At 51.1% G+C, this 230,686-nt stretch carries 195 protein-coding genes (2 of these 195 only partly in view); 62 read left to right on the forward strand and 133 right to left on the reverse strand.

Annotated elements, in window-relative coordinates; translation table 11 throughout:
• The 6 genes from AC0YNS_RS21995 to AC0YNS_RS22020 all read right to left on the reverse strand — a co-directional run.
• On the reverse strand, positions 1-1,999 hold the start of the coding sequence (locus tag AC0YNS_RS21995) for a X2-like carbohydrate binding domain-containing protein (RefSeq protein ID WP_475783105.1). It extends 2,714 nt beyond the left edge of the window; only the first 1,999 of its 4,713 coding nucleotides appear in the window; it begins with the start codon at positions 1,997-1,999; its stop codon lies beyond the left edge, outside the window.
• Positions 2,000-2,893: 894 nt separating this feature from the next.
• On the reverse strand, positions 2,894-4,633 hold the full coding sequence (locus tag AC0YNS_RS22000) for a glycosyltransferase family 2 protein (protein ID WP_475783106.1): 1,740 nt from the start codon (positions 4,631-4,633) through the stop codon (positions 2,894-2,896).
• 2 nt (positions 4,634-4,635) lie between these two features.
• Positions 4,636-6,387, reverse strand: coding sequence for a glycosyltransferase (locus AC0YNS_RS22005; protein WP_475783107.1), 1,752 nt, complete (start codon positions 6,385-6,387; stop codon positions 4,636-4,638).
• Positions 6,371-8,494 carry a glycosyltransferase gene (locus AC0YNS_RS22010; protein ID WP_475783108.1) on the reverse strand — a complete coding sequence of 708 codons (2,124 nt, stop codon included), beginning with the start codon at positions 8,492-8,494 and terminating at the stop codon, positions 6,371-6,373. Before AC0YNS_RS22010 ends, AC0YNS_RS22005 begins: the two co-directional genes overlap by 17 nt.
• Before the next feature lie 24 nt (positions 8,495-8,518).
• Positions 8,519-9,571 carry a DUF6385 domain-containing protein gene (locus tag AC0YNS_RS22015; RefSeq protein WP_475783109.1) on the reverse strand — a complete coding sequence of 351 codons (1,053 nt, stop codon included), beginning with the start codon at positions 9,569-9,571 and terminating at the stop codon, positions 8,519-8,521.
• A gap of 58 nt (positions 9,572-9,629) precedes the next feature.
• The gene (locus AC0YNS_RS22020) at positions 9,630-10,085 is read right to left on the reverse strand and encodes a DUF6385 domain-containing protein (RefSeq protein WP_475783110.1); all 456 of its coding nucleotides are present in this window, start codon (positions 10,083-10,085) and stop codon (positions 9,630-9,632) included.
• A gap of 201 nt (positions 10,086-10,286) precedes the next feature.
• Here AC0YNS_RS22020 and AC0YNS_RS22025 point away from each other — a divergent pair, with 201 nt between their 5' ends.
• Both AC0YNS_RS22025 and AC0YNS_RS22030 read left to right on the forward strand, forming a co-directional pair.
• Positions 10,287-10,820, forward strand: coding sequence for a hypothetical protein (locus AC0YNS_RS22025; protein WP_475783111.1), 534 nt, complete (start codon positions 10,287-10,289; stop codon positions 10,818-10,820).
• Positions 10,821-10,826: 6 nt separating this feature from the next.
• Positions 10,827-11,408: a hypothetical protein gene (locus AC0YNS_RS22030; RefSeq protein ID WP_475783112.1), complete on the forward strand. Its 582-nt coding sequence runs from the start codon at positions 10,827-10,829 to the stop codon at positions 11,406-11,408.
• Positions 11,409-11,532: 124 nt separating this feature from the next.
• On the opposite strand, the gene AC0YNS_RS22035 is transcribed toward AC0YNS_RS22030, so the two are convergent.
• From AC0YNS_RS22035 to AC0YNS_RS22055, 5 genes are all read right to left on the reverse strand, one after another.
• A complete protein-coding gene (locus AC0YNS_RS22035; protein ID WP_475783113.1) occupies positions 11,533-11,985 on the reverse strand; it encodes a MarR family winged helix-turn-helix transcriptional regulator in 453 nt (150 codons plus the stop codon).
• A 115-nt stretch (positions 11,986-12,100) separates the two neighbouring features.
• The gene (locus AC0YNS_RS22040) at positions 12,101-13,684 is read right to left on the reverse strand and encodes an ankyrin repeat domain-containing protein (protein WP_475783114.1); all 1,584 of its coding nucleotides are present in this window, start codon (positions 13,682-13,684) and stop codon (positions 12,101-12,103) included.
• Positions 13,671-14,183, reverse strand: a complete 513-nt coding sequence (locus tag AC0YNS_RS22045; protein ID WP_475783115.1) for a CcdC family protein — start codon at positions 14,181-14,183, stop codon at positions 13,671-13,673. The genes AC0YNS_RS22040 and AC0YNS_RS22045 overlap by 14 nt, the downstream gene beginning before the upstream one ends.
• A 120-nt stretch (positions 14,184-14,303) precedes the next feature.
• The gene (locus tag AC0YNS_RS22050) at positions 14,304-14,780 is read right to left on the reverse strand and encodes a NanQ anomerase/TabA/YiaL family protein (protein WP_475783116.1); all 477 of its coding nucleotides are present in this window, start codon (positions 14,778-14,780) and stop codon (positions 14,304-14,306) included.
• Positions 14,781-14,785: 5 nt separating this feature from the next.
• Complete coding sequence (locus tag AC0YNS_RS22055) at positions 14,786-14,992, reverse strand: YwbE family protein (RefSeq protein ID WP_475783117.1); 207 nt, start codon at positions 14,990-14,992, stop codon at positions 14,786-14,788.
• A gap of 177 nt (positions 14,993-15,169) precedes the next feature.
• On the opposite strand from AC0YNS_RS22055, the gene AC0YNS_RS22060 reads away from it, so the two are divergent.
• Positions 15,170-15,394, forward strand: a complete 225-nt coding sequence (locus AC0YNS_RS22060) for a DUF1450 domain-containing protein (RefSeq protein WP_475783118.1) — start codon at positions 15,170-15,172, stop codon at positions 15,392-15,394.
• 113 nt (positions 15,395-15,507) lie between these two features.
• Positions 15,508-16,014: a ferritin gene (locus tag AC0YNS_RS22065; RefSeq protein WP_475783322.1), complete on the forward strand. Its 507-nt coding sequence runs from the start codon at positions 15,508-15,510 to the stop codon at positions 16,012-16,014.
• 605 nt (positions 16,015-16,619) lie between these two features.
• On the opposite strand, the gene AC0YNS_RS22070 is transcribed toward AC0YNS_RS22065, so the two are convergent.
• Entirely contained in the window at positions 16,620-17,351 is a 732-nt protein-coding gene (locus AC0YNS_RS22070) for a WecB/TagA/CpsF family glycosyltransferase (protein WP_475783119.1), read from the reverse strand.
• A gap of 67 nt (positions 17,352-17,418) precedes the next feature.
• Entirely contained in the window at positions 17,419-17,943 is a 525-nt protein-coding gene (locus AC0YNS_RS22075) for a hypothetical protein (RefSeq protein ID WP_475783120.1), read from the reverse strand.
• A gap of 157 nt (positions 17,944-18,100) precedes the next feature.
• On the opposite strand from AC0YNS_RS22075, the gene AC0YNS_RS22080 reads away from it, so the two are divergent.
• The gene (locus AC0YNS_RS22080; protein WP_475783121.1) at positions 18,101-18,598 is read left to right on the forward strand and encodes a Gmad2 immunoglobulin-like domain-containing protein; all 498 of its coding nucleotides are present in this window, start codon (positions 18,101-18,103) and stop codon (positions 18,596-18,598) included.
• Between the two features lie 67 nt (positions 18,599-18,665).
• Here AC0YNS_RS22080 and AC0YNS_RS22085 read toward each other — a convergent pair whose 3' ends face one another.
• The gene (locus tag AC0YNS_RS22085; RefSeq protein WP_475783122.1) at positions 18,666-19,067 is read right to left on the reverse strand and encodes a VOC family protein; all 402 of its coding nucleotides are present in this window, start codon (positions 19,065-19,067) and stop codon (positions 18,666-18,668) included.
• Between the two features lie 379 nt (positions 19,068-19,446).
• Here AC0YNS_RS22085 and AC0YNS_RS22090 point away from each other — a divergent pair, with 379 nt between their 5' ends.
• Positions 19,447-26,916 (forward strand): immunoglobulin-like domain-containing protein, encoded by a 7,470-nt coding sequence (locus tag AC0YNS_RS22090; RefSeq protein ID WP_475783123.1) that lies wholly within the window; start codon positions 19,447-19,449, stop codon positions 26,914-26,916.
• A 351-nt stretch (positions 26,917-27,267) separates the two neighbouring features.
• Here AC0YNS_RS22090 and AC0YNS_RS22095 read toward each other — a convergent pair whose 3' ends face one another.
• The 3 genes from AC0YNS_RS22095 to AC0YNS_RS22105 all read right to left on the reverse strand — a co-directional run bounded on the left by AC0YNS_RS22095 (position 27,268) and on the right by AC0YNS_RS22105 (position 31,235).
• Positions 27,268-27,786: a GNAT family N-acetyltransferase gene (locus AC0YNS_RS22095; protein ID WP_475783124.1), complete on the reverse strand. Its 519-nt coding sequence runs from the start codon at positions 27,784-27,786 to the stop codon at positions 27,268-27,270.
• 89 nt (positions 27,787-27,875) lie between these two features.
• Complete coding sequence (locus AC0YNS_RS22100; protein ID WP_475783125.1) at positions 27,876-29,933, reverse strand: DEAD/DEAH box helicase; 2,058 nt, start codon at positions 29,931-29,933, stop codon at positions 27,876-27,878.
• 183 nt (positions 29,934-30,116) lie between these two features.
• On the reverse strand, positions 30,117-31,235 hold the full coding sequence (locus AC0YNS_RS22105) for a nitric oxide synthase oxygenase (RefSeq protein ID WP_475783126.1): 1,119 nt from the start codon (positions 31,233-31,235) through the stop codon (positions 30,117-30,119).
• Between the two features lie 172 nt (positions 31,236-31,407).
• Here AC0YNS_RS22105 and AC0YNS_RS22110 point away from each other — a divergent pair, with 172 nt between their 5' ends.
• Positions 31,408-32,451 (forward strand): NADH:flavin oxidoreductase/NADH oxidase, encoded by a 1,044-nt coding sequence (locus AC0YNS_RS22110; RefSeq protein ID WP_475783127.1) that lies wholly within the window; start codon positions 31,408-31,410, stop codon positions 32,449-32,451.
• A 15-nt stretch (positions 32,452-32,466) separates the two neighbouring features.
• Positions 32,467-32,808, forward strand: coding sequence for a cupin domain-containing protein (locus AC0YNS_RS22115; RefSeq protein ID WP_475783128.1), 342 nt, complete (start codon positions 32,467-32,469; stop codon positions 32,806-32,808).
• A gap of 140 nt (positions 32,809-32,948) precedes the next feature.
• Here the strand turns inward: AC0YNS_RS22115 and AC0YNS_RS22120 are convergent, their stop codons facing one another.
• Positions 32,949-34,937: a GTP-binding protein gene (locus AC0YNS_RS22120; protein WP_475783129.1), complete on the reverse strand. Its 1,989-nt coding sequence runs from the start codon at positions 34,935-34,937 to the stop codon at positions 32,949-32,951.
• A gap of 23 nt (positions 34,938-34,960) precedes the next feature.
• A complete protein-coding gene (locus tag AC0YNS_RS22125) occupies positions 34,961-35,473 on the reverse strand; it encodes a metallophosphoesterase family protein (protein ID WP_475783130.1) in 513 nt (170 codons plus the stop codon).
• A 284-nt stretch (positions 35,474-35,757) separates the two neighbouring features.
• Between AC0YNS_RS22125 and AC0YNS_RS22130 the strand changes: the two genes are divergently transcribed.
• From AC0YNS_RS22130 to AC0YNS_RS22150, 5 genes are all read left to right on the forward strand, one after another.
• Positions 35,758-36,228, forward strand: coding sequence for a GNAT family N-acetyltransferase (locus AC0YNS_RS22130; protein WP_475783131.1), 471 nt, complete (start codon positions 35,758-35,760; stop codon positions 36,226-36,228).
• An 87-nt stretch (positions 36,229-36,315) separates the two neighbouring features.
• Entirely contained in the window at positions 36,316-37,908 is a 1,593-nt protein-coding gene (locus AC0YNS_RS22135) for a plastocyanin/azurin family copper-binding protein (protein ID WP_475783132.1), read from the forward strand.
• Positions 37,909-37,918: 10 nt separating this feature from the next.
• Positions 37,919-38,770: a cupredoxin domain-containing protein gene (locus AC0YNS_RS22140; RefSeq protein ID WP_475783133.1), complete on the forward strand. Its 852-nt coding sequence runs from the start codon at positions 37,919-37,921 to the stop codon at positions 38,768-38,770.
• A gap of 112 nt (positions 38,771-38,882) precedes the next feature.
• Complete coding sequence (locus AC0YNS_RS22145; protein WP_090980198.1) at positions 38,883-39,455, forward strand: RNA polymerase sigma factor; 573 nt, start codon at positions 38,883-38,885, stop codon at positions 39,453-39,455.
• Positions 39,455-40,252, forward strand: coding sequence for an anti-sigma factor domain-containing protein (locus tag AC0YNS_RS22150; protein WP_475783134.1), 798 nt, complete (start codon positions 39,455-39,457; stop codon positions 40,250-40,252). Before AC0YNS_RS22145 ends, AC0YNS_RS22150 begins: the two co-directional genes overlap by 1 nt.
• Here the strand turns inward: AC0YNS_RS22150 and AC0YNS_RS22155 are convergent.
• From AC0YNS_RS22155 to add, 7 genes are all read right to left on the reverse strand, one after another.
• Complete coding sequence (locus AC0YNS_RS22155; RefSeq protein ID WP_475783135.1) at positions 40,216-42,600, reverse strand: helicase C-terminal domain-containing protein; 2,385 nt, start codon at positions 42,598-42,600, stop codon at positions 40,216-40,218. The genes AC0YNS_RS22150 and AC0YNS_RS22155 overlap by 37 nt on opposite strands.
• 98 nt (positions 42,601-42,698) lie before the next feature.
• On the reverse strand, positions 42,699-42,911 hold the full coding sequence (locus tag AC0YNS_RS22160; protein ID WP_090980204.1) for a cold-shock protein: 213 nt from the start codon (positions 42,909-42,911) through the stop codon (positions 42,699-42,701).
• 77 nt (positions 42,912-42,988) lie between these two features.
• Positions 42,989-43,189 (reverse strand): cold-shock protein, encoded by a 201-nt coding sequence (locus AC0YNS_RS22165; protein ID WP_025337122.1) that lies wholly within the window; start codon positions 43,187-43,189, stop codon positions 42,989-42,991.
• Positions 43,190-43,488: 299 nt separating this feature from the next.
• On the reverse strand, positions 43,489-44,478 hold the full coding sequence (locus tag AC0YNS_RS22170) for a ThiF family adenylyltransferase (RefSeq protein ID WP_475783323.1): 990 nt from the start codon (positions 44,476-44,478) through the stop codon (positions 43,489-43,491).
• A gap of 154 nt (positions 44,479-44,632) precedes the next feature.
• Positions 44,633-44,908, reverse strand: a complete 276-nt coding sequence (locus AC0YNS_RS22175; RefSeq protein ID WP_475783136.1) for a MoaD/ThiS family protein — start codon at positions 44,906-44,908, stop codon at positions 44,633-44,635.
• Positions 44,909-44,913: 5 nt separating this feature from the next.
• Positions 44,914-46,008 (reverse strand): WD40/YVTN/BNR-like repeat-containing protein, encoded by a 1,095-nt coding sequence (locus tag AC0YNS_RS22180; RefSeq protein ID WP_475783137.1) that lies wholly within the window; start codon positions 46,006-46,008, stop codon positions 44,914-44,916.
• A 98-nt stretch (positions 46,009-46,106) separates the two neighbouring features.
• The gene (add, locus tag AC0YNS_RS22185) at positions 46,107-47,132 is read right to left on the reverse strand and encodes an adenosine deaminase (protein WP_475783138.1); all 1,026 of its coding nucleotides are present in this window, start codon (positions 47,130-47,132) and stop codon (positions 46,107-46,109) included.
• Positions 47,133-47,345: 213 nt separating this feature from the next.
• On the opposite strand from add, the gene AC0YNS_RS22190 reads away from it, so the two are divergent.
• The gene (locus AC0YNS_RS22190) at positions 47,346-49,679 is read left to right on the forward strand and encodes a bifunctional diguanylate cyclase/phosphodiesterase (protein WP_475783139.1); all 2,334 of its coding nucleotides are present in this window, start codon (positions 47,346-47,348) and stop codon (positions 49,677-49,679) included.
• A gap of 844 nt (positions 49,680-50,523) precedes the next feature.
• Here the strand turns inward: AC0YNS_RS22190 and AC0YNS_RS22195 are convergent.
• The 10 genes from AC0YNS_RS22195 to AC0YNS_RS22240 form a co-directional block, all read right to left on the reverse strand.
• Positions 50,524-52,116, reverse strand: a complete 1,593-nt coding sequence (locus tag AC0YNS_RS22195) for a sensor domain-containing diguanylate cyclase (protein WP_475783140.1) — start codon at positions 52,114-52,116, stop codon at positions 50,524-50,526.
• Positions 52,117-52,262: 146 nt separating this feature from the next.
• Positions 52,263-52,418, reverse strand: a complete 156-nt coding sequence (locus AC0YNS_RS22200; RefSeq protein WP_475783141.1) for a hypothetical protein — start codon at positions 52,416-52,418, stop codon at positions 52,263-52,265.
• A 5-nt stretch (positions 52,419-52,423) separates the two neighbouring features.
• Positions 52,424-52,720 (reverse strand): ferredoxin family protein, encoded by a 297-nt coding sequence (locus AC0YNS_RS22205; RefSeq protein ID WP_090980218.1) that lies wholly within the window; start codon positions 52,718-52,720, stop codon positions 52,424-52,426.
• Between the two features lies 1 nt (position 52,721).
• The gene (locus AC0YNS_RS22210) at positions 52,722-54,017 is read right to left on the reverse strand and encodes an FAD-dependent oxidoreductase (RefSeq protein ID WP_475783142.1); all 1,296 of its coding nucleotides are present in this window, start codon (positions 54,015-54,017) and stop codon (positions 52,722-52,724) included.
• A complete protein-coding gene (locus tag AC0YNS_RS22215; protein WP_475783143.1) occupies positions 54,010-55,032 on the reverse strand; it encodes an electron transfer flavoprotein subunit alpha/FixB family protein in 1,023 nt (340 codons plus the stop codon). Before AC0YNS_RS22215 ends, AC0YNS_RS22210 begins: the two co-directional genes overlap by 8 nt.
• Positions 55,029-55,859 carry an electron transfer flavoprotein subunit beta/FixA family protein gene (locus AC0YNS_RS22220; RefSeq protein WP_475783144.1) on the reverse strand — a complete coding sequence of 277 codons (831 nt, stop codon included), beginning with the start codon at positions 55,857-55,859 and terminating at the stop codon, positions 55,029-55,031. The genes AC0YNS_RS22215 and AC0YNS_RS22220 overlap by 4 nt, the downstream gene beginning before the upstream one ends.
• A 238-nt stretch (positions 55,860-56,097) precedes the next feature.
• Positions 56,098-56,766, reverse strand: a complete 669-nt coding sequence (locus AC0YNS_RS22225) for a hypothetical protein (RefSeq protein WP_475783145.1) — start codon at positions 56,764-56,766, stop codon at positions 56,098-56,100.
• 43 nt (positions 56,767-56,809) lie between these two features.
• The gene (locus tag AC0YNS_RS22230) at positions 56,810-58,150 is read right to left on the reverse strand and encodes an arsenic transporter (protein WP_475783146.1); all 1,341 of its coding nucleotides are present in this window, start codon (positions 58,148-58,150) and stop codon (positions 56,810-56,812) included.
• A gap of 345 nt (positions 58,151-58,495) precedes the next feature.
• Positions 58,496-59,509: a sensor histidine kinase gene (locus tag AC0YNS_RS22235; protein WP_475783147.1), complete on the reverse strand. Its 1,014-nt coding sequence runs from the start codon at positions 59,507-59,509 to the stop codon at positions 58,496-58,498.
• The gene (locus tag AC0YNS_RS22240; RefSeq protein ID WP_475783148.1) at positions 59,506-60,177 is read right to left on the reverse strand and encodes a response regulator; all 672 of its coding nucleotides are present in this window, start codon (positions 60,175-60,177) and stop codon (positions 59,506-59,508) included. The genes AC0YNS_RS22235 and AC0YNS_RS22240 overlap by 4 nt, the downstream gene beginning before the upstream one ends.
• A 183-nt stretch (positions 60,178-60,360) precedes the next feature.
• On the opposite strand from AC0YNS_RS22240, the gene AC0YNS_RS22245 reads away from it, so the two are divergent.
• Both AC0YNS_RS22245 and AC0YNS_RS22250 read left to right on the forward strand, forming a co-directional pair.
• Positions 60,361-61,128 carry an ABC transporter ATP-binding protein gene (locus tag AC0YNS_RS22245; protein ID WP_475783149.1) on the forward strand — a complete coding sequence of 256 codons (768 nt, stop codon included), beginning with the start codon at positions 60,361-60,363 and terminating at the stop codon, positions 61,126-61,128.
• Positions 61,115-63,061: an FtsX-like permease family protein gene (locus tag AC0YNS_RS22250; protein WP_475783150.1), complete on the forward strand. Its 1,947-nt coding sequence runs from the start codon at positions 61,115-61,117 to the stop codon at positions 63,059-63,061. The genes AC0YNS_RS22245 and AC0YNS_RS22250 overlap by 14 nt, the downstream gene beginning before the upstream one ends.
• A gap of 63 nt (positions 63,062-63,124) precedes the next feature.
• Here AC0YNS_RS22250 and AC0YNS_RS22255 read toward each other — a convergent pair whose 3' ends face one another.
• The 4 genes from AC0YNS_RS22255 to AC0YNS_RS22270 all read right to left on the reverse strand — a co-directional run bounded on the left by AC0YNS_RS22255 (position 63,125) and on the right by AC0YNS_RS22270 (position 71,693).
• Entirely contained in the window at positions 63,125-69,265 is a 6,141-nt protein-coding gene (locus AC0YNS_RS22255) for a S8 family serine peptidase (protein WP_475783151.1), read from the reverse strand.
• Positions 69,266-69,438: 173 nt separating this feature from the next.
• Entirely contained in the window at positions 69,439-70,185 is a 747-nt protein-coding gene (locus AC0YNS_RS22260; RefSeq protein WP_475783152.1) for an amino acid ABC transporter ATP-binding protein, read from the reverse strand.
• 20 nt (positions 70,186-70,205) lie between these two features.
• Positions 70,206-70,883, reverse strand: a complete 678-nt coding sequence (locus AC0YNS_RS22265) for an amino acid ABC transporter permease (RefSeq protein ID WP_475783153.1) — start codon at positions 70,881-70,883, stop codon at positions 70,206-70,208.
• A gap of 18 nt (positions 70,884-70,901) precedes the next feature.
• Complete coding sequence (locus tag AC0YNS_RS22270) at positions 70,902-71,693, reverse strand: amino acid ABC transporter substrate-binding protein (RefSeq protein ID WP_475783324.1); 792 nt, start codon at positions 71,691-71,693, stop codon at positions 70,902-70,904.
• Positions 71,694-71,905: 212 nt separating this feature from the next.
• On the opposite strand from AC0YNS_RS22270, the gene AC0YNS_RS22275 reads away from it, so the two are divergent.
• A complete protein-coding gene (locus AC0YNS_RS22275; protein WP_475783154.1) occupies positions 71,906-73,165 on the forward strand; it encodes a multidrug effflux MFS transporter in 1,260 nt (419 codons plus the stop codon).
• Between the two features lie 50 nt (positions 73,166-73,215).
• On the opposite strand, the gene AC0YNS_RS22280 is transcribed toward AC0YNS_RS22275, so the two are convergent.
• The 4 genes from AC0YNS_RS22280 to AC0YNS_RS22295 all read right to left on the reverse strand — a co-directional run bounded on the left by AC0YNS_RS22280 (position 73,216) and on the right by AC0YNS_RS22295 (position 76,731).
• The gene (locus tag AC0YNS_RS22280) at positions 73,216-74,343 is read right to left on the reverse strand and encodes a glycosyltransferase WbsX family protein (RefSeq protein ID WP_475783155.1); all 1,128 of its coding nucleotides are present in this window, start codon (positions 74,341-74,343) and stop codon (positions 73,216-73,218) included.
• Between the two features lie 144 nt (positions 74,344-74,487).
• Positions 74,488-75,408 (reverse strand): helix-turn-helix domain-containing protein, encoded by a 921-nt coding sequence (locus tag AC0YNS_RS22285; protein ID WP_475783156.1) that lies wholly within the window; start codon positions 75,406-75,408, stop codon positions 74,488-74,490.
• Between the two features lie 61 nt (positions 75,409-75,469).
• On the reverse strand, positions 75,470-76,309 hold the full coding sequence (locus AC0YNS_RS22290; protein ID WP_475783157.1) for a sulfite exporter TauE/SafE family protein: 840 nt from the start codon (positions 76,307-76,309) through the stop codon (positions 75,470-75,472).
• 128 nt (positions 76,310-76,437) lie between these two features.
• On the reverse strand, positions 76,438-76,731 hold the full coding sequence (locus tag AC0YNS_RS22295) for a hypothetical protein (protein WP_475783158.1): 294 nt from the start codon (positions 76,729-76,731) through the stop codon (positions 76,438-76,440).
• 219 nt (positions 76,732-76,950) lie between these two features.
• On the opposite strand from AC0YNS_RS22295, the gene AC0YNS_RS22300 reads away from it, so the two are divergent.
• A complete protein-coding gene (locus tag AC0YNS_RS22300) occupies positions 76,951-77,082 on the forward strand; it encodes a DUF4023 domain-containing protein (protein ID WP_090980254.1) in 132 nt (43 codons plus the stop codon).
• A gap of 529 nt (positions 77,083-77,611) precedes the next feature.
• Here the strand turns inward: AC0YNS_RS22300 and AC0YNS_RS22305 are convergent.
• The 3 genes from AC0YNS_RS22305 to AC0YNS_RS22315 all read right to left on the reverse strand — a co-directional run bounded on the left by AC0YNS_RS22305 (position 77,612) and on the right by AC0YNS_RS22315 (position 80,679).
• Complete coding sequence (locus AC0YNS_RS22305) at positions 77,612-79,216, reverse strand: flavin monoamine oxidase family protein (protein ID WP_475783159.1); 1,605 nt, start codon at positions 79,214-79,216, stop codon at positions 77,612-77,614.
• Positions 79,217-79,381: 165 nt separating this feature from the next.
• Positions 79,382-79,660, reverse strand: coding sequence for a hypothetical protein (locus tag AC0YNS_RS22310; protein ID WP_090980258.1), 279 nt, complete (start codon positions 79,658-79,660; stop codon positions 79,382-79,384).
• A 53-nt stretch (positions 79,661-79,713) separates the two neighbouring features.
• Positions 79,714-80,679 (reverse strand): quinone oxidoreductase family protein, encoded by a 966-nt coding sequence (locus tag AC0YNS_RS22315; protein WP_475783160.1) that lies wholly within the window; start codon positions 80,677-80,679, stop codon positions 79,714-79,716.
• Positions 80,680-81,146: 467 nt separating this feature from the next.
• Between AC0YNS_RS22315 and AC0YNS_RS22320 the strand changes: the two genes are divergently transcribed.
• Complete coding sequence (locus AC0YNS_RS22320; protein WP_475783325.1) at positions 81,147-81,842, forward strand: futalosine hydrolase; 696 nt, start codon at positions 81,147-81,149, stop codon at positions 81,840-81,842.
• A 2-nt stretch (positions 81,843-81,844) separates the two neighbouring features.
• Entirely contained in the window at positions 81,845-82,678 is an 834-nt protein-coding gene (locus AC0YNS_RS22325) for a 1,4-dihydroxy-6-naphthoate synthase (RefSeq protein ID WP_475783326.1), read from the forward strand.
• Between the two features lie 622 nt (positions 82,679-83,300).
• On the opposite strand, the gene AC0YNS_RS22330 is transcribed toward AC0YNS_RS22325, so the two are convergent.
• Both AC0YNS_RS22330 and desA read right to left on the reverse strand, forming a co-directional pair.
• Complete coding sequence (locus AC0YNS_RS22330) at positions 83,301-84,161, reverse strand: MBL fold metallo-hydrolase (protein WP_475783161.1); 861 nt, start codon at positions 84,159-84,161, stop codon at positions 83,301-83,303.
• A 121-nt stretch (positions 84,162-84,282) separates the two neighbouring features.
• A complete protein-coding gene (desA, locus tag AC0YNS_RS22335) occupies positions 84,283-85,320 on the reverse strand; it encodes a Delta(5) desaturase DesA (RefSeq protein WP_475783162.1) in 1,038 nt (345 codons plus the stop codon).
• A gap of 119 nt (positions 85,321-85,439) precedes the next feature.
• Between desA and AC0YNS_RS22340 the strand changes: the two genes are divergently transcribed.
• On the forward strand, positions 85,440-86,375 hold the full coding sequence (locus tag AC0YNS_RS22340) for an NAD(P)/FAD-dependent oxidoreductase (protein WP_475783163.1): 936 nt from the start codon (positions 85,440-85,442) through the stop codon (positions 86,373-86,375).
• Positions 86,376-86,471: 96 nt separating this feature from the next.
• Here AC0YNS_RS22340 and AC0YNS_RS22345 read toward each other — a convergent pair whose 3' ends face one another.
• Positions 86,472-87,917, reverse strand: a complete 1,446-nt coding sequence (locus AC0YNS_RS22345; protein WP_475783164.1) for a DEAD/DEAH box helicase — start codon at positions 87,915-87,917, stop codon at positions 86,472-86,474.
• Positions 87,918-88,034: 117 nt separating this feature from the next.
• Here AC0YNS_RS22345 and AC0YNS_RS22350 point away from each other — a divergent pair, with 117 nt between their 5' ends.
• Positions 88,035-89,273 (forward strand): helix-turn-helix domain-containing protein, encoded by a 1,239-nt coding sequence (locus AC0YNS_RS22350; RefSeq protein ID WP_475783165.1) that lies wholly within the window; start codon positions 88,035-88,037, stop codon positions 89,271-89,273.
• A gap of 85 nt (positions 89,274-89,358) precedes the next feature.
• Here the strand turns inward: AC0YNS_RS22350 and AC0YNS_RS22355 are convergent, their stop codons facing one another.
• From AC0YNS_RS22355 to AC0YNS_RS22410, 12 genes are all read right to left on the reverse strand, one after another.
• Complete coding sequence (locus AC0YNS_RS22355; RefSeq protein WP_090980272.1) at positions 89,359-89,697, reverse strand: hypothetical protein; 339 nt, start codon at positions 89,695-89,697, stop codon at positions 89,359-89,361.
• A gap of 238 nt (positions 89,698-89,935) precedes the next feature.
• On the reverse strand, positions 89,936-90,415 hold the full coding sequence (greA, locus tag AC0YNS_RS22360; protein WP_475783166.1) for a transcription elongation factor GreA: 480 nt from the start codon (positions 90,413-90,415) through the stop codon (positions 89,936-89,938).
• Positions 90,416-90,563: 148 nt separating this feature from the next.
• Positions 90,564-90,839: a hypothetical protein gene (locus AC0YNS_RS22365; RefSeq protein ID WP_475783167.1), complete on the reverse strand. Its 276-nt coding sequence runs from the start codon at positions 90,837-90,839 to the stop codon at positions 90,564-90,566.
• A 43-nt stretch (positions 90,840-90,882) separates the two neighbouring features.
• Entirely contained in the window at positions 90,883-91,758 is an 876-nt protein-coding gene (locus tag AC0YNS_RS22370; RefSeq protein ID WP_475783168.1) for an AraC family transcriptional regulator, read from the reverse strand.
• A gap of 103 nt (positions 91,759-91,861) precedes the next feature.
• Positions 91,862-92,926 carry a dual-specificity RNA methyltransferase RlmN gene (gene rlmN / locus AC0YNS_RS22375; RefSeq protein ID WP_475783169.1) on the reverse strand — a complete coding sequence of 355 codons (1,065 nt, stop codon included), beginning with the start codon at positions 92,924-92,926 and terminating at the stop codon, positions 91,862-91,864.
• 102 nt (positions 92,927-93,028) lie between these two features.
• Entirely contained in the window at positions 93,029-94,672 is a 1,644-nt protein-coding gene (locus tag AC0YNS_RS22380) for a DUF4091 domain-containing protein (protein ID WP_475783170.1), read from the reverse strand.
• A 22-nt stretch (positions 94,673-94,694) separates the two neighbouring features.
• The gene (locus AC0YNS_RS22385) at positions 94,695-95,297 is read right to left on the reverse strand and encodes a carbohydrate-binding family 9-like protein (RefSeq protein ID WP_475783171.1); all 603 of its coding nucleotides are present in this window, start codon (positions 95,295-95,297) and stop codon (positions 94,695-94,697) included.
• A gap of 183 nt (positions 95,298-95,480) precedes the next feature.
• Positions 95,481-97,403 carry a diguanylate cyclase domain-containing protein gene (locus AC0YNS_RS22390; RefSeq protein ID WP_475783172.1) on the reverse strand — a complete coding sequence of 641 codons (1,923 nt, stop codon included), beginning with the start codon at positions 97,401-97,403 and terminating at the stop codon, positions 95,481-95,483.
• Between the two features lie 329 nt (positions 97,404-97,732).
• Positions 97,733-98,926 carry an MFS transporter gene (locus AC0YNS_RS22395; RefSeq protein ID WP_090980665.1) on the reverse strand — a complete coding sequence of 398 codons (1,194 nt, stop codon included), beginning with the start codon at positions 98,924-98,926 and terminating at the stop codon, positions 97,733-97,735.
• 90 nt (positions 98,927-99,016) lie between these two features.
• A complete protein-coding gene (locus tag AC0YNS_RS22400; protein WP_475783173.1) occupies positions 99,017-99,445 on the reverse strand; it encodes a MerR family transcriptional regulator in 429 nt (142 codons plus the stop codon).
• Positions 99,446-99,750: 305 nt separating this feature from the next.
• Complete coding sequence (locus AC0YNS_RS22405; RefSeq protein WP_475783174.1) at positions 99,751-100,134, reverse strand: rhodanese-like domain-containing protein; 384 nt, start codon at positions 100,132-100,134, stop codon at positions 99,751-99,753.
• A 28-nt stretch (positions 100,135-100,162) separates the two neighbouring features.
• Positions 100,163-100,453 carry a rhodanese-like domain-containing protein gene (locus AC0YNS_RS22410; protein WP_475783175.1) on the reverse strand — a complete coding sequence of 97 codons (291 nt, stop codon included), beginning with the start codon at positions 100,451-100,453 and terminating at the stop codon, positions 100,163-100,165.
• Between the two features lie 239 nt (positions 100,454-100,692).
• Here AC0YNS_RS22410 and AC0YNS_RS22415 point away from each other — a divergent pair, with 239 nt between their 5' ends.
• On the forward strand, positions 100,693-102,255 hold the full coding sequence (locus AC0YNS_RS22415) for a catalase (RefSeq protein ID WP_475783176.1): 1,563 nt from the start codon (positions 100,693-100,695) through the stop codon (positions 102,253-102,255).
• Between the two features lie 58 nt (positions 102,256-102,313).
• Here the strand turns inward: AC0YNS_RS22415 and AC0YNS_RS22420 are convergent, their stop codons facing one another.
• Positions 102,314-104,167: an LTA synthase family protein gene (locus AC0YNS_RS22420; RefSeq protein WP_475783327.1), complete on the reverse strand. Its 1,854-nt coding sequence runs from the start codon at positions 104,165-104,167 to the stop codon at positions 102,314-102,316.
• Between the two features lie 80 nt (positions 104,168-104,247).
• A complete protein-coding gene (locus tag AC0YNS_RS22425) occupies positions 104,248-104,940 on the reverse strand; it encodes an antibiotic biosynthesis monooxygenase family protein (RefSeq protein ID WP_475783177.1) in 693 nt (230 codons plus the stop codon).
• Positions 104,941-105,140: 200 nt separating this feature from the next.
• On the opposite strand from AC0YNS_RS22425, the gene AC0YNS_RS22430 reads away from it, so the two are divergent.
• The 3 genes from AC0YNS_RS22430 (at position 105,141) to AC0YNS_RS22440 (ending at position 107,330) form a co-directional block, all read left to right on the forward strand.
• A complete protein-coding gene (locus AC0YNS_RS22430) occupies positions 105,141-105,599 on the forward strand; it encodes a MarR family winged helix-turn-helix transcriptional regulator (RefSeq protein ID WP_475783178.1) in 459 nt (152 codons plus the stop codon).
• 18 nt (positions 105,600-105,617) lie between these two features.
• Complete coding sequence (locus AC0YNS_RS22435) at positions 105,618-106,373, forward strand: class I SAM-dependent methyltransferase (RefSeq protein WP_475783179.1); 756 nt, start codon at positions 105,618-105,620, stop codon at positions 106,371-106,373.
• 417 nt (positions 106,374-106,790) lie between these two features.
• Entirely contained in the window at positions 106,791-107,330 is a 540-nt protein-coding gene (locus tag AC0YNS_RS22440) for an NAD(P)H-dependent oxidoreductase (protein WP_475783180.1), read from the forward strand.
• 214 nt (positions 107,331-107,544) lie between these two features.
• Here the strand turns inward: AC0YNS_RS22440 and AC0YNS_RS22445 are convergent, their stop codons facing one another.
• From AC0YNS_RS22445 to AC0YNS_RS22480, 8 genes are all read right to left on the reverse strand, one after another.
• Complete coding sequence (locus tag AC0YNS_RS22445) at positions 107,545-108,867, reverse strand: ROK family transcriptional regulator (protein ID WP_475783181.1); 1,323 nt, start codon at positions 108,865-108,867, stop codon at positions 107,545-107,547.
• A 31-nt stretch (positions 108,868-108,898) separates the two neighbouring features.
• Positions 108,899-110,668: a sensor histidine kinase gene (locus AC0YNS_RS22450; RefSeq protein ID WP_475783182.1), complete on the reverse strand. Its 1,770-nt coding sequence runs from the start codon at positions 110,666-110,668 to the stop codon at positions 108,899-108,901.
• A gap of 9 nt (positions 110,669-110,677) precedes the next feature.
• Positions 110,678-112,186, reverse strand: coding sequence for a response regulator (locus tag AC0YNS_RS22455; RefSeq protein ID WP_475783183.1), 1,509 nt, complete (start codon positions 112,184-112,186; stop codon positions 110,678-110,680).
• 74 nt (positions 112,187-112,260) lie between these two features.
• On the reverse strand, positions 112,261-113,946 hold the full coding sequence (locus AC0YNS_RS22460) for a type 2 periplasmic-binding domain-containing protein (protein ID WP_475783184.1): 1,686 nt from the start codon (positions 113,944-113,946) through the stop codon (positions 112,261-112,263).
• Between the two features lie 70 nt (positions 113,947-114,016).
• Positions 114,017-114,910, reverse strand: coding sequence for a carbohydrate ABC transporter permease (locus AC0YNS_RS22465; RefSeq protein ID WP_475783185.1), 894 nt, complete (start codon positions 114,908-114,910; stop codon positions 114,017-114,019).
• A gap of 31 nt (positions 114,911-114,941) precedes the next feature.
• Positions 114,942-115,805, reverse strand: a complete 864-nt coding sequence (locus tag AC0YNS_RS22470) for an ABC transporter permease (RefSeq protein ID WP_475783328.1) — start codon at positions 115,803-115,805, stop codon at positions 114,942-114,944.
• Between the two features lie 263 nt (positions 115,806-116,068).
• On the reverse strand, positions 116,069-117,631 hold the full coding sequence (gene nagZ, locus AC0YNS_RS22475) for a beta-N-acetylhexosaminidase (protein ID WP_475783186.1): 1,563 nt from the start codon (positions 117,629-117,631) through the stop codon (positions 116,069-116,071).
• Positions 117,632-117,719: 88 nt separating this feature from the next.
• Positions 117,720-119,516: a galactose-binding domain-containing protein gene (locus tag AC0YNS_RS22480; protein WP_475783187.1), complete on the reverse strand. Its 1,797-nt coding sequence runs from the start codon at positions 119,514-119,516 to the stop codon at positions 117,720-117,722.
• A 341-nt stretch (positions 119,517-119,857) separates the two neighbouring features.
• Between AC0YNS_RS22480 and AC0YNS_RS22485 the strand changes: the two genes are divergently transcribed.
• The 3 genes from AC0YNS_RS22485 to uvrA all read left to right on the forward strand — a co-directional run bounded on the left by AC0YNS_RS22485 (position 119,858) and on the right by uvrA (position 125,252).
• The gene (locus AC0YNS_RS22485) at positions 119,858-120,202 is read left to right on the forward strand and encodes a hypothetical protein (protein WP_475783188.1); all 345 of its coding nucleotides are present in this window, start codon (positions 119,858-119,860) and stop codon (positions 120,200-120,202) included.
• Positions 120,203-120,229: 27 nt separating this feature from the next.
• The gene (locus tag AC0YNS_RS22490; protein ID WP_475783189.1) at positions 120,230-122,224 is read left to right on the forward strand and encodes an exosporium glycoprotein BclB-related protein; all 1,995 of its coding nucleotides are present in this window, start codon (positions 120,230-120,232) and stop codon (positions 122,222-122,224) included.
• A 523-nt stretch (positions 122,225-122,747) separates the two neighbouring features.
• Positions 122,748-125,252, forward strand: coding sequence for an excinuclease ABC subunit UvrA (uvrA, locus tag AC0YNS_RS22495; protein WP_475783190.1), 2,505 nt, complete (start codon positions 122,748-122,750; stop codon positions 125,250-125,252).
• Between the two features lie 69 nt (positions 125,253-125,321).
• Here the strand turns inward: uvrA and AC0YNS_RS22500 are convergent, their stop codons facing one another.
• Complete coding sequence (locus AC0YNS_RS22500) at positions 125,322-126,341, reverse strand: SDR family oxidoreductase (RefSeq protein WP_475783191.1); 1,020 nt, start codon at positions 126,339-126,341, stop codon at positions 125,322-125,324.
• A gap of 76 nt (positions 126,342-126,417) precedes the next feature.
• Positions 126,418-126,783 (reverse strand): DUF4180 domain-containing protein, encoded by a 366-nt coding sequence (locus AC0YNS_RS22505; RefSeq protein ID WP_475783192.1) that lies wholly within the window; start codon positions 126,781-126,783, stop codon positions 126,418-126,420.
• Between the two features lie 485 nt (positions 126,784-127,268).
• On the opposite strand from AC0YNS_RS22505, the gene trpB reads away from it, so the two are divergent.
• A complete protein-coding gene (gene trpB, locus AC0YNS_RS22510; RefSeq protein WP_475783193.1) occupies positions 127,269-128,432 on the forward strand; it encodes a tryptophan synthase subunit beta in 1,164 nt (387 codons plus the stop codon).
• A 25-nt stretch (positions 128,433-128,457) separates the two neighbouring features.
• Positions 128,458-129,165 (forward strand): histidine phosphatase family protein, encoded by a 708-nt coding sequence (locus AC0YNS_RS22515; protein ID WP_475783194.1) that lies wholly within the window; start codon positions 128,458-128,460, stop codon positions 129,163-129,165.
• Between the two features lie 49 nt (positions 129,166-129,214).
• Here AC0YNS_RS22515 and AC0YNS_RS22520 read toward each other — a convergent pair whose 3' ends face one another.
• Complete coding sequence (locus AC0YNS_RS22520) at positions 129,215-129,901, reverse strand: TetR/AcrR family transcriptional regulator (RefSeq protein WP_475783195.1); 687 nt, start codon at positions 129,899-129,901, stop codon at positions 129,215-129,217.
• Between the two features lie 177 nt (positions 129,902-130,078).
• Here AC0YNS_RS22520 and AC0YNS_RS22525 point away from each other — a divergent pair, with 177 nt between their 5' ends.
• Entirely contained in the window at positions 130,079-131,530 is a 1,452-nt protein-coding gene (locus AC0YNS_RS22525) for an MDR family MFS transporter (RefSeq protein WP_475783196.1), read from the forward strand.
• Between the two features lie 106 nt (positions 131,531-131,636).
• Positions 131,637-132,455: a VOC family protein gene (locus tag AC0YNS_RS22530; RefSeq protein WP_475783197.1), complete on the forward strand. Its 819-nt coding sequence runs from the start codon at positions 131,637-131,639 to the stop codon at positions 132,453-132,455.
• A gap of 62 nt (positions 132,456-132,517) precedes the next feature.
• Here the strand turns inward: AC0YNS_RS22530 and AC0YNS_RS22535 are convergent, their stop codons facing one another.
• The 3 genes from AC0YNS_RS22535 to AC0YNS_RS22545 all read right to left on the reverse strand — a co-directional run bounded on the left by AC0YNS_RS22535 (position 132,518) and on the right by AC0YNS_RS22545 (position 134,637).
• Positions 132,518-132,967: an SRPBCC family protein gene (locus AC0YNS_RS22535; protein ID WP_475783198.1), complete on the reverse strand. Its 450-nt coding sequence runs from the start codon at positions 132,965-132,967 to the stop codon at positions 132,518-132,520.
• Positions 132,968-132,976: 9 nt separating this feature from the next.
• A complete protein-coding gene (locus AC0YNS_RS22540) occupies positions 132,977-133,312 on the reverse strand; it encodes a MerR family transcriptional regulator (protein ID WP_475783199.1) in 336 nt (111 codons plus the stop codon).
• A 149-nt stretch (positions 133,313-133,461) separates the two neighbouring features.
• Positions 133,462-134,637, reverse strand: a complete 1,176-nt coding sequence (locus tag AC0YNS_RS22545; RefSeq protein WP_475783200.1) for a YhgE/Pip domain-containing protein — start codon at positions 134,635-134,637, stop codon at positions 133,462-133,464.
• A 196-nt stretch (positions 134,638-134,833) separates the two neighbouring features.
• On the opposite strand from AC0YNS_RS22545, the gene AC0YNS_RS22550 reads away from it, so the two are divergent.
• Positions 134,834-135,442 (forward strand): TetR/AcrR family transcriptional regulator, encoded by a 609-nt coding sequence (locus AC0YNS_RS22550; RefSeq protein ID WP_475783201.1) that lies wholly within the window; start codon positions 134,834-134,836, stop codon positions 135,440-135,442.
• Positions 135,443-135,753: 311 nt separating this feature from the next.
• On the opposite strand, the gene AC0YNS_RS22555 is transcribed toward AC0YNS_RS22550, so the two are convergent.
• Positions 135,754-136,485, reverse strand: coding sequence for a class I SAM-dependent methyltransferase (locus tag AC0YNS_RS22555; protein WP_475783202.1), 732 nt, complete (start codon positions 136,483-136,485; stop codon positions 135,754-135,756).
• A gap of 429 nt (positions 136,486-136,914) precedes the next feature.
• Here AC0YNS_RS22555 and dnaN point away from each other — a divergent pair, with 429 nt between their 5' ends.
• Both dnaN and AC0YNS_RS22565 read left to right on the forward strand, forming a co-directional pair.
• On the forward strand, positions 136,915-138,084 hold the full coding sequence (dnaN, locus tag AC0YNS_RS22560; RefSeq protein ID WP_475783203.1) for a DNA polymerase III subunit beta: 1,170 nt from the start codon (positions 136,915-136,917) through the stop codon (positions 138,082-138,084).
• Positions 138,085-138,140: 56 nt separating this feature from the next.
• A complete protein-coding gene (locus AC0YNS_RS22565; RefSeq protein ID WP_475783204.1) occupies positions 138,141-138,653 on the forward strand; it encodes a Crp/Fnr family transcriptional regulator in 513 nt (170 codons plus the stop codon).
• A 7-nt stretch (positions 138,654-138,660) separates the two neighbouring features.
• On the opposite strand, the gene hmpA is transcribed toward AC0YNS_RS22565, so the two are convergent.
• The 3 genes from hmpA to AC0YNS_RS22580 form a co-directional block, all read right to left on the reverse strand.
• Positions 138,661-139,926 (reverse strand): NO-inducible flavohemoprotein, encoded by a 1,266-nt coding sequence (gene hmpA, locus AC0YNS_RS22570; RefSeq protein WP_475783205.1) that lies wholly within the window; start codon positions 139,924-139,926, stop codon positions 138,661-138,663.
• Between the two features lie 161 nt (positions 139,927-140,087).
• On the reverse strand, positions 140,088-141,677 hold the full coding sequence (locus AC0YNS_RS22575; RefSeq protein ID WP_475783206.1) for a histidine kinase N-terminal 7TM domain-containing diguanylate cyclase: 1,590 nt from the start codon (positions 141,675-141,677) through the stop codon (positions 140,088-140,090).
• 45 nt (positions 141,678-141,722) lie between these two features.
• A complete protein-coding gene (locus AC0YNS_RS22580) occupies positions 141,723-142,592 on the reverse strand; it encodes an endonuclease/exonuclease/phosphatase family protein (protein WP_475783207.1) in 870 nt (289 codons plus the stop codon).
• Positions 142,593-142,720: 128 nt separating this feature from the next.
• On the opposite strand from AC0YNS_RS22580, the gene AC0YNS_RS22585 reads away from it, so the two are divergent.
• Positions 142,721-143,500 (forward strand): DeoR/GlpR family DNA-binding transcription regulator, encoded by a 780-nt coding sequence (locus tag AC0YNS_RS22585; protein ID WP_475783208.1) that lies wholly within the window; start codon positions 142,721-142,723, stop codon positions 143,498-143,500.
• A 6-nt stretch (positions 143,501-143,506) separates the two neighbouring features.
• On the opposite strand, the gene AC0YNS_RS22590 is transcribed toward AC0YNS_RS22585, so the two are convergent.
• Both AC0YNS_RS22590 and AC0YNS_RS22595 read right to left on the reverse strand, forming a co-directional pair.
• Positions 143,507-144,358 (reverse strand): EamA family transporter, encoded by an 852-nt coding sequence (locus AC0YNS_RS22590; RefSeq protein WP_475783329.1) that lies wholly within the window; start codon positions 144,356-144,358, stop codon positions 143,507-143,509.
• Position 144,359: 1 nt separating this feature from the next.
• Positions 144,360-145,190 (reverse strand): alkaline phosphatase family protein, encoded by an 831-nt coding sequence (locus AC0YNS_RS22595; RefSeq protein WP_475783209.1) that lies wholly within the window; start codon positions 145,188-145,190, stop codon positions 144,360-144,362.
• A 236-nt stretch (positions 145,191-145,426) separates the two neighbouring features.
• Here AC0YNS_RS22595 and AC0YNS_RS22600 point away from each other — a divergent pair, with 236 nt between their 5' ends.
• Positions 145,427-146,206: a sporulation protein gene (locus AC0YNS_RS22600; protein ID WP_475783210.1), complete on the forward strand. Its 780-nt coding sequence runs from the start codon at positions 145,427-145,429 to the stop codon at positions 146,204-146,206.
• 53 nt (positions 146,207-146,259) lie between these two features.
• On the opposite strand, the gene AC0YNS_RS22605 is transcribed toward AC0YNS_RS22600, so the two are convergent.
• From AC0YNS_RS22605 to AC0YNS_RS22615, 3 genes are all read right to left on the reverse strand, one after another.
• On the reverse strand, positions 146,260-148,752 hold the full coding sequence (locus AC0YNS_RS22605) for an ATP-binding protein (RefSeq protein WP_475783211.1): 2,493 nt from the start codon (positions 148,750-148,752) through the stop codon (positions 146,260-146,262).
• Positions 148,753-148,938: 186 nt separating this feature from the next.
• A complete protein-coding gene (gene cysI / locus AC0YNS_RS22610) occupies positions 148,939-150,660 on the reverse strand; it encodes an assimilatory sulfite reductase (NADPH) hemoprotein subunit (protein WP_475783212.1) in 1,722 nt (573 codons plus the stop codon).
• Between the two features lie 35 nt (positions 150,661-150,695).
• A complete protein-coding gene (locus AC0YNS_RS22615) occupies positions 150,696-152,504 on the reverse strand; it encodes an assimilatory sulfite reductase (NADPH) flavoprotein subunit (RefSeq protein WP_475783213.1) in 1,809 nt (602 codons plus the stop codon).
• Positions 152,505-152,992: 488 nt separating this feature from the next.
• Here AC0YNS_RS22615 and AC0YNS_RS22620 point away from each other — a divergent pair, with 488 nt between their 5' ends.
• From AC0YNS_RS22620 to AC0YNS_RS22630, 3 genes are all read left to right on the forward strand, one after another.
• Entirely contained in the window at positions 152,993-153,169 is a 177-nt protein-coding gene (locus tag AC0YNS_RS22620) for a carbon storage regulator (protein ID WP_475783214.1), read from the forward strand.
• 183 nt (positions 153,170-153,352) lie between these two features.
• Positions 153,353-155,857 (forward strand): flagellin N-terminal helical domain-containing protein, encoded by a 2,505-nt coding sequence (locus AC0YNS_RS22625; RefSeq protein ID WP_475783215.1) that lies wholly within the window; start codon positions 153,353-153,355, stop codon positions 155,855-155,857.
• Positions 155,858-156,051: 194 nt separating this feature from the next.
• A complete protein-coding gene (locus AC0YNS_RS22630) occupies positions 156,052-156,207 on the forward strand; it encodes a carbon storage regulator (protein WP_475783216.1) in 156 nt (51 codons plus the stop codon).
• 23 nt (positions 156,208-156,230) lie between these two features.
• Here AC0YNS_RS22630 and AC0YNS_RS22635 read toward each other — a convergent pair whose 3' ends face one another.
• The 6 genes from AC0YNS_RS22635 to AC0YNS_RS22660 form a co-directional block, all read right to left on the reverse strand.
• Entirely contained in the window at positions 156,231-160,652 is a 4,422-nt protein-coding gene (locus AC0YNS_RS22635; RefSeq protein ID WP_475783217.1) for an AAA family ATPase, read from the reverse strand.
• Positions 160,653-160,864: 212 nt separating this feature from the next.
• Positions 160,865-161,629, reverse strand: coding sequence for a YheC/YheD family protein (locus AC0YNS_RS22640; RefSeq protein WP_475783218.1), 765 nt, complete (start codon positions 161,627-161,629; stop codon positions 160,865-160,867).
• 276 nt (positions 161,630-161,905) lie between these two features.
• The gene (locus tag AC0YNS_RS22645; protein WP_475783219.1) at positions 161,906-162,136 is read right to left on the reverse strand and encodes a hypothetical protein; all 231 of its coding nucleotides are present in this window, start codon (positions 162,134-162,136) and stop codon (positions 161,906-161,908) included.
• 139 nt (positions 162,137-162,275) lie between these two features.
• On the reverse strand, positions 162,276-163,835 hold the full coding sequence (locus AC0YNS_RS22650; RefSeq protein WP_475783220.1) for a tetratricopeptide repeat protein: 1,560 nt from the start codon (positions 163,833-163,835) through the stop codon (positions 162,276-162,278).
• Between the two features lie 151 nt (positions 163,836-163,986).
• Positions 163,987-165,228: an MFS transporter gene (locus tag AC0YNS_RS22655; protein ID WP_475783221.1), complete on the reverse strand. Its 1,242-nt coding sequence runs from the start codon at positions 165,226-165,228 to the stop codon at positions 163,987-163,989.
• Between the two features lie 42 nt (positions 165,229-165,270).
• Complete coding sequence (locus AC0YNS_RS22660) at positions 165,271-167,229, reverse strand: GTP-binding protein (RefSeq protein ID WP_475783222.1); 1,959 nt, start codon at positions 167,227-167,229, stop codon at positions 165,271-165,273.
• Between the two features lie 199 nt (positions 167,230-167,428).
• Between AC0YNS_RS22660 and AC0YNS_RS22665 the strand changes: the two genes are divergently transcribed.
• Both AC0YNS_RS22665 and AC0YNS_RS22670 read left to right on the forward strand, forming a co-directional pair.
• On the forward strand, positions 167,429-167,980 hold the full coding sequence (locus AC0YNS_RS22665; RefSeq protein WP_475783330.1) for a hypothetical protein: 552 nt from the start codon (positions 167,429-167,431) through the stop codon (positions 167,978-167,980).
• Positions 167,980-168,276: a hypothetical protein gene (locus AC0YNS_RS22670; RefSeq protein WP_475783223.1), complete on the forward strand. Its 297-nt coding sequence runs from the start codon at positions 167,980-167,982 to the stop codon at positions 168,274-168,276. Before AC0YNS_RS22665 ends, AC0YNS_RS22670 begins: the two co-directional genes overlap by 1 nt.
• Before the next feature lie 61 nt (positions 168,277-168,337).
• Here AC0YNS_RS22670 and AC0YNS_RS22675 read toward each other — a convergent pair whose 3' ends face one another.
• Together AC0YNS_RS22675 and AC0YNS_RS22680 are read right to left on the reverse strand one after the other, a co-directional pair.
• Positions 168,338-168,934: an ankyrin repeat domain-containing protein gene (locus tag AC0YNS_RS22675; RefSeq protein WP_475783224.1), complete on the reverse strand. Its 597-nt coding sequence runs from the start codon at positions 168,932-168,934 to the stop codon at positions 168,338-168,340.
• Entirely contained in the window at positions 168,931-169,293 is a 363-nt protein-coding gene (locus AC0YNS_RS22680; RefSeq protein ID WP_475783225.1) for a winged helix-turn-helix transcriptional regulator, read from the reverse strand. The genes AC0YNS_RS22675 and AC0YNS_RS22680 overlap by 4 nt, the downstream gene beginning before the upstream one ends.
• 146 nt (positions 169,294-169,439) lie before the next feature.
• Between AC0YNS_RS22680 and AC0YNS_RS22685 the strand changes: the two genes are divergently transcribed.
• Together AC0YNS_RS22685 and AC0YNS_RS22690 are read left to right on the forward strand one after the other, a co-directional pair.
• Positions 169,440-170,081: an NAD(P)-dependent oxidoreductase gene (locus AC0YNS_RS22685; protein WP_475783226.1), complete on the forward strand. Its 642-nt coding sequence runs from the start codon at positions 169,440-169,442 to the stop codon at positions 170,079-170,081.
• Positions 170,082-170,120: 39 nt separating this feature from the next.
• On the forward strand, positions 170,121-170,825 hold the full coding sequence (locus AC0YNS_RS22690) for a DsbA family oxidoreductase (protein ID WP_475783227.1): 705 nt from the start codon (positions 170,121-170,123) through the stop codon (positions 170,823-170,825).
• A 171-nt stretch (positions 170,826-170,996) separates the two neighbouring features.
• Here AC0YNS_RS22690 and AC0YNS_RS22695 read toward each other — a convergent pair whose 3' ends face one another.
• The 23 genes from AC0YNS_RS22695 to katG all read right to left on the reverse strand — a co-directional run bounded on the left by AC0YNS_RS22695 (position 170,997) and on the right by katG (position 197,833).
• On the reverse strand, positions 170,997-171,374 hold the full coding sequence (locus AC0YNS_RS22695; RefSeq protein WP_475783228.1) for a hypothetical protein: 378 nt from the start codon (positions 171,372-171,374) through the stop codon (positions 170,997-170,999).
• Between the two features lie 28 nt (positions 171,375-171,402).
• Positions 171,403-172,599 carry a ParM/StbA family protein gene (locus AC0YNS_RS22700; protein WP_475783229.1) on the reverse strand — a complete coding sequence of 399 codons (1,197 nt, stop codon included), beginning with the start codon at positions 172,597-172,599 and terminating at the stop codon, positions 171,403-171,405.
• Positions 172,600-172,794: 195 nt separating this feature from the next.
• Positions 172,795-173,658, reverse strand: coding sequence for a DUF5666 domain-containing protein (locus AC0YNS_RS22705; protein ID WP_475783230.1), 864 nt, complete (start codon positions 173,656-173,658; stop codon positions 172,795-172,797).
• Positions 173,639-174,136 carry an RNA polymerase sigma factor gene (locus AC0YNS_RS22710; protein ID WP_475783231.1) on the reverse strand — a complete coding sequence of 166 codons (498 nt, stop codon included), beginning with the start codon at positions 174,134-174,136 and terminating at the stop codon, positions 173,639-173,641. Before AC0YNS_RS22710 ends, AC0YNS_RS22705 begins: the two co-directional genes overlap by 20 nt.
• 513 nt (positions 174,137-174,649) lie before the next feature.
• Positions 174,650-175,453: a histidinol-phosphatase HisJ family protein gene (locus AC0YNS_RS22715; protein WP_475783232.1), complete on the reverse strand. Its 804-nt coding sequence runs from the start codon at positions 175,451-175,453 to the stop codon at positions 174,650-174,652.
• Between the two features lie 108 nt (positions 175,454-175,561).
• Positions 175,562-177,181, reverse strand: a complete 1,620-nt coding sequence (locus tag AC0YNS_RS22720; RefSeq protein ID WP_475783233.1) for an ATP-binding protein — start codon at positions 177,179-177,181, stop codon at positions 175,562-175,564.
• A gap of 146 nt (positions 177,182-177,327) precedes the next feature.
• Positions 177,328-178,857, reverse strand: a complete 1,530-nt coding sequence (locus AC0YNS_RS22725) for an ABC transporter substrate-binding protein (RefSeq protein ID WP_475783234.1) — start codon at positions 178,855-178,857, stop codon at positions 177,328-177,330.
• Positions 178,858-178,864: 7 nt separating this feature from the next.
• On the reverse strand, positions 178,865-179,626 hold the full coding sequence (locus AC0YNS_RS22730) for a response regulator transcription factor (protein WP_090980436.1): 762 nt from the start codon (positions 179,624-179,626) through the stop codon (positions 178,865-178,867).
• Positions 179,601-181,361 (reverse strand): sensor histidine kinase, encoded by a 1,761-nt coding sequence (locus AC0YNS_RS22735; RefSeq protein ID WP_475783235.1) that lies wholly within the window; start codon positions 181,359-181,361, stop codon positions 179,601-179,603. Before AC0YNS_RS22735 ends, AC0YNS_RS22730 begins: the two co-directional genes overlap by 26 nt.
• Positions 181,362-181,517: 156 nt before the next feature.
• The gene (locus tag AC0YNS_RS22740; RefSeq protein ID WP_475783236.1) at positions 181,518-183,026 is read right to left on the reverse strand and encodes an ABC transporter substrate-binding protein; all 1,509 of its coding nucleotides are present in this window, start codon (positions 183,024-183,026) and stop codon (positions 181,518-181,520) included.
• Between the two features lie 93 nt (positions 183,027-183,119).
• Positions 183,120-184,049 carry a carbohydrate ABC transporter permease gene (locus AC0YNS_RS22745; protein WP_475783237.1) on the reverse strand — a complete coding sequence of 310 codons (930 nt, stop codon included), beginning with the start codon at positions 184,047-184,049 and terminating at the stop codon, positions 183,120-183,122.
• 15 nt (positions 184,050-184,064) lie between these two features.
• Positions 184,065-185,009 carry an ABC transporter permease gene (locus AC0YNS_RS22750; protein ID WP_475783238.1) on the reverse strand — a complete coding sequence of 315 codons (945 nt, stop codon included), beginning with the start codon at positions 185,007-185,009 and terminating at the stop codon, positions 184,065-184,067.
• Positions 185,010-185,232: 223 nt separating this feature from the next.
• Positions 185,233-186,174, reverse strand: a complete 942-nt coding sequence (locus tag AC0YNS_RS22755) for an ABC transporter permease (protein WP_475783239.1) — start codon at positions 186,172-186,174, stop codon at positions 185,233-185,235.
• On the reverse strand, positions 186,167-187,096 hold the full coding sequence (locus AC0YNS_RS22760) for an ABC transporter ATP-binding protein (RefSeq protein ID WP_475783240.1): 930 nt from the start codon (positions 187,094-187,096) through the stop codon (positions 186,167-186,169). The genes AC0YNS_RS22755 and AC0YNS_RS22760 overlap by 8 nt, the downstream gene beginning before the upstream one ends.
• Positions 187,093-188,187 carry a DUF4097 family beta strand repeat-containing protein gene (locus AC0YNS_RS22765; protein ID WP_475783241.1) on the reverse strand — a complete coding sequence of 365 codons (1,095 nt, stop codon included), beginning with the start codon at positions 188,185-188,187 and terminating at the stop codon, positions 187,093-187,095. Before AC0YNS_RS22765 ends, AC0YNS_RS22760 begins: the two co-directional genes overlap by 4 nt.
• 2 nt (positions 188,188-188,189) lie before the next feature.
• Positions 188,190-188,930 (reverse strand): hypothetical protein, encoded by a 741-nt coding sequence (locus tag AC0YNS_RS22770; RefSeq protein WP_475783242.1) that lies wholly within the window; start codon positions 188,928-188,930, stop codon positions 188,190-188,192.
• On the reverse strand, positions 188,930-189,652 hold the full coding sequence (locus AC0YNS_RS22775; protein ID WP_475783243.1) for an ABC transporter ATP-binding protein: 723 nt from the start codon (positions 189,650-189,652) through the stop codon (positions 188,930-188,932). Before AC0YNS_RS22775 ends, AC0YNS_RS22770 begins: the two co-directional genes overlap by 1 nt.
• Before the next feature lie 3 nt (positions 189,653-189,655).
• Positions 189,656-190,030, reverse strand: a complete 375-nt coding sequence (locus AC0YNS_RS22780; protein WP_090980452.1) for a GntR family transcriptional regulator — start codon at positions 190,028-190,030, stop codon at positions 189,656-189,658.
• A gap of 186 nt (positions 190,031-190,216) precedes the next feature.
• The gene (locus AC0YNS_RS22785) at positions 190,217-190,579 is read right to left on the reverse strand and encodes a DUF1304 domain-containing protein (protein WP_475783244.1); all 363 of its coding nucleotides are present in this window, start codon (positions 190,577-190,579) and stop codon (positions 190,217-190,219) included.
• A gap of 128 nt (positions 190,580-190,707) precedes the next feature.
• Positions 190,708-192,177 (reverse strand): S-layer homology domain-containing protein, encoded by a 1,470-nt coding sequence (locus AC0YNS_RS22790; RefSeq protein ID WP_475783245.1) that lies wholly within the window; start codon positions 192,175-192,177, stop codon positions 190,708-190,710.
• A gap of 228 nt (positions 192,178-192,405) precedes the next feature.
• The gene (helD, locus tag AC0YNS_RS22795) at positions 192,406-194,823 is read right to left on the reverse strand and encodes an RNA polymerase recycling motor HelD (protein WP_475783246.1); all 2,418 of its coding nucleotides are present in this window, start codon (positions 194,821-194,823) and stop codon (positions 192,406-192,408) included.
• A 274-nt stretch (positions 194,824-195,097) separates the two neighbouring features.
• Positions 195,098-195,496, reverse strand: coding sequence for a DUF1398 family protein (locus tag AC0YNS_RS22800; RefSeq protein ID WP_475783247.1), 399 nt, complete (start codon positions 195,494-195,496; stop codon positions 195,098-195,100).
• A 162-nt stretch (positions 195,497-195,658) separates the two neighbouring features.
• Positions 195,659-197,833: a catalase/peroxidase HPI gene (katG, locus tag AC0YNS_RS22805; RefSeq protein WP_475783331.1), complete on the reverse strand. Its 2,175-nt coding sequence runs from the start codon at positions 197,831-197,833 to the stop codon at positions 195,659-195,661.
• A gap of 322 nt (positions 197,834-198,155) precedes the next feature.
• Between katG and AC0YNS_RS22810 the strand changes: the two genes are divergently transcribed.
• The 6 genes from AC0YNS_RS22810 to AC0YNS_RS22835 all read left to right on the forward strand — a co-directional run bounded on the left by AC0YNS_RS22810 (position 198,156) and on the right by AC0YNS_RS22835 (position 202,648).
• The gene (locus AC0YNS_RS22810) at positions 198,156-198,509 is read left to right on the forward strand and encodes a DoxX family protein (protein ID WP_475783248.1); all 354 of its coding nucleotides are present in this window, start codon (positions 198,156-198,158) and stop codon (positions 198,507-198,509) included.
• A 174-nt stretch (positions 198,510-198,683) separates the two neighbouring features.
• Positions 198,684-199,748 (forward strand): zinc-binding dehydrogenase, encoded by a 1,065-nt coding sequence (locus AC0YNS_RS22815; RefSeq protein WP_475783249.1) that lies wholly within the window; start codon positions 198,684-198,686, stop codon positions 199,746-199,748.
• Positions 199,749-199,774: 26 nt separating this feature from the next.
• Positions 199,775-200,614 carry an AraC family transcriptional regulator gene (locus tag AC0YNS_RS22820; protein ID WP_475783250.1) on the forward strand — a complete coding sequence of 280 codons (840 nt, stop codon included), beginning with the start codon at positions 199,775-199,777 and terminating at the stop codon, positions 200,612-200,614.
• Between the two features lie 44 nt (positions 200,615-200,658).
• Positions 200,659-201,429, forward strand: a complete 771-nt coding sequence (locus tag AC0YNS_RS22825) for a TIM barrel protein (protein ID WP_475783251.1) — start codon at positions 200,659-200,661, stop codon at positions 201,427-201,429.
• 59 nt (positions 201,430-201,488) lie between these two features.
• Positions 201,489-201,782 (forward strand): Dabb family protein, encoded by a 294-nt coding sequence (locus tag AC0YNS_RS22830; RefSeq protein WP_475783252.1) that lies wholly within the window; start codon positions 201,489-201,491, stop codon positions 201,780-201,782.
• Between the two features lie 236 nt (positions 201,783-202,018).
• Positions 202,019-202,648, forward strand: coding sequence for an HD domain-containing protein (locus AC0YNS_RS22835; RefSeq protein WP_475783253.1), 630 nt, complete (start codon positions 202,019-202,021; stop codon positions 202,646-202,648).
• A gap of 103 nt (positions 202,649-202,751) precedes the next feature.
• Here AC0YNS_RS22835 and AC0YNS_RS22840 read toward each other — a convergent pair whose 3' ends face one another.
• The 3 genes from AC0YNS_RS22840 to AC0YNS_RS22850 form a co-directional block, all read right to left on the reverse strand.
• Positions 202,752-203,108: a VOC family protein gene (locus tag AC0YNS_RS22840; protein ID WP_475783254.1), complete on the reverse strand. Its 357-nt coding sequence runs from the start codon at positions 203,106-203,108 to the stop codon at positions 202,752-202,754.
• A gap of 25 nt (positions 203,109-203,133) precedes the next feature.
• A complete protein-coding gene (locus AC0YNS_RS22845; RefSeq protein WP_475783332.1) occupies positions 203,134-203,598 on the reverse strand; it encodes a phage tail protein in 465 nt (154 codons plus the stop codon).
• Positions 203,599-203,704: 106 nt separating this feature from the next.
• Positions 203,705-205,045, reverse strand: coding sequence for an aminoglycoside phosphotransferase family protein (locus AC0YNS_RS22850; RefSeq protein ID WP_475783255.1), 1,341 nt, complete (start codon positions 205,043-205,045; stop codon positions 203,705-203,707).
• Positions 205,046-205,173: 128 nt separating this feature from the next.
• Between AC0YNS_RS22850 and AC0YNS_RS22855 the strand changes: the two genes are divergently transcribed.
• The gene (locus AC0YNS_RS22855) at positions 205,174-205,881 is read left to right on the forward strand and encodes a DUF4386 domain-containing protein (RefSeq protein ID WP_475783256.1); all 708 of its coding nucleotides are present in this window, start codon (positions 205,174-205,176) and stop codon (positions 205,879-205,881) included.
• Between the two features lie 21 nt (positions 205,882-205,902).
• On the opposite strand, the gene AC0YNS_RS22860 is transcribed toward AC0YNS_RS22855, so the two are convergent.
• The gene (locus AC0YNS_RS22860; protein ID WP_475783257.1) at positions 205,903-206,487 is read right to left on the reverse strand and encodes a Crp/Fnr family transcriptional regulator; all 585 of its coding nucleotides are present in this window, start codon (positions 206,485-206,487) and stop codon (positions 205,903-205,905) included.
• Between the two features lie 181 nt (positions 206,488-206,668).
• Between AC0YNS_RS22860 and AC0YNS_RS22865 the strand changes: the two genes are divergently transcribed.
• The 8 genes from AC0YNS_RS22865 to AC0YNS_RS22900 all read left to right on the forward strand — a co-directional run bounded on the left by AC0YNS_RS22865 (position 206,669) and on the right by AC0YNS_RS22900 (position 213,031).
• Entirely contained in the window at positions 206,669-207,046 is a 378-nt protein-coding gene (locus AC0YNS_RS22865; RefSeq protein ID WP_475783258.1) for a MerR family transcriptional regulator, read from the forward strand.
• A 1-nt stretch (position 207,047) separates the two neighbouring features.
• Entirely contained in the window at positions 207,048-207,809 is a 762-nt protein-coding gene (locus AC0YNS_RS22870) for an SDR family oxidoreductase (RefSeq protein ID WP_475783259.1), read from the forward strand.
• Positions 207,810-207,995: 186 nt separating this feature from the next.
• Positions 207,996-208,430, forward strand: a complete 435-nt coding sequence (locus AC0YNS_RS22875) for a DUF1641 domain-containing protein (protein ID WP_475783260.1) — start codon at positions 207,996-207,998, stop codon at positions 208,428-208,430.
• 50 nt (positions 208,431-208,480) lie between these two features.
• Positions 208,481-209,662, forward strand: coding sequence for an NAD(P)/FAD-dependent oxidoreductase (locus AC0YNS_RS22880; protein ID WP_475783261.1), 1,182 nt, complete (start codon positions 208,481-208,483; stop codon positions 209,660-209,662).
• Positions 209,663-209,876: 214 nt separating this feature from the next.
• On the forward strand, positions 209,877-210,083 hold the full coding sequence (locus AC0YNS_RS22885; protein ID WP_475783262.1) for a helix-turn-helix transcriptional regulator: 207 nt from the start codon (positions 209,877-209,879) through the stop codon (positions 210,081-210,083).
• On the forward strand, positions 210,080-210,511 hold the full coding sequence (locus AC0YNS_RS22890; RefSeq protein WP_475783263.1) for a hypothetical protein: 432 nt from the start codon (positions 210,080-210,082) through the stop codon (positions 210,509-210,511). The genes AC0YNS_RS22885 and AC0YNS_RS22890 overlap by 4 nt, the downstream gene beginning before the upstream one ends.
• 127 nt (positions 210,512-210,638) lie before the next feature.
• Positions 210,639-211,337: a YheC/YheD family protein gene (locus tag AC0YNS_RS22895; RefSeq protein WP_475783264.1), complete on the forward strand. Its 699-nt coding sequence runs from the start codon at positions 210,639-210,641 to the stop codon at positions 211,335-211,337.
• Positions 211,338-211,942: 605 nt separating this feature from the next.
• Positions 211,943-213,031, forward strand: coding sequence for a sensor domain-containing diguanylate cyclase (locus tag AC0YNS_RS22900; RefSeq protein ID WP_475783265.1), 1,089 nt, complete (start codon positions 211,943-211,945; stop codon positions 213,029-213,031).
• A gap of 122 nt (positions 213,032-213,153) precedes the next feature.
• Here AC0YNS_RS22900 and AC0YNS_RS22905 read toward each other — a convergent pair whose 3' ends face one another.
• Positions 213,154-213,741 (reverse strand): NAD(P)H-dependent oxidoreductase, encoded by a 588-nt coding sequence (locus AC0YNS_RS22905; RefSeq protein ID WP_475783333.1) that lies wholly within the window; start codon positions 213,739-213,741, stop codon positions 213,154-213,156.
• A gap of 119 nt (positions 213,742-213,860) precedes the next feature.
• Between AC0YNS_RS22905 and AC0YNS_RS22910 the strand changes: the two genes are divergently transcribed.
• Complete coding sequence (locus AC0YNS_RS22910) at positions 213,861-214,289, forward strand: MarR family winged helix-turn-helix transcriptional regulator (RefSeq protein ID WP_475783266.1); 429 nt, start codon at positions 213,861-213,863, stop codon at positions 214,287-214,289.
• A 106-nt stretch (positions 214,290-214,395) separates the two neighbouring features.
• Here AC0YNS_RS22910 and AC0YNS_RS22915 read toward each other — a convergent pair whose 3' ends face one another.
• The 10 genes from AC0YNS_RS22915 to AC0YNS_RS22960 all read right to left on the reverse strand — a co-directional run bounded on the left by AC0YNS_RS22915 (position 214,396) and on the right by AC0YNS_RS22960 (position 229,098).
• The gene (locus tag AC0YNS_RS22915; protein WP_475783267.1) at positions 214,396-216,153 is read right to left on the reverse strand and encodes a glycoside hydrolase family 36 protein; all 1,758 of its coding nucleotides are present in this window, start codon (positions 216,151-216,153) and stop codon (positions 214,396-214,398) included.
• A 234-nt stretch (positions 216,154-216,387) separates the two neighbouring features.
• On the reverse strand, positions 216,388-216,792 hold the full coding sequence (locus tag AC0YNS_RS22920) for a YflT domain-containing protein (RefSeq protein ID WP_475783268.1): 405 nt from the start codon (positions 216,790-216,792) through the stop codon (positions 216,388-216,390).
• Between the two features lie 63 nt (positions 216,793-216,855).
• A complete protein-coding gene (locus AC0YNS_RS22925) occupies positions 216,856-217,017 on the reverse strand; it encodes a DUF1328 domain-containing protein (RefSeq protein ID WP_475783269.1) in 162 nt (53 codons plus the stop codon).
• Between the two features lie 201 nt (positions 217,018-217,218).
• The gene (locus tag AC0YNS_RS22930; RefSeq protein ID WP_475783270.1) at positions 217,219-218,274 is read right to left on the reverse strand and encodes a phosphotransferase enzyme family protein; all 1,056 of its coding nucleotides are present in this window, start codon (positions 218,272-218,274) and stop codon (positions 217,219-217,221) included.
• A 367-nt stretch (positions 218,275-218,641) separates the two neighbouring features.
• Positions 218,642-220,381: an ABC-F family ATP-binding cassette domain-containing protein gene (locus tag AC0YNS_RS22935; protein WP_475783271.1), complete on the reverse strand. Its 1,740-nt coding sequence runs from the start codon at positions 220,379-220,381 to the stop codon at positions 218,642-218,644.
• A gap of 198 nt (positions 220,382-220,579) precedes the next feature.
• Positions 220,580-223,132: a glycoside hydrolase family 97 N-terminal domain-containing protein gene (locus tag AC0YNS_RS22940; RefSeq protein WP_475783272.1), complete on the reverse strand. Its 2,553-nt coding sequence runs from the start codon at positions 223,130-223,132 to the stop codon at positions 220,580-220,582.
• A gap of 57 nt (positions 223,133-223,189) precedes the next feature.
• A complete protein-coding gene (locus AC0YNS_RS22945) occupies positions 223,190-225,289 on the reverse strand; it encodes an alpha-galactosidase (RefSeq protein WP_475783273.1) in 2,100 nt (699 codons plus the stop codon).
• A 110-nt stretch (positions 225,290-225,399) separates the two neighbouring features.
• The gene (locus AC0YNS_RS22950) at positions 225,400-227,055 is read right to left on the reverse strand and encodes an extracellular solute-binding protein (RefSeq protein WP_475783274.1); all 1,656 of its coding nucleotides are present in this window, start codon (positions 227,053-227,055) and stop codon (positions 225,400-225,402) included.
• A gap of 102 nt (positions 227,056-227,157) precedes the next feature.
• On the reverse strand, positions 227,158-228,099 hold the full coding sequence (locus tag AC0YNS_RS22955; protein WP_475783275.1) for a carbohydrate ABC transporter permease: 942 nt from the start codon (positions 228,097-228,099) through the stop codon (positions 227,158-227,160).
• A 30-nt stretch (positions 228,100-228,129) separates the two neighbouring features.
• On the reverse strand, positions 228,130-229,098 hold the full coding sequence (locus tag AC0YNS_RS22960) for an ABC transporter permease (RefSeq protein WP_475783276.1): 969 nt from the start codon (positions 229,096-229,098) through the stop codon (positions 228,130-228,132).
• Between the two features lie 246 nt (positions 229,099-229,344).
• Here AC0YNS_RS22960 and AC0YNS_RS22965 point away from each other — a divergent pair, with 246 nt between their 5' ends.
• A protein-coding gene (locus AC0YNS_RS22965) for a response regulator (protein WP_475783277.1) crosses the window boundary here: on the forward strand, positions 229,345-230,686 show its 5' portion. It continues 224 nt past the right edge of the window; 1,342 of the gene's 1,566 nt are visible here — the first part of the coding sequence; it begins with the start codon at positions 229,345-229,347; the stop codon falls past the right edge of the window.

The following is a 230,686-nucleotide window of genomic DNA, read 5'->3' on the forward strand; positions in this document are numbered from 1 at the left end:
CCTTGCTGAAGCTGGATGCGGACGGCTGATCAAGGAGTGAATCCGTCGTAACCTTCAGCGCATCAAGGATAAAGTAATATTGGCCGCTACCGTTGCGTACGACGCGAATGGTATGTGGGCCAGGTGCCAAGTCGGTCTTGCTGAAGACGACGTATTGGCCGGCCTGCGGCGTGCCTTCGGTATTCACCGTTACGGCTGCTTCGTTGTCGATATATACGTCCAGCTTGCCGTTGCTGCCGCCTTTCTCGGACCACAGCTCAATGCCGGTGCCGTTAAAGCTATATGTGAATTCAGGTTCCTTCCCGTTATCGGGTTCACCGTAGTGCACGTCGTTCATGTAATCGGACAGCCCGTTTCTATTATTGCTGTAGCCCCACCTGTTGGAGTAGGAAATAGCCGGATCATTGTCATTGATGATGACCGTATGCGATACAGCCGCAATACCAAGATCCTGACCCGATGGCTGCGAGTTGTCGCTGCTATCCTGCGTAACATGCGGAGTCGAAGATGAGGTCGAATCGGTTACCGCGATGGATAGATCTTCCGCATCGCCTGCCAGCTCTTTGCCGCCATTGCGAGTCCATGTTCCCGTATAACGCATGCCCGTATCGTCATTGTTGACGAGCGACGTTCCGGCTTGCGCCGTTACCTTAAGCAATCGCGAAGCATGCGGTTCGAGCGTACCCGAACCAAAGCCCGTCGCAAATTGGCCCAAATCCTTATGTGCCCACAGATCACGGACGGAAGCAGTGCCGGTGAGGCCGATATCCTTCCAATTCACATTCACCGCGGCTGCTTTGTTGCCAAGGTTGTACAAGGCGACCGTATACGTGCCGTCGCCATTATTGGCATACCACACCTGCTGATTGGAAGACATGGATACCGGATGCGCCGGACGGCCCGCCTGATTGACGGCGATAACCTCGTCGTTCGTCAGCAGCTCCAGTCCGTAATCATCCAGATTGCTTAAATCATCACCGGTATAGAGCTGTGCCGACGATGAAGCCCACAGCGTCATCGCCGTCTGCCGTTCATCCTTCGTCAGTCCCGATGTCAGTCCATTGCCAATATTGAGGGAGTCAAAATCGTTCCAGCCGCCCGGACCTGCATCCCGCCACCACAGCGCGGCATCCGGGAACAAGCGGGCAATGTTGGCCCACGTCGTCATGCCGACTTCGCGGTCGTAGGATTCCACATCCCAGTCTACGCGCCAGCCGTTCGCGTATTTCTTCCAGAAATCCACGTAGTTATGATCGAGCGCCCATGAAAGCTCGAACCAAATATGGCGTTTGCTAAGCGCCTCGGACCACGCTTTGACATCGTCCCGCGAGTCAATCGACGTGTCGTTATGGCCGGAGCCCGGCGTAACGCTGTCGAACTTCACGAAGTCCACGCCCCACGCAACCAGCTGATCCGCGACGGAATCGACGTATCTCTGCGCGCACGGATTGCTGAAATCGATCTTGTAGCCAATGTTCCAGTAGTCCGCCGTCGTGTGAGGCGTTACGGCAATATCGTTAACGAAACAATCTGTTGTTCCATAAACCGGAATCCGCGTCGTTGAATTGATGGCCGCCGGAGAGATGCCGGGAATCATGTAAATCCCGAGTTTCTGTCCGTTGGCATGAACGTACTTGACAAGATTCTCAAATCCTCCCGGATAGAGCGTCGTGCTCGGAACAGGACGTCCGTATTCGTCCATGCTGCCGTTCCAGCCGGCATCAATATTAATATAGTTATAACCGTGCGCCTGCAGCTTCTCGCGCATCGCATCGGACATTTGCTTGATTTTCGCCTCGGAAACCCAATTTCCCGACGGGCCGTCATATACTTGCATGCTGTAGCTGCTCCAGCCCATGTATGGCTTTAACGCTAATCCGTTGTCGGCCGCTTCCGCCACGTTGGCGTGCGGAGGCACATAGCCAATCTGCGCGATGGCAATCATGGCCAAAAGAAGGCCCAGCCAGATTTTTCTTCGGCGCTGCGATTTGTTTTTCAATTCCTTCAGTCCCCTTTGTCATTAGAAAATAGCCTCTTGCTGCACCGAGTGCATTCATCCGCGTTTATGTACGGCGAGCGGACGCTGCCATTCCCCCTTTCTCCCGATATGACAATCTGCATGAACGACGACAACCGCACCAGCTAACCTGAAAGCGCTTCAATTTATCGATAAAAAAATTACTGCTGCCAAGCTTCCAACAGCAAGTAACTATCGGCATAAAATGTATGACAGCGCTTTCCACACGACCGATTATATAAGAACTTTTCACGGCGGAGATAGGTACACTTCCGTCCAAAACCGTACGAATTGCCCGATTATGGGGGTACAAATCGTCCTCCACAGGGCCTCTTTGGGTGTTGTTATGATGATTTTGCCATTCCGATCCTTATGCCTGTCCCATTCCCGCCGATTGGCGTTTCACGAGACGGACGAGGATGATGGTACATGTGTAGGACAGATTGCATTGCTCCAAAAAGCTCGATTTAAGGTTCTAACGAATCCGAGAGTTCACGTCCCCTATAGATTCTAACGAATCGTAGAGGTCTTATTTGCTCTTATAACCTCGATTCGAAATTCTAACGAATCCTACAGGTCTTATTTGCACCGAAACCCGTGCATTTACGCATAATTCGGTCAAATAAGTCCTCTGTGGTTCGTTAGAATTTTGGAGGTGCCTATTTTTACCAAAGAAGACCTCCACGGTTCGTTAGAGTGACGAGGGGCCGGGGAGAAGTTGATCGTGTAAGAGGAATAGGTTGGCGGAGAGGCTATTGCATCATTAAAGGAGCACCTCGTAGGATGGCGGCGGGAGGTTGGAGAGAAGTTAGTGATGTGAATGGGAGCGGTTGGCGAGGATCTGCCGAATGGCTACCGAGCGACTGCGGAGCAACTTTAGTTTGCAAGCACAGTAGTTCCGAGCACCAGCTCCAGCAGCTTCTCGCTTTGAAGCTCGGGCAACAGCTCCGGCCCCTCGTCGCAATATGCCCTTGCCTGCTTGGCAAAAGCGGCGGCAAGCCCCGCTGCTGCTGCTCGCGATTGCCATGGGCGCGCGCCCGCGACTCCAATCGCGGCGGAAAGCTCATCCGCTGCTGTCCGCCAACTTCCGCCCAAGGCGGCAGTCCAACCGGCGGCCAAGCAGCGCTGCGCCTCGGCCACCGGCGACCGCGCCATCACTGCGGCCGGGCCGCCCCATGCCTCAAGTAAACCCAGCGCATCGTCCTGCCGAGCTAACCAGACACTTCTGAGCAGCGGCCTCATCACTGCAATAGTCGAGACTGCAGCCGAACTCGAATTCAATTGCATACCGCGCAAGAGTATCCAAATCGGCTCGCCCTCATTTTCGCTCAAACCGAGATCACTAAGTATGGCTTCCATCTCACCTGATGGATACCCATCACAAGACGACGACCCGCTTCCTGAAGAGGCTTCCAGTAACCATTCTCCTGCTTGCCGCCAATGCCTCCGAATCGGGGCATGCAGCAGTCCCAGCAGCAATAGCCGCTGCCAAGCCGGCCAGTAATCCGGCTTATGCGCAAGCGCCGATACATACGCCTGTGCTGCCTCTTCAAACCGATAAAGCCGCTCCAGCGCAGCGCCCCCTATATAACGCGAGCGAAATGTCCCTGCACCTTCAGCGGTCGAATAATTAGCCGGAACCTTACCTATGGACGCCGAAACCGCACACCCTAGCGCCGCTTCTGCATCATCGAGGTCAAGCAGCACTTCGCCTCTGGCTGTATGCATATCAGCAAAATCCGGGTAACGCAGCACCCCAACCTTGGCGTAGCGAGCGGCATCATTCAATCGGCCTGCAGCTCTGCAGCCGTGAACGATTTTGAGCAGCAGATCTGAGCCGTAACCTTGGTCCTGCACGATCGCCGCATCCACTAGCGGTTCCAACCACTTCAACGCCGCGTTGTACCTGCCCGCTGTAAACAACTCCGTTCCCGCCGCATAACGAAGAATCGGATCGTTCGGTTCACTCGCTAAAGCAAGCGAAAGCAGCCGCCCATTCCGAGCAAATTTCCTGCGCTCCGCAATGATTTCATCCCGATAGCCTTCATGCCAAATTTCAACGCCGGGTGCAAGTCCAATACGCTCCTCGCCCCCAAGTTCGATAATGCTCGAGGCCGCTTCTTCGTGAATAATGCCGCGAAAATGAACCCGTTCATCATTGCGAAAAATCCTGCATACCGCATCCGTCACGACACTCACGGAACCCGCACCCGAGCTGCCCCCAACCCAGCTGTGCAGCTTAACATAGTAGCCCCACTTGGACGAATCGGCCAGCAGCGCCTCCCACTTCTCCGCGGAGGCAACCACTAACCGCTCATCGGCGTCGAGTACCAGAATCCACGGCTGTCCCGCTGCGGCAAGTGAACGATTTCGTGCTGAGGCAAAATCATCCTTCCACGCCATCTGCATCACTTTGGCACCGAAAGCTTCGCCGATTGCAATTGTATCGTCCGTGGAGCCGGTATCTACAACGATTATTTCTGCAACATACGGTGCTGCGGATCGCAAACACTCCGCTAGAAACCGACTCTCATTCCGCACAATCATACATAAGGAAACGGGCAGTACCCTCCCGCCACCCCCACTCCCGTTCACCGCATCACATTGCCCGATCATCGCTAATGCTCACTCCCTGCAGGCAGCAGCAACCGAATGCTTGCTGCAGCTTGTTGTAGCAATGAAGCATCACTCTGCTGCAGTCGGCTCAAGTGATAATCCGCAAGTCCGCAGAGCGCCTGCACAGATGCGCGAATTCCCTTCTCCGAACCTGAACCATCGAAGGCAGCAGGCGGTTTCAAATCTAAGTACTGCCCGATGACTGCCCTCACCTTCTCTATCGCTCCCTCAGCTTGTACGGACGCGTTCTCCCGCATGGCCTCGCTGCTTCGCAGCAATAGCGGCAGCCAGCGAACGGCTCCAGCCGGATACCGCTGATCTCCAGCTCCATCGAGCCACGACGCAGCGGCCGAAAGCTCCGTCACGAGCGCCTGACCTGCCGCATGCGTCGTCTCCTCAGGACCAAGCCCTTCCTCCAGCCGCACGCATGCCGCCGCTAACACTTTCCACGGCAGAAGCGCGACTCGCTCCTCGTCTGACGCCACCGTAAGCCGATGATCCAGCCATAGCTGCAAGGCCTTGTAACAATTGTTATTCAGCATGACACCGGCCAGCTTCACCGCAGCCTGCGGCGAATCCACTGTAAACCGTTCACTTGCAAAAGCAGCCAACTGCTCCGGGCAACTCGCAATGCGCATCATATGGCACAACCGCTGCAGCGGCAAAAGCAGACTCCCCCTGTACCGCACCGCTTCCGCGTACCAATGGGCCGCTGTCTCATAATCAAGCTCCGCTTCATGCATCGAGCCCAGCCAATAGGCGGATTGATACGTACCCATCCCATCCTCCGTATGATAAATCGCCGGCGCACGCCCGATATGAATAGCCGCCGCGAACGCTTCGGCCGCCCTGCGCCATTGGCCGAGCACAGCAAGACTGACCCCTTTGGCATGCCACAAATCCGGGTAATCCGGATACCAAACCTGACTCTCCTCCAGAAGTGCCAGCGCATCCTGCCATCTCCGGAGAGCCTGCAAGCCATGAACTTCATGCTTCACGAGCAGATGGGCATAGCTGACTGAGGCATAATCAATACCGTCTCTTGCCCGGCGAAAAGCGCCAACCGCTTCCTCCACTTCACCGCCGCGAAAATATTCCACGCCAAGGTTATACCAATTAAACCGATTATTCGGCTCCTCCTTGATCGCTTGCTCCAGCAGGGTGCGGTTGCGCTGCAGCTTGTTTTTGGCCGCGACGACCTCCCGTTTGTACCCATAGTGATGAATAATCACATCGCTGAGATGAAACCTGGCATGCGGTGTATACTGCGTAATCGGACCGGCAATTTGCTCATGAATGCGTCCCTCGAACCGGTAGCGCGGATCGTTGCGAAACATGCGAAGCACAGGGTTAATGGTCGCCCCTTCGCTCCGGCCGTCGCTCATGTAATTCCAGATGTTCAGAAAATAAGCCGTAATCTCCTGCTCCTGAGCCAGCAGTCGAAGCTGCATCCCCGTAGCCTCGTCCAGCTCCTCATCCGCATCCAGAAACAACACCCACTCGCCACCGGCGCGGGCTAACCCCTTATTGCGTGCAGCTGCAAAATTCCCCGTCCACTCGCTCCGCACCACGATTGCACCGTATTTCCGCGCAATGGCAACCGTAGCATCCGTCGATCCCGTATCCACGACGATCATTTGATCCACGATGCCTTGCACGCTTTGCAGGCAGCGCGGCAAATCCCTTGACTCGTCTTTCACAATCATGCACAGCGTAATCAGAGGCTTTGCTATTGATTTATCCGACTTGGACATGGGCCCGCCTCCTTTGCGCGGCGCTGAACTTCGTCCGCCAGCCTGCTGCCTGTACACGGATCAATGCCGTGCCGATTTGTTCCAAATCCGTATGCGGCCAGCCGCCTCCAAACTGCTGCGATTGCGAGGAAGCTGCCGCCGCCCACGGCAGCAGCGCTTCCCTTGCCAGCGACAATGAACAAGCGGCGGCACCAAGCCGCGCCCGCTCCGGCACGGCACCTTGCTGCAGCGCCTGCTCAAACAAGGACAATGCCTCGCCGTACAGCTGCTTCCCATAGAGAATTTCACCGAGGCAAAATAACTCCGTCGCCCGCAGCTTCCTGCTCTCCATAGCAGATAGCAGCAGACCTGCTGCCGCATGCGTATAGCCATTCAGATATAAACGTTCCGCGTACCCTTCACGCAGCTCGGCTCCGGTTTCTTGCAGCATGCCTGCCAAAGGCAGCAGACCAAGCCGGAGTGCGCGGTCCAGCAGCAGACTCGCAAAGTCAGCCCGAATCGCCAATCCGCTGAGTGTTCCCGCCAAGAAGCCGTCCATAGCAAGCAGCACGGCTTCCAGCTGCTGCACCTCAGCATCTGCGCTGCCATGCAGCAAGCCGCGCAGCCCTTCATGGAGCGCCCCGCCTTCACTCCAACTGCAAAGGGCCGCATCCACGCAAAGCTCCAACCAGTACGGCACTTTCGACGTCAGCAAAGGCTGTAGCCCCGACGACTCGCCGCTGCTCGCCACCGAGCTAACTCCATGCTGCAGCTCGCCTTCCGCTCCCGCCCCCAGCGCTTCCAGCAGCACCGCCCGCGCCTCGCCCGCGTGCCCGGCGCCGACCAGGCACGCCGCGTACTCGCGCGCATCCGCCGGCGCGAGTGGCTGCGCCGCGCGCCATAGCGGCAGTGCGGCGGCATACGCGCCTATGCCGCCAAGCACCCGGGCCTGCAGCGCCAAATCCCCCGGCGCTGCAAGCCCAACGCTCGAAGCCAGCGCTGCGCGTATGGCTTCATCGCGCTCGCCCGCGGCCTGCTGCTGCTCCGCCCAGCCGGCCAGGGCAGGGCCAAACCGCGGCGCCTCACGGGCCGCCGCCGCGTACAAGCGCTGCGCGCTGTCGCCCCGGCCGAGCGCCGCCTCGGCCGCGGCCAAACCGCAGCGGGCGCGATACGTCCCCGCGCCCGCCTCTGCCACATACCGGGCGGCGGCAGACCCCGCCGCCCCCGCTTCCAGCGCCGCCTCGTAGGCGCTGCGCGCTTCCATGACGCGCCGCTGGCGCATGAGGCTGTCGCCGTAGAGCAGGTGCACGTCAGGGTAGTCCGCATAGCGGTCTACCTCCCGATGCAGCAGCGCGGCGGCTCCGCCGGCGTCATCCAGCGCAAGCAGCGCCTTCGCCCAGTCCCGGATAAGGACGGGGCGATACGGCGCTTCTGCGCGCACAAACAAATAAGCCAAAGCGAACGCCGTACAGGCATCCTTTGGCTTATTCAATTGGCAAAGCGTAACGCCTTTGTTATAGAGGTGAAACGGATCGTCGGGCTGCAGCAGCAGTGCTTTCTCTACAAGTCGTAAGTTCCGCTCTGCCTTTCCTTTACGAGCAATAACGTCAGGCATGTACCCGTCATGCTCCAACGTCAGCCTGCAAACCGGACCATCGACGGCAGTGGGACTAGAGCCGGGCCGGACAAGCTGCTCATGAATGACGCCTTGATAGCGAATGCCGCGATCTGCCCGGAACAGTCGCACGGCTTCATGACCGACCGTCTCTCCAATCCCGCCGCCGTAACGGTTCTCCATCGTCACACGATAAGCATCCGCCTGCGCGCTGCGCAGCAGTCCCCGAAGGTCTGTCCGCTGCACACTCGCCCCAAGGTACTCATCAGCATCCAGTACAAGCACCCATATCGTTCGAGCCGCATCCAGCCCGGCATTCCGAGCCGCAGCAAAATCATCCTCCCACGTCTGATGAATAACCCGTGCCCCATACGCTTCCGCAATAGCGGCCGTACGGTCCACAGAGCCGGTATCCGTAACGATGATTTCGTCTGCAAACCCCTGCACGCTTTGAAGACAGCGTCCAAGAACGTCCTCTTCGTTGCAAGCGAGGACATGAATGCCGAGCAGCATGCGATCACACTCCCGTTCGTTGCATTAAGTGCCTTGTCCGTTAAAGAATACATCGATTGTCGTTGGATTGCCGGCAACTGCTGATTTGTAAGCGAGCCGCGTGTATTTGAGGAACCGCTGCGGCACAAGCACATCCACGCTGCCTACGGAAATTCCTGTCGACGTATCGACATCCGCATACCAGTTGGAGCCGTCCGCACTGATTTCGACACGAGCATCAGCTTTACTGGTCCCAGGTCCACGGTTGTACACGAAGAACGAATAAGTGCCAAGCACGCTGGTGGTCACAGCATTGAGCGCCGTATAGGCAGCTGATGTTGTAAGCAGCGGGTTGGACTGCTCCATGAAGCTCTTCTGCGAAATCGAGGTTACGCTGCTCAGTGTACCTGCTGTGATTGTCGCTCCCATCACGCTGGTGATCGTACCGTTTAACAGATTCGTCAACGTTCCAGCGGTAATCGTCGCTCCAAGCACGCTGGTGATCGTACCGTTTAACAGGTTCGTCAGTGTTCCAGCTGTAATCGTTGCTCCAAGCACGCTGGTGATTGTACCGTTTAACAGGTTCGTCAGTGTTCCAGCCGTAATCGTCGCGCCAAGCACGCTGGTAATCGTACCATCTAACAGGTTGTTTATCGTTCCGGCGGTGATGGTCGCTCCCATCACGCTGGTGATCGTACCGTTTAACAGGTTCGTCAGTGTCCCGGCTGTAATCGTCGCGCCAAGCACGCTGGTGATCGTACCATCTAACAGGTTGTTTATCGTTCCGGCAGTGATTGTCGCCCCCATCACGCTGGTAATCGTACCGTTCAACAGGTTCGTCAGTGTTCCGGCCGTAATGGTTGCACCAAGCACGCTGGTAATCGTACCGTTTAGCAGATTTTCAATGGCACCGACCGAAACCGTACCGCCAGAGATGGTGACCCCGGAGATACTGCTGATGGTACCGTCCAAAATAATATTCAGTATATGACCAGCCGAATCGGTTGCTACCGCTCTCGCCGTTTCGGTATCGTCATGACCAAATATCAACGTCCGGAGGTTGTCCGGATTCGGGTTAAAGCTTGAAAAGTTCGGCATCGCTGTTCACTCTTTCTTTTTGCAAAATAGCCTGCAGCGCTTTCTGCAGTCCTTGTCTTCACCTTGCCTTCTGTGATTGAAAATAAATACAAAGCTTGGTCGGTTTACCGGGCTGCTCCGACTTGACCGCAAGCCGCGCATACCGCAGAAATTTGGATGGCACGATAACGCCCATACCTTTGATCTCCACAACCCCTTCCGTTTCGATTACATAATCCCTCCCATTAGGACCAATCTCAAGTTGAACCGCTGCAGGCTCGCAGCCATGATTAATAACGGCATACGAATAGATCGTTTTATTGGATGTGTCCTGTGAAGGCAATGGAACAAAGTCGTCCGTCGTCTCGACATTCATAAATGTGCGCTCCGAAAACACCCCCTTCTTAGAGGGTTGGCACTTCTTGCTGCCTGTCGATTGTCGATCGCTTTGGTTATATACACCGTCCCACTTGTTGCATGGAAGAAGTAGAGGCTTGCTTCCCTTGGTACGGCGCCGCGAGTGCTTGCTGCTCATGACATCTTCCCCTTAGCAATAACGCTTTTGTACTCTATGTGCTTCCGCCAAAGAATGAAACGGCATATGTCCTTTAAGCAGCGGGCATCGGCCTTTTCTATTGAAATCCATACTAAACTAGGGCAAGCTGCGCGCCCGCTCCATATAATGCTAGAAAGTATAGCTCTGCGAGCCTATAACTCTGCCAACAAGAGGTGCTGCATGAACAATTACAACGTGTTTAATACCGAACATAACCCCATCTATATGCAGCAAAATAACCCCTACACCTCGCCCGGTGTTAACGAAGGTCCAGAGGCCGATGCTGCCAAGAGCGGCTTTCTCTTTATATTGAACACCGGCAGTACAAGCGTAGGCTCAGGAAACTCGCTTCTGCTGCAGGCTGCAAATCCCAATGGCAGCGGGAAGAAGCTGTATATCTCGCGCATCACAGGCGGTACGACAGCCGCGTCAACATTAACGATTGCATCCGGTGGAACGATTACCGGCGGGACAACACCGACTCCCTTCAACGCCTTGTTCGGAAGCTCCACGACGAGCGTCGTTACTACGAAGCAAAATACCGGATCGCTTGGCGGCTCCCCGACCACTTGTATGGTCATGCAGGTGACTTCCGGCCTCTTTGATATTAACTTCACAGGCTCACTCATCGTTCAGGCAAACCAAACCATTTCCGTCACGCTCGGTACAGGCTCCTTGACGGGTGCACTAAATTTGACCTGGTGGGAGGTGTAACCGTATATGCCCAATCACTTTGTGTTCGACCAATCCAACAGCAAGTTTTATGCCCAATTGACGAATACGTACGTGTCACCCGGAATCAACGCTCCGCCAGACTACGGTGCAACGGTATCGGCACGTGAATTTGTAGCTACTTTCAACAACTCTGCATCGCTCAGTATATTAGGCGGTTCAGTAATAGCAACCCTCCAAATTTCCAATCCCAATGCCAGCGGCCGAGCGCTCTATGTCTCTCGCATAACAGGCGGTGTCGGCGTAGGCCTGAGCTTACTTTCCACTTTCAACGGATCCTTGACGATGACAAGGGCAGGTTCGATCAGTTCACCCTCCACCTTAACTCCCTTCAATACGCAGTTCGGCAATTCAGCCACCAGTGTCATGACGGCGAGATCCTCCACAAGTGCCACCTCCGGGGGGACAGTCTTTCTGTCTTTGCCGCTCAACCCCGGTATGTTTTCTTTCGACTATGTGGGCGGATTAATCGTGCCGGAGAATCAAAGCATTTCCATTACGGTCAGCAGCTCGCTCACCGTAGCGGGCACGCTTACCTCCTTCGCCAACATTTCTTGGTGGGAAGCATAACGCAATTCTGACCGTTTCCCGGGAAATAATCGCCGCAGCCGCGCCTGCCAATAATCATAAAAAAGACCACTTCAGTCTGCTGCATGACGCAGCGCTGAAATGGTCTTCTTTGTGCTGTATAGGCTTATAACTGGCCGCAGGACTGCTCATGGACAGCTGTAGTCAGCTTGCGAAGCTGTTCCCGAAGCTGGGTAATTTCCTCGCCCGGCATGTTGGTCTGGCAAAACACGCGCTCCGGGATCGTTACCGCCTTCGTCTTCAGCTCGCGTCCTTGGTCGGTCAAGCGGACGATAACACTGCGCTCATCCTCGGGATCGCGCTCCCGGTGAATGAGTGTCATCCCTTCGAGCTTCTTCAAGAGCGGCGTGAGCGTGCCGGAATCCAGATACAGCCGGGTTCCCAGCTCTTTCACAGGTACGCCGTCCTTCTCCCATAATGCAAGTAAGGTCACATACTGTGTGTACGTAATGCCTAACTCATCCAAATACGGGCGATACAGCTTCGTTACTTCGCGGGCGCAGGCGTAGAGGGCGAAGCAGAGCTGATTGTCGAGCTCCAGCTGGGCACCTTGTTCCATTGCAGTCTTCCTCTCTGCGGCTTAGGTTAGCAAGCCAATCTATAGTGAATAACACAATTAAATTGCATGCAATTTATGTCGTTAGAATACCAGTTGCCGTAGATACTGTCAACTGCTAGACCGCGCCTTTCTGATGGGAAAGCAGCAAATCCGCGATCGCCTGATGCCCCTTGCGTCTGGCCCATGCCAGCGGTGTCGCCCACTCCGGCACATCTGCCGGCTCTATCGCCGCCCCTTGGCGAAGCAGATACGACGCCATCTCCGTCTGCCCGAACTTGGCCGCCCAGCCCAGCGGAGTCGTATTATACTCCTCGTCGACAGCGTCAAGATCAGCGCCATAGCGAAGCAGCAAATCGGCCAAGTCGGTATCGCCTTTCTTCGCAGTCAGATGCAGATAGCTGATCCCGATCCAATTCCGAACGTTCGGATCGGCATCGTGGCGGAGCAGCAGCTCGACCATCTCGTTATTGCAGGAATATACCATATAATTGCTGGCGTACCATGGTCCGTTCAGCTGGGCTTTATGCCGCAGCAGCAGTTTGACGATGTTGGTGTATCCGCAGCTCGCCGCCTGGGCGAGCGGTCCATAGTCGCCATCGTTGGCGGCAGCCGGATTGAGCGCGAGCATCTCGCCGACCAGATCGATGCGGCCGAGTGCACATGCACCGGCCATCGTTACAGTCCCGCCATGTTCATAGAGCAGCTCCAGCAGCTCCTGAGCACCTTTCTGCATCGCGGCATACGTGGCATTGCCTGATGCTTCTATCTCTGCGTTTGGATTCGCTCCATGCGCAAGCAGCAGCTTCACGCATTCGGTATGATCCCCTCTGACCGCCGCATAGAGAGCCGCTCCGCCCGACGCATCTCGCTCAGGCAAGTTCGGATCGGCGCCGCTGGCGAGCAGGCTGCGCACAACCTCTACATAGCCATGCTTGGCCGCATAGTAGATCGCTGATCGCCCTGACGAGTCTCTGGCGTTGGCTAGCTGTGGATTCCGTGCCAACTGCTCCTTCACTCGTATCGCGTCACCTACGGCAGCCGCGATGAAGATGTCGTAAGGGATTCCTTTTCCAATAAGATAACCGAGTAAGAAGCGTTGATCACGAATCGTATTCGAGGGCAGGTCACGATTGCCCCTGTAGAAGTAATCGCCTTCCATCGCCAGATGGACAGCCTGACTTCCGTCGGCTCTTCGCGCCTCTGGATCTGCGCCGCGCGCCAGAAGCAGGTCGATCAGCTCCGGCTGCCGCGTCATAACGGCCCAGTGCAGCGGCGTGTTGCCCCGTTCATCGCCTGCGTTGATCGTCTCCGGGTGCTCCTCGAACCATGCCAACAGCTCATCTCGGTTGTAGGCGCGAATAAGCCCCGCCGTTACATCGCCGATTGGCTGCACCTGATGGGTGCGCTGAAGATGCTCGCGAAGCAGCTCGGCAATATCTCCGTATCCGCGGTCTTCCGCTATCTGCAGCAGGGAATCCTGCCAGCTTAGAATAGGCTTGTCCGCAGCATTTGCGCCATAGCGGAGCAGAAGCGCCACTGTTTCCAAATGGCCTTCCCGGACTGCAACATGCAGGGGTGAGACGTACCCCCAGCTGGATTTTGCCAGATCAGGATCTTGCTGAAGCAGCTTGTCCACCATTGATGGTTCTCCTGCTACGCACAGATCGAACATTCGTCTTAAGGATTCAGGCATCGTCATCAGTCGGCTTAACTCCCCGTCGCATTAATTTAAGATACGATTGAAGCATGGCGATTCTCCAAACTACGATCATCCCGAAGGCGAGCACGAAGAACAGCGCTCCCGTTTGCGGGATACTGACAGCCTGCTCCACTACGTTATGAACGAGCAGACGCACGATTAGAAGTCCGAGCAGAATGAATATGAACATTTTGGATCGTTTCAATACGATGGTTTCCCCAACCCTCTCCAGCTTCGAGGTCCGGATGAGCGGATAAGCGAACAATACCGCGCCGACTGCAAAAGCGGTAATGGCCCATAACCATGGCACATGCGTAACCGGCGCGACAAACATCAGGAAGCCGGTCGACATGCCGATCGGCGGAATGATGATTTTGCGCATCGTCGTTGGCCGATTGCTTGCGCGCAATCGCAAGAACATGACCACTACGCCTGATAGAAGCGTGACCACAATGGACGCTACGTGAGGGAGAGAGAATGTTTGAGGGAGAAAGCTCATGTGGACGCAGCTCCTTTATTTCGGGCAGTTTCAAGCAGAAGCCATAGGACCTTATTGGTGCAGTGTCGTACGTTCTCTCTAAGAAAGCGCTTGTTTTCTCTAATCCTACTCATTTTGCTGCTAGGTTGCAAATAGATCGCGATGCACCTTGACGACCGCCTTGCGAAGCGGAATATCTTGTTCCACCGAGCAGTTCGGCCTGTGAATGTCGGTCGGAAACAAAACAACGAAATCGCCTGGCACCATATCAATCGTATTCTCGTTATGTACTTCATCATAGAAGGCAATATCTTGCGTCTCGTAGCGGTCATCTGTAATGACCTGTTCTTCCGAAACCTTGGCTACTCGCATCCGTTCGCGGCCGCTCAGCAGCAGCTGAATATCCGTATGCAGCCTATGCGTCTCCGGCTTTACCTCGCGCCAATCCCTCGTAACAGGCTCGTTGATGAGCAGAAACATGCCGGGCTCGCCAAACTCATGCCGTCCCGCGGGAAGTTCGTCCAGCTCCGTCTGCTGCAGTCTTTCAATCGCTCGGCGGATCGGCGCAGGGAATGTATGCTGCTCCCGCTCCCAATTCGTTAAATCGCTGAATATCATAGCCGTTACGGCCCCTCTACGATTGATTTTACACGGCCGACATCACCGGTTTGCAGTCGCACTTTAATGCCATGAGGATGGTTGGGCGAATTCGTCAAAATATCCTTTACTACGCCTCTTGTTGTTTTGCCTGTTGCCTGATCCTTCTTCAACACGATATCTACAGTAAGCCCCGGGCGGATCGCCGAGCGTTGTTGTCCATTTGTACTCATGATTCGTTACGTACTCCTTCAATAGTTGGATTTATTGCTCCCATCATATGCCAGCGTGTGAGTGAAGTAAAGATTTTGGACTTGGCGGCGCAAGAAACGATTGACAGTGAGAATGAGAATTACTATCATTGGTATAGAGCAAGACAACACCATCCAGAGAGGTCGGGAACAGGGCGGATGAAAAAGATCAAGTACTGCTGCAGAAACTTTAAGCACGGATCCAAGTCTGTTTTTAAAACCTTAAAGCACGAATTTCCCGACTTGAAGCAGAAGAAGAAGGACTGTCTCGGCAACTGCAAGCTGTGCTCCAAGCAATGTATCGTAATGATCGGCAAATCGGAAGTCGTTGTAGCTCCGACAGCAGAAGTGTTGTACGCCAAGCTCAAACACCGGATAGGCTGATATGGCATAGTATGGTAATATAGGAGAAGAAGTAATCCATACTCCTTAGTGGAGTTTGGTGCTTCGTCTCTTTTTATTTTATAATACATTTGGAAAGGGAGGTGCGGCCGATGATGAACGATACACTCAGCCAAGCTTTGAACGATCAATTGAATTTCGAGTTTTATTCCGCGCACGTGTATTTGGCAATTGCCGCTTACTGTTCCGGAGAAAGCCTCGACGGGTTTGCGAATTTCTTTATTGTTCAAGCCGAAGAAGAACGCTTCCACGCGATGAAAATGTACAAGTATTTAAACGATCGCGGGAAACGCGTCACACTGGTCGGCATGAGCACACCTACAAATGAATATAGCTCCATCCTCGATGCATTCCAGCATGCTTACCAGCATGAGCAGGAAGTCACCAAGCGGATCTACCACTTGTCTGACCTTGCGATGAATGACCGCGAGCATGCGACGATCCAGTTCCTGAAGTGGTTCATCGATGAGCAGGTAGAGGAAGAGTCGATGTTCGACAGCATCATCAACAAGCTGAAGCGTATCGACACCGACAGCAATGCCTTCTTCATGCTCGAAAACGAGTTTGCACAGCGCACATTCGTTCCGCCGACAACGGCTTAGTTGTTGTGAGAGAGTGGCTGAACCGGGGGTTCCCGGGTCAGCCACTTTTTTTGTGCGCGGCTACTTGCCGCTTCCTACACAGTCGCATGAGGCGGCGGTTCTATGCCACTCAGCACCTGTTACCTGCCGGCCACCTGCTATCGACTACCACACGTTACCCGACCACCTGCTGTCCACCTACCGTGCGACTATCATCAAGCTTCCCGGCGTTTGCAATAATAGCGCCAGTTGAGTTCGTAGGTGCTACAAGGCTCGTCAAAGTTGCCTTTTATGCAACATTCTCTACCGAATACAGACTCAAACTAAAAAATGCTGCATATTTTGCAACATTGTTCTCAGAAACGGCTCGTTTTCTCGTTAATCGCTTTGAAATGTTGCACTTACTGCAACATCTCGTCCTTCTGATCGATATAACGCTCGGATCGCTGCACAACATGCAACATTAGCCGGACACTCCCTCAGTCCCATTCATTTCGCAACCGCCTACCAAGGCTCCACCACACATTTTCGTTACCCTATGCGCTCGCCCTGCATGACTACACATAGCGAAAGCCGCCTCAAAGCCGCGATGCGACTTTCGAGACGGCTCAAGTTTTTAACGCCTACTATCGACGACGGTTAGTCAGTATCGTCACGGCGAACCTCGGCAGTACGAGCTGGCGGCGCCAGCGTGACGGCTGCTTGAGCAGTCGGTACAGCCATTCGACGTTCAGCTTCTGCCAGATCACCGGGGCGCGTTTCACCTTGCCCGCGATGACATCCAAGCTGCCGCCGACGCCGAAGGCGACCTTCGCATGCAGGCGGCTCTTATGCTTGTAAATCCAGCGCTCCGCATTAGGTGCGCCGAGCGCTACAATCAACACGTCCGGGCGCTTCTGCCCGATATCGGCAACAAGCGCTTCTTCCTGCCCGTCCTTGAAGAAGCCGTTATGTCTGCCGACAATCGTGACGCCCGGGTACTTGTCCGCGATAATTTCAGCCGCTTTCGCGTTGGTCTGCTCGTCCGCTCCAACGACATAAAGCGAGAAGTGATGCTGCTTCGCTTCCTCGAACAACCGAATCAGCAAATCATAGCCCGTTACACGTTCCGGGATATGTTCACCCTGCCACTTAGCGGCAAGCACCACACCGATGCCGTCAGGCGTAATGATATCCGCTTCGTCCACAATCGCCTGGAGCTGCTTCTCCGAACGTGCAGCCATGACAATCTCCGGATTGGCTGTAATGAGATGAAATAACGGCTGATCCTTCCCCGCGATTTGCGATTGAACGAGCGCCACCGTATCCGAGAGCGTCCGCTTCGAGAACGGAACGCCTAATATATTGACTGTATTCATCCTGCACCTTCCTCATATACACTCATGTTGTCTTTTATTGTAGCACAAAGCCGAAATCGGTTGAAACCTAGCGGAACAGCCCGGCTACCCATCTGATAAAATCGCCCACGATCGGCACAAGGCCGAATCCGTGCTGACCAATAGCCACGATTCCATAGACTCGCTCACCAATCGCAACTGCGCCAAGAACATGCTGTCCTATAGCTACAGCTCCGAGCGCATTCTGCCCGATCGCGACCGCACCGACAGCAGACTGCCCGATGGCAACCGCCCCGATCGCCAGCTCCCCAATAGCGACTGCTCCAGCAGATAACCCACCAGACATGGCCACTGCACCAAGTGCGAGAAGCCAGCCTACCGTTACGGCTCCCACCGAAATGACCCCAACCGAGACCGCCCCGCCGGCCACAATCCCAATTGCCACATCGCCGAGTGCGATAACGCCAATGGCGACTTTAGGTTTGCCTTTGCCTACGCTTGTCCGAATGCTGATGAAAGGGAGCTTGGCGGTGGGCCACTGGTAGTCGATCTCTTCTTGCCCATTTCCTCTTATGTATCTGTTAAATCGAAGCAATCGCTGCCATTCGAACATGAATGCGCACTCTCCTCGCTTATACGATTATTCTCCGTGCTGCCTGAACGAGTGATTCAAGCTGTTTCCTCAAGCGTATAATAAATTAAGAAGCACAACAAGGATGCAGCGTGAAAATATTCCATTTCATGCTCTCACAGAAAGTAGATGATTCGTAATGAACTTGAAATCTCTGCTGCTAGCGACTCTCGCGGCTCTATGGATGGCTGCGGGATGCGAAAAACAGGACTTTTATAAGCTGAGCTCAGCTGCAGACGGACAACCGCCTGCCAAAGAAACAACCACGATAACCTCCGACCGCTCGGAGTCACCGAAGGTAGCAGCCAGTAATGAAGCATTCAAGGTCTATGAGCCGGCCGAAGGAACAGTCGTCGGCAAATCTTTTGTCGTGAAAGGGCAGGCCCGCGTCTTCGAGGCGGCTTTCCGTTATTCGTTCGAGGATGGACACAACGTGCTTGCTGAGGGGAATGTCATGGCTGATCGGGGAGCGCCGGAATGGGGAGATTTTGAGTTCAACGTTACACTCACGAGAGCCCCTACCAGTCCGACAGGCGTGCTGACGATCTACGAATCAAGCGCAAAGGACGGCTCGCACATTCACAAGCTCAGTCTGGCCTATAAATTCGAGGACGGCTTAGTGGAGCTTGATAACTAACTAATTTGACAAAAGAGAGCCGTTTAAGACTGCGCCTATACGCCATGTCTTGAAACGGCTCTCTATCTTAATGGCCCGGCTGTGTGGCAATTTGCCAACGGACGCCATACTTATCCTCGATTCGTCCAAACATGCTCCCCCAGAACATGCGCTCAAACGGCATGATGATGGTGCCACCGTTCCCAGACAGATTGTTGAAGGCATTCTCCGCTTCTTCCTCGGTTTCGAACTCCAAGGTGAGGTCAATCCCATTGCCGCGATGGATCGGTCCAGCATCAGCCATATAGAAAAGAAGGCCCGCCGCCTGCAGCACCAAATGCATGACCCTGTCTTTGCCATCCTCAGAAGTGCCCGGCATCATCTCACCGTACGTTTGCTGACTTATGATCTCGCCGCCAAGTGCCTCTACGTAGAACTTCGCCTGTTCGAGTGCATGCTCGCTGTACAGGTATGGACGAAGTTTTGTCATCGGTCAACTCCTCCTCCGTTTTTCGATAGTTACCTCTTTCATTGTTACCACAAAGTGTAACAAAACAAGCCTGCATTCGTAAATCCGGCTGCAGACTCGTCATTATCGAAAGATCATTACAATTCCCCCTATTTGTATTAGGAAATCAATGACACCTTTTCACTTCAAATTCTTTTAATATTCGCCGCATACCGCCCGGTTACGGCTCTAGCCGATTTCACATTGCGTTGACTTCTCCCCTTAATCCATAAACTCCCCCTTCTTTTTCCCGCAAAAACCCCCCATACATTGACTTTAGGCATTCCGCTACAATTCAGGTAGTTAGTCGCACTAGGTGTAAAGCTCGACAAATTAAACACTACATTAAAGGAGAACTTCGATGAAAAGATCAAAAAGGATGACGAAATCAGTTGTTTCCGTCTCTTTGGCATGTCTTGTCATGTCGAATATGCCATTGGCATATGCAGCCACGAATCAACCGACATTTTCAACGAATCCAAACCAACCGGCAAGTGCGCCAGAGCTTCCCAAAGGAATCATTGTTAAAAACCCTGATGGAAAAGCCTCAGGTCAACCCAAGCTTACGCCTGAGCAACTGCAAGGATTAAAAGAAAAAGCGAAACAGAATCTATCTGCAGCTATGGAAGAAGACCGCAAGAAAGAGCTTGAATCGCTGGAGAAAGTTCCGGCTGAAGCTGCTGCGCACAACCCCGATGAACTCGTATCGGTAATTGTCCAACTGAAAGGCCAGACCGTATCTCAACTTGCAGCACAAGGAAAAGTTGGCGTTAGTCAACAATCGCTGACTGCCGGTAAGACAGCCATTCAGAACGACATCGATACCACGCAAAGCAAAATTATGAGCACGTTGGCCGGCGGTAAAGCGAAGAGCGGCAACGGACTATCCTTCAAGCATGAGTACCAGAATGTATTTAAAGGCTTCAGCGTAGACAACATCAAGTACAGCAGCATTGAAGCGATCAAGAAGATGCCGAACGTCGCTGCCGTTACGCTTCAGCAGAAGTACTATCCGGCAGAAGTCAATAATCAAGAGCATGAGCTGACGGGTATCGAGAACGTATGGAGCGGAGCAGCCGTTGGCAAGGATTCCGGTTACAAAGGCGAGGGCATGCTGATCGCAATTCTGGATACCGGGATTGATTATACCCATGAGGCATTCCCAGCTCCTCATAATATGAGCAAAGCCAGATTCCCTAAAGGAACAGGCAAATACTCCGACAAGGTTGTCGCCGGCTTTAACTGGGCAGACCAAACGGACGATGTTATCCCGCACATGGAGGATACAAATCCACTGCTGTCACCGAGCAGCCACGGCGTCCATGTAGCAGGTACTGCTGCCGGATCAAGTGCTGTCCTAAGAGGCGTAGCACCTGAAGCACAGCTCGTAGCCGAGAAGGTTTTCTCCGACATTCAGCCAGGCGCATTGACAGAAGACATTATTAAAGGAATTGATCATGCTTCATCCGTTGGAGCAGATGTTATTAATATGAGCTTAGGCTCTGCTTCCTCCTTCGACACGCGTGATCCTAAGGATCCGATGGGTATTGCGATCCGTAACGCAACGGATGCGGGACATGTCGTTGTCGTCTCTGCCGGCAATGCATCCAATGCCTACGCGGATCGCGGCGAGCTTGGCGCACATTTGAAGCTCGGCGAGAATCCGGACTTGAATAAAGTCGGCAATCCGGGCGTCTATCCGGATTCGTTCACGGTTGCAGCCGCGAATAATATCGTGGAGAAACACACCTATGAATTCCAAAGCGCCGATGTGACCGGCTCTGTATTCGGCGAAGGCATCGACGACTGGAACTTTACCGAAGGCCAAACCTATGAATTAGCTGCTTTTCCGGTAGATTATGACTGGCAAGGCAACGAAATCGGATTTGGTACGCCATCCGATTATGAAGGTGTCGATGTAACTGGCAAAGTAATGCTCGTTAAACGGGGCTCGATCTCCTTCATCGAAAAGGTGAAGCATGCCGAAGAAGCCGGAGCAGCAGGCATTATCGTCTATAACTCCTCTCCGGACAAGCTTGCACCTGCTCCGCAAGGCTTCGGTATCATTCCTTTCTCCTTCATCAGTTATGAAGACGGGATGAAATTGAAAGAAGCCATTCTGGCAAACATCGAAGTCGGTGGCGGCGGCGGTGGCATCGACATCGGACCACTCGATATCGGCATCGAAGTCCCGGGCGGCAGCGATGAGCCTACTCTACTGCCATTCATTCAGATCTCGATCGCTTCCGAAGAGATCGGGTCCGCTTTCGATGAATCCAACCCGGGTCAGCCAACTGACTTCACATCGTGGGGAACGACAAGCGACCTGCTCTTGAAGCCTGACGTTATGGCGCCTGGTCATGCGATCTTGTCTTCTGTAAGAACTTCTGACCCGAACGTGAACAACGCCTACGAAAAAGAAGACGGTACTTCCATGGCAGCACCATATGTCACGGGATCCGTGGCTGATGTGATGCAAGCGCTCAAAGAGCGAGGCGTTCCAACCGGAAATCGGGCTTTTGCACAATTGGTCAAAAACCTGATTATGAACACATCCGTCCCAACCAAACGGGACTATGTCAATGAGGAGAATTCGGAGGACCGTCCTGACTACAACACCGAATACCAGCCAAGAAGACAAGGCGCAGGCATGATCCGCCCTGATCTGGCTGTTCAAACGCCTGTTGTCGTATCCGGAGCAGACGGCAAAGGAAGCGTCAGCCTGAAGGAAATCGGCAGAACCGCTACCTTTACATTGACTGCGAAGAACATGACTGACAAAGAAGCTACCTATATGGTAGACGGCACGGTTATGACGGATTACCTGCACAATCCGATGCTGACTCATTCGGATAACATCCGCAGCCGTTACATGGACGAAGCAGAGCTGACGTTTGATAACAATCAAATTACAGTTCCGGCAAACTCCACGAAGCAAGTCGTTGTAACACTGAATCTTGATGCTTCCACAATGAACAATATCTTCGTGGAAGGCTATGTTTATTTGACACCGACTGACAGCACGCTGCCAACGCTCAATGTACCCTATAACGGTTTCTTCGGCGATTGGGACGATCCAAGCATTATTGATGCGCCGGTTTGGGAAGACACCCATCATGTGTGGGCGGAATCCGGTCTCGGTACGCAAATGGGATTCCAATCCGGTCCGTACCAATTCCTATATGATTTACCGGATACAGCGGAAGAAATCGCACTAGGCGATAAATATTATGCATTCAATCCTCACCAATACATGGTTCCATTCCCAGTTCTTACTATGCTGCGGGATGCACGGACTGTGAATGTTGACGTTGTCGATGAGGACCACAATTTAGTCACGCACCTGGCGAATGAAGAGTGGCAAGTAAAGAAGGATCCATACTCAGGCGGAAACCCGTACATGCTCCTCGATGGAACAATTTGGGACGGGCGAAATTTAGGCGTTGAGCTGCCGGACGGACAGTACTACTTCGCCGTTACGGCAACGGCAGATATTCCAAATGCAAAGCCGCAGCCGACGATTTATATGCCGATGTATAAAGACACGCAAGCTCCGACGATCAATGTCATCAAAAACCCGGAGTACGACGAGTCCACTCATCCGGAAGTTGCCGACAATGGAAGCTATACCCTCCGCTGGACGGTAGATGACGAGGTTTCCGGCAGCACAAATGCGAACGTATTCTTAGCGATCAACGGTTCCGAGCCATGGGATGATTACAAATCAACAGTGGTTCATAACCCGGATGGCTCTTACCAGATGGAAGTACCGGGGTTGATCAACGGACTCAATGTCGTTACCCTAGCTCCAATCGACAGTGTTGGCAACGAGGGCGATTATGTGAATATCGTAATCGATAACTCGAGCAGCAAAGGTGTTTTTGTCGACGAGTATACGACTACCATCAATGACTCGCTTCCAAGCGGATACTGGAATGCGAATGTGAAACCGGGCGATAAGTTCACGCTGAGCTTCGATGCATTTGGCACAAGCCTGGCATCCGTTAAGCAGGTCATTTACAAGCTTAATGATGACGGCACGCTTACGAAGGTAGGAGATACGGTCGACGACTCCGCAACTTGGGAGACAAAGGTCGGAACAGACATTGCCAAATACTCCATCACTGGGCATGTAACCATTCCCGCCGATTTGGAAGATGGCCACTATGTTACCTTCTTCGCATGCCTAGAGGATGGCAGTGTGTGGGAAGCAGCTGAAACGGTGAGCGGCATTTACGACCTTACCGGCAGCGCTTATACAGGCATTCATACTTTCGTGGATACGCAAGAACCGACAGTTAAACTGAATACGGTGATGAGTGCGGATTTAACTCAAACGAGCGCATACGTGGATACGGACAAGCCGGATACCATATCGCTTATGCTAGATACCATTGCGCAGGACACAGTAGCAAACTCCAGAGGCTACAAGCTTGAAGTTGCGGTAGACGGTAACCCATCGGAATCCATGGGAAGCATACCAAGTGCCTCAACAGTCAAGGAAGACTTCCGTTATCCGGTTGTATTGAACGCCGGTGAGCATGTGTTGGTTGTCACGGCTACCGATTTCTTGGGCAACGCAAGCAGTATCACGATTAACGTCACAGTTGATCTTGCAGGCAATGTCGTACAGGTGACCAATGACGGCACAGGCGCTGCAGCAACGATCCCGATTCAAGCTGTCCAGTACGCGAAAGACAATACACCGGAGTTTGTCGTTAATCCCGGTGGACTATGGGAAGATGGAAGTTTCCATCTAGATAATATGGATCCTCTTGTATCCGGATACGTTGTACCGGCTTATGCTAATAACGGATCATCTGATCAGTTCGATCGCAACTTAATGCCAATCGTACACCTTGGCAATGAGCAAGCGCTGCCGGCGACCAGCCTTAACTACCCGCCGTCATTCGTTCCATACATTAGCAGACTTTACTATAACGCGGAACCAAGCGGTTATGGCGAACCTGCCGGCAGCTATTCATTCTTCTACCAACAGACCGGATATACGGACCCAGGCGGCATTCCTCAAGGGGATAGCGAGCTTCCGTTCACGATGATCGACTATATGGGTAATAAGACGACGATTACGATTCCGGTTCACAAAAACTCGGAACAGCCGCGAGTTGAGCTCGACAATGTCATTACGGACGCAACCGGTACCGCGTCGTTCTATACAACGGGCGACTCCATTACAATTACAGGCACCGTGTTTGCGGATAATGCACTCGGCTATGATTTTGCCGCATCCTTGCAGGATTACAGAAGAACTTTTAAAGGCTTGCCCGGTTACAAGAGCCTATTTGATGATAACTGGGTTGACAACAAGTATGATCTGGAATTTAAGTTCCCAGATGGATTCGTGCAACCAGCAGGTGTTCATCGTTTCAGTATTACGATCGATGATCTTCAACATGGTGCTAACTTTCTAGGAGTAGAAAGCGGACTAGCCATGGATGGCAAAGTGTTTTCCGGTTATTATTCCTCTATCTTGAACCTTGTTGTGTACAAGATGGGCGGCGAGGGAAGCGCAGACCAGTTCCAAGCGGCACAAGCGGTAAACAACCTTACATGGGATATGCTGAAAGGCGCTAACACCGATGAGGCGCATGTGAGCACCAATCTTGCATTGCCTACCTATGATCCGGGAAACCATGCGAAGATTACTTGGAGCAGCGATGACCCGAACGTCATCACAGAAGCCGGACTGGTAACGAGACCCGCGGCTGAGCAAGCCGTGAAGCTTACAGCTACGGCTACAATGGGTACAGCAACCGCAGAAAGAGTCTATAATTTGACCGTTCCTGCAGCGGCAGCTACGGATGATCTGGCAACTGTAGAAGATGCTGCAAATGTTACATGGGACGTCATTCGCAGGGATAATGAGACCGAAGCTGATGTTTCTTCGGTACTAAGCCTGCCAACGCATGGTTCGAACGGATCTACGATTACGTGGGCTTCGAATAAACCGAAGTTTATTACGAATCAAGGGCGTGTATTTATACCGCTATTTGACGAGGGCGATGCAAACATTGAGCTGGTTGCCACTGTAACTAAGGGCGGCAGCACATTCGAGAAGACATTTAATCTCATTGTTCTATGCGACACTAAGAACAAGGAGAAAACGCTTCTGCTTCGTGCAGCGAAATCGTTGAAGGTTGCCGACCTGCTTGGCGAAAATACATCAGAGATGTACGTAACAAGCAACCTAAACTTCCCAACTACCTACGGTAGCGACGGCATTCAAATTTCGTGGGAGTCCGAACACGAGGACATAATCGCTCCAGATGGAACCATAACAAGACAGTCCGATCTTAATTCTTATATTCCGGTAGTAGCCCACCTTACTTTAGGCAACTACTACATCGATGTTGATTTTGGTTTCTATGTCAGAAGCCTGGATCAAGAAGTGGCACTCGTATGGAATATGATTAAAGGCGGCAATGACAGCCAAAATGCCGTCACGGCGAACCTTCATTTACCGACCGTTGCTCCAGATGGCTCCGAAATTACTTGGATATCCAGTAATGAGTCGGTCATTGAGAGCAATGGTACCGTTCACCGCTCCAACCAGGACGTGGAGGTTACACTCTCGGCAACAACGACGAAATACGAAGTATTAGTTCATACAACCGCATTCCACCTTGTCGTTCTAGCAGCTCCTTCATCTAGTGGCGGTGGTGGTTTCATCGGCGGCGGAACGGACAATGCCGGTGAGGAACACTCGGTTGTTATTAATCCAGGCCAGCTTACTAAGCCTACTGAAGGCGTTGTATCTGTCGAAGTGCCTGCAGATACAAGTGAAGTGAAGCTGCCAGCCAACGCAGCTGATTTATTGGCTGACAGCAAGCTTGAAGTGAAAGCCGGCAACGTTACGCTGGAGATCCCTTCCGCACTGCTTGAGGCACTCACTGACAAGCTAACTGCAGAAGAACTGAAGAACAGTCAGATCTCACTGAAACTGAGTGCCCTGTCTGACACTGAGAAAGAAGAGCTTGAGAAAGCAAGCAGCACAGCATCGTATGCAGATGTGAAGGCAGTCGGCTGCGTTTATGAACTCGAACTGTCCTTAACGGATGCAACCGGCAAGAAGCTTGCTACGCTTTCGACATTCAATGTACCGATCACGATTCGTTTGAAGGTCGATGCATCTGCAAATCTGGATAACACGGGCATCTTCTACGTTTCCGGTGATGGCAAGCTTGAATACATCGGCGGAACGCTTGAGAACAGCGAGCTGGTTGCGGAAATTTCGCACTTCAGCAAATACGCAGTTCTTGAAGTCACAAAGACGTTTACCGATGTTTCCAGCAGCCACTGGGCAGCCAAAGTCATTCAATCATTGGCAGCCAAACAAATCGTGAGCGGAACTAGCGCAACGATGTTCACGCCAAGTCGCAATGTAACACGCGCTGAATTCACGGCCATGCTTGTGAAGGCGTTGAAATTAACTGCGGCTGGGGACACGACCTTCAAGGACGTGGCAGCTGATGCCTGGTATGCACAAGCGGTATCCATCGCGGTTAAAGCCGGCATCGTTAGTGGCAAGAGCAGCACGGCATTCGCGCCAAGCGCGCAAATTACGCGCGAAGAAATGGCAACCATGCTGATGCGCGCATACGCAGTCATGAAAGGAAGCGAGCCAGCGAAAGGTGCTGAAGCTTCATTCACCGATGCGTCCGCAGTATCCGCTTGGGCTGCCAACTATGTTGACGCAGCAGCATCGCTGAAGCTGATCAACGGTCGCGGAGAAGGCAAGTTCGATCCGAAAGGCATTACGACCCGCGCAGAAGCAGCGCAAGTGATGTACAACCTCATTACGATTCACTAATGAATAAAGGGATGCCACTATTGATAGTGGCATCCCTTGGGCCGTCGAGAAAGTCTCGACGGCCATTTTTTTATCTATATAAATTAACTCGCACTCCTCATCTTGCATGCCACGAAAATCTAACGAACCGTAGAGGTCTTATTGGGCCGAATTATGAGGACTCGAGAATCTAACGAACCGTAGAGGACTTATTTGAGGATATTCGGCTCCAAACTACTGAAAAACCGTCAAATAGAGCCCCTACTATTCGTTAGAAGTTTTCGGAGCCCAGAATGGGCTAATAAGCGCCGTACGATTCGTTAGAGCATTTCAGAGAGGGATACCACTTTGAATGCGGCATCCCTATTTATGTTATACGCGATGAATCCAGAAACGCTTGACGACATTGCCATGCGCTTCCGTGAAGCTCGATTCGAATCGCCCGCCATTTCGCAGAATCGTGCGTTCCGAGCCGATATTATCCTGATCGCAAATGACGAGGACTTCACGTATGCCGAGAGCATCCGTCTTCTCGAGTGACAAGGCGAGGAGCCGCGACGCGTAACCCTTGCGACGTTCGGACGGAATAATGCCATAGCCAATATGACCGCCGCTCTCAAGCAGCTTCTGATTCAGCCGGTGGCGGATATTAGCTGCGCCGACTACATGACCTGTATCGTCCAACAGCCAGTAGGTAGAATGCGGGACCCAAGCCTCGGGCGTATTCTCTTCCTTACAGGCCTCGTTCAATTCGCTCACGTATGCCGTGAAATCACTCGGATCTAGGCTCACCACCCAAGGAACAATATCTTCCCCGCTCTCGATCCACTCCTGATAGAATGCCAAATATGCCTCTTCCAGATCAACTGACGGCTTCACCAATTGCACCATTCGTTTTCTCACTCCCTATAGAAAAAGAAGCAAGGCACCGACAAAATATCGTCATATGCCTTGCTTCATCTGTTCATCACGAGTAAATCTTAACGCGACCCTTTACGCTGCGGACGACCGCCCGAGCCTTGTTTTCCGCCGCCGCTGCTGCGACCGCCTTTGAAGCCGCCGCCTGCAGATGGTTTGCCGCCCGAAGACGGTCTGCCGCCAGCGCGGGCGCGATTCTTATCGCCGCCCCCGTTCGGGAATTGCGGTGCTCCTGCTCCGCGGCTGCCGAATTCGCCGCCACGGCCGGTTCCGCCGCGCTGCGGGGCATCCCCGCGCGAAGCTGCTGCGCCGCTCCACTCGCTGCGCGGTGCCGATGCGCCGCGGGATTCGCCGCGCGGCGCGGAAGCGCCTCGGCTATCGCGCGCTGCCGAGGCTCCGCGGCCACCGCCGCCGAACTCGCTGCGCCCAGCCGACGCTCCGCGCCCGCGCGACGAGTCGCCGCCGCGTCCGCCGCTGCGCTCAACTGCGCCAGCGCTGCCGAATTCACCGCGCGGCGCTGATGCTCCGCGTCCACGCGCTGCGTTGCCGCCGCGTCCGCCGCTGCGCTCAGCTGCGCCAGCGCCGCCGAATTCACCGCGTCCGCCTTCTTCGCGGGACGGCGTGCTGTAGCGCCCGCGTCCTGCCGGCGCCGCGCCATCGCGCGGGCCTGCTCCGCCGCGTCCGCGCGGTGCTTCTGCTCTTGCCGCGCCCCATTGCGGCGCCTCTTCAGCACCGCCGCTGCGCACGCCTGCTCCGCGCGATTCGCCGCGCTTCGCTGCTCCACCGTAAGCGCCGCCGCCTGAGCCTGCTTTGCGGCTATCGATGTTGCCGCCGAAGCCGGATCTGCTCTTACGGCCCTCCTGGCCGGAACGGCCGCCCTTCGGCGCCCACTTGCCGGATGCCGATTGGCCCGACGTTCCGCCTCTGCGACCGGAACCGCCGGATTTGCGCTCGCCGCCTTGGCGATCCGGAGTATCCTCCATTATCGAAGTGCGAATCGGTGCGCCGCTGCGGTTCTTCTCGCGCGGAATCGGCTGATTGATGCCTTTCTCGATGGCAGCAAGCTCAAGACGATCATGCGGAGATACAAGCGTAATCGCAAGACCGTCTTCGCCTGCACGGCCCGTACGGCCGATGCGGTGAATGTAGCTCTCTGCATTCTCCGGGATGTCGAAGTTGAATACATGGGTAATGCCTTCAACATCGAGGCCGCGTGCCGCAACATCCGTCGCAACCAGCAAATGAATCTTCGCATCGCGGAACTTTTTCATAACCTGCTCGCGTTTCGATTGCGTGAGATCGCCATGCAGCTCGTCGCTGTTAAAGCCATTCTCTTGCAGGAATTCGTTCAGCGCGCTGGCCCGCTTCTTCGTACGGACGAAAATAACCCCCAAATAAGGGTTGTACTCGCCCAGAAGACGCTGCAGCTGCTCCATCTTGTCTTTCGCGCCGACTTCAACCGTCAGCTGGCGAATCGCCTTCAACGTCACTTGCGGTGCGCGCACCGTGATGTCCTTCGGTTCGATCATGAACCGCTGCGCCAGCGAGCGTACGCCGCCCGGCATCGTAGCCGAGAACAGCATCGTCTGCTTGCGGTAAGGCATCTGGCTCAAAATTTCCTCAACTTCTGTCAGGAAGCCCATGTGCAGCATTTGATCAGCCTCGTCAAGCACGAGCATTTTGACCGAACCCAGCTTCACTGTGCCTCTGCGAATATGATCAAGCAGCCTGCCCGGCGTAGCTACAACAATGTGAACCGCACGCTGAAGCTTCCGCAGCTGCGATTCCACATCTTGTCCGCCATAAACAGCCAGCACGCTGAATTCGTCCTTCGTCGCAAGCCGCTTCTTCAGCTCTGTCGTAATTTGCAGCGCAAGCTCACGCGTCGGCGTAAGGATGAGACCCTGCAAATCTTCGCGCTCCGGTCTGATTTTCTCCAGCATCGGAAGCAGGAACGCGAGCGTTTTGCCCGTACCTGTCTGTGCCTGACAGATTACGTCGCTGCCCTGCATAATAACGGGTATTGCGCCTTCTTGAATCGGTGTCGCTTCATGAATACCTTCATTGCGCAGCGATTGCGACCGTTCCTTGGCAATACCTAATTGTTCAAAACCTGCCAATACATCCACCTCATTTAGTTATTAAAGCCTTCCCGTTCGAAAACCGGCATTTCTATCGTACCACATTACGGACATGCTCATGTACCGATTCTTCCCATTCCCAGTAAAAATGTCGCTTCCCAACCATTTTTCTCCACTGTTTATCCTTATTTTGTCCGTATCGTACGCCCGCCAACCTATCCTTTACGACTCATAAGGAGCCTTTTGAACAAAATAGTTCGGTTTCAGCTCGATGTCCTCATATCGGTTGTGAAAAGTGGCCGTAGTCGCAGGAGACAGCGGCGGAATCAACCAAGACCAACGTCCGGTCGGCGTTCGGCCGCTGCGCTGTTCCTTCTCTGTAAACAGAGAAAATTGCTTGCTCGCGGTATGGTGATCGACGATTGTCACGCCTTGCGCCTTATAGGAGTGAAGCACCGCAATGTTCAGCTCAACGAGTGCCCGGTCGCGCCATAGCGTAATCTCTCTGCTTGTGTCCAAACCCATTATTGTGCCTACTGCCGGCAGCATGTTATATCGGAACGGATCGGCGAGATTGCGTGCTCCGATTTCGGTGCCCATATACCAGCCATTGAACGGAGCCGCCGTATAATGGAGACCGCCGATTTCAAGACGCATGTTCGAAACGAAGGGAACGGCGTACCATTTTAGCTGCAGCTCTTCGAAATTCGGAAAGTCCGGGTGGGTTAGCGGCACCTCGAGAACGATATCGGTTGGAATATCGAACCACTCCGGCGACTGCGAGCCGATCTGGATCACGAGCGGTAGCACGTCAAAAGCAGTTCCTGCCCCTTTCCAGCCCATTTCCATGCAACGTTGGGTGAATTGAAGTGATATCGGATCGCCTAGAATCGCGCCATCTTCCTGGTTGTAGCCGGCATATCGAATCAACTGTTCGTTCCAGATTCGAATACGAGGCGAGTCGGCGTCTGTGCATGGAGCGAAAACGGTGATAGAGGGTAATATTTTCCCCCTGCCTGTGGCATATTCAATATGGCGAAACACCGCTTTGGCGATATCAGCCGCGTCGGTCGCTCCCCGCGCATCCTGTACGTTTAATGAGTCCCAAAACAGTCTGCCGATGCACCGATTGCTGTTACGCCATGCCAGCTTAGCCCCATAGGCAAGCTCTTCTAGGGTATGTGTATACGTTCCGGTAGCAGCGATTTCCGCTGTAATTTCCGTTATTCGTGCCGTTGTCGCCTGTTCAGCAATTGCTAGTTCACTGCCAAACTGTCTGATATATGCCTCAGCCTCCTGAAGCAACTCTGCATGATTGATAATCATCTGTTGACTCTGCATAACTTCTCCCTGCCTGCCCGATGGTTAGTTGTCTCTATTATAACGGATTTGCATGACGCATTCCCATTTCCCAGCTTGTGGGAGGATTTTCACTTTCAAAATGTAAGTGACAGGGGTATACTGAGGCTGAACCTAACGTTGGATTCTCACTTTAATAGATGAAGGAGTGGATATGTTGAATCGATTAGCAGAACCTTTTGCGTTGAAGGGCCTCTCTCTCAAAAACCGTGTCGTGATGGCGCCGATGTGCCAATATTCCGTAGACGCGAAGGACGGTACGCCAAACGAGTGGCATTATATCCATTATGTGACTCGCGCTGTTGGCGGTACAGGGCTTATTATCATGGAAATGACCGATATCGAGCCGGATGGGCGCATCACCGAGCGCTGCCTCGGCCTATGGTCGGATGAGCAGATTCCGGCTTATCGCCGGATTATTTCGGAAGTTCATCGTCAAGGTGCGAAGATCGGCATTCAAATTGCCCATGCCGGCCGTAAGGCCGAGGAAACAGCAGAACTGGTTGCGCCTTCCGCTATCGCATTCAGCGATGCTTACCGTACGCCGCGTGCACTGACGACTAATGAAGTGAAGGCCATGGTCGTGAAGTTTAGGGAGGCGGCGCGCCGCGCGGTAGAAGCCGGTGTCGATACGATCGAGCTTCACGCCGCTCACGGCTATTTGATCCACCAATTCCAATCGCCGGTGACGAACCGACGCGAGGATGAATACGGACAGGACCGCCCGTTGTTCGGCGTGGAAGTCATTCAAGCGGTCAAAAGCGTCATGCCCGCTGATATGCCCTTAATCGTTCGGATTTCCGCAGCCGAGTTCTCGGAGGGCGGTTATAAGGTAGAGGAGGGCATTGAGATTTTCCGGCGGTATCAAGAGGCCGGCACTGATATCTTCCACGTCTCGAGCGGTGGCGAAGCTCCGGTTACCGGCGCTAATCGCCCTGCGATTTATGCCGGTTATCAAGTGCCGCTTGCTCGCGCAGTGAAAGATGCGCTTGCGGTGCCGGTCATCGCCGTCGGCTTGCTCGATGAGCCGAAGGTGGCGAACACCACCATCGCGCATGGTAACGCGGATCTCGTGGCCGTTGCTCGCGGTATGCTGCGCGACCCGTATTGGGCGCTGCATGCGATTCAAGCGGTAGCCGCGAAGGGCTCCAGCGAGGCTGAGGCGTTTCTTCCGCGTCAGTACCAGCGCGGCTATTAAGGCGGACTGGTTGGTATGAAAATGATAAGCAAGCAGAATGCCGAGCATTATGTGTGGGGCGATGTATGCGACGGCTGGCATTTGGTCAAGAATGACCCGCTCAGCATCATCCACGAGCGGATGCCCGCCGGTGCCAGCGAGGTGCGACACTACCATCAGCAGTCGCGGCAGTTTTTCTTCATGCTGTCCGGGACGGCGACGCTCGAGGTCGACGGCGTGCCCGTCGTGCTTGCACCTCAGGAAGGGGTCGAGGTGCCGCCGCTGACCCCTCATCAGATGCTCGGCTCCACCACCGAACCGGTGGAGTTCCTCGTTATTTCGTCGCCGACAACGCGGGGTGACCGCGTGACGGTCTAGATCGTTGTGAAAAAAGCTGAAAAGGCGCACATTTGCGCCTTCTCAGCTTATTTTGTGTTTTTGGGGTTAGTTGTGACGGCGGGGTACACCGCTCCAAACTAGCTCTCTCTGCGCAGTAAGCGGCGTACCCGCTTACCGCGCTACCCGCTCAGCGCATTCCGCACCGCGAGAATATACTTCGCTTGATCAAGCGGGTTGACGCCGCGCCGCTCACGTGACACGTCAACGTCCGGCGGGCATTCGCGGTAGCCGGCGAAGAAGGTCGTGAGCGTGCCGCGCCCTTTGGTCATGGAGCCCAGGCGCGCCGGGAAGTCGAGCGTGGTCGCGACGGGCAGCGTGCCCTCAAGCTCCATTCGCTCTTGGCGCACGATTGGCGCGTCGAATTCGCCGCGCATCAGGACAAGCTCGTTCATGAGCTTGCCGCCGTACTCCTCCGGCACGGAGAGCCGAAAACGAAGCAAGGGCTCCAGCAGCTTCGTTCCCGTGTTCGCAAGGCCGTTCATCATGCCCATAGGCGTCGCAATGACGAAGTCGAGCGGATGCGTGTGCCACACATGATGCTCGCCCTCAATCAGCGTGACGCGCAGGTCCGTCACTTCCCAGCCGCGCAATCCCTGCTGGAGCGCCTCCGGCACCCGCCTCGCAACCTCATTCTGATAACTCTCCAACAATCGTTCGCCCCGAACGAGCGACTTATAGACGAGCCCGCTTCCCCGCTCACCCGGTTCAATCGTAAAACGCAGGATCGCCCAGCAAGGCTTCGGCATCAAATACGCGACATACCCTTCGCCAACCGAAGCAGGCGTTTCTTTATAGATGACCGATGGCGCGCCGAAGCTGACTTCGAGCTTAAATCGGCTCAGCAAGATGGAGGTCAGCACCTCCATCTGAATCGGCCCCATGACCTTTAAATGCAGCTCCCGCTCATCCTGCAGCCACTGCAAATCGAGCAGCGGATCCTCATCCGCCAGTTCCTGAAACGCCGCTACGACAGCCGGATACTCCGCCTCGTTCTTCCACTCCACCTGCACGGTGAGCAGCGGCACCGCAAGCCGTTTCTCTCCCGGCACTCCCTCAGGCGCGCCGATGACATCGCCGATTCGCGCGCGGCTCCATCCATATACAGCCGCAATATCGCCAGCCTTCAGGATGCCGATATCTTCCGTCTTCTGCCCCGTCACACGCCGAATTTGTGTCACTTTATCCTGCATGTCCCGGCTGTAATTAAGCACCGTGTCGCGGTTGCGGATGACCCCTTCGAAGAGGCGGACATACGAGATTTTGCCCATTACAGGATCCCGTTCCATCTTGAAAATCACACCCGATACCGGTGCCTCCTCCGACCCGCTCGGAGCCGGTAAGTACGTCAGAACCGCATCCATCAGCTCCTTCACGCCAATCCCGCGGTTCGATGCTCCGAACAGAACCGGAAACAGCGTGCTGCGATGCACGCCTTCGACAAGCACTTGCCCAAGCAGCGCATCATCCACCGCCTGTCCATCCAAATAAGCTTCCAGCAGCGATTCATCCTGCTCAGCAACTGTCTCCACCAACATGCGCCGGTACGGCTCCGCCCACGGTTGCTCACCAATCACCTGCTCATCCAACAACACCGGCACAGCTCCCGTAAACTCCGCTTCCGCCCCAATAGGCGCTGCTATAGGCACCACCTGACGCGATAACAATCGCTGCAGCTGAGCCAATACAGCCAGAGCATCCGCTCCCACGCGATCCATTTTGTTCACATAAATAACCGTCGGAATCGACAGATCGCGCAGCGCCTGCCAGATCACTTCCGTCTGCGCCTGCACGCCTTCAACCGCCGATACGATCAGTACGGCACCGTCCATGACACGAAGCGACCGTTCCACCTCTGACAGAAAATCGACATGGCCTGGCGTATCCACAAGATTAATCGGCGTATCTTTCCACGTAAACCTCGTCACTGCGGCACGCACCGAGATGCCCCGCTCCCGCTCCACATCCAGCCAATCCGTCTGCGTTGTCCCTGTATCCACGCTGCCCAGCGCGCGAATATGCCCGCTCTGATAGAGCATCTGCTCGGTCGTGGTCGTTTTGCCTGCATCGACATGAGCAAATATGCCAACATTACGCATCTTCGCACCCATAGCTCCCTAATCTCCCCCTGCTGTCAGCTCTTATCGTCGTAATATACATGATCGGCCGCCACTAAAGCGCCGCCTTCTATTGTAAATATCCCAAACGAATACTGCTTCTGCCTGCGTTTATCTGTCGGCGAGCCCGGATTAAACAGCAGCACGCCGCTTCGCTCCCGAACTAGCGGAACATGAGAATGCCCAAACACGATTACGTCCACGCTGCCCTGCTCGAAGGACCGAAACGCATTCGTCTCCGTATCCTCGCGCTTGCCTGCGCCTAGATGACCATGCACTAAGCCGACACGAAGTCCGCTTATATCGAGCACCTTGCGGTGACCGAATTTGGCGATGATCTCATCTCCGTCATTGTTGCCTGCCACACCCTCCGTCCGAGCATACGCACGCAGCATATCCCATACCGATAACGTCATCCAATCTCCCGCATGCAGAATCGCATCTGCATCCTGAAGCTCCTGTATCAGCCGATCCGGCAGCTTCTTGGCCATCCGTGTCATGTGCGTATCCGATACAACGACTACTTTCATGTCCTCCACTCACCTCTTCACGCTGGCATGGTATTGCATAACACTGCCTGTGTCTTCCACCATGATCCTATTACCTTCATTATTGTGCAAAAGCACCCTCTATTCAACAATAAACAATTTTATCCCTGTAATCTAACACGAATGTGCCGCACATGAAATATTTTGATCCAAACCCCACCAATTCCCATAAAAAACTGTCATTCACCCCTTGTTTCGTGTTAGATTATATTACATATAGAGCAATTGTTTTGCTCATAGTCGGGTTAGGAAAAGGAGAGAATGCTATGTTCAACATTAGGCGTTATTCCACCGCAGACCATGACGACATCTGGCGGCTTCATCTTCTTGTTATTTCCGCAGCAGGCGTAGAACCGACTCATCAGCATTATCATGATATTTTTCATATCGACGAGCAATATCTGGAGAGCGGCGGCGATTTTCTTGTCGGAACAGGTCAGAATGGTATCGTAGTAGCGATGGGCGGACTGAAAAAGCTCGACGACGATACCGCTGAAATCAAACGACTGCGTGTTCACCCTAACTTTCAGCAGCGCGGCTATGGTCAGATGATGCTGACGAAATTAGAACAACGGGCAAAGGAGCTCGGCTTCCGCCACATTTATTTGGACGCCCTGACCAACCAGCTAGGCGCCAAAAGGTTGTTCCTTACTAACGGCTACGCGCATCGAGGCGCTTCCGTCATCGACGGTTTCTGGATCAATGTGTACGAGAAATCGCTCACCGAAGCCAAATAAATAAGAAAAATCATAAAATCGCTCAAACCGCTAGGCTTATCTCATCGTTACCTCCTAATAGAACGACTATTTTGAGGAGGAAGATCGATGAATAAAGCAAGAAGGTTTGGGCTGTTTTTGCTGACATTAACCGTATGTCTGGCCATGCTTCTCCCCGTTCTTAATGCATCAGCAGCGGAGAGCTCGCCAGCGGTTACAACAGATGCGGCCACAGCCGCTAAGCTTGGCCTGCTGTTAGGTGACGGCGACGGGGTTTCTTCCTCCTATCTCAGCAAGACGTCCACCCGCCTCCAGGCCGCTATTATTTCGTTACGTCTTCAAGGAAAACTAGCAGAAGCTCAAGCTTTCACAGAAAGCGGCAACTTTAAAGACGCTTCTCTCGTAAGTAAAAGCAATCAAGCTATTCTGGCCTATTTGAACGCTCACGCAGAGCTCGGCTGGAACGGTACAGGCAACGGTAATTTCAACCCCCTTGTTTCCATCACCGCGCAGCAGTTCTATAAAGTGCTGCTAGAAGCGCTGGGCTACAAATCCGGCACCGCTTTCCAATACAGCGCTACCTTCACGTTCGCGAAAAGCAAAGGGCTGAAGAACATCTCCGGCGCATCCGAGCTGACCAATGCCGATATCGCCACAGCACTTGTCGAAGCGTTGAACGCGTCGAACGCGAAGGGCGCTACCTTGTTCGCTCAACTGCAGCAGGCGAACGTAATTGCCGCTTCTGCCGTGCTGCCGGCAGGCGAGCACATCGGACTTGGAACCACAGACAAGCTCGGCTCCTACTTAACCGACAGCAAAGGACGTACACTCTACTACTTCACGAAGGACGCTGCCAACTTAGAGTCCTGTCAAGCCGACTGCCTGAAAGCATGGCCGATTTACCATGCAGATCAGCTGCAAATTCCTTCATCCCTAAACGCAGCCGATTTCGGCATGTACATGCGTGCTGACGGCTCCATGCAAACGACGTATAAAGGCTGGCCGCTTTACTATTTTGCCAAAGATATGGCTGCCGGTGATGTGTTTGGTGAGGCTGTCGGCGGCGTATGGTTCGTTGCCAAATCGGATTACTCCGCTATGCTGGGCACGTCCACAAAGCTCGGCAACTACTTAACCGATGCGAACGGGCGCACCTTGTACTATTTTGACAAAGACACAGCCGGAAGCAGCGTTTGTGAAGGTACTTGCTTGGCCAACTGGCCGGCTTATCTGGCTGCAGGTACCAAGGCGCCTACCGGTATTGCAAGCTCTGATTTCGGCGTCATTACGCGCACGGATGGCAGTAAACAATCTACGTACAAAGGCTTCCCGCTTTATTATTTTGTCAAAGACTTGGCTCATGGCGATGTTAACGGACAGGGCCTGAACAACGTTTGGTATGTCATTGATCCCGTTGCTTTCAAAGGTACAACTGCCAGTGCAGAAGTCAAAACCTATCACGTAGATATCAAAGAATATTCCTTCGGCACCGGTCCGCTGACCGTGGAAGCCGGCTCCAAAATCATCTTCACTAACTTCGACGATATGAAACACAATGCGGTTGCAGTTGACGGCAGCTTCGACACCCCATTATTGGCAAAAGGCGAATCGTTTACCATTACGATCAGCAAGCCGGGTACGTACGATTATTTCTGCGAGCCCCACAAGAAGTTCATGACCGGCCAAATTATCGTGAAATGAGTGACTTCGAATGCAGAGGAAAACGAGGAGTAACCGAGTAGGAGCGGCGTGGAACAAAGGATATCTGTTGGTCGCCTTAGGCTTGCTGCTTTGTCTGTCGGTGTCCGCATGCAGCAGCAATAACAATTCTGCCGCTACAGAGAATCATGTCAATCACAGCGAAATGGCGATGAATGACGCAGCAGACTCGCCCGACTCCGGCGAGGACACCTCCGTCAATACCTCAGCAGACGACGGTTCAGCAGCACAGCCAGCTCCTGCGACTGACGATACGCAGGCAGACGACAAGGGCGGTAACACTACAACGGATGACGACGGGACTGCCACGGCAACGGAGCCTAAGACAGACGATTCTAAGACTGCGGCGAAGCCGGATGACGACAAGACAGATCCTAAGCCGGCAGCCGATGATAAAGGCGGCACGAAGGGCGATTCCAACGATGATGCTCATCATGATGATTCGAAGACCACGGCGCCTGCCCCCAAGCCTTCGACGAAGCCCGCAACGAAACCGGCTGCGAAGCCTGAGACGAAGCCGGATGAAGGCACAACAAAGCCCGATAAACCGGCAGCGGGTGAGGGTGATTCCAAAGCCGAAGTGAAGAACAAAACCTATGTAGTCGAGATTAAGGAGTTTGCTTTCACTGTAAGCAGTCTGACCATCCGCCCGGGCGATACCGTGAAATTCATCAATCGGGATAAGGTTAAGCACACTGCCACAGCGGACGATGGCAGCTTCGATACCGGCCTCTTCGGTCTCGATGAAGAAAAGTCCGTTACCTTCGATACCGAAGGGGAATTCTCTTACTACTGCTCGCCTCATCCGGCTATGCAGGCAACCATTATCGTAGCAGCGAAATAATCTTAACGGACAACGTTTCATAGGGTAGCCGCGGCTTTAGCGGTTACCCTCTCTGTTGTTACAATGGTACACTGGTCTTAATTATCGACGTCTGTTCTGGAGGCTTGCCGGTATGCACAATCTTGCTGATCATGAATTGATGCTGCTCATCAAAGCCAAGCAGCACAAGGCGCTGTCCGTTCTATACGATCGCTACGCGGCACTTGTGTATTCGTTTGCGCTGAAGTCGCTAAAGGATGAGCAGTCGGCCCGCGACATTACGCAGTCCGTCTACATGCGGCTGTGGACGACCGAGTCGGACTACAACCCGGACAAAGGCCGTTTCACCAGCTGGCTGTTAACCGTGACGCGAAATATGACAACGGACTGGCTGCGCAAGCAGCGGCGCATTAATGCTCCGCTTCTTCCCTATGTGCCGGAGGAGCTTGAGCGTATTCCTGATGCCGCCGTCACTTCCCCTGAGGAGAGTGCAGAGCGCCAATCACTCAAAGCGCAAATTCGCAGCGCCTATCGCCATCTATCCTCGCAGCAAATTATGCTGCTGGAGCATTTCTACTGGCAGGGATACAGCTTAAGCGAGCTCGCTGCCGCCTATAATCAACCGCTCGGTACCGTGAAGAATCGATTGCATCAAACGCTCAAAATATTACGCAGACATTTGCCGGCAGAAGAGGAGGGATTGTGATGGAGAAGAAAGATACAACGCCTGCATCCCCATGCGAGCTATGTCTGGAATACGTCTCCGGCGCATGCAACGAAGAAGAATCGCTCGCTTTCGAGCTTCATCTCCCTCACTGCGACGCCTGTCAGAAGGAGCTGCTGGAATTGCGCACAGCCTGGGAAGCACTGCCCGTCGATATCGAATGGATCGAGCCCCCTCAAGATCTGAAGCAGCAAGTGATGAATGCCGCGCTTGCCGCTCGTCCGGAAGACATTCTTCCCGACCCTGCAGGCAGTCAAATCGCACAATGGCGGCCAAGAAAACCCAGAAGTCGCTTAGTCAAGCTCAAGCTGCTCCCCGGTCTGCTCGCCGCTTCCATTGCAGGAATCGCGCTGCTGTCCGTGTGGAACATCCAGCTGCGGCACGAGCAGCGAATCGCACCGCTTCCGGTAGAGCAAGCGCTTCACGTATCCGCCGCTCAAATCAACGAGCTTGTTCCGCTGAAGGCACAAGGCCCGCTCGCAGGGAAGTCCTCCGGCGTTGCCTGTATAGTAGATAACGGCCAAAGCCGGCAGTTCGTCGTGTACTTGTTCGGTGCTGCGGCAACCAAAGGCGCGGAAGCCTACCAGGTCTGGCTCGTTAAAGACGGCGTCCGCACGAGTGCCGGCACATTCCGCGTCGGCCAAGCGGATCGCGGAATCGGCCTGCTCGCGATGCCTATCGCTTCAGCGAAGCTCGAGTATGACAGCATCGGCATTACCATTGAGCCCGATGATGAGGGCAATCAACCGCGCGGCACGAAGGTGTTCGGGTCCATCTGATCCTCATTCGCGCGCAGCACACGATAGTTAAGCCACTCCGGCGGCAGAAGCCGGTTATAGTGGGGCTGCAGGTAGCGGTCGTCAATCAACAGCAAGCTTCCGCGATCATGCTCCGAGCGGATGAGACGCCCGCCCGCCTGCAGTACCTTATTCATGCCGGGGTATAAGAACGCATAATCGAATCCATTGCGGTCTGTCCGGTCGAAGTAAGCCTTCATAATGTCACGTTCAAGCCCGACTTGCGGCAATCCAACCCCTACTACAACAACGCCCGTGAGCCGATTCCCGACAAGATCAATTCCTTCCGAGAAAATACCGCCCATTACGGCAAAACCAACCAGCGTTTGCCCGGAGCCTTCCTGAAAAGCAGCCAGAAACCCTTCCCGCTCCTCCTCCGTCATACCCGGCCCTTGCACCATAGTCCTCACCGAACTCGAATTTATACTTGAACCTAAACTGTCACTTGGATCAACAAGCAATTGATACTGCTCATACGCATCATTCATATAGGCATAGGACGGGAAGAAAACCAAATAATTGCCCTGCTTCTCCTGCGTCACCTTCGCTATGAGCGAGGCAATCGGAAATTTCGTCCGTTCCCGATCCTGAAAGCGGGTAGATAATGGCGCAATCGTCACTTCCAGCTGGTCCGCCGAGAAGGGGGATGGAATGACAATACTGTAGCTCCCCTCGTTCTCTCCGGCACCCAGCATATCCATGTAGTAATTCAGCGGCATAAGCGTAGCCGAGAAGAATACCATCGCACGGTATCCCTTGCTCATCACCTCAAGCAGATGCGAAGGGTCTAAACAGAACAGTTTGGTGCGCATATCCCCCCGTAAGCACTCTGTATACGCAACGAAACGCTCATCATACAGCTCCGAGATGCGCACGAAGCTTTGACTCCGAAAGTACAAGTCCAGCAGCTCCGGGTTTACGCTGCCCCCAGCCGGTGCAAGCAACTCCTTCTCCGCCGCCGCAGCAAACTGCTCCACCAGGCTCACAAGCGGCTCCGGCAGCGACTCCGTCACCTCTTGCCGCTGTTCGCCGAGTGCTTTGCGCTGCGCGATGTAGTATTGATTGACCGCTTTGGCCGCTCCGTGAACCTCGCTGTTCACCCCTTTGAACGCCCGCTGCATCTCCAGAAAGTCTGCTTTATTGAGGTCACTCGAATACATTTCTCGCGCCCGATCCACCAAATTATGCGCCTCATCAATCAGCAGCGCCGTTTGACGTTTCTGCTCCTCGAACATGCGCTTCAAGCTGACACGCGGATCAAACACATAGTTATAATCGCAAATCATCGCATCTGCCCCATACGCCGCATCCAGCGCAAATTCGAACGGGCAGACCCTGTGTTTACGCGCATATCCTTCTACCACTTCACGTGTAATAAGCGTCTCGTTCGAACGCAAATCAAGCAGCGCCTCATTAATCCGGTCGTAATATCCGTCCGCATACGGGCAATGCTCCTTCGAGCACCGGACTTCCTCTTGGAAACAAATCTTCTCCTTCGCCGTCATCGTGACCACCTGCAGATGCAGCCCCTTCGTCTGCAGCAGCGCGAATGCCTCTTCCGCCGCCGTACGCGTGATTGTCTTCGCCGTTAAATAAACGAAACGCTGCAGCAGCCCAGCCCCAATCGCTTTGACGGATGGGAAAATCGTGGAGATCGTTTTGCCGATGCCTGTCGGTGCCTTAGCAAACAATTTATGGCCCTCTGCGATGGTCTGATAGACAGCACCCGCCAGCTTCCGTTGTCCTTCCCGATAAGCCGCAAAAGGAAAAACGAGTTCCCGGATGCTGCGATTCCGAAGTTCTCGATGCCGTACCTGCTGTGCAGCGCATGCATAATAACTTCGTACCATCTCGTGAACGAACTCCGCAAGCTCCTCATAAGTAACCCGCTGCAGGAAGCGCCTCTCTTCCTCGCTCTCCACTTGTACATAGGTCAGCTGCACCGTCAGCTCCTGAAGCCCACGGTCCTTAGCGATCATATATGCGTAGCACTTAGCCTGCGCCCAATGAACAGGGTACGTATGGCCAATCTCCTCCGGCAGCCTTCCAGCGGTCGATTTAATTTCATCCACAATAAGGCCGCCATCTTCTCCCGCGATGAGCAGCCCATCACAGCGTCCATCAATGACAAAGAGAAGATCATCCATGACGATCTCCGCGCTTACATATACTTCCTTCTGGTCTTGTTCGCCATATTGCTTCTGGATGCGTTGGTGCGCCTTGGTGCCTTCCGTCATGGAGCTCAAGACATGGAAACCTGATTCGATATCTCCGCTCCGATAGGCATACTCCACCAATGCACGTACAGACAGCTGTATATGATCTCCCATGGCATCTCCTTTAGGTCAACCAAATCGAACATTTGTTCCTCAATTGTACCATCTAAACCCTTATCCGCGCAAAAAAAAGCCGTCCCGGGAAGGGACGGCTAGTTTTTTGAGCTTTTTAAAGAGTTGTTGTTGTTCAAGGCCGGAAGCATCTTCATGCTCTTGACCATAGGTGTATGATGCACGTGGCAGGAAGGAGCAACATCGAAGGCGAAGTTGTCCCGCATCCAGCTTTTACAACCTTCTGTCTCACAGCTCCAAATCGCTGTGTTCTCTTCAGGGATATCCTCTACGATTTTCTTGCGATTATACAAGGCGCATCCCTCCCGGAATTATAAAAAAACTGCCCTCAACTTTCGTTAAGGGCAGTTTGTTGTTGTTCGCTATAAAACTACAGTTTTACAACGTTTTCTGCTTGTGGTCCACGGTTGCCTTGAACAACGTTGAACTCAACGCGTTGGCCTTCGTCAAGGGACTTGAAGCCTTCGCCTACGATTGCGGAGAAGTGTACGAATACATCGTTGCCGCCTTCAACTTCGATGAAGCCGAAACCTTTCTCTGCGTTAAACCATTTAACTGTTCCTGTTTGCATTAGGAAAACCTCCAAAATTAAATTAACATGTACTTTTTATTCGTTTAGCAAATAAAAAAATCACACATTGAAAAAGGTACCATCTCGCTTTATGACAACCCTTTTCAATATGTGAATTCAGGTCTTTTCTCACTAAAATCATATTAGCATATCTGTATGCGAAAAGCAACGTGATTCCATTTCTTAACTGTTTCTTTAGGTTGTCTTCACCTGGTCACCTGCAAAGTGCAAGCTATTTCGCTTGCCCTCTGCTATTATGACCGCCACTTTCTTCTTCCATACGTAAATTTACAAAAATTTTACGAACCGATATACCGATCGTAAAGCGACTGCGCTCGATCGAGATCTTCCGTTCCCTGCACGAGCACACGTCCATCTGCGAACAGGACAAGCCGCTCCCCTTCCGGAAGCGACGCCTTGAGCAAATACGGATTCCGCTGCAGCTCGCAGGAGCGCGCAAGCTTGACAGCCATATGCTCCAAGTCAAGCGGTCGCGGGCCGCTTATTTGAACGGTCTCCCTACCGCATAACGTTACCGGCCGGCCGCCGCCATCCTTTGCCTGCAAGGACGGGAATTGCCGCAACCCGCAGGTTGGACAACTCTCTCTTGCCGGCGGCAGCTTCAAATCCATAATCTGATGCTGCCAAATCTCCAGCGACAGCAAGCCCTGCCGCTGCGCGCCGGTCGCACCGACGATAAACTTGAGCGCCTCTACCGCTTGAAGGGAAGCAATGATATCAATAATCGGCGAGATGACGCCGACGGTATCGCAGGTGTCCCCGCCGCTGTCTCCGGCACCGAGCAGGCAGCGCAGGCAAGAGGTCTGTCCGGGGATAAACACCGCCGTCATGCCATGCGAACTGACGGCACCGCCATAGATGAATGGGATTCCCCGCTTGAAGCACACATCATTGAGCAGCAGCCGGGTTTGAAAGTTATCCGTGCCGTCCAGCACGAGATCCGCACCTGCAAGCAGCTCCTCCGCATTCTCGGCAGTCACATGCGAGACGATTGCCTCCACAGCTACGTCCGCGTTAATAAGCCCAAGCTTCCGCTCTGCAGCCACCACTTTCGGCCTGACCTGCTGCACATCGTCCTCGTCGTACAGCATCTGCCGCTGCAAATTGCTGCGCTCCACATAGTCACGATCAATAATACGCAAGGTGCCGACTCCGGCTCTTGCCATATGATTCGCGATGACAGTGCCGAGCGCCCCCATGCCAACGACAACGACGGTTGCTGCCTCAATTTTCTGCTGCCCGCTCACTCCGATTGGAGGGAACAGCATTTGCCGAGAATAGCGCTCCCGGTTATTGGATTGTTCGTCAAGACTCAAGACCCATCAACCTCTCTTCTTGCAAATCAAGCCGCCCTTCATGCCGGATTGCAGCAGATCTAGGCGGCTCTCTATACCGTTTTATAAGTTATCGCAACCGCTCCGGTTACCCGCCGGAAACAGCCTGCAGCACGCGCAGCTTATCGCCTGCCGCAAGCGGGATATCAAGCCGCTCCAGCCAGGCAATGTTATCGGCATTGTAGTAGAGCAGCACATGCTTTCGCACCTCGCCCTGCTCTGTGTACAAATGTACTTTCAGCAGTGGATATTCCTCGATCAGCAGCTGCAGTGCTTCCTGAAGCGTCCCCGCTTCTAGCTCGAACGAAGATCTGCCCCTCGTGCTGTCGCTCAGCAGAAGCGGCACGGATACTTGAATACGCACGCGCATTACTCCTCTATAATCCAAGGTTTGACCGTCAGAATACGGGAGAACTGTCCGGGCAGCCTGTCCCATGTTACGCCGCGATCAGTCGAGCAGAAGATTTCACCGGATGTCGTGCCGAAATAAAGACCGTACGGATCCAGCGAATCTACGGCCATTGCGTCACGCAGCACGCTGACATGGCGCTCTTCATCAGGCATCACATCGCCGACCGGCTCCCACCGGCTCTCGCCCGGAGCCATGCCGTAAACGAGCAGCTTGCCGCCTCTCATCGAGCGCTGTTCGCTGCTCTCAAGCGGAACAAGGAACAGATCGCCTGTCGGCGAGACGCTGATCGGGAAGCCGAATGGCGCATCATCGCCTTTCAAGGTTAAGCCTTCTTCGATCGCGAACCAGTTGTCGCCGCCATCCGTTGATTTGAACACGCCGCCGTGCTCCTGCATGTAGAGCGTGTTCGAATCCATCGGATCGATTACCATTTTGTGGATGCAGTAGCCGACTTCATCCGAAGGCTGTCCCGTAGGTACGCGTGCAAGCCCATTGTTGCACGCTTTCCAAGTTTCGCCGCCGTCCTCGGAACGGAAGACGCCGACCGCTGACATGGCAACCCACATCCGATGCTTATTCGACGGATCGATAATAATCGTATGCAAGCACATGCCTCCTGCACCCGGGAACCAGTTTGGCCGGGTTGGGTGCTCCGTCAAGCCTTTCAGCTCGCGCCAATTCACGCCGCGATCATAGCTGACGAACAATCCCGCTTCCTCGGCCCCGGCATACAGCGTATCCGGCTCTGCCCCGGGTACGAGCTGCCATATTCGATTCAAGGAGAATCCGCTCTCTTGGGAGTAAGACGGGCCGTTCTCCACTTGCGTCCAGCTTTCGCCGAAATCATCCGATACGCGGATAGAAGCACCGTAAGCCGCATGCGAAGTACCGGCATAAATCCGATTGCCGTGACGGCTGTCTCCAAGCACGCTGTACACTTCCCAGCCCGGAAGAAAAGGTCCGCTCAGCTTCCATTCTTTCCGTTCCAGATCCGAGGTGTATTGAAATACCCCTTTATTCGTCCCAATTAACAAAACAACCCGTTGTCCCATTGTAGCGAATTCCTCCTTGGCATTTTGGCTGAATCCTTCTCCTTAATCTTCGATGAAGAAAGTTGAAAATCCTGCCAACAACCGAACGAGTGATCGCATTATTTTATCCCGAGTTCCTGCAGCTCTTGGTCGACGCGTTGTTTCAGCGCCTTCTTCTCCGAGTCCTCCAAGAAGGCTGCATTTACGCCATTGCGAATGATTGATGCCAGTTCCGTATCCGTAAAATCAAACTTCTCCGAAACAATGCGATATTCGCGCGTAATGTCCGTGCCCGAGACGCTCGGATTATCCGTATTCAGCGTGACGATCAGCCCTTGCTCGAAATAATCGCGGATCGGATAGACATCCCAATCTGCTACAGCCTTTGTCTGAATATTGCTGACCGGGCACATTTCAAGCGGAATGCGCTGCTCCAGCATCATTTGGAGAATGGCCGGATTCTCTCGCAGACGGACGCCGTGACCGATCCGCGACGCACCAAGGTTCTTGACGGCTTCATAGACATTCTCAGCCCCTGCCGCTTCGCCGGCGTGAATCGTGACAGGCAATGATCGCTTGTGCGCAAGCGAAAACACTTCGCGGAACAGCTCCGGCGGGTATGACGCCTCGTCCCCCGCCAAATCAACGGCGACCAGACCGCGTCCGGCATATTGGGCGGCCGCTTCAATCACTTCCAAATTTTCCTCACGGCCATGATGGCGCATGCAGATCGCAATTGCCCGGCCCTTAATGTCAAACTGCTGCTCAGCGCGCTTCATGCCCTCAATCACATGATGGATCGCTTCCTCCGGTCGGAGCCCGCGAAGTCTGTGAAGCTGCGGCGCGAATCTGACTTCGATGTAGCGGCAATTGTGCGAGGCGGCTTGCGCCAACGTTTCATACGCCACGCGTTCCAGCGCAGCGCCTGACTGCATGAACCGGGTCGTGAAACCAAACTTGCTTAAGTACTCCGGCAAACTGCGGCACTCATCGTCAACCTGCATGTAAGGAATCAGGCCTGCCGCATCGTTTACCGGCAGTTCGATACCTTCGGCTGCAGCGATATCAAGGACGGTGGCCGGCAAGAGACTTCCGTCCAGATGAACATGAAGATCTACCTTAGGTAATTGATGCCATCTATTCATACGGCTGTTCATCCCTTCTCTATGTAAATAAGTGATCATCCCGGGTGGTATCGTAACGATCTGCCGATAGTTGCTGCTAGTGTAGCCCTATGGCAGAGATTTAATAAGAAGACAGCATATTATACCGAAGAGTGGAGGAATTTGTCGATTCATGACGAATTGATAACGACTGGTTATTATTTCCCTTCATATGCTTGAGAGGAGTTCTACATCTTGTATAACCTAAATGTTGACTCGCAATTAAGATACACGACTCCCCGTAAGACTTGGTTCGTCTTGTTCCTCAGCGCGCTGCTTCTGGGCAGCTGCTTCTGGTGGATTACAAGCGCCTACAGCCGCTGGCTGCATAAAGAAGTCTATCACGACGCATCCGTAGAGTTGGCTGCAAATGCCTCCTCGCTAACGCTGGCTCTTGAGCGCAGACTGCTGCTCTCAGACGGGCTTAAAGCTTTTGTGGATACCTCGCTGATGGACTCGCATAAGCTCGATGCTAACCACTTTAACAGTTTCGCCAAAAGTTTCATCGGTCCTATCCAAGGCATTCGCAATTTGTCCGTCTATCCCGGCGGCATTGCCGAATTTGTCTATCCTCTTCAAGGCAATGAGAACGTCATTGGGCTTAATCTCTTCAAACATTCCAATCCTGATATCCGCGAGAATGCGCTGCGAACCCAACATCTGAACGTCAAAACCATCTTCGGTCCATTCGAGCTTACACAAGGCGGGCTCGGGTTATTGTCCAGACAAGCGGTCTTCGTTCAACGTGAGTTCTGGGGTTTCGTCTCCATCGTACTTGATGTGCCGCCGATTCTGGAAGAGGCCGGGCTGACGCAGGTGAATAAGGGCATTGATCTGGCTGTCAAAGCGGGCAAAAACGTGATCTACGGTGACGCAAGCCTCTACGAGCGGTCTCCGCTGCTGGAGAAGGTCTATCTGGCTGAAGGAAATTGGGAGATTGCCGCACTTCCGAATAAAGCGAAGTTAAATGCTATTGATACGAAGGTACAGATTATTCAGCTGATTTTCCTCTTGGCCCTGATTCTGCTTATCTATTTAATTTATATTCAATTGACTCAGAAACATAAGCTGCAAGTGATGGTGAATGAGCGGACGAATAATTTGACGCACACCAATCAACAGCTGGAATCAACGTACGAGGAACTCATTGCTACCGAGGATGAGCTGCGCACTCAATATCGGCTGCTGGAAGGCACGGAGCGGACACTTCGCCAGATGGCTTATCGCGATACGGTAACCGGGCTTAACAACCGGATTTTCTTCCAAGAACGGCTCGAAGAAATCATCCTCATGGCCGGCAGTAAGAACCGCCGCTTCGCGCTGCTCTTCATCGATTTGGATCAATTCAAGCTCATTAACGATACGCTCGGCCATTCTTATGGCGATTTGCTGCTTAAAGAGGTCGGCGAGCGGATGACGATGCTGCTGACCAAAGGGGAATCGTTCTCGCGGATTGGCGGCGACGAATTCACGATTATTTTGCCATATCTGAAGGATCAGGCGCATCTACACCAAATGGCGCAGCAAGTTGTGAACTTGTTCCAGCAGCCTTTCGTTCTGCAAGGAATGGAGTATTATGTGACCGCAAGCATCGGTGTCACGGTCTTCCCTGAACATAGCGAGGATGCGGAGCTGCTCATGAAGTATGCGGATGCTGCGATGTACCGGGCAAAGGAAGAAGGCAAGAACAACTACCGGATCTATGACGATACGCTGAATGCAGATGTGCAGGAGAAGATTTATATCAAGAACAGCCTGCGGCGCGCGCTGGAGCACAATGAATTCGAGATTTACTACCAACCGCAGCTGGAGATTAAGACGAGGAAGATCATCGGGCTTGAGGCATTAATTCGTTGGAATCATCCGAAGCGCGGACATATTCCGCCGTCCATCTTCATCCCCATAGCGGAAGAATGCGGCTTAATTGAACCGATCGGGGAGTGGGTGCTGCGAACGGTATGCGCGCAGAGCAAGGTGTGGCAGGACGCCGGCGCCGAGCCCATTCGGGTCGCTGTTAACTTGTCCGCTCGCCAATTCAACCAGCGGAACAAGCTTACGGAGCTCATAAAGTCGATTCTGGCCGAGACCGGACTTGATCCCGCTTATCTGGAGCTGGAAATCACCGAGAACCTGGCTATGCAGGACGAGAACGCGACTATCTTACAGGAGCTGCGCAATCTCAATATTACGATTTCCATCGATGATTTCGGGACGCATTATTCGTCCCTAAGCTATCTGAAGCGACTGCCCATCGACAAAATCAAGATCGATCGCACGTTCGTAAACGGCATCTCCAAGGAACCCAAGGATGAGGCTATCATTCTGGCGATCATGCTGATGGCCAGTCATCTGGGCCTAACCATCATCGCCGAAGGCGTGGAAACGACGGACCAACTGTTCTTCCTGCAGCAGAACCACTGCCATGACATTCAAGGCTTCTTGTACTATCCGCCTCAGCAGGCAGATACGGTTCTTCGTATCCTAAACAGCCACTCACCGGATAGCCTGCTCACAGCAGAGAAGCAGTAGGAGAGTAGAAATGAAGTAGACGCTGGGATGTGGAGTGTGGGATGTAGAGTGTGGGATGTAGCGCGCGGGATGTAGAAAGAGCAGCTCTCGGCTGAGAGCTGCTCTTTTGGATGCCGCCGAAGTAGTCTCGACTGCCACTTTGGTGTCTATGCGTTCACGAACAAAACTTTAACGGTTGTCAGCGTGGCTATTTTATAAAAATTAGCCTTTTGAAAAGTCTAACGGTTGTGACAGACGTTATTTGCAGCAAATAGGTCGATTCCCAGTGGAAATCGTTCAAATAAGCTCGCTGGCAACCGTTACAGTTTAAAAAGGGGCTATATAAGTCAAATAACCACTGTCACAACCGTTAGAGTTAGAATGCGACACAGCATGCGCTCATCGCAGAAGTATAGAACATAAAGCGTTTGCTCTCGTGGCATCTGGAGGCGAACCAACCGACGTTAGATCATACTATTACTTCTCGATGCACTGGAAAAAGGAGCAGCTCTCGGCTGAGAGCTGCTCCTTTTTGTTTTGTATGGACTCGTTTGCGGTGTGTTGCTCCAGGAGCTGCTCTTTCGCTCATTTCGCCAACTTCGCTCCGATGTGCTCCATGAGCCACTCTTCCGCTCTTTTCTCCAGCTTCGCGCTGATGTGTTGCTCCACGGACCACTCTTTCGCTCATTCCACCAATTTCGTCGCTTGTGTGTTGCTCTGCGAGCTGCTCTTTCGCTCATTTCGCCAACTTCGCTCCGATTTGTTGCTCCACGGACCACTCTTTCGCTCATTCCACCAATTTCGCGCTGATGTGTTGCTCTGCGAGCTACTATTCCGCTGGCTACTGCCCTACCATGCGCGGCGGCTAGAGCATATGCGCCGGAGCAGCGGTATTCGCCAACTCCACGCGGTTGCGGCCCAGGTGCTTGGCGCGGTAGAGCGCCTCGTCCGCATCGCGGAACAGGCCGGCTGCATCCTGCGCCGTGTCCGGATATCGCGTGATGCCCATCGACAGCGTGACAGGCCTTCCGACGGGGCTGTCCGTTTCTTCCATGATGGCGCGCAGGTTCTGCGCGTAGACCATCGCCGTCCCAAGCCCCGTTTCCGGCAGAAGCACGACAAATTCTTCCCCGCCATATCTGCAGCAAATATGGTTCTCCTCGAACTGTGCTTGCATGTTGGCAGCCAGAAACCGCAATACTTCATCACCCATTTCATGGCCATACGTGTCATTGACCTGCTTAAAGTGGTCCAAATCCAGCATCATGATGACAAAAGGCATCTCCTCCGCAATCCATGTGCGGATGTAGAGATCCATCGTCCGCCGATTGTACAATCCGGTGAGCGGATCCGTCTGTGCCTCCTGCGATAAATGATCGAATCTGCTGCGGATTTGTTTGACAGCCAGCACGAATGCCCGGTGCATCGCGTTCGCTTCACGGTTCCAGGAATGAATGCGAGGGACTTCCTCTCGCACGGATTTATTGGTCAACAGCATAGAGGCGAAAGTAGAAAGCTTCGTCAGCGGCTCTGACATTTTGCCGATCAGCCAATAGATAACGAGCAGCAAGATTGCCAGAATCGGAGCCATATACAGGGCAACCTTAAGAATCGGACGCTTCGACGCCGTTAGAATGACGTCAGTCGGCGTCTGCGTGACCACGCCCCACCCGGTCTCCTTCATATAGGTGTAGCTTGCCAGCATATCGACCCCACGCGAGTTAATGATCCGTTTCACACCGCTGTGCCCAGACAGCATATCCGCAAAGATCGGATTGACAATATCGCGCTCGCCAATACGGCTCTTATCCGGATGATACAGCATAGCCCCGGATGCACTGACCACATATGCGTAAGTACCATTGCCGGACTGTCCGGCATCCCCTAGAATCGTATTCAGCAAATTGGTCTCGTGCAGACGGATTGTCCCGCCGATGTAACCCAAATATTCGCCGTCAACGCCCCACAGCGGATGGCTCACCATAATAATCAATTGATCAGCCGCACTGATATAGGGCTCCGAAATGAGCGGCTTTCGTTCCTTCAGCGCCTGTTTCGCACCATCCGTTTCGATAGTTCTGCCTTTAAGGCCTGTATCGGTTTCCGACGCAATGCTGATCACTTTACCGGTCTTGTCGACCACAACGACCGCTTTGTACATCGGGTTCGTTTGTTGAATAAGCTTCACTTGCTCGTCCAGATCAGGACGATACAGGCCGCCCTTCGCGATATGCTCGGCGTTGTACTTGAGGTTCTTCTTCATCGAAGCGAACAGCTCATTGACCGTTTCGCTGATCTTAGTCGTATACATATGATTAAGCTGGAAATTCATCGTCATCAGTGAGTTCTTCTCGTTGCGATAGCTGATCAACAGGCTGATTCCCAGTGTAATCAGTACAGATGCAACGACGAGCACGCTAACCATGGTTCGAATCGAAAATCCCTTTGCTCGGAGCATGCACATGCCCCCTTTCAAGCTGATCAGAGATAATTCGACAAAAATCGCCATAGTTCCTGCATCCCGCGCGCACTCACGAAATAAAAAACCGCTTCCTGCTATAGGCAGGAGAGCGGTCCATTCCATCCAAACTTACGTATACGCTTTCAATACCGAAGCTGAGCCTTCTCCAGCAGCTCTTCCCGCTCCCAGCTTACGAACTGATCCTCCCAAGCTACGTGGTATAAGCCTTCTCCGGCTTCCATTACCGTACCTCTCGTGCCGTCCAGCAAGAACACAACGCAATCTCCGACCTCGAACATCGTTATCACCCCAGTCTGAAAACGATTCCGTGACCACCTTTCGGATATTCCCACTTGATGTTCTGATGCGGACAGCCGATGCGGCAGCTCCCGCATTCATGGCAGCCTTCATAGCCGACATGCATGCGGATCTCCTCCCATTTGTACACCTCTGCCGGACAGAATATCGTACAGATTTTGTCCGGACAGCTCGACATGCACACCTCGGCATCGAGTACGGTCAAATGCGACTTCGTATCGGCATTGAACCGTAAGAGGTACTGCTTCTCCTCGATGGACTGCCCTTTCGCCAGATCGCTCATTTCACTTCATCACCTTCCAGGCCCGGTACATATCCCGCGCGATTTTCACCTTCTCTTTCGCCGTGCCGATATCCCGCCATATCTTCTTCTGTTTCTCCCGCTTGGAGGTGCCGTCTACGGTGAACATTTGGCTGGCCGCACGGTTCATCATCGGAATGTACTGCTCGAAGAATTGCGGAAACTTGTCAAAATGATGCGTGGAGTCTTTGTATTTCTTCAAATCCTTCCCAACGAAGCTGCCCATCAGCGCCAACTTGTAATGTTCGAGAAAGGCTTCCGAGAAATCCTCGGCTTCTTTGGCCAGCACGACCGTCTCCGCGGCCAGACGTCCTGACGTCATCGCCATATTGGAGCCCTCGCGGTGAATCGCGTTAACGAGCTGCGCCGCGTCGCCAACGACGAGCACGCCATTGCCGACCACCTTCGGCATGGAGTGGTAGCCACCCTCGGGAATGAGATGGGCGAGATATTCCTGCGGCTCTGCGCCTTGCACAAACGGACGGATCATGGGGTGATTCTTGACATAGTCGAGTAAGTGATGAGGCTTTAGCTTATGCTTGATCATGCCCGAAAGTAACGTGCCCACGCCAAGGCTGAGTGTATCTTTATTCGTGTAGAGGAACCCTGTACCGAGAATGCCCTTCGTGGCATCCCCGAACAGCTCAATCGTGCAGCCCTGTCCTTCCTCCAGGTTAAAGCGGTCCTCGATGACCTTCTTATCCAGCTTCAAAATCTCCATCGTCGCAAGCGCCACTTCATCCGGTCTAAACTCTTTGTGGAAGCCTAGCGACTTGGCGAGCAGCGAATTCACGCCATCGGCGAGCACGACAACGTCAGCATAGAGCTGGCCGTCCGGGCGGTCAGTCTGAACGCCTACGACTTTGCCGTTCTCAACAATGCAGGAGAGGACGACCGTCTCATTGATGAGCAGCGCCCCTTGCTCCACCGCTTTGCTCGCGAACCACTGGTCAAACTTGGCCCGCAGTACGGTGAAATTGTTATAGGGTTCCCGTGCCCATTCCAGCCCTTTATAACCGAACGTCGTAGCCGATTCTTTATCCATCATCATGAAGCGCTGCTCTACGATGGGCCGCTCTACCGGCGCTTCCTTATAGAATTCCGGAATGATATCCTCCATCATCTGCCGATACAGCACGCCGCCCATGACGTTCTTCGAGCCGGGATACTCCCCCCTCTCAATCAGCAGCACCTTCACGCCTGCCTTCGCCAGCTCGTAAGCGCAGGCAATTCCGGCAGGCCCTGCGCCTACGACGATACAATCAAACTTCTCAGGCATAGTTACTCTCCTTCCCAAGCGCAAGCTTGAACTGCTCGATCAGCAGCGGCACAATTTCGAAGGCATCACCTACGATGCCGTAGTGACAGGATTGGAAGATCAGCGCGCCGGGATCTTTATTAATCGCAATAATGAGTCCGGAATTCTGCATGCCCACAATATGTTGGATCGCCCCGGAAATTCCGATGGCAAAATAAATCTTAGGCGTCACCGTCACACCGGTCTGCCCGACCTGATGATGATGGCCAACCCAGCCGGCTTCGACGACATCCCGGCTCGCACCTACGGCAGCTCCGATAACGTCCGCGAACTCGTGGATGAGCTGGAATCCGGCCGGGCTGCCGAGCCCCTTGCCGCCGGCGACGATAATATCCGCTTCGTCGATCCGTACCGTCTGCACGGTATTGCGCACGATTTCGAGCACCTTCGTCCGGACATCGTCCTCGTGAAGCTCGATGGACTCCTCAATAACCGTACCCTCTCGAGTCGTGTCCCGCGGTAGCGCCCGTACCACCTTCGGTCTTACCGTGGCCATTTGCGGCCGGTATTTCTTGCATAGAATCGTCGCCATGATGTTGCCGCCGAAGGCGGGACGGCTTGCGAGAAGAAGACCTGTGTCCTCTTCCACGTCCAGCTGCGTAGTATCGGCGGTAAGGCCTGTCGGGAGGTCTGTGGCAACAGCGCTTGCCAAGTCCTTACCCGTCGACGTTGCGCCGTAGAGGATAATCTCGGGCTTGTATTTCTCCGTACAGGCGAGGAGCGCCTGCATGTACGTTTCGGTACGGTAATGCTTGAAAATCGGCGCGTCGTAGACATAAACTTGATCCGCGCCGTAATAGATGGCTTCCTGTGCAAGCGCGCTCACCCCATCGCCAATAATAACGCCGGCCAGCTCGGTTTTGCGTTTATCCGCCAACTGCCTGCCAGCGCCAAGCAACTCCCGCGCAACGGGTACAATTGCACCGTCCTTGATCTCCATGAACACCCAGATGCCGCGGTAATCCTCGAAGCTCATGACGATTCCCCCCTCGCTTGGAACAGTTCCTTCTTCTCCAGCAGCACGGTCAGCAGCTGGCTGACTTGCTCTCTTGCCGCGCCATCCAGCATCTGTCCGCCCTGCGGCTTCTGCGGAGCCCACACCGACGATACGATCGTCGGCGAGCCTTTAAGACCAAGCTGCGCCTTATCCACATCCTCCAGCTCATTAACGGACCAAATGTACGGGTTGTATCTGGCTGCTCGCAGCATGTTCGGCATCGTGGAGTAAGGGACCTCGTTAATGTCCTTCTCAACAGAGAACAGACAAGGCAGCGTCGAGGAGATCACCTCGTAGCCGTCCTCCAGCTTCCGGTGGAGAATCGCGATGCCTTTCTCCTTGTCGATCTCGACGATCTTCTTCACCGAGGTCAGCGGCGGAATGTCGAGCCGCCGCGCGATGCCCGGTCCCACTTGGCCGGTATCGCCGTCGATTGTCATTTTGCCGCAGATGATCAGGTCAATCGGCTTTTCCTTGGCGATTTTGTTAAGCGCTTTCGTTAAGGCATAACTCGTGGCCAGCGTGTCCGCTCCGGCGAAAGCACGGTCGGAAATCATATACCCCTCATCTGCGCCGATCTCGATGCATTTGCGAATCGCTTTGACAGCCGGCGGCGGACCCATGGTGAGCACCGAGACCGTTCCCCCGTAACGCTGCTTCAGTCGAACCGCTTCTTCAACCGCATGCGCGTCATAGGGATTCAGAATCGCCGGCGCGCTGGCACGATCCATCGTGTTGGTTTTGGGGTTCATCTTGATGATTTTCGTATCCGGCACTTGCTTAATGCAGGCGACAATATGAAGCATCCCTTCAGCACCTCTCGTCTAAATACTAAAATATATAAGAGACAGCCCCAGAAAATGCCTGTCACGGCGGAAAGGCTTGAACATTATTGTTCAAGCCTTTCAAACACCCACGCACGCCAATCCAATCCCACATAAACTATGATGTGCATGAATTTCATTGCGGCCTTCTCCCGGAGGTCTCTTTTTTTGTGCGATAATCCCTAAGCGCCACGATAACTTCTTGTAATCTTCGAAAGGATTACTTTGGCGCATAGATGGATTTGATGTGCCGCATATTCAAAAATGTGCTGCTTCCACGCGCTTCGATGAATTCGATGATGCCGCCGCTCACCTTCTTGATGACGCCTAATTTTGCGGATTGTCCGCCAAGATTGATAACGACCATGTTGCCTTCTTCTTCTTTGCACCGTTCCTCGAAGCTTCTGGATAGAGCGGGCGGCAGCGGCTTCATCGAAAGCGTATCCGCACTTCGGGCGTATGGGAGATGAGAAGTCGGATAAGGAATAATCCATTTCAAGTGATGCAGTGAAACATAAACCGCGTTATAGATTGGCGAACAGATCACGAGATAGTCGTCCATAATGCCTTGCAAGAAGCCATGCATCGGTTTACTGCCGCTGACGCTAATTTCGACGAACATGCCTTTCGCTTCCTGAAGCACAGCCAGTAGAGTGATGGAAGCCGTCTGCAGCATCGCACTCGGATCTCCTATTTGATCATCAACGTTACCGGTTGAAGTGTCCGGATTCAGATTGTGCACGTGGATGGTCGGAATATACATATACCGTTCTTGATGGTAGAGGACCATAACATCCGGACCGACATCGACTAATTTACCCGCTAACTGCTGTTTACCCGTCACCTCCACCGTTATTTTCTCCGCAAGAAAAGGAATCAAATGATTCAAGCCAGTCCCTCCTTTACATTCATATTTCACTTGGCTTGTCTGGTCAAAAAATCCAGCTTACCCAGTACGTTAACAGGACAAGCGTGAACAGCACTGTTATCGGAATAACGAGGACCGTTATCTTCATATACTCGGTCCACTTGAGTTTCACACCGCCTTTCCTGATGATATGCATCCACATGATGGTCGCCAGTGTACCAATCGGCAGCAGAAGCGAACCGATATCACTGCCAATAACACTTGCCAGATAAGAAACTTTGAGCGTAAGCGGGTCCAGACCCATATTCGTTAAAGTGAGCGTCCCGACCATTAATGCCGGATGGTTGTTAAACAAGTTGGACATGATGCTCAGCAGCACGCCCATCAACACGCTTGCGTGCAATAAGCTGCCGGAGACCAGCGGCTGTAAATAATCAATTAACCACTCCGTTAATCCGATATTGCGCAGTCCATAGATGATGACGTACATCCCAAAGGCAAAGATCAAGATATACCACGGCGTTTTCTTCAACATATCGACAGGCGGTACTTTGAGATAAATCCAGCGCCATGTGAGCAGGAAGGCTGACCCGATGACGGCCATTAACGCGACGGGAAAATGGACATACGAAGCAACGAACAGGCTGATACGCACGCAGAAGACGAAGATAAGCACATTGCGCATAAACTTGCTGCTGCGGTTAAGGTTCTCCTTAGGTGCTTTCCCCTTGAGAGGATGGCCACCCGGCGTTAATTTCCACGGCTCGATCTCAGGCAGTTTCTTCGGAAGCGTACGGTAGAAGATCGCAAACAAGAGAAGCGCCATGAACACCAGTCCAATAAATGCCGGCACGAACATCATCGCCGTTTGCATGTAGAGGTCCATATGAACAATTTTGAGTGCGATCAGATTGACGATGTTGCTTACACCGATGGGAGCGCTGGAGGCCGTTGCGATCAGAGCGCCGGAGAGGAGATACGGTATTTTCTGATGGTTTTTGAGCCCCATGCTCTTAAGCAGCATAAGCAGAATCGGTGTTGTAATCAGAATACTGCCGTCATTGTTGACGAAGAGCGTCATGAGAAAACAGAACAGGTTGGTGAGCCAGAATAGACGGACGCCCGAGCCCCGTGCCTTGCGGGTTAAGATTTCAGCGGCCCAATTGAAGAACCCGAAGCTCTCGAGCACAATCGCCATGACGATCGTCGCTATGATGGTAATAGCGGCGCCATAGATCGTTTCTGTGATGCTTCCTAAATCTCCAAGCGACACCGTACCGGTAAGCAAAACAATTACCGCTCCAACTGTGGCTGGTATCGCTTCATTCACATTCGGACGCCAAAACATAAAGCCGACGGTTAGGAAGAACGTACAAACTGTAATGATTGCCATTATGTCGTGCATGTTTTTTTACCTCTCTTCAAAGAATCGTTTCTCTAGTCTTTCATTCTCCTTTCAAGCCGAATAAGAACTCATTCTTCGCCCTGCTGTTTTCATAGATTCCTCCTCTGCACGCCCCTAACTGCAGCTATGTACTGTATATATATGTACAAGGCAGATGGCTCGTACTGGACAATACCCCCGAATCTATGAAAACCATCTCCTATCAACACTTGATAGATATCTCTGAATGGCAAATGCCGGGATTAGATATTTGCCTATCGCCTATCGCTGTTGATGGAAAAAATGACAAAAAACCACCGCCATATGAAATGGCGATGGTTCTTATTTCTTGACTGATAAGCTTGGCTATTCCAATCTTCGAAACTTTGGAAAATGTATCGTAACCGCGGTAAATACGCCTTCCTCCGAAGCGATCGACACCCCGTGCCCGAGTTTAGCAGCCAGCTGCTTAACCAGATAAAGCCCCATCCCTGTCGACTTCGTATGCGTGCGCCCATTAGAGCCCGTGAACCCTTTATCGAACACGCGGTGCACTTCCTCCGGACGAATGCCGATACCGGTATCGCGAATGACAAGCCGCCTCTCTCTGCTGTCTTCCTCATAGAAAGTCGCGACTTCACCGCCTTCTTCCGTATATTGCAGCGCATTAGCCATAATCTGATCGATCATGAACGTCAGCCACTTGCTGTCGCTGGCGACGAACATGTCATCGCTTAGCGCGAGCAGAATCCGGATGCGTTTCGTAATGAAGAGCTTCGCGTATTTCTTCACGCTCCCTTTTACGACTGCTGAAATGCCGATTTCGTTTATAAAATAATCCTTGGAGAACGAGTCAATCCGCGAATAGTACAGTGCTTGCTCGACGTAGCTGTCAATTTTGCTGATCTCATCCTCCAGCTTGTCGACTAACTCATCGACGGGCTTATCGTCGCTGCCCGACAGCAGCAGCTTGCTTGCCGTTATGGGCAGCTTCACCTCGTGAATCCAGGACATCACGAAATCCTGATGATCCTTCATCTCCAGCTGTACCTGCTGAAGACGCTTGACGTAGGTCTCCTGCTGGCCGCGGAGAAGCGCGAAATACAACGCCTGGGCCTCGTTCTGCGGATCCGGCAGCGCCTCGAACCGTTCCAGCTCGCCGCTATGGAGCAGCTCCGACAGTTCCTTATAGAAGGAACGCCGATAGTAATAGCCTGCCACCACATAGATAATGGCGAACACCAGGCAGCTTCCATCGATGTAAGCCACGTCACTCCAGCCGTTGCCGCCGACAATCAGCATGATGGTCACAAACAGCAGCACAACTGCAAACCAGCTTACATAATACCGCTTGTCCTTCAAATAAGAGAGAAAGGTCATTCGATCATATACCCCTGCCCTTTGCGCGTCGAGATGAAGTCTTCACGGCCGAGTTCAGCCAGTTTCTTGCGCAGCCTCACGATGTTAACGGTCAGCGTATTGTCGTCAACGAAGCTCTCGTCCTCCCACAGACTTCGCATCAGCTTCGTCCGGCTGACGATGGATCCTTTCTGCCGCATCAGCAGGCTCATAATGACGAATTCCGTCTTCGTCAGCTCTGCCTTCCGCTCGCCTTGATAGAGGGCTCCATCCTTCAAATTGAGAAGAATACCTTCATGCTCGATGGCGCTCGTTTGTGCGTCCATGTAAGTATACGTTCGGCGCAGCAGCGCATTAATCTTAGCAATGAGCACATCGGGGTGAAACGGCTTCTGAATAAAATCATCCCCGCCCATATTCATGGACATAATCATATCCATAGGGGTATTGCGAGAGGAAATGAAGAGGATAGGCACCTTCGACACTGCGCGGATTTCGCTGCACCAGTAGAAGCCGTCGAAGACCGGCAAATTAATATCGAGCAGCACCAGATGCGGCTCCTCGCGGGCAAACCGCCCCATGACGTCTTGGAAATCGACGATGGCCGCTGTCTCGAACCCCCACTTGTTCAGCGACTCGCCGATCATCTCCCGTATAGTCGCGTCATCCTCGACGATCATGATTTTCAAGCGCAGCCCTCGCTTCCTGCAATGGTTTCTTCCTTCATGTTACCTTCGGCCCGAATAGGAAGCAACCAACCTGACAAATCTGTAAGGTTATCGCGGAAGCTGTAAGCTTGAGCTAGGGTTGATTCCTGTACAATGGAGCTATACCCGGTGCGAATGAGCGCCTAATGGAGAGGACAACTGACGATGAAGACTATATTGCAAGCAACCGCCGTGCGCAAAGTATACGGCGCTAAGGGAAATCTATATACCGCACTGCAGGACATCGACCTCACTGTGCAGGAGGGGGAGTTCGTCGGCATCATGGGCCCGTCCGGGTCAGGCAAGACGACGCTGCTGAACCTGCTGGCGACGATTGATCAGCCGACGGCCGGCGATATTATCATTGACGGCCAGAGCATGCTGCGCATGAAAGAGGAGCAGCTATCAGCATTCAGACGCAGTAAACTCGGCTTTATTTTTCAAGATTTCAATTTGCTCGATACGCTGACGGTGAAGGAGAATATTATATTGCCGCTTGCACTATCTAAGGCGAAAGCCGCAGATATGGAGCGACGTGCAGAGGAGGTCGCCGCCACCTTCGGAATAGGGGCTATCCTCGATAAGTATCCCTATCACATCTCCGGTGGTCAGAAGCAGCGGACGGCTGCCGCCCGCGCGATGATCGCCCGCCCGAGCCTGCTGCTCGCGGACGAGCCGACCGGCTCGCTTGATTCCAAAGCAGCCGCCGACCTGCTGGACAGCTTGCGGGGATTGAATGAGCAAGATCGCGCCACCATTCTCATGGTCACGCATGATGCGTTTGCCGCGAGCTACTGCAAACGGGTTATTTTTATCAAGGATGGGACGTTGTTTACCGAATTGGTGCGGGGATCGATGCCGCGCAGTCAATTCTTCAAGAAAGTGCTCGATGTGCTGGCCGTGCTTGGAGGTGGCGCCGGTGACCTTGTTTAGCTTGGTTAAGAAGAATCTGATCGGCAACGCGCGCAGCTATCTGCTCTATTTCGTCTCGCTCGTGCTGAGCGTCATGATCTACTTCACCTTCGTTTCGTTAATGTACAGCCGTGAAATCAAGGCCACCATGGAGCTTGCGGACAGCATTCGCAACGTTTTCTTCGGTGCTTCCATCGTGCTCATTCTATTCGTTGCCGTGTTTATCTGGTTTTCAAATGGCTTCTTCACGAGACGGCGGAAAAAGGAAGTCGGTCTCTACTCGCTGCTCGGCATTCGCAAAAGAACCATCGGCCTGCTTCTCTTCTATGAAAATCTACTGATGGGCGCATTGGCGCTTGGGGCAGGAGTGCTGCTCGGCACGCTGCTTTCCAAAATGTTCGCGATGATCTTCCTGAAGCTGTTGGATTCCGCGGTAGAGGTCAGTTTCCGTTTCTCCGGCGCTGCCATCGTCAATACGTTCATCGTGTTCATGGCGCTCATCTTGCTGGTGTCGGTACGGGCTTACCGCCTGGTGTATCGGTTCCAGCTCGCGCAGCTCTTCCAAGCGGACAAAGAAGGCGAGCATGCTCCGCGCACTTCGCTGGTCGCGGCCCTTGCGGCCGCAGCGCTGCTTGCAGGCAGCTATTGGATCGTGTTTCAACCGATGACGACCACTTCACAGATGGGCCGGAACGGCTTACTGTTCTTGATTGGACTGATTGCAGGCACGTATCTGCTGTTTCGCTCTGGCATTATGAAGCTGCTACAGCTTGCGCAGCGGAACAAATCCAACTACTATGCCGGGATGAACCTCGTTGCCATCTCGCAGCTCGCATACCGCATGAAGGGCAATACCCGCACGCTGACCATGATCGCGCTGCTGAGTGCGATGGCGCTAAGCGCCGTCAGTACGGGATGTATTATGTATACCGATAATGGACGGGCAGCCAAGGAGGCTGCGCCGTTCAGCTACAGCTGGGTGAGCCGCAGCGAGCTTGACGCGAAGGCTGCCGCTCTTATCGAGGCGGATAAATCGCATCCGGTTACGGCGCAGGCGCAAATTCCCGTCCTGCGTGCAGTAGGTGACGTATCGAAGCTTGTCTATATTCCTTCCGCCTTTCCCGCTGCTGAAATGCCGATGAAAGTGATGTCGGCCAGTGCATACACGGACGCCGTCCGTGCGCTCGGAGAACGCAGTCAGCTTGGTGAGTTGCAGCGCGGTGAGGCCGCGATCATTCGGCCGCGTTATACGTCCGATCTCTCGTCTGCCGATTTCATCGGCCGCACGATCGATTGGCGCGGCAAGGATGCGGCGGCTGTCGCTCCACGGACGGAGGTTCACGTAACGCAGCTCCTGGAGGAGCATGTACTGCGCTGGGGTTATCCCGACCTTGCGCTGGTCGTAAGCGACGAGACGTTCGCCGCGATGTCGAAGACTTCGTCTCTGATTACGTATATGGCTTACAACGTCGAGAATGAACGCAAGACAGGAGCGACGGCCAAAACGCTGCTTGCGATGGCGAAAGAAGATGATGAAATGTCGCCGTTCTACACCCCTTACCGCGAAGGACTCGAGAATGGCGGTCTTAATTTGTTCATTCTCGGCTTCCTCGGGCTCGTGTTCCTTGCGGCGACCGGAAGCATCATCTACTTTAAGCAGCTGGCCGAAGCACATGCCGACCGCGAGCGCTATGCGGTGCTGCGCAAGATAGGCGTCAGCCGGCAAGAGATCCGCCGGGCGATCGCGAAGCAGACGCAGTTCATCTTCGCGCTGCCGCTTCTTGTCGGCATCGCCCACAGCGCCATGATCCTGAAGGTGCTCGACAATGTGAATCTGATTGCCGGTAGTTGGAGCATTGCTTTGGCCATGATCGCTTATGTGATCATTTATGCCGTGTACTACGGCATTACCGTCGCATCCGTGAATCGGATCGTTAATGGAGCTGCGGCATAATGCCGCATGTGAGTACAACAAAAATAGGACTGAGCAGGTTCATCCCTGCCCAGTCCTATTTGTTTACTTCGTGAAGCCCACGTATTGCAGCCAACGTTTCAATACAACCGCTGCTTCCGCGCGCGTTGCATTCGCTTTTGGTGCAAATGCACCTTTATTATTGCCTTGCAGAATGTCTGCGCCTGCAGCTTGCGCTACAGCATCCTGAGCCCAGCCTGCAATGCTGCCTTTGTCTGTGAAGGAAAGCGACGTTGCAGCGGATGATTTACCCGCGAACTTAAGCGCGCCAGCCAGCATGACCGCCATCTCTTCGCGCGTAATCGTTGCGTTCGGAGCAAAGCTGTCCTTGCTGCGTCCGGAAACGATGCCCGCTTCTACTACGGCATGAACGGCACTTGCGTACCATTTGTCAGCCGGCACGTCTGCAAATGCAGTTGCCGTATCGGCCATTTCAAGACCAAGTGCCCTTGCCAGCATAGCGGCAAATTCCGCACGTGTTACGGTGCTGCTTGGCGAGAATGTGTTTGTGGAAGTGCCTTTAACAAGCAGCGCCGAAGCGAGCAGCTCGATTTCTTTCTTCGCCCAATGCGTGGTCACATCGGCAAATGTTTTTGGCGATACTTCAACGATTCCGTAGAAGCTTGCATGAGGAGCCTTAATGACGGCTTCTACTGTGCCGTTGTTGTTCTTCACCGTCGCCGGGATGAACGACAACTCGCCAGTAACCGGATCAATGAGGACAGCCATAAACTGCTTGCTGCCACCTTGATCTTCTACAACGATCGTTCTTGTTACGTAAGTGCTGCCGAAGTTTGTGATCTCTTCGGATTTACCGCCTGCGCTTGCAGTCACGGTAAAGTTAACGACACCGACAACATTCATGTTGTTCGCTTTCGCGCTGTCTGCGATTTGCTGCTCTTGCTCCTTCGACGGAGCCGTCATCTCGATGGAAATCGTCATGCCACTTAAATCGGATCCAAGCGATTTCGCAAGACCCTTATAGTCCACTGTGCTAATCGGCAGATTGAAGCTTCCTTTATCGGTATCCACGACGATAACCGCGTTCGGATTCGACTCTACCGCATCAGCAAGCACACTTGCCGGCAATTTGAAATCGATGTTGTCAGCCGCTTGATCGAGATGGATTACGATCGTTTGTTTCGATGCATCAGTGCCTTTAAATGATTCGAACGCCTTCGTAAGATCCTCGGAATTCGGCTTAACCGTTACAACGGTTTTACCGTCCGACGTTGTGCCTGTTTTCACGTCATTAGCATCCGGAGTAAGAATAACCCCGTTATCCCCATCGGTTACAGGGTTATCCGGCAGCGTCGGTACGCTAGGGCCTCCAGGAACAAACGCCGATGCCGTTGTCACCGATACGATATTGGATTCACCCGCGCTCGGTCCTCCGGATACAACAATCCTGAATGTATATGCCGTGCCCGCCGTTAGGCCTTTTACCGTCGCCGTTGCAGCATCGGATGCAAGCCATTCGGTCGTTTCGGATTTGGTCCATGTTGCCCCGTCATCAGTCGATTGTTCGATAGCCAGCTCCCAAGCTTCCGATACAGCGGTCCATTCGAACTGAGCTTCTGTTTCGGTAACGGCTTTATTCGTGAAATCGGTGATCGGTGTCGCTATGGTCGTCACATCCACGATGTTGGACACGCCGGCATTCCGACCGCCCGTAACAACGATTCTGAATTTGTAGGCGGTACCTGCCTTCAGGTCCTGTACCTTCGCATTCGAAGCGTTTAGAGCAAGCGGTGCAGTCGTCTTCGCTGCTTTCCAAGTTACTCCATCGTCACTCGACTGGTCGATCGAAATCGCATTCGCTCCAGCCACAGCTGTCCATTCGAATTCGGCCTCATGCTCGTTAAACGATTTATTCGTGAGGTCGCTGATCGCTTCAGTAGCTGCCAGCTCATCGACGAAGTCCTGCAAGCCTTTGCCATCGATCGTCTCTTGCGGCGTTCCCGGCGCTTCCGAATCCACTTCCAGGAAGTTCTTGTCGATAAACGCCAGATCCTCTCCGTCAACGAGTCCATCCTGGTTCAAATCTTCCGCCGGGAAGTTCGTATCGGACCGCTTGTAAGCTTGTGCGGCTACCAGCTGCGCATCCAGAATATCGATCATATGATCGCCGTTTACATCACCTGCAAGGTTGAGCGCTTGAGCTAACATAGCATTTTCACCGACATGTTCATCGAACATCGTTTTACCGATTTTCATAGAGACTTGCCCATTTAAATGCCCCAGAACTTTAATGGTGAATTCCGTCTCGTTCTCGCTGAGCGGGAGATTATCAAACACGACCTTGCCATTTCGCTCAATAGTCGCTTCATACGTAGTGCCGTCTACGTTCGCAGTCACTTTAGCACCTATTTTGCTATAGTCCTTGGAATAATCCAGGTTGCCATAATCACCGTCGAAAATCATGAGAGCTTCAGGCCACAATGACCCTTCTACATTGGAATGCTTAGCTGCCACTTTGTAGCTGTCGACTTGATTGAACAGAGGAATTTGCACAACGGCTTCCTCTCCTGCTTTCGTATAGAAAAATTTCTCGATGTTCTGTTCGATATTCATCTTATCAAGACCGGTATACAACCTGTCATCAATCAATTTGAACGTCACATCAACGAATGGCATGTCTCCGTCAAATCCGGCGAAGTTATCGCCGACTACGGAGGCACCGACGTTCACGATGTTCTTGGACGACCAAACCGGGTCTTCATGAATGACCGCTTCATCCAGTTTGACGGTTACGCCTGCTTCGTCTGCTTTTGCCTGGAATGCATCGTTCACTTTCACATCTACGAATTCAAGTTCTCTGTAGTAGCTCACATCGTATGTGCCTGCGATCAAATCTTCAACATTATTCAGGTTTAGCGTCATAGTGACTTCATCGTTCAAAGCCAATTTGTCCTTATCATACTCTGGAACGACATAAGGCGAACCTGCTTTGATGAATCCGTAATGCTGGAAATCCGCGACCAAATAACCGTTCGTCGCCAAATCGATTGGGAATAATGCCAGCGTAAGCGGCTTGTCTTCTTTTGTTTTCGGATCAATCAAATCTTCGCGCGTGATGCCGAACTTCACGTCACCATTGTCCTCGACTTTGAACTCACCGTCCGGGAAGATATTCTGGTTCTGATAATAGAACAGACGGTTTGCGGCTTGCGTGATGCCAAGCGGCGCCAGCTTTTCCGTCCCTTCGTCGAACAGATTGGCATGAATCCAAATGGCATTGTGGCTGGTGCCTTGCAACTCCTCAGTCGTAAACATAGAATCTTCGACCTCATACACGCCCGGTGCATAATCATTAAACGTGAGGGTTGGACGTTTATTATCGATAATAAACAGGGACTCTTTCGTATAAATATGACCCTCTGCATCCTTCGCAATTAGACGAAGCTTGTATTCGCCTTCCTTCAATAGCTCAAACTGCTTCGAAATCTGATTGTCCGCTGGGTCGCCGATATACGGGAGTATAGACTCGCCCACTTGAAGCCAAAGCTCTTCATCCACCGGAGCATCCGTTGCATCACGAGGTTGTGGAGCATAGCTTCCGATCGGATTTCCGTCTTTGTCCGTCACTACGCTTTCCACGGAGACCATCGGACTATTCAGCTTAAACATCATATATTTCATGCTGTCTTGGAAAGGATGAGCAACTGATGGATACTCCGACATGAACGCCGGATTAAGCAGGTACATATAATCAATACCCGGCTCCACAACACGAATCGCAAAAGGAACCTGATACTTCTCATTCCCATTATCTGCGTTGGTAAGGTGGACATAGCCTTCGTATCTGCCGTTTGCCGCAGTCTGCGGAACGACAACCGTTACCGGCAACGTTACGGATGCGCCTGCCGGAACTTTAACGGAATCGACGCCACCCACATCAACCGTAACGTTGTTGTCGGCCGCGCTCACGCTGCCACCTGCGAAGAACTCAGCAGCAAACGTAAATGTTTTATCGATTGCGCTATGATTCGCGATGGTCATATTTCTGCTTTCGCCAATGTCCGTGAACTTCGCGTGATTGCCGTAGGAAATCGAACCCGTAGGGTTGTCGATTGTCACCGGCATTCCATTCTGATCAAGCGTCTGGACTTTGTTCAGTACCGTGATGGACACATCCGCATTCACGGCTTCCTTCACATCGACTTCGCCTGCGCCGACTTGATAGACGGAGTAGTCGCCGTTCAGGTCATCCGCCGTATTCATTAGCGCTGCTCTGACATCGAAAGGTGTATACTCGGGATGCTGCTGCAAAATCAGAGCGATAATACCCGCTACATGAGGCGTTGCCATCGATGTGCCGGAGATTCGCGAATAAGCATGCGAGTAGTCAATGCCTTCTTCCTTGCTGTGAATATACTCCGGGTAAGTGGAATAGACATTCACGCCTGGTCCAACGACATCCGGTTTGATATCATAGCTGCCATTAACCGGGCCTACTCCGCTGAAACCAGCTAAATGGCCGCCTTCTGTAACGGTGCTTCCCATGGCGCTGAACGATACTTTCGGAGCTGCCATTCCTTTCAAGGCTTCACCATTTGCTAGGGTGGTTCCGAAAGTTGGGATTAAGCCGGAACCATCGCCAACAAAAGGAATATCGCCAGCTACGTTATTCGACATGATCGCAGCAATAGCGCCAGCTTTCGCTGCATTCTCGACTTTGGTTTGAAGAGGAAGCGTTCCGCGCTGAATGAAAGCAACTTTACCCGCAAGGTCCTTGCCTTCGAAGTCGGCCGTATCCGCTAATCCTACATCAACAACTTCGAAAGGTTGTTCTGTGTTCAACAAACCTTCCATTGAGGAATAGTTGTATGCAATAACATGCATCTCTTCCAGAGAAATCGAACCCGAAGCATCCGACACACTGCCCGACATGGTCTTCAGCGCAATCGCAAAATCGCTTGCACCAACTGTGATGCCTAGCGGCGATGTACCTGGTGAAGTTACCGTCTTCTCATCCGGTCCCGCATTCCCTGCCGCTACCGCGCATGCTACGCCAAGCAGCGTAGCGTTATTGATCGAGACGGCCTCAGCCATGAGCGGGTCATTAACCATAACCCCAAGAGAAAGATTTATGACATCCATGCCGTCTTGAACGGCTTTATCTATCCCCGCCATAATTTGACTCTCCGTGCCGCTGCCGTAAGGGCCCAATACGCGGTATACGTACAAGTCCGCCTCAGGCGCTACGCCCAGTGTCGGAGCGTCGGTTGCGCTGTTCTCGGCGCGGCCAACGATTGTTCCCGATACGTGCGTGCCGTGAGACGTGTAGTAGGTTCCGCTTCCCTGATCCTCCGGTTGACCGGATGCTTGCCAATCCTTATACGTGGTTTCCATCGGGTCTGCATCGTTATCGATGGCGTCCCAGCCTTTAATTGTAGACGGATCGATCGTCTTTGGATCCACGCCCTCTTGCGCGCGATAGCCTTTGTAGGCATGCATCAAATCCGGATGGTTATAGTCGATCCCCGTGTCGAGAACGCCAACTTTAATCCCTTGGCCTTTAATGTCCTGCGCATGCAAGTCATTAATGCCAGCCAGCGGAATCGAGTTATCGGTGGACGGCGCATCGGATTGCTGGACGGCTTCTGCACCGGTCAGCAGCTCCATCTCTTTCGGATCCAGCTGTACGACACTGTCCTTATAAATCGTTTTAACTACGCCGGAACGAAGCAGGCTTTCGATATCTTTGCCCGGTAAAGTCATGGCAACGCCGTTAAAAGCATGGTGATATTCTCTGGTAATTGCTACTTCTTCAGCTCCATAGGTAGTCGGGCCTTGCTGCGCCTCTTTCTTCTCTACCAACTGCTGCACATAGCTTTTGAACGTCGCATGGTCGTCTTCGGCTTCCTCTAACGCTTTATTAGGGGAAATGTTCACCCCTTTGGACGATTGTTTGAGCACTTCCACCTGCGCTGGCGCCTGCTTAAATTCCACGATGACGGAGACGGAAGCCGAGCTCTTAAGGTCAAGCTCAGGCGAAATGACAGGACGCTTGAACTCCAGCTGTTTCAATGCGCTCTTTTGTGCCGGTGAGAGATTGTAGTTGGAAGGACTAACGTCCTGAAGCGGATTCGCTGCAAACACATTATAGGGAAGGGCAAGCGATAATAGCATACTGCCGACGATAACTTTCGAAACAAGCTTATTTCTTCTGTTCTTGTGCATACCGACTCTCCTTCAAGTAGAAAAAATAATAGGCTAGAGCAACTCTATTATGTAAATCTACTTGCTATCCCACCAACCGACAATGGGGGGAATTTCGGCATAAAAAAGCCCCATCCTCAGATAGGACGGGGCTTTCAATTGTAATTATTTTTCCATTTTTCCCGGTTTGACTGTCATTTCTCCAGCAAAATCGATAAAAACTGCTTGGTTCGCTCCTGCCGAGGGCTTCCAAATATTTGCTCAGGTGGGCCTTCTTCGACGATTACGCCCTCGTCGATCATCATAATGCGGTCGGCCACTTCACGAGCAAACTTCATCTCATGCGTCACGATCATCATCGTGCGTCCTTCTTTGGCAAGCTCACGGATGACTTTCAATACCTCCTGCACCAATTCAGGATCGAGAGCCGAGGTCGGCTCGTCGAAGAGCAGCAGCTTGGGATCGATGGACATGGCACGCGCAATGCCGATCCGCTGCTGCTGACCGCCGGATAGCTGATGCGGGTAAGCATCTGCTTTATCCGCGAGCCCTACCTTATCGAGAAGCTCCAGCGCCCGCGTTCTTGCTTGCGCTTTCGTTCGGCGCAGTGCCGTAATCTGCCCCTCCATGACGTTCTGGATCGCAGTCAAATGAGGGAACAGATGATACGCCTGAAATACCATCCCCGTTTGCCGCCGCAGCGACAGCACGTCGGCAATCTTCGGCTTCACGCCGGGCCGAAAGTCGATGCTCGCATTGCCAATTGCAACCGAGCCCGAGGTCGGCACCTCCAGCACATTCAGGCAGCGCAGCAGCGTTGATTTGCCTGAACCGGACGGGCCAATCACGACGAGCACGCTGCCTTGCTCGAGGTGCATATCGATGCCTCTGAGCACAGGCGAAGAGCCGAACGATTTCGTTAGATTATGAACCTGAATCATCGCGCCTTCATCATGCTCCTCTACCCGGTATCATACCGTTCGTAATATCGTTCCAATCGGCGCTGGAGTGTGGATAGCACCGTGCACAGCAGCAGATAGATCAGCGCCACTTCGCAATAGATGAGCAGCGGCTCATAGACAACTGCACTAATTTGCTGCCCTTTCTGAAAAAGCTCCGTGAGCGTGAGCGTCGCCGCCAGCGACGTATCTTTCACCAAGCTGATAAATGAATTAGACAGCGGCGGCACGGACACTCGCGCCGCCTGAGGCAGAATAATCCGGCGCAGCGCCGTAATGCGCGTCTGCCCGAGTGAATAGGCCGCTTCCCACTGTCCGCGCGGAATCGAGATGATGGCGGCGCGTATGATTTCCGAACCATAGGCGCCCACACTTAGCGAGAACCCGATCACCGCCGATGGAAAGGCATCGATTGTAATGCCGACACTCGGCAGTCCGTAGAAAATAATAAAGAGCTGTACAAGCAGCGGCGTCCCTCGGATAATCCACACATAGAAGCGCGCCAATTGAGCCAGCGCTCGCATATCCGACAGCCGTACAAGCGCGGTTACGACGGCGAGCAGCAGCCCCAGCACGAACGAAATGATCGTTAACGGTACTGTAAAAGCTAACCCTGCCTTCAGCAAGGGCATGAAAGAATCGAGAAAGATGTGCAGCAGCCGCTCTGTGCGATCGCTCATATTGATCAACCGCCCTCTTTACTGCGATACATCCTCGCCGAAATAGGTTTTGGAAATCGTCAAATAGGTGCCGTCCGCTTTCATGTCCGCGAGTGCTTTATTAATGGCGGTGACCAGCTCCGCATTGCCTTTGTGGAGCAGCAAGCCGCTTTGTGAGGCGCTATTCGTCTCGTCGACTACTTTAATCGGAACATCCGGACGCTGCTTCTTCAAATCCAGGAAGCTCAGCTTATCGTTGATGGTTGCATCGATTCGGCCCGAGGTGAGCAGATCAATCGCTTGGTTAAAGCCGTCAATCTGCACAATCTCCGCACCGTTTGCTTTGGCAATGTCACCTAGATCGCTCGTCAGCGACTGCCCTGACTTCTTGCCTTTGAGATCAGCCAGCTTCTTGATGTCGTTGTTGCTCTCCTTCACGATGAGGACAGCCTTTGAAACAATATAGGGATCGGAGAAATCATATTTCTCCTTCCGATCGTCCCGAATGGTTACTTCGTTCGCTACCATATCGAAGCGATTCGCATCAAGTCCGGCTAACATGCCGTCCCATTTGGTTTCAACGAACTTCGCTTTAACGCCAAGCCGCTTGGCGACTTCCTCCGCGATCTGCACATCAAAGCCCGTAAGCTTCCCGTCTTTATCGTGAAAGGTGAACGGAGCATAGGTGCCTTCGGTACCAACGGTAATTTCCCCTTTTGCCTTAATCGTTTCCAGCATATTGGTGCCCGGCGCGTCGGCATGATTGTTTGATTCTTGCTTGCCGCATGCGGGCATAGTAATGGTCAGCAGCGCAGCAGCTGCAAGCGTCATATAGAAGCGGTTTGATCTAGCTATCATCGTTGTAATTCCCCCCATTGTTCTTTGGGGATAGTATGCTAACTTCTTCCTTGGTTCATTCCTCCTCGAATAAGCCATAGGATTTCGCAATTCGCCGCAATGATGGGCGCATTCGTTGACAGTCCGAAGGGCTGTACTATAATAAATAGAGCTACTTACATGGCTAGCAGAAAGGAAGTAACCTTATGAATCCACTGACAGGCGAATCCGCCGTCATGCCGCGCTCGAGACGGCTCTGGACGGCAGCCGTCCTAGGCTCGTTAAGCGCGTTCGGACCGCTGTCGCTCGATATGTATTTGCCCGCGCTGCCGAAGCTGGCAGATGATTTAAACACGAGTACCTCACTCGCGCAGCTCAGCCTAACCGCTTGCTTAATCGGACTTGCACTCGGGCAGCTGTTCGCAGGCCCAATCAGCGATGTTCGCGGCCGCCGACAGCCGCTGCTGATTGGCTTGCTGCTGTACACGGTATCTTCGCTGCTATGTGCAATCGCGCCATCGATCGGAACGTTCATCGTATTGCGATTCGTGCAGGGTCTAGCCGGTGCTGCCGGCATCGTCATCGCACGCGCGATTGTGCGTGACCTCTATACGGGGCCGGAGCTGACCAAGTTCTTCTCGCTGCTCATGCTGGTCAACGGCATTGCGCCGATTGCCGCCCCTATATTCGGAGGACAGCTGCTTCATTTTACGACTTGGCATGGCGTGTTCGTCGTGCTTGGTGCAATCGGTCTTATCATGTTTATCGCCGTACTTCTGGGTCTTCCCGAAACACTTCCGATCAACCGACGTGCAAAAGGCGGAATCCTAAATACCCTCTCGACGTTCCGCGGGCTGCTGACGAACCGTTCGTTCATGGGTTACGCACTCGCACAGGGCTTCGTCATGGCCGCGATGTTTGCTTATATCTCCGGCTCGCCGTTCGTCCTGCAGGATGTATATGGCGTATCGCCGCAGATATTCAGTCTCTGCTTCGCCATTAACGGGCTCGGCATTATCGTGGCAAGCCAAGTCGCCGGCCGGCTGGCTGGCCGAGTGGACGAGGTGAAGCTCCTCGTCACGGGACTTTGTCTGGCTGCGCTCGGCGGCGTCACGCTGCTGCTCATGCTGCTTATCCATGCGCCGCTGCTGCTCGTATTGCTGCCTCTCTTCTTCGTTGTCGCAAGCGTCGGGATTGTGACCACAATGGGCTTCTCGCTCGCGATGCGCAGTCAAGGCCATGCCGCCGGCAGTGCTTCCGCGCTGCAAGGACTCATGTCGTTCCTGTTCGGCTCCATCGTTGCGCCGTTTGTCGGCATTGCCGGCAGCAATACGGCCATTCCGATGGGGATCATCATTGCCGCGCTCGATATTCTGGCGCTGCTGATCTTCTTCATGCTAGTCGGCGGCAGATCGGCCATGGCAGACACAGCACAAAAAACCCCTTCATCCGGGCAGCAGCGCTAACATACGCTGCGTCCCCCGGTGAAGGGGTTTTTCTATACCATTATATTCGCTCAGCCAAACACGCGCTTGATCGCTTCCAGATAGGCCATCCCGTTCTTCGTATCCGGCTCCAAGTAGCTGCCTTCCGTCCACTCGTTCCACGCGTTAACCGTAAATGCCGGGAATCCATTCAGCTCTTGGGAGAGGAACTGCTTCATCCTCACCAGCGACAGCTCAAACTGCGCCGGAGTGTTGCCGGACAGCATGCCCATATACGGATAGCCCAGATTCTCATACCCATCGGATTGTACCGTCCTTGGCGAAGAGTCCCAGCCCATCGTCACATTCGGCAAATAAGGCAAGCCGTACATCGCGGAGAATTTCGACCAATCCTCAGTTGACTTCACGCTGATCTCAGCATAAGGCGTCTCCGGAAACGTCTGGAGCTCCTGATGGTGAATCCATACATACGAGGATATGCTGTCGATTCCCAGCGCAGCCAGAAGCTCGTTGCCGTTCGTGATCTTCTGCTCGCCGGGGAGAATCTGTACGCCCCATACGACTGCATTTACATGCAGCTCGCCGAGTCCTGCCGCACGAACCCGAGTACGGAAATCATCAAGCGCCTCTCTTGTCGCCTCGATGCTGCCGAGCCCTTTGACCAAGCTCATCAGCTCGTACACCGAGAAATACAGCTTACCATCCACACGCCAGTAATTCGGCCGAGTGAAGTACGTCCGGATCATGTGATCGGTTGCCTGTGTAAAGGCTTCACGGCTAACCGTGCCTTGCGCCAGAATATTATACGGCGTGCTCCGCTGAGCCGGATGGATATCCATCCAATCATGGTTCGCCCACATCAAGGCAAATTTCAATCGGCTGTTGTTGTCCGCGCCAAGAAAACCTTCCTCCAGCGCACGATCCAAATACGGCCCATCCTCATACCAATACCAATCAAATATAAACGTGTCGACGCCATGGTCGGCAGCGGCGTCAATTTTGCGCGACATGACGGCAGGGTCTGCTTCATCCTCGTAGCCCCACAGCGGCACTTTCGGCTGGTCGTGTCCTGCAAAACGCGGCTCGGCGCGCTTCGTGAGCTCCCACTCCGTCCACCCTTTACCATGCCAAGCTTCATTGCGCTTATCCACGTGATAGTTCGGAAAATAATACACGGCTACTTCAACTGGTTTACTCATCGTATCAATCGGCCTCCAATCGAATAAAGGATCATCTGCTAGGTCCATCCTACCCCAGCTGCGATGATCCTGTATTTGGAGCGCAGGCGTTAGTTTTTGCACAAAAAGCGAAAGGGCGGATGGGCGGGTCATCGCAAGCCGCTTCTAAGGAGTACCGCTCAAGGAATCTCCGTACGCCCGCGGCGGCATCCCTTCCAGCTTCTTGAAGAGGCGGCTAAAATAATGCAGATCCTCATAACCGCACAACGCCGCAATTTCGCCAACGGATAATTCTCCCTGGTGCAGCAGCTCTTTGGCGCGCTCCATCCGAAACCGCGCCAAGTAGCGCGTCCACGAGAGGCCGGTCGCTTGTTTGAACAGTGTCCGGGCATACTTAGCCGTCATGCCATAGCTGCGTACAATGCCGTCGATGTCGATCTCCGTGCGATAGCCTTGACGCATCAGCTCAATCATTTCCGCAATCATCGCCTTATGGGGGCTGTCCTGTTTGATCCCCTCGGAAGTGTGCGTATCCGCTAGCAGCAGCCCGATCACATCGAGCAGACAGGCGCGCATCCGCACCTGATAGCCGAATGGTTTGCGGGTGAACAGATCCAGCAGCTCCGCGAACCGTTCGCCGAATCGATGAGCGTGCGCTCCGGAATGGTGCACAGCCGGCAGCTCGAAATCAGTGAACTTCAGCGTCTGTCGCTCCAGCAGCTCCTCCTGCACCGGAACCTCGGGTAGATTCGCATAGTCCACTTTTACATATACATCATCGGAGAAATCCTGCTCCCGGCCCAGATAGATCGGGTCGAAGTGGCAGGCATAATAAGCGAAGGAACCACCTTCCGTCACCCGGCACGCATTAAGTGTGAGTGGCGGAATGATATGCAGATCGCCTGCTCGCAGCACATAGTCCACATCGCCGAGCGTGTAGCAAGCACTGCCTTTTGTTACGTAAATAAACTCGTAGTCGTAAATCACTCTGCGCGGCACGCGGTAGTGCTCATCGCCTTCATTGTAGTGAATATACCGCACGTATGGGGCCAGCTGCAGCAGGCCGATCGGTATAGGTTGCGACATGCAGCGATGCCTCCCGGTACAATAGGATAATTATAGTATAGGTGATCTATGGCGGTAGTTGCTAAGTCAAAATCATACGCATAGCAAACAACGCGAGCGCCGCGCACATGATGCGAATGAGCAGCTTGCTGCCGATTTTGCGCGAGATAATCGCTCCAACATAACCGCCAATCAGCGCCCCTGGCGCAAGCGGCAGCACAAGCTGCCAGTCCCACTCGCCGCGATACAGATGCATGCCGCTGCCGAACAGTGCCGAAACCAAGATGACGGACATCGACGTCGCCGTCGCGATATGCGGCGGAAACCGGAATAGCAGCACCATGGCCGGAATAAGCAGCACGCCTCCTCCGATGCCAAGCAATCCGGAGATTAGGCCAACTCCTCCTCCGATGAGCAGAGCAGGCAGCATGCTGTAACCATATTCGAGCTGCGCTCCGTTTCCGTCTATGTAGGACGTTGTGTATCGCCATGTTCCGCGAAACGGTTTGATGCGGCTGCGAAGCAGCAGCAGTACGACCATGAACAGCATGAAATAGCCGAACGCTCGGCGGAAAACATCCGGCTCAAACAGCGATGTCAAGCTGGCGCCGACCACCGACATGGGACCGCTTGAGATGGAGAAGAAGAGCGCGCAGCGAAGATCGGTTTTGCCCTCTCTATAGAACGTGATCGTCGAAGTCAGCGAAGTAAATACGAGTACGCCAAGCGACACGCCGACCGCCAGCGTTGTATCGATGTCCATGCCCAGCATGGACGGACCGAGCAGCAGCAGCGCAGGTATAATGATCACGCCGCCTCCGAGACCGACGACGGCACCGAAGGTCGAAGCGACTAATCCCAGTACGAACAGAACAAGCAGTGTGGGCACGTCCCACATGAAACCATTAAGAGCCAGAGTCATGACGCGTGTTTACCCTCATTTCGGTGTTGTAGCCTCTGCCTCCTATTATACAAAAATAAGAGCTCCCCCGCGTCCATGAACAGACACTCGGGAAAGCCCTTATTGTTTATAAGAAATGATGGATATCATTATTCCGTCGCTTCACCTTCCGCTGCTTCTTCTTCGGCAGCAGCTTCTTCCGCAACTTCCTCGGATTCTTCAGCTTCTACAGCTGCTTCTTCTTCAGAAGATGCTTCTTCTTCAGATGCTTCTTCCTCGGATTCTTCTGCCGCTTCCTCAGCTTCTTCAGCTGCTTCTTCGGCTTCCTCGGATGCTTCAGCCGCTGCTTCTTCTGCAGCTTCTTCGCTAGCTGCAGCTACTTCCTCTGCTGCTTCCAGCTCGCTTGAAATTTCTTCTGAAATTACCTCTTCCTCATGGCTCATAGTAATCACCTCCTGGGTTGTTGTTACTATTATTGTAGCGCTTTCATAGAAGGAAACAAGAGTGTAAAATGTCGGAAAATAGCAGTTGCAAAATTTATTTTACGATATTCATAGATTGTGACGAAAAGGCGCAAAAACTACGTAAAATAGGCGTTTCTTGCATGTTTGCGGCAGGGTCTGGTCAGACTAAATGAGGCGAATTCCGAAGGAGGTAACCACATGGATCAAACGAGCGATTTCGTGAACAAGGTGCACGATACGCAGGCCAAAGCCGAAGGCAACAAACAGCGCCAGGGCAAGGGTGCCCCGGCCAAACAGCTGGGTAACAAACAGCACGCCACGAACAAGTAGCCTCGGGCGGTTTGGACAGGAAAAAGGCGGTGCAGGTGTATTCCTGCACCGCCTTTTTGGGCTGGCTTCGTATTCGACTACCATGTAGACCCCTGGGTTAGCTTCATGCACGAAATTTGCTGCATTTGCTGTCATGTAGATCTCAGGACGCGCTACTTGAGCCATATTTGCCGGATTCGCTGTAATGTGGATCTGTAGGTGGGCTTCTTGTGACGGAATGAGTGCTTTCGCAGCCATGTGGACCTCTAGGTGGGCTTCTTGAGCTAATTTCGCTAATTTCTCAGCCATGTGGACCTCTAGGTTAGCTTCTTTAGTTGCTCTGCGTGCTACTCTTGCTCGTTGCCACCACTTTTCGGAGGATGTGTGGTTCTGGGTACTACTCTTTACTCGTTCGCGCCGACTTTCGGCGGATGTGTGGTTCTGGGTACTACTCTTTACTCGTTCCCGCCGACTTTCGGCGGATGTGTGGTTCTGGGGGCTACTCTTTGCTCGTTGCCACCGCTTGCGCGCGGATGTGTGGTTCTGGATGCTACTCTTCGCTCTCGTCCGCCGCCCGCAGCGCTTCCATGATCTCCTCTGCGGCGCGCTGGCCGGTTTCGACGGCGCCGTTCATGTAGCCTTGGAAGACGACGGAGGTGTGTTCTCCGGCAAAATGGCAGGCGCCTTTGCTGCCCTCGCGCTCCCCTTCGATGCCCGTAAACTTGGTGTACTGCCCCACCTTGCGGTAAGCGTACGAACCGAGCGAGAAGGGATTGCCCGGCCAGTAGTCGCGCGTCACCTTGCCGTTCCAGCGCTGTGTCATACCGGGTATCACCGCCTCCAACTGATGCAGGAACTGCTGCGCTCGCTCCGGCAGCGAGCCGAGGTTCATCCCCTCTGCCACATTACCCCCAGTGTACGCAACCAGAATACCCGATTTACCTGGCTGACCGCGGGTGACATCGAATGTATTTTGATACCCGCCGTCTGTGATGGTGTCGCCGTTACAGCCGGTCGAAGTCCAGTGGCGGTCGGTGAATTGTACATGAAGCTTGCTGTTTGCCCCCATGCCGAGCTCTTCGATCGCTGCAAGCTTGAGCGGCCGAAACCCCGCCTTGCTGTAATCCACGGAACTGCGCAGTATCGAGAACGGGATCGTGAGCACCACATGCTCCGCTGCCACCTCATGCGTACCGCTCCGATCCTGCAGGGTCAGCCGGTAGCTGCCATCTGCCGCCTCCGCAATCGCGATTAACCGGCAGCCGCGCTGCAAGGTGCCCGGCGCAAGCCTGTCCATCAGCCGATGCGCGATTTGATCGTTCCCCCCGCGCACATGGTACCGCTCATCCGACACGCCGAACACGCTAAACTTCTCCCCTTCCGGGATGTAATCGTGCAGATACAGGAAATTCAAGGCGCTTTGCTGCGAGGACTCCGCCCCGTACTCGATGTTGCAGGCAATATCGATCAGCTTCCCAAACTTCGAAAGCTTGCCGCCGGGCACACTTTCTTCAATCCAATCCACCACCGACATCCGGTCGAGCTCAAGCCCCCGCGGCGTATATTGGTTATACATTGTCGGAAATCCGGCCGCCTTCAAGTCCGCATTCAGCTTCGGCACTACCGCCTGGAAGTCTCGCGTCGCGTCCGCCAGCGTGTAAGGCGCGCCGTCAAAGTAATAGCAAGGCTCCGTACCCCCCACCTCAGCAGCCAGCAAATCATTCAGCGCAAGCCCAAGCTCCTCAATCAGCCCGCGCAACGCAACATGACCGGTATCAATCAGCATACCGCCGCGCTCAATCGACTGCCCATCGTCAAAAGCGCCGCGCCGGGTGTCCACGCGGCCGGGAATCTTTTTATGATCAGCCTCGAACACTACCGGTGTGAAGCCTGCCTGCTCCAGCCGATATGCGCATGTCAGACCAGCGAGGCCGCCTCCAATAATGGCAATTCGGGATGCGAGTACAGAGCGTGAAGCTTGTACCGGGGGATGAAAAGGGGAAGTAACAGGCTCGGCATGAGGCAGTGCGAGCGGATGGGCGGCTTTTCTTTTCCATTCGTATATGACTTGTTCAAAAGGGATTTTTCTCTGGTTAGCCTCTTCAAGAACGACATACATGTCTTTAAATAATCGAGCCAGCGCGGTATGAGGCATACGATCCTCCTTCATGGACTGTTCCACTATCTTTCTATCAATCTAGTACTATGTATGTGCAGTCCGAATGGAAGAGGAAACGGCGCTCTGCGATTTTCCGCGCACAACAAAGAAGCCCACAACTCTTAAGCAAGAGTCATGGGCCTCAGCCTCGTTTAGATACCTTTAGTCGATATAGCCGGCAATGCCTTTATCCATCAAATATTCCATCTCAACGTCCAAAATCGTTTCCACCGTCAGCTCGTCCAGCTTCAGCCCCGGCCGGCTCAAAATATAATCCACCAGCTCGTCGCTGTCGATATTCACTTCGCCATTCTTATCTTCTTGCGCGTTGTTGATAAACGTCTGCTCATGCTGCAGCACTTGCTCGATGCTGCTCGGTGCAGCTTTTGTTTTACCGGCGATGAACTGAACCATCTCTTGCATGTTGATTTCTTCACTCATGTGGGGTCAACTCCTAGTCGGGTAATTGTGGTAAAACCATTGTATCATCACAGTTAGGGAATCAGCAAAATTTTGCCCGTACTCGCACGGCTCTCCAGATAGCGATGGGCCTCAGCGCCATCGGCAAGCGGGAATGTTGTGGGCTCCGATAGGCGAAGCCTGCCCTCCAGCATATCCGCAAACAACGTTCTACCGCGCCTGCTGCGTTCTTCGGCTGATGTGATGTGGTTCCAGAGATCGCCGCCGGTTAGGGTTTTGCTCGTATCCATCAGCATCCGCGGATCAACCGGTGCCGGATCGCCTCCTGCCATTCCGAAGAAAACGACCGTACCTTTGATCCGAACCGCTTTAAAGCTGTCCATCAACGTAGAACCTACGGAATCGTAAGCCACATTGAAGCCTGCAGACGAAGACCATTTTAACACGTCACTCACCCAATCTGTGTTATACAGGAACACCTCGTCGGCCCCTGCCTCGAGCGCTGCATCACGTTTCTCCGGGCTGGATGTCAAGCCGACGACCTGAGCTCCTCTAGCCTTGCATAATTGAATGAGCAGCTGACCAACACCACCTGCCGCTGCGTGAACAAGCACCTTATCACCTTGTTTCACCACGTAGCTGTCGTTCACAAGATATTGCGCCGTCAGCCCTTGCAGCAGTACGGCTGCGGCTGCCTCGTAGCTGATGCCTTCCGGAAGCTTGATGACTCGGTCAGCAGGCACAAGGACAAGCTCCGCATTCGCATGCGGTACATCCGCGAACCCGACGCGGTCTCCGACTTGAATGCCCTCCACATCAGAAGCAACCTCCTCGACCACGCCAGCTCCCTCATAACCCAGTATGTAAGGCGGCTCACCGACCAGATGGTAGTTACCGCGCCGCCGATAGATATCCGCATAATTGAGACCGATCGCTTGTGTGCGAACTTTTATAGTGCCTTCCTGAAGCGCCGGCTCCGGGATATTTTGAAGGGTCAGCACCTCCGGCCCTCCGAATGTATGGAAAACTAATGCTTTCATATTGTTGTCTGTCACCTCGCCATGGATTCAACCTCTAGCTTACTCTTAACGCGTGCTCGTCTCAAGTTGGCCCAACTAAAGCGGAACCCCCTCGCTTAGGATATCCTCCGAAAAAATGATACAATACCTCTACAGTAACGTTCGGTCTATACCGTTTCAGCGTGAGTAAGGGGATGTTCATGGTGATGCCAAGCAATGGGAGCAGTGGGAGCAGTGGGAGCAATGAAATATATAGGGAAAAGATAGAGGAAGATGCTCGTCGCATTTTAATTGTGACGGCTGTCGATGCCGAGCGAGACGCCGTGCTGCGCGGGCTCGGCCCGGAGGCGGCGCAGTTTCACGTGATCGCCGCGGGTGTTGGCCCGTCGGCGGCCGCAGCCGTAACGGCGGCGACGCTGGCGCTGGGTGGCGGCGCGGGTACGGCGCGGACGAGCATTGCCGAGGATAGCGCCGCGACTGCGAGCTCCATTCCGGCGAGCATAGACGCCGGTGGAGCGAGTTCCGCCGAGGCTGGCGGCCGAGCGGCTAGCGCGGACGCTGCTGCAGGGAGCGCGCGTGGCGCTGAAAGCGGGAGCTCCGCCGGCTCGGCGAGCTTCGGCGATGGCGCAAGCGCCGCCGAGTCGGCGGCCGGCTTCGCTGGCAAGAGCAGCGCCGGCGCGACCACGGGCGGGTACCGCCTGGTCGTCAGCGCAGGCATCGCCGGCGGCTTCGCCGGGCGGGCCGCGCTCGGCTCGCTTGTGGTCGCGAGCGAGATCATCGCCGCCGACCTAGGCGTCGAGACCCCGGGCGGCTTCGCCAGCGTAGATGAGCTCGGTTTCGGCTCATCCCGCTCCGGGGTCTGCGCGCGCAGCGCGAGCGCTTTGGCCGCGGCGCTTAGCGCGGCCGGTCTGCCGGTTGTCACGGGGCCGGTGCTCACCGTGACAACGGCAACAGGCACTGCCGCCACAGCGGCGGAGCATGTGCGGCGAGTGCCGGAAGCCGCAGCCGAAGCGATGGAAGGCTTCGGCGTGGCAAGCGCAGCCCGGCATTTCGGCGTGCCGGTGCTGGAGCTGCGCGCGATCTCGAACGCGGTCGGCCCGCGTGACCGCGAAGCGTGGCGCATCGGCGACGCGCTTCAAGCGCTTGAGCGCGGCAGCGCAATTCTAAAGGAGGTGCTCCAATGACAATGAATATAGCGTTCTCTCCATGTCCGAACGATACCTTTGTATTCCACGCCTTGGTGCACGGATTGATTCCGGGGGCACCGGAGTTTGATGTGACCTACGCGGATATCGATATTACGAACAATTGGGCGGCGAAAGGCGCCGGTCCCGAGATACTCAAAATCTCCTACGCCGCACTGCCATGGGTGCTCGATGATTACGCTCTGCTGCCTTGCGGCGGCGCACTAGGCCGCGGATGCGGTCCACTCGTGCTGACCAAAGGCGAAGCAGGCAATCCGGCTGCGCTCGCAGGCAAAAGAATTGCCGTGCCAAGCGATCGCTCGACTGCTTACCTGCTATTCCGTCTGTGGGCGGCACAGCTTGTCCCTGACGGTAATATGGAAATCGTCGTCATGCCCTTCCATGAAATCATGCCCGCGGTCAGAGACGGCTCCATCGACGCGGGTCTCGTCATCCATGAAGCCCGCTTCACCTATCAGAACTACGGTCTCAACATGATGGCTGACCTTGGCAGCTGGTGGGAATCCGATACCGGTCTGCCTATTCCGCTCGGCGCCATTATCGTCCGCCGTTCCCTCGATGCAGCATCGCTCACATCGTGGATCCGTGCCTCGGTCGAATACGCCTGGGAACATCCTGAAGAGTCTGCTGCTTATGTCATGCAGCATGCGCAGGAGATGTCGCCGGACGTTGCCAAGCAGCACATCGCGCTGTATGTCAACGACTACTCGGCGAGCCTCGGCGAAAGCGGCTATGCCGCCGTCGAAGCACTCCTCGGACGAGCTGCCGAAGAAGGCCTTGTGCCGACATTCGACCTAGCCAAGCTTCGCCTCTAAACTCACAAAAACAAGAGCTGCCCCAAAAGTATCCGACTTTTGGGGCAGCTCTTGTTTTGCATAATCATTTTCACAAAGTGGCTAGAGTCCACTCAGGAAATGTTGCAGAAAATGCAGCATTCCACCCCTCTAAGTGGCCTCAAACGTCCCAATGTTGCAGATTATGCAACATATTAACTCTTATAGCAGCAATGAGGCGCTCGGAGAAGAAAATGTTGCATATAGCGCAACATTCCCTCAATGAGACCTCATTTCCGTAAAAAATGTTGCATGAAATGCAGCATTTCAAAACCGACCCGTAGCAGCTTGCCACAAGCGAGCATTGGGGTCCGAGTTGCCGGGGTGTTGCGTTGTTGAGCTATTTTATTGCTGGGTTACCGGTTATGGTGTTGTTGAGCTAGTTATTACTGAGTTTACCGGGTATGGAGCTGTTGAGCTACTATTACTGGGTTTCCCAGTTTCCCAGTATGGCCTTGTTGAGCTACTTATTGCCGGGTTACCGGTTATGGTGTTGTTGAGCTACTTATTGCTGAGTTTACCGGGTATGGAGCTGTTGAGCTACTTATTGCTGGGCTGCCGAGTGTTGCGTTGTTGAGCTGCTTTAATGCTATGTTGCTGGGTATTAGGTGGCTGGGTTACCCAGATTGCTACCCCTTCCCCCAGCCCCAAGCTCCCGCTCCAACAATTGCTGATTGCCCAGATGGAACTTGCGCAAATTGCGAGGGAACAGGCAGCCTTCAATCAGCGCATCGATAGCGGCCTGATCTCCTGCAGCGACGGCTTCCCGCATCGCCGCTATGTATGCAAAATCCGCCGTTTGACGGCGTTTCATCTCCTCCACATCCATGGTCGAGTTCCCGTGACCCGGGATCAACCGCACGATGGAATGTGCAGCCAAGATCGTATCCAGCTTGCGGATGCTCGCTTCGTACAATGTGCTGCTGAAATAGATATAAGGAAACTCAATATCCGACCAATAATCACCGGCAAGCAGCAGCCCAAGCGGCTCCACCACCGTGTACATGCCATCATCATTGTGCCCCGGCGACAGATAGAAAGTCAGCTTCGTTTCGCCGGCCAGCCGCAACACCTGACCATCGTACTCCGCTCGGTGCTGCACAACCGGATAAGCGATCTCATAGTCACGCTCCAAATAGTAGCTGTCCTCGAAGTCCCGAATTTGCTCGAGAATAGCATCCTTCTCAGCCGCATTCTTATCCGCCAGCGCAGCAGATGCAATCACTTGCGCATCCGGAAAAGCCCCGTATCCGATAATATGATCGTAATCCGAGTGCGTGAACAACACATATTTCGGTCTTCCACCTGCCACCTCTTCGGCATATTGCTTGATCTCTTCTACCTCATGAGGCAGCCAGCACGGGTCGACGATAATAATGGCATCCTCGGTCTCAATGACGGCCGACATCGTTTTATACAGCGCACTCTCAAACAGCGTCAGCGCCCCGTCTTTTAGTTTAATCATAACAACCGCAGCCTCCCTAATTGGTCCCGAATTTATTACGATGTATTTCACCGCAATCCCACCTATAAACAAACAATCGCCCTCCAACCTAAGCTTGGAGAGCGACCCATCTCTATTTCGATTATAATTCAGCAGCGGCAGTAGCAGTAGTTGTCTTCGCAATCTGCATAAGCCGCTTCATATCGCGAAACCCGATTAATCTCTTGCTGGGCTCATGCCACAAACGGAAATTAAGCGAGCTCAAGCTCGTAAGAATCGTAATCGTTCTAACATCCTGCATACGCGGGTTCGTCTCATGAACCGCTTCCAAGTTATAGTTTGGAATCCGAGGGCTTAAATGGTGGATATGATGGAACCCGATGTTGCCCGTGATCCAGTGCAGAATACGCGGCAATTTATAATAAGAGCTGCCATGCATGGCGGCCTTCACGAAGTCCCATTCGGCATCCGCCTCATAATACGACTCCTCGAATTGATGCTGCACATAAAACAACCAAATCCCCGCAATACTTGAGATAAAGAAGATCGTACCCTGAATCAGAAGAAATGCCTGCCAGCCAACAGCCCAGCAAAGCAGGGCAGCTACAGCTACAATTCCGGCATTCGTGATATACGTGTTTATCCGCTCTTTCGTGCTCGCCCGTTTGCGATTGAAACGATAATCGATCAAGAAGATGTAAATCGGGCCAATCGTAAACATAATAAATGGATTGCGATACAACCGATACACGAGTCGGCGCAGCGGTGAAGCGCTCAAATATTCGTCAACTGTCAGCGTCCAAATATCTCCCGTACCTCGACGATCGAGGTTGCCGCAAGTCGCATGATGGACTGTGTGGCTTTGCTTCCATTGCATATAAGGGACATAAGTCATGATGCCCGTAATGGTGCCGACGATATCATTGGCTTTACGATTTTTGAAAAATGACTTGTGACAGCAATCATGGAAAATAATAAAAGTCCGAACGAGAAATCCGCCTGCGATAATTGAAACACCGACTGTCAACCAAGGGGAGATGGATAAGCAGAGGTAAGCAGCGAGCCATAACAGCACTACAGGTCCGATCGTATTGATGATTTGCCAAATACTGTTCTTGAGCTTCGGTCGTTCAAATGCTGCAATTTCCTTACGCCAATGGCCTTGCTCTGCTTCTATCATTAGGTTGTTTAGTCCTCTCTCTACGCTGCTATTCTCAGTCTTATTGTATCAATAACGGTACTACGAAAGATAGGCACAAGTCGTTCCATTAATTCTTACGAACTTTAGGAGGTGCCCTGATGATTTATGACTGCATCATCATCGGCGGCGGAATCGCCGGACTGCAGGCGGCTATTCAGCTCGGGCGGTATGCGATGCACGACGTGCTCGTCATCGATTCCGATGATGGACGCTCCAAGATCTGCCGCAGCTATCGAAATCTGCTGGGATATCCAGGTGGTGTATCCGGCTATACTCTTCGACAGGCAGGTCTTGCGCAGGCGGCCGATTATGGCATCCCAGTCATAACGGATACCATTCTCGAAGCTCGCAGCATCTCCGCCAGCTTGTTTGAGCTTCACGGCAGCAAGACCGGGAGCGCGACTTACCAATCGCGGACGTTGCTGATTGCTACAGGCGTCATGGATCGGCTGCCGGATTATCCGGAGCTGCGGCCATGTCTGGGACTCACCGTATTCGTCTGCCCGGATTGTGACGGATACGAGATAAGGAATCGCAGCACGCTCGTGCTCGGAGCCGGCGACGCAGGTGCCCGCATGGCGCTCACTTTGCGCACATGGACGGACAAGCTGCTCTATATCGACCAAGCACCGGAGTCGCAGACAACAAGCGCCCCCTTGCAAGAGCAGCTGGCATCCGCTTCGATCGCTTATCGGAGAGCGGAGCACCTGAGCATCAATGCCGATAGCGATGGCAATCTGCAGGGCGTCATCTTGCAGGATGGCACCCACATCGAGGCAGATCGCGCGTTTCTCGCTTATGGCGGCAATGAGGTGAGATCCTCGCTCGCCCGTCAGCTAGGCGCCAAGCTGCACGAGAACAGCCATATCTGGACCGATTCGCGAAGCAAAATGACCAGTATCCCCGGCGTCTGGGCAGCCGGTGACGTCGCCGTACATGCCGAGCAGGTGTCCATCGCAATGGGCGAAGGCGCACAAGCTGCCATCTGGATTCATAAAACATTGCTGAACATGAGGCGGCCGCAGCGGCCGTAGCCGCAGGCGACGTACGTGATCGGGCCGATGAGTTGCCTACGCCGGCCTTTCACGCCACATATCCGGATCAGCAAAGCTCCAATTCTTCAGCGAGCCTCACTTGTTCGCAATATGTACTTTAAGCAGCTTCCCTTTCACGGTCGTGTTCTTCATCGCCCGCAGGACAAGGGAACCTTTGCCGTTCAAAATCTCCACGAAGGTCGCGCTATCCTCAATCGTAATAATGCCGATATCTGCTGCAGTCATCCCTTCCAGCTTCGCGATCGTCCCGACAAAGTCCACTGTCCGCAGCTTCTTCTTCTTCCCGCCGCCAAAATACAGCTTCGTAATATCCTGACTCAGCAGCTCTCGTTTATCGAGGCGCGGCGCATCCATTGCGCTAAGCTTCTCTTCGAAGGCTTCCTTAGCTTCAGCAACCTGTGCTGCACTTGGCGGATCTGCCCGCGGCAGCTCGAAGCCGATATAGCCTTGAATATCGTCGAGGTATCTGCCCTCACTCGGCGTAGCGAACGTAATTGCGATACCGCTCTGTCCTGCGCGCCCGGTGCGGCCCGTACGATGTACGAAGTTCTCTTTGTCCATCGGCAGGTCATAGTTGATGACATGCGTAATATTCTCGATATCGATCCCGCGGGCCGCCAGATCGGTTGCCACTAGGTAGCGGAACTCCCGCCTGCGGAAGGCATGCATGACGCTGAAACGATCATTTTGCTCCATGCCTCCGTGGATTTTGTCACAGGGATATCCGCTTTGTCTTAGCATACGGCTGACCTGGTCAACTGCTTCCTGCGTGCGGCAGAAAATCATGCAGCTGTCCGGATTTTGGATCGTAGTGACTGCTTTCAGCAGCTCCGGCTTTCTCTCGTCCTTCACGATGTAGAGCGTGTGAGCAATCCGATCCGTCGTAATGCCTGCCGTTTCGATCTCGATATCAACAGGGTCCTTCATATGTCGATGGCACAGCTGCTCCACGTCCGGCGGCAGCGTTGCGGAGAACAGCAGCGTGACTCGGTCCTTGGGCAACTCTTTGATGATGGACTCCACCTGCTCGATAAATCCGCGGTTAAGCATCTCATCCGCTTCATCGATGACCAGGTAACGCAGCCGATCAACATCCAGAGTCCCGCGGTTGATATGATCCAGCACGCGCCCGGGCGTACCCGCGACGATATGGACCTTCTGCTGCAGCTCCAGCTTCTGCTGGGCGAACGGCTGCTTGCCATAAATGGCAACCACCTTAATGCGCTTGAATCTGCCGATATTAATCAGATCCTCTTTGACCTGCCCCGCCAGCTCACGCGTTGGCGTGAGCACAAGCGCCTGCGGTCTGTTCTCCTCCCATTCCACGAGCTCGCAGATCGGAATGCCGAAGGCGGCCGTTTTGCCGCTTCCGGTCTGGGATCGAACGGTGAGGTCGCGCTGCGCGAGCACCTCCGGGATGACTTTGCTCTGAACCGGTGTCGGCTCCGTATAACCAAGATGATCTAGTGCACGAACGATTTCCTCGCTTAATGGATACGTGTGAAAAGGGTTTACTTGCATAATTGCTCCTTCGCCGAATCATTGGGATGTTACTAGTATATCCTAATTTTACCTCGATGCCGTTGTTTTGGTACAATAGCCTTACCATGAAATTGTGACAGCAGGGGGTTCATCCCAGTGCATGAAGGGAAAATCATCAAATTCTACCGCGAACGAGCAGAATTGACACAAGATCAATTGGGACTTGGCATCTGCTCGGACACCCATATCAGCAAAATCGAACGGGGCATTACCGACTACTCCCAAGAAGTGCTTGACCTGCTGTGCGTGCGGCTTGGCATCAGCATGGATTGCGAGCTGGCGAAGTTCAGCAACATCAAGAAAAGGCTGTACGACTGGCATGATGCCATCGTGAAGCAGTTATCCGCGGACATGGAAATTATCAAGGCGGAGCTCGAGCAGGAAGCGCTTCTGCGAATCTCCGAGTATGAAAAGCTTTATTTGCTGCTTCAAGCGAAGTACCTGCTGCTTAAGAATGAGGTGGAGATGGCGCTGCGCATCATCAATCGCATTCGCAAAACAGCGGAGCGGCTGCCTGACTTCGAAAGCAACCTCCTGAAGCATGTAGAAGGCATCTATCATATATCCAAGCAGAATCATGTAGAGGCCGTCGCAACGCTCAAGACCATTAACGATAAGGAATATAATAACCCGGAGTATTTCCACCATTTGGCTATGGCCTATCATACGATGAGGTCTGAGGTCATGGCCTACTTCTACGCAGAGAAAGCACGGAATTTCTTCAAAGAGATGAACTGCTTCCTCCGTGTCATCGATGCGGAGATGCTGATGCTCATTCAAGTGCAGGATGATCCGCAGCATGATTTTAAAGAAGTGATCGCACGGTTCGAGAATTTAATTCAGAGCTGCGATATGTGCAATGCGCCGGACCGAAAAGCCAAAGTCATACATAATTTAGCCTATGAGTATTTGCGTCGTAAGGAATTCAAGAAGTCGAGCGGCTTCTACAAACAATCCATGGAGCTTAAGAATCCTCGAACGCTTCCTTATTTGCTGTCGTTAGAAGGCTATCTTCGGAGCTGTTTCATGGGAGGTCTGCTGCAAGCGGAAGAGCTGGAGCGGCTGGCCCAGGCGGGCCTGACAGGCGCTAAGGCTTTAAAGGATCAAGTCTTCATCTTACTCTTCACGATGCTGCTCCTCCTGATCAATGGCAAAGAGGCGGAGTACTACCAGTATATGAACGACGAGGCGCTGCCGGTCTTTCGCAAATTCGGCTATGTGTATCTCATCAGACGGTCAGAACAGCAATTGTTTCATTATTACGCAAGAACAGGTAATGCGGAAGCAGCACTTCGAATGGGGCATTATCTTATAGAGGATCACGACATCCTCTAACTGCGCGATTCAAACAAATGACCCGCAGCAGGAAACACTTCTTTTTAAAGTGTCCCTGTGCGGGTCATTGTTTGTTAGAAAGAAACTATTTTCTGGTGCGTTTTTTGGAGGATGTTTTTGTGCGTTTGCCGCGTTTCACGCTCGAAACCATGACATCTTTCTCGGAATACGTGTAGCAGTGTTGATATACAGGGCAGCAGTGATGCTGCTTTACAACTTCTACGGCGTGAACAACGTTTACAAGCTGCGGATGGAAGACGTTCTCGTATTGCGTAACCGGAGGATCATAGATGGTTTGTGTAGGGCAGTCTGGACAGAATTGGTCGTTTGCGCCTGCCACCATGTTAGGTCCCATATTCGGCCCCATGTTTGGACCCATGTTTGCACCGGCAACTTGGCCCATGTGTGGATAATTACGTTTCAAGGTATTATCTCCTTCCTTGTTTTGGAATACACCACATTGTATTCACAGACGAGCAAGGCGGCCTGTACGCTTGCCATGGAAGGCGATGGCCTTCCGCGATTGCGCGGTTTTCCGTTCGGGAGAGATGCCGGGGATCCTACAGCAAACACGAAAAAAGCCGCCGGCGATGCTGCAATTTCATTAAGATAAGTAACTTAATGACAATGCAGCATCGCCGGCGGCTTTACGAAATATAGAATTAGAGCGCTTTGACCTCAAGCAGCTCATACACGATAACGCCCATCGGTGCATTTACATTGATCCGGCTGCCAACCGTTTTGCCCAGCAGCTCTTTGCCAAGCGGGCTCTCGTAGGAAATTTTGTTGTCCTGTACATCCGCTTCCGCCGGAGCTACGATTTGATATTCAATCCGTTCGTTGAACTCCACATCGTTCAAGATGACGCTCGAGCCGATTTGAACCGAACCTGAATTATTCGGGTCAGTCTCCACGATGCGGGCCGTATTGAGCATTTTCTCTAAGATGATGACGCGTGTTTCTAAGAATGATTGATCATTCTTCGCGGAATGATATTCGCTGTTCTCTTTCAGGTCCCCGTAACTAATGGCAAGCTTAATCCGTTCGGCCAGCTCCTTGCGTTTCACGTACTTGAGGTCGTCAAGCTCCTCCTGCAATTTAGCAAAGCCCTCTTTAGTCAAAATCATTTCTTCGTTAGACATCGTTACAGCTCCCGTTCCATGGTATTCCTCTATTCTACCTGATTTAGGGCCGTATGTCGCCTCAGGTGCCCACCCCAATAATTGTTGACAAAAAAAAGGCTCCCTATAAGAGGGAAACCTTTACAAAAATTGTTAAGCTATTCTGTCATTAAAGATCAATCGCCACATGGGGTTTACTGTAATGACTCACTCCCCCGCCGCCTACCAAAACCTTGCCGCCACTAGGGAAAACAAGCAATTTGGAAGCGCCGGTACTCAGCAGCACGGTTACCTTCGCATCCTTTCGGGTGGCCGTATACACGACATATCCGCTTCCGGTTAGTGAGGTTCTCCAATACTTTCCAAACTCCGAGCGGACTACCCGGCTGGAATAGACCTGGTTCTCGCGTTTGACCACCTTGGCTTGACCTTTAGCTCTGGCCATCACTCGCATCCATCCTTCATCGCGTAGTTACTACTACGCTATCCTATTCAGATGATGGCGAGACGATTGGACATAGGGGTACATAGACATCAAGCTCTGAATCCGCTCGGCCTTCTTGGAAACGGGCATCGTAGTATTCAAAATCAAAGCCGCTGTCATCCAAGCTGCGCAGCGCCTCGCCGGAAGCCGGGAGCCACTCCCCATAAATATAATGGAATGTTTCACCGAGCAGTTCGGTTGAACCAACATGCGTGAAGACCGCATATCTTCCGCCGGGGATGGTGAACACCCGAGCCTCTCCCGGCATCGTTGCCGCCGGGTCTGCCACCTCGGTGCCGGCCAAATAAGCAAACTGCCTCTCCCGATCTCCGCTTGATTGCGGATTGTAAATTTCCAGACCGAAACAAATCTGTTCGTTTACCTTACCCGGAATACTCGCCCAGACGCGGCTGAGCGATTTCCAGGCCTGTGCAATGTTGCGATCCTTCGACGTATCCGTCGTGCATAACACGCCTGCGAGATGAATCATCTCGCGGTCAATCAACACCGGTTCTCTCATCGTACATGCTCTCCTTCGCAGGGATTGGGGAGGCTCCCCGAATCGTTTCATAAACGAGCGAATAAAGGATTCATGGCTCCCATATCCGATATCAAAGCCGATTCCCGTGCCCGACTGCTCCGAGCCCCGCAGCCTTCTCGCCGCATACGCCAAACGGCGCTCTCGAATATAGTGGGACAGCGTCTCTCCCGTGCAAGCATAGAACAGCCTGTGAAAATGAAACGGAGAATACCCCGCAAGCTTAGCAAGCTCCTCCAACCGAAGCTCCTCCTGCAAATGCTCCTCCGCATATCCGGCGGCCCGCCATATTCCGGCATACCGCTCTTCCTCTTCCATTCGGATCACCTCCTTACCATTCATGTTAGGCCATCCCTGCCCCGAGCACCTGACATTTCTTGCGAAGCTGCACAAAAAAGGCGCATCGCCTAGTATGACACGGGATGCGCCTGCTTAATCTGGTTGCTTATACGGTAGCTTTGATTTGCTTACTGCGCAGTTGGCCGCAGGCGGCGTCGATATCCGTTCCGTGCTCGAGACGGACGCTAACGCTGACGGATTGCTTCTTCAATGTATCGTAGAAGATGCGGATCGATTCCTGCTCGCTGCGCTGATACTGGCTGTGTTCATCGACCGGATTGTACGGGATCAAGTTCACGTTCACAAGCTGACGGCGATCGCCGATAAGCTCTGCAAGCTGCAGGGCATGCTCCGTCTGGTCATTAACATCCTTGAGCAAAATATATTCCAGCGTCACACGGCGCTTATTCTTGCTCAGGTAATAATCGATGGCCTTCATCAACGGCTCGATCGGAATAGCGCGATTGATCTTCATGATGCGCGTGCGCAGCTCATTGTTCGGCGCATGCAGCGAAACCGCCAGATTAACGCCGAGGTTGCGATCGGTGAACGCTACGATTTTGTCAGCTAAACCGCTTGTGGAAACGGTAATATGTCTAGCCCCGATGGCAAGACCCTTATGATCCTTGACGGTTTCGATGAAGTCGACCATGTTCTCGAAATTATCGAACGGCTCCCCGATCCCCATCACGACGATGTGGCTGACCAATTCGCCTTGCTGCGCGGCATCCAGATGCACTTGCACCTTCATAATCTGGCTGACGATTTCGCCCGCTGTCAGGTCGCGGCTCTTAGCAAGCAGGCCGCTTGCACAGAAGCTGCAGCCGATATTGCAGCCGACCTGCGTCGTTACGCAGACGGACAACCCGAATTTATGCCGCATGAGCACGGTCTCGATCAGATTGCCGTCATGCAGCTTGAGCAGGAACTTAATCGTGCCGTCCGCCGATTCTTGTTTCGTATGTTCGCCGAGCGTCTGAATGTCGAAGTGCTCTGCCAATAACGCCAGGCAAGCTCCATTCACATCCGTCATCGCCCCGAATGTCGTAACCCGTTTCCGGTACAGCCAATCCCATACTTGCCGCGCGCGCGACGGTTTATGTCCATGCTCCCCAAGCCAGTTTGTGAGCTGGTCGAATGTGAAGCCATATATGGATGGTTTATGTTGCATATCCGTTATCCTCTTTTCAACACCTTGTATTCGTCCCTATCTGACTAGTATTGTCCCAAAATTCCGAGGCGAACACAAGGGCGGATCACGGAGTCTGCCATTCTAGCCTATGATTTCGGCAATTCGCTTGTTCACCGTTTCGCGTAGATCGAGCAGCCACTCACTCTCTGCAGGGTAGCTGCTGAACGTAATGTTGCCAATAAGTGCTTGCAGCTCATCCTTACCGCCCAACTCTTCCAGCAGTGCAAATGCTCTCATATCTTGCAGCGCCTCATAGAACACTTCCATGCGGATCGATTCGATCGGACCCTCTTCTCCCGGGTAGACAAGGAAGGCATCTCCCGATGGAAACGCATGGCCGGCATCCGTTGTTATATACGGGTTGATCGGCTTGATCGAATATTGGCTGTACCAGAAATTAAAGCCCCAATGCAGGAAGCCGGTGATCCCGAACTTGTGCATCTGCACGCCGAGGATCCGGTTTCGAGCTGATGGGAACGTGAAGAATCGGTTAGAGACTTCCTTGTATTGTCCGCAGCAATAGTACGTCCACAAGTCCGGAACGCCTGCTTCAAGGAAAGGCTCGATATGATTCGTCGCCGGTATTGGACGTGGAACAAGTCCGGATTCATAGAATTCATAATCGGACAAGGCATCGATAACCGGATACCCTTGCAGCATCGGTCTTAGCCAGTCGCTCGCTTGGCGATAATCCTCGAGTGCGCTCATGCTCGGCTCATCGGAAATGTGGAAGTAGACCTGGTTCTGCAAACCGCGGCCCTCCACCCACTTCAGCAGCTCCGGAATGAGCTGGCCCAGGAAGCTGCGATATTCCTCGCCGGAAGCTTCCGTATCCCAGCCGAAAATCCGCTTGTATTCGCCATTCTCATGAGCCATGATTTTAGGCGCGTGCTTCGCCCCCCACTGGGTATACAGATGCGAGAACTCGAAGTAACGTACGCCGGCAGCCAGACACATGTCCGCCCAGCGGTCCAGCTTCTCGAAACCAAACTTATACAGGTTGCCTGCCTTCTGGACATCCACCAGCTGTACGGTAGGACGCTCTCCCCCGACAGCCGTATCGAGCGGCGGCGTGAACAGCGGCGTCAGCAGCAGATTAATGCCATGCTTGACGGCCGTGCCGATGAAAGCTTCCAGCAAGCGCCAGTGTTCTTCGCTGAACACCGGTACGTTGTACTGCGTCGCAATACAATCGGTATGGAACCACTCGGTGTGGATCAGCTTCTGCTCAGGCAGCTCGCTCGGAATGACGGTGAGCGCGAAGCTCTCTTGAGCAAGCTGCTCCCCTTCTGAGGTTTCGAAAGCAATCGCAATTTCGAATGTGCCGCCCTGCTCAGCGCGATCCACTTCTACAGTTACCCACACGGAGCTCCACACATTCGGGAGTGCCGTCACACCATTGGCGATCGGATACAGCGGATCGGGAAATAGTCCCGGCGTCGCTTGGAAGATCCGCGCATCATGATCGGCATACATAGGCATTTCCGATGGAACAAGTCCGACGGAACGGATGGTGATTGTACTATTTTGCAGCTGGGAAGTGACAGTTAGGTTGATGTTCTTGCGCATCTGCGCACTGCGATAGGCTACTTGAAAGGAATAAACTTCACCCCGGAGGGCGCTGCCCTTCTGATATGCAGGCTCTTGGAGCTCGCCGTCCTGGGCGAAAATTTTGACGAGTGAGCTGACGCACCGCGTCTCCAGCTGGTTATGGTTTACGTTCATCGATACTTCCTCCTTGGAATAATTAGATGAGTACTAGCGTGCCAAATCGCTGCGGCTTATGAAAGTTGACCAGTCCCGTCGGCTGCCAAGCTTGATATTCCCGGATGCCATCCTGCCGTTCGTCGATCCGATAGAAGTTAACCCGCCAGCGGAGTCCGGCTTCCAGCGGCTTGTTGAACGTGCTCGCCGGAATACGGATGTCGTACATCCATTGTCCCGGTTGAACCTCGCTCACTTCGGTATGAAGCCCCTCAATGTCCCATTCCGTATCGATCCCAACCGAACCGCTGCCATCATTGGTAATCCGCGCATCGAATACGACGTTGCGTGGGCTAACCTCCAGCTCTATGTATTGGGTGCCGCTGCCATCCTCATCGATAAACACCTCTACCACGTCCTGATTATACAGCGGCTCATCGCGCTCGCTGTAGTCCGAAACAATGTGCTCATCCTCGCAGTGGAACTGAATCAGCAGCGCGTCTGCCGTCCATCCGCAGCGAACCTTCGTCCATTCCGTCGGTGCGCCCCCGCTTACCGTATCGCGCAATAAGATCCATTCGCTATCCATACCGTTAATCACACCGATTCGCTTACATGCGTAGACTTGCTGATCATTCGTGTCCATCCTGCGGCCCACCTCAGCTCCCCTGTAATCTTCCATACCTCTATCATCATCATAGCTAATCCCAATGCCGATTGATTTAGCATAAAGGGATAAAATTTAGACGATTCCGAGATCACGGGCATGCCGGCAGATGGGGATAAAAGCAAAAAACTCCCTGAGGGAGTTTGGGGTTTTCTCACTTGCTTAGCTAGAGCTGAATTCGGGATGCTGCTTCCTGCTGCTTGTAGCGGAAGAGGTGTAGAAGCAGAATGTGCCTCTGCCGTTTGTTTTGGCCTCATACATGGCTTGATCCGCGTATTGGAGCAGCTTGGTCCCATCCATGGCGTCATCCGGATAGATCGCGATCCCGATGCTGGCCGAAATTTGAATTCTTTTGCCGTCTACAATATCAAGCTGCCGAATGGCACCGATGAGATCAAGGGCCAGCTCCTCCGGCCGGATGTCGCCCACTGCTTCATCCACAAGTACGACGAACTCGTCGCCTGCCCATCTGGCGCAGGTGCCGTAGCCGCCCATACCTTTCTTCAGGAGGGCGCCAACCTCCTGCAGCAATCGGTCGCCCATTTCGTGGCCGAGTGTATCGTTAACTCGCTTGAAGCCATCCAAATCCATGAAGAAGACGGCAAAAGAAGTCCCTGCCTCTGCCGCTCTTCGCATCGCAATGCGAAGCCGCTCATTAATGTATCTGCGATTCGGCAGTCCGGTCAAATCGTCGTAGTGCGCTTTGCGCTCTTCATCGGTTCGATCGCCGAACGTGAAGAGATGACCATGCAGCAGACCGCCATCCTTGCTGATGATCGGGCTGACGTAGCATTCATAATGGCGCAGCTCGCCGCCTTCTTTATGGAAGGCAACACGCTCCCGGAACGGCTGCAGCCGCTGCTCAAAATATTGCTTGATCTGATCGCCAAGGCTGCCATAATCGGCCCGCATCTCTTTGCAATAGATCGCGAGCGACTGTCCGACGGATAGCTCTCGTCCGAACATCGTTTTGAATCTGCGATTGACGAAGACGACACGTCCATCGCTGTCGCACATCGCAATCGATTCGTGGCTGGATTCCAGCATCCGTTCGATGATTTTGTTCTGCTCGGCGATTTTCTGCTCACCTAGGCGGCTCTTCGCGAAGAGGGTTTTGTAGCGGCTCTCGCTGTCCGTTACTTGGGTGTAAAGCTCTGTCATTTTGTAATACATTTTCGTGAACTCGTAGATCATGCCTGCCAATACGATATTGGCGCAGATGAAGGTGTCCAGCTTCGAGACGTACCAGCCTACGCTGAATCGATTGCCGCCGCTCATATTGATGCCCACATCCAGCACGGTTGCAAGGAGCGCGACGCACAGCCAAGAGGAGGTTACGGTGCTCCCTTTGGTCATGTAATAATAGAGGGCTAGTGCAAGCAAGCTGATTACCAGCGTAGAGAGGCCGAATCCATACATGGCGAGCGGCGTGATGCGACCATGGTCCATTAGGATGGGAAGCTTGTCGTGCAGGGCCAGCGACACATACCCGATCCCCGCCACCACTACAAGCACCGCTGCTCCTGTTAGAATGGTCATGAGCCGCGCGGTTTCATCGCGAAGGCGCACCTGCTTATACTTGACCTCGGTGGCGATATGAAGCAGGATCGCGATGGGGAATCCCAGATGCCAGAGGGAATAGATATATTCGGCTGACTGATTGCCCCCAATGAGGAACCTCGGCTCTGGGCCAAGTTCCATGCCCGGCCCCGGACCTTGCATGATGGGACCCGGACCGAATCCATTGGGCGGTATGATCCCCGGAAATGAGAACACATATAGAATCGTCATGCAAGCCGAGTAGAAGTAGCCTCCTGCCAAGATGAGAATGGACGGGGAACGGCTGACTTTGAACTGGCTGTACAGAACGAACACCGTAACGAGCTCGAAGCAGATAACCGCCGAGCATAGTGCGGACAAGAACGCGTTATTATTGGGCACCATTATATGCGCAAACGGTATGGAAGCAAGCGAGGCAAGCGCTATAATCGCACCAACGATAAAAGCAAATCTGCGCTGTGAAGGGTTCGATTCTAACGTAAATAACGTATAGGCGAGCGTGCCTGACGATGCTGTTTTCTTCATGTCGACCTCCACATTCAATCTGTGGTGACATCATTCGACATCCTATCCAGAAAACCCTCTTTATGGCAGCTTGAGGCAAGGAGAGCGCATGAAGAAGGAGGAGAATTTGAGGGAAAACGGTGGGATGGGGCGAAATCCGGCGATTCCTCTCCTTGTACGGTAACTGGTACCTCTTTCGGGGCGTAGAACCATACATTATCTGTGAACATCAATGAAAAACCCCGGCACCGACTCATCGGAGTCGATAACGGGGTTTGCTCCTCGCACATTAATATAACACTAACGTTAACGTTATATTTTGGATCAAAAAAAAGGACCTATCATCAGCATTAATGAGCTTCTGCCTCATCCACATGCTTCAAGTGTTTGCGGTTCAGCCAGATGACGATAACCGCTAGTACGACGAAGCCGCCTCCGATGTAGAAAGGCGCGTGGAAATCAAACCATTCCGCGAATTTAACCGCATAGTAAGGTGCAAGCGCACCGCCGATGAAACGCAGGAAGCTATATGCAGCTGATGCCGTCGGACGTTCGACCGGAGCAGCGTTCATCACCGCGGTTGTAATGAGCGTATTATTATTGCCTAGGAACGCACCGGCCAAGATCACCATGGCGATAATGACTGACTTCTCGGTTGTCCAATAACCCATGACGAACAACGTTACCGCGAAGAGAAGGAGCTGCACGCACATGGATTTGACTGTACCATAGCGCTTCTGCAATTTCGGAGCCGTAACTACAGATGTAAATGCGAGCAGCAGTCCCCATCCGAGGAACACATAACCAAGGCCATGCACATCAACATGATGCAGGTGGCCAAGCACAAGCGCTGCGTAGACAAGCAAGGTGAAGAATCCGAAATTATAAAGGGCAGCCGAGATCCCAAAGATCAGCAGCGCGCGATGTTTGAGTGCACGGAAAGGATCCAGCAAGGAAACTTTCTTCTTAATCGGTGTCACTGCGGCAGGAGACTTAGCGGCCTTCGGCATCATGAACAAGATAAGACAGAACGCCAGTACCATTAACCCGGCAACGCCGTAGAAAGGACTCCTCCACGAAATAGCCCCAAGCTCTCCGCCAAGCAGCGGGCCTACCGAGATACCAAGTCCGACTGCTACTTCGAACAAGATGATCGATTTGCCGACGCCGACGCGGGATAACGAAACGATGGCGGACAAAGCGGTTGCGACGAAGAAAGCATTACCCAGTCCCCATCCGGCGCGCAGCCAAACGATTTCCATGACATCGCCGGCACTACCCGCGAGCGCGGAAAACACGGCAATGAGGACGATGCCGGCAAGCAGCATTCGCTTAATGCCGAGACGCGAGGAGATAACGCCCGTAATCAGCATGGCAACGGCCATGACCGCGTTATAGCTCGTAAACAGCAAGGTCAACTGACTGTCTGAGGCATGCAGCTGATCCTTCATCATCGGCAGAATGGGATCGACAAGTCCCAGTCCCATAAACGCAATGATACTTGCAAAAGCGATCGCCCACACGGCAATCGGCTGATTAAACATAGAGTTACTCTTCTGGGCACCCGGCTGCAAAGGGGCTTGCGGCGCGGCTTTACGTGCTGTATTAGGTGTTGACACTTGTACTCCTTCTTTCTACGTAGTGGTTTGATCCAGCGCGTCGGTTACGCGCTTCTTAATTTTAACTAATTCCTCGCGAAACTCCTTAATCTTCTCAAGCTTATGATCAATCATCTGCATCTGTTTATCGATCGTATGCCCTACCTCCATCAGCTGCTTCCGCTTCTGCTCCGCTTCCTCCGTTTGCCTGTAAGCATCGCGGTGCTGCATAAGCTGCTCACGAATCGCGACGAAATCGATAATTTCCTGCAGCGAGAAACCAAGCACATCTCTTGCGTTAATGATCTGCTTGAGCCGCTCGATATGCATACGCGTATATAACCGCGTTCCACCGTCGGTCCGCTCCGGCGAAGGCAGTAACCCAATCTCCTCGTAATACCGGATCGTACGTTTCGTCAAACCGCTCTCTTTGGCGACATCATCGATCTTGTAACGTTCTTCCATTGTGTTCCTCCTCCCGATCTTCGAATTAGAATGTTTCATTTGATTTCATCTTACTCTTTTTATAACGTTAACGTCAACGTTATATTTTAATTGTGAGTTGCTCGAGCGTTTGCGGTGAGAAACCTCATTTTCATACAATTGCGATTAATCACTAGGAACGTGAAGAGTGAATTCCATCCATATAGCCCACCAAGAGGTCTACATCGAAGCCAACAAAGTGAATTCCGTTCATGAATTCCACCCAGATACAAAAAAACCCGCTCGCAGCCTCATCCATTCACTGCAAACAAGCTTATATTGCTTTCCTATTGCACAAGTTTCCCGCTCCACGCTCCAAGACCGCCCTGTAAATGGGCGATCTGCGAATACCCGCCGCGCATCAGCTGCCTTGCTGCCGTCTTGCTGCGCATGCCGCTTCGGCAATACAGCAGAAGCTTCTTATCCTCCGGCAGCTCGCTGAGTCGCGACCCGAGCTGGGATAATGGAATGTTCCTCGCTCCCGGAATGTAGCCGCTCTTATACTCTCCTGCTTCCCTTACATCAATCAGCAGCATATCCGTCGATTCCGTCTCAAGCTCCCGGCGGAAATCCGTTGCCTGCAGCGTGCGGAGTCCTTTTACTTTGCCGAATCTCGAATACGCGAACCATACTACAACAACAACGAATAATACGTTAATCGCAATGTCCATAATCGCTAGCCCCCCCACTATTCTCTCGTCAGCTCGCCCGTCCAGCCCAATAGACCGCCTGACCGCCTGTCATGTTCACAACCGAGAATCCTCTCTCGCCCAGCAGCTCGCAGGCTAACCCGCTTCTTCCGCCGCCTCTGCACATCACGATGACCTCTCGCGCAGCGTCCAGTTCATCCAATCGTTCAATCAGCTGGCCAAGCGGAATGTGGACGGCGCCTGCCAGATGACCGGCCTCCCACTCGGCAGGCTCGCGGACATCCAGCATATAGAGACCTTCGCCAAGTCCGAGACGTTCTTCTACCTCCTGCGGTGTCATTTCTTTCGCCACTTAAAATCCCATTGGAACGAAATCCTCCCTTATGCCCTTATGACTATAATCATATACCCATATGGGTATGTATTGTAGACGACTGCACCTTCACTGTCAACGCGAAACAAGCCATGAACAGCCTCCAAAATTAGCAAGTTCACCTGTACGAGAATCTGAATCAGGAACCATCCGCTGGGCAACAATACCATTGAAGTTCACATCTACCTGCGAGAGGAGCTTGGCACTTGGACAAGGATTCAGATCAAACGCTCACGACCCGGCAGGGCCACCCTGTTACGGATAATCAAAATATACGTACGGTTGGCAGCCGTGGACCGAGCACGCTGGAGAATTACCATTTTATCGAGAAAATCACTCACTTTGACCGGGAACGTATCCCAGAGCGGGTCGTTCATGCTCGCGGCGCCGGCGCTCATGGCATCTTCGAGGCTTACGGCAAAGCCGGGAATGAATCGGTCTCGAAGTATACTCGCGCTAAGCTGCTGCAAGAGGCCGGCAAGCAGACACCGGTATTCGTTCGATTCTCCACCGTCATTCATGGCAACCATTCACCGGAGACGCTTCGTGACCCTCGCGGCTTCGCGGTCAAGTTCTACACCGAGGACGGCAATTGGGACATGGTCGGCAACAACCTGAAGATCTTCTTCATCCGTGATCCGCTGAAATTCCCGGATATGGTGCATGCGTTCAAACCAGACCCGCTCACGAACGTGCAGGATATGCAGCGGTTCTTCGACTTCGTATCCCTCACGCCGGAAGCGACGCATATGATTACGTTCCTATTCTCCCCTTGGGGCATACCCGCCAACTATCGGCAAATGCAGGGCTCGGGTGTCAATACATACAAATGGGTCAATCAAGACGGCGAAGCCATGCTCGTGAAATATCACTGGGAGCCCATTAAACAAGGGATCAAGAACCTGCTGCAGCGCGAGGCCAACGAGATACAGGGCATGAATTTCAACCATGCCACTCTCGACTTGTACCAAGCGATTGAGGCTGGGAACTATCCGGAATGGGAGCTCTGTGTGCAGCTGATGACGGATGACGAGCATCCGGAGCTGGATTTTGACCCGCTTGATCCGACTAAGCTGTGGCCGCCTGAGCAGTTCCCTTTCCTACCTATCGGCAAAATGACACTGAACCGCAACCCCGAGGACTATTTCACCGAAGTGGAGCAAGTGGCATTCGGTACCGGGGTGCTTGTGGACGGTCTAGACTTCTCCGACGACAAGCTGCTGCAAGGCCGAACGTTCTCCTACTCCGATACGCAGCGTCACCGGGTGGGAACCAACTACTTGCAGCTGCCTGTCAATGCACCTCAGACGCATGTGGCGACCAATCAGAGCGGCGGACAAATGCAATATCGTCCCGACCGCTCAGCCGGGCAAAATCCGCATGTGAACTACGAGCCATCCTCCATGGGCGGATTGCAGGAGGCGGCACGCAGCGGCAAAGACCATGAGCCGCATTACGAGGCGAAGCTGATGCGGCAGAAGATCGAGCGGACAAACGACTTCAAGCAAGCCGGCGACACGTTCCGCGCCTTCGAGAGCTGGGAGCAGGACGAGCTGATCGACAATCTGGTCGGCGCGCTGTCCGTGTGTAAGGAGGATATTCGCTCGCGAATGGTCGGATATTTCGCGGAGGCCGACGCCGGCTACGGGCAACGCGTCGCCGAAGGGCTGAAGCAATCCGATGGCCGCAACATCGCAAGCGGTCAATCGCGGCCGGAGAAGGCCGTTGATCAGGCGAAGCAAGCGGGGCACGAAGTGGACCCTTATTAAACAAATCGATAAAAAGCCGCAAGCGTGATGCTTGCGGCTTCTTTCTTGTATAAGTGCATTATTCTTCTTTGTCCGGCAGTTGACTCACATAACTGTCCGATAAGTTCAACAGCTTCAGCGTACGATTGTATTGATCCTCTGTAGCCCCTTCGCCATGCTCGGTCTCGCTGTTATCGCGGAGCGAGTAGTTCGTGCCATCCGTATAATCTATGCCCGGCAGGAACATATCGTCATCCGTAATGACGGAGCCCGACGGCAAGAAATGACGCATCGGCAGCATGTTGGAGCTCTGGTTCAACAAATCTTGGCCAAAATAAATCTGATCGGTTAATGATACACCCAGTAAGTTCGCGGCCGTTGGCAGAATATCGATCTGACCGCCGGTTTGTTCCCTCACGGAAGGAGTCGTCACGCCGGGAGCATGAAGAATAAGCGGGATACGGAACATGTCGGTATACCCGTATTCATGGCCAATCATGCCGGCCACCAAGCTCTTCTCGTCGCGATCAAGCGAGTATAAGGACAACCCTTGATGGTCACCGTAGAACAGAATGACACTGTCATCCCATATCCCCCGCTGTTTCAAATCGTCAATGAACTGTCCAAGCGCGTAATCGGCATAGTTCTGGGCATGAATATAGTTACCGACGATGGTATCGTCGAATGCTTCCGGCAGCTTCATTTTGTACTTGGACTCCGGAAGATTAAACGGATGGTGGGCGCTCATCGAAATGACTTGCGCATAGAAAGGCTGTGCGCCTTCATCCAGCTTCACCAATTCATCAATCGTCTTCTTATAAAGCACTTCATCCGACGAACCGAAGGCAATATGATCCTCGTCACCGTAGAAGGATTTGTCATAATAACGATCCCAACCGATTGCTTTGTACAGCTCTGTCCGGTTCCAGAACGAGACATCGTTCGTATGGAACGTCGCCGTCGTGTAGCCATTGGCATGCAGCAGCTTCGGCAAGCTTGGCAGCGCCTTATCCACGTTATGATCGGTTGCAGCTTCATGCTGAGGCACATAGAGAGACGTATTGACCACATATTCTGCATCCGAAGTGGTTCCTTGACCTACCATCGTGTAGAAATGATTAAAGTGCATGTTCTCCTGCGCCAGCTTATTCATATTCGGCGTTACTTCTTGACCGTCAATCTTGAGGCCAATCAGGAAATCCTGGAAGGACTCCATCTGCACGATAATCAGGTTCTTTCCTTTGTTAGCGCCAAAATATTGCGGCTGTGGCTGCGGCTGCACCGTGCCTTTCAGCTCATCGATCGCGCTCTGCGTAATGTCAGCCATCGGCACGGCCTCGTCATCTTTGCGGCTATCAGCGAAGATCGTGTAGATCTCGTAGTTGAGCAGTCCCATCTCTTCAGCCTGCTTATTCTCGTTCATACTGGCACGGTTCGGCCAAATGTTCAGCAAACAGAGCAGCGAAGACACGATGAACATGATGGTTATGCCTGTTTTCCTCACAGGTCTCATGCTGACGCGCTGCTGAATATGTTTATGCTTCGGTCTCCATAAGATAAAGGCCAACACGGCGATATCGAGGAAGATAAACAAGTAGTACGGATCAAGCAGCGAGTACGTACTCTCTCCAACCTGCGCGACTTTACCAGCCTGGGCAAGTGCGTGATACGTAACAATAATGCCATAATATTTGTAGTACATGAGTACAGTAAAATAGAGCAGCGTTAGCAGTAAATTGACGATCATATAGTAAAGCATCTTCCGTTTGCCCGCCAACCATTCGATTAGACAGAATACCACCCAGAAGAACGGAATTTCCGTTACGAGCGTCATCCAGGACGGCCCTTCGTCAAACACGACCGACCAGGCCAGAATACCCTTCACCAAGAGTATGATTGTAAAATAAAAAAATCTGCGATTAAGCAGTCTCATCAATGGAGACACCTTCAACAACTCCTTCCCCGGCAGCAAGCCCTTGCTCTTGCACCGGACGTTCCTTGTAGTTATACCTGCTAGTTGAGCAAATTGTGTTCCGCCGATCCAACCACATGTGCGAGTTCAAACAGATGCAAACTAGGCGGCTTAGGAAGTATGCCGCAAACCGTCGCCATCATGCCCGGCGCCAGCCCCCGGCCAAAGGCGCGAAGCACCTCTTGCTTGCGGAACATCGCTTGAAAATGTTTCCGGCTCTCGAATTGGCCGACATGAATAGCCTGTCGATTATCGCGGCTGACCAATAAATTCGTCGAGATATATCCAGGCTGCTTGCGTACATACGGCATCGTGCGCTCGAAATTCCGAATCATGACTTCGCGTTTGCCCGGCGCAAGCTGCACGATATTTAAGAAGTACAAACTTGCCATCCCTTGTCCTTGCTCTGTCTTGGAGGAGGGCTGCGATGCGATATGATCGCTGTACTCTACCGTATAACGATTCGGACCCGAGGCTTCCCCCGCCTGTGCATCGACAAGCGCAAGTGAAACGACATGTTTCCCCCGTGTACCTCGCAGAACACCGCCGCTCTGTACGGCTCCGTCTTGCCATACCCGTTCCATTGCCGATATGGCATGGTTCACTTGTTTCAGCTGCTTGTGCCGGCCTGCAACTTGAAACACCTTAAGTCGAACCAATGCGCCAACTGGCGATGGTGAATGTCCTATATGGTTTAACGCAACAAACTCCGACTGAGTTTCATTTTCCATCATTGCAGCGTTCCTTTCACGTAATTGCATGTGAAATTTATTACGTACTGTAGTATAGTTGTATCATGCAACTATGTCTAATCGTAATTATACAAGGTATTCAATAGCTGTCAATCGGTCTATCTCTTCCACTTGCACGGCTTATATTGAAAGCGATATGCTGGAATAACATGATTCACAACCTAGAGAAACGGTGATCCGACATGAACATAGATCCAGACCATTTGCATCGAATCGAGCACGAAATGGCAATATTCATGCGTCGAGCCGAAGCTGCCCGTATCGCTTATTTTAACAATACCGGGCTTGATCGCTCTACTTATTTATTGCTGAGACGGCTGATTGACCATGGACCCCTTGGTATTAAGGCCCTTGCCGACACCTTTCAATTAGATATTTCGACAGCCAGCCGGCAGACCGCTTCGCTTGAAGCAAAGGGGTATGTGGAGCGAACGGCGGATCCGAAGGACGCCAGGGTCAGCTTACTCCAAGCCACTTCCTCAGGCAGCGAGATGCTGCTCAAAGTGAGGCAGCTGCGCCAAACCTTTTTTACGGATGTGCTGAAAGATTGGACAGAGGAAGAATCCGCCTTGTTCGGTGAACTGCTTGAACGGTTTAATCGGACGGTGGAGAATCACTTGAACGATAGCAAATGCATGTAAGAAGAGAGGGATTCGTCTATGAAGGATAATACGAAACGTTTCTCGGATCGCGTGGAGCAATACGTGAAGTATCGACCAAGCTATCCGGCTGCTGCTTTGGACTTCATTTATAAGGAGGGCTCTCTAGTACCGTCCTCTGCTATTGCTGATATTGGGTCAGGTACAGGGATTTTCACCCGGCTGCTGCTTGAGCGTGGCAGCAATGTCGTGGCCGTGGAGCCCAATACCGAAATGCGGCTTGCGGCAGAGGATCTGCTTGGCGGCTATGATCGGTATCGATCCGTCGACGGTTCGGCGGAAGCGACCACGCTGGGCGATGACTCGGTGGATTGTATCGTATCGGCGCAAGCCTTTCATTGGTTCGAGCCGGCATCGACCCGATTGGAGTTCCGCCGCATTCTGCGCGCTGACGGCCATGTCGCACTGATTTGGAACACCCGCCTGATCGATGATCCTTTTGGAGCTGACTATGATCAACTTCTCTTACACTACGCACCGGATTATAAAGATGTGAACCATAGGCGTCTTCATCACGAGGACTTTGCCTCCTTCTTCCGGGATGGAAGCTATAAGAAAGCGGAGTTTGCGAACAAGCAGCTGTTTGATCTGGAGAGTCTTAAAGGCCGGACCCTCTCTTCCTCGTATGTCCCGCTTCCGGGATCGCCTAGCTACGAGCCTTATATGGAAGCGCTTGAGGTATTGTTTGCCAAACATCAGCAAGACGGCGCAGTCAGCTTCCATTATACAACGGAGATTTATTTCGGCATGGTATAACGGTTCGGGTGTTGTACCTCCGCAACCCCGCGATGAGCGCATGCTTGGTGGTATTCACATGCTTGGTCGCATTCGCATGCGAACGCTAACGGTTGTGACAGTGGCTATTTGGCATAAATTTACCCATTTTATTTTCTAACGGTTGCCAGCGGGCTTATTTGAACATTTTCCGCTAGAAAACGACCATTTTGCTGCAAATAACCTCTCTCACAACCGCTAGAGTTTTAAAGTGGCTTATTTGCATGAAATAGCCATTCTGACAACCGTTACACGTTTATTCTTGTTTGATAGACAACAAAGTCGCTGCCCGAGTCTTTCTCGGGCAGCTTGGGAGCCACTGCTGTGGCTCTTTGTTTTTTTAGTAGGGATTTATGCTATAATCCCTATATCATTTTCTTACAGAGGAGTTACGTCACCATGAGAACACTTGTGATTGTCGCACATCCTAACATGCAGGAGTCCCGCGTCAACCGGACGTGGAAAGAACGTCTCGAGTGTGAGCCCGGTATTACTGTACATGACTTATACCAAACGTATCCGAATGAAATGATCGATGTCGAGAAAGAACAGCAGCTTCTGCTGCAGCATGACCGTATCGTGTTCCAATTTCCGTTTCACTGGTACAGCACGCCGTCGTTGCTTAAGAAATGGCAGGATCAAGTATACACCTACGGCTTCGGCTACGGGACAGGCAATCAACTGAAAGGCAAGGAGTATGTGCTGGCCATTTCCGTTGGCCGTGCTGAAGATTCCTATCGCCCGGATGGCGAAAGCCTCTACACGATGGAGCAGCTGTTGCTGCCGCTTCAAGCTACGGTCCTGCTCACCGAGATGAAGTATGTTCCGCCTTTCATGGTGTTCCATGCGCCTCGTTTGACCGATGAAGAGCTCACGCAAAGCGCGGACAAGCTGGCTGCCTATTTGACGGCACCTGTTGGCACTTATGCTGCTCGCTAGCGAGCTAAAAAGGCTGAACCGGAGAAATCCGGTTCAGCCTTTTTTTGATTGGAGTTGCAGCAGAGGTGGGCTGGGGGAATGGCCCGGCTGCTGAGAGTGGCGCGGAAGCTGAGCGTTACGTTTCGCGACTCTCAGCTGGGTTTTCTATTGGGTTTGGTGCTGAGAGTTCGTTTTTGATACTCTCAGCTGCCGAAGCGGTGGATCTGGGTTTACATTAGCTGTACCGCTGCGAGAAATGGACGCCGCCGAATAGGTCCTGGAGCAGCCAAGTCGCCGCACCCGCGAGAATTTGATGCTGCTCGACGCTCTTGAATACAAAACGGGAGCTCCCCGTCTCCGTCGGGAACGGGAAGGCGTCGAGGCGCCGCTTTACTTCCTGCATGAAGGTATCCGAGCGGCTCGGCCAGCCGCCGATAATTAATATTTCCGGACTCATGAAATTATAAATCGTTGCCATCAGCTGGCTCATGACTTGCGCCGCCTGCTGCATCATCGGCTGGAGCCACTCTGCGCCTTGCTCATACAACGCCAGCACTTCATCGAAATGCTGCGGCAAAACAGCGTCAACATTGGCGCCTGCATCTGCACTTGCACTTGCACCTGCACTTGCATCTGCACTTACACCTGCACTTACACCTGCACTTACACCTGCACCTGCACTTGCGCCTGCACTTACGCCCGCAGCAACCGCTGCCTCCCTCGCAGCTATCTGCGCACGCTGCAGTATATACGGCATAGTCAGGACCGTTTCGATGCAGCCCCGATTGCCGCATTTGCATAGCATGCCGCCCGAATCGACGATTGTATGGCCGATTTCGCCCGCGGCACCGTTAGAGCCGGCATAAATCTGCTCATTAATGATAATACCGGCGCCTATCCCTTCCTCCACGGACACGTAAATGACATTGCGATACGTGGCGTTCAGGCCATAATAATACTCCGCGAAGACCGAGGCGTTCATATCATTGACCACTTCAATGACACAATCATAGGCATCAGCCAGATGGGCCTGCACCGAGAACTCACTTAGCTGCAAGCCGCGCGAGAGCTTGATTGTCCCGCTTTGCTCGTCGATAATGCCGGGCGACACGATGCTAATGCCCTTGATCCGCGCAAGCTCGGCAATGCCGGCCTGCTTCATCAACCGAGGGATTGCCTCACTCAGATAGCGCCTCACAGCATCATTTCCTTGCACGCTCGGCACCACGTCAACATGGATAATCTCGCCGTGGAAATTTACGAGCGCACAGGTAAAGGTCTGACCGCCAAGGCCGATTACGATGACGTATCCTTTACTTCGCGTAATTTCGAGCTGTACCGCTTTGCGCCCGACGGTGGTCTTATCGGTTTTCCCCAGCTCGTCAATGAATCCTTCGCGAATCAATTCATCGACCTGTGAAGATACGGTTGTCGGTGTCAAATGGGCTAGCTTCGCGATCTCTACGCGGGTTAACGTTCCTTTCCGATGAAACAGACGAAGAATCGCGGCGCGATTCATCTCCTTCATCGTTTGGAGGTCTCCTTTGATCGGCTTCATGACGGCTGCTCCTTCTGTTCGTGTGATAAACTTACGCTCCGAGCGTATTCGCCGGATCCTGATAGAATGGGATTCGAATCGTGACCGTGGTTCCAACTCCCGGACGACTGTAGAGCGAAACCCCATACGCATCGCCGAATTGCAGCTTAATGCGCGAATCGACATTGCGAATGCCATACCCCACCTGCACGCCCCGCGGATTCATGATTTGCTCCAGCAGGTCTTGCCTGATGCCGACCCCGTCGTCAATGATCCGAAACGCGATATGCTGCTCTTCCTTCTGCGCCGTAATCCGGATGTTAATCTGATCGCCATACCAGGCATGCTTCAGCGTATTCTCGATAAAAGGCTGCAGGACCAGCTTAACGGTCGTATAAGTCAATACTTCCGGGTCAATCTCGTAATAGACGCGCAGTCGATTCTCGTATTTGGCCTGCTGCAGCTCGGTGTACACCTTGCAGTGCTCAACCTCATTCGTAATCGAGGTGAGAATTCTCCCGTCGTTCAGCGACAACCGATAAAACTTCGCAAGTCCGAACACCGTCTTCTGCAGCTTATCGTTCTGCCCGAATTTAGCCAAGCGGCTAATCGAGGACAGCGTGTTATATAAGAAATGCGGATTGATCTGGGCCTGGAGAAACTCCAGCTCCGCTTCCTTCTTCTGAAGATTCGCCACATACAGGTTCTGAATCATCTCTTCCATATTCCGACCCATATTGTTAAACGCATCGCCGATTTGGGCGAATTCGTCGCGGCTCTTGAAATGAATGCGTTTGGAGAAATCCCCTTCGCGGAACGAGTCGATGGCCGCGATAATTTTCGTCATTTTGCGGATAAAATAGCGCGAGAACAGCGCACTGATGAGGATAAGAACAGTCACCACCATAATGCACATCATAATATACACATTCCGGACGGAGACCGCATTCTCCTTCAGATAGCTCCGGGGAATATAGGCAGACAGCTTCCAATTCAGTCCTGCAACCGGCCTCGTCATGACAAAATAGTCGTTCCCCGCGGCTTCGCTGTCCCAATTCGCTGCAAGCGAGGATGGCGCGGAGGTAAACAGCGTCTTCCCGTCCCAATCCGACACGACCAGCACGCTATTGTCCGTAATTTTACGGTAATCGACAGCCTGAAGCAGATCGCTGATCTTCGTGACAATCCGCATAAACCCGAACTGCTTGCTGCCCTCATCGAAATTAATCAATCGGCGCATCAGCGAGATGTTACCGAAACGAGCGTCGTTATCCACCTGCCGCCAGACGAAGGTCTGCCCATAAATCTCTTGCGGGAAGTCGAGCTGTTTATACCATTCCTGCACTCTCAAACGATCCATATGCATAATTTCAAAATCGCGCCCCGCAGACAGCGGATCAACTTCGCTTCCTCTGGCGAAGAACACCTCTGGCACGGTCGGATTATCGGTATAAATGTCGAGCCACACATTGTTGACCATAGAGCTGAGCATATTCGTCAGCTTCGGCTGCAAGTAGCGTGACATATTTTCATAGCTATAGTAGCCTTCCTCGTATTTGCTCAAATTATTTTGCATCGTTTGGTCGAGGTACAGCTCGTCGGAGATATGCTTGATATCCTCCATCCGATAGGCGATATTATCATGAATTTGACTGAGCGTGCCGCTGACGGCCGCGCTCGTCTGCTCCTCACCTGAACGAACGGAAGACGTATACGCATAGTAGCCGATTGCCAGAACAGGTAGGAGGAGCAGAATCAAATAAGAGAGAAACAGCTTCTTCCCGACAGAAAGGTATTTCGAATGCTGCGCGCCTGGCCCCATGTGAGTCACTCATCCTTGTTTTCGATAATCGCTTGGCGTCAAGCCGAATTGATCCTTGAACTGGCGGTTAAAGCTGCTCAGCTTCTTGTACCCCAAGCGGTTCGCCACCTCGTACACCTTCGTGCTGGGCACTTGAAGCAGCACGCTTGCCCGCTCCATCCGCTTCGCAATGACATAATCGCTGAAGTTCAGGCCCGCTTCCTCTTTGAACATATATCCCAAGTAATTCGGCGAGAAGGAGAAGTAGTTCGCGACATCCTTGAGCGTCAGCTCTTCCTCAACATGATCCATGATGTACTTCTCCACTTCCTCAATCAGCTTCCGATTCTTCTTTTGTTTCCGCTGATAGAGCGTCTCTGAGAGCTGGAACAGCCGACTTCTGAGCCACCACTGAATATCCTCCACCGTCTCGAATTGAAAGACGATATCGAGCTTATCGAAGCCGAGGCCGAGAATCTGGTACAAGTCTTCATTGACGGTGCGCAGTCGAAAATCAAGCTGGGAAATCACATGAAGCAAGTACACGTATACCGCATGTTTATCGTCGAAGGTCTTTACCAAGGCGCACAAATCCTCGACGCATTCGTCAACTCGCACCAGCTGATATTGAATCAAGGCGGTAAAGAGCGAATCCAACACTTCGCTGAGCTGCTTCGCCTTCAAGCCGGTTTGAGGTTTAATGTCGGAGAACGGAATAACCTTGCCCTTGCCATAAAACATTTTGTTTGCAATTGTGTCCTTCGCGCATTGATACGATTCCGGAATATGATGGAGCTCGCGTACAAGCGTACCAAGACCTGCCGTTACCGACCAGCTCAGCTTCGAGCTAACTGCATGCATAACAAGGTTCAGCTGCTCTTGCGGCTGCGTGCCTTCCACAATGACGACCATTCGTTTCTCATCGGTTTTGCAGAAATAAGGCAGATTCATCTCCATTAACAGCTCGGCAAGCTGCTGCAGCTGTTTGTCAAAGGCGGTGGTTTGCTTCTCCACGCCTGCCGCCCGCAGCTTCCAATGCATATCGTCCATCTCAATAATACCGATGGATAAGCCGGCTGAAGGCGTCAGCTCCGTACGTGCATCATGTCCGCTCAGCAGCTGATTAACCGCCTCGCTCTTGTGCCAATCGGAACGAGTCGTCTCGCTGTCGAGCTCGGCTTTGACCCCTTGCAGCACCTCGAACAATTCATCATCATCGACCGGCTTCAGCACATACCCGGCCGCACTAAGCGAGATCGCCTGCTTCGCATAATGGAATTCGGAATACCCGCTCACAAAGACGACGCGAAGCTGCGGTCTCTGCTCCATAATCTGTCTAACCATTTCGAGCCCCGACATAATGGGCATGTTGATATCCGTGACGAGAATATCTACCTTGTTGTTCTTCATATACTCAAGCGCACTAAAGCTGTTATTGATTGCGGCGACGACGTTCATGCCAAGCTTGTCCCAGTCGATATGCTGCTGCAGTCCGATCAAATCCATCGTTTCATCATCTACAACCAGAACACTGTACACGTCATCACCTCCAAATAATGCCAAGAAAAGGTATACTTAGTATACCTTCTCTTGGCATAGATACCTATGGTTATTTATTCTGCATTGATCCGTTTCAGGTTGTCCTGCCACTTCGTTGTTTTGAACGTAAGCAGCTTGTCATAACCCGCGGAATTCGCCTCTTCGCTCGCCGTATTCAGCATTGCTTCCACTTCTGCATCATCCTTCGCGAAGATCGCTTTGGCGAACACACGTGTAAAGATATCGCTGATCCGTTGTGCAATAACGCCTTCTTCCGAAGTCGGAGCCGGATCCATGTTAGCAAACTGCGTAATGTTGTACGCTGTTTTCCATGCTACTGCGTTCTGAGCGATCGTTGCCCACTCTTGTTGATCAGCCGGCAGCGACAATTCATGCTTCGATTTCGCTTGATCGATGAACGTTGTGTTCCCTGCCCAGTTGAAGGAATCCATCGTGGACATCATTTTGCTCAAGCCTTCTTTATCCGTTGCATATTTATCTGTAAATTTCGGTGCATCCGTCTCGTCAGCGCCATCCCAGTACAGACCAGGAGGACCCCAGAAGCCTACGCGTTGTCCTTCAGCGCCTGTCAGCCAGTCGAGGTAAGCGAAGATGCCTTCCGGATCTTTCGCAGATGTAGTAATCATGTTGACGTTCCAGCCAAGCGAATCATACTGCGTTGCGAAAATCTTATTCTTATCCAATCCGCCCTTCTGCAGCGGCCAAATCATTGTGTATCCAGCGCTCGGGTCAGCAGCCTTCAGGGCAACCGTACCTCTTGCGCCCAAGTCCGTTACGTTAAAAGCAGCGGCTACGGCTACTTTGCCGGTCGTTACTTTCTCGCGCACTTGCTCGATTTTCTGTGTCAAAGCATCTTGAGTAACAAGCTTCTCACGGAAGAGTTTGCTTGCGTATTGCAGCGTTTCTTTGAAAGTTGGATCCGTGAAGATGGACTCCAGCTTGTCGCCGCTAGCGTTCGGCACTGCCATTTGGCTGACGAATTGCACCGGGTGGTCTTCTCCGAAACCGGAGTACAGCTCATAAATACCTTGTGCGCCGATACTCGTTTCAAACGGGATCACCTTCGGATATTTCTCTTTCACGACCTTCAAGTAAGCATACAGATCATCGAACGTTTCGAGCTTCGGCGAACCCAGCTCTGTGTAGATTTTGGTATTGACGATGTAACCACCGTTACCGCGTGCAGAGTTGGCGTACCAGTTCGGGAATACATACAGGTGGCCGTCTTCTGCCTTCAGCATGTTCAGCGTGGCATCGCCCGCCCATTTCTTCAAGTTCGGGTATTTATCTACGTATTGATCCAGTGCAACCAGCTTGCCTGCCGCTCTGAGCTTCTCGACATTCGCGTCGCGCTCACCCCAGATGACGTCCGGCAGTTCATCGGATGCAATCATGGCATTCAGCTTTACTTCCGGCGAGCTGCCTGCTTGCACAGCCGTTACCGTTACTTTCTTATTATCTTGAATCCACTTCGTGCCGGGATCGGCTCCCCACGGGTTCTGTGTGTACCAGTCATAGTTGCCATAGAAGCTGAAGGAAACAGGGGTTACGCCAAACTCAAATGCAGGTACAGCTTCAGGTGTATTCGTCGTCGCTTCCGCCTGATTATTGGTGTTTGTTGCTGCAGCTGTTGAATCGTTGTTGTTGTTCGTTTCTGACTTTGAGGCGCATCCGGCCATTAACATGGATGTACTAAGCAGCATAACTCCAAGCGATGTGGCGATTCTTTTTCTCTTCATCGATAACCCTCCATGTACTTGTTATATTAAGCTATTTCGCGTAAAACCGCTGTAACAAATCTCGCTTACCCTAGCCTTTCAACGAACCGACAAGCACGCCTTTTACAAAATACTTCTGTACGAACGGATACGTAAACATGATCGGCAGTACAGCTACAATCATCGTGGCCATCGATAACGACTTCGTTGTGATGGACTGCATCGCCGCAATGCGATCTTGCGCAGCCGAGTTCAAGTTAAGAAGCTCAGTCGTCATGATGTTGGAGTTAAGAATTTGCTGGAGCAGCGCCTGAATCGGCAGCAGCTCGGTCTTCGTGATGTACAGACCGGCATAGAACCAGTCGTTCCAAAGCGAGACGGCCGTAAACAAGGAGAGCGTCGCGATGATGGGGCCGGATAATGGAAGTACGATTCGGAATAACACACCGAAGTTGCTGCACCCGTCCATACGGGCGGATTCTTCTAGGCCATCAGGCAGGTCCTTGAAGAAGGAGATGAACACAATCATATTCCACACGTTTATGATGCCTGGGATAACGAGCACCCAGAAGGAATCCAGTAAGTGCATGTTGCGGATCAGCATGTAAGTCGGAATCAATCCGCCGCTGAAGTACATAGTGAATACGCAGAAGAGCATGTATGCTTTGCGGCCGATAAGATTCTTCCGCGACATCCCGAAGGAGAAGATCGCCGTACAGAGAATCGCGACTAAGGTTCCAATTAATGTCCGCAGTACGGAGATGTAAAAGGCATCCAGCAGCCGTCCGTCTTGGAAGACGATCGAGTAGTTCTGCAGCGTGAAGCTGCGCGGCCAGAAGGTGATGCCTCCGAGCTCCGTGTCGGAGCCCAGGTTAAACGAGATGACAATCGAGTTCCAGAAGGGATAGAAGCATACGAAAGCCAGCAGGACTAGCAGTGTGTAGACGAGGGTGTGAAAGATTTTATCTCCGGTACTGCGTTTCATAGCCTCCGGCCTCCTCTGCGTGATGTGTGAATTACCATAGGCTTGAGCCCTTCCTTCTGGCGATTGCGTTGGCTGCGATGAGCAGGCCAAGGTTGATGACGGACTTGAGCAGGCCGACCGCCGTTGCGTAAGAGTATCTGGAATTCTTGAAACCGACTCGGTACACATAGGTGTCTACGACGTTTGCTACTTCGGCCAGTGTAGGGCTGATGGCAAGCAGCAATATATCTTCGAAACCGGCATTGAGGATGTTCCCTACTGCCAGGATCATGAAAATAATAATGATCGGTCGAATGCTCGGCAGCGTGACCAGAAACACTTGCTTGAACCTGCTCGCGCCGTCCATTGCGGCTGCTTCATAGAGCGTTGGATCTACACCTGCGATTGCAGCTAAGTAGACAATGGAAGCAAACCCGATCTCTTTCCAAACGTTCGCGCTGATTAAGATCGTCCAGAAGTATTCCGGCAGCGAGAGGAAATTGATCGGCTCATCGATGAGGTTCAGTTTCTCAAGCGCCATATTCAGGCTTCCGTTATCGACGGCCAGCATGGAGCTGACGAAACCCGCCACGATAACCCAGGAGAAGAAATGCGGCAGGTAGCTGATCGTTTGCACGATTCGCTTGAAGTACATGTTCTTCACTTCATTCAGCATAAGGGCCAGTATGATTGGAGCCGGGAAGCAGACGAGCAGCTTCAGCACGCTGATCCAGATCGTATTGGAGAGTACCTCGCCGAACTCAGGCGATTCGAAGAAGATGCGGAAGTGCTTGAAGCCAACCCACGGACTGGCGAAGAAACCCTTGAACATATCGTAATCTTGGAAAGCCGATAACAAGCCGTAAAGCGGAATGTAGCTGAATACGAATAAGAAAATCAGCGCCGGAAGGACCATAAGCTGCAAATCCCACTGACGGCCAAACAGGACCAGCTTGCTCTTGCGCGGCCGTTCTGCACGGGCACTCGGTTGTGCGGCGAAGCGGCTGATATTCGGATTCTCTGTCGACGATTTACTCTGCACCGGAATCACCTTCTATCTCGTTTCTCTTGTATCTTCATGATAAGGTGATTCGGTGCACCGAAATACTCCCTTCATCAACGAAAAGAGTCTGCGATTCAACGCCTTTTTCCAATTCATTATTCCAGTGGATTAATAAACTATATAGATATGTGAAGCTCGATGAACGCCCGCATACTGATCTCTGATGTCGAGCAGATCGACACGACGCTGCTGCTTGCAGGAAGCTCGGCTGCATCGTATGGGTTTCTTAGAATCAGACAGAGATGCGGCTTCGAATTGGCACATAGCTCTGCCAGCTTCAATTGTTCCTTGAACATATGAGCGTTAATGGTGCACTGGATGACGACGTCCACAGAAGGAAGCAATTCCATAATCGCGGCTATCTCGTCCGCTGTTGGCTGCTGCGAAATATAGGCCGTGACCGTGTTATAGCCTTGTTCCGCCAAGCCGCTTGCCAGAGCAATTTCCTTGCCTTCGGTGCTGTCGGCCTGAGTCAGCTTGCGCTGCCTTGGCATAATGAGCAGATAGGTAGTATTGTGCGACAGCGGGAGCAGCCCTGCAGCATCTCTCGTGGTGACTATGGCGGAGGTCGCGATATGAAGTGCGGTCATTTCAGCTTCCCGCAAAGTCAGCGGAGCCGCATGACGTCTATAAGATGCCATGCGCAGCTTGAGCGCGAGCACCCGGCTGACTGACGTATCTATTTGCTGCATAGGGATATCACCCTGCTCTACAGCCGCTATAATACCTGCCATTACGCGATCTTGAAATTCCGGCGTGTGGCACATCAGAACCTGATCATTGCCGGCTTGCACGGCAAGAACCCCTGCTTGTTCAGGGCTAAAGTACAGTCCAATTGCGTGCATTTCAATGTCGTCCGTACAAATGACACCCTGATAACCAAGCTCACCTCGAAGCAGCTCCGTCACAAAATAACGCGACAGCGAGGCCGGCAGCCCACCTGCTTCGGCAATTTGATCAAAGACGACATGCGCCACCATAATCGCGTCTACGTCTGCCTCGATTGCCGCCTTGAACGGAACAAGCGCCTCTCGGTGCAGCTGGTCCAGTGTTAGGCTGCATGTAGGCAGCGCCTTATGCGAATCGACGGCAACATCGCCGTGTCCGGGAAAATGCTTGGCGGTAGCAGCAACGCCCGAGCGGTGCATACCCAAGATAAAAGCCTGCCCGTAGGCTGCCGCAATTGCGGCATTCTCATGGAAGGAACGGACACCGATGACCGGATTAAGCGGATTGGTGTTCACATCAAGCACCGGCGCCCAGTCCATGCCAATGCCTAGGTGAAACAGCTGGCTGCCGATTACTTTACCGGTCAGATAAGCGAGGCCCGCATCCTCCGCCAGCCCAATCGCCCGATTGCCTGGCACCGAAACGTAGAAGTCGGTCAAGTTGGATAGGCTCCCGCCTTCCTCATCGATCGACAGCAACGCCGGATAGGGCAGACCATTCCTCGTTGATACGGCTTGAATATCCGTCACAAGCTGCTTGAGCTGCGATTCAGAGCTGATGTTGTGCGGGAATAGGCCAAGCCCGCCTACCTCGGTTTGGCCGATTCTTCCTCGATCCTGCTCGGTTACTTGTTGTCCCGGCACGCCTGTTACACACATTAGCGCAACCTTTTGCTTCAAACTGAGTTTCTCCAGCATCGTTTGCACCTTATCCTCATTAAATACGATCATTGGCAATTGCCCCCTCGTGGTTGTAACGCTATAGAAAAATCCCGACCCACGTCAGTCATGGATCGGGATTGCGTTGTATCCCTTGCCTTTAGGAATGATTAACCCATAAATTCATCCAATTCGTCTGATCCGGTGTAAAGAACGAGGAGCCGTACACGCCGGCATTGCGTCCAATAAAGTTGCTCCACCAGAAAATGCCCGCTCCGTACACATTGGCCCCACCTGCAATAGCCGCATTTAAACCTTCGGCTGCTTTCTGCAAGCTCTCCACGGCCGGGTCATGATATACCGTGCCATCTGCTGATTTCAGCTCATACGAAGGCAGGGTTGGTACCAGCTGGCTGCGAACGCCGCCCGGTCCGGTATTGCCGATTGCGTTGCTGTATCTTGTAAGTTCGTTCGTCCACAGCGTCTTATACGAGTTGGCGGTCGTAATGTCCGAGCCCCAGCCCATCGCATCATAGATCATTGGGTTCATCATGTTGACGATAGCGGCTACTTGACCGATATACGCATTGCTCCACTGATAGCTGCTCACGCCGCTGTAAGGCGGATCTGCAGGCGTTGAGATGGAGAAATTGTTGTTGGAAGCCAGTGCGTTATTACGCAAATATTGCAGTGTATTCAACAAAGTTGTGTCATTCGTCATGAAGCCTTCAATATCCAAATGAACGCCGTCCGCTTTGTAGAAAGGACCTGTTCCGCCCACTTGTACGCCGACATTAACGAGCGTATTGATAATGGCGTTGACGTTCGTATTAAACGTCGCATTGCCGAAGTTTGGATTACCGACCTTCGTTCCGCTGACTCTTGTAAACCGGCTGCCATAGTTGAGGTCAATAATAATCAATTGGTTCGGATCGGTCAGTCTGGAGTTCTTCATCCATGTGGCTAAACCTGTATAACCTGCCGCTGGTAAAGTGCCGTTCGTTGAGGTAGCGGAATCGACAAGCACGCCGATATCGGCAAATTGGTATTTAATCTTCTTGGCCGCGAGCTCGTTGACGTAGGTCGCGATGTTCGCCGCGCTCTGCGCCGAAGCGAACCAATCCGAGTTTAGAAAGGTAGCATTGTTTACATGACAGTTTAAGGAGCACCCGCCACCGCCTGATGCGGCTGTTGTAACAGGGAGCGATGAGCTTGCGGCAGAGGCATTGCCTGCAGCATCCTTCGCTTTCACTGTAAACGTGTACGATGTGCTTGCCGTCAAGCCGCTAATTGTAGCGGATGTCCCTGTTACGTTCACCGGGTTCGCACCGTTCTTGTACACGTCGTAGCTTGTTACCGCTACATTATCGGTCGATGCTGTCCAAGAAAGATTCACACTTGTTGCCGTTTGTGAAGGGGAGGTCAGTCCTGTAGGAGCAGTCGGTGCCGTCGTATCTCCGCCTCCACCGCCGCCGTTATTGTATACTTCCAGCTCAAAGATTTCGTAGTAGATGTCGGCTTTGCCTGTCATATACACCCGAACATATTGCGCGCTGGCTGCTGTGAAATTCGCAGTCGTCGTCCCCCCTGCTCCGCTTGTTGTCGTGTATTTATCTACCCAGTTTGAAGCATCTGTGGAGGTTTGAATCTTGAAGGCTGACGCATACGTGTATTGCGGCCATTTGATTACAACATTGTCGATTGTCTGCAGGGAGCCTAAATTGACGTAAATCCATGAGGTTGCTTCAGATTCCGCGCTTGCCCAGCTGGTGGCTGTGCCGTTACCGTCTACGGCTTTGGCGCCTCCGTAACCGGTTGCCCAGACGGACGAAGTGGTGGTGGTCTTGTTTAGTGCGAGATTGGTTGCGGCAAAGCTGATGGTGGGAAAAAGAGTAGCGAGAAGCGAAATGAGGATGAGAAGAATAGCCGGCTTTCGTTGCCTGAGAATCTTGGACATAAGTAAACCCCCCTAACGAATTAGTGAAGCAGCTAGTATCACAGAGATGGCTACATATAATTATTCCATTGGATTTATTAATTATAGGTTACGATTGGATGCCGCGTCAACGGTCACTTTACTGGCCTCCGTTTCTTTTTAAATCGGGATTTATATGCCTAAATTTACATATTTTTACTGGTTTAATTACTTTTATCCACACGGTTGGGATACTATTGAATACTACTATTAATAGAGCCAGAAAAGTTGTCCATTGCTTCAGGTTCCTCGTCTAGCAGCCTCTGTTGGTACGAACTAGTTTACCAAGGTTTTACTACCCTAAATCGAGAGGGGGAGAACCAATGTCCTTCCTGTCAACCGGCCCCGTCGCTAATCACGCTGTAGGCGCAATCGGCCGTGTTCAGCAAATGGTGGTACGGATGGTTAACCGGGATTTACTTCATATGTCCACGGTCCTTATTCAAGGGTTTTACTTGAACGGGGATCGCACTATGTATGTCTACGAACTGGTTAGCCTGTTACCCAATCAAACGTTTATGAAAGTGTATTATGCCGACTTTGACGCCTACGAGTATCAATTCATTATCGGAGGTGCAGGAGCCGATCAAACCGCGGTATCTGCTTGGGGTAAAACAGGCACTGGCCGTTTAGTTGACACCCAGCGCTTTATCGCGGCGGAATCTTAATCAAATCAATAAGGAGGAATTAATAAATTGCCTATTTTCTCAACTGGACCGATTGAAAATAGTATTGCCGCAGAAATCGGAGCTAGACCTACACAAACCGTAACGATCAAAATCGATAACAGTCATTCTACTGACTCGTATATCCTTTATCTTACGGGCTATTATGTAGGCACTCTGAGATCGCTGTATGTCGAAGAATTGTTTGTCGTTTACCCTAATCAAGTTATTACTAAGACCTATTTTGCCAATCTGGATGCATTTGAATTTATCTTCGACGCCTCAGGTGCCGGAGCATCGTCGGCTCAAATTTCAGTTTGGGGTAAAGATCTTGATGGTGAACTGGTTGCCTCCCATCGGATTGTTGCCAGTGAATTGTTGAGTGACGTCGGTGGAGCTATCGGCGCCACTGGCGCGACCGGTGCTACCGGACCTACCGGCGCGACTGGTACGCCTGGCGCTGCTGGTTCCGCTGGGGCAACGGGGGCCCCTGGTACACCTGGGGCTGCTGGTGCTACTGGTGCGACCGGTAACCCTGGTACACCCGGGGCTGCCGGTGCTACTGGTGCGACCGGTAACCCTGGTACGCCTGGCGCTGCCGGTGCTACTGGTGAGCCCGGTGCGACCGGAGCAACTGGAACGCCTGGTGAGCCCGGTGGTCCTACAGGTCCAACCGGCGCTACTGGCGATCCTGGTGCGGATGGTGAGCCTGGTACTCCTGGCGCTACCGGAGCTACTGGTGCTACTGGCGATCCTGGGGCGGATGGTGAGCCTGGTACGCCTGGCGCCGCTGGTGCTACGGGTGCGACCGGTGCGACCGGTGATCCTGGTACTCCTGGTGCTGCCGGAGCTACTGGTGCTACTGGCGATCCTGGGGCGGATGGTGAGCCTGGTACGCCTGGTGCTGCCGGAGCTACTGGTGCTACTGGTGCGACAGGCGATCCTGGTACTCCTGGCGCTGCCGGTGCTACTGGTGCTACTGGCGCTACGGGTGCCACCGGTGAGCCTGGTACTCCTGGTGCCGCTGGTACTACGGGTGCGACCGGTGAGCCTGGTACGCCTGGTGCTGCCGGAGCTACTGGTGCGACAGGCGATCCTGGTACTCCTGGCGCTGCCGGTGCGACCGGTGCGACTGGCGATCCTGGTACTCCTGGTGCCGCTGGTGCTTCTGGCGCGACTGGTACTCCTGGTACAGCTGGCGCTACTGGCGCTACGGGTGCGACCGGTGATCCTGGTACCCCTGGTGCCGCTGGTGCTACTGGCGCGACTGGTACTCCTGGTACAGCTGGCGCTACGGGCGCTACGGGTGCGACCGGTGATCCTGGTACTCCCGGTGCCGCTGGTGCTACTGGCGCGACTGGTACTCCTGGTACAGCTGGCGCTACGGGTGCGACCGGTGATCCTGGTACCCCTGGTGCCGCTGGTGCTACTGGCGCTACCGGTGCTGGTGCTACCGGTGCGACTGGTATTACAGGTACTACAGGTGCAACCGGAGCTACCGGAAGCGGTGCGATCATCCCATTCGCTTCAGGTTTGCCTACCTCTTTAACAACAGTACTTGGCGGGGTTTTAAACACTTCAAGTCTGGTTGGCTTTGGAACCAATGCAGCAGGAGTAACCATCACAGGTGGAACTATCGATATTACCGGAGCAGCTGGCCTCTTACTAAACGAAGCATTCTCGGTTCCTCGCGCAGCAACCCTCACTTCCATGGCTGCATACTTCAGCACAACGGCTGCATTAACTCTGGTTGGTTCTACTGTAACGATTACAGCCCGATTGTTCCAGTCTACTACACCTGACAATGACTTCACTGCGATTCCTGGAGCAACCGTAACATTAGCTCCTTCTCTGGCTGGTGTTCTGGCTCTGGGTACGATCAGCAGCGGAATTACAACAGGACTCAGCGTTCCTGTAACAGCAGGTACCCGTCTGTTAATGGTATTCAGCGCAACGGTTACAGCCGGCTTAGATATTGCAACAGTTGTTGCCGGTTATGCAAGCGCAGGAGTAGCACTCTCTTAATAGAGCTACCAATCTACTGCCATCTATTCAAAGGCCCTCCTTCATGGAGGGCCTTCTGTCTGTCGAGAATCTCGCTCCCCCGAAGTCTAACGGTTGCCAGTGCGCCTAATGTCCACTTTTTCGACATTCTGAATTTCTAACGGTTGCCAGAGAAGCTATTTCACGATTTAGGCATGGTTTCCGCCCGTAATAGGATAAATAAGCTCCATAATAACCGTTAGATAAAATTCAAAGCCAGAAAAGACCAAATAAGCAATGTGGCAACCGTTAGAACACTGCCCCTCGCTCTGACAGGGGGATCATCTATCGAGCGGAAGACAAATCAAATTAAGTTTCTCTTGAGGCCCTCCTCTGCAGGAGGGCCTTATTTCTTCAGCAAAGCCTCTAACTGAAGATTAATGCACCATGACAAGGTTTATAATCAATGCCCTTGCTATCATCGACATTAAATCCAAACAACCTTATCATTTGCACGAATGTTATATAATAAGGTTATCGCTCTTCATTAGGGAGGAAATTATCGGTGAACGATTGGATTGAAATTAAGGATGCATATGAGAACAATTTGAAGCATGTTTCACTTCGCATACCGAAGTACAAGCTCGTTGTTCTGACAGGGCCATCCGGCTCCGGCAAGTCGACACTTGCGATGGATACGCTGCAGCGAGAATGCCAACGTCAATACATGGAATCGATGGGGATGGTCTCTGACTCCATCAATAAGCCGAAGGTTGGCGCCATCATCGGCTTGTCCCCTTCGATCAGCGTCGGACAGCATGTCACGAACCGCAATCCTCGCTCCACGGTAGGAACCGTAACGGACATTTATACGTATTTGCGGGCGATTTTCTCACGCGCAGGGCATCGTTCATGTCCCTCCTGTGGCGAAAGTATCCCTCCCGGACCGGCAACCACGGCACATATAGGAACTGAAGACGACGATGACCGCCAAGAATGGGTCAATTGTCCAAAATGCCATACAGCTGTCGAGCGGCTGACCATGTCGCATTTCTCATTTAACCAACCGCAAGGCGCATGTGCGAGCTGCTCCGGCCTTGGCATGGTTTCGACGCTGCGCATGGAGGCCGTGTTCGATGAGGAGAAAAGCCTGCGTGGAGGCGGCGTCCCTTCCCTATTCGAGATGATGATCGATTACTATACCGTCATCTTGAAGGCAGCGGGCGAGTATTACGGCTTCCACTTCGATCCGGATCTTCCGCTCAAGGATTACAACGAAATACAGCGCGACCTGCTCTATTATGGTGTGGAGAGCGAGCCGTTTATGCGGCATTATCCGGACATGAAGCCGCCGAAGAAAGTGAACGCCGGCAAATTCGAGGGCATTCTTACCGGCATTTGGCGACGCTTTAAGGAGAAAGGGCCCGACGCAGAGGGTGGTATGAACGCAGCTTCTTTCTTCCATCAACAGGTATGCCCGGACTGCCACGGCGCGAAGCTGAATGAGCTCGCCCGTTCCGTGAAAGTTGGCGGCGGCGCCATTCACGAAATATCCGATTGGCCGCTCGGCCATGTCTATGACTGGGTAGGCCGTCTCTCTAGCGAGCTGTCCCCTGACAGTCTTGAAATGCTGGAGACGATCGTATCCGACGAAATTCCATCCCGTTTGAAGCGGATTCTGGATGTTGGGCTCGGCTATTTGTCATTCAACCGACAATCCATCACGCTATCCGGCGGTGAAGCACAGCGGCTTCGGCTAGCTTCCCTGCTCGGTTCAGGACTGACAGGCGTCCTGTACATTCTTGATGAGCCAACTGCCGGCTTGCATCCGCGGGACACGGATGGCTTGATTCAAGTGTTGAAGCAGCTTCGTGATCTCGGCAACACCGTACTCGTCATCGAGCATGATGTGGAGATGATGCGAGCGGCCGATCATGTCATCGACATGGGGCCGGGTGCCGGGAGCACAGGCGGGCGGGTCGTGGGCGAGGGCTCACTTGAAGATTTAATGGCCGCTGAGGAATCGGTAACCGGCGCTTATCTGCGCGACGAAGCGCATTTCAAGCTTACGCACACACGCCGCCCAGGCAATGGTCATAAGCTCACAGTACGCAATGCGCATGCCCGCAATTTGAAGAATGTGACGGTATCATTCCCGCTCGGCTGCCTCGTATCGGTAACGGGCGTGTCCGGATCAGGCAAGTCCACCCTGCTCTTCGACTTGCTGGCTGAAGGAGCAAACGATAACTTAAGACCAGAAGGCTGTGACGGTCTCGAAGGCACCGAGGAAGTCGGGAACTGGATTACCGTGGATCAGTCCCCTGTAGGACGGATGCAGCGCTCCAATGTGGCGACTTATACCGATATGTTTACGGCGATGCGCAATCTATATGCCGGACTGCCGGAAGCCAAGAAGCTGAAGCTGACGTCGAAGCACTTCTCCTTTAACACCCCGGGCGGACGGTGCGAGAACTGCCAAGGGCTTGGGGTCATTACAGTGGATATGCATTTCCTGCCGGACATCGAGGTTCGCTGCCCGGCTTGCAAAGGCCGCCGATTCCAAGAGGAAGTGCTGCGCGTCACCTATGAAGGCTATTCCATCTCGGATCTGCTGGATCTGACGGTTCAAGAAAGTCTGGCCGTCTTCGAAGGCGCACCCAAAATGGCCGATACCATCAGCCTGCTGTGCGAAGTCGGCCTCGGCTACCTGCACTGGGGTCAATCCGTTCGCACATTATCCGGCGGCGAAGGCCAGCGGCTTCGACTTGCCAAAGAGCTCGGCAAACGCACGAAGAAACACACGCTCTACCTGCTCGATGAGCCGACAACCGGCCTGCATCCGGCTGACGTAAAGCAGCTGACTGTGCTGCTCGACAAGCTGGTCGACGCCGGGAATACGGTCATCGTCGTCGAGCACAATATGGAGCTGATTCGCGAGTCCGACTGGATCGTCGATATCGGTCCGGAAGGCGGCGAGCTCGGCGGTACCGTTATGGCGGAAGGTACACCCGAACAAGTCGCACAGGTGCGCCAATCGCATACGGGCAGATACTTGCGAGAAGCACTATAAGCTGCATAACGAAAAGCCGCTTCGCCCCTCATTGAGGAGACGAAGCGGCTTATTGTCGCAGTAACGCGGCTAACCCTTAACGGATGCAATCGCCCCTTGCAGCGCATCGATAACCTTATCGCACCAAACATCGAATTCCGGATCTTCCGTTTGGCATTCCGGATGAGCGAGCACATGAGCCACGGTCTGTTTAACCCCTTGGTCAAAGCGCGTAGCAGCCACAAAGTCCGGAACAAGCCGTTTGAGCTTCGCGTTATCGAACACGACAGAATTGGCTTTATCTCCGATTAAGCCGCCCGTGTAGTCCTCTTTGCTGCATGCCGCCAAGAACTCTGAGGATACATGAACCGCTTGGAGTTTCACGCCAAGCGCATCCGCGATGGCCGCGTAAATTTGGTTCCAGGTCACCGTTTCGTCGGACGTGATTTGAACGGCTTCCCCGATTGCATGGATGTTGCCCATTAAGCCAATGAAACCTTTTGCAAAATCACGGTTGTGCGTCATCGTCCACAAGGAAGTTCCGTCGCCGTGTATAATGACCGGTTTGTTCGCCAGCATCCGCCGGGCAACCTGCCAGCTCCCCTTGCTGCCATGCACGCCAAGCGGGATGGAACGCTCATCATAGGTGTGACTAGGCCGAACAATCGTAATCGGGAAGCCTTGCTCCCGGTATTGCTTGATTAAGTATTCTTCGCAAGCAATCTTATTGCGGGAGTACTCCCAATAAGGATTGGCCAGCGGCGTGCTTTCTGTAACGCGATAATCCGACAACGGCTTCTGATAGGCAGAAGCGGAGCTGATGAAGATGAACTGTTTGGTTTTCCCATGAAACAACCGATAATCTCTCTCGAGCTGCTCCGGACGAAACGCGATAAAGTCTGCCACAACATCAAAGCTCAAGTCTTCAATCAGCTTGGCCACTTGACCTTCATCGTTAATATCCGCTTGAAGTACCTTTACATTAGCCGGCAAACTCTCGTTGCGAGTGCCTCGGTTTAACAGATACAGCTCACATCCTGCGGTTTCCGATAACTGCCTCGTAATCGCGGAACTGATGATACCTGTTCCACCGATGAATAATGCTTTCATAAGCCACCTCCGAGAAGAAATAGAAAGATACTTTACTTATTCTCTTCGCAGCCGCGTACTCCTCTTGAATGACGGATTAAACACTATGGAGCGCATCCAGCGCAGCCTGTTGATCGTTTAGGAAAAACACCTGTTTACCGTGATTGCTCTCATAGATGAAATCCTTCAAGCTCTTGCTGTCGTAGCCATCATAGTCGCCGACGATCGCCAGCTTCAGCTGGTAATTCGTGAATTTCTGCAAAATGTCTCCGGCAATCCGAGTTTTAAGATCGAAGAAATTTTCCGTTACATTGGATTTGTTCAACAGTATTTTGTCGCAGTCCTCGTTGTAACGAACGGTGGCCATCAGATCCAGCGCACTTTGAACGTCTTCGATGAGAATATCTGAGCTTTCAATAATCGCTACCTTCGAGCTTCCTTGCTGATTAACGGTAATATTCATACGTGCACGCACCTTCCTTATTTGCCTTGCCACACTGCATACTAATCCCGCAACTGCAGCACAATCCTATATCCCTTACTATACACGCCCAAATGACGAAAATCCTATCGACAACTACTATAGAGGCTAACTTTGTTCGTGTTACAGTCGGCAAACGCACCTGTGGCAGCGTCAACCGCAGCGCCGAAATTGTAACGAACCGTACAGGTCTTATCGGGACGATAATGGCCTCTCGAAAATTCTAACGAACTGTAGAGACGCTATTCAGCCCAAAATGGATGTCAGGGATGAAATTGTGGCTATATAAGGCTTCTGGGATCCGTTAGAATTTCAAATGCCCGTTTTGGGGCAAATAAGACCTCCTGGGTTCGTTAGAATTTCGAGAGCGTAAATTCCCATTTTTTTCAATGACAATCTCACGCAGTATGATAGGATTAAAGAAATTCGATTCATATCCTATATCCCGTATTGGAGGCGCTTTCAAGATGAGTGATACGCAAATGCAAGAAGGATACTTCGGTGAGTTCGGGGGCAGCTTTGTACCGCCTGAATTGCAAGAGGTGCTCGATTATTTGAGTGCGCAATTCTACGCCTATAAAGACGATCCCGAGTTTAATGAGGAACTGCGCTATTATTTGAAAGAGTATGTCGGCCGCGAAAATCCGCTTACCTACGCCAAACAGCTATCCGATGCATGGGGCGGTCCCAAAGTGTACTTAAAGCGCGAAGATCTGAACCATACCGGCGCGCACAAAATTAACAACGTCGTCGGCCAAATTCTGCTAGCCAAACGGATGGGTGCCAAACGAATCATTGCCGAGACAGGTGCCGGCCAACATGGCGTGGCGACTGCAACGGCATGTGCCATGTTCAAGATGGACTGTGTCATTTATATGGGCGCAGAGGATACGCGTCGCCAATCGCTCAATGTATTCCGCATGGAGCTGCTGGGTGCAACTGTCGTTCCGGTTCATAAAGGACAAGGGCGATTAAAGGACGCCGTAGACGAAGCGCTGAACGATCTCATCCAAAACTACAAAAATACATTCTATCTGCTCGGCTCCGCTGTGGGTCCGCATCCTTTCCCGACGATGGTGAAGCATTTCCAATCCGTCATCAGTGAAGAATCGAAGCGGCAAATCCTTGAGAAAGAAGGTCGACTTCCGGATGCGGTGCTGGCCTGTGTTGGTGGAGGAAGTAACGCCATCGGCGCTTTCGCCCACTACTTGGACGAGCCTTCCGTGCGGCTGATTGGTGTGGAGCCTGACCAAGCGCCAAGCCTAACCGAAGGCGTGCCAAACATCATTCACGGGTTTAAGTGTTTGGTGCTCCTTGATGAGGAAGGCAATCCGAAGAAGACGTATTCGATTGCCGCAGGTCTCGATTACCCGGGAATCGGTCCGGAGCACAGCCATCTGAAGGTAACTGAGCGTGCTGAATACGTAACCGTCAGCAACGAGGAAGTGTTAGCCGCCTTCCAAGAGCTGTCCCGTACAGAGGGAATTATCCCGGCACTCGAAAGCGCGCACGCGATCGCTTATGCGAAGAAGCTGGCCGGGGCCATGAGCAAGGACCAAATTATCATCGTGAACTTGTCCGGACGCGGAGACAAAGATGTCGAGCAAGTGTTCCATATGCTGAAGAAATAGAAACCAGGATATCTGGAGGTAATCGATGAAGATTTACATCATCCGGCATGCAGAGCCTGACTATCCCAATAATACCATTACGGGGCCGGGCCATCTTGAAGCGAAAGCACTGGCAGAACGGCTCTCCGGCACGAGAATTGATCGCATCTACAGTTCACCGCTTGGACGAGCACTTCATACGATGCAATATACCGCAGACGAGATCGGACTGGAGGCAACCGTCCTCCCCTGGCTTGAGGAGCTCGGCGGCTGGCAAATGAAGAACCGAGACGGCCAATCCACCGTCGCTTGGAATGCCGACCATACTTGGGTCCGTGAGCATCGGCCGTTCCCTTCAAGTGACGATTGGCATGAGCGGGCGCCCTACAATGACCCTTCCTTCGCAGGCCGATTCCAAGAAATTAAGGATAACTCGGATCAATTCTTCTTGGAGAACGGCTACCGCCGCGAAGGCGGGCGCTATAAGATTGAGCATTCGAACCGAGATACGATCGCAATATTCTGCCACCTTGGCTTCGGCCTTGCCTGGCTGTCCCATCTGCTCGAGCTGCCATTGCCGATGGTTTGGTCCGGTTTCTGGATTGCGCCGAGCTCCGTCACTACAGTCGTCATGGAAGAGTACGATCACGGATGGGCCGCTCCGCGCTGCTACGGCATTGGAGATGTCGGCCATCTCTACCATGCCGCACTTCCGCTTAGCAAAGCGGGCTTAATCGCGAACAATATTGATTAACAGAAAGAAGCCTGTGGAGGATATTAACTCCGCAGGCTTCTTTGTCATATTACGCAACTCCGTAGGTAACCTTGCGCACCAGATGCTCAATTCGTTCTACCATCGACGAATCATCGATCTGTGCATAGACGTCAGGCTTGAATAGCTGCAGCTTCTTGAGTTGATAATAATCGCTAATGGCATTTCGCAGCGTCAGATTCTGCTTCATCAGACAATGCGGATCCAGCAAGTTACGGAACATCAGCTCGTCCTGCAGGATGAGCAGCGTCGCATTGAGCTCATGCATATAGCCCTCTTTCATGCCGCGTTCATAGAACCTCCGCAGCCGTTCATTGCGCTCGCTAATGGCGACATTCAGAGAAGCCATCAACTGTGGATACACCTCGCGCATATCGTTGAAGAACACTTCCGTACTATAGTTGGCAATAAGCAGCGATTGGGCGAATGCGGACTGAAAACCTTCAATGTAGGCCTTACTGTCGCCTTCCGCCAGCTTCGCTTCTGCGCAAACAATATATTTGATAAAGAGTGCAGTTAATCGTTCAATAATTTCGTCGCGGGAAGTGAAATACTTATATAGCGTTGCTTTGGACAAGTCCATGGCTTTAGCGATGTCGTCCATACGAAGTCCCTGAAACCCGTTCGTTTTGATGGGATGCAGCAGCTTGGCTACGTATTTATCCTTCGTGGATTCATCGGTGTAGCGGCAGCTTTGCGTTTCGCCTGTCGGTTCCATAAAGCGCTCACACTCACTTTCTTGCTTCCTAGTATACACAAACTTAACATTAAAATAAACAAATTATACAAAGTAAACTAAAAACCATAAAAGTAGTTTACTTTGTCTGAGTATTGCAGTATGATCAACTCTACAGTAGGCCTATGGCCGTTATTACGATTGGAGTTGAGTTTGTTCATGGATCATTCATCTGTACCGAATGTTCGTTTCTGGCCCATTATGATTGCGATCTTCTTTGGCGCCTTTCTCAGTATTCTGGGTATCAGCACGATTAACGTCGCGCTGTCGATCTTTATGCAAGACTTTCATGCAAGCTTGAGTACGGTGCAGTGGACACTGACCGGCTTCATGCTTTCATTAGGTACCGTCGCTCCGCTGACAGGGTACCTGGGGAACCGATTTGGCTACAAGAACGTGTACTTGTATGCCATGGCCGGTTTTGTCGTGTTCTCCTTGCTGTGCGGCTTCTCATGGGGAATCGGTTCGCTGATTACCTTCCGTATTATTCAAGGTATCTTTACAGGCTTGGTTTTACCTGCAACGATGACAATCATCTTCCAAGTGATTCCGAAGGAACGGCAGCCTTTCGCCGTTAGTATCTGGGGGCTTTCGGCGATGCTTGCACCTGCATTTGGACCGACAATCAGCGGCTGGCTCATCCAGCAGTTCAGCTGGCGCTGGCTCTTCTTCATCAATGTGCCAATCGGCATTATTGCCATTGTGTTTATTATTGCGATGATTCCTAACTATCGTATTGGCAAGGCCACCAGCTTGGATAAGCTCGGCCTGGCTACAGTCGTCCTCAGCAGTGTATCGCTTCTTGTCGCATTAAGTCAGGGGCGTCAATGGGGCTGGGATTCCAGCAAGACAATAGGGCTCTTCGTATTCGGGGCTGTCATGCTCGTCTTGTTCATCTGGCGCGAGCTTCGCACAGACAATCCGCTGCTCGACCTGCGGGTATTCGGCAATTACCGTTTCTCCATCACGTTACTGGCTAACACGATCATTACAATCAGCCTTTATTCGGGAACACTGCTCGTTCCGCTCTTCTTGCAGAACGTTCAACAAATTACACCGATGGACACGGGCTTAATCCTGCTTCCATCCTCCCTGATTATGGCGCTTTCGATGCCGCTGGCCGGTAAAATTTATCCGCGCTTCGGTGCCAAATGGCTGACGATCGGCGGACTCGTGCTTATCGTATTCGGCAGCTACGAAATGACGCATATGCATAATGACACCTCGCATCTGTACATCATTTTCTGGATGGCGGTGCGTAACCTCGGGGTATCATTCGCTGCGGCTGCTACAAGCACAGCGGGTATGGAAGAGATTCAACCTCAGATGGTTGGGCATGCTTCCTCGGTGACGAACTGGATTCGTAACGTGGGCGGTTCCTTTGCCATCGCGTTATTCACTTCCCTGCTCGCCTCGCACACGATTACGCATGTAACGGAGCTGACAGCAGCTGGAACAGAGACAGCGAATCTCATTCCGTTGTTTGGTTTTACGATGAGCGTGAATGACGTCTTCATGGTTGCAACGTATATCGCCGTTGCTGCGCTGCCGTTCACCTTCTTGATTCGCAAACAAGCTCGTCGCACGCAGCCTGCTGCGGTAGCGGCATAATGATAGCGGCGTAGAGGATTCCCTCTGCGCCGCTCTTTTTATGTTAAGGATTGCCAACTTTATATACATAAATGTATTATAAGTATATATAAGGAGGCGGATGGTTATGGTGACACATTTCTCTCGTTTGCAGCTGCAAACCTTCTCGATTCAAGGCGTGAAGCAGTTTTACCATGAGCAGCTTGCTTTTCCCATCCAATACGAGTCGGATACCGAGATTCATCTCCAGCCAACACCTTCTATGACCCTATGTTTCACGGAAGGATTGGAGCCGAGCGCTCCGGCGCATATCGCTTTCGAAGTGGCGACCTCCGGCTTCGATGCAGCGGTAAGCTGGCTGGGTGATCAGAATGTCACTCTCCTCAAGTGGCCGGACGGCCGCATCGTGGATGATTTCGGCGGTACGGGAAAGAACGTCTACTTCCGCGATGGCGACGGCAACTTGCTGGAAATCATCTGTCACTCCTACGTACAGGAAGGCGTTCTGCCTCCGATCGGGGCCATGGGTCTCCTCTACCTGCGGGAAGTGGGCTTCCCTGTAGAGACAGACGCCGTAGTTGCTTTTCGCGAGCAACTGGTGCGATTATTGGGCTTTAAACTTGATAAAGTTTATGATAATTTTACGTTTGCCATTGGCGGAACAGCCCATGCGGTCATTGTATCCAAAGCGCGAAAATGGATTCCCATCGCGATGACTGCATTGCCGCCCGCTATGAATGTAACCCTCGGTGTGAGCAGTATCGCTTTTCTTGAAGGGGTCCAATCGAGATTGGATGCCGAGGGTATACCCTATGAATCAGAATCGGAATCCGATGCTCCGAATCGAGTCAGCTTCCAGCTGCATGCGTATCCGATTTGCCTGGAACTCACTGACGAATTTGAAGCCGATGTGGCCGCCCGATTGCAATTGCCGCTCGCTCGCTAGATACCCTAACAAAGAAGCGCCTGATCGTGTTTGAGCAGGCGCTTCTTTATTGCGGCTATGCTTTATTTTCTTGCTTCTTGATCCACCAGCGCCATAAACTCATGCACTACTTTCAAATTCGCTTTCTGGCTGCCGAGTTTCAGCATGGCTCGTCCGACGAAGTTTACCCCTTTGTTCTGCCCTTCATAGATGAAGGTCGTGCGCGCGTCATCGACTCGTACGACTGTGAAAGTGAGCGTAATCTCAAAAGCTTTGCCTAATACGAAGTGGATCGTTTTTCGCTTGGAATCAGGCAGGTCCTCATAGACCAAGGTGTCGACAATATACGTCTCGACGCGCTTGCCCTCCCGGTATTTCTGACGATGCTTGGCTCCCGCTTCCCTCTTGGTCTTCTCGATGAGCGTATGCTCCTCAACCTTGGGCATAATTCGATTGATATTCCGATCTGAGAATAGGTCCCATACCTTCTCGATCGGTGCGTGAATCGTCGTTTCTTCTTTCCATGTCAGCATATGTGTCCACTACTCCCTTCCCGATGCAAGGAATTCATCAATTTCTTCTACCTGTAACAGGAGATCCCTTATTTGTAGCTGGATGTTGCCCCGTTTCTGTTCCAACAGCCCTTCCAGATGCGCAAAGGACTCGTCACTCATAACCTCGCTCATCTCCTGAATCGTACAGCCGAATCGTCTCAATTTCGTAAGCAGCACCGCTATAAAATAACTGCCGTCGTCGTAGTACCGATACTTGTTCGAGGGATCGATAAAAACAGGCTCCAGCAGCTTCACTTCCGCATAATAACGCAGCGTTTCCTTACTCAGCCCGGTCATCTCCGAGAATTCGCTGATCTTGTACATGAATCTCCTCCCTCTCCCAGCATAAACCGTGGGGTGCACCACAGAGTCAATATGGTTTTGTATTGTATTGATTATAACTTGCGCACAAAAAAAGCGACCAAACCGGAATACCTGGATTCCGATTTAGTCATTTTAGAGGTAGACATCACTTACATAGAACGATCTAAAGTCGCTGCTACTTTCTTCGGTTTAAGTACAGATGCGGCGGCAACCAGCATGCAAATGCCGGACAACCAGCCAAGCACCCGATACGTGCCGTTCATGTTGGTACCGTCGAAGTACATCACCGAGCGCAAGCCCGTCGCGACAAACCGCAGCGGCGTCCAGCTGTACAGCCAATCCTTCGCAGCAGTTGGCAGCATCTCAGGTGCCATGTTAATAACCGGCATCGAGAAGAAGAATAACAGCACCATGAGCGGAACCGCCGGCATGCCAATCCAGCGCAGTAAAGTTGTTTGAAACAGGAAGAATGCCGCCCCTGCCAATAAGAGGAACAACCATAGCTGCGTTCGATCCGAGAGCTCCATGCCATACCAGGAGCCAGACATCCATACAAGAAAGGCCGTTGCACCCGTGACGATTACGAGGCCCATTACAAGCTTTGTCAACACGATACGCATATGGCCGCCGCCGGCTTTCACCGCTTGCTGCGACGCCAAGAACAACGTTATGCTGACTGCCAAGCAGCTGAGCCACATCATCTGCGTGAGCAGCAATGGTGCGTTACCGCTGGCATTGTTAGCACCTACGGGATGCACAATTTGCGAGCTGACCGTGAACGGCTCCAGCAGCGCACCGGCGGACCTTACCGGAATGGCATCGGCGTGCTTCCCGATCTCTTCCAGAAGCTGCGCCGACAGCTGACTGCTGATCTTTTGCATCGCTGTCTGCAGCAGCATGTTCACTGTGCTTGCTACCTGTGCGTTCTTTCCTTCGCTCACATAGATCTGCAGCTGTGCAGGCTGCGGCGCAGCGGACTGCAGCGAAAGCAAGCCCGCGCTTAGATCAGCCGGCAGGATCAATGCGCCATAATAGGCCTGATTATCAATCCCAGCAAGTGCCTCTTCCTTGGAGCTCACGATCTCCCATTTAATCGGCAGCTGTTTTTGCTGGGTCATTTTCTCCTTTAACATCTCTCCAACGGCCAACTGGGATCCATCGGGTTTATCAGCCGGTTGATCCAAGACAACCAGCGCAAGCGGGAGCTCTTTCGGAGCCGCTCCGGCAGCAGGTCCAATCATCGCTACCCCGAACACCATGAGCACAGCCAGTACAGCAACTGCGCCAATCCAAACTAATTTCTGCTTTAACAAATTCTTATGCAAACTTGCCACCACCTTATAATGGACATCGTGTTGAATAATGATCACCGTGTTTATTATAATGATTTTGGGGCAGAACTCAATAATCAAGATCAGACGCTTCTGTTGCTTATTCAACACATGGCAATGCCGCTGTTCATTATGAGCCAATATTCATCCTAAAATTATATTTCATTACAGAAAGGGGCAGCTTGAACGCATGTCTCAGAAAACCGATCTCCGCATTGAGCGAACGAAAGATATGCTCCGCAGCGCACTGATTGAACTTATTGAGGAGAAAGGCTTCGAAGCGATTACCATTCGGGATTTAACGCTCAAAGCCAGACTTAATCGGGGAACCTTCTACTTGCACTACCACGATAAATTCGATCTGCTGGAGCAATGCAAAACGGAGATCTGGAGCGGCTTCGAAGCCTGTATTCAGCTAGCCGACCCGGAACTGCTTATCCAGCATGTGGAACGCGATGAACCTTATCCTTTTATGGTGGATGTCTTTGGTTTCTTGAAGGAGAATAGTGATTTCTTCAGGGTTATGATGGGACCCAAGGGTGATCCCTCGTTTATCGTCACGTACAAAGAACTCATGCTTAAGCATCTCTATAACAAGCTGATGCAGCTTCAGCCTGAGGATCAGAAGCTTCTCGTGCCGCGCGATTTTCTCACCGCCTATATTATTTCCGCTAACTTTGGCGTCGTGCAGCACTGGCTGGAAACCGGAATGATTTATACCCCGCGCGAAATGGCTCAGATTATGTCCCGAATCATGCGCCGCGGCCCGCTCCGGATGACCGGCGCTCTGGAAGGGTAGGGTTAACAAAGTTGCTATTTGTGCAACATTTCCGTCGGATTATCAGCCTCATAGAGAAATTGTTGTATTTGTTGCAACAATTTCTTCCCGAATCGCCAATTTGACAACTATTTCACGTTAATATGTTGCAGGTTCTGCAACATTAAACCAAATTAGGCATTCCAGATGAATAGATGTTGCATTCCATGCAACATTACCTTCACCGCGGGAGCGATTGAAGAACCACCATTCCCCGGTCTAGACCAAAGAAGCTGTCCCAGCAGAGTCATAAGACACTCTTCTGGGACAGCTTCTTTGTATGCAATCGAACACTACTTCTCCGCGGCAACCAGCAGAAATAGTGGACGGCGAGTTTCATCCCGCATATCGGGATAGGCGGCGATCGCTTCCGGCGTAGGCTGCGGCTCAGATAGCTTCCTGATGGTGAAGCCTGCCTCGATTAACTGATTGATTATCGTCGCAACCGTACGATGGTATTTCACCACATCATTGTCCAGAAACCTCGTTTGCCGCATGCCTTCCTGTTGATAATCGTCGACCGGCCAGTGCAGCCTTTCCCCTTCGGCACTGTAATGCCAGTCCTGTGCAGCGCGCGCGGTGAACACGGGATGCTCCACCGAAAGAATAAAGCTGCCCCCCGGTACAAGGTACTCATGGATCTTACGGCAGACGATATCGAACCGTTGGACGTAATGTAGAGCGAGCGAGCTAATTACGACATCGAACTGTTCAGCGGCGAAAGCGATGTCCTCTATCGCAAGCTGATGATACGCAATGCCCGAATCATGCTCGAACGCCTTAGCGCGTGCAAGCATCATCTCGGACAAATCCACGCCGATAACAGAGCCGGCCCCCATCTCACGGGCATACCGGCAATGCCAACCGAAGCCGCAGCCCAGATCAAGCACCCGCTTCCCCTGCAGGACAGGCATAAGCGCTCGCAGTGCCGGCCACTCCCCGGCCGCCTCCAGTCCGCCGATGGAACGAGGCATTTGATTGTATTGGGCGAAGAAGTCCGGATCATCGTATTTGTTCTGTTTCATCTAAGCGGCCCCCTTGTAGCAAATTACTTTAAGTATAGAGAGTGGAAACGTGAAGGGACAAGTTTTTTGTTGCCACTACATTACGCACTATGCTACAGTTAAATTATGTAATTATTGATTAAAGTAACCATATTCAAACAAAGGCGGTGCTGTTCATCATGACTCCCCCTTCTACCAAAAACATAAAGCTCGGCATACCGAACCACGAAGGACAAATGTCCATGCTTTTCTCGAAGGGCGGTTCTCGTGAGGGGGCCGGACGCAAAGGCTTCGGGGAAACAAGGAAGGTCTCTCTAACCTTATCCGCTGAGGTGTGGCAGGCTCTTGAAGCCCACTGCATGGCGAAATCCTGCTCCAAATCCGAGGGGCTGAGGGGCATTATCGAAACCTACTTACACAATGAACTTTCGGAGGGCAGGTGAGGGTTTCATGTTCGTTCAAGTAAACCGACTGCTGCTGCTCCGGGCACTTCAAGCTGTCGCTCATGCCGCTTCCGGCAAGAGTACAATTCCGATCCTCTCCGGTATCCTGCTCACCGCTGATTCCTCAGGAATAACCGTCACCGCAGGTAACATGAGCATGATGCTGACGTCCTTCATTCCGGTACATGATGTCGATGTCATCATTCACAGGAGCGGCCGAATCGTCGTGCCTTCGCGTTATTTAGTCGATATCGTTCGCAGCCTTCAGGCGGTAGATTCGATTCAGCTTGAGCTTCTCGGCGGATTAACCCTCACCATTACTTCTCCGTCATCGCGCTATCATTTAAACGGCATGGATGCCGAAGATTACCCGCGCAGCACAGCAGCAGCAACAACAGACAACTCACCGATCGGCATTCGGATCTCGAACAGTCATTTGAAGAAGCTGATTAAACAGGTTGATTTTGCCGTTGCCGCTTCCGAATCCAGACCTGTATTGACAGGCGTACTATACGCCTTTAACGGTAATCATCTGCAGCTCGCGGCGACCGATGGCGTTCAGCTCTCCTTCCAATCGACAACCGACTATATCTCAAGCACATCCACGCCGAGCGCACCTATCATTATTCCGGGGAAACATTTAACCGATTTTGCCAAAATGCTGCAAGATGACGAGGCAACGACGGACATCAGTATCGGCGACCCCGACCGCACGATCACCCTTCGAACCGCTAATTTTCACCAGCAATCCTCCCTCATTGAGGGGACTTTTCCTTCTCTAGACAAGGTTATGAGACCTGCTGCTCACCATACCGATCTTAGCTTTAACACCAAGCACTTGCTGTATGCTCTTGAACGAGTCACGATATTAGCAGGCGACAGCAACGTGGTTAAACTGCATACACGCTCTCCCCACTCGGTTTCTCTCACAGCCCGGGCAGCCGAAATTGGAGACGTCTACGAGGAAATTGATGCCGTGAGCAGCAGCCCCGAACAAGACGTTACCGTATATTTCAATGGACGCTTCATGATTGAAATTATCCGTTCCATCGCAGATCATACCGTAAACATGCAATTAGCCGGCGCATGCAATCCCATCGTGATCCGCCCCGCGAATACCGCCGCCACTGAAGAATCGATGTACATGCTTACGCCCATTAGGTCAGGTCCACATTAGATCGGTTATACTAAAATAAAAAAATGCCGGCAAGGGCCGGCATTCACGAGGTAACGATGATCATACACAAAGGCGAAACCCTATTCCGTCAAGGGGAATCCGGCCCCCTCTATCACTTAAAGAGCGGTTTACTGAAGATCGTTCGCGTCCATCAGGACGGCTCGCAGATCTTGGTCAATATCATTGTGCCGGACGAAATCATCCCGCATCATTCCTTAATCAGCCCTAACCCTTACTACGGCACTGCAATTGCACTCGTCACTTGCGAAGTCGATTGTTTGCCTGCCGAGATGTGGTACGAAGAGCTTGAACATAATCCGGCGCAATGTCGCGACATCGCCCTCAAGCTGCAGGACAAGCTGCGTATGATGCAGCAGCGCATTGACCAATTAACCGAGGTTGCGCCGGCAGAGAAGCTGCGTAAGCTCCAGGCTTGGTTTCAAGCTTACATCTCTCCTGATTCCCTATCCGATGTGCTGACACAAGATGAGATCGGGCAATTTCTCGGGCTGCGCAGGGAAACCATCAATCGGTTGCTGCGCAGCCAATCGGAAGGCGAAACCAAGTAACCCCTCACTATTGCGCAGCAGTTGTTTCCTGCGGCTGAGACGACTTTTCCGGTGCCTCCTCCAAGCTGCCGCCCGTTCCGAAGAATTCATAATGAATATCCTCTGTGGCGACGCCCCACTCCTTCAAGAGGCCGAACACCATTCTCATAAACGGCTCCGGACCGCAGAAGTAGAAGCTCGCATCCTTCGTCGACAAGACGTCTTGGAGCCATGGCAGGTCGATATAACCTTCTTTATGAAAAGCTTGCGCCGCACGGTCATCCTCTGTCGGCTTGTTATAGCACCAATACACGGATACCTGTGGAGCTCGCGACGCAATCTCCTCCACTTCGGATCGCAAGGCATGCACATTGGCATTCTGAGCAGCATGAATGAAGGTAACCGGACGATCCGAATAGCTGTCCGTCAAGGTGGATAGCATACTCACTAGCGGCGTTAACCCCACGCCTCCACTAATCAAGACAACAGGCCTTGTATCCGCGACATCTAGCGTGAAGTGGCCCGCAGGCGCCGATAGCCGCAGCACATCTCCTTGGTTGATCTGCTCATGCAGGTACATGGAGACTTTCCCTTCGGGCTTGTCCGGAAACGCCTCTTCGCGTTTGACCGAGATGCGATAATACGGTTTACCCGGCGCGCCGGATAAGCTGTACTGACGAATATGCGTGTACGTTTCACCGGGAATGTGCACCTTAACACTCACATACTGCCCCGGTTCAAAAGCAGGAAGTGCGCCTCCATCCTCCGCCACCAAATAGAAGGATGTAATAACGTCACTCTCTCGTACCTTCTTCTGCACACGAAATGCCCGATAGTTTGCCCAACCGCCATTTTGCTGCTCGGCCTGCTTGTACATTTCGGCTTCCGTCTCGATAAACACATTCGCGATGATCCCGTAGGCCTCCGCCCATGCGTTCAGAATCTCGTCCGTTGCAGCTTCTCCCAACACATCCTTGATCGCTGTAAGCAGCATTTGCCCGACGATGGGGTAATGCTCCGCTTTCACGCCCAAACTCCGATGTTTATGGGCAATCTGTTTCACAACCGGCAGAATCATCTCCAGCTTGTCGATATGGAGCGCCGCCGCATAGACCGCATTGGCCAGTGCTGTCTGCTGCCTGCCCTTGGTTTGATTCGCATGATTGAACATATGAAGCAGCTCGGGATGAGCGGTAAACAGCAGATGATAGAATCGCTTCGTAATGGTCGTGCCGTGCACTTCTAATACCGGAACGGTTGATTTAATAATGTCGATGGTTTGCTTGCTAAGCATGGCTTGTTCCTCGCTTTCGTCACTTGGAATAATCCAAGTATACAAGGCACCTCATGCAGTCGATGTGATTACAATCACAAGAATTCGCAACGATCTGTGAAATCAGGGGCAGCAACAAAGCAAAAAGCCACCTTCCGGCGGCTTACTCTGCATTTCAGTCTTTATACTCTGACGGTATGGTTCGCAACACGTACCGTATTACGTCCCGCATGCTTGGCCTCATACAAGGCACGATCGGCAGCCTTCAACAGCTGTTTCATATCGTCCCAGTCCGTCTCCGTTTCACCACTCACCACAGCAACCCCAAAGCTCGCCGTTACAGCTATGAATCCATCCGGCGCTACCGATAACGCCATCTGCTCCCTGACAAGCTCATTACGAACCCGGTGCGCCGCAGCTTCCGCTTCCTCCAGTGACAACCCCGGCATCATCACAACGAATTCCTCCCCGCCATAGCGAGCAAGCACGTCTTCCGTGCGCAGCACCTTGCGGCATACTCCGACTATGTGAAGGAGCGCTCGGTCACCGATATCATGTCCATAGGTGTCATTAATCCGTTTGAAGTGGTCGATATCAAATAATAACAGCGCAAGCGGCTCCCCGCTCGATAAGGATTCCCCAAGCAGCTTCTCGCTCAGCTGTAAGAAATGCGTCCGATTATATATTCCCGTAAGGCCATCGTGAAAAGCAAGCTCATGCAATCGCTGCTGCAGCCGAACACGTTCAGACACATCGATGAGTACAATCAGCTTGCCCGTTTCCTGACCGCCTTTCTTCCTAACAACCGAAACCCGAATATCGTAGTAGTACGACTGTCCGTCTTTCTCCCACAACGTTTCTTGCGTACTCTGCGAATCAACCTCCTCAAGGAGGATGCTGTCATCCGAATGCTGGCGCCATAACGGTTCGATCGATCGCCCGAGCGAATACGTCGATAACTGCGGCATCACCTGCGCAGCGGCCGGGTTGTAATCGACCAGCCGATTATTCATATCCAGTACGAGTACGCCGTCACTCATGCTCTCGAACAGATTATCCCGTGCAATCGGCGCCACGTTCATTAAGCCTCGCGAAGCGAGTGCCCACATATACAGCGCAGAGGTCCCTGCCATTATGACCGGAATCGGGTCGATCCCCTGAGGCGTCAAATTACCGAGGTACACAAAATCACCCGCGAGCGGCAGCAGCAGCCCGACCAACATCGTAATATGCTGAAGCCGATAAGCCGATTTCATCCGGTTCCAGTACAGCAGCAGCAGTGCAACGCCCCCGAACATACAACCAAACGTATACGCGCCTTGGATAATGTACCAAGGTCCAGCGTTCAGATCGACCTTCAGGAACCCTAATTCCGGCCTTATCGTGATTGATCGATAATATAGATGATGCATCTCGTTCGACATGACGAGCGCGACGGTGACGAGCGGCAGGATGAACAGTCCCATGCGCAAAGCGGGCTTCAAATAGCGGTCCATGCCGAGAAAATACATAATGAGCAGCAAATTGATGGGAGGAAGAAACGGCATCCCGATGTATTCAACCTTGATCCAGAATGTGATCTCTTCCAGTGAACCCGCAGACAGCTCCAGCGCAGAGCCGAATATATAAATCGCAGACAGCAAGCAGTGTGCGACAAAGGTCTTCGACATGGACTGCCTTGCACGATTCGTTAAGATGTAAATCCCCATAATGACATTAATGACGCCGGCCGTAACCATTAACGTTAGAATAGCCGAATATGGCGTTCCCATTCCCCTATGCACTCCACTCGGAATCTGAGCGATTCCCTTTTATCATTACGGCGTTACGATTTGGAAGGTTGATATGACCGCCGCATGATCGGACGGCCACTCATTATCCTCATGATTGCCGAATCCCTTCGGCTCCCCGACGACAAACACTTCGGAGCTCACAACCTTCACACGGGAACCATGATAATAGATATAATCAATGCGGTCCTGCGGCTCAAACGGGTTATCTCCCCAAGGATGCTCCGGCGTATGAACGGTCGACCATGTAAGGCCGGGCATAGCTGCCGGATCGGGATGCACGATGCGGTACGAATCCTGAAGCCCCGCCTCTTCCGCCATTGCACTGACCGGCCATCGAACGACATAACCGTCATGCAGTGACTTCGTATCATCGCCCCAATCCAGATGGGAAGGCGCATTGAAATCGCCCATAAGGAACAGCGGCATGTCTGATGCCAGATGAGGGGCAAGATCACGCAGAACCAGCGCCAGCTCTCTGCCCCGAGCCTCTTGCTCCATCACTGCAATTTCGTCTGTCGGTTTATTATCGAACAAAGCCCAATACGGACCGTAAGGATCATAATACAGATGGGCATCGGCGACAAGAATGACTTGTCCGGAAGGCAGCTGAATGTGAGTGAGTATCGCGCTCATCCCCTCCACGTGGCTCGCTTCGATGATGGGATATTTGCTAATCACGCTGCAGTTTGCACGGCCCTCTTGGTTCTGATAGTAATGCCAGCCGAGCTTCTCCGCTACTGCTTTCCCCGGATCCGGCGTTTCCTGAAAACCTACAATGTCCGCGCCGGACAGCTCAACCGCACGGGCAATCTTGTTCACACCGTCATGAACGGCCTCGCCGCCCAGCCAAGTGTTGAATGTCATGATCGTAACGCTATCTGTTGGTTGCATCATGCCTGCATCTCCCCTTTTCAATTATTTTAACGAATCGCGTCGGATTTGGATATACAGGAGAACTTCCTGCCGATTTTTCTGTTAAAATGACAAGTAGTAAAGCACTTGGCCTGGAGGTTACGGATACAATGTCGCTAATCGGCGAGGAACGCAAACAGAAGATACTGGACCTGCTTGAGCAGAACGGAAATGTGTCTTCTTCGGAATTGGTGCAGCTATTTGACGTATCGAAGGAAACGGTGCGCAGATACTTGGATGAGCTGGAAGGGCAGGCGAAGCTGAAGAAGGTGTACGGCGGCGCTGTTAAGCCTTCCGTCAGCTACGAGGAACCGCCTTATTTGGAGCGGATGACGCTGAAGCGCGAGGAGAAAAATCAAATAGGCCGGCAGGCGGCCGGCCTCGTTCGTGATGGAGATGTGATCTTTCTCGATGAAGGAACGACCCTCCTGACGGTCATTCCGCATTTGACCCAAACCGCCTTAACGGTGCTGACCCATTCGTTTCCCGCTGCCGCACTATTAATGGAACAACAGAATCAAGGGCGTTTCGATGGCCGAATCTTATTTCTCGGCGGAGAAATCAGTTCCTTGCATGCCAGGTGCGCAGGGTCGATGACTGAAGCGGCTCTGGGCCATTATTATATCGATAAAGCTTTCATTTCCGTTGATGGCATCCATGCCGAAGCCGGTCTTACCAGCCTGGACAATAGCAAGTCCGCCGTATCCCGCAAGGCCATCTCCCATGCGACGGAGGTTATTGTAACGGCTGATTATACGAAGCTCGGACATCGTTTCCCGTATAAGCTCGGCGATCTGGAGGATGTGTCCTGTATCTTGTGTAATCAAGCCCCTCCGGCAGATTGGGATGAGGCACTCGCCAAACACCCGATACGCTGGATGACCCCTTAACTTAACCTAACCGAACACGCTGATGACCACGATCGCGGACGCAATCGCAGCCGATGATGCAATTCGCTTCATCCCCTGCTGTTCCTTCAGTACCAGGATGCCAAGCAAGGTTGCGAAGACCGTCCCGATCTCTCGAATCGGCGAGATGTGAGCCATCGGAGCCAGGTTCATCGCAAATAAGAATAACAAATACGAACCCGGCGAAAGCACGACCCCCATAAGGATAACTCGCCAATTTGTCTTTAGCTCGGTCTTCCACTTGCCTGAACGCAGCACCGTTGGTGTCAATGCCAACAGGAAACCTGCATTACCTAGACAAAGCAGCTCAGGCGGTGATAAATAGTCTAGCGTCAATTTATCCACGAACACGTAGCAGGTTGTACATAACCCCACCCCGAACGCAACGAGTATTGGTTTGGATGACCGCCCCCTCTTGCTCCTTCGAAACGACCAATCACTGATTTTGAAGAAACTGACGATCATACACAGAATGCCGGCCCAGCCCCAAACAGACAACGACTCTCCAAGAAAAGCAACGCCGACCGTAGGAACGAGCAGTGTTGCCGTCCCCCTCATGATGGGATACATTTGCGACAAATCCCCAAGCGTGTAGGCTTTGGTCAGCAGAAAAGCGTAGCAGCCTTGTATCAGCATCGTAATGAGAATAAGCATATAAGCCTGCCAGGGCAGCGCTTTGCTTAGCAGCCGGCTTATAACGAGCGGAATCAGGAAGACTGTCGATGGAAGAAGGATGATCCATAAGAAAGCCGCTTTGTTCAAGCTGCGTTTGGCAAACAAATTCCATACGGCATGTGTAAGCCCGGAGAACAGCACAAGGAAAACAGCCAATACCAGCATGCTATTCAACTATAGCTGTGCCGAATAAATGCTGCGGCAGCTTCGCTTCCCATGATTCCGGTGCCGCAAGCCCCAGCGCATACGCAACAACCGCAGCGGTGTCCGTAATGACAATCGGCTCCGTAATGGTTGTTCCAGGCTCAATGCCCGGTCCTGACGCCGCCCAGAAAATCGTTTTATCCAGCGGATGGTCGCTGCCGTGGTCGGTATCGATTTCCCCGCCTCCGCCATGATCCGATACGACAATGATGAGACTGTCGGCCAGCGCATTCACTTGCTCAAGTGCATCCAGGATGACACCGCTATTGGCATCCGTCTCTTCAATGCTTCGCAGCTGTTCCGGCGTATTATAGCCATGCTTATGACCCGCCATATCCGGTAGATCCAAATGCACATAGAGCAGCTTGAAATCGGGATTGTTGCTTATATAGTCAGCCGTTGCCAAGGCAACCTCGCGATCAGGCATCGATATCTTGTGTACCCCGATATTCGGTTCGATAATGCCATAATTAATGGGCTCCCATGCGCTGAACGAAGCTAGCTTTGCACTCGGGTCAGCCTCACGGGCGATGCGAAAAATCGAGGGATAGGGCGAATCGTCAGGGAACGTTTGCTTCTCTGCCTTCGTATTCGTTAATCCGTGTTTATCCGGGTTTACGCCATGCATAAGCGCCCCCCAGCATTCCGCGCTGATCGTCGGAGAAGCGGTTTGTGCCTCGAATGAAACGGCTCCCTTGCTGATTAAACGATCCAAATGAGGCGTTTCTGCAGGCTGTACGAAATTCCCCGCTCCATCCCAACCGATAATGACTACCCGCTTAATGGCTCCCATGGTTGATCCCCCTGTATGAATATGGAATGTATTTCTCCTTAAGCATACTCAAACCGCCAAGGAATATCAATACAAAACAACTAAATTCAACTAAAAGCACATTAAGGAGAAAAAGCCATTGTTTGATAGGAATCTCGGTACCACCGCAATTATCCGCTGCCTCTATGAAACCTCTATCGTCCTATCCCGTATCAGTTCATTGAATATGTAAATTTATAAGGAGGCGTTATATCTCAATGTCTATGTTCAAACGCATGCTGGCCAGCGTCGGAATCGGCGCAGCGCAAGTCGATCTCATGCTTCACGAGGACGAGGTGCAGGCGGGGGATACTCTTAGTGGCATCGTCCGGATTCAAGGCGGCCGTGTGGCTCAGCAGGTCGATGATGTCTACGCCTTCGTTATGACACGATATGTAAAGGAACATAATGATACGAAGATAGAAGAAGAAGCTCCTTTAGCCAAATTTCTGCTCGCCGGCAAGTTTACGGTTGAAGCTGAGCAAGTCTACGAGTTCCCTGTATCCTTCCAGTTACCGGCGAATACGCCGGTAACGATGGGCAGAACGCCGGTATGGATTCAAACCGGACTGGAAATCAAAGAAGCCATTGACCCCAAGGATCGGGATCAGCTTCAAGTGAACCCTCACCCCTACGCTGCAGTTGTACTGGAGGCCGTTCGTCAGCTCGGCTTCCGCATTCGCGAGGTCACCTGCCAATACGCGCCGCAATACGGCAGAATTTCAGGATTGCCTTTCGTGCAGGAATTTGAATTCATTCCCACCTCGGAGTTCCGAGGCCAGTTGGATGAGCTGGAAATCGTATTCTATCCCGATGAGAACGGAGTTGAGTTGCTGCTGCAGATCGATCGCAAGGCGTGCTGCTTATCCGGCTTATTCTCCGAAGCATTCGATACCGACGAGCGTTACGTCAAGCTCCGCTTCGACCGCAATCAGCTCGCTTCCGGTGCAGGCTACGTTGCCGACCAGTTGGCAGACACGGTCCGCCGGTACATCTAATTCAGCAGTCATAAGAAAAGGCGGCAACAAGGTCCCCCCTTGTGCCGCCTTTCTTATGTATGTTTGCCAAGCCATTTGTCCAGCGTCGCCAGCAGCTGCGCCTTGATAAAGGGCTTCGTCGTAATATCATCGATGCCTGCCTGATAATAGAGCTCATGATTTTCCGAGAAAACATCGGCCGTTAACGCGATAATCGGCAAATGCCGGAATCGTGGATTCATCCGGATATGCCTGGTGGCCTCGCAGCCATCCATCTCCGGCATGTGAATGTCCATGAGAATGGCATCCCACTGCTCTGGTTCGGATTGCTCCAGCACTTGCAATGCCTCATATCCATTGCTCGCTACTTCAATATCATAATGGCTCCCCGTAAGTATTTCTCTGGCGATGATTTGATTTATTTCATTATCCTCAACGAGCAGAATACGTCCTTTAAGCTGCCTATCATCCGATTGACTCCCTTGCTCCTCAAGAATCTCATTAGCTGCGGCAATAGCACCACTGGATAGTGTGGTCATGTCGTCTTTGTCTGGTGCAATCTCCTCCAGGGGCAGCATAAACGAGAACGTGCTTCCTTTCCCTTGCTCGCTGCTCACTACAAGCTGACCGCCCATCGTTTCCACAAGCAGCTTACAGATGGCAAGTCCGAGTCCTGTACCGCCGTATTTGCGGCTTGTTGAGCTGTCGGCCTGCGTGAACGATCGGAATAACAGCGGGAGCTGCGCTTCGGAAATGCCAATGCCCGTATCCTGAACCGAGAATCGCAGTATTTTATTCGATTTAGCCGCAGTAGTCTCGACTTCCACCGCAACCCGGATGAAGCCGCTATCCGTAAATTTACTCGCATTACTGCATAGATTGAGCATGACCTGCTCTAATCGCAGCGGATCTCCAATTATGCGGTCCGGACAATTCTCGGAGACGTCGAATATGCGCGTAATCGGCTTGCCTTCGACCATTAATGACGTCATGTGCATCAATTTATCCAGAAAACCGTGAAGGGAAATCGGAATGCGCTCCAGTTCGATTCTGCCTGCTTCGATTTTGGAAAAGTCCAATATATCGTTAATAATGACCATCAGTACATCGGAGGCAGAGCCCATTCTGGATACATAATTGCGCTGAATAGGAGTAAGGTCCGTCTTCATCAGCAAGCCGTTTAACCCAATAATACCGCTAAGCGGTGTGCGGATTTCGTGGCTCATCGTGGCGAGAAAATGACTCTTCGCTTGATTCGATTCATCGGCTGCTTTCCGTTGATAAAGCTCCGTATTATCGTGAATGGTTACGGTAACCCCTTTAACCTCTTGATAATAATTAAAGAACGGTGAGAGCGTAAGGCTGTATATCTTGTTCTGCTTCAGCAACAGTTGCCGCACCTCAAGCTCTTGCGTATTCTGCTCCTGAATCGCTTGCTCGAAGCTGCGCTCCCATTCTTCCAGATACCCGTCTAACAAGATATCCGTCAGTTTGTGCCCGATAATTTGATCCCGCTCCAGCTGCAGCTCTTCGCACATCTTCTGATTGACCGAAGCAATCGTGCCGTCCAGATGAAAGCTCAGAATAAAATCCTGCGAGTTCTCTACGAGCGTACGATACCGCTCTTCCTTCTCCGTTACCTGCTGCTCCGCTCGTTTACGCTCTGTAATATCTATAACCGAACCGATCCATTCCCTAACGGTACCCTCTTCCATAACAGGACGCACTGTAATTAAGAGTTGATACGCAGCTACCACTGCTTCGCAGGTCACTTTCTCGGTAATCGGCACACCTGTAAGATTATGCTGTAAGAACGCAAACAGGGGCACCTCATGAATCGGTTTTCCAACAAAGTCCTCCGATGTCATCTCCATCTCTTCAAGCAGCTGACCCTCAGCCAAGGTAAACATATAAGTGCCGGGTTGATTGGTAATTTTGAACGTAAATCCGGATTGCAGCCTTAGAATACTTTGCTGCTCTTGCTGCAGTTCTTTAATCGTGTGGTTCAAGCTGCGATTCCGCCGGAAATAATGAAGCAGATAGGCTGCCAGTATGCCGCTTACTAAATTAATCAGCAGGTAAGGAGCAACTCTTGCCAGGAAAGGAAGGTCAAACACGATGTAGAAATCGATGAAGAAGAAAATGGCCAAATAAATCAGAAAGGTTGTCCACTTCAGTACATAAGTGCGCACCTTAGCAGCAATGATCGCACTTCCGAGGGATAGGCACGCAGCCACAGTGAACAGCACCGGAAACGCGGAAGGGTCTTCTATGGTTCGGAATAGCACCGTAATTGCGCTTGTGACAGTCACTGCAATGGGGCCGCCATACAGCGCGGACATAAATAAAGCAATATTGCGCACATCAAGCACGACATTCGATTGCACATGAATACCCGAGAAGATCAGAATGATACCAAATACGCCATGCAATACGCCAACATTCAGCTTATACCGCCAAGATGGCTTACGGGCTTTTCCAAATCGGGTAAACAGCTGTCCGGTAAGGAAAGTAAATACAAAGAGGATAGAGGTGTTTACGATTAAGTCACGAATAAACGGGGTCATGATTGTCATTGGCTCCTAGTTGTCCCATAATTCTATCTACACTATCTCTATGATCATGAATAGAATAAACACATTCGACAAAAACAGACAAATCCCTCTTCTTCTGTCAATGTTTTAGTGATTATAACAAAAAACGGTCGCACATGGCGACCGTCACAACTAGACGTTCAATATGGACAACGTGAATTAAGCGTGGAAATCAAGACCCGAAACTACTGCTTTGACATATTGGCTGCGAATACAGAAGTCACCGAAATGCTCGCCCTCATTCCGCTCCTTCGCATAATGGAGCAGGATCGGCTTCAGCTCATTCAGAATCTCCGTTTCGCCGATATTCTCACGATACAATTTGTTCAACCGGTTACCGGAATGTCCGCCGCCCAGGTACAAGTTGTACTTGCCCGGCGCTTTGCCAATAAACGAGATTTCCGCTAGCGCAGGGCGCGCACAGCCATTCGGACAACCTGTCATTCGAATGACGATTTCCTTGTCGCGCAGGCCTGCTTCATCCAATATTAATTCAAGCTTATCCAGCAGTGAAGGCATGTAGCGCTCCGACTCTGCCATAGCCAGACCACAAGTCGGCAATGATACGCAGGCCATTGCATTTCTCCGCAGTGCAGAGTACTCCGCCCCATCTGTTAGGCCATATGTTTCGATAAGCTGCTCAAGTTTCTTCTTCTTCTGACTCGTTACGTTGCCGATAATCAAATTCTGGTTAGGCGTAAGGCGGAAATCTCCTGTATGAATCTTGGCGATTTCACGCAGGCAGGTCATGAGCTGATAGCCATCCTCGTCCTTCACCCGGCCATTCTGAATGAACAACGTATAATGCCACTTATTGTTGCTTCCCTTCACCCAGCCGTAACGATCCCCATTATGGTCAAAATGGAACGAACGCGCTTCTTCCAGCTTCCAGCCCAGTCGTTGCTGCAGTTCTTCAATAAACCACTCCAAACCACGGTCGTCAATCGTATACTTGAACCGAGCATGCTTACGGACTGCACGGTCCCCATAATCCCGCTGGATCATGACTGTTTTCTCCGCCACATCCACCGCTTGCTCCGGTGTAATGAAGCCAATTGTACGCGCCACCTGCGGATACGTCTTCGGATCTCCGTGCGACATCCCCATACCGCCGCCCACTACGACGTTAAAGCCTAATAAGCGACCGTTTTCGTGAATCGCGATGAATCCCAAATCCTGCGAGAAGACATCGACTTCGTTAGCCGGCGGAACGGCGATCCCGATTTTGAACTTACGCGGCAGGTAGACCGGTCCGTAAATCGGTTCCTGTTCTACACCGTCACGGCTGTCCACCACTTTCTCCTCATTGAGCCAGAGCTCATGATAAGCACGTGTATGTGGATCCAAGTGACTGCTTACCTTCTGTGCCCATTCCTGTACCTGCTCATGAACTTCGGATTGGTAAGGGTTCGGGTTACACATGACATTACGATTCACGTCGCCGCATGCCGCAAGCGTGCTTAGTAATTCTTCATTTACCTCTTGAATGACGGCCTTCATATTCCACTTAATGACACCATGCAGCTGAAACGATTGCCGCGTCGTCAAACGAATGGTGCCGTTGGCATGACGCTGCGCGATCCGGTCCATCATAAGCCATTGCTCAGGCGTTACGACACCGCCGGCTGCCCGTACGCGCACCATAAACTGATACGCCGGCTCCAGCTTCTGCTTGCTCCGCTCATTGCGCACATCGCGATCATCCTGCATATAGCTGCCGTGGAACTTCATTAATCGGTTGTCATCCTCAGAGATAGAGCCTGTAATCCGCTCCTGCAGCGTTTCCTCCAAAGTCCCTCGCAGATAATCACTTCTGCGCTTTATATCTTCCACATCACTATGCGGTGCACTGTTTGATGATAGTAGGTTATTATCCGACATGTCTCTGCCTCCTTCGCTCTTTTGGCTCTCCCTAATTAATAGACGTCCCGTTGATATCGTTTATCCTGCTGCATCTTCATCAGGTACGCTTCCGCTTCTTCTTGGCTGAGGGAGCCTTCCTGCTTCAGGATCGTGACTAGTGCCGCTTGCACGTCATGCGCCATCTTCTTCTCGTCTCCGCAGATGTAGACGGCCGCCCCTTGCTCCAACCACTGATACAGCTCTTTGCTTTTCTCCAGCATCCGGTGCTGCACGTAGACTTTCTCGGCGGTATCCCGCGAGAAGGCAACGTCCATGCGCGTTAGAACGCCTTCCTTCAGCCAGCGCTGCCACTCCACTTGGTAGAGGAAATCCGATGCGAAATGCTGATCCCCATAGAACAACCACGTCTTGCCCTCTGCGCCACTTTCCTCGCGTTCACCGAGGAATGCACGGAACGGTGCGACACCTGTGCCGGGTCCGATCATAATAATTGGCGTTTCCGGATTGGATGGAAGTTTGAAGTTCGGATTTTCCTGAACAAATACCGATACCGATTGTCCCGGCTCAAGGCGCTCCGACACATAGGTCGAGCACACGCCATAGCGAACTCTTCCTGAAGCCGTGTAATGCACCTTGCGGATGGTCAAATGCACTTCATCCGGATAAGCCTTCGCGCTGCTGGCGATGGAATAAAGTCTAGCCGGGATGCGTCTTAGCAGCGATACGAAGCTGTCCGCAGGCACACCTTCCAAATCATAATCCTGTACCAGATCAAGCAGATCACGTCCTTTAAGGTACGCTTTCAGCTCTTGCTCTTGACCGGCGGCCAGAAGTTCTTCCAGTCCGGTGCCGGGCGTAAGGGCAACGATTTGTTCAAGCAGCGGTTTAGTCAGCACTGTAATTTCATAATAGCTTGTCAGAGCCTCTCTTAATGAGCGCTCCTCTGCAATCTTAGGAAGTGTAATACGTTCATCCGGTGACCAACCCATTGCAGCAATCAGCTCGTCGACGAGTCTAGGATGATTGTGCGGGCAGATGCCCAAGCTGTCGCCCGGCTCATAGTGGATACCGGAATCTTCAAGAGAGATCTCAAGGTGACGTGTCTCTCGATCCGATCCGCGTCCGTTTAAGTTTAAATTCTCAAGCACGGCAGCTTGAAAAGGATTCGATCTGGAATATTCCGAAACGGTTCCTTCCACGGCAGCAGAGGTAGCGGCCGGTGCCTGAACAGCTGCGGAAGCTTGCCCAAGGGAAGCGAGAACGCTCTCAATCCATTGGTTCGCGGCATCCTCGAAGTCAACGTCACATTCAACCCGTGGAGCCAATCTTGTACCGCCAAGCTCCTCCAGCCGCTGATCGAAGTCTCTGCCTGTTTTGCAGAAGAACTCGTATGACGTGTCGCCGAGAGCCAGTACCGAGAACGGCAGTCCGTCTAATTGAGGCGCCCGTTTGCTGTGCAGAAATTCATAGAACGAAATCGCATTATCCGGCGGATCCCCTTCTCCGTGCGTACTAACGAGGATGAAGAGATTCTGGACCTTCTTGAGCGTGTTCGCTTTAAAATCAATCATAGAAGACTGCGTTACCTGGAAGCCTTGATCCTGCAGCTTGCCGGATAATTTCTTGGCCAGCCTGTGGCTGTTCCCTGTCTGTGATCCGAAGAGCACCGTCACTTCTTTGGAGATTGCCGGTGTGCTCGCCGCCTGCACGGTTGTCGTTGCTCCCGGTGATGTCGCAGCGACTGATATTGCCGCCAGATAACCGCTCAGCCAGATTTTCTGCCCTTCTGTCAGTGTAGGCAATAATCGATTAAGCAAATCCACCTGATCTTGTTGAAAAGGACTGTTTGTTACTTGAAACATGGATCCTACACACCTCGCTCCCGCATGAGTTATTCCGTTCATTCTGGTACAATTACTTACCTTCATTCCTTTAACGTATCATGTGCGGCTGATAGTAACAAGACAGATGATTTTATAGGATTCATAAGCTTTTGCAATAAACGCATTTCAAGGCTCGCGAGGGTCTGAAAACTTTTTTCAAATTTCAGCAAAAAACGCTAATAAAAAAAATAATGCTGTCGATATATTGGGTAAAGCAACTCATATTACACTCATGGACGAGTGAATAAGCATGGCATTTATTCCGGATAAGCTCCGAATAAATGCCCGCCTATTTACTCGTCCTTTTGCTGTCTGATCATGTTTTCCGGGACTTCACTAGGTTGTAAAGCAGAACATCATAAGACTTATGGATGAGCAAATAAGTCGATTGTCATTCTTCAGGATGAAGATGGGCAACGACGTATTTGCTCATCTTTTTTTCTACTAACTTCTAAGGAGAGAAGTGCATGCTCGTACTAGGGAGAAAACCAGGGGAATACATCATGATCGACAATACCATTATGGTGAAGGTTGTAAAGAGCGATGAGGGGCACTTGCGGTTAGCCATTGACGCACCTAAACATATTTCAATCGTTCGCGGAGAACTGGTTGAAGAGCAACAAGCGAAACAACAGCAACAATAAATCAGATGCATGACCTTCCACTTAAGGACGAGTGGTTCAAATCAGGGAGGATAGGGAAGAGGCTCACAATTCATTGGCTGGATCAGCGCGCGACCCAGCAGCGAATTGGAGGCACGTCTTTATTGTCTCACAAGGATGCAAATGGATGGCATCCTCAACACAACCACATGGAGGTAATGAACAATGAGAATTAATCACAATCTTGCGGCACTTAACACTTCCCGTCAATTGGGAGCTAACGGTGCGAACTCGTCCAAAAACCTGGAGAAGCTTTCGTCCGGCCTACGTATCAACCGTGCTGGCGATGACGCAGCTGGTCTTGCGATCTCCGAGAAAATGCGTGGTCAAATCCGTGGTTTGGATCAAGCTACTCGTAATGCTCAAGATGGTATCTCCTTGATTCAAACAGCTGAAGGCGCGCTAAGCGAGACGCATGCAATCCTTCAGCGTATGCGTGAATTGGCAACGCAATCTGCCAATGATACGAACTCGACAACAGATCGTGACGCGATCCAAGAAGAAGTTAACCAACTTTCTTCCGAGATCAACCGTATCGGTAACACTACAGAGTTCAATACAAGAAAAATCTTAAACGGTGATGTTGCGATTACCGGCGATGGCAGAAAACTTACCGGTGGAGCTACAACTACACTGGGAACAGGTATTACTGCAATCACAGTTGATCCTAAATCGACCGCTCCTACAGGTACATTCGATATCGCGGTTACTTCCGACACAGTAGCGCAAATCGAAACCACCATTCTCTCCAATGTTACTGATGCATCCGTTACAGCTGGCGACACAGTTGATCTGGCAGGCGGCGCATACAAAATTGCGATCACTGCAGAGAGCACGAAGCAGCTCGACGGTACAGCTACAGATACTGGAGCAATTCTTAACACAGCTAGCGGCAACACAGCAATCACACTAGAGAGCAACTCCTCGTTGAATGATGTGAACCATACACTTACAGTTGCTAAGAGCCAAATCTACTCCTCTATCGGAAGCGGATTGGATATTAAATCAGGTACGGCTAATGCTACGGATTCCGGTACGTACACAATCGAAACATCGAGAACAATCGATGCTACTAAAGTTACGGATAACGGTGCTGGTACGCTTAAATCCGCAGGCGTAATCTCCAACTTCACAATGGCTTCCAATGCAACTTCCGCTCAAGCAGCGCTTATTAACAATGGTACTGCTAATACGTTGACTGTAGCCGTAGTCGATGGTGGTGACACTACTGCAGATATTACATTCACGTTCAGCGACGGTACTAACACTAGCACAGTTTCGATTTCCGGAGCGGCTGGCGACGGCGCAAAAACAATTCAAGTTGCCGGCGTTCAATTTGATGTCGATGTTGATGCTATTATTGGTGGTTTGAACCTTACTGATGCTGTCAATGATAACGGTACTTATAACGGTCAAGTCATTGGCCTTGCATCCGGCGCTGCACTAGATCAAGTCAAAGTTACTCAAGGCGCTAACACCGCAACAGCAACAATCGCTTCCAACACGACAGGCGATCTTACATTTGATCTTGATGGCGGCGGTACAGACCTTACGCTTACTTCGACAGGTGCTTCCTTCGTATCGGGTAACACATTGTCCACTACAGTTCAAAGCCAATACACCGTTAGCCTGAAAGAAACGGTTTCCGGCACCCAAATTGGTACAAGCTCTGTTGTTAACGAGCTTCAACTTGCTAGCTCGCCAAATGCACTGACAAACCTTTCCTTCGGTGGATCGGGTGCGCTGATTGACCTCAGCACTACTGCTCTTCAAGGCAAAGCTTCCGGCGCAAGCTACAATGTAACTTTCGATGTTGAAACAGCATCGGGCTACACAGCTGAGCTTCAAAAAGCCGATGGTACTGCAGTAGATGGCGCGAAATACTCCCTGAGTGCTTCAGCAGCTAACAACACGGTTATTGACCTGGGCCGCGATGTTAAGCTTGAGTACGATGGCGCTGATCTTTCCGGCAACGGCAGCATCTTCTTCGGTGTTAATGCCAATGTTACTGAATATACATTCGCATTGACTAACGATGGCGGTACAACAACTTACGATACTCAAAAAGGTAAAGCCGGCGATACAATTGAGTTCGATAACGGTGTTACACTGACTACGAATGCTGCTACATTGACGAACTCCACGAACACAACATTCAAGCTTGAGGATGATGTAGTGGACAACTCGTTGTCCATGCAAATCGGTTCGAACAGCGGTCAAACATTGGCTGTTGAAATTGCCGACATGCGTTCCAAAGCGCTGAAAGTAACAGGAACTGCTGCTAACTCCTCGATTACAGCGTCTAACGGTAAAGTAGCTGCATTCACAGCTAAAGCTTCCGTTACAAACGAGTCGAGCACTGAGTACTCGCTTGATCTGAGCACAGCTTCCAAAGCTTCCGCAGCGATTTCCGTTCTTGACGATGCAATCAGCGCTGTATCCACAGCACGTTCGAAACTGGGTGCTTACCAAAACAGACTTGAGCACACAATTAACAACCTGGGTACTTCTTCTGAGAACCTGACGGCTGCTGAATCCCGTATCCGCGATGTAGATATGGCGAAAGAAATGATGGAGTTCACGAAGAACAACATCCTTTCCCAAGCTGCTCAAGCGATGCTGGCACAAGCTAACCAACAACCACAAGGCGTACTTCAATTGCTTCGTTAATCTTCAACTTAAAGAAGGGAACTCTAGCGCAGCTAGAGCTCCCTTCTTTCTTTGTTTTATCGTCCTCTATAACTTTGGTTATATCGCTTTTTCCCTAAACATTTGGCCGCTATAACTTTCGTCAGATCACATAAAGGCCGGCACAGTTTATGATCATCGTATAACCTAATTCATCTACATAAAGGGGCGAGTTCATGCTGGTCGTCGGAAGAAAACCCGGACAATCCATTGTCATCAATGAAAATATTATAGTTTCTGTTATTAAGAGTGATGATGGATTATTGCGCTTAACGATTGAGGCTCCCAAAGAAATTCCGATTATTCGTGGAGAGTTACTTGAGCAGCAATAAGTACGATTAGAAGGATTACGGCATTAGCCCAATAGCTGCAGCTCCCTCGCTTTGGAGATGGCCTGTACTCTCCGATTAACCTGCAGCTTACCATATATATTGAAGGCATGGATTTTAACTGTGCCCTCTGTAATCTCCAGCCGTGAGGCAATCTCTTTGTTGGATAAGCCATCTGCCATGAGGCGAAGAACATCCAGCTCACGATTCGAAAGCGACTCAATCAGAGAAGCTGCCAGTTTTACGTCAACTTCTTTGACTGCTACACCGCCGGTAGGCTCTCGTAATTGCCAGAGTTGCATGTATGCCATCTGCGAGAACGCCATTTCCAATATTTCAAAACGTTCCATATTAAAAACATCCGCAACTAGATTGTTTTCCAGGTACAGGATGCCCTCTCGATGATCCGGATATCGAATGGGCATACACAAGATGGATTTCGGTCGTTTCCGATCGATATAGGGATCTGTTGCGAATATGCCTTGGCACGCATCTGCAAGTACGATGGATTCCTTCGTTCTCATGACATATTGCACCACTGCAGCAGAATAGGAGGCTGAAGGTTCTATGCATCGGTCATCACAGCGGTTCATGTCGTTCTCTGCAACGATATCCAATTTACCGGGACTGCCTAATAAGATGACGCCCTTCTCAGCACCTGCATTCTGAATGGCCAGCTGAAGGAAACCCTCCAGCAATTTCGTCTCTGCCGTACCTTTAGCCACAATTTTTGAAGCCTGTCGAATCGTATCCATATCCAGCACCTTATCCAAGCCTTGGGCGAGCTTTCGATCCGGCTCCGTTCTTCCGAGCTCGGCTTTGCGTTCGCAATCTTCGAGTTCCTCTTCTTCGAAGAAAGAGAACGACTTAAGCGCCGCATATTGTTCTTGCATGGAGGCAACCTTACCTCTGGCCCCCCACCTGCAATACGCTTTGCATGCATTTCGAAGGTAGGTTTCTGCGGCATGAGGATGATTCAACGAGAGTTGAAATTGGCCGGCCAATTCAAGCGCGACCGCTTCATCCTGCGGACATCCGGTTACATGAGCCAGCTCAATGGCTTGGTCGTACAGCTTTGCCGCCACCCGATTCTTTCCGCTTAACCGAGCGGACTCGGCAAGCATCATCCAGTACTTGCTTAATGTGCTTTCCGGAACGATCCTTGTCCACTTTTTCATCTGAGCCAGTAATTGATTTAGACGTCTATGATAGCTGCGTTTAGCAGGACCCGAGGCACTGGGATAGAGAGCAGCTATCGTCAACGCATGGTAGAAGCAGTGCCTTTGATCGAACGACAACGTCTTGCTTCCCTCATATTCCCTCGTTCCTTCGGCAGCTGCCAGAGCTTCTGCATAATAGCCATACAGGTAATACACTTCAAGCTTGCATGTAGCGTTATAAACCATATAAGACTTGTAGGAGTTATTCATTACTTTTTCCTGTAATAGCCGGCTATCATCGAAATACTCAAAATGAACCTTCATATTTGCCGCATCTGTCGCAGATTGCAAGAGGTGTACATATTGCTTCGTTAAATCAATCACCCGCAGGGACATCACATCAAGCATTCGAATCGCCGTTTGCTCATATTGGGTACACATTCGACTCAAACGACACAAATTACCGGTATCCGTAATAATTCTCGAAGACAAAGAGTAACCCGCGTAATTCAGATCGCCTACCTCCAAGCTTAATTGGGCCGCATGTTCAAAGTGACGATCCGATAATTGAGGTCGCAGGAATTGTAGAATCATCCCCACCATGAAATGAATTTTCCCTCTTAAGACGGCACTGTCCATTTTCTCCGAATAGCTGAGTGCAATTTCAACTAAACGCAAGGAGGCTTTATAGCTTCTCAAACCAAAGCATAATGTAATCGCATAAGAGCCGAGCGCTATTGCAAGCGCCTCAGAGTTCTTCTGATGCAACGCCATTCTTACATACCTGGCGAACAAAATAACAGCTAATTGTTCATTTGCAATAAACAGGATTGGCGATGAAGCCATTACGATATCCGCTAATGCTTTGTGCAAAGGATCTCTGCTCTTCGACAGCTGTTTGATGTTGTCCCCTTCTCTTGCCAGACATAGCTGAGTGAGCGCAATTTCGGAAATAATCGCTAGCTTCGAGGCTTTGGATGGTACTACTAACCCAAACTCCGCCATGGACCTAAACGCAATTTCGGCCGATTTTCCTTCTCGCTTCAGGAAAGCGTACATCGTAATTTGGATAATATAGATTTTGGCCCGATCCGCCAAATTCACGACGTGCAAGAGGAGCTGGTCCAGCGTGCACTCGGCCTGGTCGAAATAACCGCAGAAATACTGACACTCTGAGCTCTCAAGCAACAAATGGGAATAGAGGTCAAAGTGTGTAGACCAGCCCTTGCTTCCAATCAATTGAACGCCTTTCTCCAGCAGCTCCAACGCCTGATCATACGCCGCAGAGGCTTTGGCTTTCTTGCCTGCTTGTAAATTCAGACTGGCCAATTGCTCAATCTCGGTTGGTTCCGTTATGAGCTCGCTACCCCAATTCAGATGATGCACAATCTCGAAGAGATGATCATCCATCGTGATCGATTCCGATTGATAATAACAAAGCATGAAACGGCCGATTCTCAAATGAACCTGCTTCTTATCCTCTTCCTGCATCAGTTCATAGGCTGCACTTCGCAGCTGATCATGCAAGAAGATATACCGATCCCCTTCACTCCACACGAAACCCTCATCCAATGCAGCCTGCAAACCATGTTCAGTCTCTTCAACCTCTTGCTCGCATAACATGGATAATCGATTGATGTCGAAAGCGTTTCCTATACAGCTTGCCAAATGCAGCAATTGACGGGTTTCTGACGGGAGCGCGTTGAACCTGCTCATAATCAGACTAATGACATCTTTGTAGCCTTCCATTTCTTTAATCAGCCCGATATCCCAATTCCAACAGCCTTGTTCTGCGTCGAAATACAGCAGCTTGTCTTCATAACAACTATGTAGCATTTGTTTTAAATAAAAGGGATTGCCTCCTGTTTTCTGATACAGCGCTTCCGCCAGCGATTTAATTCGATCCGGCTTCGCATGCAGTACATCCGAAACGTAGTCGATGACACTGGAATATCCGAGTGATTTCAGATTCATACATTGAATGGAGGGGTCCTTCTTAGAAGAATGACCAAATAGTATTTCCAAAAACGGATGTCCTTCATGAATCTCATTATTACGATAAGTACCAATAATAAGCAGATATTTATTAGTCGGGTCGTTCAATAAAACGCGAAGTAAATGAAGTGAAGCAGCATCCGCCCATTGCAAGTTATCCAGCCAGATGACAAGCGGGTGATGTTGATCTGCGAAAAGTTGAATAAAGTTGCAAAATAACGTTTGAAAGCGAATCGTTGATTCGGCCGGCGGCAATTCTTGCGCGGGGGGTTGTTCACCAATAATGAGGGCTAGCTCGGAAATAACTTCAATGAGTACACTTCCGCTCTGGCCTAAAGCAGAGATAATCTTCGTCTTCCATGATGTAAAGCGTTCTTCACTTTCCGCTATAATCTGCCCAATGAGATCACGAAAGGCGATAATAAGGGATGAATAGGGGAGCGAGTGATTGAGCTGATCGAACTTACCGGAGATGAAGTACCCCTTCTTGGGCATACCGGGCAGCGTATGAATGGCTTTCACTAACGATGTTTTGCCGCTTCCTGCATGACCGCCAATTAAGAGAAACTCCATAGCACCCGCGGAGACACGCTCATAGGATTGAAGCAATCTCTGCAATTCATCTTCTCGGCCATATAACCGGGTCGGTAATTGAAATCGACTTATTGCATCTGTTTCTCCTAAAGTAAATGGTGTAATGCTGCCTTTCTCCCTATACTGATTCGCGCATCTCTGCAAATCAAAACGGAGACCGTAGACGCTATAATAGCGATCATCTGCTGCCTTGGACAATAGCTTCATTACGAGATTGCTCAGCATGCGCGGCACTTCGAACTTCACAGACTGTGGGGGAATCGGCAGCAGAGCAATATGGGCATGGATCCACTCATTCACTGATTTCGCCTTAAACGGGGTTTCTTCGACCAGCAGTTCGTAGAATAGGATGCCTAATGTATACAAATTGCTGCGTTCATCGAGCTTCCGCTTCATGCGCCCCGTATGCTCCGGCGAGATGTAAGCAAATGTACGATTGAACTCTTCCTGCTCTCTATGAATTCCCTGCTTATTGGTCTGATGGGATTCGGACGAGCTGACAAACCTCAGTATCGGTCGCTCACCTTGAAATCGAATGAATATATGGTCGGGGCTTAGAGGATCATGAATAATTCCGTTGCGATGATGCTGACTAATCAACTCTACTAATTCCATCGCAATAGAGAAAAAAGAAGAAAGTGGAATGGGCCCTAATCTCATTAACGTTCGTAAAGTCGTCTCTTTTTTATCGACATTCAACGCTATACCCCCCCATTCAGTAAGAAACAATCTATGATAGTAAGCCATAGCAATTTATTAATGCCTATTTGAATAGGACTATAATACTATTAAACTAGTTCTTTATTCTGAAATTTACACTTATTTTGTCGAAATAACAATCATTTTCTCCATTTTTCTGTAAAAACAGCCAAAAGGCCATCCTCGTGAAGGATGGCCTGCTCTATATAGGCTTATTTGGTTCTTCCATACTTCCTGCCATAGCGGGTAACCGTGCGGTAAAACCGCTTGTCGGCAAGCGACTTTAACGCGCTAAAGCCCGGCCTCGTGTTGACCTCCAAAATCCATAGCCGTCCTTTGCGATCAAGAGCCACGTCAAGGCCGAGTTCCTTGAACCGGGTACTGTGACGATCGAAGCAGCGCGCCGTTTGCATGCCCAGTGTCTTCAGCCTCTGCTTACATCGCGTAACTTGAGCTTGGCTGTACCCCGAGCGTCGCAGTGTCGGCTCAACCTGAGCAAGTTTGCCGCCTTGATGGTAGTTCGTGACTACCTTGTTCTTCTTGCCAAGCTTGGCGAACATAACGGTTGGCACCCATTTGCTGCCGTCCTTCTGTACCATCATCCGCAGGTCGAATGGTCTGCCGCGAGAAGCTTTTAAATAAATGCCTTTCTGGAGCAGGTAGCTTCTGCCGCGGGCTATTCTGTTTAGTCGGCGATAAAGCGAGCTTGCGGAAGAAATTTGGGTGGTTCTTGTGTCTTTCTTCACCTGAAATTTCCGAGCAGATAGCCGAACAATACGTGCAATGCCGCTGCCACCCGTCCCGGTTGTTGGTTTGAAATACACGGTCTTATATCGCCCAACCATCGCAAGAAGTGATGAGCGGGTAAAGCGTTTCGTTTCGGGAACGAATCGTCTTAATGTACGGTCTGCCAGCAACCACTTCGTCTTCGTCCACTTGCTCTTGATTGATATGCTGCTTCCGCCTTTTCTAGGCACACCCCATCATCTCCTTAACATCACTCGGGATAGATTACTACCTATCCTCGAGAAACGTCACGGCGGATACCCTAGTCATTCGATATCGGAACCTTTTTTGTCATATTTGAACCAAGCCTATCCCATCTCGACAACCGGCTCCTGAAGTGTAGAAGCTACAACAGCAACAGCAGATTCGACTTTATGATTCCTGAATCTTTGAAGTTTACACAGAAAGTCTCGTCCTTCTCAGACATTGATCGAACAAGGTAGAATATTGTCGATTTTTGCTGATATTCACACAAAAGTAATTATTAAGTGGAACATAGAATGGCCCATTTCACGAGGCTTTAAACCGACCTCTGTTGGTGCACCCGGTGCGAGGGTAGAACCATGGTCCATTATGACGACCGTATCTGAGAGAGAAGGCGCGTCTTCAAGCCAATGCTCCGACAGGATAATGGTGACACCAAGCTCGCGGTTGATTGTGGCGATGGAAGCCGGATTCCGCGCCAGCACTGGGTTCAAGCCGGCTTGTAGGCTCATCCCAAATGAGGGCCTAAGGCTGTATGTTCATATGGGAAGCCAAGTTAAGCGACTTGCTGCCGCCTGTCTAAAAGAGGGAGAGGCGTCTCTTGAGTCTCTTGAGTCCCTTGAAGCGACCGTCTTATTCTTCTGCCTTCAGAGCATGCAGGAGCGCTAGTGCATCCTCATGCTGAGGCTCGAGAACGAGCGCTTCGCGCAAGTATGACATCGCGGCTTCCTTATCCCCCTGCTCATAGCTGCATATTGCCAGACAGAATAAGACTGTCGGGTCAGACTCCTCTTCGTCCGTTTCAACCGATAGGCTAAGGAACTCCTTCGCATCCTCGTAGAACTCCATCTCGAACAGCAACAGCCCGGCATCGAGCGCCAAATCATAACGCTGCATCGCATAGAACGATGACCACATGATACGGATGCCATGTTGAATATCCATCAATTCTTCTTCGCCTGCTTCAGGCAGCAGCGCCGAGATGCGTTTCGTGCTCTGGATAAAGAACTCCGCGTCATACCCGCCCAGCCGCCAGAAGGACAAAATTTGCTGCAGCCCCATCGTGCCTGAATGCTGGTCGACCCACTCTTTCAAACTGAAGAACTCGTCCGGCCCGAACCGGTCGACAAACCGCCGAAAGGCCAGCCTGGTGTTGGCATAACGCATCGGCGATTCCAGCATGAGAATACAGCCGACATTAATCGCATTATAATGATGCTCTTTCGTAAAGAGCGACAGTGCGCCTCGCTGCTCCAGCACATGTTGAATCGCATGATAATTAGCCGTTAACGAGAAGCTGCCGTGATGAAAGAACTCCGGCGGATCCGCAAGGTCCCAGTGCTCCAGCCGATGATCGCCTTTATCCGCCGTGATCAGCAGAAACCCTGCCTGTGACAGGCGTCGAAGCCGATCCAAGCAGGTCAACCCGGCTGCCGGAAACAGGATATAAGAATCATCAAGCTCTGTCACATACATCTCGATCAAGTCGCGATAGGGGTAGGTTTCGTCTTTGTACTCAGGCGCCAGGCGGTTTACGTAATTCAGCTTCATATGTTTGATGGTTTCTGACGTCGTAAGCTCCTTGAGATTGTCCGGGAACTCAACACTGATATCACACTCATAGACCTCGCCATCACTGACATAAATCAGCTCTTGCGGGATCACATCAAAGAAATAATTCGCGACGATCAGCAGCGGCTGCTTCAAATCACCCGGACGTATCGTAGTTTGCGCTACGGCCAGATGCACCTCTGTATCCTGTACCGCATCAAACCTCGCAAAGTCCAGCAGCCCCTCCTGAATAAAAGGCTGCATAGCGGGATGCTGCTGCCAAGCCAATACGTTCTTGGCTGCCAGGTCCGTCATTACATACCGGAAAGGCGGCAGGTCTATACCGGCATAATCGCGCAGCTCGCACAGTTTATGCAGGGTGTGAAAGGCAAGGCGCCCTGCGCCAGCACCTAATTCTATAATCGTAACCGGCTCCGTAAGATCTCCCGTTCCGGCACGATCTTGAAGAAATCCGAAAATCATCTCCGCATAAGAGGTAGCCATCATCGGATTACTCGATATATATTGGGGGACTTGGTCATTCTTCCAAGCCTTCATGCCTTCTTCTTCATAATAGTTCCGCTGCAGCTCCCAAATCGGCGCTTCGCTGAAACGAAACTGCTGTTTATTATTTTCTGCCATTACGTGTAAACCTGCTTTCTGTGTCACCGCTCGTGAAGGATTATGGGCAAAGGGATATCTTAATATGTAGCACTACTTTACGAAAATAGCAAAAGGGACGCCACATTGGCGTCCTTTCACTGTAATTATAATGACGGCGAATGCCGACTCACTAGGCGTGCAGCTTCTCATCCTTAGGCAGGAATATCGCGAGTATGCCAAGCAGCGGCAAGTACGCGCAGAGCTTCATCATATATTCAATACTGGTCTCATCGGCAATCCAGCCAAGTACAGCCGAACCCAATCCGCCGATACCAAATGCCAACCCGAAGAATAAGCCTGACACGAGGCCCACTTTGCCCGGCATCAGCTCCTGCGCAAACACGACAATGATGGAGAACGCTGAAGACAGCACGAACCCCGCACAGATACACATCACGCATGTCCAAAATAAGTCGCAATACGGCAGCAGCAGAGAAAACGGTGCCGTTCCGAGAATCGAGAACCAAATGATATTTTTGCGCCCGTAGCGGTCGGCGAGCGGTCCGCCGAAGAAGGTTCCTGCCGCGGCTGCCGCCAGAAACGCAAACAGAAATAGCTGCGCATGCTGCACGGAAACGCCAAACGAATCCATGAGATAGAAACTATAATAGCTGCTTAAGCTGGACATATAAATATGCTTGGATACCACCAGGAAAACAAGGATAACAATCGCCCACGTAATTTGTTTAGACGATAATCCGCTTCTCGAAGCCGAAGCGGCAGCATCTTTCTTCACACTTGATGCCGCTTTCTTCTGTGCTCCCGTAGGACGCAGCTGCAGTCCATAATCCCGATACCAGCGTGCGACATAGCTTTGAATCAGAATCGCTACAATTGCAGCAATGGAGAACCAGAGAACGCTGATTTGTCCGAGCGGCACGAAAATCGCAGCACTCATAACCGGTCCAAGCGCGCCGCCAATATTGCCGCCTACTTGGAAGATCGATTGCGCCAGCCCTCTTTGCCCGCCTGCGGCCAAATAGGCTACTCGCGAGGATTCGGGATGAAAGATCGCCGATCCGATGCCGATCATCATAACAGCGAGCACGATATACGCGTACTCCGGCGCTAACGCGAGCGCAACAACGCCGACCAGCGTAAAGCACACCCCAATTGGCAAAATATAAGGCCGCGGGCGCTTGTCCGCGTACATGCCGACCATCGGCTGGATAACCGCCGCCGTAATGTTCATTGCGAAGGCGATAAACCCGATCTGTTTATAGCTTAAATGCAGCGAGTCGCGCAAGATCGGAAACAGCGCCGTTACGGTGGATTGCATCGTGTCGTTCAGCAAGTGAACGATACTGATCGCGAATATAATCGGAAAAACGGTAGCGCCCACCGGAATCGATTTCGTTAATGCTTTTGCCACGCTGAGGTCCCTCCCCTAATCAAGTTCAAACATCCTTACCGCTTATAGTAAATGCATCTTCGCTTCTGCCTCATCCCAAACGACCGTATACCCATGGCCCTTGGCGCAAAATATCGACGATGAGCTGTACAGCGGGTCCGCATCCTTCCGGTAATTCTTCCGCTCAATCACCGCTTGTTCATTATGACAACGATCATAACCGCCGAAGGCGAAGTGCGCAATCCCTCTGCCATGGGTAAAAGAAGCCAGCTCCGTGCTGTAATCCATGAAAGTAGCGACAGGCACTTTACCCGTAATGACTGCGTGCGCAGCCGTCGTTATCGGCGGTTCGAATACGCCGGAGGCCCGCTGAATATCGGATAACACGCGGCCCATATCGTCGATTTCCACTTTGATCTTATACTCGTAATACGGCTCAAGCAGCATGTTCTCGGCTTTCTCCAAGCCTTGTCTGAGTGCCCGGAACGTCGCCTCGCGAAAATCACCGCCATGCGTATGTTCATTATGGCCGGCGCCCGTGAGCAGCGTCACCACAATATCGGTGAGCGGCATGCCCGTTAACAGCCCATGATGGTCGCGTTCGTAGAGATGCGTCTTGATGAGATTTTGATTGCCGATGCTTAGATCATTCGCATGACATTCATTCCTGAACGTGAGTCCGCTGCCACGCTCCCCCGGCTCCAGGCGCAGATGCACCTCGGCGTAATGCTTAAGCGGCTCGAAGTGACCGTATCCGTTCACGGTCGACGCGATGGTTTCTTTATACAGAATCTCAGGGCTGCCGAAGGAAACCGCGAACTGGAATCGTTCCCTTACAAGCTGCTCCAGCACCTCAAGCTGGATGAGGCCCATCACGTGAATATGGATTTCCTGCAAGCTTTCCTCCCAGATGACATTCAAGGACGGATCCTCGGCATCCAGCAGCCGAAAGGCTTTGAGCACATCCTTCACATGCAGTGACGCCGCGAAAATCACCTTCGCCGTAAGCGTCGGTACCATATCGTAGGCAAGTTTATCCGAATAGCTTCCCAACCCATGCCCTGCCTCAGCGCTTGACAGTCCGGTCACCGCAACCAAATCACCTGCCGAAACCTGATCGACCGCTTGCGATTTGCTCCCGTTAATAATGAGGAGCCGTGTCACTTTCTCACAAACCGGATCATCCCCGCTCCCATAACACAGTTCATCGCGCACCTTCAGCGTGCCGCTCAAGACCTTGATATAGGTCAATCGTACGCCGTTATGGTCATGACGAATTTTGTAGACGCGCCCTCCGAAAGGGGCTTGATCGTCATAATCTACGGTCGTCAGCTGATGCAGTTGATCCATAAATTCGATCACGCCTATATCCTGTAAAGCCGAACCGCTTGCACAAGGGAAAAGCCGATGGCCGCGAATCTGATCCCGGAGCGTTCGCAGCCAGAACGCATTGTCTTGCGTGCCTGCCAGAAACATGTCTAGCAGCGTTTCGTCTTGCTCCGCCATGCGCTCCAGCAGCGCTTCTCCAGCTTGGCCGTCGGCTGCGAAATGTCCTGTTATCCAACACGTATCTGTTGTCAGATGCGCGCGGATCTCCTCGAAGACGCGATCAACATCTGCGCCGACCCGATCGGTTTTGTTAATAAACAAGAACGTCGGAATGCGATGCTTATGAAGCAGCTGCCATACCGTTTCGGTATGCCCCTGAATGCCTTCAACCGCGCTGATGACGAGTATTGCCGCATCCATCACCTGAACCGCCCGCTCCATCTCCGGCGAGAAATCGACATGCCCCGGCGTATCGATTAAGTAATAGGTGGTTCCCTTATAGGTCATGACGGCTTGGTCTGCGAACACCGTAATGCCTCTTGCCCGTTCGATCTCATGGCTGTCGAGATAGGCATCCTTATGATCCACTCTGCCGCGCTCCCGAATGCTATGCGTATGGTACAGCAGCTGCTCAGCCAATGTGGTTTTGCCTGCATCCACGTGAGCAAACATGCCAATCGTTTTGCGTTTCATCGTAATTATCACCTCACACCTGCCCATTATCATATCACACCACGCAGGGCGGCGAACCGAATTACGTCCTCCAAAGTGGTGCTCTTTCCTTCATAATCATTAATACTACAGATAAAAAGTATAATTAACTAGAATCCGGCACATAATTGTTGTACGTATCGTACGATATGTACTACAATGGAGGTGAAGTGAGGTGAGAATGATGGAGACAATTGCATCATCAAAAGTAAGAGATAACTGGGCGACTACCTTTGACGAAGCTTTTTATAATGGTCCAAAGTTAATCGAGAAAAACGATCGAATTAATCTTTTATTTAGTTCACCAATGATTAAGGAACTGCTTAAAATCAATTTTAAACTTATTATTTTCCTGGAAGAAGAAGACGGTATGTACGCGGTTCATTTATCAGGAATTAAAGGGACTTATGGACATGGGGAATCAGTCGGAGAGGCTGTCGATAATTTAGTCGACCATCTTACGTACCTGGTGGGAGATATGTATAGCGAGTTTAACCGTTATGTGAAAGAACGCCACAATGATATCTTTTACCTTTTACAAATTTCGCTAATGGATAAAAAAGAATTGTTCGAACTCCCCGTATATAAATACATTGAATCAAATTATTCCCCTCACGATATTGAAGAGAATGAAGTGGAAGAGTGGATTAAAAACGGTGGCCTGAAGGAAGCACCTACGTATCGAACTGTTCAAGATGCGATGGCTGCATTGGATCGCATCAATGATCAATAATGAGATACGGAGCTAAATATTCGGAGCTATATGAAAAAAACTTTGCTAAACTTCATTTAAACGAACAGAATGCTGTAAAAAGCGCTGTTAACATGATGCTAGAAACCGCTCCAAAATTCACAGTTGGACTTGGAATTGATAAAATAGAATCTGCAAAACACATTAAACCCACAGTGTGGGAAGCAAGAGCAAATAAAGAGCTGCGTATAAGTTGGCAGTATCAACGGGAACAAGACTATCGTTTCATTTTATTTCGAAATGTCGGACATCACGACGATGTGCTTAAAAAGCCCTAACATAATTGCTAGTACACAAGAGGAGCTGCCGCGGCAGCTCCTCTTTCCCATAAGATAGGGTTTATCGCGCTCCTGCTTGCAGCAGCATCTGTTCGATTTCCTTAAACCGACTATTACGCTTCGCATGCTGCAGCGGTGTAACACCATCTCGATCCGCGATGTTCACGTCGGCGCCATGATCGATGAGCAGCCTAGCGATCTGTTGGTGCTTCGGTCCGCCATTTGTCAGAATGACCACTTCCAGCAGCGCCGTCCAGCCCAAATTGTTGATGTGATTGACGTTCACATCCGTGGTCGCAAGCAGCACGCTCACATTCTCCACATGGCCTTTCTCCGAAGCAGGAATTAGTGCATTGCCGCCATATCGATTAGTCAGCTTGGTATTGGCACCTGCATCAATTAGGAGCTTGAGAATATCGAGCAGCCCCTCGGCACCTGCATAGAGGAAGGGATTATCGCGCATATTGTCCTGCAAATGAATATCCGCACCTGCTTCAATCAATACTCGCACTACATCCGGCTTGTTCGCATGCGTTGCGGCCATCATTGCCGTTCTTCCCCTGGCGTCCTGCTCATTGATGTTTGCCCCCTCGTTCAGAAGCTGGGCCACCTTCGCCCTATCGCCTCGTTCAGCAGCAGCTATCAGCTCTATGCTCATACGATGTCTCCACCTTTCTTGCCTTTGGTGTATTTCTTTCCCCATTCCCCCATACTCTCCAGAATCGGAATGAAGCTCTTCCCTGCTTCCGTCAGGGAATATTCTACTTTCGGAGGGACCTCCTGATACACTTCTCTGTGAATCATTCGATCTTTCTCCAGCTCTCTGAGCTGGCTGGTCAGAATGCCTTTGGAAATGCCGGGTACTAATCGTTGCAGCTCTCCGAAGCGCCTTGTTTCTCTCAAATGCCATAAAATAATGATTTTCCACTTACCAGCGATGACGTTCTGCGTTTCCGTTACCGGGCAAACCTCGATTTGCTCCTCGGGGATGCTTCCCTCGAATAAGGTTCGGGCCATCGTAAATCCCCCCTCTGCTCTCATGGTCTTATTTATATGACTATGTTATATAAAAGTGCCTACTACCATAAATCGAATTATCCCTATAATATTGGACTATAAAGCAAAACACAACTGATGCACGAAAGAAATCGGAGGAATCAACCATGAAAATCGCCATTATCGGCGCTACAGGCAAGGCCGGAAATCTTATTGCAAAAGAAGCATCCGATCGCGGTCATGAAGTGACGGCCATCGTAAGAAATGCAGCTCGACTTGCAGATACAAACAATGGCGTGCTTGAGAAAGACATTTTCGCACTCACCGGCTCTGATCTGGCATCCTTTGACGTCGTGGTGAATACGTATAAAGCGCCGGATGGAGAGGAACATCTGTACATCGATGCCGGCAGAGCGCTGGTTCAAGCGCTCGAAGAAACGCCAAGCACCAAATTGATCGTTGTTGGAGGTGCCGGAAGCCTCTTCATCGACGAAACGAACACGACCAAGCTGATGGATACGCCGGGCTTCCCGGATTTCGTGTATCCGACCGCTTCCAATGCGGGGAAACAGCTTGATGAATTGCGAAATACAACCTCGATTACATGGACATACATCAGCCCGGCTGCCTTCTTCAATCCCGATGGCAAACGCACAGGGTCTTATACATTAGGGAAAGATCATGTGATCTTGAATCGCCAGGGTCAAAGCTATATCAGCTACGCCGACTATGCAATCGCCGTACTCGACGAAATTGAACAGCCGAAGCATGTGAATGAGCGGTTTACGCTCGTGGGCGAAGCCGAATAAACCATTAAGAACTTCGAATTTCGATTGGAGGCAACTGTTATGCAAGTAGAGATTTGGTCGGACTTCGCATGTCCGTTCTGTTATATCGGTAAGCGCCGCTTCGAGAAAGCGCTGGCCGCGTTTGAGCATCGCGATCAGGTTCAGGTGCTATATCGCAGCTTCGAATTAGACCCTCATTCGCCGAAGCATGTACCGCTTGACGTGTATGACATGTTATCCGGCAAATACGGCATGAGCCGTCAAGAAGCGATCAAGATGAATCACAACTTGGCTCAGCAAGCGGCTGCAGAGGGGCTGGATTTTCGATTCGCCGGCTTGGTGCTGACGAATACATTCGACGCGCATCGTCTCAGACATTTCGCCGAGACAGCCGGCAAAGGCGCCGAGGTATCCGAATTGTTATTCCGAGCTTACTTCAGCGACAATAAAAATGTAAGCCATCACGATACGCTCGCCGATATTGCGGAGGCGGTCGGCCTCGATCGTAATGAGGCGCTATCCATGCTGGCCGGAGAGCAGTTCTCCGACCGCGTACGCGCTGAAGAAGGGGATGGGCGCTCGCTCGGCATACGCGGCGTTCCATACTACATCATCGACCGCAAGCAGACCTTGTCCGGCGCCCAGCAAGAGAATATGTTTCTGAAAGCTCTGCAGCAAGCATGGAGCAATCGGCAGCCCTTAGCGTCTTCAGAGGTGGTCGGCGACGGCTGTATCGACGGTATCTGCGCCGTTCCGGAGCAGTAGTATCCAAGCATAAAGCCCCTTCCTCAGATGATGGAAGGGGCTTTCTTTGTCATACTTCGTGGTACCTAGTAACACCAAATGTGACTCGGCATGACTCGGTAAAATCAAGTATTACCAAGTAATACTCAGTAATATTAAGTATTACTTAGTATCACTTCGCAACATGCAATATCAGCTCCACGCCTCAATGTCGCCATCATCGATATCTTCCGCATCCGTTACCTCTTCCGACTCGGGAAGAGAATCGAGCTCGTCGCTGCCCGCTTCTTCTTCCTCCTCAATCGTCGCCGCCATCTGCTGTCGATCTGTCGTTATCTGACGATAAACTCCTGCTCGCAGCGGGTCCGAGGAGTCCTGCAAGCTAGTTCTCTCCATAGGAACATAAGCCTGTAAATTACGAACCCCGTTCAGCATGATCTCCTTCTCCACCAAATAGCGAAAGGAATCCATCAGATTCGACTGCGCATTCAGCCAGGCCATGACAAGCGGGTCCTCCGTCTTCTTCGTCTTAAGGCTGATATTGCCGCCGGGAAGCTTCATCTTCTTCATCTAAGTCACCTCGACCTATCCAGCTCGCTTATGCCGGCTGCTCCGCTTTACTCTTCAGCGCTTCATAGATTTTGCCCCGTACGAAAGCATCCAGCCCCGACGCGTTCAGCTCAACCGCGTAATCGGAAGGAATATAGAGCAGCTTGATCTCCCTTTCGTCGCAAGCCTCCTTCAGATACGGATAGAGGACGGCGCGCATAAGAATGCTTCCGCCGCCGTATACGCAGATGAGATCGATCTCATTGCGCGCTTTGGTCAGCTGCTTCTTCACATGCTGCACGATTTGCTTCACTTGGCTTTCCAGCGGCCTGCGTAACGTTTTGAGCGCCCGCGCATGGTATTTATGCTTCGGATTCTTGAGCACATCGCTGAAGAACTGCCTCGGACTATCCGGCAAATGAATGAGTCGATTAAACTCCTGCAGCGCCTCCTCTATGGCGTAACCGGCACCGTGATGACTGCCGTGAATGAATTGGCGCAGAAACTTATTGCCCTCCGTAATCGGATATTCCGTCGAGCCGTCGCCAATATCGACATGAAGGATCCGCTTATCTTTGAAATAGCTGCCGTTAAACTTCTTCTCGATGCCATAAGTCGCGGCAAAATCAGCAAAGATATCGCCTTCTCGCCAGTTCCCTGCCGCATCCTTCTGCAGCGTGAAGATAACAGGTGTCGCTTCGGGCACAACCTTCACGAATGGGAAGCTGATTTTGACGGCTACTCGCTGCACGCCCAGATGCACCGTCACATGATGCACGTCGGAAGTAAACCGTTTCTCAAACTTAGCTGAGGTCTCATCGGTATGCTGCGTTACAGGCAGTGCGGTCGCCATATCGACTTCCACATCGATTTGCGCCGGAATCTTCTTCTCGTCTTCGAATGCCTTCTGCACGGCTAGCGCTGCGATCTGAGCCAGCGTATTAATGATCGGCAAATCCATATCGCTCTTCGAATCGATGCCAATCTGAATCGTATCAATAATCTCGCCGCTCTCCAGCGCAAACTTCCCGACATAGTACATCCCCGGCCTCGCGGCAGGCGAATCCACCGTGACTACCAGCTGATCCTGCAGGGTTCGCACAAAACTCTCCGGTGCTTGCTCCTCGCTCCATGGAAGCTCGTCCACTCTGCAATTCACATTGGGCTGCTGAATCAATTTGCCGTCAATGATCAGATCATGCTCGCTGTTGCCGTTATCGTTGCCTACAAAGAAATGATAGTTCATTATCGATTTCCCCCTTAGGTGAATGCTGAAATGCATCCCTAGGTATTACTTTGACATACCAAGTATGAGTTAGCATCGAACCAGAGTCCCACCGAACATTAGTCTTCTCTCATATGAATTTGTCGGAAATTCGGGGATTTCTATAACAAAAAGCGCCTCTCCATTTCTGGAGAGGCGCAATTGCATGCAACCAGCTTATTTCTGTGGAACCATGTTGTTGTAGATGCGTGTAGCGTTCACTTTGCCTGTGCTTACATCTTCGGATGTAAATCCGGATACGATATTACCGACTGTGAATTCTTTTGCAAGCAGATCTTCCGATGGTGCGGCAGCTGTCGGGCCATCAATGCCCATTTGCGTTTCCGGTGTTACCGTTACCCACAGGTCGCCAACCTTGAAGCTTTTGCCGTCTGCGCTAACTTCTGTAATCACGCCATCGATGTTAGCCATCATTTTGCCTGTAGTAGCCGGTTTTGTTGAATGACCTGCCTCACCTGTCTGTGGAGCCATGTTATTGTAGAGCACAGTTGCTTTCACTTTACCTGTGCTTACATCGTCCGATGTGAAGCCCGATACGATATTGCCGACTATAAATTCTTTCGACAGCAGATCTTCAGACGGTGCAGTTGCCGTTGGTTCATTGCTGCCCCATTTCGTTTGATCCGTTACTTCAACCCACAGATCGCCTACTTTGAAGCTTTTGCCGTCCGCGCTCACTTCAGAGATCACGCCATCAATATTCACTCTTACTTTACCCATGATTGGCGGTTTCTCCGTATCAACAACAGCAGTCTGCGGAGGATTCACAGGTGTCGTATTATTGTTCAATGTAAAGATACTAACCGCCAATACCGCACATGCTGCAATTCCAACTGTCCAACCTGTTAGTTTCTTCGTCATTACTTTTTCCATTTTCACTCGCCCCTTTGGGTTAATTGTATTGGTTTGTTCCTTGTCCATTTGCTGCATTTCCTGCATCAACTTCTTATATGTTGCTTCTTTGAAATCCTCGCTTGTTTTCACGTGGGACATCGCAGACTTATAAACAGATTTCTTCACGCTCGAGACCTCCAATCTTCTCTTTTAAGATTAAGCGTCCTCTTGCAAGCCAGGTTCCGACCGTCGCCGGTTTAGCCTGCATTATTTCTGCGATTTCCTGAATGGAATAGCCCTCGTAATAGTGCAGATGAATCGGAATGCGGTACTTCTTGTCCAAAGCCAGAACTGCCATCAGAACGTCGTTTTCTTCCTTCGGGAGGTAGCTTAGGTCTTCTGGGACGGGATTCCTGTTTCTAAACCACCCTGCTTTAAGCATGTTCTTGCTTTTATTAATGGTTGTTCGAATCAGCCACGCCTTCTCATGTTCACTGGATACAAATACAGGGCGCTTCTGCAAATAGGTGAGAAACACCTCCTGCGTCACTTCTTCTGCATCCGCTATATTTTTCAAGTAGGCAAAAGCAATTTTGATCATGCTTTGCGAATATAGATCCAAGGCCTGTCGCACAGATTCATTGAGCTCATATGAATCGTACACCTCAGCACCTCCTTTCACTAGTAATACAACTGAGCACGCCCGTATTTTTCATTAGCGCGAATTTTTTTTTAGCATGCGGTTATTTGGGTGAAATCATGTCTGATACGCAAATAAAAAAGGGTACCCGAATAGGTACCCTCAGGTTGCCCGAGAAAGTCCCGACAGCTACTTTATTGTCTATGCTTCATGGACAAAACTTTAACGGTTGTCAGCGTGGCTATTTGATAAATATACGCCTTTTTGAAATCCTAACGGTTGTGACAGACGTTATTTGCAGCAAAATGCCCGATACCCCATGGAAATCATTGAAATAAGCTCTCTGGCAACCGTTAGCCGCTAAAAAGCGGCTATTTAGGCCTAATAACCGCTGTCACAACCGTTAGAATCGGAATACGACAAAGCATGCACCAGTGCCGTGCCTGAACCTAAAAAACCGATGTTATATCAAATGTGGTTCCCCCTATTAACAGCAAAAAAGGCACCCTAATGGGTACCCTCCCTTTGCTTGTCATCTTATAACAGTACGATCTGCGGAGCTCGATTACTGAACTGCACAACTTCATGAATATTATAAGACTTCAATAATGCGATTGCCTCGCCGAAGCCTTGCTCAATACTGCTGAGTCGATGTGCGTCGGACCCCAGTGAGAATAATTTACCGCCAAGATCCAAGTACATCTCGATTAAGTACGTATGCGGATGAATCCATCCTTGCCGGAACAGCCCGGTCGTATTCAGCTCGAGCACTTTCTCCTTGCGAATCATCGTTGTCAATATATCGTATAGAATCGAGCTGCAGCGCTCGTAATCCGCACGGCTTACCATGGACTTCGTATAACGAGCAACGTAATCGAGATGGGCAACCACATCGTAATTATCCATCCGATCGACGGCATCGCGTACATGGGTGAAATAATCAGCCAGGAGCACATCCATCGGCTGATTGTGGAAGGCCTCCTCGGCAAAGTCGAGGACACCGTTATTATGAGCGGAAAGCAGCACCAGATCGAACGAGTAGCTCTCCACATAACGGTTGATTGCCTCGTGATAGTCTTTGCGATAGCCGACCTCGATACCCTTTCGAATCTCAATATCGTACTTCTGACGTAATGCATCAACCTCACGTTCATAATTGTGCATATCAATCAGAACGTCTTTCTTGAAATACTTGCAGTCATAATCAAAATGATCCGTCGTCACAACGGCTTGTTTGCCAAGCTTCACCGCGTTAGCAACAATATGCTCCAACGTTTCTTCGGAATCGGGCGAATAATAGGAATGCACGTGCTGATCTACTATGGTTTGAGGTACTTGCATGAACGTTAACCTTCCTTCGTAATAATAGCCTACAATCTACAATTCACATCATATGCACGTTGTGTGAATTCCAGATTAATCACGAATGAATATATTGTTAACCTCTAATCATCGTATCGGCAGCTTAATCTCAATTAAGGTCCCTTCATTGCCCTTGCTCTGATAGGCAATACTGCCATGATGTTGTTTAATAATGCGATGACTGACCATAAGTCCGAGACCTGTTCCCTTCTCCTTCAAGCTGTAGAAAGGCTGTCCCAACTGAGGCAATAGCTCCTCGGGAATCCCGCAGCCATGATCTTTGATCGAAATAATGTATGCTTCTGTGGCTTCTACCCGTAAGCTGATGTGAATCTCTCCGCCGCCCGGCATAGACTCTATGGCGTTCTTTAATATATTGAGAAACACCTGCTTCAGCTGATTCTTCTCACATGTAATAGGGAATTGGGCTCCTGCGAACCCATGGATAAACTCGATATTATTCAGAAGAGCCTGCGGCGACAGAAATTCGACCGTGTTCTCGAGCAGCTCTTTGAGATCCGTATCGGTCAGCTGAATGGATTGAGGTTTGGCGAGCGACAGAAACTCATTCGTAATCATTTCGATCCGCTCAAGCTCACTCAGGAGCAAGTCGCTATTCCTCATTGAAGGATTCTCCCTCCTGTATAGTTGAAGGAACCCTTTCATGGTTGTCAGCGGATTGCGAATTTCATGAGCTACGCCGGCTGCCAATTTCCCGACAACGGACAGCTTCTCCGATTGCAGCAGAAACTCCTCGGCTTTCTTCCGTTCCGTAATATCTCGGCTAATAATGACGACGTGATCAATACTCCCCGCCGCTCCCACAACGGGTCTGCAGCGAGACTCAAATTCGACCCATCGACCTTCCTTGTGCCTCAGCCGGAATTCCATGGCGTGTGATTCACTATCTGCAAACATCTTCTTGATCGCGCTTCGGAACATCACCACATCGTCCTCATGAACGAACGAACACAATTCGACCCCTTCTAATTCAGAACGGGTGTACCCCAATATGTGCTCATGGGATGGCGAGAAATAACTAACGGAATAGTCCTTATCCATTAGCGCAATGAGGTCCGAGGTGTTCTCCGCAATGAGCCGGTATTGGGATTCACTGACTTCCAGCGTCTTCTCCATGTAGTTCTTCTCTGCGATAATTCGACGGAGTCTCTCATTGGATTCAATAAGCAGCCCGCCGATGAAGACGCCTAACAGGACAAATAACAAATATTGCAGGTGAAAGAGCGGCCAAGCTATGAGAATTTGAAAAGTAAACACGGTGCACAAATAACCAACGATGTAGCCGCAGGATAGTACCGCACTTTTCTTAATTGGTGTAAGCCGGGGGATGTACCTATATAATCCGGTGAGAATCGCGATGTTTATGACCCAGCCTACTATGGCCGGCAGCCAATTGCCGCCGGATAGCAGTCTGGTAATCAAGGAAAAAGAGCCTGCAATGATACCGGGTACAGGCCCAAGATAGGCATATACCAGAATGACAGGCGCATATCGAATGTCGTAGGAATACCCTTGTTGTTTGACGGAGAGGATGACGAGAATAACGGAAACAAGCCCCGCATAAACGCCGACCCACAGACGCATCTGTTTCAGGGATGGACGAATAATGAACGAACGGATGACCAAGGGAGTACTAACCATAAGCGAGAAAATGGAGAGATTAACAAAGTAATCGAATACGATCAATTCGCACCACCCTTATGAAGTCACTGATGTCCATGACATGAAGGCTGCTCGCTCTAGAACTCTCGTAGTATAAGACCACCTAATTATTGGAATAGGTGCACTCTTCGAAGTATAAACAACTTCAAAAACAGAAGCAACACCTTAAATTAAGGCTGGGAATGGGCAGCTCGCCAAGCATCAAGCTGCCTTTGCACTTCAATCCGCACCTCATTAATCCCTGCTTGCCGAAGCTCCTGATTGAACTTTGGCAGCACGGCATCCACGTCTACGCTGCCGGTCATCAAACTTGGGAAGTACTTCTCCCAGACCATCTGAATGTTCTGCACTTGAATCGGCACTCGGGACAAGTCGGGCGTAAATCCGAGCGTACTCGAATTAACGGCCTCCCGGTTGCCGGCGCGGAACTGATTCCATTTGTCCAAGGGATCCGGATATTCGCCGCCCATCGTTTTCAAGATAAACCAGTTGCCTTGCGTGTACTGCACGCCTCCATAGCTTGGCTGCGCGCCTTGGATCGGATGACCGTCGCTGTCTTCGGGAGGTTTAGGTACCACCTGACCGTTACGATCGAGCGTGTAGTGCACGCCTTCAATGCCGAAATTAAAGAGGTTACGCACCTCAGGGTCAGTGTTCAGCAGATTGAGAAACTTTACGCTCTCTACGGGATGCTTCGTATCCACGCTGACAGCCATTACCCCGCCGCGCATGGATTCCGTTGTAATCAGTGCCGGTGTTACCGGGTAAGCCACAAGTTTATAGCCGCGATCCTTGCTCCAGCTATTCTCCGACAGCGGTCCGCCTCCGGCAGCTTTCCAGAACACCTTCACGCCCCGCTTCAGGCCTTGGCTTTCGCGCATAGCCGCATCTTCGTTAATATATCCCTTCTCGTAGTAATCCCGAAGAATATCCAGCACGTTCCGGCCTTCCTTCGTTTCGAATATATTCACTACCCGAGAGCTGGGATCCAGCACGCGCACCATCAGCGGAAGCCCCTTCTCCGATACATATTCGTAACCGTCCAGCGCGAAGAAATTCTGGGAGTCCTTGTCGAGCTCCATCGGCTGATAATCGGGTTCCTTCTCCTTGATCATCTGCAGCAGCGGTTTAAGGGAAGCAAGCGTCGTGTACTTCGAAATATCAATATGGTACTTCTTCACCAACTCTTCCGGATACATCCACTGGTCGCGCACCGCCAATTCCTTATTGGTCGGCACACCGTAGATGCTGCCATCATCCATCCGCACGCCTTGCCAGAACTTCGGATCGATGGCATCATACATATCCTTACCCACATTGGATAAATAATCATTCAGCTTCAGCCAGGCGCCTCGTTGCGCATAGGTCGTGTATTCCGGTGCAAAAGCGATATCAAACGGCGTACCCGCAGATACGAGGGTATTCAGCCGATCTTCATACTCCTGCCAGCCCACTTTAATATAAGTGATCGTGACGCCGATTTTCTTGGCCAGCACCTCATTGATCTTCTCATTGACCATCTGTAGGTCTGCGTCGGGATCCCCAATCGTGTAATAGATCAAGTTCACCGTATTACCGGGAATTGCGGTATTCTTGCCATTACCGGATGAGGAGAAGCAGCCGGATACAAGCAGCGTCAGCATCAGGACGAGCATGATGGTTGCAACGAGGCGCCTTGGATTCCGTTGTTGTCGTTGCATGACGGTCCTATTCCTTTCTCCGTAAGTCCGAGGGTGATTTGTCGAAATAAGCGTGAAAATGAGAGTAGAAGTAGTTCAGGTTCGGATATCCGACAGAAAGCGCGATACTGACAATTTTCTCGTCCGTAGTCTGAATGCGCTCCTGGGCACGAAGCATCCGATAGGCCATGAGATACTCCGAAAACTTCTTCTGCGTCTCCTTAAGAAACAGCTGCCCGAGATAAGTTCCATTCATGCGAAACCGTTCTGCAACCGATTTCAAATTTAGGTTCTGCGCATATTCCGCTTTGACAATCAGCAGAATGCGATTGGTTAGCTTGGACAAACTATCATAGCGAACGCCGAGCACCGGGTCGATGTCCAGATCATCGCGATCCGAGCCTTCAATTGTGCCGTGCAGATCTTCTACAATAATCTTCTCGACCAATTGCTGCAGCTTCGTACGGTCGACGGGTTTGAGCAGATAATCCTTGGCGCCGCAGCGAATGGCCTCCAGTGCGTACTGGAATTCGCCATAGCCGCTCATCATTATATATTTGGAAGGAAGACGCAGTTCATTCAGCTTGTGAATAGCATCATAACCACGTTGTTTGCCTATGCATACATCGAAAATAGCCAAATCGGGCAGAAACTCCACTGCCTTCGAGATTGCACCTTCATATGTTTCGCTGGTCTCGATTTGGCCAAAGCCGTACTTCTCCCAATCCAGCGTGCGTTTCACGCCTTCCAGAATCTGCGGCTCATCATCTACGATCAGTAGCTTGTACATCGAAAGTAGCCTCCTTGGATAGGAATACACTTATTTTAACGCCAGCTTCCTCATTGTTGTCGATTGTCATCGAGAACCCGACTCCGTAGAAGAAGTGCAGTCTTGTATACACGTTACGTAACCCAATTTGATCCGTCTCGGCATCGTCACCTCTGGCAAGCTTGTTCCTGATTTCGGCCAGACGCTCCTCAGGGATCTTATTGCCATTATCCATGATCTCCAGCACGAAACGATCTTCTTCCTCCCAACCGTTAACGATGAGCAGATTGAACTCACTCTCAGGGTTAAAGCCATGGATGAAGAAGTTTTCGGCCAGCGGCTGCAGCCAGAATTTCACGGTAGGCAAGCATAGCAGCGGCGGTTCCACATTAAGCTGATAATAAAATCGTTCCGGATATTTAAATTCCATTATTTTCAGATACTTCTGAAGCAGGTTCAGCTCGCTGCCAAGCGGAATGATGTTCTCGTTCTTTACGATATCCCGGTACAGCGCCCCTAAAGTGGCGATCGCATCTGAAGTGTGGTCGGCATGATTCATTAGTGCAGAGGAACGGATAACCTCTAGCGTATTATATAAGAAATGCGGATTGATTTGATGCTGAAGCGCTTTCATTTCGGTTTCTTGTTGCTTAAGCTTGAGCAAATAATTCGTTTGAATATGTCGATCGAGCTGATGAATCATATCGTCCAGCTCACGCGCGATCATGCCGTATTCGTTCCTGCGATAGCGTGCCGGATTAACCAGTGTGAAATCAGCGGTCTTTGCTCGTCCGATGGAAAGAATAATCCGCCGCAGGAAGTTAGCGTCCTCGCGTAAGTTGTAAACAATGAGCAGCAATACGCTGATCATCGCAACGAGCACGATGAGAAACACCATGAGCAGTACGCTTGCTTTCTGACGAATAAGCGGTGCCATGTCTACCATACTGACAAACCGATAATCGAACTCCGCGGAGTTGAATGACACAAAGTAAACCGCATCCGCAAATCCCGTCTTCAGAAAACCATGACTGCGCCCGTCCGCCATCACTCTGCGAACCAGCTCCTCTGTGTTTCGGCCGCTGCCGGCAATCTGGTATACTTCCCCGGAAGGACTGACTGCTGCTGCTTCGCTCAGATGGTAATTCTGCACGGTCTTAAATATGCGGTCGCTGCTGACCAGGAAACGGAATTCGCCCAGCTGGCGAGCGATCTGATTCGGATCGGACAGCTTCTTATGGTAGACGAAACCTTTCTGAATCGTCTCGCGGAACATTTGATCCGAATTGGACAAACGGAATTGAAAACTCGTATTCCCATTACTATCGAAGCTCACTACATTACCTTCAAGTGAGGTGTGCAAACTAATTTGAGTGATGTCTCCCTTTCCCCCGTTGCTAAGAAAGGATTTAATGTCCTCGGGAAAGGAAACGAGCGGTCGATTATAATGGCTGTTCTGCAGCCTGCTCGTCAGATAACCTTCTGCGGTGTTTCCCAAGAAGCTGCGCACATCCGATACCAATCCGCTATTCGAATAGACACGCTGCATGAAGGCTTCGATTCGGTCGGCATCATATTGAAGGGTATTTTCCACCCGAGTGAATGCGCCATCGGCTTCATTACGAGCATTTCCCACCCACTGACTCAGCAGTACCGCGCAAGTGAGTGCGCCTATGGTCAGGCCGATGAACACCACAAATACCGCATATGCAATGAATTTGCCGCGATAGATCTTGATTTGCATAAATGAAAGCATGCGGCGTCTCCTTTGCAGTAAGCCTTTTGTCGTACCCACTCTCAACCTTATAACGTCGTTGCCTCCAAAAGCAATCAGGTATTTCGTGGCAGAAAACCCGAACGGCTATCTCCGTTCGGGTTTCTGTATGCCTTTTACTCGATTACTTGCGGTAACTTATTTGAAATAGCTATTGATTTGCTCTTGAGCAGCAGCTGTAATCGCATCCATACCGGCTGCTTTCAATTCTGCTACGATCTTCGGTACCATCACCTCAGGATCAGAAGCACCTGTCATCAGCTCATAGCGATATTTATCCCATACGGCTTTCGTGTTGGACACTTCAGTACCCAGCTTGCTGATGTCTAGCGCAAAGCCCAAGTTCGTGGACGAAGTAGCTTGATCGTTCAGCTTGCGCACTTGATCCCATTGATCGACCGGAGCGCCTTTCGTTACAGCCAAGTCGAAGAATGTACCTTGCGTATAAGCAGCCAATGGCCATGTATCTGTTTTACGCTCAACGACTTTCTCGCCGTCTACGTTGTCGTAGTCGACACCGAGCTCACCGAATGCCAGCATGTTACGCAGCTTCGGATCCGTATTTACCAACTGCAGGTATTTCAGAGCTTCCGTTTTATATTTCGAGTTAGCCGAGATCGCATTCAGAGAACCTTGGATTGTACTCGTTGTATAAATAGGCCCGAAGATTTGGAACATATCGTACTTCGCAACCGCTTCAGTGATCTGCCAGCCTGCTTCCGCGCCTGGGAATGCCTGCGCCGCGAAGAATGGACGAGCCTTGTCAGCTTCCGTCTTCGTCGGGGCATCCGGATTGATGATGCCATCCTTGTACCATTGGTGCAGCGTCTTCAGATCTGCCATGACTTCCGGCTGCTCCAGCACGGATACGACTTTACGGGAAGCGTCGTCGACTTTCACGCCGATTGGCGGCAGACCCAGCGTCATATCGTCATAACCGTTGAAGAATCCATTAAATCCGTCGCCTTGCGTGAGGGACAGCGGGTAGAAGCTCTTGCCTTCGCCGGCCTTCATATCATGGAAAGGTTTGTCGAGATCTTTCAACGTCTTGATGCTAGCGCCGTCGATGTTATATTTCTGTACGTACTTATCGTCGAATACCCAATATTGAGTCAATGAAGAATCTTTGTACGTCGGTACGGAGTAAATTTTACCGCCGACTTTCGTTCCGTCCCATACCTTCTCAGGAATGAGCTTGTAAAGATCAGGCGAATCGCTTTGTACGGAATCTGTCAGATCCGCAAATGCGCCTAAGTTAACTTGTTGGCTGTACTTACTGTTATTCGTAAACATAATATCGAACGGTTCGCCGGTGTTTACGATGGTATTGATCTTCGTATCCCAGTCGCCCCAGCTTGCTACTTTGATGTCGACTTTCACGCCGATTTTCTCAGCGGTGTATTCGTTCATCGCAGCGATTGCTTTGTCGAAGTTAGCAGGCGTTTGCCCACCGATTGTCCACCATACCAGCGTCGGCACTTCGCCCGATTCAGCAGGTTTGTTTGCCTCCGTGTTTGTAGCTGTGTTAGAAGGCGTGTTGTTACTCGACTCGGAATTGGAATTCGAGTTTCCGCAGCCCGCTAGTGCTGTTGTTGTCAAAAGCGCCGCGGCCCCGATTGCAAGCAATTGCTTCTTTGTCTTTTTCATACCCATTTCCTCCCTTTGATTGCGATCTTTGTTTCCACCGCCTGTATCAGGCGACAGCTATCATAAACCGGACGAATCCAGGCTTATTTCGGGTTAACCTTTAACAGCGCCGACCGTCAGACCGGAAATAAAATATTTCTGGAAGAACGGGTAGGCAACGGCCACCGGAACCACAATGACGATGGCAACGGCCATACGCGCGGATTCCTTAGGCATCGTGGCGACAAGCTCCGCATAGCTGATGCCCATGCTGGAAGCATTCTTCGCCAGAGCGTCCACGTTACTCATCAAGCTGTTCAGCAGCGCCTGCAGCGAGTACAGGTTCTGGTTGTTGATGTACAGCATGGATTGGAACCAATCGTTCCAATAGGAGAAACATAGGAACAATCCAATGGTAGCCAGTACCGGCAGCGATATCGGAAGCACGATGGAGAAGAAGATGCGCAGCTGGCTCGAGCCGTCAATCTCGGCAGATTCGATCAGAGCGTCCGGAATCGTACTTCTGAAGAAGGTTTTGCAAATAATTACGTTGAAAGAGGAGACGGCCAGCGGCAGAATAAGTGCCCACACCGTATCTTTCAGACCCAGCAAATTCGAGTTGATATAGTAGCTGGATACCAAACCTCCATTGAACACCATCGGGATGAATACGACCCAAGTCAGCAGCCCATTAAGCTTGTAATTGGGCCTCGAAAGGACATACCCCATCGAAGTCGTAAGCATCACGCCAAGCACGGTACCTACGACGGTAACGAGTACGGAGATGCCGAGCGCCTGACTAATCATCTTCCCTTGCTTGACAATATAATGATAAGCCTCTCCGGAAAAGGCCGTCGGAATGAGATGATAACCATCGTTACGGATGGAATCCTCGCTGGCTAGCGATACGGACAGTACCACTAGGACGGGCACGAGGCAAACCAACGCCAATATAATGAAAATCAGATTGAAACTTACGTTCGTGGCGGTCCCGATTCGGTTGAATTTGTCGAGACCTGATTCATATTTCGCTTTTGCTTTCATTTCCCGCTTCCTCCTTTACATCATTGCGCTCTCTCGGTCTACACGACGAACGACCCAGTTGGCAATCAGAATGGTCACACAACCCATCACGGATTGTACGAATGCGGAAGCAGAAGCCATACCTACCGTTGCCGTCTTCAGCTGCTTATAGACGAGAACGTCGATGGTAGTCGCTACGTTGAAGAGAGAGTTAGAATCCCGCGGCACCTGGAAGAACAATCCGAAATCCGTGTAGAAGATTCGCCCTACGGCCAGGATGAACATCATCACGATGACCAGCTTCATAAGCGGCAATGTAATAAACCGAGCTTGCTGCCATTTGGAAGCGCCATCGATTACGGCGGCCTCGTAATACGTGCTGTCGATACCGGTGATGGTCGCTAGATAGACAACCATGCCGTAGCCCAAGCCCTTCCATACATTCATGAAAACCAGAAAGTACGGCCAGTATTTAGGCTCCATATACCAGTTCACAGGATCCTTGCCGAGGTCTGCCAGGAATTGATTGGCGATCCCTTTATCGAAGCTTAGAAACGCCCAAACAATGGCGGATACAACGACCCAAGATAAGAAATAAGGCAAGAACATCATCGTTTGATAGATTTTGCCGGCTTTACTGCTGTGCAGTTGGCCAATCATCAGTGCCAAAGTTACGGGTACTGCAATGCTTAGGATAATGAATATCAAATTGTATCCCAGCGTATTGCGCATCACGACCCAAGCATCGTTCGACTTGAACAGAAACTCGAAGTTTTTGAAACCTGACCAATCGCTGTTGATGACGTTGCTGAGAAAGCCACCGTGAATCTTGAAATCTTTAAAGGCAATAATTAGACCAAACATCGGTAAGAAACAAAATAAGATATACCAAATGGTCGTCGGCAGGGCCAGAAACGTCAGTTCTGTATCCTGCGTGCGCCAGCGTGTTCGTAAGCGTTTACGCCCGCTCTTCATGTCCATGTCAGCCACTCCTTCCGTTTGTTCACGTTCAGCGTGTACGCGCTTTCAAACTAACTGATGTCATTGTATAGAATGTTGCAGGCCTCATTCCAGACAACAAACATAAGACCGCAGTCAACAAACGTTAGGTTTGGGGGTGAATGTGCAAAATAAAAAAGCTTTCAACCGCCAGCATTTGGCGGTTTGAAAGCTTTTTGCATGTTAAGCTAAATTGTGGACCGACTTAGGCCGCCACGTCTCTGCGCGTAAACGCAAGCCAAGAAACAAGATTGAACACGATAAAGTAAATGACCAGCATGATGATGGAGAAAGAAAGCGTCATGCCATCCTGATACGGCCGACCCTCCAGATACTGTGCAAGATTGAGGTTGGCAAACAGCACGTACTTCGCCCAATCGTAACGCTGAATAAGCTCCGATACTATGGTTCCCGCAAACAATAAGAAGATCGAGGACCCGATGGCCATTGCGCTGCTGCGGAACGCTGAAGATATCATGAACGCGATCGTGACATACATCACGGTGGATACACCGTTTAGCAGATAGGTTTTCCACAAGTTAACAAGCATGTTCCGCTCGAAGATGTCCCCATTCGAATCCATGCCGACCAGCGGCAAGTTCATATCGCCGAACTGATACAGCAATCCGTTAATCAACACGGATACTATGAACAGCACGATTAGTAACAAGATGCCGAACATAATCATGGATACATACTTAGAGATGAGGATCTTGAGCCGATTAGCGGGCCGAATGAGGAGCAGCTTGATTGTCCCTGTCGAGAATTCACCGGCCAAGCTGTCTCCGGCGATAATGACCGTGAACAGCGTAATCAAGATGACTAACGTCGCGGAACCGTTAATGCCGCTCCACATGGTGCCGACCTCCGGCCTGATGTCATGCTCCAGCCTATAATCGATTAGTGCGATTCGATCCTTATAATATTTCTTTGATCCCTCGTCTGTTTTCGGATCGGCCAATTCCTTCACCATGGTGTCTTTTTGCTGCTCGACTTGTTTCTGCCACGTCTCTGAATTGGTGTCTTTGTCGTAATACCAGTCCAGGATGCTGGCGGTAAACACGATCGCGATCATGAACCCGACCATGATCCAAGTTCGCCAGCGGCGGTATACTTTCATATTTTCGTTCTGAATTAAGTTAACCAACCTGCTCGCCTCCCGTCATTTCCAAGAACCGATCTTCGAGCGACACCTTAATTGGATGTGCACCGAAGACGTCAATCCCGCTACCCATTAAGTAAGACAGAATACGCGGGATCCGTTCCCGTCCGGTCACGATTTCGGCGCCTCCCTCAACAAGCTTCACTTCTTTGACGCCTTCCATCCGCTTGATCGCCGCCACCGCTTCATCGGTAAAGTCAGCTTCAATGAGATAGGACTTGCTTTGCTCATCGGAGCCGATAAACTCGTGAATCGGTTTGATGTCCACCAGTCTGCCCTTTTGCAGAATAGCCACGCGGTCGCACATCAACTCCATCTCGGAGAGCAAGTGGCTCGATACGATAACCGTAATGCCTTCGGTCCGTGTCAAGTACCGCAAATAGTCGCGCAGCTCGCGAATTCCCGCAGGGTCAAGACCGTTCGTCGGTTCATCCAGGATGAGCAAGGACGGATTGTGCAGCATCGCTTGAGCGACGCCTAGCCGTTGCCGCATACCAAGGGAATACTTTTTCACTTTATCGTGAATGCGGTCTTCCAGCTTCACCAGCTTGACCACTTCATCGATTCTTTCCTTGGTCACTCCCGGGACCATACGTGCGTAATGGACCAAATTACGATAGCCGCTCAGAAATTTGTACATTTCCGGGTTCTCGACGATTGCACCGACGTGGCGGATAGCCTTCTCGAATTCGTTCTTAATGTTATGGCCTTGGATGCGAATTTCACCTTTGGTGATGGACATCAAGCCGACCATCATTCGAATGGTGGTCGTTTTGCCGGCTCCGTTGGGACCGAGAAAACCGAATATTTCGCCTTTGGGCACGTCGAACGTTACATTATCAATAATCGTTGTCTTGCCGACCTTCTTGGTCACATTGCGCAAGCTTACAACCGGCGTATCGCTCATGGTTGTGCCTCCTCTATTGGGGAATGGATAATAACCTCTCCGTTACTCGACGTAATGTCGACGTTCCATTTGCCGGTACCGGTCGCACCTGTTAATCGCGTCCTATTGTCGTTGTCCGGCTTTGTGCTTTTAAACGGCAAACTCGTGAGAATGGACCCATCTTTAACCTCAACGTTTAAACTAAATCCGCCATCCTGCGGCAGCACCACATCCGTTGTTCCGGATTGTAAATCCACTTTGATGTCACCGCGAATACCGTCCATTCGAATATCGCCGTCTACTCCGCTCAAATTAACGTTGCCGGAGATGTCGCTCACGTTCACGGGGCCGCCTTCGGTAACTCCGCTTACTGCTCCTTGAACGCGGCGGATAAACTGCCTTCCGGACCTGCCGCTCACCGATACATGGCCTCGAACGTCCTCAATCGTTGCGACTCCCGACTCGTTGTTTAGCGTGATATCCCCGTTAATGCCAGAAGCGTACACATTGCCATAGGAGCCATTAATGGTTAAATTTCCGGCGACCCCAACGAGCTCCACCAGGCCGCCTCTTGAGGTTACATCAACATCGCCATGAATGCCTTCGAGCCGAATCGATTCCTCTTCAGCGCTCAGTCGCAGCTTCATGCCATCCGGCACGAGCAGCGTGTAGGCGATGTCGTAATCATCTTGATCAAGCGTTTTCCCGCCGGCCATTGCAACCAAGTTGACCTTACCTGCTTCATGATGCTGATCGATGCTTACCGCCTTGTTCATCCGATCTGCTGCCTCTGCGTCCGATGCGAACACGGTAACCGCGTATTGCAGACTTACGATGCCGCCGGTTGCTCGCTGCACCGTTATCGGACCACCTGCGCCGGTGAGCTGAAGCTCCTGCAGCGTCACTGGGTCGGTAATCTCAAGCTGCCTCTCGTCCGTCTTTGTCACGCCATGGTCCGCTTGCTCACGGGCCTGCGTTCGCGCCTCATTAACGAATTGATCGCTAAAGCGTTTGAAAGGCTCCTCTTTGCGAATCCCGATATCCAGAATCATCACCACGAATAGGACGAAGACCACGGAGAGAAGAAGCGTTCTCTTAGAGCGTAACGTCATCTTCATACCTCCACTTCCCGTTCGAAAATATACCCATTCAGCCACGTTAATCCGACGATAATAAGCGCCACAACGATGAACGGTCCGGTTTGCATAAACGTTCCATCCTGCCCTTCGCCGATCCATATATCAGGCGTCCAATTCAGCAGCGCCGACAAGAGCGGGGTAACCCGAAGCGTGGCCCAGAGCGCCGTGACGAAAGCGATGAGAACAACGAGCCACTTCAATCGCGCGACGAGCTGCCCGCAAAGGAATGCGAATTGCACGATAACGACCGCGAATACCGTGATGAACAGGTAGAGCCAGAAGCTGTGCAGAATCAAGTTCACGATCTCCGGCTTGAAGCTCAGCAATTCGTGGACAATTTGCCACTCATCCCACTTGGCGATTAGCAGCGTGAGCGAGAAGCTTGCTGCAATCCACAGCATGACTCCGATCAACAACGTTATCGTAGCTGCGAGCTTCGCCGCTAACACTTTCCATCCACGTACAGGCAGCGAGAGCAGCAAGTAAATCGAATTCGTTCTCCACTCCGAATGCAGCTGATAATAGCCTACACCGATCGTGACCACAGCAATGAAGATATAAGGGAATAACAACGATAACATCGACAGCACGTCATCCTCCCATACCCCACTCTTGAACCAGAGCAAGAGATCCATCAAAAGGACCGCGACCGAGAAAACGCCGTATAAGGGCCAGACGCTCTTCAGCTCTTTGCGGAATAAATTGCGGAATGCCATTACACGTACACCTTCTCCCATATGTTCTCGAGTGAACAACCGAACTCCGCGCGCAGGTTCTCTGCGGAGTCGAACAGTTTGATTCGTCCGCCTTGCAGGAAGATCACGTCATCGAACATCGGCTCAGACTCTTTCACGGAATGAGTGGATAAGATGATCGTCTGCTCTCCGGATTCGAATTCGCTGGCGATCGAGCGGATGATCTTAGCGCGCGAGGAAGGATCGATGCCCGAGAATGGCTCATCAAGCAGGACGAGCGGCACATCGCGGGATAAGGCAGCGATCAGCTTCAATCTTGCGCGCATTCCCTTGGACAAGCTGCGCACCTTCTGGTCGATATCAAGCTCCATCTTCGCGAGCATATCCGCCGCTTTGTCCGCCTTCCAATCGGGATAAAAGCCGGAGATGAAACGCAGCGTTTCCTTCACCGTCATCCAGCCATACAAATTGTCGATCTCCGGCAAATAGGCGATCTGCGCTTTGTTCCGAACGCCGGGCTCCCTGCCGTTTACGAGAATGCTGCCTGACGTCGGATAGATCATTCCCGCCAGCATCTTAAGCAGAGTCGATTTACCGCTCCCGTTCGGGCCGAGCAAGCCGACTATCGTTCCTTTGCGGATTTGGAGGTCGATTCCGTTAATCGCGTGTTTCAACAAGTATCGTTTATGAACGCCATGTAACTCTGCAATATAGGGTTGGTCGAAATGTTCATTCATGCTCATGCTCTAAGCCTCCTCGCCTTCGTATAATTGCTTGCGAAGCAAGAGCTCTGTCTCTCCCGGTTCGACTCCCAGACCCCGCATCTCCTCGATAAATTGGCGTACCGCCGTGTTGGCCATCTCCGCTCGTATATGCAGCAGCAAAGCCGGGTCGTTCTTGATGAACGTGCCTTGGCCGCGCAACGTCTCCGTCAATCCTTCCCGCTCCATCTCCTGATACGCCCTTTGCACCGTATTCGGGTTAACCTGCGACATTTGAGCCCTTTCCTTCAGGGAAGGGATCTTGTCTCCCGGCGCCAGCTCACCCCTGACTAACGCCTTCTTGACCTCGTCCACCATTTGCAAATATATCGGTTTCGGGTTGTCAAAATTAAGTTGCATGTCCGACCCTCCTATAGACCGCGAACCAGTGCACTACTAAACTAGTGTACCGATAATATATGTGGAATCCGAGGCGCTTGTCAATGGCTTTGTTTCTATTTGCGCCAAAAAGCCGCTTCCTATGCGGGAAGCGGCTTTTACAATCGCGATTTGAGGACATCAGCGTGTTAGCACGGCTAACTTAACTTAGGTCATCAACACGAACGCCAGTGCAACGATTGCAGGCAGACCTTGCACAATCAAGATAGATCTCTTAGCCGTTACGCCTCCATAAATAGCAGCAACGAGTACGCAGCAGAGAAAGAATAGTTGAATCTGATGCCCGACTGCGGCTGCGGGATGGAACAATCCCCAGAGCAAACCTGCCGCTAAGAAACCGTTGTACAATCCCTGGTTGGCAGCGAGGGACTTCGATTCTTGGGCGAACGTCTTCGTGGTACCGAATGCCTTTAATGCCCGCGGCGTAGTCCACATAAACATCTCCAGTATTAAGATATAGATGTGCTCCACTGCGACAAGTGCAACCAATAGTGCAGCTATAATCGTCATTTGCGTCTTCTCCCCTGCCTGTATGCGTTTATATCCTATATATACATCCTACCGAACCCCGGGACAAGCTCTACCTACAAAAAAAGAGCGCCACCTTGAAAGGTATGCGCTCTTCACCATCCATCTTGTTATGCGATGTTGTTCCAGTAAAAAGTAAGAGTAACCGCGCTGGCATTGCCCGCAGCGTCAGTCAACGTACCCGATACAACCATCTGATTGGCATTGCCGCCAAGGAGCTTCAAGTAGCTAACGGACACACCGTCATGTTGTTTATCCAAAACACCTAATTTTGTGATTAGATCCAAGGATGAAGCCGTTCCTCCGACAAGCTGCTGCGTGAAGTTCAACGACGGATAAGAGGACAGGTTCACGTTTTGAATGTCGGTGATCGTCAAAGTGGCGTCTTCATTGGAAGTAATGTTTCCCGTAGTCAGGTAACCGCTTGTGATCGTGATTTGGCCTTCGTTGTCATTAAGAGTAACAGCAAGATTGTTGACGTTCGCTGCAGTCAGGTTAGGCGCCGCATCGTCTGCTTTAATGGTTAATGTTACCGTGCGGGAGTTGCTGGAATTATCTCGAAGCGTTCCCGTAATGACTAGCCCGTCATCGTTGGTATCCAACTGATTAAGCAGCGACATGGATACGCCGTCTTCTTGTGGATCGAGCGCTCCAAGCTTGTCAATCAGATCAAGTGTGTTCGAGCCGGAATTTAGGGATTGAGAGAGTGGCAACGACGGATAATCCGTCAAAGTGATACCTTCAATTGCAGTAATAGTCAACGTCGAAGCTTCACTCACGCTAAGCGTTCCCGCTGTCAGATACGCACTGCTCTTAAAGCTGATCGTACCTGTTGTGCCACCGGATACCGTTACATCTCTGCCGTTAACGGTAGCAGCGGTGATGCTCGGTGCAGTTGTATCTCCAGATGGTATTACTACTGGTGGTTTTGGCTTACTCTCTTCTTCTTTTTCTTTCTTAATCACTTCATAAGCTTGCTGTCCGCCATACGCACCAACAACCAGATCACGACGAGTGGCGACTTTTGAACCGTCTACTCCTGCATCGAGGATTTTAAACTCGATGGCTTGTTTAACGGCATCGCTGTACCATGGTGTTTTGTTGACATCTACTGTACCGCCTAAGCCTCTAACGAATACAGTAGCAAGTTGTCCTAAAGTCGCGGTGTTGCCAGGAGCAAATTTACCATCGCCAACTCCGTTAATTAGTCCGGCTTTCTTCGCGGCTTCGATGTAAGGAATCGCCCAACCATTCGTTCCATCGGTGCCACCCACGTCGCTAAACGAGGAAGTCTTTAAAGTACTGTCGACCTGGAGGCCAAAAATCAAAGCAGCCACTTTAGCGAATTGTGCACGGTTCATTTCTTCTTTAATTCCAAACGTGTCGTTGCCCATGCCATCAAATATACCCTTGGAAATCAATGCATCAAATTTGGCCTTGGTTGCTGCATCCAAATCCTTCAAATCTTGAAAATCTGCCGACGTCTTTGGGGCCGAATCCGCTGCATTCGCAACTAAGCTTGGCATTAGTAAGCTTATTCCCAGTGGGAGAATCAACCATTTTGAAGCCTTCTTCTTCATCAACAAACGCTCCTTTTATTAAAAACTAGTAAATTATTCTAAAATTTATTTCGGCATGCAGACCTATTTTGTTTAGCTTATAAGTGAAAAAGAATTACAAAAGAACGAGATTCTTTCGAACTATAACCCATTTCAATAAACTGGATATTAGCAAAAATAAACACGGCACCCAAGTCGGGTACCGTGTCTACTGTGTTAAACCTATAACTGCGGTCCACTCCGGCTCGCTTATACCCCTTCATACAATGAGGAATCCAAACCCTGGATATACGGTGTCCACTCACCTGTCGTATATAGTAGAAGCCGGTGCATGGCACGCGTACATGCCGTGTAGAAGAGCTTGCGCTCACTTTCCCGATGGTATACGGAAGAAGCGGCATCATAGATAAGCACGGCGTCGAACTCCACCCCTTTGGCGAGGTAAGAGGGAATAACCATGATTCCCTTCTCGAAGACAGGCGTCTCCTTCGTAACAAGCCGCAGCCCCTGACAACCATGAGCGGCAAGGCGTTCGTAGGCCTCCCTGCTCTCGGCTGCTGTCTTCGTAATAATAGCAATGGAGCCGAAATCCTCCGCCTGAAGAGCCGCGAGGTCCGCTGCCATTCGCGCCGTCCTCATCACGTCGCTGCCCGTCTGAATAAGAAGGGGTTTCCTTCCCCTCCGATCGAAGGGCACGATCCCCTCGCCACCCGGCAGCAGCGACCTGGTGAACTCTACAATCTCGCGCGTGGAGCGGTAACTGCGGGACAATTGAATTCGGCTCGTTTCGGCCTCGCCATAGAGCTTGAGCAGCGGTGACTCCGCCTCATGTAATTTCGTTGCCTGCGTGAAGATCGCCTGACCGAAATCACCCAATACCGTCATGCGGGCACGAGGGAACAGATTCTTGAGAAACTGATATTGGAACATTGAATAATCCTGGCCCTCGTCAATAAAGAGATACCGAACCAGCGTATTCACCCGAGAGCCCTCAATGAGTTCTTTTAGATAGAGGTACGGTGTTGCGTCCTCATAATACAGCTCGCGTCGACTCAGCTTCTCCCTCGTCTGCTCACAGATTTGCGGCCAATGCTCGGGGACTTCAGCAGTGTTCGTCCTTGTAAGATACACGTTGTCATTCTCGCTGAACAATTGCGTGTATATGCCCTGCATATCGATAAACAACATACTCTTTACGCTTCGTCTCAGCGGCTTGAAGGCCTCTTTCACGACCATGCGGCAGAGCATCTCTTCCTCTTGCTCGGCGAAGTTGAAGTCTGCTTCATCTCCACGGCGCTTTTTCGTTACAAATTCTTGTACCTCCGCATACTGCTCGGCGAAATCAAACACACCGCGATCCTTGTGCAGCTCGCCAAATACTTCCGCATACTGCTCATTGTCCAGATAGTTCAGTTCCTCCTGAACCCACGAAGCCGACAGCTCTTCTCTCTCCAGCAGAGTCAGTTCCTTCATTAACCATTCCTGCAGTAGAGTTATGCGATTGGTTAGTCGAATCGAGGGTTCATAACTATAAAATTTCGATTTGATTTGATCGCCGGTAATTAAAACCCGATCGCGGAATCGAATGCCGTTAAACAGCATCCCTGCTTGCCCCAGCCACGACGCATAACCATGAAGAGCCTGAAGGAACGCTTCCGAAGACTTATATTGGATTCCGCTCAGACGGGGCGCATACCCCTGTGTCGAATCTTCGGTTAACACATATTCAAGCTGGTCGAAGGGATCCTCCAGTTGAAATATTGATCCAAGCCAATAGTCCAGATATTCTTGGAAGGTCGTTTGCTGCATGTTCTCCTCGCCAAGCTCCGGAAGAACCGTAGACACGTAGCTGTTGAACATCGGATTAGGTGAGAAGAGAACAATCTGATCAGCCGTCAGTTTATCGCGATGTTTATATAGTAAGTACGCTACGCGCTGCAGGGCAGCAGAGGTTTTTCCACTGCCAGCCACACCTTGCACAATGAGCATGCGGCTTCTATCGTCACGGATGATGGCGTTCTGCTCCTTCTGGATCGTCGCCACGATACTCTTCATCTGTGTATCAGCGCCCTTGCCCAGCACCTGCTGGAGCAATTCGTCGCCAATCGTTATGCTGGAGTCGAACAAGTTCTGGATCCGTCCGTCACGAATCTGGTATTGCCGCTTCTGCGTCATGATCCCCTTAATTGATCCCCCGGGCGTGTCAAAGGCAACCTCGCCAGGGGAGTAGTCGTAATACAAACTCGCAATTGGCGTACGCCAGTCGTACACCAAGAAATTCATGCCGTCCTGTTCGACGAAAGAGGACACGCCTATATAAACCTGCTCAATCAGATCCTGACCAGCCTCTTGAAAATCAATACGTCCAAAATAGGGAGATACCAACAGTCGCTTCACGCTATTCCATTTCTGCTGCAGCTGCCGGTGGCTCCGCTCCCGTTCGGATAATACGGCTGCCTGCTGCTGAATCGTGAAGAACGTCTCTTCAAAATCCTCATGGGTGCTCGTATTCACCGTGACTTCTTCCCAGAATCGCTTGCGGATGTCCGCCGCTTGATGACCCAGTTGATCCACTTTAGGCTCCAGCTCCACGATTGCTTCATTGAGCTTGCTCATTGTCAGCTCCAGCCGCTCTTGTTCGTTCTCCCAATCCTTTGCGTGTATCATCCTTCTGGGCACACTCCTTTAAACTGTAATTTGGAGAAGCAAAAGAACATTTGACAACCCGCACTTCCCTGTGATAATATTAAGGTATAAATAAGATGCAATAACTACGACTTAATACATAAAACTGCAGAGAATTCTTTTATTATAGCATGTTGCTTTTTCGAGCACAATTGGTGATTACGATAAATACCCCGGGAAATTTTCCCGGGGTGTTTTTGTCTCTATTGTAAACTACGCTTGAACCTGTGATCCGGCAGCCCCCTCGACTTCGGGGTTATTCGAAAACCGGAACAGCCTCCACATAAGACTCTCCGGCTCTCCCGCTCGTATAGTTAATCGTACGATCGATCATATTCACTTCGTAATAGTGTACGCCTGCAGCTGCCATGTCCCTAAGAAATTCTGAAAAAGGAGTCCGATGCTGCTGATGATGTACCAGTCCTCTCTTTACGGCATCGGCTTGGAACTGCTCCGCTACCTCAAGGGTTGAAACCGCCGCCGAATTCGTTTCCTCGTACTGACTGTCTGCCCCCATATACACGATGTTGTCGTTGGCTACGCTTGTCCGATAAGCAACCACTCCTGCATGGAGCAATTCCTGAAACGTTCTTGGGTAGGGCCATCTTTCGCTTTTGGACACCGAGCTAATTCGTTTAACTTCTTCAATATTCATAGGAAGCCTCTCCTTGTGAGATGTTAGTGTACGAGTTGGATTTATTGCCATAATAGCATACATACAAGCCCGGCAAAAATGAAGAGCGCCACCTGAATTAGGCAGCGCTCTTCAGCTTCTATAAATAAAATTCAATAAGTGCTTTGTCTACTCTCGTGTCGGTTATGCAAGATCGTAGCGGTCTGCATTCATGACCTTCACCCATGCCGCAATGAAGTCACGCACAAACTTCTCTTGGTTATCGTCTTGCGCGTAAACCTCAGCAATGGCGCGCAGTACGGAGTTTGAGCCGAACACGAGATCGACGATGGTAGCCGTACGCACGACTTCGCCCGTCTTCCGGTCACGCCCTTCGTAAACCACCGCATTAGCCGGCTTCCACTGCAGGCCCATATCCAGCAAATTTACGAAGAAATCGTTCGTGAGCGTACCTTCGCGATCGGTGAACACGCCATGCCCGGTATTCCCGTAGTTCGTGCCCAGCACGCGCATGCCGCCTACGAGTACAGTCATTTCCGGTGCCGTAAGGTTCAGCAGCTGTGCCTTATCCACCAGAAGCTCAGCAGGGCTGACGCTATACTGCTTCTTCTGATAGTTGCGGAATCCATCGGCAGCCGGCTCCAGTACAGCGAAGCTCTCTACATCCGTTTGCTCTTGCGTGGCATCGCCGCGTCCGGAGGCGAAAGGCACCGTCACATCAAAGCCCGCATCTCGAGCGGCTTTCTCCACTGCGGCGCTGCCGCCCAGTACGATTAAGTCAGCCAAGCTTACTTGCTTATCCAGACCACTCTGAATGGCTTCCAGTGCAGCAATAACCTTCGCAAGCTGCTCCGGCTGATTCACTTCCCAATCCTTCTGTGGAGCAAGACGAATTCGGGAACCATTCGCGCCGCCGCGCATATCGGAGGCGCGGAATGTACTGGCCGAAGCCCAAGCTGTCGATACCAGTTCGCCGACTGTTAGTCCTGCGCTTAGGATCTTCAATTTCAGCTCTTCTACTTCGGCGTCTGTCAGCTCCGTCTCAGGTGCAGATATAGGATCTTGCCAGATCAGAATTTCTTCCGGCACTTCCGGTCCCAGATATCTTGCACGAGGCCCCATGTCACGGTGAGTAAGCTTAAACCATGCGCGAGCAAAGGCATCCGCGAACTCTTCCGGGTTCTCATAGTAACGGCGAGATATTGCCTCGTATGCCGGATCCGCACGAAGCGCCATGTCCGCAGTGGTCATAATCGTCGGAACGCGAACGGACGCATCTTCCGCATCTGGTGCAAGATGCTCCTTAGCAGGGTTTATAGGCGTCCATTGATTCGCGCCTGCCGGGCTCTTCGTGAGCTTCCATTCATACCCGAGCAGCAGCTCGAAGAAGCCGTTATCCCACTGCGTCGGATTCGCCGTCCATGCGCCTTCGATACCGCTCGTGATGGCGTCACGGCCTTTGCCTGAGCCGTGCGTGCTCAACCAGCCCAAGCCTTGCGCTTCAATAGCAGCTCCTTCCGGCTCAGCCCCGACAAGTGCGGCATCTCCCGCTCCGTGTGCTTTGCCGAACGTATGCCCGCCAGCCACGAGAGCGACCGTCTCCTCATCGTCCATTCCCATCCGTTTGAACGTTTCACGAATGTCACGGGCGCTTGCAAGCGGGTCCGGACTGCCGTTAGGACCTTCCGGATTAACATAGATCAAGCCCATTTGAACAGCCGCGAGCGGATTATCGAGCTCACGATCACCTTTATAGCGATTGTCCCCCAGCCATACCGTTTCAGCACCCCAGTAAATATCCTCTTCCGGATGCCAGACGTCCTCGCGGCCGCCGCCGAAACCAAAGGTTTTGCCGCCCATGGACTCAATGGCCACATTCCCCGTCAGAATAAACAAGTCCGCCCAAGAGATCTTGTTGCCATACTTCTGTTTAATCGGCCACAGCAGTCGACGCGCTTTATCTAGGTTGCCATTGTCTGGCCAGCTGTTAAGGGGGGCAAACCGCTGCGTGCCGGTTCCGGCTCCTCCACGGCCATCGCCCGTACGATATGTGCCTGCCGAGTGCCACGCCATACGGATAAAGAATGGCCCATAATGACCGTAATCAGCCGGCCACCAATCTTGACTGGTTGTCATCAGATCACGAAGATCCTGTTTAAGTGCCGGATAGTCCAGCTTGGCGAATTCCTCTGCATAGTTAAACGCTGCGCCCATCGGGTTCGTTTTCTGGTCATGCTGATGAAGAATGTTCAAATTCAGTTGGTTAGGCCACCAGTTACGATTCGACGTACCGCTGGATGCAGGACTCGTAGCGCTTCCATGATTGAACGGACACTTCCCTGCGTTAGCATTTTCCATATTCATCGTTATCACCCCATGAACTAAAATTAGTACTAAATGATAATTATTCTAATACTAGTTATAAAGCTAATTACAGCAGAAATCAATTGTTTTTTTGGGGCTTTTTTCACGTCGTCAAGACTCTACCAAATATATATGTCCCACCACACTACCCTATGTCCAACGCTGCCAAATACGGACAATCCCGCTTCCCCCATTACCCGATTAAGGTCACTTTTAAATACTAGGTTTATAAAAAGTGCCTACTTCCTACCGTCGACCCCAGAGGCTATCCTACATATAGCAGTCAACTAATCCGTAATCAGGGGAGAGATCATTCATGAATATTGCATTATGGATCGTACAAGGTGTTGCCGCATTAGGTTTTATTTATTCGGGCTGGTTGAAGGCCTTTCAGTTTGAGAAGGCCAAAGCCTCATGGGGATGGGTGAAAGACGTTCCACAAGCCTTCGTAGCCTTTATTGGGATAGCAGAATTACTCGGCGCAGTTGCACTTATCCTGCCTCAAGCGTTGGATATCGTACCGGCGTTAACGCCAATAGCCGCTACCGCGCTTGCCGTGATCGTCCTCTGTGGCGCCTTGTTCCATATAGGGCGTAAGGAGTATCGGGAAATCGGCGTGAATATTGTCTTCATCGCGCTGGCATTGATGGTCGCGATCGGTCGTTTCTAGCTCCCCTCATTTGGGGAGCTTTTTTCATTAAACCTGTAAAAGTGATAAGTATCCATCGGTAATTGATAATGGTTCATGGAATAACATGCTATATAATCAAGCTGTAAGCGATAACAACCGAGATTATGCTCTTATTCATAAGTGATTATTATCTTACAATCAGGAGGATGAAACATGCCTAAACAATTGATTGCATCAGCCCCGCGTAAAGCGGCGATTATCCCTTACGAGGATCGTGCTATTCTGCCGAACGAGGTGAAGGTGCGCGTCGACCACGCTTCGCCCAAGCACGGCACTGATCTTGCAGGCTTCCGCGGTGAAAGCCCGCATACGGCCGATTACTTCGATGATAAAGAAGGTTGGAATCTGTTCTTGCCGAGAGATCCGAAGGATATTCAAACGGACGGCGGCTTCGGACGATGGAACCTAGGCAACATCTGGGTGGGCGTCATTACAGAGGCAGGTTCCGAAGTAACGGAGTATAACGTCGGGGACCGTGTATCTTGTTACGGAGGCATTCGTGAAACGCATATCGTAAACGCGGTTAACAACTATTATTTGAAAAAAATGCCCGAAGGCATGTCATGGAAAAACGCGGTGTGCTTCGATCCCGCTCAGTTTGCGCTTGGCGGCATTCGCGACGCACACGTTAGGGCGGGCGACCGGGTCGCAGTATTCGGCCTCGGCGCAATTGGTCAAATCGCTGCACAGCTGGCGAAGCTGGCCGGCGCCAGTTGGGTGGCCGTTATCGATCCGATCGCAGGACGGCGCGAAGTCGCGCTTAAGAACGGTGCAGATGCGGCATTCGATCCTCTCACGGATGACGTGGGGCTCGAACTTAAGAAAGCGACAGGCAAGCTCGGCGTCGATGTGATCTTGGAGACAAGTGCCAACGAATTCGCGCTTCAGCAAGGGCTCCGCGGGCTGGCTTACGGCGGCACGATCGCGTTCCTCGGCTGGGCCAGAGCGTTCAAAGGCGGGCTCGATTTGGGCCGCGAAGCGCATTTCAACAATGCCAAAATCGTCTTCTCCCGTGCTTGCAGCGAGCCGAACCCGGACTACCCGCGTTGGAGCTGGCGCCGCATCGAAGACGTATGCTGGGATATCCTCTCGAGCGGCCGTATCGATTGCGAGAATATCATTTACCCGGTGATCCCTTTCGAGGAATCCGCCGAGGGTTATGAGAAATACGTGGATCAAAGTCCGGAGCAGAGCATTAAGCTTGGCGTCACGTTTTAATCCATAACAAAGAAGGGGGAAGTGTTATGAGCGATAGCTTGAGCTATTTTCTAAAACATGCCGAGCTGCAGGTCAGCCAATTCGATGTGCATCGCCGCAGCGAGATGAAGACGCTGAACCGTACACTTCCCTTCTACGTCATGTCTTATTTGAAGTCGGGCAGCGCCAAGCTCCGAATCGATGGCGAAGAGATGGCACTCGAACCGGGGACCGTGGCCTTTATTCCCCCGCATGTGGTGCATGATCATTATAAAGATACCTCCGACCAAACCGAGTTTCTTTGGTGGCATTTCACATTCGAAATTGAAGGCGTCATGGATGTCATGAAGATGTTCCGCATCCCATTCGTGTTCCCGCTGCAAGATCATGTCTATTTCGAGAAAGTGTTCATGGAATTCATCGATTCAGCGGATGCCCGCATGCCCTCCTTGCCGCGTTCGATCTTAACGCGAGCGAAGTCGCTCGAGCTCTTATACATCATTTTGAACAGCGCACTCAGTCAAAAAGATGCCCAGAAGGACGTCGCCAAATCCGATGTGTTTCTGGCTATGCTCTCACGGGTCGTACAATCGCCTGAAGAACCACTCACGCTGCAGCAGATGGCAGATGAGCTTCACATGCATCCCACTTATGTAAGCAACCGGTTCAAGGAATTATTCGGCAAGTCCCCACTCCAAGTACAGCGCGAAATGCGGATTCAGAAAGCGAAGACGCTGCTAGAGACATCCGATCTGTCCGTGACGGAAATTTCGCAACGATTAGGCTATAGCGAATTACAGAACTTTACGAGACTATTCAAGTCCTACGTTGGCATAGCACCTACCCAATTTCGCGAGCTCAATCGCAAATGGCGGGTTTCGAAGTGAAGGTAGGGTATCACCATAAATGGTCAGGGGAGCGAATTGGCAGCATGAAATATTCATTGTGTATCGGGGCTTATCAAGGCAAAGACGCCGTCTATCATCTGGAGAAAATCAAAGAACACGGCTTTCACGGACTCGAGTACTACGCCTGGTGGGAGCTGGAGGACCTTAAAGCTTTCGCCAAGGAACAAGAGCGGATTGGCGTCGGCATCAGCGCGACGTGCACGAAGTTCATCAGCTTGGTCGACGAGTCGCAGCGGGACGCTTACATCGAAGGCGTTAGGCAGACGATCGAAGCTTGCCGGGTGCTGAACGTGAAGTCGATTATTTCACAAACAGGCAACGAAATAGATGGCGTCCCTCGCGACGTTCAACGAGCAACGATGGTGGAGACGCTCAAGCGCTTGGCACCTCTGCTTGAGGAAGCAGGTGTCGTATTGGAGTTGGAGCCGCTTAATGGACTCGTAGATCATAAAGGACATTTCCTGCAGCGTTCGGACGAATCCGTGGATGTCGTCGACCAAGTGGGCAGCCCGAACGTGAAGCTCGTGTTCGACGTCTACCATCAGCAGATTACAGAAGGCAACGTCATCCGTAACGCGACCGGTTACATGGAACGCATCAACCACTACCATATCGCGGACAACCCCGGCCGCAAGCAGCCGGGCACGGGCGAGCTAAATTACGTGAATATCCTGAATGCCATCAAAGGTACCGGCTTCTCCGGTTTTGTCGGATTGGAAGGCGGCTACACGATCGATACAGATGCTGCCATTCAACAGTTTAAAGACGAAATCTTGTCTCGAGTGGAAGTGTAAGCTTGTCGCATGTAAAATGGACAAGAACTACTACCGCTGCCTTATAGGAGGAATCATACATGATTCAACGTACTGTACTTTTGAAATTTGCTGAAACGACCACACATGAACAGCTTCAAGAGGTCGCGAAACGCTTCAAGGCACTGCAAGATACCATCTCTGGAATCGTCGAAATTCAGGCAGGACTCAACATGGCGGAGAAAAGCAAAGAATACCAAGTTGTGCTTATGGTGAGATTCGAGAATCAAGATGCAGTGAATGCATACACGATTCATGAAAACCATCAGGCTGTCGTCTCCTACATTCGTGAAGTTGGCAGATTAGACAGTATCGGCGTGGATATTGCAGTTTAGATATAACGTTTATTCTAAAGGGTAAATTAAAAAATGGCGCCACAGATCTCCTATCTGTGGCGCCATTTTTTTCATCTTCAGTCATCTGCGGCCTTCTTCCGTACATAATGGGTGCACTGGGTGACTTACGTCCACCGATTGCCAATCTCGAGTTAACGATCCGCAAACAATCCGCTTTTATACTGAACCTACGACGGCAGCAAGCCAACTCTTATCGAAGGAAGGAATCTGATAGTATGGGCATTCATGCGTATTTCCAATCGTTAACCGACTTGGAACGAATTATTCGTTGTCCCGGCAAATTCAAATTCCAGGAACATAGCGTTGCCGAGCATTCGTGGAAAGTGATCCAGTATGCCAAAACTCTGGCCGATATCGAAGAAAGCCACGGTGTCACTGTCGACTGGAAGAAGCTCTATGAAATCACCAGCAGTCACGACTACGGTGAAATTTTCATCGGCGATATTAAGACGCCCGTCAAGCACTACTCCATGGAGCTGCGCTCCATGTTACAGCAAGTCGAAGAAGGAATGGTGGCCCATTTCATCGATGAGCATATCCCTGAAGAGTTTAAGTCCATCTTCCGCAGACAGCTGCGCGAAGGCAAGGATGATTCCGTAGAAGGGCAAATCCTCGAAGTGGCCGATAAAATGGATCAGATCTACGAAGCGTTCGCCGAGCTGCAGAAGGGAAATTCCGAGCAAGAGTTCATCGTCATGTACCGATATGCGCTCATTAAGATCAAAGGCATTCGGCTGCACTGCGTCGATTACTTCCTGCAGCACATTTTGCCCGACCTCGTAAGCGAAGGAGCTCGCTCTCCAATCGACATCGAGCAGATCACGAAGGAAGCATTGGCGTCCTAATGCTGACCTCATTTCCGTTAGCATTGCCTTATCAGTTATTCATGCATCCGTCGAATTGTTAAAGGCCATCCCGCTGCGGGATGGCCTTAACTTTGGTATAGACTCAGCTCTCCAGGTCGTAGGCTACGGGGTGAAGCGGTTGGTAAATCGGAAGATCCGCACCGCTTGGAAGCTTAATGGAGGCCAGCTTGCCCCAACCTTGATCGCTGATCGGCGCCGAGATTTCAACACCTGCTGCCGTTAAATCCATTAGCGTCTTCTCGATGTCCTCGCACATAAAGTAGAACTCGTGCTTGCTTGGTCCATCTGTAGGATGTACAGCAATTTCTGCAGGGGGAAGTTTAAAGATAAGCCACCCGCCGCCGGCATCCACACCTGCTAATCCGAGTACGTCTCGCATGAAAACCCGGTCTGCATCCGCGTCCGTGCTATACAAAATAATATGTGCAGCATTGATCATAGCGGCAACTTCACTGCCCTTCTGTTTAATATTCGCCCTTAATAACGAAGAACGAACCCCGAATGGTGCCGGCTAATTTGGACTTCTGCCTTGCGAATTTAAACTTCGGTTCCAGCTCCTTCGGTATCTCCATTCCTTCAGACAGCTTAAACCCAACAGCCCGCTTCTTAGGGTCATCGACCGTATACATCACATTGATCGAAAGGCCATCCTCATAGAAGACGTAGGTAAATTGAATGTTTTCCACTTGAAAACGCGAGGTCTCTAAAGGCTTGGCCGCAAACTCGATATTGCGTTCCTCCTTCAGAATTCGGTTCGCATAATCGAGATCTTCCTGACTTTCGCTTGCCGGGACAGTCGTAAACACATGTTCGTATTTGTTCATAAAATAACGGGCTTCATTCGCGCGCAAGCCGGCAAGCGTCTCTGCTACCGGTGAAGACTCTAAACCAACTGTAGACACATTTTTAAAATCAACGACATACGACATTGTCATCCCTCATTCTCTCCATATAATCCTATTATCCCCGATATTATACCAAATATTAGGCTAGAGGCGTAAGAACCACTTGCTCCCCGGAACGGGTGTTTTTGAATTATTGTTCAGCTTGCTCATGAAGAAATCGCAATGCCTTGCGAAGGTAGAACGGAGGGCCGTCGTCCAGCTCGGGTCTTGCCCTTTCCTCGGTGTGGTGCAGAATAGATTGGTAGCTAATGGCGTGATGGATGGCATGGATGACCTCGCAGAGCGACCAGAGCTCCAACAGACGGTGCATCGGCTCGAAGTCGCTCCACATGGCCAAATAAACGTCTCGAAGTTGACCACGCAGCTTTATATCGCTTTCATCAAAGATGAGGAACATATCCATGAAGGGATGTCCTACGGATGCGTCCGTCCAATCGATGAGGCTCAGCCTGTCGTCTTGTGCGCTTGTCACATTCCCTAGATTAAGATCGCCGTGCAGCAGCGTGGATGGAATCTCGTACTCCGAGAGCTTCAAGCACATCTCCGTGATTTTGGGCAGTTGCTTTCGAAGATCGCTAATTTCTTCCGGCGTTAGCCGGGCTATCATTAGTTCGTCATCCAAAAGCGGGGCAATGAAAGGAATATATCGATGCGGTCTGCGATCGGCACAGCCTACTTCCAGCAACTCATCTATATGGTTGATGGAATCAAGCTGGATGCCTGCGAATATTCGCAGCAATTCCATCTTCTGTTCCATTGTAACGCTATTTCTTATGCTCATTCCGCTATCGCTTGATAACATCCATCCGTATCGCGGTTCAGCTCCAAGGACGACCGGTACACGCCCCGGGTAGAAGCTACCTATGAGTTGAAGAAACTTCGCTTCATCCACAAACAACGGTTGTTCGGCATTTACTTTGAAGTAGACATTTCCCTGTGTGGTGGGTACCCGGAGGACACACGACAGACTCCACCATTTCATGGGCTCCGGTTGCGCAATAACCTCGCTGCCCAATGAGGCGACAATCTCTTGTATCCACGTCATGACTCCGGTAAACCAACCGCTGTTCTCCCATGGCCGGCGAAACTTTGGCTGATCAACGGTCTCCGGTTCAAAACAATGATTGTTAAGGACTTCGAGATGGTCCAATCGTTTGAATTGTAAATGGGGCAAGTCATCCCGTCTTACCCATTTTCCCTCTTGCGTTAATTTGTCGCTGCCAAGATTGTCTAATAAGAAGATGCCTTCTATTCGACCCCGTTGTAGGTCTTCTGAAATAGATACGTATCTGTACGCGATCACCGGCTGACCGAACATACGCGACATCTCGCGTGTTGCTGAAGTCGAGGAAATTTGTTCTTCCACTCGCAGACCCGGGAGACACCACTCGTCATTTTCTTTCTGCACAAACACCCGGCCCGCGAGCGTCGGGTGCGGCAATATGCCATAAATTACATTAACATTGTCCATGTGATCATAACTCCTTGTACGAGGTGATCGGATCAACGATCCGTCGGCGATGCATTGACTTAAGTCAATGCAAGCAAAAACCCTCCCAGATACAATGAAATTACCACATACATCTAGGAGGGTCTCTAATGGTTAGCCAAGGAAGAGAGATATCGGATCAGCGAAAGTCGGCTTTAACTGGCGGTACAGCGCTCATGATCATGACGCTTGCCGCCATTTTTTCGTATGGCTTTGTGCATGCAAGGATTTTGAAACAGGGGGATGCAAGCGCCGTACTCCAGTACATGATTTCGCATCAACATCTATTCAAAGCCGAAATCTTCGGTTGGATTATAATCCTGCTGTGCGATATTGTGGTCGCTTGGTCATGCTACGTGTTCCTGAAATCAACCAATAAATATCTAGCCTTGCTCAGCGCATGGCTCCGTCTTGTTTATGCGACCCTATTAGGAATAGCGATCGCCAATTTATTATTCGTGCTGCCGATGACTACGTACAGCACCGATTATGTATCACCTTATACCTCCAATCAACTTGGAGCACAAGTGATGTTACATTTACAGGCCTTTGATTCCATTTGGTCCTTTGGTTTAATCGTCTTTGGCGCGCATCTGCTGATTTTGGGAATATTGGCTCTCCAATCAAACAACGTACCACGATGGATCGGCATCCTGCTGCTTCTAGCTTCTATTGGCTATATCTTGATTCACATGAGTAAACTATTTTTTGCGGATTATGAGGAAGTCGGGAAGATACTCGAAATTGTTTTTACTGTCCCCATGACAGCGGGAGAACTCGGCTTTGGGTTATGGTTGCTATTCAGGGGAGGAAAATAGACATATTCACCTGATTTTAAGCTATGTATATTCGCGATGCATTCTCTTCTTAATTCTACTTAAAGACTCCGGGGTCATGCCGAGAAAACTCGCCAATTGATGCTGCGGTACCCGGTCGATTAGAGAAGGTCGTTTCACTAGCAGCGCCTTGAAGCGTTCCTCAGGTGAAGAAGCAATGAACGCCGCAAATTCCGCCTGCACCTGACTAAAGTTCTCTTCAATCATCTTACGAGTCATCGACTCCAACTGCGTGTATTTGGTATACATGTCCTGTTCAATATCCAGGTCGCCAACCACCGCCACAGAGTCTTCTAGGCACGCAATGGTGTAGTCGGATGACTTGTCTGCCTTATGATGATTGAAAAAAGCAATCGCCTGCTCTTCGGTATAAAAGTTCGATGTAACCTCGTTCCCCTCTTCATCGTTCGAGTACTGCCTGATACATCCCTTCAGAACGAAATAACATTTTGCAGGTACCTCTCCTTGTTTAAGGAGGATGGTTCCCTTCTTAAATTCTTCGATATGAATTTCGTTCACGATCGCTTGTTGTTCTTCTTCACTTAAGGAGGTCAATTTCGTCATATAGGTGAATAAAATGTGTTCCATGATCACTCTCTCCTTCTACAATGACGGCTGTTATCCCCATTGTACTACACGAATACGGGCGATTGATAAAGAGAAGGCATAAATAAAGGCCTGCCGAAATGAATCGTTCGATGTTGACTTAAACCATGGTTTAAGTCGTATTCTATTCCTGTCGACAGGAATAGATTATGGAGGTCTCCGGATGAAGTACCGTTCTATTGGCGAAGCTGCAGCGAAATTAACGATCCCGGAATCTACGATACGGTATTATGAAAAAAAAGGACTGCTCCCCCTGATCGAGCGCGATGAAGCTGGCAGGCGGCTATTTTCAGAAAAACAAATGGCACTACTTGAGACCGTTATTTGTTTAAAGAACACGCACATGCCCATAAGCGGTATAAAGCAGTACATGGATTGGATTATGGAAGGGGCAAACACCATTCCACTCCGACTTGAAATGATGAACGCTCACAAGCAAGCTGTGCTGGCTGAAATTTCGTTGATGACTGAAGCGTTAAAAGGAATTGACGACAAAATTGCTCGATATACAAACGGAAAATCTATAGAGAAGGTGGATTAGAATGAACCTTTCAGGGAACACAATACTCATTACGGGCGGAAGTGCCGGAATCGGATTAGCTTTTGCAGAACGCTTTATTCAAGCCGGCAATACAGTCATTGTTTCTGGACGGCGCGAACATGTCCTTCAGGAGGCAAAAGAAAAATATCCAGCGCTGATCACGCGAGTAAGCGGTTTGAATTCGGAATCCGAGCGCGCAGCATTATTTGATTGGGTGACGGCGAGTTATCCGGAGGTCAATGTGTTAGTTAACAATGCAGGGATCCAGCAACGCTTTCATGTATTGAAGGCGGACGCTAAGAATAGTTGGCGTGAGTTCAACCAAGAAATTACAACAAATATAGAAGCGCCTATCCATCTTTCTATGCTGTTCGCTCCCTATTTTGCGACCAAAGAAGACGCGGCAATCATTAATGTGACATCGGGCTTAGCCTTCACTCCACTTGCGATTGCACCGATTTATTCAGCAACGAAAGCCGCACTTCATTCGTTTACGATGAGTTTAAGACACCAGCTTGCTGACACTTCTGTAGCAGTTATTGAAGTCGCTCCCCCGGCGGTGAATACCGATTTAGGCGGTGCGGGACTGCATACGCATGGTGAACCGCTAAATGACTTCGCAGATGGCATTTTCAAGGGATTAACGGCAGGCGACACCGAGATTGGATATGGTACTTCTGTAAATCGCTTACGCATGTCACGGGATGAAGTCGATGAACATGTAGCCGCTATGTATAAGTCTTTGAGAAAAACAATTGAATAACCAGAACGCAAGCAGTCCCAGCCACCGGTTAAGTTGCTGGGATTTTTGCTGTATGTTTTCCGCGTGTATTTTGAATAATAACTCCAACTGGATAACCTTGTTATCCCCATAATCATCACAAAAACCGTCCTTAAATCGTTATATATACAGCAGGACAACCTACACTGCTTGAAGGGGGAACTTGGCATGTCGAATACATCTATACTCGAGTCCGATCAAGGGAATTTAGCGGAGGCACAAGGTAACGTCAATCCGGATGTGATGGAACAATTGGCGAAACCGGAAGTACGGGAAGCCTTAACTGCACTGATTCTTCATTTGCCCCAACTTGCCGAAATTTCTACTCAACTTATAAAGACTTACGATTTCACCCAGAAGGTGCTTTCAGACCGCGTGCTTCTCGCAGATACCGCGAAGAGCATGAAGGAGTTAGCGATTCCGATTGAAGAAAAGATCAAGGCCATTGCGACCGCGGCTATCGAGGCCTCTGACCGGGCTGAGAAAAGCAATGAAACGATCGGTTTGCTTGGCATGTTGAAGTTGCTGAAAAACCCGGAGCTGCAGAGGATGCTTCGGTTCGGTCAGGCCTATCTGGATATTCTAGGTGAGAGAAAGAAATAAACCGCACCGCACGTCGTCCAATTATCTTGATCCATGGGGAGGACTTTAAGATGAGAAAACAAATCGTGATTGTCGGCGCCGGCTACGGGGGACTACTGAGCGCCCTCTCCGCACGAGCCCATTTAACAGCCGAAGATGCTGCTATTACCGTTATTAATCGCGTTGCGACGCACCAAATCGTTACCGAGCTGCATCGTCTTGCCGCAGGAAACGTTACCGATCAGGCCGTTGCCTTGCCTTTAAATAAGCTTCTGAGAAATAAAGACATCCAAGTGAAAATCGGGACGGTTCAACAAATCGACCCCGTAGCCCGCAAGGTCGTATTGGAAGACGGTTCTTTGCTGAGCTATGATGCGTTGGTCTTGGCCTTAGGCAGCGAAAGCAATTATTTCGGGATTCCGGGTCTTCAGGAGAACAGCCTGAGCCTTAAGTCGGTATCCGACGCGCACCGGATCAACAAGCACATCATTGAACGAATCAGCCAATATGCGCGGACGAAGAACAAGGCAGATGCAACCTTCATCATTGGCGGCGGCGGCCTCACCGGCGTAGAGGTCATCGGCGAGCTTGTCGACGAACTCCCGGGTATATGTCGCCAATACAATGTCGATTATGCGGACATCTCGCTGTTACTGGTAGAGGCCGGCCCGGCTATTCTTAAAGGGTTTCCGGCGGAATTAGTTCAGCGGGCGACGGAAAGCCTTGAGAAGCGAGGCGTACAGCTTCTTACCGGGCTCGCGGTCACCGAAGTCAACGGGGCAACTGTAAGCTTGAAGGACGGAAGAAGGATCGATGCCAATACCTTGATTTGGACCGGTGGCGTGAAGGGCCATCCGCTTGTTGCCGATTGCGGCGTGGAGGTGAATCGCGGGCGGGCGGTCCTGAATCCGTTCTTGCAATCCGTTTCTCATCCCGATGTATTCGTGGCAGGCGATTGCGGAATTGTTATAGGCCCGCAAGGAAACCCGCTTCCGGAGAGCGCGCAGCTGGCGTGGCAGATGGGCGAGCAAGCGGGCGCGAATATCGCGGCAAATTTCAAGGGTATCCGCATGAAGGAATTCCAATATGTATTCTCCGGTACGCTTGCCAGCCTTGGCCGCAAGGACGCCGTCGGCTTTATCGGCGAGACAGGCATCGAACTGAAAGGTCTGCCGGCCACCCTGATGAAAAAAGCAAGCGATGTCCGTTATCTAACGCACATTAAAGGATTATCCTCTCTCGCTTATTTCTAAGGCTAGCTAGTGCTGGGCAATAACGCGACAAGAAAACGGCTGCTTTTCCTGCATAGGTGCGGGAAGGGCAACCGTTTTTGTTTTGTTTATTTGATCTGCCCAGACTGTAGATGACTCCTTGCTTCTAGAAATGGAAAGCGTGCTTGACATTCCGTACATCGCACCCTATACTCCCCTTATGGGAAGCTAGCTTTCCATAAGGAGGATGAACGCATTGAACAACCGTTTAGAAGAAATTCGCAAGCAACGCGGAATTAAACAAGAAGAATTAGCAACGGCTCTTGAAGTTTCTAGACAAACGATTGGTTCGCTGGAAAACGGGCGTTATAATCCCTCCATTCTTTTAGCGTTCAAGATTGCTCGTTTTTTCGGTATGCGCATCGAAGAAATCTTTATTTATGAGGAGGATGAACTTGTATGAATAAAACGATTTCGTATTATTTTCTGACCGTTGCAGGCATAGGACTACTGGCAGTTGGTGTGTATTTCATCAAAACCATGGAAGATCCACAAGGTTTGCTGCGAGCGTTGCCTTATATCTGCGTCGGGCTTGGCTGCGGCCTATTCGGTCATGCTATGGGAGAAATAATCCTCCGAAGCGCTATGAAGAAGAATCCCGCCGCAGCAAAGCAGCTGGAGATTGATCAGAACGATGAGCGTAACTTAGCCATCGCTAATCGGGCAAAGGCGAAAGCCTATGACATGATGGTTTTTGTGCTTGGCGCTTTAATTACATCCTTTGCTTTGATGGGTATCGATTTAATCATGGTCGTGCTATTAGTTGTTGCTTATATGGTTATTCTTGGTTATAACTCTTATTACCGTTACAAGTACTTTAAAGAAATGTAGTGAACGGTTTACGGCTCATAAATATAGACGAATACTCGCTTATGCTGACCGCTGATTTGACTTAGAATTACCATATATAAGATTGAAAAAGGCTGTGATTGTATTGTTAATCAAAAGAGACAAATGGTTGCAATATCGCCTCCTTCGCATTCGCCCTTCTCTCGCCGGACGGTTGCCGGAAACACAGTTGCTGAAGAAGAACGCTTTATCGAAGATGCTGCTTCACTATCGCAGCGTCGTACTGAAACCTCGCGACGGGAGTTATGGCAGGGATATCGTGTTCATTAAACGGAACGGCGTGAACACCTATCGTATGCAAAACGAGAAGAATGCGGTCACCATGAGAGGCACCGATAAGTTACTCCAATGGCTCCGTCAAAGAAACAGAGCTCGCGGATATATTGTCCAAAGGCGTCTGCAGCTTGCTCAAATTCAGCACAAGCCATTCGACCTTCGAATCATGGCCCAGCGAACAAAAGGCTCTTCTTCCCCTTGGCAAATAACCGGCTCCTACGCGAAAGTGGCGGCGCAAGGATATTTGGTCACGAATGTGACCAGTCGCACCATTCCGGTGCTTCAGGCGCTTAAATTAGCCCGAATCGGAGATCGGCGCATGCTGGCCAAAGCGGAACGGATCGCACTATTGGCTGCCAAACGATTGGGGGAGCGTTACCCTGAGCTTAGACAAGTCGGGTTCGATATAGGCATCGACCGGAACCGCCGGATTTGGATTATTGAAGGCAATTATCAACCGGATTTGCGCCCTTTCCGGCTCTTGAAAGATACCTCGATGCTTCGCCGAATATTATGGTATAAGAACCATTAAAGCGAACAAGACGACTAGCCATTAAACTTCGGCTAGTCGTCTTGTCATGTTTGCTACCTATTTTGGAGTATGCAGCTTTGGTAGTTACTTACGTCTTCTGGCACTTACAACGCGCGTCACTTGGAACCGATTTGCCCCTACCTGTATAATGGCGAAATCGCTGAAAGAAGTACCGGAAGAAGTATAAGGTTGCGCATCAATATTTCCACTCGGCGTGATAACCGTTGCGGTGATTCTAGTCAACAAACAGACACCACGGCTGGAAGCTCTCCAAGTCGTATTACTCGCAACCCTATAATTGTCGTCACTACAAAAGATGGATGCATATTCAACCTTACCAAACGCAGTATACGAAGTGGAGTTATAAATCTGAACTGGGTCATACCCGATGGATCCTCTATTTCCCATCCTCAAAACCTCCCTTATGATTGAGATTATTTATTAAATGCATCTCTATCATTTTGGTAAGGTATAAATGTGGACAAGAATTAAAAAGTGCGTTTGCCCATACGATTGCGTCTCGGCTGACAAACCTATTTAAACGTGCTAGCATGTTATTAAATAATCGGCAGATTACTATGCGAGCATGGAGGGATATGGGGTCGATGATAGAGAACCGTCGCCTGAAAGTCATTATGGAAGTTCAACAGCAGATGCTGCTGTCTAACTTTGATTTAAAGCTATTTATGAATACAATATGCGATCGGATGTGCCTATTAACAGAAGCCGACGGTTCTACCATCGAGATGCTGGCGGGAGACGAAATGGTGTATGCTGCCGTCAGCGGTACTTTGCAGCCTCATATTGGCATTCGACTGAATAAGAACGGCAGTTTGTCGGGATTGTGCGTAACGAAGAAAGATATTCTGTATTCCCCGGATACGCAGCAGGATGATCGCGTCAACAAGGAAGCGTGTATGAAAGTCGGCGCGCGAAGCATGGTCTGCGTTCCCTTGTTTGAATCCAGCAACGCTGTCGGTGTGTTGAAAGTCATCTCCGGCCGACCTGATGCTTTCTCGAGCCGCCATATCGAGACGCTGCAATTGTTATCGCTCGCTCTGGGTTCCGAGCTGGGTAAACAAGTCAACTACGACGACAAAATTCGGATTCTGAATGATTACGAGCAATTATTGGTTCAATTAAGAGCCGAAATAGAAAGACGCGAGAAACTAGAGCACGAGCTTATTCAATTGACAGAGCGCGATATTCTGACGGGGTTACTTAATCGTAGAGGCTTTAGCGTTCGTATCCAAGGCTGGATGAATCGCGTCGGTCAAGAAGAAGGTTCATTCGGCGTGTTCTACCTCGATTTGAATAAATTCAAGCAGTGCAACGATACTTACGGTCATGAAGTCGGCGATCTCGTGCTTGTAGAATTCGCGAATCGCATCAAGCATGCCATTCGCGAATCCGATCTGGTCGCGCGCGTAGGCGGCGATGAGTTCGTGGTGGCGGTATGGCTGCAGAACGACTTTGATGGCTTGATGCAAGTTGCCAAACGGTTAATTGAGCAACTGGAGTCACCCATGCAGATTAAGGAGCTTCAACTCCCCATGACCACCAGCGTCGGCTGTACGTTATGGGCAGAGGGCAAGACGGAGCTCGACCTCATGCGTGCGGCGGACCAAGCGATGTATCTCGCCAAGTCGAGCGGCACCAATCGGATTGCGATTAATGGGGAACTCATCCCGTAACAAGTAACAAGCATCCACCTTGGGCCATCGGCGCATACAGTAACAGCGCAATTGCAATGATCCCGCCCGGACAGCCGGCCCCACATCAAAGCAAGAATACGCCATTGGTATCCTATACCCGTCTATTGGTTAATCGTGAGGAAATAACGATTAACCTTGTTCAGTTTCTCCTTATGCTTGCCTCGTGAACTCTCCATATTGCCAAACTCAAAGAATTTTACATTTTTAATGCCCACAAAGTTGAAGAGCGCTCTTCGCATTAATATTTTATGGGCGTTATGAAGCCAGATCATAGGATAAAAAGCCGGTCCTTTCATGGTGGAGATGCAAACGACCGACTTGCCTTTCAGAAGACCTTCCGGAAAAGCACCGCCTTTCTCCCTATAAGCAAATCCTGAAGCAAACATCTGATCGATATAGCCCAGAAGCAAAGCCGGGGGACGCCCCCACCAAATCGGATAGATGAGTACAATTTTGTCGGCCCAAAGAAGCTGCTCTCTATACACGGCATGATCCGGGTCCATGTGCATGTCTCTCCTGCGCTTATTCTCGTTAAAAATCAGAACCGGATTAAACCCTTCTTCGTACAAATCCAGTACCTTTACCTCTGCGATCCGACCATTCCCATTGCATCCGTTAACGACCTCCTGCAAAAAAGCATAACTCAGGCTCTGATGATTCGGGTGTGTAAAAATAACCAACGTTTTTATAAAGCTCACCTCTTACTTATCATTTGATAACAATAAAATAGCACATTGTTATTTTTGTTGTCAAATGATAATTGTTATTTGATAATCAGTTTGCTATTGTTTCTTAAAGAGGTGATTTGATGCTTACGAACGCGTTATTTCAAAAATTCGTTACCTTCATATCTGCCGTCCATCAAACGACGCATGAGATGACAAAGGACGCTCGATCTACTGAAATTACGGCCCTTCAATATAAAATTCTGGAGTACGTTGCCATTAATCAACCTGTCACTCTTAGCGAAGTCAGCGATTGCATGCATATGTCCATGCCAAACACCAGCCGAGAGCTAAGGAAACTAAGCGAAAAACAGCTTTGCCAAAAAGCTGCGGAAACAGAGGACAAGCGCAGACAGTCTATTCGGCTTTCCGAAAAAGGGGAAGCGTTAATGACATCGTCTTTTCAGGCCGCGGAAGCCCAATTTCTCAAACGAATTGAAACGGTTTCCGATCAAGAACGAAAGGACATTGAGCGCGCGCTCGATCTTCTGAGCTCTAAAGTTTTTTATTGATGAAAGTCGGTTCGCCTTGCGTCTTTCAGACCGTAACGAAAGAACCTCTCCGATACTTCTTCGAAGAGGTTCTTTCGTTTATATTCTTTACACAGGGTTCGCCTACTTATGACCCTTTGTTTGCACAAACGTAAAGTCTGGCATGATGTGGACGAAGTTCAACCGTTATATGCTCAGCATGAAACCCCAGCTCCTCATCCGTCCAGAAGTCGCGGATCCGACAAGGCTGAGGCAGGCTCACTTCCATGATAGCGGGGGTATCTTCCCGATTAAACACAGCAATCAATTGGCGGTGGCCAAGTTCGATTCTGCCGACCGTGAAGCTCGTGTCATCAAATTGCGCCGGAACGTTAGTCGGTTTGAGCAGCTTCCGAAGCCTTGCTTTTGTTTTCCCGGAATACGCCAACAAACTATCGCCTGATAGAACCATTCCTCCTGAGCAATAAATCGATGTCGCATGAAAGAGAAATTCATCATCCGATGGACCGATTTGCTCCGATGTTTTATTCTCAAGCAATACGCAATCCGGATCATTAACCCACAAGTAGTCATGCTGCCAACTCCGCCAGAAGATTTCCGCAGCATTCTTATTTATTGTATTCCATGTTCTTGAACAGTCGTCGGATACTCTCATGCCGTGAACTGCGCCAAGAGAAGGCCACATCGGCGCATTGCAACCGAGAATAAAACTATAGGCTCCTGCCCCTTCGAGCACAGCCTTCATCCCTTCGCGATAAGCCTCTACCCTTGTGGTATTAGGCTGATAATAAGTACCGCCATGGAGAGCGCCCCACATATTCGCATCTAATTTAAAATAGTTGCAGCCCCACTCTTCCCTCATCGTCTTAAATACATGCGTTAAGTAGTTCTGTGCATCCGGATGCGTGCCATCCAACATGTACCACGGGCCGTTGCGCCAGCCGCCAAAAGAAACTTCATCCGAAGGGAGCGGCTTCCCGCTTGCGTCTTTAATAAACCAATCCGGGTGACTCTTGAATAAGCTCGAATCCTTCTCCGCAATAAAGGGAGCAACCCAAATGAACGGCTCCAGCCCTTTGTCCAGAATTGAACGGCAAAGCTCCTTCATATTCGTAAAACCCGGGCCCGGAGTTAACCAGTCCCCCATGTAGGCTTGATACCCATCGTCAATTAAGACACACTTGAGTTCCGGATACTCGGTGGACATTACAGCCATATTGGCTTCAACATCCTCTTCTCTTACCTCAGTGCCATACCAATACCAGGAGCACCACCCCGTCGGTATTTCTTCCGTAGTTAAGAGGGGATGATGCGTACGAATAGCCTTGGCTGCTTGTTTGAATAGCGCATTCTGATTTGGGCCTTCGATTATAATGAAATCTTCCAGCTGCCATGTTTGACCCGCTTCCAAGCAAACGCCATCCGTTACGAGCACAATTTCAATTGTTCCTTGACCCAGACGAATTTCTCCGTTAAATCGGTGACAAGAGGTAAATGCCATAAGAATCGGATTGGCTTCCTTAGGCGAGAGTAATGCGAGATTGTAAACGGTTTGGAAGCCCTCAGCTTGCGGAATTTTGTAGTGATCATGATCACTATAACCCGTAATGGTACTAACGCTATTGATCGTACCGACGTATTGCGATAGCATGCTATAGCCTTCACCGTAGACAGTCGTATCTGCATCGAAAGGCAAATCCCTCTGAAAAAGTACAATCTCTCTAATGCAATAATCTTCAAGCCCGTGATTGATCACCTTGGAAGAGCAGCTGTCCCCATTCCACTCCGTCTGCAGCTGGACATTAGGAGGAGGGGCTTCATACCTTTCTCCCATCAGCCTAACTACACCATCCGCCTGGTTCAAATGAAATCTGTTTTCGCCCATTGTTCCATCCTCCGACATCAATTGGTAGCAGTAGTAATAAGGTTCGCGTTTAGGCAAAACAAAGAAGCCCACGAATGGATTTCGTGTAAATGAAAGTGGACATAACCTGTCATTTCATCCAGAAAAATCCCTCGTGAGCTGTTTTCATCTTAGCATACTTAAACGTGGTCAACCAGATTAAAGACCTGCCCTCAGGGGCAGGTCTTTGATCTCTATAGGTCTAGTCTGTTAGCCTTAAAAAGGCGTATATCCCGGGTAGTAGTAAATGGCATCGTCATATTCATCGTTTAGGTATTCTCTTCCGCCCCAGGCGATGACGAGGATTTTGTCGCCATCCATCTCACTTTCGAGATGCTCGGCATAGGGCTCGGAAATTCCGAGTGACCTCATCTTAGCACGAAGCTCGTCGCCGGTTGAGCGGAACACATTAGCAATCGCCGTGCCGACGCCCTCAACGCTTACGCCAATCTGCTCGGCATCCGTGTTCTCGGCGATTCTGGTCGTCCTGTCTTTGTCATGGGCCAATACGAAGATGTTGTTTGGATTGTAGCCTTCAGTGCGGAAGCGATTGACCTCTCGTTGAACCTCGTTCAAGTTGTCCACCGTGTGTACCTTCGTCGTCATCGTTTGAATTGTCATTGTAATTCCTCCTTGTTCATAAATGATTAGAATTGATTGAAGCTTGAGACTAGCAGTTTGTACCTAGACTCGTCGTCTTCCGAAAATCAATGAAACCAAGAACATAACCAGGAAGACTACGAATAAAATCTTCGCGATGCCGGCTAACGCTGATGCGATACCGAGAAAGCCGAATATGCCGGCGATGATTGCGAAGATGAAAAACACCATTGCCCATCCTAGCATAACAATCACCTCTTCTTCCAAATAACTTGTTTCCCTTGCTTGATACTGGATTAACCGGGTTGGTTAGAGTTGAAACAACCGCATGGCAAATAAGCCCACCATAACTGGTGTGCTTTACGGCTATTAATCGAAAGGATTTTTTCGAACCATTTTACAACGAAATTAGCTTGTTTCAGATCTGCCCAAGCTGTGTAAAAATGCTCACGGCTGAAATGCTTCACGCCATTCATCCAGCGAATCTACTATTGATAATCCCCATTTGACATACCACAACATGTCGGAAGCATACTTTCGAGCGGCATCATCATCTTCCAAGCGTGTCACCCAGCCTCCTATGCCCCACAAAGGTTGTCTAGCCATAGCTAACGGTAACGCAGCACGTTCATTGGCGGATAATGGAGTATCGAGTCCTTCGTTATAGGCTTGTAGAAGCTTACGAAATTGCATGAACCGATTTCTGTTATCTGGATGAAACAGTGTATATTTGGCATCTGTGAAATAGAACGTCAATGCTACATCATCAATGCGTGGACGCATTCCCATAAAGTCAAAATCCCCTACGAAAACAAGTCGGTCATCTTGAAAAAGCACGTTGTTATCCCAAAAATCGCCATGAACCAGTTGACATGGAAGGCGCTGCTCAAGTTTATCCAGACGCACTGCCAACTCTTCAGCCGTATCTGCAACCTGTCGTTCGTAATCGGTCATATTTGCCCAAGTACGCATGCGAGCAACCCCTTTACGGGTCATAGATAGAGCAGTTTCAGCTGCTATATGATTGGCGAAGGGTTTAAATCCAACATCATGATGCACAGACAAGGATGCGAAGATAGAATGAATACGACCTAATACAGGTAAACCTATCGTCAAATGCTCCCACGTATCCATTGTTTCATTATTGGGCACAAATTCCTCTGCTGTTATTAGACGGTCTCCCCATGCGCAATAGGTCCGACCATTACAAGTGGGTAATAATACAGCACTTGGCACCTTGCCTTGCAGCGCCGCCATAGCTTGATGTATCCCTTCTAATCGCTCCCTAGAAACGGATGGCAGATATATTCGTACAACATGAGGTTTTCCCCTGTGGGAAACCAACACATTCAAGTTGTATCCCCCACCAAGATCGGTAAATGAACTCGAAGTATCTAAGTCATAGACAGATTGGATATAGGCCAATAATTCTTGTGTAGGCTGCGCACGAATCCCCTGCCGAATCCCTTTCTCATTTGTCGAGAAGTCAATCGCATCATTCATCTGTCGTCGCCTCTTTTCGTATAACGTTGATATTGTATAGGGTACGATAGGATTATGAACTGAATATCTTGATTTGATGAAAGGCGGTCACGCTTGCATGTGGATGGAAATCGCAATAGCAATCATATTGATCGGTCTACTGCAGCGGATTGTTTCCTCGCTATCCATTAAATGGAGGAAATTTCTTATACAAAACTACGCTTTCTTATATAAAGAAAGATACCACCTGGCTGAATTCGCGATTACAAGCGAAAAGCGTTCGCCAAGACGATATCTTCTTCGCTTCCGTCGATGACCAAGGTAACATTTACATTTCCGATGCGACTCTTGTAAATCCTCCGCCTATTCGACATTAGTCGGTTGAAATCTAAAGCAACTTAATCAACCCTTCTAGCTCATCAACCAAACCTTTTGCAAGTTCAAAATTAGTCTCTTTTAAAGCCAATTCTATTTTCATTTCAACTGATCTCTTGTTTTGTTCCTTTTCCAGATAGTCTTTATCAAAATGACTGGCATAAATCATCTCTCTGAAATGGTGCATACTCATTTTTCTGATCTTCTTATCTTCAATGATTAACACATAATCCATGCCATTTACTACAGAATAGAAATCATGAGAAATCATGAGAATCGCACCTTGATAGTCTTCAATGGCTTTCTCCAGTGCTAGTTGCGTATAGGTGTCCAAATGGCTTGTCGGTTCATCAAGAAGCAATACGTTTGCTTTACTGGCAGAAACTTTAGCCAATTGAAGGATGTTTTTTTCTCCACCTGATAACGATTTTATCTTCTGACTGACGATTTCGCCTTCAAAACCATAGTCCAACAGATACGATCTAATGTCATCGTAGGTTTTAAACCCCGCATCGATAAATTCTTCCAGTATGGTATTAGAATCCTTTAGCATTTCACCTTGAATCTGAGATAAATAAGCCACTTTAGCATCAGCATTGATTTCAATTGAATCCTGACTATTGGTAAAGATATCTCGGAGTAAAGTCGTTTTCCCGGTACCGTTTGGACCAATAATGGCCACTTTATCCGTAGATTTGATCGCAAAGTTAACATTGTCTAGAAGCAACTCATCAAAGGCCGCACTGTAATTATGGACTTTGACAACAATGGTGTCTTCCAATTTATGATCCATACCAAAGCTGATATTCGGCTGCTTAATTTCAACGAATGGCGCTTTAATTCTACGCGCTTCCAATCTTTCTTGAAATCTAACTCGAGCTTTTAACGCTCTCCCTCTGGATGCTTCTGAATTATAAGTTGCAATAACTCTAAGATTATTAATGATGGTATCGTTTCTCTCAATCTCTTCCTGTTCAGCGACTGCGATTTCTTGCAACTCCACTTTTGTCTGAAGTAAGGAGAAGGTATATTCCAAATATCGCCCATCAAACTCTTGGATCTCCGTGTTTTCAAGGTGTATGATTTTGTTGAAACAATGATTCAATAGATAGCGGTTATGCGTAACAACCAGCAGCATTCCTTTGTGAGCATTTATCAGTTTTTTAAGCGCATTGAGGTTTTCGAAGTCTAGAAATACATCAGGTTCGTCCATAATCATCAAGTCAGGACGATTAAGCATTTCCTTCATCACTTGAATAAGTTTGAATTCCCCGCCGCTCAGATCGGATACCTTATGATCTTTCAGCTTCATCAGGTTTGCCAGATTTAATTTCTTATTAATGTTGCTTTCGTAATCTTCCCCGCCGATTGCATCAAATGCATCTAGAGCGGATTGATACTTTTCTAATAACGCATCCATATCCGAAGTCGTTTCCATTTCCGTACAAATAGCTGCAATTTCATTTTGGATCTTAATAAAGCGTTCCCCGATATAGTCAAAAACGGTTGTTTCTTTCGTGTTATCCAGTTCTGAGAACTGACTTACAAATCCAATTGTGCAATCGGGGTCCATCTCTAATTTGCCATCGAACAGATATCTTTCCGGATCCATCAGGATATCAATCAATGTGCTTTTCCCGCTGCCGCTTGTACCTATGAAAGCGCAATGTTGTGCCTCTTCAAGCGTAAACGAAATGTTGTTATATAGTTCTTTTTGCGGAAATGAGAAGGATAAGCGTTCAACTTTTATCATAGTGTTACCTTTCTTGATAACTAAATTTAGTTGTATTGGAAAACATAAATGATGAGTTTACCGTTGTAAGAGTAACACTGATTACAACCAACTTCAATCGGATTTGTATCCCATCCCTTGGGGTCAAAGCTCCATGTATATAGAGGCCGAAGTATATAAAGACAAAACCACTCCCGACAAGGAGTGGTTTCTTGGTTCTTATTCATCTGCCGTAATCGCAAAGCCGTATATATGAACTGCCCGACCTTGATCATTATATAGACGCAATGTATTGTTACCCGCTTGCATCCGGATGCGGATTTCACGCTGATCTTTAATATCCCAAGTCGGGAAACCCCAGCCTGCCGTATTGTGCAAATTTGTTCTGTACGTGTCGGCTCCTCCGTTCACTTCTATGCTGAGGTCTCTGCTTTCCCCTGCGCAGTAGTCGAAGCGCATTAAATAGTAGCCATCCTTAGGCAGCATAATGTGGTCAAACTTAAGCTCGCCTCCGTTACCAAGACCTGTAGCCTTCTCGCTGCCTGACGCATCCAGAACAAATTCTGCGCCACCGCTCAGGCTGCCTTTCCGGACAGGAACATATAATTCTTTCTGCGGTTTGTTATCGATAATATGGATTCTTTCCAAAGCGGGCACAGCTCCTGCAATACGTTCGATGAACAAAGCACTCTCGCCGTCAGCGAAGGGAAATACCACGTCTTTGGCAAGGAATATTTTATTAGAGCCGCTTTGTGGCATTTCCATTTCCACCTTGTTGATTCCGTCGCTTACACGCAGTGTCCAAGGCTCCTTTGCTGCATAGAACAGTCTTATTGTTTGGGGTGCGGCGGTTGTTTTTACTGAAAAAACAACACTGCCATTCAGCAATACGGCTTCCTGTTCATTCTCATAAACCACGGGCTCGCTTCCTTGCAGCGTTCGTGCCGCTTGCGCCCAATATTCCGTTCTTGCTTCGCTCATATAACCGGAAGCAATCCCTTTTGGCAATGGCAACATCTCTTTTGCGATATAAATGCCCGCACCGCCGCTTTTTAGAAGCGGAAGTTCTAACACCGAGTCGAAAGTCACTTTGCAGCGCCTTACTTTCATCATTTCGCCGCTGGAGTCATCCTCGTAAATTTCGGCCACGAACTCGCCTTCGGGCAGGAAATCCATTTGCAGACGCAAAATCATGGCTTCGTTCGTAATGCAGCCAATCAACCATTCTTCTTTCGAGCGGCGTAAAATGGCTGCATGATGACCCGGAAATCCGGACAGCACCTTTACTTCATCGTAAGCGGGCTTCATGCGGCGTAAAAAATCCGTCCCCCTCCACGCTTCTAGATAATAAATGGAAGCGGCAACGTGCGAAGCGCCTGATTCAAATACGACTGAAAGCGCCATTTGATGCGCTAACGTTGTATTTCGGTTCGTGTTCGAAAATCCGGTCGGCGTATAATCCATCGGACCGACCACATTGCGCGTAAACGGAACCGTACAATTATGTCGTGCGTCCGGCAAGCCGCTCCACATATAATGTTCAAGGCCCAAAATCCCTTCAGCCGTCATAAAATTCGGCCATGTGCGTCCTTCGCCCATGCATTTGGTTGCCCCATGGAAATTAATCATCAGCCGATGCTCGGTCATCATATCGGCAATCATCTCGTATTGCCACATCGTGTGCTGAGAATCGTTCTGGAAGAAGTCCACCTTGAGACCATCTACCCCGCAACTGGCCCACAGCGAAATTTTCTCCCGTGCCGTTTCAGGAGTATCGATATATTGCATGGCGCTCCACAGCCATACGACAATCCCTTTCGAATGGGCATAATCGCACAACTCTTTCAGCCACGTAATATCCCAGTCCGCATCCACGGTGAGCCCTTCGAATCCGATCCCTGCCGCAAAATCCACATAACGTTTCTGCTCCGTGTACAGCTGTGCGCTATTCATATATTCCCACCAAGCCCATAAACAACGCCCCGGTTTGATCCAGCTTGTATCTTCGATTACGGAAGGCGGATTCAAGTTATAGTTTATTGTCGTATTGACCAATTCGTTTAAATCGTCCGTCGCCACGATGACGCGCCAAGGAGAGGAGAACGGGAGTTTACAGGAAAGCGGCTTTCCCATTTCTTCCGGGGCGAACTCCAAAGACATGCTGCGGCCTCCGGCTCCGCGCAAGTGACTAGAACAATAGCTGCCGTTCGTGTTATACACCTGTGCTTCCGTAAGCATGACCCAACCGCCATTGTCGGCGTGGAATACGCTTGGCATTCCATAATCCCTGCCCGCTTTGTCTTCCCATCCGGTATGGTCATAGGTAGCTTCATAACTGCTTGTCAAATGCTGCAACCATAAATCGTCGTAGGCCTCTGCCAAATTGAAATTCGTTGCTTCGCGCATGACTTTCATAGGTTGTTCTACGTCGGACAGTACTTGATAGCGGAAAGCAGCACCATCTTCATAAGCACGCGCGCACAGTACGAACGTATACGCTCCACACTCAAACTCTAACGTCAGCTCATTCGCATAATTCGAATAAACTGCCTTTTTACCCGCTGGCAACGAATAGGTCTCGTCGATAACGGCACGTGTTTCCTTTATAAACCGAAAGGCTTTCGTGAAATTTTCCAAATCGCTTTCGAACCCGAGCTTGCTTTGCTCAATTACCGCTTTGCCATTGCGCTCGACCTCGTACCATAACTCTTTTTCTGAATTTTCAAAAATCGTTATGCAGACAGCATGATTAGGCGAATACAGTTTCCACATAGATACAATCTCCTGTACGTCGTATTTATAAGTTTAAACGGTAACAAACATTTATCTTTAGCTTTCCGGCAGCAAGCGCACCATGCAACTGGCATAATCATGATTTAATGAAATAGGGAGACCGCTGTTCATCAGAAACGCACCGGAATATGTCTGCCGTTGCTGCCCTTCTATTTCTACGCGATAGGAGACTTTCGCATCCAATCCTCTTGGACGAACGGTAAATACGGTACGCCAGCGAGAGGGGTGATCCAAGAAGGCAAACAATACGCTTTCCTTCCCGTTTTCATACTGCAAGGCCTGCAACCCATCCACCGGCAACGATGCCAAGCGGTGCAATTGCCCGAACTGAATAATCGAACGAATTTCTTTATAGAGCGCCACGTATTTCTCCAGGAGTTTCGAATCCTCTTCCGTACACTCATTTAGGTTGAGACCGATCCCAAGCGCGCCGCACATGGAGCAATGCAAACGAAACAACAAAGGCATGGCTCGTTTGCCGTTATTTCCGGAATCCGTTACCCAGGCACGCATATACTTGATCGGGTATAGATAGCTATATCCCTCTTGAATAGACAAACGATCCAAAGGATCCGTGTTATCGCTTGGCCAGAATTCGTCAAAATAACGCATCGTCCCATAATCTACTCGGCCGCCGCCGCTTGCGCAAGCTTCCCACTCTACCTCGGGATGCAGCCCCCTCAACGATTGAATAATATGATAAAATGCTGCCGTGTGCCGGTACCAAATGCTTTTGAATTCACTACGATCCAAGATCGCGGAAGCAACCTCGCTCAACCCTCGGTTCATATCCCATTTGATATAGGAGATTTCATTCTCCGCAAGTAATCGATCGATTTCACCAATAATATAATCTTGTACATCCCGCCTTGTAAGATCCAGCATATATTGATAGCGACCTTCCATCACCGGACGACTTGCGTAACGGTAAACCCAGTCGGGATGCGTGCGATACAATTCACTATCGGGGTTGACCATTTCCGGCTCGATCCACAAACCGAATTGCATGCCGTAGCTCTTCAGCTTCTGGGTCAACGGTGCCAGTCCGTTAGGAAACTTTACGGCGTTTACACGCCAATCTCCCAAGCCGGCATGGTCATCGCTGCGCTGTCCGAACCATCCGTCGTCCATGACGAATAGCTCTACACCGATTTGGGCTGCCTTTTCTATTAGTTGGAGCTGCGCTTGTTCATTCACATCGAAATACGTTGCCTCCCAGGAGTTATATAAAACGGAAAGAGGCTTACCTGCCAAAGGCTGCGGCATCACGTATTTCCTAGAAAATTCACCCATTGCGTTGGACATGCTGTCGAATCCATCCGGAGAATACCCTAGATAAAGAGCCGGCGTTTCCAGAGTTGCCCCCGCCGTCAAACGCCATTCAAAATCCGTATCATTGATGCCGGCCAGAATATTTAAATACGCGTACGGCGTTTGCTCCAATACGATTTTGAAATTCCCCGACCATGCCAGCGCGCCATAATAGACTTCTCCGTATGTTTCTCCCGCATTTTGATAGAGAATAAAGCTGGGATTTGCCACATGACCCGTTGCGCCCCGCAGACTTTCCAGCACCGTTTTTCCACCTGTTATCTTTTGCTCGTAAGCATCAAAATCGGAATTCCACATGCCGTTAAAATTTTTCAGATTCCAACCCGCTCCAGGTAATGAACACTCCCCTGAATGCAAACGTTCCACTACAACGACTTCGCTGCCGCAGTTTTTGACCGTGCGGCGCTTCTCAATAATATCCACATCTTCATACACCTTATAATGTAAGATCATCTGAAGCGGAAACACCGTATCTTCCAAGATCACCGTGAGTTCGTCGTTTTGGATGGTGTGCTTCACATAACGATAACGAAAATCTCGCGTGCCATCGGCATAAGTTACTTTGAAAGAAGTTTCTTTGAACCTCATGGTTCCGAAAGAGGAACATTCCTCTCTCTTCACGTCATTAATGGAGTGAAAACCCTGTTCCCATACATAGGGCTCATTCTTGAAATCTTCAATGGAATCGATGCGCGAGCCCCAATAAAGATGCCGCAGCAGCCCTTCCCGATCTACGCTAAAGCTATACGAACAGTTTTTGGTATTCAACAAAAAGACATTGTTCTCTCCTATGAAAATAGCCATTCTCCGTCTCCTTGCATATAGATTTCATACTCCTGGAATACATGGGGCAGAGTACGCCTGCCGCACTCTGCCCCATGATACAAGCGATGCTCTTCGGTATTGCTACATGCTTATTTGCCTTCGGCAGTCTGATACAATTCCATACGAGCCTTATAGTTAGTCGAGTAAATATCTTCGATTTTCACTGCGCTGTTTGCATCGATCTCGGCAATCATCTTTTTATACATACCGTCGATTTCATCATTTGATGTTGCATACACCATAGCGGAGAAGCCATTGTCCATAATATCCTTGATTTTTTGTTCGCTCAACGCGTCAGGCGTGCCTCCCTTTGGACCGAGATCATCATAAAGCGCGGTATCCCAAGTGGATCCTGCCATTGATTTCAATGCATGTTGATTCACGTTATCCCTGTTGTAACGGAACATTAAGTCATAAGGAGTGCCGTCTTCGCCCAATCCATTACGAATCATCCAAGTCCATTTGCGCGCGCCTGTCGTTTTCGAGAATTCCGCCCAATCTTTACTGATGGCATCCAACGCTTCTTGTTTCGGTACATGAACACCGTTCTCCATGGTCCAGTTCATTCCTTCTTTACCCCACATCAGCAAATATTGGCCTTCTTCGCTTGCCAGGAAGTCCAGAAATTTGATCGTTTCTTCCGGATGCTTATTCGCTACCGTAATGCCGACTCCGTCCCAACCCAAAGAACTACGAGGGCCGTATGTCGTCTTCTCCGGATCAACGCCTGGAGCCGTTACTTTAAACGCGTAGAACAGTTGATTGGTATCCTTGCCGTATTGCGTGCGGAATGCATTGTTGGCTTCATTCACGATACCGCCACCCGTTGCAAACACACGTCCGCTGGCCGTTTTCTGTTCAAAATTTTGAGCTTTATTGATTCCCCATTCACGGTCAAGTAAACCTTCCGTATAGAGCGTGTTAATATATTTGATCATTTCCAAGTAACGCGGATCTCGGACTATGAATTCGAGACGGCCATCATGCTCATAATACGTTTTCATCCCGTACATCGCCTTGAATGAACCGATAATGGCGGGCATTTGTTCTGCGTTCACTGTCATTGGTATGGAAGGTTTGCCATCTACATTCGGATACTTCTCCTTAAATTTTCTCAGCAGATCCAGGAATTCTTCCTGCGAAAAGGAGTCCCCGGCCTTAGCGCGTTCGCCATATCCGAACTCTTCCAGGACATCCATGCGCATACTGATTGCCCAGTTCGGATCGGGATCCAATCCGTACCAGTTGTTCAAATAATAATTCTTGCCATCCTCGTACACGCTTTTGGAAAGCACGTCGCCATAGCGCTTCTTGATATTCGGAGCATACTTGTCAATTAAATCGTTCAGCGGAATCAAGGCTCCGCCGGCAATATATTTATTCAAGGTAGCTACGCGTCTGTCAATCAGGGCAATATCCGGCAAATCCCCGCTGACTAACATCAAATTCAGTTTCTCGTCCGGATTGCCGGTAGGTTGCTGAATCTCGATAGTCACGCCTGTACGTTCCGTGATTTCCTTTGCTACAGGGTTAGTAAACGGATCGCCCACGTTTTTGTCAAACAACGTTAGCGTAATGGGTTTCTTCGGCGTGTTGTTTGATCCCGCGCTTGATGTCTCGTTCGATGCTTCGTTTGATTTCTCGGCTTCGGATGCGTTATTTCCCGCATTTTTGTTGCCTGTATTGCACGCGCTCAGAAGCATAATGCTTGCTAGTACCCCTGCCAAGATGAGTCTTTTTTTCATTAAGATCCCCCTCATTGAATGAAATAGCTTTTATTTAAACCACCTTCCGAACGAAATAAGCTTCGGAAAGATGGAGCAAATACGTTCTATGATTCGTATCGCTTAGCCTTTCACTGACCCAATAAGCATCCCTTTCAGGAAATATTTCTGCAGTAGTGGATATAAAAGAATAATCGGCAGCGTTGCTACCATGGTCACTGCCATACGGATCGTCTCGCTGGAAACCGGCATTTTCCGCTGTTCATTGGCAAGCTGCTCTGCCTCGTTTAACATATCGTTCGTCTGGAACTGATTCAGAATTTTCACCAAAACCGCCGACAATGTTTTCAAAGAAGCGTCGTAGGTATAAATATAAGAGTCGTACCATGCATTCCAATGGCTAATGGCTGAGAACAAGGCGATGGTCGCAAGCACCGGCGTGCACACGGGCAGAATGACTTTCAGAAAAATCTGAATATCGTTTGCGCCTTCCATTTGCGCCGCCTCCTCCATTTCTTTGGGCAAACCCTCCATGTAGGTGCGAACCAATATCATCCAGAAAACGCTTATTACCCCGGGGAAAATGAACACCCAAAAGCTGTCGATGAGATTCAAGCTGCGTACTACCATATACGTGGGAATCAAACCCCCGCCGAAGTACATCGTAAATATAAAAAACAAGTTGATTCCGCGCCAGCCCACAAGTTCTCTTTTACTAAGGGTATAAGCCAGCATCGAAATACAAGCCAGTGTAAGAGGTACTCCAATGACCGTTCGACCGACCGTTACTATAATGGAATTCAGAATTTCTGAATCCTTCAGAACGGTTTTATAACTGTCCAGGCTGAAATCATTCGGCCACAACATAAATTGTCCATACGTAGGGTCGGACGCATCGTTCAGGGATAAAACGAAGATATGCCAGAACGGAAAAAACGTAATGATAAACAAGCACATCAACGATCCGTAAACGAACATATTCCCTGTAATGGTTGCCAGCGTATAACGTTGTAACCGATTGCTTATAGCGCTTGACTTGTTAGCCCGCGCAACTTCGTTTTCCATCCTCTTCCTCCTTCCAGCTGTACGTACAGCTTAGAACAGACGCGTTCCGCTCATTTTTTTAGATAATTGGTTGACAGTTACCACCAAAATAAACGCGACTACCGATTTGAACAGACTTACGGCAGATGCATACGAGAACATGCCATTCTGAATGCCGTAACGGAACGCATAGGTATCGATTACATCGGAATACGACCTGTTCAGCGAATTTCCCAGTAGGAAAAATTGATCAAAGCCGGTATTCAGCAAATTGCCGATGTTTAAAATCAGAAGAATAATAATCGTAGGCCGCAGCATCGGCAGTAACACATACCAGATTTGCTTCAAACGACCGGCGCCGTCCACCTTTGCCGCTTCGAATAGCTCCGTCGGAATTGCTGCGATAGCCGCCAAATACATAATGGAGTTATATCCCATATCTTTCCACGCATTCGACAAGGCGATGATGATCCAGAATAACTTTCCTTCCTGCATAAACAAAACGCCTTGTTCTACAATACCGAGTTTCATCAACAATTGATTGACAGGTCCTTCAGCCGACAAGAACGTAATCACAATGCTCGCAGCAACAACCCATGAAATAAAGAACGGTAAATAGGATGCTGTTTGTACCGTCCGTTTGAACCAACTTATTCTGACTTCGTTCAACGTTATCGCAATACAAATAGGAACCATAAACCCTATGGACAGCGTTAACACGCTCGAAACCAACGTATTGCGCATCACTTGCACAAAATCTTGTCCGGTAAAGAAGTATTCGAACCACTGCAATCCCACAAAATCCGCTTTAAACAGAGAGCCCCAGAAATCCCCTAAGGTAGGTTTGTAATCTATAAACGCCATGTACAAACCAGCCATAGGCGCATAAGCAAACAATACGGCCCATACAACTCCCGGCATCAAGAGCATAAATAAATATCGCTGCCGAAGCATTTTTTTTATTGTGGGATATTTCAGCAGCGGTATTTTCTCGTTGCTTCCATCGACATCACATTCCATTCTCCCGACTCCTCATATCCAAATTAGGTTTATGAGTTCATCTTAGGGTATCCCGTATTCTTCCGCTATCTCTCGATTTTCCGATTTATATCAGAAAAAAACGAACTTTCGTTTTGTCCGTTTTACAGAAGCTATTGTAATTGACAGTACATGTACGCGAATCTATACTTTGTTCTAAGTAATGGAATTATCGTGCGATAACGAAACCATATTGCGGAGGCTCGATGCATGTAGACGATAATCTTAGTGGATGACGAACGACTCACATTAGACACTTTGGCCAATTATATTGAATGGGACAAGATGTCTTGCCGCGTCATTGCTACTGCGAGCAACGGACGAGATGCACTGAATAAGATTGAAGCCTTGCAACCGGATATCCTCATTACCGATATCAAAATGCCTGTCATGGATGGCATCGAACTCTGTAAACAAGTACATGCTCGCTTTCCTGCTATTCAGATTGTATTTCTCAGTGGATACAATGAGTTTGAATATGCTTGTGCCGCACTGCAGCATGGCGCCTGCGGCTATTTGCTGAAACCGATCGACAACGAAGAACTGGCTGCCACTATGAAGATGGTCCATCAACGTTGCGAAGAGCAGAAAAACCGTCTCAATTCCACCGTCTTGACAGCTGGCGAATATCTGCGTGAACTTCTCCGAATCGGCGGTCATCTGCTCTCCGGCTTAGCGGATGAAGTGACCTCTATTTACAACCGCTATTTACATCTTCCTGCCGAGAACAAAACCTTTTACTTTGTACTTATCAGCATAGACGAGTATACGCTGTTGGCTGAGAATCCTCTTGCTATCGATGCGCCTTCCGGTGATTTTTCCACCGCGGAGAGATTAGAATTTTTCATCGCCGGTTTGCCCAGCTTTTTCCCCGGTGTACTGACCAAGCTGCGGGATGGCCAATGGATTTTTGTCACGCAGGAATCGGTCAGTACCTCGTTTACGAATTGGCGGAATCAGTCGGCGCATGCTGAACGTTGGATATCGCTTTTCCTGACAAACTACCCGCAAACACTACTTTCCTTTACGAAAAATTGGCCAAAGATGCTGAAAATTCGCAATCATCTGGTTGCAACTCAAGGCACGGGACTTATTAGCGACAGCTGGGAAACCATGAACGCTACTTCGCGCAAGGAACCCTTTCCCGAAACAAAGCACTTGATTGCCGCCGTCCAACAAAACCGCAGAAACCAAGTCGAAGAATGGCTCCATGACTTTTACGATGGCGGTCTCCCTCCCGGAAATGTCAGCCAAGTTTTTGTAGATACCATTTCAGTGTTTGATTCCGTGTTGTCGGCGACCGGAGCCAACAACCGCCATTTGCAAGAAATTATCGAGAAGGATGCCCAGTTTCTCGGACGCCTTTCCCTTATGGAAAGCATGCAATCTATGAAAACGCACATGCGGCAAATCCTAAACCTTATAATGGACGAGTTGCAGGCATCTCCCGTCGACCGACACATCGAGATCGTCAATGAAGTTTGCAGTATTATACAAAAAAATTATGGACAGGTTATTTCGATTGATGCGCTGGCAGAACTTATTTTTCTTTCACCCAACTATCTCCGCA

This window comes from Paenibacillus sp. J22FR21 (assembly GCF_056269135.1).

Bases quoted from the DNA above. Each gene is read 5' to 3' on its own strand.
- AC0YNS_RS22280 (WP_475783155.1), bottom strand. From the start codon at position 74,343: ATGAGTAAACCAGTTGAAGTAGCCGTGTATTATTTTCCGAACTATCAC.
- AC0YNS_RS22420 (WP_475783327.1), bottom strand. From the start codon at position 104,167: ATGAGACTGCTTAATCGCAGATTTTTTTATTTTACAATCATACTCTTG.
- AC0YNS_RS22500 (WP_475783191.1), bottom strand. From the start codon at position 126,341: ATGAAAGCATTATTCATCGGTGGAACAGGTATCATCAGTTCCGCGATT.
- AC0YNS_RS22790 (WP_475783245.1), bottom strand. From the start codon at position 192,177: ATGAAGAAGAAGGCTTCAAAATGGTTGATTCTCCCACTGGGAATAAGC.
- AC0YNS_RS22345 (WP_475783164.1), bottom strand. From the start codon at position 87,917: ATGCAAGTAAACCCTTTTCACACGTATCCATTAAGCGAGGAAATCGTT.
- AC0YNS_RS22725 (WP_475783234.1), bottom strand. From the start codon at position 178,857: ATGCAACGACAACAACGGAATCCAAGGCGCCTCGTTGCAACCATCATG.
- AC0YNS_RS22305 (WP_475783159.1), bottom strand. From the start codon at position 79,216: ATGCCTCATACCGCGCTGGCTCGATTATTTAAAGACATGTATGTCGTT.
- AC0YNS_RS22435 (WP_475783179.1), top strand. From the start codon at position 105,618: ATGAAGGATAATACGAAACGTTTCTCGGATCGCGTGGAGCAATACGTG.
- helD (WP_475783246.1), bottom strand. From the start codon at position 194,823: ATGATACACGCAAAGGATTGGGAGAACGAACAAGAGCGGCTGGAGCTG.
- AC0YNS_RS22210 (WP_475783142.1), bottom strand. From the start codon at position 54,017: ATGCCTGAGAAGTTTGATTGTATCGTCGTAGGCGCAGGGCCTGCCGGA.
- AC0YNS_RS22775 (WP_475783243.1), bottom strand. From the start codon at position 189,652: ATGAGCATGAATGAACATTTCGACCAACCCTATATTGCAGAGTTACAT.
- AC0YNS_RS22890 (WP_475783263.1), top strand. From the start codon at position 210,080: ATGAATAAAACGATTTCGTATTATTTTCTGACCGTTGCAGGCATAGGA.
- AC0YNS_RS22830 (WP_475783252.1), top strand. From the start codon at position 201,489: ATGATTCAACGTACTGTACTTTTGAAATTTGCTGAAACGACCACACAT.
- add (WP_475783138.1), bottom strand. From the start codon at position 47,132: ATGAATAGATGGCATCAATTACCTAAGGTAGATCTTCATGTTCATCTG.
- AC0YNS_RS22310 (WP_090980258.1), bottom strand. From the start codon at position 79,660: ATGAGTGAAGAAATCAACATGCAAGAGATGGTTCAGTTCATCGCCGGT.
- AC0YNS_RS22460 (WP_475783184.1), bottom strand. From the start codon at position 113,946: ATGAAGAGAAAAAGAATCGCCACATCGCTTGGAGTTATGCTGCTTAGT.
- AC0YNS_RS22930 (WP_475783270.1), bottom strand. From the start codon at position 218,274: ATGAATGATGCGATTGACTTCTCGACAAATGAGAAAGGGATTCGGCAG.
- AC0YNS_RS22295 (WP_475783158.1), bottom strand. From the start codon at position 76,731: ATGAGCCATGAGGAAGAGGTAATTTCAGAAGAAATTTCAAGCGAGCTG.
- AC0YNS_RS22385 (WP_475783171.1), bottom strand. From the start codon at position 95,297: ATGGACACGAATGATCAGCAAGTCTACGCATGTAAGCGAATCGGTGTG.
- AC0YNS_RS22940 (WP_475783272.1), bottom strand. From the start codon at position 223,132: ATGTGGAAACTGTATTCGCCTAATCATGCTGTCTGCATAACGATTTTT.
- AC0YNS_RS22875 (WP_475783260.1), top strand. From the start codon at position 207,996: ATGTCGAATACATCTATACTCGAGTCCGATCAAGGGAATTTAGCGGAG.
- AC0YNS_RS22785 (WP_475783244.1), bottom strand. From the start codon at position 190,579: ATGACGATTATAGCTGCACTATTGGTTGCACTTGTCGCAGTGGAGCAC.
- AC0YNS_RS22220 (WP_475783144.1), bottom strand. From the start codon at position 55,859: ATGCTTCATATTGTCGCCTGCATTAAGCAAGTGCCGGATACGAAAATC.
- AC0YNS_RS22680 (WP_475783225.1), bottom strand. From the start codon at position 169,293: ATGGCCCGAACCTTATTCGAGGGAAGCATCCCCGAGGAGCAAATCGAG.
- AC0YNS_RS22855 (WP_475783256.1), top strand. From the start codon at position 205,174: ATGGTTAGCCAAGGAAGAGAGATATCGGATCAGCGAAAGTCGGCTTTA.
- AC0YNS_RS22275 (WP_475783154.1), top strand. From the start codon at position 71,906: ATGAATCCACTGACAGGCGAATCCGCCGTCATGCCGCGCTCGAGACGG.
- AC0YNS_RS22685 (WP_475783226.1), top strand. From the start codon at position 169,440: ATGAAAATCGCCATTATCGGCGCTACAGGCAAGGCCGGAAATCTTATT.
- AC0YNS_RS22230 (WP_475783146.1), bottom strand. From the start codon at position 58,150: ATGCACGACATAATGGCAATCATTACAGTTTGTACGTTCTTCCTAACC.
- AC0YNS_RS22020 (WP_475783110.1), bottom strand. From the start codon at position 10,085: ATGAGCAGCAAGCACTCGCGGCGCCGTACCAAGGGAAGCAAGCCTCTA.
- AC0YNS_RS22555 (WP_475783202.1), bottom strand. From the start codon at position 136,485: ATGAAACAGAACAAATACGATGATCCGGACTTCTTCGCCCAATACAAT.
- AC0YNS_RS22520 (WP_475783195.1), bottom strand. From the start codon at position 129,901: ATGGAACCGACAGGCGAAACGCAAAGCTGCCGCTACACCGATGAATCC.
- AC0YNS_RS22860 (WP_475783257.1), bottom strand. From the start codon at position 206,487: ATGGAACACATTTTATTCACCTATATGACGAAATTGACCTCCTTAAGT.
- AC0YNS_RS22695 (WP_475783228.1), bottom strand. From the start codon at position 171,374: ATGAAGAAGATGAAGCTTCCCGGCGGCAATATCAGCCTTAAGACGAAG.
- AC0YNS_RS22530 (WP_475783197.1), top strand. From the start codon at position 131,637: ATGGTGACACATTTCTCTCGTTTGCAGCTGCAAACCTTCTCGATTCAA.
- AC0YNS_RS22480 (WP_475783187.1), bottom strand. From the start codon at position 119,516: ATGTCCAAGATTCTCAGGCAACGAAAGCCGGCTATTCTTCTCATCCTC.
- AC0YNS_RS22015 (WP_475783109.1), bottom strand. From the start codon at position 9,571: ATGCCGAACTTTTCAAGCTTTAACCCGAATCCGGACAACCTCCGGACG.
- AC0YNS_RS22095 (WP_475783124.1), bottom strand. From the start codon at position 27,786: ATGGTGCAATTGGTGAAGCCGTCAGTTGATCTGGAAGAGGCATATTTG.
- AC0YNS_RS22760 (WP_475783240.1), bottom strand. From the start codon at position 187,096: ATGAGCGATACGCCGGTTGTAAGCTTGCGCAATGTGACCAAGAAGGTC.
- AC0YNS_RS22030 (WP_475783112.1), top strand. From the start codon at position 10,827: ATGCCCAATCACTTTGTGTTCGACCAATCCAACAGCAAGTTTTATGCC.
- AC0YNS_RS22400 (WP_475783173.1), bottom strand. From the start codon at position 99,445: ATGGAAGAACGTTACAAGATCGATGATGTCGCCAAAGAGAGCGGTTTG.
- AC0YNS_RS22050 (WP_475783116.1), bottom strand. From the start codon at position 14,780: ATGATATTCAGCGATTTAACGAATTGGGAGCGGGAGCAGCATACATTC.
- desA (WP_475783162.1), bottom strand. From the start codon at position 85,320: ATGATAGAAGCAGAGCAAGGCCATTGGCGTAAGGAAATTGCAGCATTT.
- AC0YNS_RS22935 (WP_475783271.1), bottom strand. From the start codon at position 220,381: ATGATAAAAGTTGAACGCTTATCCTTCTCATTTCCGCAAAAAGAACTA.
- AC0YNS_RS22450 (WP_475783182.1), bottom strand. From the start codon at position 110,668: ATGGGGCCAGGCGCGCAGCATTCGAAATACCTTTCTGTCGGGAAGAAG.
- AC0YNS_RS22265 (WP_475783153.1), bottom strand. From the start codon at position 70,883: ATGAGCGATCGCACAGAGCGGCTGCTGCACATCTTTCTCGATTCTTTC.
- AC0YNS_RS22715 (WP_475783232.1), bottom strand. From the start codon at position 175,453: ATGCAAGTACCTCAAACCATAGTAGATCAGCACGTGCATTCCTATTAT.
- AC0YNS_RS22675 (WP_475783224.1), bottom strand. From the start codon at position 168,934: ATGAGCATAGAGCTGATAGCTGCTGCTGAACGAGGCGATAGGGCGAAG.
- AC0YNS_RS22765 (WP_475783241.1), bottom strand. From the start codon at position 188,187: ATGACGTTACGCTCTAAGAGAACGCTTCTTCTCTCCGTGGTCTTCGTC.
- AC0YNS_RS22575 (WP_475783206.1), bottom strand. From the start codon at position 141,677: ATGGGAACGCCATATTCGGCTATTCTAACGTTAATGGTTACGGCCGGC.
- AC0YNS_RS22660 (WP_475783222.1), bottom strand. From the start codon at position 167,229: ATGAAACGCAAAACGATTGGCATGTTTGCTCACGTGGATGCAGGCAAA.
- AC0YNS_RS22205 (WP_090980218.1), bottom strand. From the start codon at position 52,720: ATGAGCGATCTGGCGAAAGGGCAGTCCATCGAGGAGAAGCAGTACCTC.
- AC0YNS_RS22600 (WP_475783210.1), top strand. From the start codon at position 145,427: ATGTCTATGTTCAAACGCATGCTGGCCAGCGTCGGAATCGGCGCAGCG.
- AC0YNS_RS22735 (WP_475783235.1), bottom strand. From the start codon at position 181,361: ATGCTTTCATTTATGCAAATCAAGATCTATCGCGGCAAATTCATTGCA.
- AC0YNS_RS22425 (WP_475783177.1), bottom strand. From the start codon at position 104,940: ATGATGGAAAATGAAACTCAGTCGGAGTTTGTTGCGTTAAACCATATA.
- AC0YNS_RS22215 (WP_475783143.1), bottom strand. From the start codon at position 55,032: ATGAGCTTCGAGGATTACCGCGGCATCTGGGTGTTCATGGAGATCAAG.
- AC0YNS_RS22470 (WP_475783328.1), bottom strand. From the start codon at position 115,805: ATGGTCCTTCCGGCGCTGATTTTCTTATTCGTATTCAGCTACATTCCG.
- AC0YNS_RS22155 (WP_475783135.1), bottom strand. From the start codon at position 42,600: ATGGGAGATCATATACAGCTGTCTGTACGTGCATTGGTGGAGTATGCC.
- AC0YNS_RS22565 (WP_475783204.1), top strand. From the start codon at position 138,141: ATGATCATACACAAAGGCGAAACCCTATTCCGTCAAGGGGAATCCGGC.
- AC0YNS_RS22260 (WP_475783152.1), bottom strand. From the start codon at position 70,185: ATGATTCAGGTTCATAATCTAACGAAATCGTTCGGCTCTTCGCCTGTG.
- AC0YNS_RS22010 (WP_475783108.1), bottom strand. From the start codon at position 8,494: ATGCTGCTCGGCATTCATGTCCTCGCTTGCAACGAAGAGGACGTTCTT.
- AC0YNS_RS22585 (WP_475783208.1), top strand. From the start codon at position 142,721: ATGTCGCTAATCGGCGAGGAACGCAAACAGAAGATACTGGACCTGCTT.
- AC0YNS_RS22865 (WP_475783258.1), top strand. From the start codon at position 206,669: ATGAAGTACCGTTCTATTGGCGAAGCTGCAGCGAAATTAACGATCCCG.
- AC0YNS_RS22625 (WP_475783215.1), top strand. From the start codon at position 153,353: ATGAGAATTAATCACAATCTTGCGGCACTTAACACTTCCCGTCAATTG.
- AC0YNS_RS22595 (WP_475783209.1), bottom strand. From the start codon at position 145,190: ATGGGAGCCATTAAGCGGGTAGTCATTATCGGTTGGGATGGAGCGGGG.
- AC0YNS_RS22700 (WP_475783229.1), bottom strand. From the start codon at position 172,599: ATGAACTATCATTTCTTTGTAGGCAACGATAACGGCAACAGCGAGCAT.
- AC0YNS_RS22085 (WP_475783122.1), bottom strand. From the start codon at position 19,067: ATGACAAAACTTCGTCCATACCTGTACAGCGAGCATGCACTCGAACAG.
- AC0YNS_RS22630 (WP_475783216.1), top strand. From the start codon at position 156,052: ATGCTGGTCGTCGGAAGAAAACCCGGACAATCCATTGTCATCAATGAA.
- AC0YNS_RS22730 (WP_090980436.1), bottom strand. From the start codon at position 179,626: ATGTACAAGCTACTGATCGTAGATGATGAGCCGCAGATTCTGGAAGGC.
- AC0YNS_RS22110 (WP_475783127.1), top strand. From the start codon at position 31,408: ATGTTGAATCGATTAGCAGAACCTTTTGCGTTGAAGGGCCTCTCTCTC.
- AC0YNS_RS22845 (WP_475783332.1), bottom strand. From the start codon at position 203,598: ATGTCGTATGTCGTTGATTTTAAAAATGTGTCTACAGTTGGTTTAGAG.
- AC0YNS_RS22945 (WP_475783273.1), bottom strand. From the start codon at position 225,289: ATGGCTATTTTCATAGGAGAGAACAATGTCTTTTTGTTGAATACCAAA.
- AC0YNS_RS22370 (WP_475783168.1), bottom strand. From the start codon at position 91,758: ATGAATGGTAAGGAGGTGATCCGAATGGAAGAGGAAGAGCGGTATGCC.
- trpB (WP_475783193.1), top strand. From the start codon at position 127,269: ATGAGTGATACGCAAATGCAAGAAGGATACTTCGGTGAGTTCGGGGGC.
- AC0YNS_RS22255 (WP_475783151.1), bottom strand. From the start codon at position 69,265: ATGCACAAGAACAGAAGAAATAAGCTTGTTTCGAAAGTTATCGTCGGC.
- AC0YNS_RS22120 (WP_475783129.1), bottom strand. From the start codon at position 34,937: ATGGGTGCGAAGATGCGTAATGTTGGCATATTTGCTCATGTCGATGCA.
- AC0YNS_RS22665 (WP_475783330.1), top strand. From the start codon at position 167,429: ATGATGGAGACAATTGCATCATCAAAAGTAAGAGATAACTGGGCGACT.
- AC0YNS_RS22590 (WP_475783329.1), bottom strand. From the start codon at position 144,358: ATGCTGGTATTGGCTGTTTTCCTTGTGCTGTTCTCCGGGCTTACACAT.
- AC0YNS_RS22770 (WP_475783242.1), bottom strand. From the start codon at position 188,930: ATGGCATTCCGCAATTTATTCCGCAAAGAGCTGAAGAGCGTCTGGCCC.
- AC0YNS_RS22535 (WP_475783198.1), bottom strand. From the start codon at position 132,967: ATGCTGACATGGAAAGAAGAAACGACGATTCACGCACCGATCGAGAAG.
- AC0YNS_RS22125 (WP_475783130.1), bottom strand. From the start codon at position 35,473: ATGAAAGTAGTCGTTGTATCGGATACGCACATGACACGGATGGCCAAG.
- AC0YNS_RS22835 (WP_475783253.1), top strand. From the start codon at position 202,019: ATGGGCATTCATGCGTATTTCCAATCGTTAACCGACTTGGAACGAATT.
- AC0YNS_RS22440 (WP_475783180.1), top strand. From the start codon at position 106,791: ATGAGAACACTTGTGATTGTCGCACATCCTAACATGCAGGAGTCCCGC.
- AC0YNS_RS22235 (WP_475783147.1), bottom strand. From the start codon at position 59,509: ATGACCTTTCTCTCTTATTTGAAGGACAAGCGGTATTATGTAAGCTGG.
- AC0YNS_RS22380 (WP_475783170.1), bottom strand. From the start codon at position 94,672: ATGAACGTAAACCATAACCAGCTGGAGACGCGGTGCGTCAGCTCACTC.
- AC0YNS_RS22540 (WP_475783199.1), bottom strand. From the start codon at position 133,312: ATGTACAAGATCAGCGAATTCTCGGAGATGACCGGGCTGAGTAAGGAA.
- AC0YNS_RS22130 (WP_475783131.1), top strand. From the start codon at position 35,758: ATGTTCAACATTAGGCGTTATTCCACCGCAGACCATGACGACATCTGG.
- AC0YNS_RS22270 (WP_475783324.1), bottom strand. From the start codon at position 71,693: ATGACGCTTGCAGCTGCTGCGCTGCTGACCATTACTATGCCCGCATGC.
- AC0YNS_RS22780 (WP_090980452.1), bottom strand. From the start codon at position 190,030: ATGCAACTTAATTTTGACAACCCGAAACCGATATATTTGCAAATGGTG.
- AC0YNS_RS22300 (WP_090980254.1), top strand. From the start codon at position 76,951: ATGGATCAAACGAGCGATTTCGTGAACAAGGTGCACGATACGCAGGCC.
- AC0YNS_RS22740 (WP_475783236.1), bottom strand. From the start codon at position 183,026: ATGAAAAAGACAAAGAAGCAATTGCTTGCAATCGGGGCCGCGGCGCTT.
- AC0YNS_RS22650 (WP_475783220.1), bottom strand. From the start codon at position 163,835: ATGGCAGAAAATAATAAACAGCAGTTTCGTTTCAGCGAAGCGCCGATT.
- AC0YNS_RS22820 (WP_475783250.1), top strand. From the start codon at position 199,775: ATGAGCGATAGCTTGAGCTATTTTCTAAAACATGCCGAGCTGCAGGTC.
- AC0YNS_RS22135 (WP_475783132.1), top strand. From the start codon at position 36,316: ATGAATAAAGCAAGAAGGTTTGGGCTGTTTTTGCTGACATTAACCGTA.
- AC0YNS_RS22045 (WP_475783115.1), bottom strand. From the start codon at position 14,183: ATGAGCTTTCTCCCTCAAACATTCTCTCTCCCTCACGTAGCGTCCATT.
- AC0YNS_RS22245 (WP_475783149.1), top strand. From the start codon at position 60,361: ATGAAGACTATATTGCAAGCAACCGCCGTGCGCAAAGTATACGGCGCT.
- rlmN (WP_475783169.1), bottom strand. From the start codon at position 92,926: ATGCAACATAAACCATCCATATATGGCTTCACATTCGACCAGCTCACA.
- AC0YNS_RS22285 (WP_475783156.1), bottom strand. From the start codon at position 75,408: ATGTCGCAACCTATACCGATCGGCCTGCTGCAGCTGGCCCCATACGTG.
- hmpA (WP_475783205.1), bottom strand. From the start codon at position 139,926: ATGCTTAGCAAGCAAACCATCGACATTATTAAATCAACCGTTCCGGTA.
- AC0YNS_RS22325 (WP_475783326.1), top strand. From the start codon at position 81,845: ATGAATATAGCGTTCTCTCCATGTCCGAACGATACCTTTGTATTCCAC.
- AC0YNS_RS22910 (WP_475783266.1), top strand. From the start codon at position 213,861: ATGCTTACGAACGCGTTATTTCAAAAATTCGTTACCTTCATATCTGCC.
- AC0YNS_RS22750 (WP_475783238.1), bottom strand. From the start codon at position 185,009: ATGGACATGAAGAGCGGGCGTAAACGCTTACGAACACGCTGGCGCACG.
- AC0YNS_RS22070 (WP_475783119.1), bottom strand. From the start codon at position 17,351: ATGAATACAGTCAATATATTAGGCGTTCCGTTCTCGAAGCGGACGCTC.
- AC0YNS_RS22170 (WP_475783323.1), bottom strand. From the start codon at position 44,478: ATGCTGTTCCCTCCAATCGGAGTGAGCGGGCAGCAGAAAATTGAGGCA.
- AC0YNS_RS22810 (WP_475783248.1), top strand. From the start codon at position 198,156: ATGAATATTGCATTATGGATCGTACAAGGTGTTGCCGCATTAGGTTTT.
- AC0YNS_RS22090 (WP_475783123.1), top strand. From the start codon at position 19,447: ATGAAAAGATCAAAAAGGATGACGAAATCAGTTGTTTCCGTCTCTTTG.
- AC0YNS_RS22670 (WP_475783223.1), top strand. From the start codon at position 167,980: ATGAGATACGGAGCTAAATATTCGGAGCTATATGAAAAAAACTTTGCT.
- AC0YNS_RS22390 (WP_475783172.1), bottom strand. From the start codon at position 97,403: ATGAAGAAAACAGCATCGTCAGGCACGCTCGCCTATACGTTATTTACG.
- AC0YNS_RS22690 (WP_475783227.1), top strand. From the start codon at position 170,121: ATGCAAGTAGAGATTTGGTCGGACTTCGCATGTCCGTTCTGTTATATC.
- AC0YNS_RS22880 (WP_475783261.1), top strand. From the start codon at position 208,481: ATGAGAAAACAAATCGTGATTGTCGGCGCCGGCTACGGGGGACTACTG.
- katG (WP_475783331.1), bottom strand. From the start codon at position 197,833: ATGGAAAATGCTAACGCAGGGAAGTGTCCGTTCAATCATGGAAGCGCT.
- AC0YNS_RS22060 (WP_475783118.1), top strand. From the start codon at position 15,170: ATGAAAAAGATCAAGTACTGCTGCAGAAACTTTAAGCACGGATCCAAG.
- AC0YNS_RS22195 (WP_475783140.1), bottom strand. From the start codon at position 52,116: ATGCTCCGAGCAAAGGGATTTTCGATTCGAACCATGGTTAGCGTGCTC.
- AC0YNS_RS22620 (WP_475783214.1), top strand. From the start codon at position 152,993: ATGCTCGTACTAGGGAGAAAACCAGGGGAATACATCATGATCGACAAT.
- AC0YNS_RS22025 (WP_475783111.1), top strand. From the start codon at position 10,287: ATGAACAATTACAACGTGTTTAATACCGAACATAACCCCATCTATATG.
- AC0YNS_RS22485 (WP_475783188.1), top strand. From the start codon at position 119,858: ATGTCCTTCCTGTCAACCGGCCCCGTCGCTAATCACGCTGTAGGCGCA.
- AC0YNS_RS22115 (WP_475783128.1), top strand. From the start codon at position 32,467: ATGAAAATGATAAGCAAGCAGAATGCCGAGCATTATGTGTGGGGCGAT.
- AC0YNS_RS22005 (WP_475783107.1), bottom strand. From the start codon at position 6,387: ATGTCCAAGTCGGATAAATCAATAGCAAAGCCTCTGATTACGCTGTGC.
- AC0YNS_RS22065 (WP_475783322.1), top strand. From the start codon at position 15,508: ATGAACGATACACTCAGCCAAGCTTTGAACGATCAATTGAATTTCGAG.
- AC0YNS_RS22615 (WP_475783213.1), bottom strand. From the start codon at position 152,504: ATGTTTCAAGTAACAAACAGTCCTTTTCAACAAGATCAGGTGGATTTG.
- AC0YNS_RS22525 (WP_475783196.1), top strand. From the start codon at position 130,079: ATGGATCATTCATCTGTACCGAATGTTCGTTTCTGGCCCATTATGATT.
- AC0YNS_RS22515 (WP_475783194.1), top strand. From the start codon at position 128,458: ATGAAGATTTACATCATCCGGCATGCAGAGCCTGACTATCCCAATAAT.
- AC0YNS_RS22825 (WP_475783251.1), top strand. From the start codon at position 200,659: ATGAAATATTCATTGTGTATCGGGGCTTATCAAGGCAAAGACGCCGTC.
- AC0YNS_RS22145 (WP_090980198.1), top strand. From the start codon at position 38,883: ATGCACAATCTTGCTGATCATGAATTGATGCTGCTCATCAAAGCCAAG.
- AC0YNS_RS22180 (WP_475783137.1), bottom strand. From the start codon at position 46,008: ATGGGACAACGGGTTGTTTTGTTAATTGGGACGAATAAAGGGGTATTT.
- AC0YNS_RS22925 (WP_475783269.1), bottom strand. From the start codon at position 217,017: ATGCTAGGATGGGCAATGGTGTTTTTCATCTTCGCAATCATCGCCGGC.
- AC0YNS_RS22920 (WP_475783268.1), bottom strand. From the start codon at position 216,792: ATGACAATTCAAACGATGACGACGAAGGTACACACGGTGGACAACTTG.
- AC0YNS_RS22800 (WP_475783247.1), bottom strand. From the start codon at position 195,496: ATGAATATTGAAGAAGTTAAACGAATTAGCTCGGTGTCCAAAAGCGAA.
- AC0YNS_RS22850 (WP_475783255.1), bottom strand. From the start codon at position 205,045: ATGGACAATGTTAATGTAATTTATGGCATATTGCCGCACCCGACGCTC.
- AC0YNS_RS22200 (WP_475783141.1), bottom strand. From the start codon at position 52,418: ATGTTCGAGGTCGGAGATTGCGTTGTGTTCTTGCTGGACGGCACGAGA.
- AC0YNS_RS22550 (WP_475783201.1), top strand. From the start codon at position 134,834: ATGTCTCAGAAAACCGATCTCCGCATTGAGCGAACGAAAGATATGCTC.
- AC0YNS_RS22950 (WP_475783274.1), bottom strand. From the start codon at position 227,055: ATGAAAAAAAGACTCATCTTGGCAGGGGTACTAGCAAGCATTATGCTT.
- AC0YNS_RS22165 (WP_025337122.1), bottom strand. From the start codon at position 43,189: ATGCAAACAGGAACAGTTAAATGGTTTAACGCAGAGAAAGGTTTCGGC.
- AC0YNS_RS22150 (WP_475783134.1), top strand. From the start codon at position 39,455: ATGGAGAAGAAAGATACAACGCCTGCATCCCCATGCGAGCTATGTCTG.
- AC0YNS_RS22395 (WP_090980665.1), bottom strand. From the start codon at position 98,926: ATGTTTAATCAGCCGATTGCCGTGTGGGCGATCGCTTTTGCAAGTATC.
- AC0YNS_RS22330 (WP_475783161.1), bottom strand. From the start codon at position 84,161: ATGATTAAACTAAAAGACGGGGCGCTGACGCTGTTTGAGAGTGCGCTG.
- AC0YNS_RS22080 (WP_475783121.1), top strand. From the start codon at position 18,101: ATGAACTTGAAATCTCTGCTGCTAGCGACTCTCGCGGCTCTATGGATG.
- AC0YNS_RS22915 (WP_475783267.1), bottom strand. From the start codon at position 216,153: ATGGGCGAAAACAGATTTCATTTGAACCAGGCGGATGGTGTAGTTAGG.
- greA (WP_475783166.1), bottom strand. From the start codon at position 90,415: ATGTCTAACGAAGAAATGATTTTGACTAAAGAGGGCTTTGCTAAATTG.
- AC0YNS_RS22580 (WP_475783207.1), bottom strand. From the start codon at position 142,592: ATGATGCAACCAACAGATAGCGTTACGATCATGACATTCAACACTTGG.
- AC0YNS_RS22445 (WP_475783181.1), bottom strand. From the start codon at position 108,867: ATGAAGCCGATCAAAGGAGACCTCCAAACGATGAAGGAGATGAATCGC.
- AC0YNS_RS22430 (WP_475783178.1), top strand. From the start codon at position 105,141: ATGAACATAGATCCAGACCATTTGCATCGAATCGAGCACGAAATGGCA.
- AC0YNS_RS22000 (WP_475783106.1), bottom strand. From the start codon at position 4,633: ATGATCGGGCAATGTGATGCGGTGAACGGGAGTGGGGGTGGCGGGAGG.
- AC0YNS_RS22405 (WP_475783174.1), bottom strand. From the start codon at position 100,134: ATGGACATTGCGATTAACGTATTATTCGTTGTTGTTGTAGTATGGTTC.
- AC0YNS_RS22745 (WP_475783237.1), bottom strand. From the start codon at position 184,049: ATGAAAGCAAAAGCGAAATATGAATCAGGTCTCGACAAATTCAACCGA.
- AC0YNS_RS22870 (WP_475783259.1), top strand. From the start codon at position 207,048: ATGAACCTTTCAGGGAACACAATACTCATTACGGGCGGAAGTGCCGGA.
- AC0YNS_RS22955 (WP_475783275.1), bottom strand. From the start codon at position 228,099: ATGGAAAACGAAGTTGCGCGGGCTAACAAGTCAAGCGCTATAAGCAAT.
- AC0YNS_RS22055 (WP_475783117.1), bottom strand. From the start codon at position 14,992: ATGAGTACAAATGGACAACAACGCTCGGCGATCCGCCCGGGGCTTACT.
- AC0YNS_RS22290 (WP_475783157.1), bottom strand. From the start codon at position 76,309: ATGACTCTGGCTCTTAATGGTTTCATGTGGGACGTGCCCACACTGCTT.
- AC0YNS_RS22605 (WP_475783211.1), bottom strand. From the start codon at position 148,752: ATGACCCCGTTTATTCGTGACTTAATCGTAAACACCTCTATCCTCTTT.
- AC0YNS_RS22410 (WP_475783175.1), bottom strand. From the start codon at position 100,453: ATGACACCGCAGGAGGTAGAAGAACGTCTCGGACTTGGCGAAGGTCTC.
- AC0YNS_RS22040 (WP_475783114.1), bottom strand. From the start codon at position 13,684: ATGACGATGCCTGAATCCTTAAGACGAATGTTCGATCTGTGCGTAGCA.
- AC0YNS_RS22465 (WP_475783185.1), bottom strand. From the start codon at position 114,910: ATGAAACGCAGTACCGGAGATAAAATCTTTCACACCCTCGTCTACACA.
- AC0YNS_RS22035 (WP_475783113.1), bottom strand. From the start codon at position 11,985: ATGGAACAAGGTGCCCAGCTGGAGCTCGACAATCAGCTCTGCTTCGCC.
- dnaN (WP_475783203.1), top strand. From the start codon at position 136,915: ATGTTCGTTCAAGTAAACCGACTGCTGCTGCTCCGGGCACTTCAAGCT.
- AC0YNS_RS22105 (WP_475783126.1), bottom strand. From the start codon at position 31,235: ATGCAGAGTCAACAGATGATTATCAATCATGCAGAGTTGCTTCAGGAG.
- AC0YNS_RS22840 (WP_475783254.1), bottom strand. From the start codon at position 203,108: ATGATCAATGCTGCACATATTATTTTGTATAGCACGGACGCGGATGCA.
- AC0YNS_RS22140 (WP_475783133.1), top strand. From the start codon at position 37,919: ATGCAGAGGAAAACGAGGAGTAACCGAGTAGGAGCGGCGTGGAACAAA.
- AC0YNS_RS22075 (WP_475783120.1), bottom strand. From the start codon at position 17,943: ATGTTCGAATGGCAGCGATTGCTTCGATTTAACAGATACATAAGAGGA.
- cysI (WP_475783212.1), bottom strand. From the start codon at position 150,660: ATGTCGGATAATAACCTACTATCATCAAACAGTGCACCGCATAGTGAT.
- AC0YNS_RS22960 (WP_475783276.1), bottom strand. From the start codon at position 229,098: ATGGAATGTGATGTCGATGGAAGCAACGAGAAAATACCGCTGCTGAAA.
- AC0YNS_RS22340 (WP_475783163.1), top strand. From the start codon at position 85,440: ATGATTTATGACTGCATCATCATCGGCGGCGGAATCGCCGGACTGCAG.
- AC0YNS_RS22365 (WP_475783167.1), bottom strand. From the start codon at position 90,839: ATGGCCAGAGCTAAAGGTCAAGCCAAGGTGGTCAAACGCGAGAACCAG.
- AC0YNS_RS22505 (WP_475783192.1), bottom strand. From the start codon at position 126,783: ATGAATATTACCGTTAATCAGCAAGGAAGCTCGAAGGTAGCGATTATT.
- nagZ (WP_475783186.1), bottom strand. From the start codon at position 117,631: ATGATCGTATTTAATGAGGATAAGGTGCAAACGATGCTGGAGAAACTC.
- AC0YNS_RS22900 (WP_475783265.1), top strand. From the start codon at position 211,943: ATGATAGAGAACCGTCGCCTGAAAGTCATTATGGAAGTTCAACAGCAG.
- AC0YNS_RS22315 (WP_475783160.1), bottom strand. From the start codon at position 80,679: ATGAAAGCATTAGTTTTCCATACATTCGGAGGGCCGGAGGTGCTGACC.
- AC0YNS_RS22815 (WP_475783249.1), top strand. From the start codon at position 198,684: ATGCCTAAACAATTGATTGCATCAGCCCCGCGTAAAGCGGCGATTATC.